Source organism: Halpernia humi (genome assembly GCF_900108025.1).
Taxonomy (GTDB): domain Bacteria; phylum Bacteroidota; class Bacteroidia; order Flavobacteriales; family Weeksellaceae; genus Halpernia; species Halpernia humi.
The window spans coordinates 1-230686 of sequence record NZ_FNUS01000006.1; the positions used below are offsets into that span (position 1 = coordinate 1).

General features: G+C 32.8%; 206 protein-coding genes and 5 tRNA genes (1 of these 211 cut by a window edge). 131 read left to right on the top strand and 80 right to left on the bottom strand.

Annotation, left to right across the window (positions count from 1 at the left end; genetic code table 11):
- Window positions 1-128: 128 nt before the first annotated feature.
- Entirely contained in the window at window positions 129-1436 is a 1308-nt protein-coding gene (locus tag C4S29_RS11400; protein ID WP_103914229.1) for a DUF389 domain-containing protein, read from the bottom strand.
- A 387-nt stretch (window positions 1437-1823) separates the two neighbouring features.
- Between C4S29_RS11400 and C4S29_RS11405 the strand changes: the two genes are divergently transcribed.
- A complete protein-coding gene (locus tag C4S29_RS11405) occupies window positions 1824-2579 on the top strand; it encodes an acyl-CoA desaturase (RefSeq protein ID WP_103914230.1) in 756 nt (251 codons plus the stop codon).
- Window positions 2580-2681: 102 nt separating this feature from the next.
- The gene (locus C4S29_RS11410; protein WP_103914231.1) at window positions 2682-3320 is read left to right on the top strand and encodes an alpha/beta hydrolase; all 639 of its coding nucleotides are present in this window, start codon (window positions 2682-2684) and stop codon (window positions 3318-3320) included.
- A 9-nt stretch (window positions 3321-3329) separates the two neighbouring features.
- On the opposite strand, the gene C4S29_RS11415 is transcribed toward C4S29_RS11410, so the two are convergent.
- Window positions 3330-3788 (bottom strand): Lrp/AsnC family transcriptional regulator, encoded by a 459-nt coding sequence (locus C4S29_RS11415; RefSeq protein ID WP_103914232.1) that lies wholly within the window; start codon window positions 3786-3788, stop codon window positions 3330-3332.
- Window positions 3789-3943: 155 nt separating this feature from the next.
- On the opposite strand from C4S29_RS11415, the gene C4S29_RS11420 reads away from it, so the two are divergent.
- From C4S29_RS11420 to C4S29_RS11430, 3 genes are all read left to right on the top strand, one after another.
- The gene (locus tag C4S29_RS11420; protein ID WP_103914233.1) at window positions 3944-5146 is read left to right on the top strand and encodes an aminotransferase class I/II-fold pyridoxal phosphate-dependent enzyme; all 1203 of its coding nucleotides are present in this window, start codon (window positions 3944-3946) and stop codon (window positions 5144-5146) included.
- Window positions 5147-5358: 212 nt separating this feature from the next.
- Window positions 5359-5724 carry a DUF1304 domain-containing protein gene (locus tag C4S29_RS11425; protein WP_103914234.1) on the top strand — a complete coding sequence of 122 codons (366 nt, stop codon included), beginning with the start codon at window positions 5359-5361 and terminating at the stop codon, window positions 5722-5724.
- Between the two features lie 61 nt (window positions 5725-5785).
- On the top strand, window positions 5786-6922 hold the full coding sequence (locus C4S29_RS11430) for an alpha/beta hydrolase-fold protein (protein WP_103914235.1): 1137 nt from the start codon (window positions 5786-5788) through the stop codon (window positions 6920-6922).
- Window positions 6923-7045: 123 nt separating this feature from the next.
- Here C4S29_RS11430 and purE read toward each other — a convergent pair whose 3' ends face one another.
- Entirely contained in the window at window positions 7046-7546 is a 501-nt protein-coding gene (purE, locus tag C4S29_RS11435; protein ID WP_103914441.1) for a 5-(carboxyamino)imidazole ribonucleotide mutase, read from the bottom strand.
- Window positions 7547-7617: 71 nt separating this feature from the next.
- On the opposite strand from purE, the gene C4S29_RS11440 reads away from it, so the two are divergent.
- From C4S29_RS11440 to hisIE, 18 genes are all read left to right on the top strand, one after another.
- Window positions 7618-8526: a DMT family transporter gene (locus tag C4S29_RS11440; RefSeq protein WP_233740541.1), complete on the top strand. Its 909-nt coding sequence runs from the start codon at window positions 7618-7620 to the stop codon at window positions 8524-8526.
- Window positions 8527-8661: 135 nt separating this feature from the next.
- A complete protein-coding gene (locus tag C4S29_RS11445; RefSeq protein WP_103914442.1) occupies window positions 8662-9204 on the top strand; it encodes a C40 family peptidase in 543 nt (180 codons plus the stop codon).
- A 31-nt stretch (window positions 9205-9235) separates the two neighbouring features.
- On the top strand, window positions 9236-10048 hold the full coding sequence (locus tag C4S29_RS11450) for a 2,3,4,5-tetrahydropyridine-2,6-dicarboxylate N-succinyltransferase (RefSeq protein WP_103914236.1): 813 nt from the start codon (window positions 9236-9238) through the stop codon (window positions 10046-10048).
- On the top strand, window positions 10049-11227 hold the full coding sequence (locus C4S29_RS11455; RefSeq protein WP_394338674.1) for a glycosyltransferase family 87 protein: 1179 nt from the start codon (window positions 10049-10051) through the stop codon (window positions 11225-11227).
- Window positions 11228-11254: 27 nt separating this feature from the next.
- The gene (locus C4S29_RS11460) at window positions 11255-12184 is read left to right on the top strand and encodes a glycosyltransferase family 2 protein (RefSeq protein WP_103914238.1); all 930 of its coding nucleotides are present in this window, start codon (window positions 11255-11257) and stop codon (window positions 12182-12184) included.
- A gap of 1 nt (window position 12185) precedes the next feature.
- Window positions 12186-12962, top strand: a complete 777-nt coding sequence (locus tag C4S29_RS11465; RefSeq protein ID WP_103914239.1) for a polysaccharide deacetylase family protein — start codon at window positions 12186-12188, stop codon at window positions 12960-12962.
- On the top strand, window positions 12959-14056 hold the full coding sequence (locus C4S29_RS11470; protein ID WP_103914240.1) for a glycosyltransferase family 4 protein: 1098 nt from the start codon (window positions 12959-12961) through the stop codon (window positions 14054-14056). Before C4S29_RS11465 ends, C4S29_RS11470 begins: the two co-directional genes overlap by 4 nt.
- 205 nt (window positions 14057-14261) lie before the next feature.
- Complete coding sequence (locus C4S29_RS11475) at window positions 14262-14573, top strand: hypothetical protein (protein WP_103914241.1); 312 nt, start codon at window positions 14262-14264, stop codon at window positions 14571-14573.
- Between the two features lie 16 nt (window positions 14574-14589).
- Window positions 14590-15354 (top strand): GLPGLI family protein, encoded by a 765-nt coding sequence (locus C4S29_RS11480; RefSeq protein ID WP_103914242.1) that lies wholly within the window; start codon window positions 14590-14592, stop codon window positions 15352-15354.
- A gap of 92 nt (window positions 15355-15446) precedes the next feature.
- Window positions 15447-18092 (top strand): TonB-dependent receptor, encoded by a 2646-nt coding sequence (locus C4S29_RS11485; RefSeq protein WP_103914243.1) that lies wholly within the window; start codon window positions 15447-15449, stop codon window positions 18090-18092.
- A gap of 230 nt (window positions 18093-18322) precedes the next feature.
- Complete coding sequence (gene hisG, locus C4S29_RS11490) at window positions 18323-19180, top strand: ATP phosphoribosyltransferase (protein ID WP_103914244.1); 858 nt, start codon at window positions 18323-18325, stop codon at window positions 19178-19180.
- Window positions 19181-19190: 10 nt separating this feature from the next.
- Complete coding sequence (hisD, locus tag C4S29_RS11495) at window positions 19191-20477, top strand: histidinol dehydrogenase (RefSeq protein WP_103914245.1); 1287 nt, start codon at window positions 19191-19193, stop codon at window positions 20475-20477.
- Window position 20478: 1 nt separating this feature from the next.
- Complete coding sequence (hisC, locus tag C4S29_RS11500; RefSeq protein WP_103914246.1) at window positions 20479-21516, top strand: histidinol-phosphate transaminase; 1038 nt, start codon at window positions 20479-20481, stop codon at window positions 21514-21516.
- An 88-nt stretch (window positions 21517-21604) separates the two neighbouring features.
- Window positions 21605-22699 carry a bifunctional histidinol-phosphatase/imidazoleglycerol-phosphate dehydratase HisB gene (hisB, locus tag C4S29_RS11505; RefSeq protein WP_103914247.1) on the top strand — a complete coding sequence of 365 codons (1095 nt, stop codon included), beginning with the start codon at window positions 21605-21607 and terminating at the stop codon, window positions 22697-22699.
- Window positions 22696-23277 carry an imidazole glycerol phosphate synthase subunit HisH gene (hisH, locus tag C4S29_RS11510; RefSeq protein WP_103914248.1) on the top strand — a complete coding sequence of 194 codons (582 nt, stop codon included), beginning with the start codon at window positions 22696-22698 and terminating at the stop codon, window positions 23275-23277. Before hisB ends, hisH begins: the two co-directional genes overlap by 4 nt.
- Window positions 23277-23990, top strand: a complete 714-nt coding sequence (gene hisA, locus C4S29_RS11515) for a 1-(5-phosphoribosyl)-5-[(5-phosphoribosylamino)methylideneamino]imidazole-4-carboxamide isomerase (RefSeq protein ID WP_103914249.1) — start codon at window positions 23277-23279, stop codon at window positions 23988-23990. Before hisH ends, hisA begins: the two co-directional genes overlap by 1 nt.
- A gap of 2 nt (window positions 23991-23992) precedes the next feature.
- Window positions 23993-24745, top strand: a complete 753-nt coding sequence (gene hisF / locus C4S29_RS11520; RefSeq protein ID WP_103914250.1) for an imidazole glycerol phosphate synthase subunit HisF — start codon at window positions 23993-23995, stop codon at window positions 24743-24745.
- The gene (gene hisIE / locus C4S29_RS11525) at window positions 24742-25329 is read left to right on the top strand and encodes a bifunctional phosphoribosyl-AMP cyclohydrolase/phosphoribosyl-ATP diphosphatase HisIE (RefSeq protein ID WP_103914251.1); all 588 of its coding nucleotides are present in this window, start codon (window positions 24742-24744) and stop codon (window positions 25327-25329) included. The genes hisF and hisIE overlap by 4 nt, the downstream gene beginning before the upstream one ends.
- 256 nt (window positions 25330-25585) lie before the next feature.
- Here hisIE and rplT read toward each other — a convergent pair whose 3' ends face one another.
- The 5 genes from rplT to thrS form a co-directional block, all read right to left on the bottom strand.
- Entirely contained in the window at window positions 25586-25933 is a 348-nt protein-coding gene (gene rplT, locus C4S29_RS11530) for a 50S ribosomal protein L20 (RefSeq protein ID WP_103914252.1), read from the bottom strand.
- A 120-nt stretch (window positions 25934-26053) separates the two neighbouring features.
- The gene (gene rpmI, locus C4S29_RS11535) at window positions 26054-26251 is read right to left on the bottom strand and encodes a 50S ribosomal protein L35 (protein WP_103914253.1); all 198 of its coding nucleotides are present in this window, start codon (window positions 26249-26251) and stop codon (window positions 26054-26056) included.
- A 414-nt stretch (window positions 26252-26665) separates the two neighbouring features.
- Window positions 26666-27619: a hypothetical protein gene (locus C4S29_RS11540; RefSeq protein WP_103914254.1), complete on the bottom strand. Its 954-nt coding sequence runs from the start codon at window positions 27617-27619 to the stop codon at window positions 26666-26668.
- 133 nt (window positions 27620-27752) lie between these two features.
- Window positions 27753-28313, bottom strand: coding sequence for a translation initiation factor IF-3 (gene infC / locus C4S29_RS11545; protein ID WP_103914255.1), 561 nt, complete (start codon window positions 28311-28313; stop codon window positions 27753-27755).
- An 89-nt stretch (window positions 28314-28402) separates the two neighbouring features.
- A complete protein-coding gene (gene thrS, locus C4S29_RS11550; RefSeq protein ID WP_103914256.1) occupies window positions 28403-30322 on the bottom strand; it encodes a threonine--tRNA ligase in 1920 nt (639 codons plus the stop codon).
- 951 nt (window positions 30323-31273) lie between these two features.
- On the opposite strand from thrS, the gene C4S29_RS11555 reads away from it, so the two are divergent.
- The 3 genes from C4S29_RS11555 (at window position 31274) to C4S29_RS11565 (ending at window position 35719) form a co-directional block, all read left to right on the top strand.
- A complete protein-coding gene (locus C4S29_RS11555; RefSeq protein ID WP_103914257.1) occupies window positions 31274-32560 on the top strand; it encodes an adenylosuccinate synthase in 1287 nt (428 codons plus the stop codon).
- Window positions 32561-33013: 453 nt separating this feature from the next.
- Window positions 33014-35158 (top strand): TonB-dependent receptor plug domain-containing protein, encoded by a 2145-nt coding sequence (locus C4S29_RS11560; RefSeq protein WP_233740550.1) that lies wholly within the window; start codon window positions 33014-33016, stop codon window positions 35156-35158.
- Window positions 35159-35326: 168 nt separating this feature from the next.
- Window positions 35327-35719: a hypothetical protein gene (locus tag C4S29_RS11565; RefSeq protein ID WP_146063317.1), complete on the top strand. Its 393-nt coding sequence runs from the start codon at window positions 35327-35329 to the stop codon at window positions 35717-35719.
- A 73-nt stretch (window positions 35720-35792) separates the two neighbouring features.
- Here the strand turns inward: C4S29_RS11565 and C4S29_RS11570 are convergent, their stop codons facing one another.
- From C4S29_RS11570 to C4S29_RS11610, 9 genes are all read right to left on the bottom strand, one after another.
- A complete protein-coding gene (locus C4S29_RS11570; RefSeq protein ID WP_103914260.1) occupies window positions 35793-37310 on the bottom strand; it encodes a carbon-nitrogen hydrolase family protein in 1518 nt (505 codons plus the stop codon).
- Between the two features lie 152 nt (window positions 37311-37462).
- The gene (locus tag C4S29_RS11575) at window positions 37463-38830 is read right to left on the bottom strand and encodes an MATE family efflux transporter (protein ID WP_103914261.1); all 1368 of its coding nucleotides are present in this window, start codon (window positions 38828-38830) and stop codon (window positions 37463-37465) included.
- A gap of 125 nt (window positions 38831-38955) precedes the next feature.
- Entirely contained in the window at window positions 38956-40143 is a 1188-nt protein-coding gene (locus C4S29_RS11580; RefSeq protein WP_103914262.1) for a sigma-54-dependent transcriptional regulator, read from the bottom strand.
- A gap of 47 nt (window positions 40144-40190) precedes the next feature.
- Window positions 40191-40859: a YggS family pyridoxal phosphate-dependent enzyme gene (locus C4S29_RS11585; RefSeq protein ID WP_103914263.1), complete on the bottom strand. Its 669-nt coding sequence runs from the start codon at window positions 40857-40859 to the stop codon at window positions 40191-40193.
- A 92-nt stretch (window positions 40860-40951) separates the two neighbouring features.
- Window positions 40952-41152, bottom strand: coding sequence for a dodecin family protein (locus C4S29_RS11590; RefSeq protein WP_317045078.1), 201 nt, complete (start codon window positions 41150-41152; stop codon window positions 40952-40954).
- A gap of 73 nt (window positions 41153-41225) precedes the next feature.
- On the bottom strand, window positions 41226-41900 hold the full coding sequence (locus C4S29_RS11595) for an SIR2 family NAD-dependent protein deacylase (RefSeq protein WP_394338669.1): 675 nt from the start codon (window positions 41898-41900) through the stop codon (window positions 41226-41228).
- Between the two features lie 19 nt (window positions 41901-41919).
- Window positions 41920-44442, bottom strand: a complete 2523-nt coding sequence (locus C4S29_RS11600; protein WP_103914266.1) for a copper-transporting P-type ATPase — start codon at window positions 44440-44442, stop codon at window positions 41920-41922.
- Window positions 44432-44827 carry an acyl-CoA thioesterase gene (locus tag C4S29_RS11605; RefSeq protein ID WP_103914267.1) on the bottom strand — a complete coding sequence of 132 codons (396 nt, stop codon included), beginning with the start codon at window positions 44825-44827 and terminating at the stop codon, window positions 44432-44434. Before C4S29_RS11605 ends, C4S29_RS11600 begins: the two co-directional genes overlap by 11 nt.
- Before the next feature lie 122 nt (window positions 44828-44949).
- Window positions 44950-45366, bottom strand: a complete 417-nt coding sequence (locus C4S29_RS11610) for a DUF6157 family protein (RefSeq protein ID WP_103914268.1) — start codon at window positions 45364-45366, stop codon at window positions 44950-44952.
- A gap of 29 nt (window positions 45367-45395) precedes the next feature.
- Here C4S29_RS11610 and C4S29_RS11615 point away from each other — a divergent pair, with 29 nt between their 5' ends.
- Together C4S29_RS11615 and C4S29_RS11620 are read left to right on the top strand one after the other, a co-directional pair.
- Complete coding sequence (locus C4S29_RS11615) at window positions 45396-46259, top strand: aldo/keto reductase (protein WP_103914269.1); 864 nt, start codon at window positions 45396-45398, stop codon at window positions 46257-46259.
- A gap of 325 nt (window positions 46260-46584) precedes the next feature.
- Window positions 46585-46920, top strand: coding sequence for an RNA recognition motif domain-containing protein (locus tag C4S29_RS11620; protein WP_103914270.1), 336 nt, complete (start codon window positions 46585-46587; stop codon window positions 46918-46920).
- 120 nt (window positions 46921-47040) lie between these two features.
- Here C4S29_RS11620 and C4S29_RS11625 read toward each other — a convergent pair whose 3' ends face one another.
- Together C4S29_RS11625 and C4S29_RS11630 are read right to left on the bottom strand one after the other, a co-directional pair.
- On the bottom strand, window positions 47041-47403 hold the full coding sequence (locus tag C4S29_RS11625) for a cupin domain-containing protein (RefSeq protein ID WP_103914271.1): 363 nt from the start codon (window positions 47401-47403) through the stop codon (window positions 47041-47043).
- Between the two features lie 121 nt (window positions 47404-47524).
- Complete coding sequence (locus C4S29_RS11630) at window positions 47525-48316, bottom strand: hypothetical protein (RefSeq protein ID WP_103914272.1); 792 nt, start codon at window positions 48314-48316, stop codon at window positions 47525-47527.
- 322 nt (window positions 48317-48638) lie between these two features.
- Between C4S29_RS11630 and C4S29_RS11635 the strand changes: the two genes are divergently transcribed.
- On the top strand, window positions 48639-49475 hold the full coding sequence (locus tag C4S29_RS11635; RefSeq protein ID WP_103914273.1) for a sulfite exporter TauE/SafE family protein: 837 nt from the start codon (window positions 48639-48641) through the stop codon (window positions 49473-49475).
- A gap of 5 nt (window positions 49476-49480) precedes the next feature.
- Here the strand turns inward: C4S29_RS11635 and C4S29_RS11640 are convergent, their stop codons facing one another.
- Window positions 49481-51082, bottom strand: coding sequence for a S8/S53 family peptidase (locus C4S29_RS11640; protein WP_103914443.1), 1602 nt, complete (start codon window positions 51080-51082; stop codon window positions 49481-49483).
- Between the two features lie 452 nt (window positions 51083-51534).
- Between C4S29_RS11640 and C4S29_RS11645 the strand changes: the two genes are divergently transcribed.
- The 5 genes from C4S29_RS11645 to C4S29_RS11665 all read left to right on the top strand — a co-directional run bounded on the left by C4S29_RS11645 (window position 51535) and on the right by C4S29_RS11665 (window position 55244).
- Window positions 51535-52662 (top strand): DegT/DnrJ/EryC1/StrS family aminotransferase, encoded by a 1128-nt coding sequence (locus tag C4S29_RS11645; protein ID WP_103914274.1) that lies wholly within the window; start codon window positions 51535-51537, stop codon window positions 52660-52662.
- Between the two features lie 246 nt (window positions 52663-52908).
- On the top strand, window positions 52909-53118 hold the full coding sequence (locus C4S29_RS11650) for a hypothetical protein (RefSeq protein WP_146063318.1): 210 nt from the start codon (window positions 52909-52911) through the stop codon (window positions 53116-53118).
- A gap of 24 nt (window positions 53119-53142) precedes the next feature.
- Window positions 53143-53400 carry a SemiSWEET transporter gene (locus C4S29_RS11655; RefSeq protein ID WP_103914276.1) on the top strand — a complete coding sequence of 86 codons (258 nt, stop codon included), beginning with the start codon at window positions 53143-53145 and terminating at the stop codon, window positions 53398-53400.
- 177 nt (window positions 53401-53577) lie between these two features.
- Window positions 53578-54936, top strand: a complete 1359-nt coding sequence (locus tag C4S29_RS11660) for a hemolysin family protein (RefSeq protein WP_103914277.1) — start codon at window positions 53578-53580, stop codon at window positions 54934-54936.
- Window positions 54936-55244, top strand: coding sequence for an ATP-dependent Clp protease adaptor ClpS (locus tag C4S29_RS11665; protein ID WP_103914278.1), 309 nt, complete (start codon window positions 54936-54938; stop codon window positions 55242-55244). Before C4S29_RS11660 ends, C4S29_RS11665 begins: the two co-directional genes overlap by 1 nt.
- A gap of 75 nt (window positions 55245-55319) precedes the next feature.
- On the opposite strand, the gene uvrA is transcribed toward C4S29_RS11665, so the two are convergent.
- Window positions 55320-58103: an excinuclease ABC subunit UvrA gene (gene uvrA / locus C4S29_RS11670; RefSeq protein WP_103914279.1), complete on the bottom strand. Its 2784-nt coding sequence runs from the start codon at window positions 58101-58103 to the stop codon at window positions 55320-55322.
- Between the two features lie 248 nt (window positions 58104-58351).
- Here uvrA and C4S29_RS11675 point away from each other — a divergent pair, with 248 nt between their 5' ends.
- From C4S29_RS11675 to C4S29_RS11690, 4 genes are all read left to right on the top strand, one after another.
- A complete protein-coding gene (locus tag C4S29_RS11675) occupies window positions 58352-60169 on the top strand; it encodes a TonB-dependent receptor plug domain-containing protein (protein ID WP_103914280.1) in 1818 nt (605 codons plus the stop codon).
- Between the two features lie 164 nt (window positions 60170-60333).
- Window positions 60334-61464, top strand: coding sequence for a DNA polymerase III subunit beta (dnaN, locus tag C4S29_RS11680; protein ID WP_103914281.1), 1131 nt, complete (start codon window positions 60334-60336; stop codon window positions 61462-61464).
- Window positions 61465-61593: 129 nt separating this feature from the next.
- A complete protein-coding gene (gene pheT / locus C4S29_RS11685) occupies window positions 61594-63993 on the top strand; it encodes a phenylalanine--tRNA ligase subunit beta (RefSeq protein ID WP_103914282.1) in 2400 nt (799 codons plus the stop codon).
- Window positions 63994-64030: 37 nt separating this feature from the next.
- On the top strand, window positions 64031-64438 hold the full coding sequence (locus C4S29_RS11690; protein WP_103914283.1) for an META domain-containing protein: 408 nt from the start codon (window positions 64031-64033) through the stop codon (window positions 64436-64438).
- A 157-nt stretch (window positions 64439-64595) separates the two neighbouring features.
- Here C4S29_RS11690 and C4S29_RS11695 read toward each other — a convergent pair whose 3' ends face one another.
- The 9 genes from C4S29_RS11695 to C4S29_RS11735 form a co-directional block, all read right to left on the bottom strand.
- Window positions 64596-66458 (bottom strand): CocE/NonD family hydrolase, encoded by a 1863-nt coding sequence (locus C4S29_RS11695; RefSeq protein WP_103914284.1) that lies wholly within the window; start codon window positions 66456-66458, stop codon window positions 64596-64598.
- 236 nt (window positions 66459-66694) lie between these two features.
- A complete protein-coding gene (locus C4S29_RS11700; protein WP_103914285.1) occupies window positions 66695-66934 on the bottom strand; it encodes a hypothetical protein in 240 nt (79 codons plus the stop codon).
- A 40-nt stretch (window positions 66935-66974) separates the two neighbouring features.
- Entirely contained in the window at window positions 66975-68294 is a 1320-nt protein-coding gene (locus C4S29_RS11705; protein ID WP_103914286.1) for a hypothetical protein, read from the bottom strand.
- Between the two features lie 13 nt (window positions 68295-68307).
- Window positions 68308-69198 carry a 3-hydroxybutyryl-CoA dehydrogenase gene (locus tag C4S29_RS11710; RefSeq protein ID WP_103914287.1) on the bottom strand — a complete coding sequence of 297 codons (891 nt, stop codon included), beginning with the start codon at window positions 69196-69198 and terminating at the stop codon, window positions 68308-68310.
- A 9-nt stretch (window positions 69199-69207) separates the two neighbouring features.
- The gene (locus C4S29_RS11715; protein WP_103914288.1) at window positions 69208-70026 is read right to left on the bottom strand and encodes a M23 family metallopeptidase; all 819 of its coding nucleotides are present in this window, start codon (window positions 70024-70026) and stop codon (window positions 69208-69210) included.
- Window position 70027: 1 nt separating this feature from the next.
- Complete coding sequence (bla, locus tag C4S29_RS11720; RefSeq protein ID WP_103914289.1) at window positions 70028-70930, bottom strand: class A beta-lactamase, subclass A2; 903 nt, start codon at window positions 70928-70930, stop codon at window positions 70028-70030.
- An 8-nt stretch (window positions 70931-70938) separates the two neighbouring features.
- A complete protein-coding gene (locus C4S29_RS11725; protein ID WP_103914290.1) occupies window positions 70939-72660 on the bottom strand; it encodes a cellulase family glycosylhydrolase in 1722 nt (573 codons plus the stop codon).
- Window positions 72661-72941: 281 nt separating this feature from the next.
- The gene (locus tag C4S29_RS11730) at window positions 72942-73904 is read right to left on the bottom strand and encodes a Gfo/Idh/MocA family protein (protein ID WP_103914291.1); all 963 of its coding nucleotides are present in this window, start codon (window positions 73902-73904) and stop codon (window positions 72942-72944) included.
- Window positions 73905-74092: 188 nt separating this feature from the next.
- A complete protein-coding gene (locus tag C4S29_RS11735) occupies window positions 74093-75121 on the bottom strand; it encodes a Gfo/Idh/MocA family oxidoreductase (protein ID WP_103914292.1) in 1029 nt (342 codons plus the stop codon).
- Between the two features lie 123 nt (window positions 75122-75244).
- On the opposite strand from C4S29_RS11735, the gene C4S29_RS11740 reads away from it, so the two are divergent.
- Window positions 75245-75895: a protein-L-isoaspartate(D-aspartate) O-methyltransferase gene (locus tag C4S29_RS11740; RefSeq protein ID WP_103914293.1), complete on the top strand. Its 651-nt coding sequence runs from the start codon at window positions 75245-75247 to the stop codon at window positions 75893-75895.
- Window positions 75896-76164: 269 nt separating this feature from the next.
- Here the strand turns inward: C4S29_RS11740 and C4S29_RS11745 are convergent, their stop codons facing one another.
- Together C4S29_RS11745 and C4S29_RS11750 are read right to left on the bottom strand one after the other, a co-directional pair.
- Window positions 76165-76989, bottom strand: a complete 825-nt coding sequence (locus C4S29_RS11745; RefSeq protein WP_103914294.1) for an SDR family oxidoreductase — start codon at window positions 76987-76989, stop codon at window positions 76165-76167.
- 103 nt (window positions 76990-77092) lie between these two features.
- Window positions 77093-78067 carry a beta-ketoacyl-ACP synthase III gene (locus C4S29_RS11750; protein ID WP_103914295.1) on the bottom strand — a complete coding sequence of 325 codons (975 nt, stop codon included), beginning with the start codon at window positions 78065-78067 and terminating at the stop codon, window positions 77093-77095.
- A gap of 196 nt (window positions 78068-78263) precedes the next feature.
- On the opposite strand from C4S29_RS11750, the gene C4S29_RS11755 reads away from it, so the two are divergent.
- The 4 genes from C4S29_RS11755 to C4S29_RS11770 all read left to right on the top strand — a co-directional run bounded on the left by C4S29_RS11755 (window position 78264) and on the right by C4S29_RS11770 (window position 82483).
- Complete coding sequence (locus C4S29_RS11755; RefSeq protein ID WP_103914296.1) at window positions 78264-78554, top strand: hypothetical protein; 291 nt, start codon at window positions 78264-78266, stop codon at window positions 78552-78554.
- 293 nt (window positions 78555-78847) lie between these two features.
- Complete coding sequence (locus C4S29_RS11760; RefSeq protein WP_103914297.1) at window positions 78848-79279, top strand: endonuclease domain-containing protein; 432 nt, start codon at window positions 78848-78850, stop codon at window positions 79277-79279.
- 120 nt (window positions 79280-79399) lie between these two features.
- Window positions 79400-81385, top strand: a complete 1986-nt coding sequence (locus tag C4S29_RS11765; protein WP_103914298.1) for a urocanate hydratase — start codon at window positions 79400-79402, stop codon at window positions 81383-81385.
- A 114-nt stretch (window positions 81386-81499) separates the two neighbouring features.
- Window positions 81500-82483 carry a preprotein translocase subunit SecD family protein gene (locus tag C4S29_RS11770; RefSeq protein ID WP_146063319.1) on the top strand — a complete coding sequence of 328 codons (984 nt, stop codon included), beginning with the start codon at window positions 81500-81502 and terminating at the stop codon, window positions 82481-82483.
- A 20-nt stretch (window positions 82484-82503) separates the two neighbouring features.
- Here the strand turns inward: C4S29_RS11770 and C4S29_RS11775 are convergent, their stop codons facing one another.
- Window positions 82504-83337, bottom strand: coding sequence for an ion transporter (locus tag C4S29_RS11775; RefSeq protein WP_103914300.1), 834 nt, complete (start codon window positions 83335-83337; stop codon window positions 82504-82506).
- Window positions 83338-83391: 54 nt separating this feature from the next.
- On the opposite strand from C4S29_RS11775, the gene C4S29_RS11780 reads away from it, so the two are divergent.
- Window positions 83392-84489, top strand: coding sequence for a Nif3-like dinuclear metal center hexameric protein (locus tag C4S29_RS11780; protein WP_103914444.1), 1098 nt, complete (start codon window positions 83392-83394; stop codon window positions 84487-84489).
- A gap of 4 nt (window positions 84490-84493) precedes the next feature.
- Window positions 84494-85273, top strand: coding sequence for a zinc ribbon domain-containing protein (locus C4S29_RS11785; RefSeq protein WP_103914301.1), 780 nt, complete (start codon window positions 84494-84496; stop codon window positions 85271-85273).
- A gap of 108 nt (window positions 85274-85381) precedes the next feature.
- Here C4S29_RS11785 and C4S29_RS11790 read toward each other — a convergent pair whose 3' ends face one another.
- Together C4S29_RS11790 and C4S29_RS11795 are read right to left on the bottom strand one after the other, a co-directional pair.
- Complete coding sequence (locus C4S29_RS11790) at window positions 85382-85864, bottom strand: Dps family protein (protein ID WP_233740542.1); 483 nt, start codon at window positions 85862-85864, stop codon at window positions 85382-85384.
- Between the two features lie 52 nt (window positions 85865-85916).
- Window positions 85917-86294, bottom strand: coding sequence for a SpoIIAA family protein (locus C4S29_RS11795; RefSeq protein WP_103914302.1), 378 nt, complete (start codon window positions 86292-86294; stop codon window positions 85917-85919).
- A 367-nt stretch (window positions 86295-86661) separates the two neighbouring features.
- Here C4S29_RS11795 and C4S29_RS11800 point away from each other — a divergent pair, with 367 nt between their 5' ends.
- The 5 genes from C4S29_RS11800 (at window position 86662) to pdeM (ending at window position 93508) form a co-directional block, all read left to right on the top strand.
- Window positions 86662-87681 (top strand): ligase-associated DNA damage response exonuclease, encoded by a 1020-nt coding sequence (locus tag C4S29_RS11800; RefSeq protein WP_103914303.1) that lies wholly within the window; start codon window positions 86662-86664, stop codon window positions 87679-87681.
- Window positions 87678-89258, top strand: a complete 1581-nt coding sequence (locus C4S29_RS11805; protein ID WP_103914304.1) for an ATP-dependent DNA ligase — start codon at window positions 87678-87680, stop codon at window positions 89256-89258. Before C4S29_RS11800 ends, C4S29_RS11805 begins: the two co-directional genes overlap by 4 nt.
- Window positions 89259-89319: 61 nt before the next feature.
- The gene (locus C4S29_RS11810; protein ID WP_103914305.1) at window positions 89320-90279 is read left to right on the top strand and encodes a Fic family protein; all 960 of its coding nucleotides are present in this window, start codon (window positions 89320-89322) and stop codon (window positions 90277-90279) included.
- Window positions 90280-90413: 134 nt separating this feature from the next.
- The gene (locus C4S29_RS11815) at window positions 90414-92867 is read left to right on the top strand and encodes a ligase-associated DNA damage response DEXH box helicase (protein WP_103914306.1); all 2454 of its coding nucleotides are present in this window, start codon (window positions 90414-90416) and stop codon (window positions 92865-92867) included.
- On the top strand, window positions 92867-93508 hold the full coding sequence (pdeM, locus tag C4S29_RS11820) for a ligase-associated DNA damage response endonuclease PdeM (protein WP_103914307.1): 642 nt from the start codon (window positions 92867-92869) through the stop codon (window positions 93506-93508). The genes C4S29_RS11815 and pdeM overlap by 1 nt, the downstream gene beginning before the upstream one ends.
- A 2-nt stretch (window positions 93509-93510) precedes the next feature.
- Here the strand turns inward: pdeM and C4S29_RS11825 are convergent, their stop codons facing one another.
- The gene (locus tag C4S29_RS11825; RefSeq protein ID WP_317045079.1) at window positions 93511-93807 is read right to left on the bottom strand and encodes a type II toxin-antitoxin system RelE/ParE family toxin; all 297 of its coding nucleotides are present in this window, start codon (window positions 93805-93807) and stop codon (window positions 93511-93513) included.
- Window positions 93804-94052: a type II toxin-antitoxin system ParD family antitoxin gene (locus C4S29_RS11830; protein ID WP_103914309.1), complete on the bottom strand. Its 249-nt coding sequence runs from the start codon at window positions 94050-94052 to the stop codon at window positions 93804-93806. The genes C4S29_RS11825 and C4S29_RS11830 overlap by 4 nt, the downstream gene beginning before the upstream one ends.
- Before the next feature lie 138 nt (window positions 94053-94190).
- On the opposite strand from C4S29_RS11830, the gene C4S29_RS11835 reads away from it, so the two are divergent.
- Window positions 94191-94739: a lipocalin family protein gene (locus tag C4S29_RS11835; protein WP_103914310.1), complete on the top strand. Its 549-nt coding sequence runs from the start codon at window positions 94191-94193 to the stop codon at window positions 94737-94739.
- Window positions 94740-95287: 548 nt separating this feature from the next.
- Window positions 95288-96538, top strand: coding sequence for a CinA family nicotinamide mononucleotide deamidase-related protein (locus C4S29_RS11845; protein WP_103914312.1), 1251 nt, complete (start codon window positions 95288-95290; stop codon window positions 96536-96538).
- 182 nt (window positions 96539-96720) lie between these two features.
- Here C4S29_RS11845 and C4S29_RS11850 read toward each other — a convergent pair whose 3' ends face one another.
- The 5 genes from C4S29_RS11850 to C4S29_RS11870 form a co-directional block, all read right to left on the bottom strand.
- A complete protein-coding gene (locus tag C4S29_RS11850; protein ID WP_103914313.1) occupies window positions 96721-98571 on the bottom strand; it encodes a monovalent cation:proton antiporter-2 (CPA2) family protein in 1851 nt (616 codons plus the stop codon).
- 1 nt (window position 98572) lies between these two features.
- Complete coding sequence (locus C4S29_RS11855) at window positions 98573-99094, bottom strand: NAD(P)H-dependent oxidoreductase (RefSeq protein WP_103914314.1); 522 nt, start codon at window positions 99092-99094, stop codon at window positions 98573-98575.
- A 92-nt stretch (window positions 99095-99186) separates the two neighbouring features.
- A complete protein-coding gene (locus C4S29_RS11860) occupies window positions 99187-99987 on the bottom strand; it encodes a TPM domain-containing protein (RefSeq protein WP_103914315.1) in 801 nt (266 codons plus the stop codon).
- On the bottom strand, window positions 99968-100393 hold the full coding sequence (locus tag C4S29_RS11865; RefSeq protein ID WP_103914316.1) for a TPM domain-containing protein: 426 nt from the start codon (window positions 100391-100393) through the stop codon (window positions 99968-99970). The genes C4S29_RS11860 and C4S29_RS11865 overlap by 20 nt, the downstream gene beginning before the upstream one ends.
- 3 nt (window positions 100394-100396) lie before the next feature.
- Window positions 100397-101005, bottom strand: coding sequence for a LemA family protein (locus C4S29_RS11870; RefSeq protein ID WP_103914317.1), 609 nt, complete (start codon window positions 101003-101005; stop codon window positions 100397-100399).
- Between the two features lie 76 nt (window positions 101006-101081).
- Here C4S29_RS11870 and C4S29_RS11875 point away from each other — a divergent pair, with 76 nt between their 5' ends.
- Together C4S29_RS11875 and C4S29_RS11880 are read left to right on the top strand one after the other, a co-directional pair.
- The gene (locus C4S29_RS11875) at window positions 101082-101576 is read left to right on the top strand and encodes a dihydrofolate reductase (protein WP_103914318.1); all 495 of its coding nucleotides are present in this window, start codon (window positions 101082-101084) and stop codon (window positions 101574-101576) included.
- A gap of 91 nt (window positions 101577-101667) precedes the next feature.
- Window positions 101668-102231, top strand: a complete 564-nt coding sequence (locus C4S29_RS11880; RefSeq protein WP_103914319.1) for a hypothetical protein — start codon at window positions 101668-101670, stop codon at window positions 102229-102231.
- Between the two features lie 86 nt (window positions 102232-102317).
- Here the strand turns inward: C4S29_RS11880 and C4S29_RS11885 are convergent, their stop codons facing one another.
- The 3 genes from C4S29_RS11885 to C4S29_RS11895 form a co-directional block, all read right to left on the bottom strand.
- Window positions 102318-103796, bottom strand: a complete 1479-nt coding sequence (locus C4S29_RS11885; protein WP_103914320.1) for a serine hydrolase — start codon at window positions 103794-103796, stop codon at window positions 102318-102320.
- A 97-nt stretch (window positions 103797-103893) separates the two neighbouring features.
- A complete protein-coding gene (locus tag C4S29_RS11890; protein WP_103914321.1) occupies window positions 103894-104466 on the bottom strand; it encodes a helix-turn-helix domain-containing protein in 573 nt (190 codons plus the stop codon).
- A gap of 189 nt (window positions 104467-104655) precedes the next feature.
- Window positions 104656-105291 carry a trimeric intracellular cation channel family protein gene (locus tag C4S29_RS11895; RefSeq protein WP_103914322.1) on the bottom strand — a complete coding sequence of 212 codons (636 nt, stop codon included), beginning with the start codon at window positions 105289-105291 and terminating at the stop codon, window positions 104656-104658.
- Between the two features lie 165 nt (window positions 105292-105456).
- Here C4S29_RS11895 and C4S29_RS14760 point away from each other — a divergent pair.
- The 3 genes from C4S29_RS14760 (at window position 105457) to C4S29_RS11905 (ending at window position 106017) form a co-directional block, all read left to right on the top strand.
- Window positions 105457-105550, top strand: a tRNA-Arg gene (locus C4S29_RS14760).
- A gap of 58 nt (window positions 105551-105608) precedes the next feature.
- A complete protein-coding gene (locus tag C4S29_RS11900; RefSeq protein ID WP_103914323.1) occupies window positions 105609-105875 on the top strand; it encodes a GIY-YIG nuclease family protein in 267 nt (88 codons plus the stop codon).
- A gap of 68 nt (window positions 105876-105943) precedes the next feature.
- A tRNA-Arg gene (locus C4S29_RS11905) sits at window positions 105944-106017 on the top strand.
- Window positions 106018-106076: 59 nt separating this feature from the next.
- On the opposite strand, the gene C4S29_RS11910 is transcribed toward C4S29_RS11905, so the two are convergent.
- The 6 genes from C4S29_RS11910 to C4S29_RS11935 all read right to left on the bottom strand — a co-directional run bounded on the left by C4S29_RS11910 (window position 106077) and on the right by C4S29_RS11935 (window position 110375).
- A complete protein-coding gene (locus C4S29_RS11910) occupies window positions 106077-106511 on the bottom strand; it encodes a MarR family winged helix-turn-helix transcriptional regulator (RefSeq protein ID WP_103914324.1) in 435 nt (144 codons plus the stop codon).
- A 25-nt stretch (window positions 106512-106536) separates the two neighbouring features.
- Entirely contained in the window at window positions 106537-107169 is a 633-nt protein-coding gene (locus C4S29_RS11915; protein ID WP_103914325.1) for an NAD(P)H-dependent oxidoreductase, read from the bottom strand.
- Window positions 107170-107288: 119 nt separating this feature from the next.
- Window positions 107289-107753 (bottom strand): hypothetical protein, encoded by a 465-nt coding sequence (locus C4S29_RS11920; RefSeq protein WP_103914326.1) that lies wholly within the window; start codon window positions 107751-107753, stop codon window positions 107289-107291.
- 34 nt (window positions 107754-107787) lie between these two features.
- Window positions 107788-108711 (bottom strand): YeiH family protein, encoded by a 924-nt coding sequence (locus C4S29_RS11925; RefSeq protein WP_103914327.1) that lies wholly within the window; start codon window positions 108709-108711, stop codon window positions 107788-107790.
- Between the two features lie 72 nt (window positions 108712-108783).
- Complete coding sequence (locus tag C4S29_RS11930; RefSeq protein ID WP_103914328.1) at window positions 108784-109668, bottom strand: LysR substrate-binding domain-containing protein; 885 nt, start codon at window positions 109666-109668, stop codon at window positions 108784-108786.
- Window positions 109669-109700: 32 nt separating this feature from the next.
- Entirely contained in the window at window positions 109701-110375 is a 675-nt protein-coding gene (locus tag C4S29_RS11935; RefSeq protein ID WP_103914329.1) for a hypothetical protein, read from the bottom strand.
- Between the two features lie 85 nt (window positions 110376-110460).
- Between C4S29_RS11935 and C4S29_RS11940 the strand changes: the two genes are divergently transcribed.
- The 11 genes from C4S29_RS11940 (at window position 110461) to recG (ending at window position 123019) form a co-directional block, all read left to right on the top strand.
- A complete protein-coding gene (locus tag C4S29_RS11940; RefSeq protein WP_103914330.1) occupies window positions 110461-111021 on the top strand; it encodes an RNA polymerase sigma factor in 561 nt (186 codons plus the stop codon).
- 11 nt (window positions 111022-111032) lie between these two features.
- Window positions 111033-111464 carry a hypothetical protein gene (locus C4S29_RS11945; protein WP_103914331.1) on the top strand — a complete coding sequence of 144 codons (432 nt, stop codon included), beginning with the start codon at window positions 111033-111035 and terminating at the stop codon, window positions 111462-111464.
- 133 nt (window positions 111465-111597) lie between these two features.
- The gene (gene lipA / locus C4S29_RS11950; RefSeq protein WP_103914332.1) at window positions 111598-112467 is read left to right on the top strand and encodes a lipoyl synthase; all 870 of its coding nucleotides are present in this window, start codon (window positions 111598-111600) and stop codon (window positions 112465-112467) included.
- A 246-nt stretch (window positions 112468-112713) separates the two neighbouring features.
- Window positions 112714-113454: a hypothetical protein gene (locus tag C4S29_RS11955; protein WP_103914333.1), complete on the top strand. Its 741-nt coding sequence runs from the start codon at window positions 112714-112716 to the stop codon at window positions 113452-113454.
- Between the two features lie 28 nt (window positions 113455-113482).
- The gene (locus tag C4S29_RS11960) at window positions 113483-114316 is read left to right on the top strand and encodes a dienelactone hydrolase family protein (protein WP_185116965.1); all 834 of its coding nucleotides are present in this window, start codon (window positions 113483-113485) and stop codon (window positions 114314-114316) included.
- Window positions 114317-114463: 147 nt separating this feature from the next.
- Window positions 114464-115750: a DUF819 family protein gene (locus C4S29_RS11965; RefSeq protein WP_103914334.1), complete on the top strand. Its 1287-nt coding sequence runs from the start codon at window positions 114464-114466 to the stop codon at window positions 115748-115750.
- Window positions 115751-115762: 12 nt separating this feature from the next.
- Complete coding sequence (locus C4S29_RS11970; protein WP_103914335.1) at window positions 115763-116680, top strand: prohibitin family protein; 918 nt, start codon at window positions 115763-115765, stop codon at window positions 116678-116680.
- A 78-nt stretch (window positions 116681-116758) separates the two neighbouring features.
- Entirely contained in the window at window positions 116759-118648 is a 1890-nt protein-coding gene (locus tag C4S29_RS11975) for a peptide MFS transporter (RefSeq protein ID WP_233740543.1), read from the top strand.
- 86 nt (window positions 118649-118734) lie between these two features.
- A complete protein-coding gene (locus C4S29_RS11980) occupies window positions 118735-120267 on the top strand; it encodes a peptide MFS transporter (protein ID WP_103914336.1) in 1533 nt (510 codons plus the stop codon).
- Between the two features lie 17 nt (window positions 120268-120284).
- Window positions 120285-120815, top strand: coding sequence for a thioredoxin family protein (locus C4S29_RS11985; RefSeq protein ID WP_103914337.1), 531 nt, complete (start codon window positions 120285-120287; stop codon window positions 120813-120815).
- A 113-nt stretch (window positions 120816-120928) separates the two neighbouring features.
- The gene (gene recG, locus C4S29_RS11990; RefSeq protein WP_103914338.1) at window positions 120929-123019 is read left to right on the top strand and encodes an ATP-dependent DNA helicase RecG; all 2091 of its coding nucleotides are present in this window, start codon (window positions 120929-120931) and stop codon (window positions 123017-123019) included.
- Between the two features lie 6 nt (window positions 123020-123025).
- On the opposite strand, the gene C4S29_RS11995 is transcribed toward recG, so the two are convergent.
- Window positions 123026-123823, bottom strand: coding sequence for an anti-sigma factor (locus C4S29_RS11995; RefSeq protein WP_103914339.1), 798 nt, complete (start codon window positions 123821-123823; stop codon window positions 123026-123028).
- Window positions 123824-123827: 4 nt separating this feature from the next.
- Entirely contained in the window at window positions 123828-124385 is a 558-nt protein-coding gene (locus tag C4S29_RS12000; RefSeq protein ID WP_233740544.1) for an RNA polymerase sigma factor, read from the bottom strand.
- Window positions 124386-124478: 93 nt separating this feature from the next.
- Here C4S29_RS12000 and msrB point away from each other — a divergent pair, with 93 nt between their 5' ends.
- Together msrB and C4S29_RS12010 are read left to right on the top strand one after the other, a co-directional pair.
- Window positions 124479-125021 (top strand): peptide-methionine (R)-S-oxide reductase MsrB, encoded by a 543-nt coding sequence (gene msrB / locus C4S29_RS12005; RefSeq protein ID WP_103914341.1) that lies wholly within the window; start codon window positions 124479-124481, stop codon window positions 125019-125021.
- 77 nt (window positions 125022-125098) lie between these two features.
- Entirely contained in the window at window positions 125099-125674 is a 576-nt protein-coding gene (locus C4S29_RS12010; RefSeq protein ID WP_103914342.1) for a fasciclin domain-containing protein, read from the top strand.
- A gap of 66 nt (window positions 125675-125740) precedes the next feature.
- Here the strand turns inward: C4S29_RS12010 and C4S29_RS12015 are convergent, their stop codons facing one another.
- Window positions 125741-126232, bottom strand: a complete 492-nt coding sequence (locus tag C4S29_RS12015; RefSeq protein WP_103914343.1) for a GNAT family N-acetyltransferase — start codon at window positions 126230-126232, stop codon at window positions 125741-125743.
- A gap of 695 nt (window positions 126233-126927) precedes the next feature.
- The gene (dapA, locus tag C4S29_RS12020; RefSeq protein WP_103914344.1) at window positions 126928-127800 is read right to left on the bottom strand and encodes a 4-hydroxy-tetrahydrodipicolinate synthase; all 873 of its coding nucleotides are present in this window, start codon (window positions 127798-127800) and stop codon (window positions 126928-126930) included.
- Between the two features lie 118 nt (window positions 127801-127918).
- Between dapA and C4S29_RS12025 the strand changes: the two genes are divergently transcribed.
- The 5 genes from C4S29_RS12025 (at window position 127919) to recO (ending at window position 133789) form a co-directional block, all read left to right on the top strand.
- Window positions 127919-128968, top strand: coding sequence for an acyltransferase family protein (locus tag C4S29_RS12025; protein WP_159969852.1), 1050 nt, complete (start codon window positions 127919-127921; stop codon window positions 128966-128968).
- A gap of 170 nt (window positions 128969-129138) precedes the next feature.
- Entirely contained in the window at window positions 129139-129885 is a 747-nt protein-coding gene (locus tag C4S29_RS12030) for a 5'-nucleotidase C-terminal domain-containing protein (RefSeq protein WP_103914447.1), read from the top strand.
- 14 nt (window positions 129886-129899) lie between these two features.
- Window positions 129900-130850 (top strand): bifunctional metallophosphatase/5'-nucleotidase, encoded by a 951-nt coding sequence (locus C4S29_RS12035; RefSeq protein WP_103914346.1) that lies wholly within the window; start codon window positions 129900-129902, stop codon window positions 130848-130850.
- Between the two features lie 5 nt (window positions 130851-130855).
- On the top strand, window positions 130856-133093 hold the full coding sequence (porZ, locus tag C4S29_RS12040; protein ID WP_103914347.1) for a type IX secretion system anionic LPS delivery protein PorZ: 2238 nt from the start codon (window positions 130856-130858) through the stop codon (window positions 133091-133093).
- Between the two features lie 6 nt (window positions 133094-133099).
- Window positions 133100-133789, top strand: coding sequence for a DNA repair protein RecO (gene recO, locus C4S29_RS12045; RefSeq protein ID WP_103914348.1), 690 nt, complete (start codon window positions 133100-133102; stop codon window positions 133787-133789).
- 3 nt (window positions 133790-133792) lie between these two features.
- Here recO and C4S29_RS12050 read toward each other — a convergent pair whose 3' ends face one another.
- Complete coding sequence (locus tag C4S29_RS12050; protein ID WP_103914349.1) at window positions 133793-134515, bottom strand: hypothetical protein; 723 nt, start codon at window positions 134513-134515, stop codon at window positions 133793-133795.
- Window positions 134516-134574: 59 nt separating this feature from the next.
- On the opposite strand from C4S29_RS12050, the gene C4S29_RS12055 reads away from it, so the two are divergent.
- Window positions 134575-134997: an RNA-binding S4 domain-containing protein gene (locus C4S29_RS12055; protein ID WP_103914350.1), complete on the top strand. Its 423-nt coding sequence runs from the start codon at window positions 134575-134577 to the stop codon at window positions 134995-134997.
- On the opposite strand, the gene C4S29_RS12060 is transcribed toward C4S29_RS12055, so the two are convergent.
- Entirely contained in the window at window positions 134983-135498 is a 516-nt protein-coding gene (locus C4S29_RS12060; protein ID WP_103914351.1) for a shikimate kinase, read from the bottom strand. The genes C4S29_RS12055 and C4S29_RS12060 overlap by 15 nt on opposite strands.
- Window positions 135499-135595: 97 nt before the next feature.
- Here C4S29_RS12060 and C4S29_RS12065 point away from each other — a divergent pair.
- From C4S29_RS12065 to C4S29_RS12075, 3 genes are all read left to right on the top strand, one after another.
- A tRNA-Lys gene (locus C4S29_RS12065) sits at window positions 135596-135668 on the top strand.
- A gap of 52 nt (window positions 135669-135720) precedes the next feature.
- Window positions 135721-135803: transfer RNA gene (locus tag C4S29_RS12070), tRNA-Leu, on the top strand.
- A gap of 61 nt (window positions 135804-135864) precedes the next feature.
- Window positions 135865-135937: transfer RNA gene (locus C4S29_RS12075), tRNA-Lys, on the top strand.
- A 99-nt stretch (window positions 135938-136036) separates the two neighbouring features.
- Here C4S29_RS12075 and panC read toward each other — a convergent pair.
- Window positions 136037-136885 carry a pantoate--beta-alanine ligase gene (panC, locus tag C4S29_RS12080; RefSeq protein ID WP_103914352.1) on the bottom strand — a complete coding sequence of 283 codons (849 nt, stop codon included), beginning with the start codon at window positions 136883-136885 and terminating at the stop codon, window positions 136037-136039.
- Window positions 136886-137356: 471 nt separating this feature from the next.
- Between panC and C4S29_RS12085 the strand changes: the two genes are divergently transcribed.
- The 8 genes from C4S29_RS12085 to C4S29_RS12120 all read left to right on the top strand — a co-directional run bounded on the left by C4S29_RS12085 (window position 137357) and on the right by C4S29_RS12120 (window position 147697).
- Window positions 137357-138127: a glycogen/starch synthase gene (locus tag C4S29_RS12085; protein ID WP_103914353.1), complete on the top strand. Its 771-nt coding sequence runs from the start codon at window positions 137357-137359 to the stop codon at window positions 138125-138127.
- 14 nt (window positions 138128-138141) lie between these two features.
- Window positions 138142-139707, top strand: a complete 1566-nt coding sequence (locus tag C4S29_RS12090; protein WP_103914354.1) for a DUF4270 family protein — start codon at window positions 138142-138144, stop codon at window positions 139705-139707.
- A gap of 17 nt (window positions 139708-139724) precedes the next feature.
- On the top strand, window positions 139725-141578 hold the full coding sequence (glmS, locus tag C4S29_RS12095; RefSeq protein WP_103914355.1) for a glutamine--fructose-6-phosphate transaminase (isomerizing): 1854 nt from the start codon (window positions 139725-139727) through the stop codon (window positions 141576-141578).
- 101 nt (window positions 141579-141679) lie between these two features.
- Window positions 141680-143101, top strand: a complete 1422-nt coding sequence (gene porK, locus C4S29_RS12100) for a T9SS ring complex lipoprotein PorK/GldK (RefSeq protein WP_103914356.1) — start codon at window positions 141680-141682, stop codon at window positions 143099-143101.
- Between the two features lie 36 nt (window positions 143102-143137).
- Window positions 143138-143812: a type IX secretion system motor protein PorL/GldL gene (gene porL, locus C4S29_RS12105; RefSeq protein ID WP_103914357.1), complete on the top strand. Its 675-nt coding sequence runs from the start codon at window positions 143138-143140 to the stop codon at window positions 143810-143812.
- A 46-nt stretch (window positions 143813-143858) separates the two neighbouring features.
- On the top strand, window positions 143859-145424 hold the full coding sequence (gene porM / locus C4S29_RS12110; RefSeq protein WP_103914358.1) for a type IX secretion system motor protein PorM/GldM: 1566 nt from the start codon (window positions 143859-143861) through the stop codon (window positions 145422-145424).
- Between the two features lie 266 nt (window positions 145425-145690).
- Window positions 145691-146548 (top strand): type IX secretion system ring subunit PorN/GldN, encoded by an 858-nt coding sequence (gene porN / locus C4S29_RS12115; RefSeq protein WP_233740553.1) that lies wholly within the window; start codon window positions 145691-145693, stop codon window positions 146546-146548.
- A 114-nt stretch (window positions 146549-146662) separates the two neighbouring features.
- Window positions 146663-147697 carry an NAD(P)/FAD-dependent oxidoreductase gene (locus C4S29_RS12120; RefSeq protein ID WP_103914360.1) on the top strand — a complete coding sequence of 345 codons (1035 nt, stop codon included), beginning with the start codon at window positions 146663-146665 and terminating at the stop codon, window positions 147695-147697.
- A gap of 75 nt (window positions 147698-147772) precedes the next feature.
- On the opposite strand, the gene C4S29_RS12125 is transcribed toward C4S29_RS12120, so the two are convergent.
- The gene (locus C4S29_RS12125) at window positions 147773-148672 is read right to left on the bottom strand and encodes a CorA family divalent cation transporter (protein WP_103914361.1); all 900 of its coding nucleotides are present in this window, start codon (window positions 148670-148672) and stop codon (window positions 147773-147775) included.
- Window positions 148673-148761: 89 nt separating this feature from the next.
- Here C4S29_RS12125 and C4S29_RS12130 point away from each other — a divergent pair, with 89 nt between their 5' ends.
- Together C4S29_RS12130 and C4S29_RS12135 are read left to right on the top strand one after the other, a co-directional pair.
- Complete coding sequence (locus C4S29_RS12130) at window positions 148762-149784, top strand: 3-oxoacyl-ACP synthase III family protein (protein ID WP_103914362.1); 1023 nt, start codon at window positions 148762-148764, stop codon at window positions 149782-149784.
- 38 nt (window positions 149785-149822) lie between these two features.
- Window positions 149823-150071 carry a hypothetical protein gene (locus C4S29_RS12135; RefSeq protein WP_103914363.1) on the top strand — a complete coding sequence of 83 codons (249 nt, stop codon included), beginning with the start codon at window positions 149823-149825 and terminating at the stop codon, window positions 150069-150071.
- 9 nt (window positions 150072-150080) lie between these two features.
- Here C4S29_RS12135 and C4S29_RS12140 read toward each other — a convergent pair whose 3' ends face one another.
- From C4S29_RS12140 to C4S29_RS12150, 3 genes are all read right to left on the bottom strand, one after another.
- A complete protein-coding gene (locus C4S29_RS12140; RefSeq protein WP_103914364.1) occupies window positions 150081-152504 on the bottom strand; it encodes a DUF5916 domain-containing protein in 2424 nt (807 codons plus the stop codon).
- 139 nt (window positions 152505-152643) lie between these two features.
- A complete protein-coding gene (locus C4S29_RS12145) occupies window positions 152644-155055 on the bottom strand; it encodes a DUF5916 domain-containing protein (RefSeq protein WP_103914365.1) in 2412 nt (803 codons plus the stop codon).
- Window positions 155056-155129: 74 nt separating this feature from the next.
- Window positions 155130-155900, bottom strand: coding sequence for a DUF3108 domain-containing protein (locus C4S29_RS12150; RefSeq protein ID WP_103914366.1), 771 nt, complete (start codon window positions 155898-155900; stop codon window positions 155130-155132).
- A 157-nt stretch (window positions 155901-156057) separates the two neighbouring features.
- Here C4S29_RS12150 and C4S29_RS12155 point away from each other — a divergent pair, with 157 nt between their 5' ends.
- Together C4S29_RS12155 and C4S29_RS12160 are read left to right on the top strand one after the other, a co-directional pair.
- Window positions 156058-157110: an NAD(P)/FAD-dependent oxidoreductase gene (locus C4S29_RS12155; RefSeq protein ID WP_103914367.1), complete on the top strand. Its 1053-nt coding sequence runs from the start codon at window positions 156058-156060 to the stop codon at window positions 157108-157110.
- A 103-nt stretch (window positions 157111-157213) separates the two neighbouring features.
- Entirely contained in the window at window positions 157214-157543 is a 330-nt protein-coding gene (locus C4S29_RS12160) for a 2Fe-2S iron-sulfur cluster-binding family protein (RefSeq protein ID WP_103914368.1), read from the top strand.
- A gap of 62 nt (window positions 157544-157605) precedes the next feature.
- Here the strand turns inward: C4S29_RS12160 and C4S29_RS12165 are convergent, their stop codons facing one another.
- The 3 genes from C4S29_RS12165 to C4S29_RS12175 all read right to left on the bottom strand — a co-directional run bounded on the left by C4S29_RS12165 (window position 157606) and on the right by C4S29_RS12175 (window position 159135).
- Window positions 157606-157989, bottom strand: coding sequence for a DUF3037 domain-containing protein (locus C4S29_RS12165; protein ID WP_103914369.1), 384 nt, complete (start codon window positions 157987-157989; stop codon window positions 157606-157608).
- Complete coding sequence (locus tag C4S29_RS12170; RefSeq protein ID WP_103914370.1) at window positions 157976-158761, bottom strand: HipA family kinase; 786 nt, start codon at window positions 158759-158761, stop codon at window positions 157976-157978. The genes C4S29_RS12165 and C4S29_RS12170 overlap by 14 nt, the downstream gene beginning before the upstream one ends.
- 80 nt (window positions 158762-158841) lie before the next feature.
- A complete protein-coding gene (locus C4S29_RS12175; protein ID WP_103914371.1) occupies window positions 158842-159135 on the bottom strand; it encodes a hypothetical protein in 294 nt (97 codons plus the stop codon).
- Between the two features lie 167 nt (window positions 159136-159302).
- On the opposite strand from C4S29_RS12175, the gene glyA reads away from it, so the two are divergent.
- The 32 genes from glyA (at window position 159303) to C4S29_RS12330 (ending at window position 207917) form a co-directional block, all read left to right on the top strand.
- Window positions 159303-160574 (top strand): serine hydroxymethyltransferase, encoded by a 1272-nt coding sequence (gene glyA / locus C4S29_RS12180; RefSeq protein ID WP_103914372.1) that lies wholly within the window; start codon window positions 159303-159305, stop codon window positions 160572-160574.
- Window positions 160575-160759: 185 nt separating this feature from the next.
- Window positions 160760-161185, top strand: coding sequence for a regulatory protein RecX (locus tag C4S29_RS12185; RefSeq protein WP_394338670.1), 426 nt, complete (start codon window positions 160760-160762; stop codon window positions 161183-161185).
- A gap of 70 nt (window positions 161186-161255) precedes the next feature.
- Entirely contained in the window at window positions 161256-161891 is a 636-nt protein-coding gene (locus tag C4S29_RS12190; protein ID WP_103914374.1) for an outer membrane beta-barrel protein, read from the top strand.
- A 118-nt stretch (window positions 161892-162009) separates the two neighbouring features.
- Window positions 162010-162732, top strand: a complete 723-nt coding sequence (locus C4S29_RS12195) for a polysaccharide biosynthesis/export family protein (RefSeq protein ID WP_233740545.1) — start codon at window positions 162010-162012, stop codon at window positions 162730-162732.
- A complete protein-coding gene (locus C4S29_RS12200) occupies window positions 162733-165072 on the top strand; it encodes a GumC family protein (RefSeq protein WP_103914376.1) in 2340 nt (779 codons plus the stop codon).
- The gene (locus C4S29_RS12205) at window positions 165069-165914 is read left to right on the top strand and encodes an ABC transporter permease (protein ID WP_103914377.1); all 846 of its coding nucleotides are present in this window, start codon (window positions 165069-165071) and stop codon (window positions 165912-165914) included. Before C4S29_RS12200 ends, C4S29_RS12205 begins: the two co-directional genes overlap by 4 nt.
- 25 nt (window positions 165915-165939) lie before the next feature.
- A complete protein-coding gene (locus C4S29_RS14945; protein ID WP_233740547.1) occupies window positions 165940-167235 on the top strand; it encodes an ABC transporter ATP-binding protein in 1296 nt (431 codons plus the stop codon).
- Window positions 167235-167936, top strand: a complete 702-nt coding sequence (locus C4S29_RS12215) for a class I SAM-dependent methyltransferase (protein ID WP_103914378.1) — start codon at window positions 167235-167237, stop codon at window positions 167934-167936. Before C4S29_RS14945 ends, C4S29_RS12215 begins: the two co-directional genes overlap by 1 nt.
- Window positions 167917-169032, top strand: a complete 1116-nt coding sequence (locus C4S29_RS12220) for a glycosyltransferase (RefSeq protein ID WP_103914379.1) — start codon at window positions 167917-167919, stop codon at window positions 169030-169032. Before C4S29_RS12215 ends, C4S29_RS12220 begins: the two co-directional genes overlap by 20 nt.
- Window positions 169014-169871 (top strand): glycosyltransferase, encoded by an 858-nt coding sequence (locus tag C4S29_RS12225; RefSeq protein WP_103914380.1) that lies wholly within the window; start codon window positions 169014-169016, stop codon window positions 169869-169871. The genes C4S29_RS12220 and C4S29_RS12225 overlap by 19 nt, the downstream gene beginning before the upstream one ends.
- On the top strand, window positions 169868-170710 hold the full coding sequence (locus C4S29_RS12230) for a glycosyltransferase family 2 protein (RefSeq protein WP_103914381.1): 843 nt from the start codon (window positions 169868-169870) through the stop codon (window positions 170708-170710). The genes C4S29_RS12225 and C4S29_RS12230 overlap by 4 nt, the downstream gene beginning before the upstream one ends.
- Window positions 170697-171770 (top strand): glycosyltransferase WbsX family protein, encoded by a 1074-nt coding sequence (locus C4S29_RS12235; RefSeq protein WP_103914382.1) that lies wholly within the window; start codon window positions 170697-170699, stop codon window positions 171768-171770. The genes C4S29_RS12230 and C4S29_RS12235 overlap by 14 nt, the downstream gene beginning before the upstream one ends.
- Before the next feature lie 72 nt (window positions 171771-171842).
- Window positions 171843-172991 carry a glycosyltransferase family 4 protein gene (locus tag C4S29_RS12240; RefSeq protein WP_103914383.1) on the top strand — a complete coding sequence of 383 codons (1149 nt, stop codon included), beginning with the start codon at window positions 171843-171845 and terminating at the stop codon, window positions 172989-172991.
- Window positions 172992-173028: 37 nt separating this feature from the next.
- Window positions 173029-173910, top strand: a complete 882-nt coding sequence (locus C4S29_RS12245; RefSeq protein WP_103914384.1) for a GT-D fold domain-containing glycosyltransferase — start codon at window positions 173029-173031, stop codon at window positions 173908-173910.
- 25 nt (window positions 173911-173935) lie between these two features.
- Window positions 173936-174886: a glycosyltransferase family 2 protein gene (locus C4S29_RS12250; protein ID WP_103914385.1), complete on the top strand. Its 951-nt coding sequence runs from the start codon at window positions 173936-173938 to the stop codon at window positions 174884-174886.
- A gap of 33 nt (window positions 174887-174919) precedes the next feature.
- Window positions 174920-176320 carry a Coenzyme F420 hydrogenase/dehydrogenase, beta subunit C-terminal domain gene (locus C4S29_RS12255; RefSeq protein ID WP_103914386.1) on the top strand — a complete coding sequence of 467 codons (1401 nt, stop codon included), beginning with the start codon at window positions 174920-174922 and terminating at the stop codon, window positions 176318-176320.
- A gap of 17 nt (window positions 176321-176337) precedes the next feature.
- Window positions 176338-177369: a glycosyltransferase gene (locus tag C4S29_RS12260; protein ID WP_103914387.1), complete on the top strand. Its 1032-nt coding sequence runs from the start codon at window positions 176338-176340 to the stop codon at window positions 177367-177369.
- Window positions 177362-178510: a glycosyltransferase gene (locus C4S29_RS12265; protein ID WP_103914388.1), complete on the top strand. Its 1149-nt coding sequence runs from the start codon at window positions 177362-177364 to the stop codon at window positions 178508-178510. The genes C4S29_RS12260 and C4S29_RS12265 overlap by 8 nt, the downstream gene beginning before the upstream one ends.
- A gap of 10 nt (window positions 178511-178520) precedes the next feature.
- Entirely contained in the window at window positions 178521-179585 is a 1065-nt protein-coding gene (locus C4S29_RS12270; protein ID WP_103914389.1) for a polysaccharide pyruvyl transferase family protein, read from the top strand.
- A gap of 8 nt (window positions 179586-179593) precedes the next feature.
- Window positions 179594-180667, top strand: a complete 1074-nt coding sequence (locus tag C4S29_RS12275) for a glycosyltransferase family 4 protein (protein WP_103914390.1) — start codon at window positions 179594-179596, stop codon at window positions 180665-180667.
- Between the two features lie 4 nt (window positions 180668-180671).
- Window positions 180672-181793 carry a glycosyltransferase family 4 protein gene (locus C4S29_RS12280; protein WP_221405537.1) on the top strand — a complete coding sequence of 374 codons (1122 nt, stop codon included), beginning with the start codon at window positions 180672-180674 and terminating at the stop codon, window positions 181791-181793.
- Window positions 181748-182872, top strand: coding sequence for a hypothetical protein (locus tag C4S29_RS12285; protein WP_103914392.1), 1125 nt, complete (start codon window positions 181748-181750; stop codon window positions 182870-182872). Before C4S29_RS12280 ends, C4S29_RS12285 begins: the two co-directional genes overlap by 46 nt.
- A 90-nt stretch (window positions 182873-182962) precedes the next feature.
- On the top strand, window positions 182963-184057 hold the full coding sequence (locus tag C4S29_RS12290) for an EpsG family protein (protein ID WP_103914393.1): 1095 nt from the start codon (window positions 182963-182965) through the stop codon (window positions 184055-184057).
- Window positions 184057-184947, top strand: coding sequence for a glycosyltransferase family 2 protein (locus C4S29_RS12295; RefSeq protein ID WP_103914394.1), 891 nt, complete (start codon window positions 184057-184059; stop codon window positions 184945-184947). Before C4S29_RS12290 ends, C4S29_RS12295 begins: the two co-directional genes overlap by 1 nt.
- Entirely contained in the window at window positions 184944-186056 is a 1113-nt protein-coding gene (locus tag C4S29_RS12300; RefSeq protein ID WP_103914395.1) for a glycosyltransferase, read from the top strand. Before C4S29_RS12295 ends, C4S29_RS12300 begins: the two co-directional genes overlap by 4 nt.
- A gap of 400 nt (window positions 186057-186456) precedes the next feature.
- The gene (locus C4S29_RS12305) at window positions 186457-187599 is read left to right on the top strand and encodes a glycosyltransferase family 4 protein (protein ID WP_103914396.1); all 1143 of its coding nucleotides are present in this window, start codon (window positions 186457-186459) and stop codon (window positions 187597-187599) included.
- A 118-nt stretch (window positions 187600-187717) separates the two neighbouring features.
- Window positions 187718-188143, top strand: coding sequence for a hypothetical protein (locus tag C4S29_RS14765; RefSeq protein WP_159969854.1), 426 nt, complete (start codon window positions 187718-187720; stop codon window positions 188141-188143).
- 4 nt (window positions 188144-188147) lie between these two features.
- Entirely contained in the window at window positions 188148-190697 is a 2550-nt protein-coding gene (locus C4S29_RS12310) for a T9SS type A sorting domain-containing protein (RefSeq protein WP_159969855.1), read from the top strand.
- 365 nt (window positions 190698-191062) lie between these two features.
- Window positions 191063-197350, top strand: coding sequence for a GEVED domain-containing protein (locus C4S29_RS12315; RefSeq protein WP_103914398.1), 6288 nt, complete (start codon window positions 191063-191065; stop codon window positions 197348-197350).
- Window positions 197351-197636: 286 nt separating this feature from the next.
- Entirely contained in the window at window positions 197637-203306 is a 5670-nt protein-coding gene (locus tag C4S29_RS12320) for a beta strand repeat-containing protein (protein ID WP_103914399.1), read from the top strand.
- Window positions 203307-203510: 204 nt separating this feature from the next.
- Window positions 203511-207056, top strand: coding sequence for a T9SS type A sorting domain-containing protein (locus C4S29_RS12325; protein ID WP_103914400.1), 3546 nt, complete (start codon window positions 203511-203513; stop codon window positions 207054-207056).
- 576 nt (window positions 207057-207632) lie between these two features.
- On the top strand, window positions 207633-207917 hold the full coding sequence (locus C4S29_RS12330; protein ID WP_103914401.1) for a hypothetical protein: 285 nt from the start codon (window positions 207633-207635) through the stop codon (window positions 207915-207917).
- Window positions 207918-208115: 198 nt separating this feature from the next.
- Here C4S29_RS12330 and C4S29_RS12335 read toward each other — a convergent pair whose 3' ends face one another.
- The 4 genes from C4S29_RS12335 to tsaE all read right to left on the bottom strand — a co-directional run bounded on the left by C4S29_RS12335 (window position 208116) and on the right by tsaE (window position 211058).
- On the bottom strand, window positions 208116-208958 hold the full coding sequence (locus C4S29_RS12335; RefSeq protein WP_103914402.1) for a prephenate dehydrogenase: 843 nt from the start codon (window positions 208956-208958) through the stop codon (window positions 208116-208118).
- Between the two features lie 92 nt (window positions 208959-209050).
- Window positions 209051-209419: a hypothetical protein gene (locus C4S29_RS12340; RefSeq protein ID WP_103914403.1), complete on the bottom strand. Its 369-nt coding sequence runs from the start codon at window positions 209417-209419 to the stop codon at window positions 209051-209053.
- Window positions 209419-210615 carry an alanine dehydrogenase gene (locus tag C4S29_RS12345; RefSeq protein ID WP_103914404.1) on the bottom strand — a complete coding sequence of 399 codons (1197 nt, stop codon included), beginning with the start codon at window positions 210613-210615 and terminating at the stop codon, window positions 209419-209421. Before C4S29_RS12345 ends, C4S29_RS12340 begins: the two co-directional genes overlap by 1 nt.
- 35 nt (window positions 210616-210650) lie before the next feature.
- A complete protein-coding gene (gene tsaE / locus C4S29_RS12350; protein ID WP_103914405.1) occupies window positions 210651-211058 on the bottom strand; it encodes a tRNA (adenosine(37)-N6)-threonylcarbamoyltransferase complex ATPase subunit type 1 TsaE in 408 nt (135 codons plus the stop codon).
- An 83-nt stretch (window positions 211059-211141) separates the two neighbouring features.
- Between tsaE and C4S29_RS12355 the strand changes: the two genes are divergently transcribed.
- Window positions 211142-212350, top strand: a complete 1209-nt coding sequence (locus C4S29_RS12355) for an outer membrane beta-barrel protein (RefSeq protein WP_103914406.1) — start codon at window positions 211142-211144, stop codon at window positions 212348-212350.
- On the opposite strand, the gene C4S29_RS12360 is transcribed toward C4S29_RS12355, so the two are convergent.
- Window positions 212347-213009 (bottom strand): HD domain-containing protein, encoded by a 663-nt coding sequence (locus tag C4S29_RS12360; protein WP_103914407.1) that lies wholly within the window; start codon window positions 213007-213009, stop codon window positions 212347-212349. The two genes, C4S29_RS12355 and C4S29_RS12360, sit on opposite strands and share 4 nt — an antisense overlap.
- Before the next feature lie 241 nt (window positions 213010-213250).
- Here C4S29_RS12360 and C4S29_RS12365 point away from each other — a divergent pair, with 241 nt between their 5' ends.
- Window positions 213251-214105, top strand: coding sequence for a YicC/YloC family endoribonuclease (locus C4S29_RS12365; RefSeq protein WP_103914408.1), 855 nt, complete (start codon window positions 213251-213253; stop codon window positions 214103-214105).
- Window positions 214106-214257: 152 nt separating this feature from the next.
- Window positions 214258-214821 carry a guanylate kinase gene (gene gmk, locus C4S29_RS12370; protein WP_103914409.1) on the top strand — a complete coding sequence of 188 codons (564 nt, stop codon included), beginning with the start codon at window positions 214258-214260 and terminating at the stop codon, window positions 214819-214821.
- 129 nt (window positions 214822-214950) lie between these two features.
- Here the strand turns inward: gmk and clpP are convergent, their stop codons facing one another.
- The 3 genes from clpP to C4S29_RS12385 form a co-directional block, all read right to left on the bottom strand.
- A complete protein-coding gene (clpP, locus tag C4S29_RS12375) occupies window positions 214951-215634 on the bottom strand; it encodes an ATP-dependent Clp endopeptidase proteolytic subunit ClpP (protein WP_103914410.1) in 684 nt (227 codons plus the stop codon).
- Between the two features lie 208 nt (window positions 215635-215842).
- Window positions 215843-217813: a DNA primase gene (gene dnaG / locus C4S29_RS12380; protein WP_103914448.1), complete on the bottom strand. Its 1971-nt coding sequence runs from the start codon at window positions 217811-217813 to the stop codon at window positions 215843-215845.
- A gap of 75 nt (window positions 217814-217888) precedes the next feature.
- A complete protein-coding gene (locus C4S29_RS12385) occupies window positions 217889-218758 on the bottom strand; it encodes a Brp/Blh family beta-carotene 15,15'-dioxygenase (protein WP_233740548.1) in 870 nt (289 codons plus the stop codon).
- A gap of 157 nt (window positions 218759-218915) precedes the next feature.
- Here C4S29_RS12385 and C4S29_RS12390 point away from each other — a divergent pair, with 157 nt between their 5' ends.
- Window positions 218916-219638, top strand: a complete 723-nt coding sequence (locus C4S29_RS12390) for a bacteriorhodopsin (RefSeq protein WP_103914412.1) — start codon at window positions 218916-218918, stop codon at window positions 219636-219638.
- A gap of 185 nt (window positions 219639-219823) precedes the next feature.
- Window positions 219824-220306 carry a hypothetical protein gene (locus tag C4S29_RS12395; RefSeq protein WP_103914413.1) on the top strand — a complete coding sequence of 161 codons (483 nt, stop codon included), beginning with the start codon at window positions 219824-219826 and terminating at the stop codon, window positions 220304-220306.
- An 87-nt stretch (window positions 220307-220393) separates the two neighbouring features.
- On the opposite strand, the gene C4S29_RS12400 is transcribed toward C4S29_RS12395, so the two are convergent.
- From C4S29_RS12400 to C4S29_RS12415, 4 genes are all read right to left on the bottom strand, one after another.
- Window positions 220394-221596, bottom strand: coding sequence for an efflux RND transporter periplasmic adaptor subunit (locus C4S29_RS12400; RefSeq protein ID WP_103914414.1), 1203 nt, complete (start codon window positions 221594-221596; stop codon window positions 220394-220396).
- Window positions 221597-221623: 27 nt separating this feature from the next.
- Complete coding sequence (locus tag C4S29_RS12405) at window positions 221624-222892, bottom strand: ABC transporter permease (protein WP_103914449.1); 1269 nt, start codon at window positions 222890-222892, stop codon at window positions 221624-221626.
- Between the two features lie 90 nt (window positions 222893-222982).
- Complete coding sequence (locus C4S29_RS12410) at window positions 222983-224212, bottom strand: ABC transporter permease (protein WP_103914415.1); 1230 nt, start codon at window positions 224210-224212, stop codon at window positions 222983-222985.
- 2 nt (window positions 224213-224214) lie between these two features.
- On the bottom strand, window positions 224215-224904 hold the full coding sequence (locus tag C4S29_RS12415) for an ABC transporter ATP-binding protein (protein ID WP_103914416.1): 690 nt from the start codon (window positions 224902-224904) through the stop codon (window positions 224215-224217).
- Between the two features lie 423 nt (window positions 224905-225327).
- On the opposite strand from C4S29_RS12415, the gene C4S29_RS12420 reads away from it, so the two are divergent.
- Window positions 225328-226302, top strand: a complete 975-nt coding sequence (locus C4S29_RS12420; protein WP_103914417.1) for a ribonucleotide-diphosphate reductase subunit beta — start codon at window positions 225328-225330, stop codon at window positions 226300-226302.
- Between the two features lie 492 nt (window positions 226303-226794).
- Complete coding sequence (locus tag C4S29_RS12425; protein WP_394338672.1) at window positions 226795-228549, top strand: ribonucleoside-diphosphate reductase subunit alpha; 1755 nt, start codon at window positions 226795-226797, stop codon at window positions 228547-228549.
- 27 nt (window positions 228550-228576) lie between these two features.
- Here the strand turns inward: C4S29_RS12425 and C4S29_RS12430 are convergent, their stop codons facing one another.
- From C4S29_RS12430 to C4S29_RS12440, 3 genes are read right to left on the bottom strand one after another with little or no spacing between them, the layout of a single operon-like run.
- On the bottom strand, window positions 228577-229059 hold the full coding sequence (locus C4S29_RS12430; RefSeq protein WP_103914419.1) for a hypothetical protein: 483 nt from the start codon (window positions 229057-229059) through the stop codon (window positions 228577-228579).
- A 1-nt stretch (window position 229060) separates the two neighbouring features.
- Window positions 229061-229477, bottom strand: a complete 417-nt coding sequence (locus C4S29_RS12435) for a helix-turn-helix domain-containing protein (RefSeq protein ID WP_103914420.1) — start codon at window positions 229475-229477, stop codon at window positions 229061-229063.
- Window positions 229467-229832 carry a hypothetical protein gene (locus C4S29_RS12440; protein ID WP_146063321.1) on the bottom strand — a complete coding sequence of 122 codons (366 nt, stop codon included), beginning with the start codon at window positions 229830-229832 and terminating at the stop codon, window positions 229467-229469. The genes C4S29_RS12435 and C4S29_RS12440 overlap by 11 nt, the downstream gene beginning before the upstream one ends.
- Before the next feature lie 129 nt (window positions 229833-229961).
- Between C4S29_RS12440 and C4S29_RS12445 the strand changes: the two genes are divergently transcribed.
- A protein-coding gene (locus C4S29_RS12445; protein WP_103914422.1) for a DUF72 domain-containing protein crosses the window boundary here: on the top strand, window positions 229962-230686 show its 5' portion. The gene runs 163 nt beyond the window's last position; only the first 725 of its 888 coding nucleotides appear in the window; the start codon lies at window positions 229962-229964; its stop codon lies beyond the right edge, outside the window.

Consider the following 230686-nt stretch of genomic DNA (forward strand, 5'->3'; position numbering starts at 1 on the left):
TAAGCAATCAATAAATTGATTTTTATTAAGTTTTTTAAGCGAAAATGGCTTAATTCCTTAATGGTAAAAATAAATTATAAATTTAAACAGGCTCTTAGATTTCAATTTTAAAAAGTGCAAAGTGTAATCTATTTTCCGGTCGCGGTTTTCTTTACTTCTGGCGTTTTTATAAGGGTTACAAATTTTTCGTGCATACGTTCTTTTAGCCAACTTTTCAATCTGTCTTCATCAATATTTTGCCCAGAATAGAGCATCACAAATTGTAATCTTGAACTATCTGTATCGGGATATTCTTCTATTTTTCCGTAGGAAACATTGCCAACACTAGGGTAGAGAATTTGAATTTCTTTTAGTAATGTAGAATCGCTTATTTTGTAATTGTCTAATTCTTTCCTAATTTTCGTTAAAGCAATGTCTTTTTCAGATACGTTGGTATCAAATTTATTGATCTCGCTTTGTATTTCACTCTTTAAATCTACATTGTTTTGCCGTATATTTAGTTTTGTATTTTTTAAACCTGAATCTGCGAGTCTTTTGTTATAAGTGGCTATTTCTGCAGGTGTAAATTTTTTACTTAAAAAGGCAACATCTATACTTTTAGGATCACTATTGTAGTTTAATTTTTTATAAATAATCGTATAGCCGTTATTATCAAATTCTTTTTGAATAAATTCATCTGCCGTTTTTGTAAACTTTTTCTCATTAAATAAACTGTAAGCCAGATAAAAACTTGGCACTATCATTATAACAACCAAAATTGAAATGCCGTATTTTATTCGATTTTGAAACCTGCTTTCTACTAAAGATGAAGGATATTTTAGAAATTTAACCACAAAAAAAGTGGCGATGCAGATAAAAAAACAATTGATGGTATAAAGATAAAAAGCACCAATAAAATAACTAAAATTTAAAGTAGCCAAGCCATAACCAGCAGTGCAAAGTGGTGGCATCAAAGCAGTTGCAATAGCAACACCCGGAATCGGGTTTCCTTTTTCAACTCTTGTAACCGCAATTACGCCAACCAATCCACCAAAAAATGCAATTAAAACATCGTAAATAGTTGGAAAAGTTCGAGATAATAATTCCGATTGAACTTCTTTAAAAGGACTTAAATAAAAGTAAGCCGCAGAAACAAATAAACTTACGCCAGTTGCTATTAGTAAATTTTTTATTGATTTTTTCAGTAAAGTGAAATTATAAGTACCCAAGGCGAATCCTGCGCCCACAATTGGTCCCATCAAAGGTGAAATTAGCATCGCACCGATAATTACCGCCGTAGAATTCACATTTAGCCCAACAGATGCAATAATTATTGCACACGCCAAAATCCACAAATTGCTTCCACGGAAAGATATTTGTGAGCGAACATTTTCCAGCACAATCGCTTTGTCTTCTTCACCGTTGTGTAAATTTATAAAATCAAAAAAATTATTCATCTTGTGTTTTTTATTTTTAACTGAAAACAAATCAACTTTACACTAAAGTAGCAAAAGTACTTATTTTTTAACTTGCTCTCAAATTATAATTTCAAGCTCAAATTTTGAGCTATTTCTGACACTAAAAAAACAATTTATTGCTTTTAAAATATTCTTTTTTTATTTTAATATGTATTGAATATCTTTACTTTAATGTTAATCGATTTTCATAAATCTTTTTGCTTAATTTAAATGTAAATAATTTTGTAAATGCTATTTTAAAACTATTTCGAGGAAACTATATTTTTTTAATCGAATTAAAAATTTTATTAAATATCTTGCAAAATGATTAAAATCATCTATCAAGAATTTTAATTAAACTAATTTTGTATAAATCATAAATTAAACATGACAATTATAATCTTCATCGTCGTTCTCTGGTATTCTGGCTTGTTTTTCCAGACCTTTTTTCTGCACCGTTATGCAGCGCACCAAAGTTTTAAAATGTCAAAATTTGGTGAAAAACTTTGTTTCATATTAACTTGGGTAACGCAAGGTTCCAACTATCTTTCTGCTTACGGCTATGGCGTAATGCACAGAATGCACCACGCTTTTGCAGACACAGAAAAAGATCCACATTCACCAAAATATGACCCGAATTTATTTGCCATGATGTGGCGCACCAAAAATATCTATGCAGATATTAATAATTACAAAATAAAAGTAGAAGAAAAATTCACTAAAAATGTTCCTCAATGGAAAAAATTTGACCGTTTTGCGAGTTCTTGGTATTCCAGAATTGGTTGGGGCGTTCTCTATACCACATTTTTTATTCTTTTCGCTAATCATTGGTGGGAATGGCTTTTGTTGCCAGTTGCTTATATGATGGCGCCAATACACGGTGTAATCATCAATTGGTTTGCACACATCTATGGTTACACCAATTTTAAAGTAAGCGATACTTCAAAAAATTTGTTGCGTTTTGATTGGTTAATGATGGGTGAAGCCTACCACAACAATCACCACAAACACGGCGGAAGACCAAATTTTGGCGGCGTAAGATGGCATGAAGTAGATCCAACTTATCTCATCATGCTGCTTTTAGAAAAAATGAAACTTATTAAACTTAATCGAATATCGGTAAATACTTCGAGAGAAAAATAAAAAATAAATCGGGTTTAACGCCCGATTTTTTTTGTGTCTAATTGTCAGAAAACGTAATTTGGGTACAATTTTGAAGTTAGTAATATTCAATTAAAAATAAATATGGATTTAAAATACCTCATCCGCGAACCAGGAAATATCACTCCAGAAACTACACTTTTAATTTTACTTCACGGCTACGGAAGCAACGAAGAAGACCTTTTCAGTTTTAGAGAAAGCCTGCCAAAAGATTGGCTCATCGTCAGTTTTCGGGCACCATTAGATTTGCAATTTGGCGGCTATTCATGGTTTGATCTTGATTTAATGAATGCCGAAAATCCAATAAATGTTTTGCAAGCGAAGGCGGCAGAACAAGGAATTTTAGAATCTATTTTAAAAATTTCTAACCAATATGGTTTAACGCAAAATCAAACGCATCTTGCTGGTTTCAGCCAAGGCGGCATTTTGAGTTACGCTTTGGCTCTAAATCATCCAGAAATGTTTGCAAAAATTGCCATTTTAAGTTCTTATCCAGATGAAAAATTATTACAAAATACTTCAAAAGATAAAAAACAGTTAGAAAAACTCAGATTCTTTATTTCTCATGGTACGGAAGATGCTGTGATTCCTTTAGAATGGGGTAGAAAAGCAGCAGATTATCTTTATCACAAAGGTTGTTTTTTCAGTTTTCGCGAATATATGAGCGGCCACGGCGTGAACCAAAAAAATTATATGGATTTGATGGATTTTTTTAAGAAATAAAAAGAATCACTATAAAAATATTGTGGTGGTATTTTTTACTTCTTCTATCACAAAAGAACTTTGTGTACTGGCAATATGTTGCATAGAAGTAAGTTTTGATACCATAAATTCTCTATATTCTTGTATGTTTTCTAATGCTATTTTCAAGATATAATCAGAATCGCCACTTACATGGAAACATTCTAAAATTTCCGGAAAATTTTTAATTTCATTTTCAAATTGTGAAATATAATCTCTTTTATGCTGAATTAGTTTCACTTGGCATAAAACTATAAAATCTTTTTTCACCTGTTTTTTATCCACCAAAGCAACAAATTTTTTAATAATTTGATGTTTTTCTAGTTTTTTAATTCTCTCAAAAACCGCAGTTACAGATAGATTGAGTTCTGTCGCTAACTGTTTATTGGTTTTTTTAGCGTCTTCTTGCAATAAAAAAAGTAGTTTTCTGTCTTTTTCATCTAAGTTCATCTGAAAAATATTTGGTTTAAAGATTTATGGAAGTTTAATTTAGATTTTTATTTTATTAAATAATAATATTTTAGATTTAAAAACTAAATAATGAGCAATATATTGTTTTTAAATTTAAAAGTAGATTATTTTACAAAAAATAAAATAGTTATTATATGGAAAAATTTGATGCAGCAAGCAACATTCAAGATTTACAGTATTTTGGCGAATTCGGAGGTGTAAATCCTTCTATTTCTGATAGTTCAACTTATACTTTTCTTTCAGCAAAATCTATGATTGATACTTTTGAAGGCAATACAGATGGGTGTTATCTTTATTCTCGGCATTCTTCCCCAATTAATCTTTATTTGTCTGAAGCACTGGCGAAATTGGAAGGTACAGAAAGCGCTAATGTAACGGCTTCTGGAATGGGCGCAATTACTTCTACGCTTTTGCAACTGTGCAAAGCTGGCGATCACGTAATCTCTAGCCGAACTATTTATGGCGGAACATACGCGTTTATGAAAAATTTTCTACCGGGTTTAAATATTCAAACAGATTTTATTGATATCAATAATTTAGAGAAAATAGAACAATCTATTAAACCAAACACGAAAGTTATTTTCTGTGAATCTGTAAGCAATCCTCTTTTGGAAATTGCAGATATAAAAGCGCTTTCTGTGATTGCAAAAAAATACAATCTAAAATTAATTGTAGATAATACTTTTTCACCACTTTCTATTGCCCCCAATTTTTTGGGAGCAGATGTTACCATTCATAGTTTAACAAAATTTATTAATGGAAGTAGCGACGCAATTGGCGGCGTAATTTGCGGCTCGCAAGAATTTATAAATAATCTAAAAGATGTAAATTCTGGTGCGTGTATGCTTTTGGGACCAACTTTAGATAGTTTACGCGCTGCAAGTATTCTTAAAAATCTTAGAACACTGCATATTCGAATTAAAAAACACAGCGAAAACGCTTTATTCCTTGCCGAAAGTTTTGAAAAAGAAGGCCTAACCGTAAAGTATCCCGGCTTGAAAAGCCATCCGCAACACGAAAATTATTCTGAAATTATAAATAAAGAATACGGATACGGCGGTTTATTGACTATTGATGTTAAAACTGCAGAAAACGCGAACAAACTAATGGAATTAATGCAAAATGAAAATTTGGGATACCTCGCCGTAAGTTTAGGATTTTATAAAACACTTTTCACTGCGTCAGGAAGTTCTACCTCCTCAGAAATTCCAGAAGATGAACAGAAAGAAATGGGTCTGTCTAAAGGTTTGATTCGCTTTTCAATTGGCTTAGATCATGATATAGAAAGAACTTTTAAGAAAATGAAAGAATGTATGATAAAAACAAATGTGCTCTAATTTTTTTTTAATGGTTCAAAAAAAATATAATTTTTTTAATTAAAGTGAATACCCATTATAAACTTCTTTACTTAAGTCTGAATTAGTTTCTTCTAAATTGTTAAAAATCTAAAATAAAAAAAAGCAGTAGAAAAATAAATTTTGATTTACCTATATTTGAAAAAATAAATTTTGAATTGAGTAGAAATTTTTAGTACAAAATCTAAAATATTATGGAAATAATTTCAAAAATTTTAATTTCACTCGTCGCAATAGAACATTTCTACATTCTTTACATGGAAATGTTTGCGTGGGAAACTTTGGGTAAAAAAACCTTTAAAGGCGCTTTAAAAGAAGAATTATTTCAACCTACTAAATCATTAGCGGCAAATCAAGGGCTTTATAATGGTTTTCTTTCTGCAGGTTTACTCTGGTCTTTATTTATTTCTGATCAAATTTGGTCTAAAAATATTGCAATATTTTTTCTTGGTTGCGTAATAATTGCTGGGATTTATGGCGCACTTACCGCTTCAAAAAAGATATTTGTTGTCCAATCTTTACCCGCAATTATATCATTATTAGTACTTTTATTAAAATAATTTTCTTTTAAATAATGAATTTGTTCAAAATAAAAGTTTACATATTCTAATCTTCACGTCAATGAAATATTTTTTTTCTTTTTTTCTATTATCGATGTTACAGTTTTTCTCTTCACAAGTTACTTTTAAAATAATTGCTTTACCAGAAAATACGCCAAAAGATGCTCAGTTTTTTATGGCATCTTCCTTAAATAATTGGAATCCTGCTGACAAAAGTTTTGAATTTAAAAAAGATGAAAACGGAAATTATACTTTAAAAATTTCAAAAATTGACGAAGATTTTGAATATAAAATTACGCAAGGCTCTTGGGATTTTGCCGAAGGTGACGCGCAAGGAAACGCTTCATCTAATAGGAAATTTTCACCTCAAACCGATGGAAATTTAATTAATTTAGAAATTCTTTCTTGGCAAAAACCATTAGAAAAAGCAAATACGCTTTCACCAAACGTCAGTGTTTTAAGTGAAAATTTTAATATTCCGCAACTAAAAACTACCAGAAAAATCTGGATTTATCTGCCGCCAGATTACGCCACTTCGGGCAAAAAATATCCAGTCGTTTATATGGAAGACGGACAAAATCTCTTTAACGACGCCACTTCTTTTTCTGGCGAGTGGAAAGTGGATGAAACTTTAAACGCAGAATATGCGCAGAAAAAAACAGATGCAATTGTTATTGGGATTGAAAATGGCGGCGCAGAAAGATTGAATGAATATTCGCCGTGGAAAAACTCAAAATATGGTGGCGGAAAAGGGGATTTATATGCCGATTTTTTAGCAAATACTTTGAAACCTTACATTGATAAACATTATAGAACTCTGTCGCAACCAAAATATACAGCCTTAATTGGCAGTTCTATGGGCGGCTTAATTTCTTTTTATGCTGGTGTAAAATATCCCAATACATTTGGAAAACTTGGGATTTTCAGCCCGAGTTTTTGGTTCGCAAAACAAGATTTAATTTTTTATTTAAGAAAAAATACAAAGAAATTAAAAAATTCTAAAATCTATTTTTATGCCGGTTTAAAGGAATCTGATGATATGGTTTCTAATATCAAAAAAGCCGAAATTGAACTCATAAAACAAGGTGTTCCCGCAAAAAATATTTTCACGAAATTTAATCCCGATGGAACGCATTCAGAATCTTATTGGTCGCGAGAATTTGGGCAATCTTTTGAGTGGCTTTTTGAAAATAATTAAATTCAATTTTGGCGCACAGATTTCACCGATTTGCACAGATTTTTATGTTAAATTTTCTCCAGCAGATATTTTTAATTTCAAAATATCTCTGTTAATCAGTTAAATCTGTGCGATTTAAAAAACTTAATCATAAGTATTTGGATGAATTTCTTTAATTTCATCAACCGTTTTCAAAACCTTTTCCGTTAAAGATTTTTGAAAATCTTCTAATTTATTTTTAATATTTTCATCTGAACTTCCCAAAATTTTTGCCGCCAAAATTCCCGCGTTTTGAGCGCCATTTAGAGCAACCGTCGCCACCGGGATTCCTGAAGGCATTTGCAAAATCGATAAAATAGAATCCCATCCGTCGATAGAATTTGAAGATAAAATTGGCACACCAATTACTGGCAAAGTGGTGCAACTCGCGACCATTCCTGGCAAATGTGCAGCACCGCCTGCGCCGGCGATAATTACTTTTAAACCTCTTTTTGCGGCATTTTTAGAATAATCAAATAATCTTTCTGGCGTTCTGTGGGCAGAAACTACAGTTAATTCGTAAGGAATTTCTAAAGATTTTAAAAATTTTGCGGCTTCTTCCATGATTTTTAAGTCACTTTTGCTGCCCATAATTATTCCAACCATTTTGCGCTTTTTTTTATTTTTTATAGTGGTAAAGATACTAAACATCGCTTAAAAATAAATATCTTCGCAACGTGAAAATTTTCCCATTAAAAGATTTTAAAATTCTACTCGCCATTTTTATAGTTGCTATCGTTTGGGGCACTACTTTTTTCAGTATGAAAATTGCGGTGCAGACGATTCCAAATTGGTTTGTTTCTGGGATTCGCCAGTTTTTGGCTGGCTTTATTTTGTTTTCATATCTATTATTTTCAAAAAAATTAAAATGGATTGGCTGGAAGAATATGTCTCAGCAATTTTTTATTTCAGCGCTCATGTTAATTGTTGCGAACGGCTTTACCACTTTCGCAGAAACACGCATTACTTCTAGTTTGGCTTCTTTGGTCTCTTCTTGTTCACCCATTTTAGTATTTATTTTGAGTGCTATTTTTATCGTGAAAAAAGTAAATATTCGTTCATTAATTGGTGTTTTAATGGGATTTTCGGGTATTGTTTTTGTTTTTTGGGATGGCATAGATGATTTTTTTAATGCAGATTACAGATTGGGTTTAATATTACTTTTTTTAGGCATTTCTGGCTGGGCTATCGGAACTGTTTATAGCAAACGGGTTTTGCCAGCAGGCGCTAATATTGTTTTGAATTTGTTTTATCAATTTTCTTTTGCGGGCGTCGTTCAAATACTATTTGGATTTTTATTTTCAGCAGAGATTGATATTCAAAAATGGAGTTTTCACGGTATTTTAGCAATTATTTATTTGGCTGTTTTTGGTTCCGTGATCGCATTTTTTTGTTTTAATTATTTGCTTCAAAGACTTCTTCCCACGCAGGTTGCTATTTTATCTTACGTTAACACCATTATTGCTATTTTTCTCGGTTGGTTGTTTTTAGATGAAACTATATCAGTGAAATTTTTAATTGCCGCCGCACTTATAATTTCGGGTGTTTTTATTACCAATTATAAATCTAAAGTTGCTAAAATTTAATTTGTGGCGTATATTAATTTGTTTTATAGATTAATTGCCTATTTTTTTAACTTTAATTTTTTAAAATATTAGTATTAAAATTTGAAATTAATTTTCACTAATTTTGAAAAAATAAAATCAAACGTTTTTGCTTTAATGAAAAAATTTCTGCTCTTTTTACCATTTATTTTATTTCTCGCTTCTTGCAGCGCTTCTAAAAATACAAAAGTTGTAAAACGAACGCCTTATAAAAAAAGCGTTGCTCGAACTTCAGATTTAAAAGTTTTTAATTCAAATTTCAGAGGTGTTTTAGATTCGGAACGACAAGAATTATTAAAAGACGCTGAAAAATATATCGGTGCGCCTTACAAATATGGCGGAAATACCAGTTCTGGTTTCGATTGTTCTGGTTTTACAGTAAAAGTGTATAAAGAAAACAATGAAAATTTACCGCGTCGGTCGGTCGATCAATCACATGCCGGAGTTGCAATTTCGGTGAAAGAAATAGAGCCTGGAGATTTGCTTTTCTTTGCAACTGCTGGTGGAAGTAAAGTTTCGCATGTGGGAATTGTGCACGATATTGGCGATGATGGCGAAATAAAATTTATACATGCCTCCACATCAAAAGGGGTAATGATTTCTTCCTTAAACGAAAAATACTGGAACAATGCCTTTCTTTTTGCAAGGAGAGTTCTGTAAATTTGCAACTTAAATTAATTAAATAAAAAAAATGTCACTACAACAAAGCATCGAAAATATTTGGGATAACCGAGATTTACTAAAAGAAAACGAATACCAAAATAAAATTCGAGAAGTTATTAAAGCTTTAGACGAAGGAACTTTGCGCGTAGCAGAACCTACAGAAAACGGCTGGCAAGTAAATGAATGGGTTAAAAAAGCCGTCGTAATGTATTTTCCGATGCAAAAAATGGAAACTATAGAAGTTGGGCCGTTCGAGTTTCATGATAAAATGCCTTTGAAAAGAGGTTATGCTGAAAAAGGTGTTCGTGTAGTGCCGCATGCGGTTGCAAGAGAGGGCGCTTTCATCGCTTCTGGCGTAATTTTAATGCCGTCTTACGTTAATATCGGCGCTTATGTAGATTCTGGAACTATGGTTGATACTTGGGCAACAGTCGGAAGTTGCGCACAAATAGGTAAAAACGTCCATTTAAGCGGCGGCGTGGGAATTGGTGGCGTTTTAGAACCACTTCAGGCAGCACCTGTGATTATTGAAGATGATGTTTTTGTCGGTTCCCGATGTATTGTGGTAGAAGGCGTTCATGTAGAAAAAGAAGCCGTTTTGGGCGCAAATGTTGTGCTAACCGCTTCCACAAAAATTATTGATGTTACAGGCGAAAAGCCAGTTGAAATAAAAGGCCGCGTTCCATCAAGATCTGTAGTAATTCCTGGTAGTTATACCAAACAATTTCCAGCGGGTGAATTTCAAGTGCCTTGTGCACTAATTATCGGGCAAAGAAAAGAATCAACCGACAAGAAAACGTCTCTCAATGATGCTTTGCGTGAGAATAATGTGGCAGTTTAACTGTTTAATTTGAAAGATAAATTTCTTAAACTAATATCAAATCCTAAAATTATTTTTGGGATATATTTAGTTGTTTCTTTCATATCCGCAGTTGCAAAATATATCCGAGGGCCGCAAGCCTACAATAACTATCTAATTTTTAAAAATGTTTTTTACAGCTGTTTAAAAAATCAAAATATTTTTCAGCAGCATCCAAATTTGTTTTTTGATGCTAATCATTATGGTGTTTTTTTTGCGATTTTAATTGCACCATTTGCACTGTTACCAGATTGGTTCGGTATGCCCCTTTGGAACGTGGCGAATGCATTAATTTTTGTTTTTGCAATAAGTAAATTACCCATTTCAAATATTAAAAAATCATTTGTGGCGTGGCTTTGCTTGCAAGAATTTATCACGGCCGCTTTAAGTGTTCAGTTTAATATTGCTTTAACGGGTTTGCTTATCTTGTCGATGGTTTATATTTACGAACAAAAAGAAACAAAATCTGCTTTAGCCATTTTAATAGGATTTTTTGTAAAAATTTATGGCATTGTAGGGCTTTCTGGTTTTTTCTTTGTTAAAAATAAAATGAAGTTTATTCTCTCATTAGTTGTTATCTCGATCATTTTTTTAGCGCTGCCGATGCTCTTTTCTAGCGCTCATTTTGATTTGAAATGTTATTGGGACTGGTACAACTCACTTACAGGAAAAAATATTGAAAATGAGTCTCTTACCTCCATGCAAGATTTTTCTTTAATGGGAATTGTCCGTCGTGTTTTAGGAGATTCTAGCATTTCAAATTTATATTTCATAATCCCCGGAATTTTACTTTTTGCCTTGCCTTATTTGCGAATCAAGCAATACAAAGAACTTGCTTTTCAGGTGATGATTTTGTGTTCTACCTTGCTGTTTTTGGTGCTTTTCAGTTCAAGTTCAGAATCGCCAACCTTTATAATTGCAGTTACAGGCGTGATGATTTGGTTTATTATTCAAAAAGAAAAAACACCTCTGGTTCTTTTTTTATTATTTTTTGTTTTAATTTTAACCTGTTTCTCAATGTCGGATCTTTTTCCAAAATACATAAAAGAAAATTATATCATTAAATATTCTTTAAAAGCCTTACCTTGTGTATTGGTTTGGTTTAGAGTTATTTATGAATTGATGGTAAAGGATTTTAGTAAAGATTATGCTTTAAATTAATCGGTATTTTATTTAAAATAAATTTTAATGAAAAAAATTTCAATCGTAATTCCCGCTTTTAATGAACAAGAAAATCTGCCGATTATTCATCAAAAGATTGCCAGAATTTTTTCTGATTTAAAGAATTACAACTTTGAAATTATCTTCGTAAATGACGGAAGTCGGGATAAAACACAATTGGTTTTAGAGCAACTTTCCCAAGAATTTGAAGAAGTGAAATTTATAGAATTTTCACGAAATTTTGGGCATCAACCGGCCGTAAAAGCAGGCGTAGATTTTGCCACCGGAAACGCTGTAATCTCGATGGATGGAGATTTACAGCATCCACCAGAACTTATTCCGGAAATGATTGCAGAATGGGAAAAAGGTTTTGATGTCGTTTTCACGATAAGAAAGTATCCTAAAGAAATTTCAAAATTTAAACGCAAAACTTCGAAATATTTTTACAAATTTTTATCTAATATTTCGGATGTCAATCTCACAGACGGAGGCGGTTCAGATTTCCGATTGATGGATGCTTCTGTGGTAGATGTGATGCGAAATATGCAAGAGTCAGATTTGTTTCTCCGCGGGCTTTCCACTTGGATGGGTTTCAAACAAATCGGGATTCCATTTACAGCAGACGAAAGATTTCACGGTGAAAGTAGCTATACGCTCAGCAAAATGATGAGGTTTGCCTTTACAGGAATTACTGCTTTTAGCGTAAAACCGCTTTATTTAGCGGCCTATTTGGGGTTTTTCTTTTCATTAATTTCGGTTCTTATTTACATTCCGTATGTTATTCGTGCTTTCATCGTCAATTCAGAAATTTCTGGTTGGGCATCCTTAATTATGACGGTCGTTTTTTTTGGCGGTTTGCAACTCATTATTTTAGGAATTTTCGGTATTTATTTGGGTAAAATTTTTAAACAAGTTAAAGAAAGACCCAATTATATCATCAGAAGCAAAAATTTTTAAAATGGTATTATTGTCCTTTGATATCGAAGAATTTGATATGCCTTTAGAATATAATGGCGAAATTTCTTTTGAAAAACAGATTGCGATTTCCCGAAACGGATTAATCTCAATTTTAGATTTACTAAAAAAACACCAAGTAAAAGCGACTTTTTTTTCCACCGTTATTTTTGCAGAAAACAATGCAGATTTAATTGTTCGTTTACTTTCAGAAGGTCATGAACTGGCTTCGCACACATGGTTTCACTCACAATTTGAAATCGGAGATTTAGAAAGATCGAGGTTAAAACTATCAGAATTATTTAATTGTAATGTGACGGGTTTACGGATGCCGAGAATGGCGCCAGTAAATCCAGAAGATGTGTTGAAGGCTGGCTATCATTATAATTCCTCTGTAAATCCTACTTATTTACCTGGAAGATATGACAACAGAAAAGTTTCCAGAACTTACTTTAAAGAGAAAGAATTGCTTCAAATTCCAGCCTCTGTTTCTACCTATTTTAGGATTCCTTTATTTTGGTTAAGTTTTCATAATTTTCCATTAAAAATTTATAAATTATTCGCCAAAAATGCTTTAAAAGAAGACAAATACGTGAATCTTTATTTTCATCCGTGGGAATTTTCAGAAATTAAAGACACGGCATTTAAGTTGCCTAATTTCACTACAAAAAACACAGGAAAGCAAATGATAGAAAGGTTTGATGATTTTTTGTCTTGGTTAAAAAATAGCGGTGAAACTTTCTGCACATTTCAAGAATTTATTAAAACTAACGAGATATGAAAATTGCTTTTGATGCGAAACGCTTTTTTCACAACAGCTCTGGCTTGGGAAATTATTCTCGAGATTTGGTTCGTATTCTAGCCGAAAATTTCCCCGAAAATGAATATGTTTTAATAGAACAGAAAAAATCTGAACGCGGAAAGGAGATTTTAAACTTACCAAATGTTTCTTTTCATCAAGTAAAAAAGGGAAAATTTGCGCGCCAATTAAAATTTGGAAAAGCTGCGCAAGATTTAAACGCCGATATTTTCCACGGTTTATCCGGCGAATTGCCTTTTAAGTGGAATGACAAATCGATAAAAAAAATTGTAACAATTCACGATTTAATTTTCCTGCGATTTCCGCAATTTTATTCATTTTTTGACCGCAAAATCCACTTCTGGAAATTTAAAAAAGCCTGCGAGCAAGCCGATTTGGTGATTGCAATTTCAGAACAAACAAAACGCGATATTATTCAGCTTTTAAAAATTAAAGAAGAAAAAATTGTCGTTGTTTACCAAGGTTGCCACCAAACTTTTAAAGAAAAAAAATCGCAAGAATTTTTAGAAAAAACCAAAGTAAAATTCAGTTTACCAAGCCGTTTTATCTTAAATGTCGGAACCATCGAACCGCGAAAAAATCTTTTAAATATTGTGAAAGCGATTGTAGATTCTGAAATTAATTTGGTTGTAATTGGTAAAAGAACAAAATATTTTAAAAAAATTGAAAAATGTATTGCTAAAAATAAACTTAAAAATCAAGTTCAGTTTCTAGAAAATGTTTCAATGGAAGAACTTTCTGCGATTTATCAGTTGGCGGATATTTTTGTTTATCCAAGTTTATTTGAAGGATTTGGAATTCCGGTTATTGAAGCTTTATTTTCTGAAACAGCCGTTATTACAAGTAATACAAGTTCGCTTCCCGAAGCAGGTGGGGAAAATTCACTTTACATAAATCCTGAAAACGTGGAAGATTTAAAGGCTAAAATTTTATTTCTTTGGAATAATGAATCTGAACGGAAACGACTCGTTGAAAGGGCTTTAATTGAAGTGCAAAAATTTACGGATGATAAAATTGGAAAGAAATTAATGGAAGTTTATATTTATTTACAATAAATTAATTTTAAGTGGTCTTTATATGTTTTTTAATAAATATTAACTGAGAAATACAATTATAATTAAAAATAAATATCAATTTTCTCTTGCACATCTGTTTTTTTTTTTTTTTTTTTTTTTTTTTTTTTTTTTTCTTTACAAAGTTGAAGATAAGTGTACAATTATTTACAGCAAAAACTTAGTTTAACCTTAAAATTTTATCAAAATGAAAAAAATTATTTTAGGACTGATTTTATCAGTTGGAGTTTCTGGATTTGCAGTGGCAAGTACGATAGATGTCAAGAGTGAAAGTTTAGCTAAAAGCGAAGTTTTAAGTAGTATTGAAACTATTACTAAAATTACTGAAAATATAAGTTTAGTCTCTTGCTCTCACAGATATTATTTGAGAATTTATGATTGTAATGGAGGATTTGAAGACAAAGACCTTGGCCAATTTGAAGGTAGCTGTGGAGGTGCTTCAGATGGTACGTCATTTATGCATAGACAAACTTTAGAGGCAGATTGTGGACCACAGTAAATAAAATTAAGGACTTATGAGAATTATTTTATGTTTATTTTTTTTGACATTTGTTAAGGGTGTTAAATCTCAAAACACAATCGTTGAATATACTGTACAACAGGATGACCAGCAGTACAGTGACTATTTGGTTTACAATCAAATCGAATTGTACAATATAATAATCGCTCATAAGTCTTTTAAAAATTATTTAGAATTAATTAATGATAAGGAATATTTAGAATCTGTAAGATATACTTCAGGATCAAAGAGAAATGTAGATAGCAATACATTTTACATTATTCCAAGAGCGATTGGAAAACAAAAATTTGAAGTTTTAGAAGATAATGTGCCAAATTTTAAGTGGAAAATAAGTGATAAGCAAGAAACTGTATTAAATTATCCTTGTAGAATTGCATATACAGAATTTAGAGGTAGAAATTACAAAGCATGGTTTACAACTGAAATACCAAAATCGTTGGGACCGTGGAAATTTTTCGGTTTACCCGGCTTAATTTTAAAAGTGCAAGATGAAGATTTGAAATTTATTTATACAGCAGTCAGAATCGATTTTAATTCAAGTGAATTTATACCACAAAAGTTTGTAAAATATTTTCAAAATAATACTAAAATAACTTCTTATAAAGACTTTATCAAATTGGATAACATTTATTCTACCGAACTTGTTGAGAAATATCGCGCAAATTTGCCTGCAGGTGTGGTATTGGGAGAAACTCCTGCAATAAGAAGCCTTTCGATTGAAAGAACTTTCGAATGGGAAAAACAGCCTGAAAAACCGTAATTTTTAAATACTTTTATTACTAAATTTATGGCAGATAAAATCTGCCATTTTTATTTTTTTTAAATTGTAATCTTTAATCATAATATTTCTGAATGAAGTTTTTTTTACTGTTTGTTCTTTTTTTTTCGCTTAAAATTCCTGCCCAAACAGAAATAAAAGGATTTGTGTTTTCTGAAAATAAAGCGGCAATTTCAAAGGCAAATGTCATACTTTTAAATGATAAAAATCAAATAGAAACTTTCGCCTTTAGCACTAAAGACGGAAGTTTTTCTTTAAATACAGATAAATTCGGCAAGTTTAAAGTTCAAATTACTGCCTTTAATTTCTCTTCAAAAGATATAGAAATTTCTATTTCCCAAAAAAATCAGGTTTTAGATTTAAAAACCATCGTATTAGAAAAAGTAAAGGAAATAAAGGAAGTGGTCATCACAAGAACCAATCCTATAAGAATTAAAAAAGATACCATTGAATATAATGTTAAAAATTTTGCTAACGGCACAGAGCAAAATGTTGAAGAATTATTAAAGAAAATTCCAGGTTTAACAGTGCAAAGTAACGGTAAAATAAAATTTGGCAATAAGGATGTTACTAAAGTCTTGGTAGAAAATGATGATCTTTTTGAGAATGGCTACCAAACTTTAACCCAAAATATGCCGTCGCAACCTTTAGATAAAATACAGGTGTTAAAGCACTATTCTAAAAATAAATTATTAAAAGGTGTAGAAAATTCAGAAAGTATTGCCATTAACCTTACATTAAAGAAAGATGCAAAAAGCCAATGGTTTGGCAACGTGTTGCTCGCTTCTACAAGTTATAAGGAAAACAGGCACCAAGCCAAAATAAATATAATGAATTTCTCTAAGCGGCAGAAAATTTATGCTTTATTTAATGCCAACAACCTTGGTTTAAATGAAATGAGTGGCGTAGAATACCTTATTAATCCAACTTCTGATAATAATGTAGAAAATGTTGGAAGTGATATCAGTACCATTTCGATCATCAATCTGCATCAAAAAAACCAACAGTTTGAGGATAAAAGAACCAATTTTAATAATGATAAATTGGCTTCTCTTAATTATATCTATAATTTTGAAAATGATTGGAAGCTAAAATTCGTGACGATTTTTAATGAAACCCAAAACAGAAATTATATCAACAGTTTTTATAAATTTAATTATGATGGTTTAAATTTCACCAATATAGAAGATAAAAGCTGGGAACAAAACAAAAGAAATATTGTAGGGAAATTAGAACTTTCAAAGGATTTTAAAAATAAATCTAATCTTCAGTTTTATAATAAAATTTCATCACTAAATGAAAATAACGACAATCAATTTATTTTTAACAATCAGCCAAACAATCAATTGGGAACTAACCAACTTTTTGCCACAGAAAATAAAGTGGTTTATACAAAAAAGTTAGATTCATCCCACGCAATCGTAGCAGTCGCGAAATATCTCTACCAAAATCGCCCGTACAATTTCACGGATGAAAATGATGTATTCACTTTTCTGCTCAATAATCCAAATGCGAAACGGATAAACCAAAAAATTGATTCTAAATTAAATTTTGGTGGCGTAAAAATTTCTTATCTTAAAAAATATGCAGAAGATAATACTTTGGAAATTCAATTGGGAAATGAGTTTAGGAAAGATTATTTAAATTCAGATTTATCTGTTTTTGATTTAAATAACCAACAAATAAATTTTGATAAAAGCCAATTTCAAAATAATGTCAATTATACTCGAAATAACACATTTGCCCAATTAAAATACCAGAAGAAAAGCAAGAAATGGACTTACGGTTTTACGCTTTTAAACCAATTGATTTCATCAAATCTTAATAACGATGCAAAGACCGGCTTTTATGTTTCGCCAAATTTTAATCTGTCTTATGAAAATAGGAAAACAGGAAATTTCAATCTTTTTGCAAGTCGAAAAATTTCTACCATTTCGATAAATGATGTTTTCGTAAACTACATCTACCAAGGAAATAGAAGCTTCAAACAAAGTGATATAGGTTTTACAATTCTTCCCGATTACAATCTTGGATTAAGTTACAGTTTAGGAGACATGCTTTCGGAATATCTCACTTTAAACCTTAATTTTTCACGAAATGAGGATTATATTAGTAATAACACGATAGTAAATCCCAATTATACTTTTAATCAGAATATTTTGGTAAAGAATAATTCTACAATTTCATCGAATTTAGAATTGAGAAAATATGTAAAACTCATAAAATCTCGAATAAGTTTACTTGGAAATTATCTTAATTCTGATTATGAAAACAGCATCAACAATCAAGGATTAATAAAAACAAATTTCTCAAATCTAAAGTTAGGCTTTGAGATGAAATCAGGTTGGACGGGTTTCGCAAATTATGAATTGGGTTATAATTGGACATTTAATAAAATTATTTCGGACATTAATTCTACCAATTATTTAGATCAAAAGGGATTTTTAAATTTATATTTCACCATCAATCCGCAGATTCGTGTAGAATCAACTTTAGAATATTACAAATTTGGAAATACAGCGCAAAAAACCACACAGTTTTTAGATGTCAAACTAAATTACAATGTGAAAAAATATAAAATGAATTTATTTTTGCAAGGAAATAATCTTTTAAATTCTAATAGTATTCAGCGGTATTCTATAGATAATATCAGTGAAAGTCTCTGCACGCAAAGACTTTTGCCTTTGCATATTGTTTTGGGAATTAATAAAAACTTTTAAAAAAATAATTTAAAATTGTTGCGCATTAAAAAAATATAATTCATCTTTGCCAAAGCATTTACAAAATGAAAACACTTAAAGTTTTATTCCATCATCATCATCTCATCTAAAAGACGAGTTGATTGATTATGTTTTTAAAATAAATAAAAAAATATACTAAACCGTCTGAACAAGACGGTTTTTTTAATTTAAAATCTTAAAAATTTGTTCAGACTAATCTTAAAAATAAAATGAACAAATTAAAAATTGCCATCCAAAAAAGCGGAAGATTAAGTGAAAAATCTCTAGAACTTTTGAGAGAATGTGGCATCAATTTTCCCGATTTTAAATCTAAATTAAAAAATTCTGCGACTAATTTTCCGTTAGAAATTCTTTTTCTTCGGGACGATGATATTCCAAAATATGTGGAACAAAACATTGTTGACATCGGCATTATCGGTGAAAACGAAGTTTTAGAGCAGGAAAAGAATATTGAAGTCATTAAAAAATTAGGTTTCGCAAAATGCCGTCTTTCCTTAGCGGTAACAAACGATTCTATTTGTAATGATTTATCTTATTTTGAAGGAAAAAAAATTGCAACAAGTTATCCCAATATTTTAAAGAAATTTTTCCAAAAAGAGAATTTCACACCAGAAATTACCGAGATTTCCGGAAGTGTCGAGATTGCGCCAAGTATTGGTCTTGCAGATGCGATTGCAGATTTGGTGAGTTCTGGCGGAACACTTTTGCACAATGGTTTAAAGGAAGTTTTTGAAGTCTTAAAAAGTGAAGCGGTTCTGGTTTCTAATCCTAATCTAAATGCTGAAACTTTAGAGATTTTAGAAAGATTATTATTTAGAATTCAAGCGGTTTTAAACTCTCGTGAAAATAAATATATTTTGCTCAATGCGCCTACCAAATCTTTGGCAGAAATTATAAAAGTTTTGCCAGGAATGAAATCGCCGACCGTTTTGCCACTTGCAGATCCGGAATGGAGTAGCGTGCATTCTGTGGTGCGCGAAAGTGAATTTTGGGAAGTGATTGATGAATTGAAAAAATTTGGAGCAGAAGGAATTTTAGTAATTCCGATAGAAAAAATGGTTCTTTAAAAATTTAATTATGACAGATAATATATTTAGATTTCCAGCCAAAAGTGAGTGGCTAACTTTATTACAAAGGCCGGCTTTAGAACGAAAAGATTTACGAAATTTAGTTCAGGACATTTTTACAGAAGTTAAATTAAATGGCGATTCTGCCGTAAAAAGTTTTTCAGAAAAGTTTGATAATGTTTCAATTGATGAATTTTTAGTATCCAATCAAGAAATCGAAAAGGCTTCAGATGAAGTTCCAGAGGATTTAAAAAATGCCATTCAACTGGCAAAAGAAAATATTTTTAAATTTCATAAGTCTCAGCACCAGGAAATTAATAAAATTGAAACCCAGCCAGGAATTTCCTGTTGGCGCGAAAGCAGAGCGATTGAAAATGTCGGTTTGTATATTCCGGGCGGAACGGCGCCGCTTTTTTCCACCATTTTAATGTTGGCAATTCCTGCAAAAATTGCAGGTTGTAAAAATATTATTCTTTGTACGCCACCGCAAAAAGATGGAAGTGTAAATCCTGCTATTTTGTTTACTGCCAACTTATGCGGCATCGAAAAAATTTATAAAGTCGGTGGTTCCCAAGCAATTGCGGCGATGACTTTTGGAACAGAAAGTATTTCTAAAGTCGATAAAATTTTCGGTCCAGGAAATCAATATGTAACAGCGGCGAAAGTTTTAGCGCAAGATTTTGGTGTGGCGATTGATATGCCGGCTGGTCCAAGTGAGGTTTTAGTGATTGCAGATTCTAGCGCGATTGCTGAGTTTTGTGCGGCAGATTTATTATCGCAAGCCGAACACGGAATTGATTCGCAGGTTATTTTTATTGCGACTGATGAAACTGTTTTTAATAAAACTTTAAAAGAAATTGAGGTTCAACTTGAACAACTTCCTAGAAACGAAATTGCAAGAAAAGCCGTAGAAAATAGCCGATTTATTTTGCTTAATTCTGTTGAAGATGCTATAAAATTGAGCAATCTTTACGCACCTGAACATTTGATTTTATCCATTCAAAATCCTGAAAATTATACCGAAAAAATTACCAACGCAGGTTCTGTTTTCCTCGGAAATTACAGTCCAGAAGCGGCGGGTGATTATGCAACAGGAACTAATCACACCTTGCCAACAAACGGTTTTGCGAGAAATTACAGCGGCGTTTCGCTAGATAGTTTTGTTAAAAGAATAACCTTTCAAAATTTAACGCAAAAAGGTTTGCAAAATATTGGGAAATCTGTTGAATTAATGGCAGAAGCCGAAGGTTTATTCGCGCATAAAAATGCAGTTTCACTTCGCTTAAAATCTTTCTAAAATGGAATTTAATTTAAATAATTTAATTAGAGAAAACATCAAAAATCTCGTTCCTTATTCTAGTGCGAGAGATGAATTTTCTGCCGAAGAAGGCGTTTTTTTGGATGCAAATGAAAATCCTTTTGGTGATTATAACAGATATCCGGATCCGTATCAAAAAAAATTAAAAGCAAAAATTTCTGAATTTAAAAATATAAAATCTGAACAAATTTTTTTAGGAAACGGAAGTGATGAAGTGATTGATTTGCTCTTGAGAATTTTCGCAGAACCGAAGAAAGATAAAATTTTAGTATTCAATCCCACTTACGGAATGTACCAAGTTTCTGCGAGTATTAATGATGTGGAAGTATTAGATTTTCCTTTAAACAAAGAATTTCAAATAGATTTTAATGAAGATTTAGAGAATATTTTAGAAGACAAAAATCTAAAATTAGTGTTTATTTGCTCGCCCAATAATCCTTCAGGGAATTTAATTAAAGGCGAGACTATTGAGAAAATTTTAAATAATTTTAAAGGAATTGTGGTTGTAGATGAAGCCTACGAAGATTTCAGTACGGAAATATCTTGGCTAAATAAAATTAAAAATTATCCGAATTTGGTAGTCATGCAAACCTTTAGCAAAGCGTGGGGAATGGCGGGATTAAGAGTTGGGATGGCGTTTGCACAAGAAGAAATTATGGCGTTAATGAATAAAGTGAAACCGCCTTACAACATAAGTATTTTGAACCAGAACGAGGTTTTAAAAGAATTAAACCAAACAGAAAAATTTTCTCTAAGGCTAAAAGAAATCATAGATCAAAGAAATTTTTTAGAAAAGGAACTTCAAAATTTTTCTTTTGTTAAAAAAATATTTCCTTCAAATGCCAATTTTCTTTTGGTAGAAGTAGAAGATGCGAATTCACTCTATCAATATTTGGTTAACCAAAAAATTATTATCAGAAACCGAAATTCTGTTGTGAGAAATGCAGTGAGAATTACCATTGGAAGCGAAGTGGAAAACAAAACACTGTTAGATTATTTACAAAAATTTGAAAATTAAAATGAAATCTCCATTAACAACTTTGCAAAAAAAATTGATCAAGTTTAAGGCGATTACATGTGACCATAAAAAAAATTAAAAACTACACATGAAAAAAGTATTATTTATAGACCGCGACGGCACTTTAATTTTAGAACCGCCAACAGATTTTCAGGTGGATTCTTTAGAAAAATTAGAATTTTACCCAAAAGTATTTCAAAATTTAACAAAAATTGCTACAGAATTGGATTATGATTTGGTGATGGTAACCAACCAAGACGGACTTGGAACGGAGAGTTTTCCGCAAGAAGATTTTGATTTGCCACATCAAAAAATGTTAGATGCTTTTAAAAATGAAGGCATTGTTTTTTCAGATATTTTAATTGATGATAGTTTTGAAGAAGACAATTCACCGAACCGAAAACCACGAACAGGAATGTTGCAAAAGTACATTCACGGCAATTACGATTTAGAAAATTCTTACGTGATTGGCGACCGAAAAACAGATGTAGAGTTGGCGAAAAATTTAGGTTCAAAATCGATTTATTTAAATAAAGACATTTGCGAAAACGCCGATTTTAATACCAATAATTGGAATGAAATTTATCAATTTTTAAAAAATATTCCAAGAAAAGCATTGGTAAAAAGAAATACCAACGAAACTAAAATTTCAATTGAATTAAATCTTGACGGTTCTGGAAAATCTAATATTGACACAGGTCTAGCATTTTTTGATCACATGCTCGAACAGATTTCAAAACATGGAAATTTTGATCTAAATGTAAAAGTTGATGGCGATTTAGTAGTGGACGAACACCACACCATTGAAGATACTGCGATTGTTTTGGGCGAATGTTTTTTGCAGGCTTTAGGAAGTAAAAAAGGAATTGAGCGCTATGCTTTTCTTTTGCCGATGGACGATTGTTTAGCGCAAATTGCGTTAGATTTTGGTGGCAGAAATTGGTTGGTTTGGGATGTTGAATTTAAACGGGAAAAAATTGGTGAAATGCCAACAGAAATGTTTTATCATTTTTTTAAATCTTTTTCAGATGCTTCAAAATCTAACATAAACATTAAATGCGAGGGCGAAAATGAACACCATAAAATAGAATCAATTTTTAAGGCTTTTGCTAAAGTTTTAAAAGCCGCGGTGAAAATTGAGGGCAATAATTTCGCAATTCCAAGCACAAAAGGTTCCTTATGATTGCAATTATAGATTACGGCGCAGGAAATATAAAATCTGTAGAAAACGCCATCGAAAAATTGGGTTTTGAAACCATTTTAACTTCCGATTTTGATGAGATCAGAAATGCTGAAAAAATTATTTTTCCAGGTGTTGGCGAAGCATCCACGGCGATGAAATTTTTAAAAGAGAAAAATTTAGATATTTTAATTCCAACTTTAACACAGCCTTTTTTGGGGATTTGTCTCGGTCAGCAATTGCTTTGCAGTTATTCCGAGGAAAATAATACCGAATGTTTAGGCATTTTTGACGTAAAGGTGAAGCAATTTCCAAGCACTGAAATTGTGCCGCACATGGGTTGGAATAATCTATCAAATTTAAAAGGTGATTTATTTAAATGCGTTTCAGAAGCAGATGATTTTTATTTTGTACACAGTTTTTATTGTGAATTGAGTGAAAATACGAGTTCTGAATGTAATTATATTTTGCCGTTCAGCGCGAGTTTGCAAAAAAATAACTTTTATGGAATGCAATTTCATCCGGAAAAATCGGGCGATATTGGTTCAAAAGTTTTAGAAAATTTTTTAAATTTAAATTAATGAAAATAATACCTGCCATCGATATCATCGACGGAAAATGCGTTCGGCTTTCGAAAGGCGATTACGATACCAAGAAAATTTACAATGAAAATCCCGTAGAAGTGGCGAAAGAATTTGAAGCAAACGGCATCAAATATTTACATTTGGTAGATTTGGACGGTGCAAAATCTCGCACCATTGTAAATGCAAAAGTCTTAGAAAAAATAGCCAATGAAACCAATTTAAAAATTGACTTTGGTGGCGGAATAAAATCTGAAAAAGATTTGGAAACCGCTTTTAATGCTGGCGCAAATCAAATTACAATCGGAAGCATCGCCGTTGAAAACAGAGAAATTTGTTTGGATTGGATTTCTAAATATGGCGCAGAAAAAATTATTCTTGGCGCCGATTGTTTGGATCGAAAAATTAAAACTTCGGGTTGGTTAACGGACTCAAATTTAGATGTCATAAATTTCATTCAATCTTATCAAAAAGTGGGTATTCAAAGTGTAATTTGCACCGATATTTCTAAAGATGGAATGTTGGAGGGGCCGTCTTTTCAATTGTATGAAGATATTCTGAATGATTGTAAAATTGATTTAATTGCAAGTGGCGGAATTTCAAACGCTGCAGATTTAGAACAGTTAAAAAAGATAAATTGCAGCGGCGCAATCATCGGAAAAGCCTTGTATGAAAACAAAATAAGTTTCAAGGAACTTCAAAAATTTCTTTAAAAATGTTGAAAAAAAGAATCATTCCATGTTTGGATATCAAAGATGGCAGAACGGTAAAAGGAATCAATTTTGTCGGACTTCGAGATGCCGGAAATCCCGTAGAATTAGCAAAAGAATATTCCGAACAGGGCGCAGATGAATTGGTTTTTTTGGATATTTCTGCAACAGACGAAAAGCGTAAAACCTTGATTCATTTGGTAGAAGAATTAAGTAAAGAAATAAATATTCCTTTCACCGTCGGCGGCGGAATTTCGACCTTAAATGATGTTGATTTATTGCTAAAAGCAGGCGCAGACAAAGTTTCACTCAATTCTTCGGTCGTTAAAAATCCTAAATTAATTTCAGATATTTCACAAAGATTTGGAAATCAATGTGTAGTTGTTGCGGTAGATTCTAAACAATTTGAAACGCAAGATTTTGTCTTCGTGAATGGTGGAAAAATTAAAACCGATTTCCAAACTTTGGATTGGATAAAAAGGGCTGAAGAACTTGGTGCAGGCGAAATTCTTTTAACTTCAATGGATTTTGACGGAACGAAACAGGGTTTTGATGTTCGTTTGCTAAAACAGGTTTCAGAAATTTGTAATTTACCCTTAATTGCTTCGGGCGGCGCGGGAAAAATTGAAGATTTCACTGAAGTCTTTTCAAAAACTAATGCAACAGGCGCTTTGGCAGCAAGTATTTTTCACTTTGGTGAAGTGCAAATTCCTGAATTAAAATTAAATTTAAAACAAAATAAAATTCCCGTAAGATGATGATAGATTTCGAAAAAAGCAATGGATTAGTTCCTGTAATTGTGCAAGATTGGCTCACTTTGCAAGTGTTGATGTTGGGTTATATGAATCCTGAAGCCTACGAAAAAACGCTTGAAGATGGTAGAATTCATTTTTTTAGCAGAACAAAAAATAGAATTTGGCTAAAAGGCGAAACTTCAGAAAATTATTTATTTGTAAAAAATATTAAAAAAGATTGCGATTCTGATGCGCTTTTAATTTTAGCAAAACCCACAAATTCTGTCTGTCACACAGGAAGTTTCAGTTGTTTTGATGAAAAAAATGACAAAGGTTTTTTGTATGAATTAGAAGAAAAAATTTCAAAACGAATTGACGAAAAAACTGAAAATTCTTACACTTATGATTTATTTAAAAGAGGCATCAATAAAGTCGCCCAAAAAGTAGGAGAGGAAGCCGTAGAACTTGTAATAGAAGCAAAAGACAATGATAAAAATTTGTTTTTAAACGAAGCGGCAGATTTGATGTACCATTATTTAATTCTTTTAAAAGCGAAGAATTTTAAATTGGAAGATGTGGAAAAAATCTTGGTTGAGCGGGATAAATAAGAGTTTGTTTAAAGATAAACTATCCATCATAAATTTTCTTTTCCCAACCCTAAAGGGAGGGAAATTTATCGCAAAATTTAAACAAAATGACACCCTTTAGGGTCGGGGAAAATTTTTTGTTAAAATTTAAAAAATCACTAAAAATATAGCCGGTTAATGATGTTTTTGAATATTCTTGTATTCGTTGCTAATGAATTTAATAAAAAAACCCCGAAGAAAACTTCGGGATTTTAATATTGATAACAAAAATTTTTATTTATTTTTTAATTTGGTCAACGATTGCTTTGAACGCTTCAGGATGATTCATTGCTAAATCTGCTAAAACTTTTCTGTTCAACTCAATGTTATTCTTCTTCATCGCGCCCATAAATTGGCTGTAAGTCATTCCATATTCTCTGGCACCCGCGTTGATACGCATAATCCATAGACTTCTGAAACTTCTCTTTTTCTCTTTTCTCCCGCGGTAAGCATATTCCATTGCTTTTTCCACGGCGTTTTTAGCGACAGTCCATACATTTTTTCTTCTAGCGAAAAAACCTTTGGCTTGCTTCATTACTTTTTTTCTACGCGCTCTAGACGCTACAGAATTGACTGATCTTGGCATAATTAAATTTGTTTTTTTGAAAAGGGCGGCAAATTATTTCATTGCACTTGGTTGCACCGTTTCAGGGTTAAATTTTTTGAAATTGTTGAATTTCTATAAACCGATTGAGATTTATAAAAACTACTTTAAAGCTAATTGGCGTAAAACACTTTTCTCGTCCACTTTCGCAACATAAGAAGTTTGCGTAAGATTTCTCTTTTGCTTAGTTTCTTTTTTAGTTAAGATGTGACTTTTGAAAGCACCTTTTCTTTTAATTTTACCAGTTCCGGTAAGCTTAAAACGCTTTTTAGCACCTGATTTAGTTTTTAATTTTGGCATTTTTGCTTAATTTATATTTTGTTATCAATATCTTTTTCTACATGCAAACGCCTCTTCACAGAAATGTCCACATTTTTCAGACTGCAAAAGTACGAAATTTTGCGGAAATATGAAAAGATAATTTCGTTTTTGAAAAGGATTGTTTTAGATTGTTTTAAAATTGATAAATTTTTAAAGCTTTTATTTTTTAGGAGCAAGAAGATTTGTCATTTGTTCGAAGATTGGTCCCGCTTTCCACTATATCCCGCCGCGGCGGGGATGTCGTTTCAATCGGGGCTAGGAAGTGGGTTTTTGTTTCTTTGAAGGGAAGAATGTTTTTTAATTAAAAAACTGTTTTTTTTGAGTTAGCAAGTTTTGTTAAACATTATAATTTTGTCAAGGCTTAAAAATCTGAAGATTGACTGTAACTTTTGCCTACGAGACAAAAGATTCTTCAATAAAATCTATATATATCTTTGTTGTATTGTATAACAAATCGTAATAAAAGTAAGCGTGTTTTTTTAAATCTTCGCTTATTATGTCTAAATTATAAATTTTTATATTTCCATCCCCAATATCTAATTTTCTAGTTCCTGTATCTCTTTTGTAAGTATTTTCTCCTATTTTTGACCAAGTTTTTTGCCATATAAAACTACCAAAAGAAATAGTTGGAGGATGTAAAAGTGGATTAACAAAATTGTTGAAAATCAATATTTTACGAATTTTTTTACTACTGATTTTTTCAAAAATAATTAATTTATATTCTGGTTCTTCGCAATAACCTTTACGAAAATTTTTTCTGCAAGATGAATAATCATTTTCAATTCCCAGAAATAAGTTTTCTTTGAATTGTCTATACTTAATAATTTTTTTTCCAGAACTATATTTTTCTGAAAAACTTGGAAATTTTAAGTCTAACAAATCCTGATAATAATTAATCCACGCTTCAGAATTAAAAAATGGATTATTAACCATTTTATATATTACTTTTTCTTTAGGTACAATTAAGTCATCAAAACTATCAAATCGAGATATTTTTTGAAAACTTTCAACTTCTTTTTGATTTGCCCAAAAAACTTCTTTTGATAAATTCTCAATTTCAAATCTCTTTTTTGTTAGTTCATCTGAATGATCCATTGTTCCATCAGAAAAACTCCAAAGATTATAATCAAAATTAACTTCATCTAAATCTATAGAAAATATTAACTTTGAGAAACGTTCCTTTAAAAAATTCTCATATAATCTTAAATCTATATATTTTTCAAGTGGGTTTAAAGTTTTTATGTAAAACGAAGATTCTAAATAAGTATTTTGAACCTTGTAAAAGTAATGAAGTATTTTTTCAATAAATAGATTTTCATCTAATTCTATGTGGGCAAATTTATTCATAGGGTTTACATACTTGTTTTCAATATTATCACAAAAATATAAATGTAAGTAAATTTTTGAATCTGGATAATATCAAATTTTCCATAAAAAAAGAGACCCAAAAAGGTCTCTTTAATATTTATAAATCGAAAATTTATTTCGCTGCTTTTTTCGGGCTCATCATCATAATCATTCTTTTACCTTCCAATTTCGGCAACTGATCCACTTTTCCAACGTGTTCCAATTCTTGAGCCAATTTTAAAAGTAAAATTTCGCCTTGGTCTTTAAAAACGATGGAGCGGCCTTTAAAGAAAACGTAGGTTTTCAATTTTGAGCCTTCTTCCAAGAATTTCTCAGCGTGTTTTTTCTTAAACTCATAATCGTGATCATCAGTTTGCGGGCCGAAACGAATTTCTTTTACAACTACTTTAACTTGTTTGGCTTTTAGTTCTTTCTGTTTCTTTTTTTGCTCGTATAAGAATTTTTTATAATCCAAAATACGGGTGATAAAAGGTTCAGATTTATCGGAAATTACCACCAAATCCAACTCTTGGTCTCTGGCAATTTGTTTCGCTTTTTCCAAGGGATAAACACCTGGCTCCACATTTTCGCCGACAAGACGAACTTCTCGCGCTCGGATTTTATCATTTATTTGATGTAAATCTTCCTGTACGCGTCGCTGTGGACCTCTGTTATTAAATCGTTTTAGTGCTATGGTTTTATTTTTTTAAAGTTAATTCTAATTTTTATTTGTCATTGCGAGTAAAGCAATCTGTTTCAACTTGCAATTATTTTTAAGAAAATTTATATTTTCGCTTCTTTTAAAAAATAATTCGCAAAATCTTCAACGCTCATTTCGCCCAAATCACCTTCGCCTCTTTTCCTTACAGAAACCGTGCCGTTTACTGCTTCGTTTTCTCCTACAATCAGCATGAATGGTAACTTCTGAAGTTCGGCATCTCTTATTTTCTTACCGGTTTTCTCATTACGGTCGTCTATAAGTCCGCAAATATCGTGATTTTCTAACAATTGTGAAACTTTTTTTGCATAATCTACATATTTTTCACTAATTGGCAAAATAGTAAATTGATCTGGCGCCAACCAAAGTGGAAAATCGCCTGCTGTATTTTCTAATAAAATAGCGATAAATCGTTCCATAGAACCAAACGGCGCACGGTGAATCATCACAGGGCGGTGTTTTTCGTTATCACTTCCAATATAGTTAAGGTCAAAACGTTCGGGTAAATTATAATCCACTTGGATGGTTCCGAGTTGCCATTTTCTACCAAGAGCATCTTTTACCATAAAATCTAATTTTGGTCCATAAAATGCAGCTTCGCCATATTCAATTACTGTTTTTAGATTTTTTTCTTTCGCTGCGACCATGATTGCATTTTCTGCTTTTTCCCAATTTTCGTCAGAACCGATATACTTTTCTTTATGATCTGGGTCTCGCAGAGAAATTTGTGTCACGAAATCTTCAAAGCCTAAAGATTTAAAAACATAAAGCGTTAAATCTATTACTTTTTTAAATTCATCCATCAACTGATCGGGCGTGCAGAAAATATGTGCGTCATCTTGCGTAAACCCACGAACTCTTGTCAAGCCGTGCAATTCGCCCGATTGCTCGTATCTGTAAACCGTTCCAAATTCTGCATAACGTTTTGGTAAATCTTTGTAAGACCATTGCGAAGTTTTGTAAATCTCGCAGTGGTGCGGGCAATTCATTGGTTTTAGGAAAAATTCTTCGCCATCGTTTGGTGTTTTTATGGGCTGGAAAGAATCTGCGCCATATTTTTCATAGTGACCAGAAGTTTTGTATAATTCTACATTCGCAATATGTGGCGTCATTACAAATTCGTAACCGCCTTTTTTCTGGGCTTTGGATAGAAATTCTTCTAATTTTTTTCTTAAAGCCGTTCCTTTTGGTAACCAAAGAGGTAAACCTGCGCCCACTTTTTCAGAGAAGGCAAAAATACCCAATTCTTTTCCTAATTTGCGGTGGTCACGGCGTTTTGCCTCTTCTAATCTTTCGAGATATTCTGTTAAATCTTTTTGTTTTGGGAAAGAGATTCCGTAAACTCTGGTTAACTGTTTGTTTTTTTCATCCCCACGCCAATAAGCGCCAGCCGCATTTAAAACTTTCACGGCTTTCACAATTCCTGTTGCGGGAATGTGGCCGCCACGGCAGAGATCTACAAAATCTTCGTGTTTGCAAAACGTGATTTCGCCGTCATTTAAGTTGGTGATTAATTCTGTTTTATATTCATTATCGGCATATTCTTTTAATGCATCAGTTTTAGAAACCGGATATTTTTCAAAAGTAGAATTTATTTTGGCGTGTTCGAGCATTTTTTTCTCGATTTTTTCAAAATCTTTTTCGGATAAAACTTCGTCACCAAAATCTACATCGTAATAGAAACCTTGTTCAATTGCAGGTCCGATTGTTAGTTTAGCATTTGGATAAAAATCTAAAATCGCTTGCGCCAATAAATGTGCTGAGGAATGCCAAAACGCTTTTTTGCCTAAATCATCATTCCAAGTTAATAATTGCACCGAAGAATCTTCTGTAATTGGCGTGGTTGTTTCCACCTGAGTTCCGTTAACCATTGCAGAAATGGTGTTTCTTGCCAAACCTTCACTTATGGATTTAGCGACATCAAGAGGCGTTACAGCCGAATCAAATTCTTTGGTACTTCCATCTGGAAGTGTAATCTTAATCATATAAAAAATTGAAGGACAAATTTACAAAAATTCTTTTGTTAAAAGTGGCGAGAAAACTATGGATTTTTTAGCACAATAATCATATTAAATTTCTTTTAGTATTGAAAAAAATTACTGCATTTCAGGATTATGTTGAAAATAAAGAATTAGTTTTTTTAACTACAAATCTATCCAGCGAAAGGCACAAAAGTTTTGTGTTTTAAAATTTTGGATAATTACTTTTAAAAGTTGAAATTGGAAAAATTTTTAATTGGATTCAAACTAGTTGGGTTCAATAAACCCTTAATAATTTAAAGAAAATAATTTCATCTCTTCGGGATTTAAAACAACTTCAGATTAAAGTTTATAAAAATTAAATCCCTTCGGGATTTTCAGTATTCTCATTAAGGTTTTTATAAAAATTTCATCCCTTCGGGATTTATAAAAAATTCATTTCAAGGTTTTTATAAAAGTTTCATCCCTTCGGGATTTTCAGTATTCTCATTAAGGTTTTTATAAAAGTTTCATCCCTTCGGGATTTTCAGTATTCTCATTAAGGTTTTTATAAAAATTTCATCCCTTCGGGATTTATAAAAAATTCATTTCAAGGTTTTTATAAAAGTTTCATCCCTTCGGGATTTTCAGTATTATAATTAAGGTTTTTATAATAATTTCTTCCCTTTAGGATTTATAATAATTTCTTCCCTTTAGGATTTATAAAAATTTCATTTTAAGGCTTATAAAAACTTCATCCCTTCTGGATTTTCAGAAATTTCATTAAGTTTTTTTGTTCTTGATGCAAATTGCGCCCCGGCCTCAGTGGAGCTCTCCGCCGCGGCGGAAGCGGGAACGGAGGACGGATAAAGGCGCCCAAATTATAAAAATTAAATTTTGCGAAACATTTCCCTCTCAAATTTGCCGACAAAATTTATTAAAACTAAATTTGTGCAAATCCAAAAATTCAAATAAAATATGGCGACTTATGTGGTAGTTGGTCTTCAATATGGCGACGAGGGAAAAGGCAAAATCACCGATGTTCTTTCTGCAAAATCAGATTATGTGGTGCGTTTTCAAGGTGGTGATAACGCGGGACATACGGTTTATGTGGGCGACGAAAAATTTGTGTTGCATCTTTTGCCATCTGGTGTTTTGCAATGCAAAGGAAAATGCATAATCGCAAATGGAGTGGTGGTAAACCCGAAAGCATTTCTAAGCGAAATTAAGCAAATTGAAGATAAAAATATGCGAACTGATCATGTTTTTATTTCTAGAAGAGCTCATGTAATTATGCCGTATCATATTTTACTAGATACTTACCGTGAAGAAGAGGAGGAAGGTACACATATCGGTACAACAAAAAAAGGAATTGGCCCGTGCTATGAAGATAAAATTGCGCGTGTAGGAATCCGAATGATAGATTTACTAAATCCTGAAGTATTGGCGGAAAAAATCAGAAAAAATCTTAAAAATAAAAATTCACTTTTTGAAAAATATTTTGAGAAACCAACTTTGGATTTTGATACTATTTATAATGAATATTTAGAAATAGGTCAACTTTTGAAAGACAGAATTGTAGATACTGAACTAGAATTAAACGAAGCGATCCACGAAGGGAAAAATATTTTGTTTGAAGGTGCACAAGCGGCGATGCTCGATATAGATTTTGGGACTTATCCTTATGTAACTTCGTCTTCGCCCACAACAGGCGGTGTTTGTACAGGCGCAGGCGTTCCACCAACTTCGCTGCAAAATTTAATTGGCGTTGCAAAAGCCTACACAACACGTGTTGGAAATGGCCCGTTTCCCACAGAATTAAATGATGATTTAGGCGAAAAAATCAGACAAATCGGTTTTGAATTTGGTGCAACTACTGGAAGACCAAGAAGAACAGGTTGGTTGGATTTGGTCTCTCTGAAACATGCCACAATGATTAACGGTATCAATAATTTAGTGATAACAAAACTGGATGTTTTAACCGGAATTTCGCCATTAAAAATTGCCACAAAATATAAAACTGAAGACGGAAAAATCATCGATTATTTCACATCTTCAACCACAAAATTATATAATTACGAGCCAATTTATGAAGAATTGGAAGGTTGGAGTGAAGATTTAACGAAAGTAACTTCGTACGACGAATTACCCAAAAACGCCCAAAAATATATTGAATTTATCGAAAAATATTTAGGTATAAATGTGTATTTGGTTTCTGTGGGGCCAGAAAGAAATCAGAATATTATTCGGAAAGAGTTGTTTTAAGGGTTTATTTAAAATTGTAAATTTCTCGTAGCATTTTTCAGAAGTCTTTTATTTATTCTCGCTGATTTTACGGATTTCGCAGATTAAATTTTAGCATTATAAATTTCAATGCAAGTTTTCAAAATTCGCGCTGCGCTTTTTGCATTGTGCAATTTTAAAAATTTACCTATTTTAGTTGCTTAAAACTTTACCTTGAAAAAAATTCAACTTTTATTTTTATTTATATTGCCTTTTTTGGCATTCTCACAGATTAATCTGAAAATTTTAGACGAAAATGGTGCGCCAGTTTCAGGAGCGAAGATTTCTTATAACAATCAACAATTTTTAACTGATGCTTCAGGTTTTGCAAAAATTCCTTTGGCATCAACTGTCGAAACGCTTTCTGCAGAAAAAGAAAATTTTAAAAGTTTTTCTAAAACAATCAAATTATTTCCTAAAACACAAAACGTAAATGTGCTTTTTGTGAAGGTTGCAAACGAATCTCAAATTCAAGAAGTGGTTTTTCAAAAGAAAGCCAAAACGAAAATTACGGATCTTACTTCGGTTGAAATTTCTGCTAAAGAAGCACAGCAAGTCGCCTCGCTTTCGGGTGGAATAGAAGGTTTATTAAAGACACTTCCTTCGGTAAATTCTAATTCAGAACTCAGTTCGCAATATATGGTGCGTGGTGGAAATTTTGATGAAAATTTAATTTATATTAATGATATAGAAATTTATCGGCCAAATTTAATTAGAAATTCTTTGCAAGAAGGTTTGAGTATTATTAATCCGGATATGGTTTCAAACATCAACTTTTCAGCAGGTGGTTTTGAGCCGAAATATGGTGATAAAATGTCTTCTAGTTTAAATATTTACTACAGACAGCCCACAAAATTTGAACTTTCTGGCGAAGCAAGTTTAATTGGCGGAAGACTTTCCACAGGGTTTGCTTCTAAAAATAAAAAATTATCAGCATTGTTTTCAGCGCGTTATAGAAACACAAATTTGGTTTTAAATACTTTAAATGAAGACACAGATTTTAACCCACAATACCAAGATTTTCAGTCGTATATTAATTATGACATCAATTCTAAATGGGCAATTTCATTTTTAGGTTATTATTCTAAAAATGATTTTGAGGTGATTCCAAAACAAAAAGTGGTGGATTTTGGCTCTTTGTTGCAACCTATAAAATTGACGGTTGGTTATAGCGGAAAAGAGGACGACCAATATAGAAATATGATGGGAACGGCAACTATTACCTTTAAACCTTCAAAAAAATGGAAATTTACGCTGGATAATTTTGCCTATCAAAATCGTGAAAAAGAATATTATGATATTGCATCTGGCTATGAATTGCAAACTTTTGATCCTGAAACGGGCGCTCCAATTACATCTTACGATGTTGGTGGGCAAATTAATCATGCAAGAAACGATTTATTGGTAAAAACTTACGGTGCACAATTTAAAGCAAGATTTTCGCCGGATGTAAATACCGATTATGAAATTGGTTTTAAAATTGAAAAGGAAAATTTACAAGATTTAACCAATGAGTTTCAGTTGATAGATTCCATCGGTTACAATTCGCCGCGAAATTTTGTAAATCCAGGAACTTTGGATGCTTCACAATTGGCTTTAAAATACAGTATTCAGGGCGAAAATCATATTCAGCCCACGAGAATGTCGGCCTATGCACAATATTCGAAGAAATTCTATTGGGGCGAAAATAAAATGTTTGTAAACGCTGGCGCCAGAATTGCGCATTGGAGTTTTAATGATGAAACCATTATTTCGCCACGCGCACAAATTGCCATAAAACCGAATTGGGATATGGATATGTTGTTTAAATTAAGCGGCGGAATTTATTATCAAGCACCGTTTTATAAGGAAATTAAAGATTTACAAGGTAATTTTAATTCGAACATAAAATCACAAAAATCTATTCAAGTTATTCTTGCCAATGATTATGAATTCAAAATGGTGGATCGGCCGTTTAAACTCACTACTGAAGCGTATTATAAAAAAATGACGGATTTAATTCCGTATTATCAAGATAATGTAAGAATTCGTTATTCGGGCAAAAACAATGCAAAAGGCTATGCTTATGGTTTAGATACGCGACTTTTTGGAGAGTTTGTACCGGGCGTTGATTCTTGGATTTCAGCAAGTTATGCACGTGTTTTTGAAAATATTGATGACAAAGGCTACATTCCGCGACCAACAGATCAACGCTTGCGATTTGCTTTATTTTACCAAGATTATATGCCGAGATTTCCTTCAATGCGCGTGAATTTAACCTTAACCTACGCCAACGGATTGCCAAATGGAGCGCCTGTTTTCACAGATCCTTATCAATACCAAAGAACTTTGCCATCTTATAAAAGAGTGGATATAGGTTTGTCTAAAGTTTTTATAGACCAAAAAGACAATAAAGTAAATGGCGGTTTTTGGGGCAATTTTAAGGAACTAACTTTAGGCGTTCAAATTTATAATGCATTTAATATTAATAATACAATTGCGAACCAATGGTTAACCGACGTGAATTCTGGTTTGGCATATCCAGTTCCAGTGAACTTAACTGGAAGGTTTTTTAATGTGAAGTTGGAGTTTAAGTTGTAGAAAATTTATTAAAAAATATTGAAGGCACTTCAAAAATTTCATTTTATTATATTGATTCTAATTATTTTGAATCTAATTTTCTTCTATTTGTTGCATTATGAATTAAGGTATGAAATTGAATATAGTTTAAATATTATTCTGTATTTAACAGGAATAATTTTATTTTTTATGAACATCAAAATATTCAAATTTAAAACGATATATTTTTCAATATTTCCTATTACAATATTATTATTTGGATTGTTTTATTTGTTTGGCGGTATATTACTTGCATTTGTTGGAGGAACTCTCATAAAACCACTTTACCCGACATTTAGTGAATATAACAAAAATGGAATTATATTATATCCTAAATATAGCGGAGTTTTAGGAAAATGCTGTTTATATAAAGTAAATAAAAATAAAGGAATTTTTGAAAAAAATTTAGGGGCAATTTTATTGAATTCTGATAGTAAACCACCGAATTCAAATTTTGAAATGATTAATGAAAATACTTTAAAAATAATCTACAAGGATTATGAAAACAAGCAACAAATTGAATTTTATAAACTTGAAAATTAGCATTCGCTGAAATGTGTTTGTAATTTATTTCCACATTAAAAAAATTCCCAAAACAGTCGTTTCGGGATTTTTTTTATTTTTCAGTATTCAAAGAAATCGTGTCATACAGATCTTTTCGGCGGTCTGTAATCGTTCTTATGGCGCCGTTGTAATGCAAATCTTTTAAATGATTCAAATCGACATCGACAATTAAAGTCATTTCTGTATTTGGTGTTGCTTCACCTTTTACACCATTTGTCGGAAAAGAAAAATCGGACGGCGTGAGAACTGCAGCTTGTCCAAACTGAATATCCATATTATTGACGCCAGGCAAATTCCCGACACAACCTGCAATCGCGACATAACATTCATTTTCAATTGCTCTTGCTGCGGCGCAATTTCGAACTCTTGTGTACGCATTTTGCGTGTCTGTGAGGTAAGGAACAAATAAAATTTTCATGCCTTGATCGGCGAGAAGTCGCGGCAATTCTGGAAATTCTACGTCGTAACAAATTATTAAACCAATCTTGCCACAATCTGTGTCGAAGGCTTTTATTTCGCTTCCACCTTTCATGCCGTAATAACGGCGTTCGTTTGGTGTGATGTGGATTTTCTTGTATTCATCAATTTTCCCATCGCGGTGCATTAAATAAGAAATATTGTATAATTCGCCATTTTCCTCGTAAGGCATACTTCCAGAAATAATATTTACATTATAACTAATCGCAAAATCTGAAATTCTTACTTTAATTTCTTCTGTTAATTTCGCCAATTCAAACATACTTTCGCGTTCAGAAAGATGATTGAAAGGTGCTAAAAGTGGTGTGTTAAATAATTCTGGGAAAAGTACAAAATCAGCTTTGTAGTCGCCCATTACATTTACAAAAAATTCTACCTGATTATAAAAATCATCAATTGTTGCAAAATGTCGCATTTGCCATTGCACCAAACCGAGTCGAATGACGCTGTCTTGCATCGTATTTAGATTCTTTTTGCTGTAATAAATGTTATTCCATTGTAGCAAAACTGCGTTTTCTTTTGACGCTTCATCTTCTGGCAAATATTTTTTTAAAACCCTGATTGGTAGGAAATTATTAGATAATTGAAAACTTAAAACGGGGTCATAAATTTCCTTATCCCGAACTTTTGAAATATACTGGCGCGGTGTGAGTTCGTGACTGTGTTTAGAGTAATTTGGAATTCTACCACCTAAAACTATTGATCGTAAATTCAAATGTTCGCATAATTCTTTTCTTGCATCATATAATCTTCTGCCCAAGCGCAATGTTCTATATTCTGGATCTACAAAAACTTCAATACCGTAGAGCACATTTCCAATATCGGTGTGCGTGTTAAAAGTATAATCTGCCGTGATATCAGCATAAGTGTGCTCGTCACCAAAGAGTTCATATTGCACAATAATCGACAAGCAAGCCGCCGCTAATTTTCCATCAACGGTGATGCAAATTTGTCCTTCTGGGAAAATTGTAGTTAATTTTTGAATGCTTTTTTTTGCCCAAACGTATTCTTTCATTTGCGGATAGGCTTGCTTCATTACTTTAATTAAAACCTCATAATCAGTCAGTTCTAATTTTCTTATATTAATTTCCATTATTTTAATTTTAATTTTTTTTATGATTATTTTTGGGCTGTCGCGCTTTTAAAAACTAGGTCTTCTGTTTTCGCCCGATTTTAATGGGAATCCAAGCAAAAAGGGATGCGACAATTTTGATTTACAGAAAAAAAACTTTAATTTTTTAGTTTTTATTTAACCAAATTGAAACTAATTTTTCTATCTGCTAATTTTAAAAAACGGCGAACTAGCAAAATCGCGGAAATACTTAAGCCAATTCCCAAAGCAATCCAAACGCCGAGCGCTCCCATTTCTAAAGTGACGCAAAGAAAATAAGCAAGCGGAATGGTGATGAGCCAATATGCCACAAACGTTATGATGCTTGGTATTTTCACATCTTGCAAACCTCGCAAACCACCCAAGGCTGTTACTTGAATTCCATCTGATAGTTGAAATAAAGCGGCAACAATTAAAAGTTTTGAAGCCAATAAAATCACATCAACATCTTCCTTCTTAGTGAAAAAAGTTGGCAAAATATGCCGTCCAAGAATAAAAAATATGCCGCAAAGTGACATGAATATAAAAGCGATTTTTAAATTATTAATGCCCACTTCTTTCACACCTTTATAATCGCTTTCGCCCAATCTTCGTCCAACTTGCACTGTTGATGCTACACTAAAACCAATACATAAGTTAAAAGTAAAAGAGGCCATACTTAAAGCAATCTGGTGCGACGCAATATCTTTTGCAGAAACCAAGCCACAAATAAAAGCCGCTGCGGCAAATGCTGAAATTTCAAAAAACATTTGAAGCGCTGTAGGAAATCCCAAACGAATCATTTTCTCGAAAATTTGTTTTGAGAAGGTATTAATTTTCAGTGAAAAATCCAAAATATAGCGTCTGGTTTGGCTTTTTTTTCTAAGAATAAGATACAATAAAATAACCATAAAAATTCTCGCAATTAATGTGGCATAAGCCGATCCATCTACACCCATTGGTGAAATGCCGAACAATCCTTTAATGAAAATATAATTTAAAATAATATTCAGAATGTTTGCCGCAATGGTTGCTTTGGTAACACCAATTGTGTAAGAAAGTCCTTCGGAAACCTCGCGAAGAGTTTGAAATGCCATAAACGGAATCATCGTTAAAATCATAATGCTCAAATAACTGATGGTATTTGGTAGAATTTTCGCCGGTTGATCTAAATGGTAAATGAGTGGCATACTAAAAAATAAAATCGCCATTAGCAAGACTGCAACAGCCATATTAATTGCAAAACCATGGCGAAAAATACGATTGATTTGTTTGTGATTATTGTTGACATGCGCTTCAGAAACCAATGGTGGAATCGCAAAAGAAAAGCCCAAAGCAAATACAAAAACGGAAAAAAAGACGCCATTTGCCAATGCAACCGAAGCCAAAGCATCTGCGCCCAAAAGATTTCCCACGATAATATTATCAAATAAATTGACGGAAACTTGGCCAACTTGCGTCAGCATCACGGGAAGCGCTAAAATTAGAGATGCTTTGGTATATTTTTTATTTAGAAAAGACATAAAAAAATTTGTCGCAAAAGTACGGCAAATAATGAGATTTTTACATTCAAATAATCAGCGATTAAAAATCTTCAGTAAAAAAATATTTTCAAAATTCTTACTTTCATTGCATTAAGCAGAAAATTTTATTTCTTCACAAATAAATCTACATCTTTAGCAGTCACAGGATTTTCGCCTAAAATCATTAATCTTTCCACTACATTTCGCAGTTCGCGAATATTCCCGGTCCAATTTAGTTTTTGTAAATTTTGGATGGCTTCTTCACCAAATTCTCGGTTTGGCGTGCCATGTTCTTCAGAAATTATTTTAGAAAAGTGCTTCACAAGCAAAGGAATGTCATTAATTCTTTCATTTAAAGATGGAACGGCAATTTCAATTACAGAAAGGCGATGGAATAAATCTTCCCGAAATTTTCCTTCTTCGATTTCTTTTTTTAAATTTTTATTGGTTGCTGCCAAAACGCGAACGTCCACTTTTATCTCTTTATCGCTTCCGACTGGTGATACTTTTTTTTCTTGCAGGGCGCGCAAAACTTTTGCTTGTGCACTCAAACTCATATCGCCTACTTCATCCAAAAAAATTGTTCCACCATTTGCGAGTTCAAATTTCCCTTGTTTGTCTTTTATAGCGCCAGTGAAGGAACCTTTTACGTGTCCAAATAGTTCACTTTCAATAAGTTCTGATGGAATTGCAGCGCAATTTACTTCCACCATTGGGCCTTTGTTTCTATCGCTTTGCGCGTGTATGGCGTGCGCTACCAATTCTTTTCCGGCACCATTTGGCCCAGTAATTAAAACTCGTGCGTCTGAAACTGACACTTTATCTATAATATTTTGAATGTCTTTTAAAGCCGGAGATTCACCAATCATTTGGTATTTTTTGCTCACTTTTTTCTTTAGCGAAGAATTTTCTTTTTGGAGATTTTTGTTTTCTTTTTTTAAAACGTCTTTATCCAATGCGTTTTTTACGCTAGTGATGAGTCTATTAATATCAATTGGTTTTGCAATAAAATCATAAGCACCTTCCTTTAGGGAATCTACGGCTGTTTCTATATCGCCATGTGCCGTGATCATTATAAAAGTTGTTTCAGGTTTTAGTTGCAAAGTTTGGGTTAAAAGTTCATTCCCAGACATTTTCGGCATTTTCATATCCGAAATAATGAGTTCAAAATCTTCTTTTTCTAATAATTTATAGGCTTCTAAACCATTTGTAGCGAGAACAAACTCGTAGTTTTTTAGATCAAATTCTAAGGTTTCTACTATTCCGTTTGCAATTGCTGGTTCGTCTTCAACTATTAAGATTTTAGATGCCATATTTATTGTTTATAAAATTTATAAGTTCTCGCTGTTCCAAGCAAATATCATTCCTTATAATTTCTTGCGCCAAAAATTGCAGAGCCGATTCTTACGGAATTTGCGCCACATTCAATTGCCAATTCAAAATCATCGCTCATTCCCATAGAAAGTGTTTCAAATGAAGAACTTTTATTAATGTCATCAAACAAATTTTTTAATTTTAAAAATTCAGTTTTAATTTGATTTTTGTTTTCAGTAAAAGTGGCCATTCCCATTAAACCAGTTATTTTGATATTCGGAAATTTTCCGTTTAAATAAGACTCAAAAATAGTTTTGCTTTCAGAAATCGTTAATCCAAATTTAGAATCTTCTTCCGCAATTTTAACTTGAAGTAAAATATTAATTATTCGAGAATTTTTGAAGGCTTCTTTGTTGATTTCCTTTAAAACTTTTTCAGAATCTACACTTTGAATAGTGTTGACGAACGGCGCAATATATTTCACTTTATTGGTTTGCAAATGCCCGATGAGATGCCATTCTATATCTTTTGGTAAAATTTCATATTTTTCTTCCAATTCCTGTACTTTATTTTCGCCAAAGACTTTTTGGCCAGCATCGTAGATTGTTTTAATATTATCTGCCGGATGATTTTTGGAAACGGCAACGAGTTGAACGCCTTCAGGAATTTGATTTTTTACCGCTAAAAAGTTTGAAATAAGACTTTCGTTTTTCATAGTTCAAATTTAGCAATTTTAATGGATATTATTTTATTAAAAAAACCATCCTGACGTATCAAAATGGTTCATAAATTTTAAAGGTATTTAGATCAAGAATTAACCCTGAAAGATACTTTGCAAACACAGCCGTAAGAAACTATTTTGCCGTTTTTCACGTGGCATTTTTGGTCTTTCACCCAAACGCTGTCGATATTTTTTACTGTTTTTGAAACTTCTTTTACTGCATTTTTCACAGCATCTTCGAAACTTTTTTCTGAAGTAGCAATTACTTCTAATACTTTTACAATCATAATGTTTTTATTTAAGATTGTAATTTAAGGAATTAAAAATATTTTAGCGAAAATTTAACAAAGTTTATGAAAATTAAATCTTCATTTTTTTAATTAATATCTTATAAATTTCCGTCATTCCTTGCGTTGCAGTCATTTTATAAAAATGCGCATATTTTACTGATTTTTCTTCTAAATTTGGATCTACCACAAAAATTTCGCAATTTTCCGGTGCATAATCAACCAAACTTGCAGCGGGATAAACCTGTAAACTTGTCCCCACAATAATTAAGAAATCGGCTTTAGAAACTTTTTCTGCGGCGTTTTCAAGTTCAGGAACCATTTCGCCAAACCAAACAATATGTGGCCGAATTTGAATTCCATTTTCATCTAAATCACCAATTTTCATATCGCCTTTCCAATCGAAAATTGTTTCAGAATTATAAATATTTCTGGCTTTTAAAAGTTCGCCGTGAAGATGTAAAACTTTTGTAGAACCAGCGCGCTCGTGCAAATCATCTACATTTTGCGTGATGATTTCTACATTAAAATTCTGTTCTAATTCTGCTAAAATTTTATGCGCCTCATTGGGAAAAACTTCACGTAATTGCCTTCTTCGCGCATTATAAAAATCTAAAACGAGTTTTGGATTTCGCGCAAAACCTTCCGGGCTTGCAACATCTTCCACACGGTGATTTTCCCACAAACCATTGGAATCGCGAAACGTTTTAATGCCACTTTCCGCCGAAATCCCTGCACCAGAAAGCACAACCAAGTTTTTTTTTCATTTATTCTATTCTTAAATCAATGCTGTTCAATCTCAAAGAATTCAAAATTACGGAAACCGAACTAAAACTCATCGCCGCCGCCGCAATCATTGGCGATAATAAAATGCCGAAGAAAGGGTAGAGCAAACCTGCCGCAATCGGGATTCCCAAAACATTATAGAAAAAAGCAAAAAATAAATTTTCTTTGATATTTCTCAATAATTTTTCACTTAAAATTTTGGCTTTTACAACACCAGAAATATCGCCTTTTAATAAAGTGATCTGAGCACTTTCAATGGCGACATCAGTTCCGGTTCCCATCGCAATTCCTACGTTTGCTTGCGCCAAAGCAGGTGAATCATTAATTCCGTCGCCCGTCATCGCTACAATTTTTCCTTCTTTTTGAAGTTTTTTCACTTCATTTAACTTGTCTTCTGGAAGTGCTTTTGCAATATATTTTTTTATACCGAGTTCATTTGCGACGGCTTTCGCGGTGTGTTCATTGTCGCCGGTAATCATTATCACTTCAACGTTGTTTTTCAACAAATAATCAATCGCAATTTTTGAACTTGCTTTTATTTTATCTGTAAAACTAACGAAACCAATCACTTTTCCATCTTCCGCAACATAAGAAACTGTGTGCGCTTTTTCCTGAATTTTTATTGCTTTTTCCTTTAAATTAATAGGAATATCAATTTTATTAGTTTCCATCAAACTTTCGTTTCCAAGCAAAACTATTTTATTATTTAAACTTCCTTTTAAACCTTTTCCTGAAATATTTACAAACTGATTTATTTTTTTAATTTCCAGATTTTCAGATGTTGCTTTTTCTAGAACTGCTTTAGATAAAGGATGTTCAGAGTTTTGATTTAATGACGCTGCAATTTCTAAAATTAAATTTTTGTCGATATTTTCAACCGATTCTATTTGTTCTAAACTTGGTTTTCCTTCCGTTAATGTTCCTGTTTTATCAGTAATTAGAACATTTACTTTATGCAATTCTTCTAAAGCTTCGGCGTTTTTAATTAAAATCCCATTTTTTGCACCTTTTCCAATGCCAACCATTAAAGACATCGGCGTCGCTAAACCCAAAGCACACGGACAAGCGACAATTAAAACCGCAACTGCATTGACTAATGCAAAAATTGTTTTTTTGCCTTCCGGACCGAAAATTTGCCATAAAATAAAAGTCAAAACCGCAATAGCAATCACCGTTGGAACGAAGATTTTCGCCACTTTATCTGTTAATTTTTGAATGGGCGCTTTACTTCGGCTCGCTTCATTTACCATTTTTATGATGTGCGAAAGCAGCGTTTCATCGCCTACTTTTTCGGCTTGCATCACAAAACTTTTGTTGCCGTTTATCGTACCCGAAGTCACTTTTTCGTTTTCTTTTTTCTCAATGGCGACCGGTTCGCCAGTGATCATACTTTCATCGATTGTAGAATTTCCTTCCGTTATTTTTCCATCTACAGGAATTTTCTCGCCAGGTTTTACGCGTAGAAAATCGCCTACTTTTATTTCACTTAAAGCAACTGTTTTTTCAGTATTATTTTTAATTAAATGTGCGGTGGAAGGCGAAAGATTCATCAGTTCCCGAATCGCATTTCCTGTTTTTTGATGTGCTTTGGCTTCTAATAATTGCCCAAAAATCACTAAAGTTAAAATGACACTTACGGCTTCAAAATAAACTGGAACTTCGCCGTTATGTCCGCTAATTTCATGGGGCAAAATGCTTGGGAAAAATAAGGCCACTAAACTAAAAATGAAAGCCGCGGCACTTCCCAAAGCGATTAAACTGAACATATTCAAATTCCAAGTTTTAAAGGAATTAATGCCACGTTTTATTAAAAACCAACCCGCATAAAATAAAACTGGCAAAGTCAGAATCAACTCTAAATAGGCTGAAATTTTTGGTGAAAAGGGTAAATCGACAACCATTTTTCCCATAGAAAGTAAAAAAACGGGAAGGGTAAAAACTAAGGCAATTATGAATTTATTTTTTAAAATCGTATAAGTTTTGTCTTCTTGTTCATCTTCATTCTTATCGGGATATTTTACTAAATCCATTCCGCAAACTGGGCAGCCAACGTTTGAATCATAAACTTTATCGCCTTCGCAAAACATTGGACAATAGTATTTTCCTGCATTTTTGTTGTTAGTTGATGGTTGATGGTTGATGCTTTTTTTGTTATTATTACTATCAACTGAAAACTGTGAATTTGCAACCAGATCATCTGTAATTTCTTCCAAGTGCATGTGACAAACCGGACAGCCCGAATCTGAAGGATAGGTTTTATCGCCTTCACAAAACATCGGACAAAAATAGTCGCCTATTTTTTCCTTGAAATTTTCGGGTAAATTTGTTTTAGAAAAAGTTTTGGGTTTATTTTTTTGGTCTTCGCGTTCTTCAATCGGAACTAAAAACATATTGCAAACTTTGCATCTTCCTGGCGCAAAATAAAGTTTTTCGCCTTCGCATTCCATCGGGCAATAGTAAACGGAAGAAGGAGAGATTTTTTGTTCGTGCGGATTAATTGCCATTGTTTAGTCTATCTTTTGCATATTCCATTTGGGTTTTTCCATGAGCAACAGGGTGGCCATTTTCGCCCAAAGCAACCATTACGATTTTTTCTACGGTAATGATTGTTTGATGTGTCATTTTGTTTCGAACTTCACATTTTAAGTTTAATGATGAGTTTCCAAAGGATAAAATTTCAATACCAATTTCTATAATATCGCCTTGTTTGGCGGAACTCACAAAATTGATTTCTGAAATATATTTGGTAACCACTTTCGGGTTTTCTAGTTGAATAATAGAGTAAAGCGCTGCTTCTTCGTCAATCCATTGCAAAAGGCGACCACCAAATAAGGATTGATTTGGGTTTAAATCTTCAGGTTTTACCCATTTTCTGGTGTGGTATTTCATTTTAAATATTTTTGCAAATTTAGCAGAAATATTACGGTTTTTCTTGTTTAAAACTATTATTTGGGAACGCTTGCCGCGCTAATTATTTGCATTATTTTTTAAATTAAGGTTTTAATGCAAGATTATTTTGCTCTTTTAGAACGCATTGCTTTTACTTTTATAAGCGTTTCATCTGCTTCAAAATCTTGATAATCTGCACTTTCACGAGGATATATTGCAACTTTTTTGTCAGCGTTAAAGTGAAAACCGAAACCATATCTTTTTGCCAAAGCAGAACTGCGAAAACACGGTTGCCCTTTAGAAAAAAAATCTTTTTTTGCTTGCTCTCGCTCTTCTTTCGGGATATTATTTTTTAAAATATAGCAATGCAACATGATTTCATCTGAAGTAAATTTGTAAGGATTTTCGGAAATGATTTCATATTGAATATTGGCGAGGGTTTTATTTCGTTTTAGCGTCGGTATTTCTGCGATTGAAACGGGACAATCTTCAGCGACTTGTATAAAAGTGTTCTTATAATCTGTGGTGTGAACTTTCATTTTTTGTTAGATTTGTAAAAAATAAATATATGAAATTTTCACCATTAATAATAGGAACGATGCGTTGGGGAATTTGGGGTGCCAATTATTCGCCTAGTGAAGTTCAAAAATTAATTGAATTTTCTCTCGTAGAAGGATTATTTACCTTTGATTGCGCCGATATTTATGGTGGTTATACTACCGAAGAATTGTTTGGAAAAGCATTTAGTGAGATGTCTTTAGACAGAACTAAACTTCAGATTATTTCTAAATGTGGCATTGAAATGCCTTGCGAAAATAGAAATTATAAAGTGAAAGCTTATAATTATTCTAAACATCACATTCTGAATTCAGTAGAAAATAGTTTGAAAAATCTGCATACCGATTATTTAGACGTTTTACTTTTGCACAGACCTTCGCCATTGATGAATCCGGAAGAAATTGCGGAAGCATTCCATCAATTAAAAAATGAGGGAAAGGTTAAAGAATTTGGCGTAAGTAATTTTTCTGCGTCGCAGTTTGATTTGATTAATACGTATTTTCCTTTAATTACCAATCAAATAGAATGTTCGCTAATGGAAACCAAATCTTTTTACGACGGTACTTTAGATCAATTGATGCTGAAGAAACTTTCGCCAATGGCTTGGTCGCCGATGGGGAATTATTTTTCTGAAGTGTCTGATAAAAATTTGCGAATAAAATCTGTTTTGCATCAACTTTGTAAAAAATATAATTGCGTAGAAGATCAAATTTTATTGGCATTTTTGCTGAAACATCCGGCGAAAATTTTGCCAGTTTTGGGAACAACAAAAACGGAAAATATTGCGAATTCAAAACTGGCGTTGCAAATTAATTTAGAAAACGAGGATTGGTTTAAATTATTAGAAGCGTCGGTGGGGAAGGAAGTAGCATAATGTAAAGTTTTTTTAAACATTAATTTTCTTCCCTTCAAAAGTAAAATTAAACTTCGAGGTAGCCCCGATGGTAGTGGCATCCCCGCCACGGCGGGATAGAACGAACAGCGGGTGAATTGTTTCAAAAGAGGCGGGTTTTTGTTGCTCCTAATTTTTATCCAACTAGCTATAAATAATATATTTTCGATGCTTGAATAAAAAAATATTGTAGTTATTAATATATGTTGTATCTTGCACCTGTTTATATTTGAAATCAATATTTGTTCAGTATTTGTTGCTTTTCCTTATATATACAGCAATTTTTTAATTTATAATTTTTTTTACAATGAACATTTTTGTTTCAAACATCAACTATGCAACCAAAGAAGAAGCGTTGCACGATTTATTTTCTGAGTATGGAGAAGTATCTTCAGCTAAAATCATTACGGACAGAGAAACTGGGAGATCCAGAGGATTTGGTTTCGTAGAAATGGGTGACGAAGACGGCCAGCAAGCAATCGAAGGATTAAACGAGAGAGAACTTGACGGTAAAGCGTTGAACGTTTCTGAAGCTAAGCCAAGAGAAGACAAACCAAGAAGAAGTTTCGATAATAATCGCGGCGGAGGTGGCGGTTACGGCGGCGGTGGAAACCGTGGCGGTGGCGGCGGCGGTCGTTGGTAAAACACAAGAAGCGGCTTATGGCCGCTTTTTTTTTTATGGAATTTTCTCAGATTAAAATTTGAAATTTAAAAAAGCCAGTATGTTTTATTTTACTGGCTTTTTCTTTTTGAAAAACTTTTTTTAAATTTCTTCTTCACGATTTACCAAATCCATAGAAAAAGCAGGCAAACAAATCGCCATGTATTCGCAAGGTTGGTCAAAAGGATTGCTGTATCGAACTCTTGCGCCTTTTTCAATTTTTATACTTTCGCCTTTTTCTAATATCACGATTTCACCATCTATTTCAAATTGTTTTTTTCCTGAAATAATGTACGTGAATTCATCAAAATTTGGTGTTTGGAAAGGTTCTTTCCAATGTGGCGGTGCAACCATGTGCGCAATTGAAATTTCAGGATTTTGGGTAGAATTTCCCCAAATTTCTTCTATTAATTTTCCATCGGTGGTCGGAACTACGAATGGTGATTTTTGAATTTTAAATTTCATTTTTATCAAATATTTCTTGATTTATTCTCTCGCTAATTTGGCAAATATATAAGATTTAAATTAGAAAGAATCTGCATAATCTGGAAAATCTGCTAGCGTATATTTTCAGTAATTTTATATTTTATCTATTGGTAAGCATTTTAAAGAAAGGATTTGTTTTTCGGTTTTGAAAACCTTGAATCATAATCACGACGAAAAGAATTAGGGATGCTAAAATAGCGGTATAAGAAATGATTTTTTGTTGGTCAAAATTTGCAACTGCAATAGCGATTAAAGCCCAAATTCCCACAGTCGCAAATTCTCGTAAATTTCTTTTATATACTACAATTAAATTGATTATTGTTGCGATAATAATCATTACAATAGTCCAGATTTCGGGTGAAATACCGAAACCATTCCAATTAATTTTCACCAAATAAGCGGAAACATTTGCTATGCTTGCAACCGTAACCCAACCTGCATAGAAAACGAAGGGCCACCAGAGAAATGCAATAGTTTTTGCGGGTGCATCCCAAATTTCCATACGGTTATTGATAATTATTTTTAATAAAGAAAAAAGAAGCAAGAAAATTAAAATACAAGACAAACCTGTATAGCCTAAAAGCCAAAGGAAAACCCATCCGCTGTTTGCAATGCAAGAAATGATAAACCAAGGGCCAATTTTTTCAACGAAATCGTCTTCAGTATTTTTATTAAACAAACTTCTGCCTTGGTAAATTATAAAGCCAAAAAGCAGCAAATAAATAAATCCCCAAATAGAAAAAGCATAAGCAGCCGGTGTAAATAAACTGCGAAGGCCATTAGAGACATTTCCGATGGTTTTTCCATTGATAGCACCTGTATTAGATAAATAATTAATAAAAATTGTGGATACAAGTGCAACGCTATTGGCAATTTGAAGAATTTTTTTCATAATAGAGTTCTAAAATTAATAAGGTGTTTATCAAAAAAATAAGGAATATTTTCCTAAAATGGGCTTTTTTAAAAATTCGAATAATAGTATTTGAAGCATTTTTGTAAATTACTTTCTTAATAGTTTTATGCCGAAAACCCACTTAATCTAATGGTATTGGCGAGTTCATCGTTTTTTATTAAATTATTTGGAATCAATTTAAGTTTTTCGCAACAATTTTAATGCCTTAATTTTAAACTTTTAGAGATTTAATTTTTGTGAAGTAACAGATAAATTTAATAAAATTAAATTAGCTTTGTAAAATTAATTTATAATAGTCAATATGTCTGCGGAGATTTTCATAGTTTTAATAGTTATTATCAGTTTTATAATAAGTCTTTACGGTTCTTTGGTTGGCTTTGGTGGCGGTATTTTTATGGTGCCGGTGCTCATTACTTTTTTTCATTATCCGCTGAATTTGGCGGTGGGTTCTTGTATGATTTCTTTAGTAGGTTCTGCATTAATCTCAACATATTATAATCGGAAAAATAGTTTTGTTGATTTTAAAATAGGAATTCTATTAGAAATTCCCACGGTAATTGGTGTTGTAGTCGGGAGTTTACTTTTAAACTATATTGCCGCAGAAAAATTAGAATATCTTTTTGCAGCAATGGTTTTCTTTTTGGGACTTTCTTTCTTTTTTAAATTTAATAAAGATAAAAGCAATAATAAAGATGGACTTTTTGCCAAATTAAATAAAACAAAACCAGCGTTTGTAATTAAAAATCATAAAAATTTTGTGGCTTACCGCGTAAGTCTTATCATGATGATATTTTTTGGTAGCGCATCGGGAATTCTAGCAGGACTTTTTGGTGTTGGTGGTGGTTTTATGAAAACACCAATTATGCTTAAGGTTTTTAAAATCCCGGCGAAAATAGCCACTGCAACGGCTCTATTTATGATAGTGATTACCAGTGTTACTGGCAGTTTTAGCCATTATATGCAAGGTCATATTATTTTTGAGAAGGCTTGGCCAGTTGCATTGGGATTTGCTTTAGGCGCATTTGTAGGAAAGAAATTTAATGCAAAGCTTCGAGATAAAACCTTGGAAAATATGATTGGCGGCGGATTGCTTCTTACTGCTTTGGTAATGACGGTTAATTTTATTTTTAATCGCTAAGAACTTTATTTCTTAATAAATTTCTCAATATATTTTGCTTTTTCAGTCTTTATTTTTAGATAATAAATGCCAGGTTGCAAGTTGTGTATATTGTTTTGATAGGTGTTTTTTAAATTTTTGATTTTTCTACCTAAGTTATCGAAAATTTCTACACTTAATAATGTTTCGCTTGATTTCACATTTAAAATATCCGTAACAGGATTGGGGTAAATTTTTAAATTATTTTGCTTTATTTCGCTGCTTGTTGCTAAAACATTATTCATTACTTCTCCGAAATTCAATATTCCAAAGCCTCTTTGGTCGTCGTGCGCAGGATAAAGGGAGGCTTTTTGTCGCAACAAATCTTTAATTGTGTCACGGTTTTCAGAATAATTGGCTTGCAATATACACGCAATTCCGCCTGCTGCTAGAGGCGTTGCAAAAGAAGTTCCGCCGCCTGAAGTAACTGCGTTGTTGAAACCCATATAAGTGATTTGTCCTCTCGTGCTTCCATCAGGTTTTATGTCGCCATTTGCATTGGGTCCAAAAGAAGAAAAAGAAGCAGCATCGCCAGTTGATGTAACTGCGCCAATAGAAAACACGTCTTTATTATCTGCAGGTGTTATTAAATAATGAAAGGCTTTAGTAGCTTCATTTCCATTGGCGGCAACTACAATAATGCCTTTTTTTGTGGCGATTTCTGCACCTCGCGCGATGAAAGAAGTTTTGCCATCCATATCAGAATAAAGTAAGTTGTATCTTGGGTCATCAAAATCATAATAGCCCAATGATGTAGAAATAATATCAACACCTTTTCTATCTGCTTCTTCCGCTGCTTCTATCCAATAAAGTTCCTCTTGAGGTACTTCTTTTGTATTGTCTTCTGAAGCGTAAAGATAAAAATCTGCGTCTGGTGCGGAACCCACAAAAGAATTTTCTACATAGCCAGCAATCACGCCCAAACAGTAGGAGCCGTGATTGTCTAAAGTAACATTATAGATGTCTGAAGATTTATTTACAAAATTATAGCCACCTTTTATTTGATTGTTAGTGCGGATTCTGGCATAAACAGAACCAGTATCTACGGTCGGAAATCCTGTGTCAATAACTGCAATTGTAATATTTTTGCCTGTATATCCTGCGACGTGAACAGCCCGAAGATTAACTTGATCTATTTGCGCTGCACCCAAACCGTAATTGAAACTAGTTAAACTATTTTTATCAATATTTTCAAACTTATTTTCTTTTTCTTTTTTAATTATTGGTGTTGCGGGGTGAACGATGAAACTTTCCACTTTTTCCACGTAAGGTTTTGTCTTTAAATCTGCTATCTGCGCTGCATCTGCTTCCACAGCAACACCGTTTAACCATTTGGAATAATCGGTTACGGTGTATCCTAAATCTTTAATATTTTGAATATAAGTAGGTTCGATCGGAGCGTCTTGTTCTACCAATGCAATTCCTAAATTGCTTCTTCTGTCTAAAGATTTTTGGGTAAGTTCTAACGTTGGATTTGCAAAAAATGCCGCTGAATTTGGTTTATCTTTAAAATAAACAAATACCAATTCGGTTTGGGCATTTGTAAAAATACCTATCAGAAATAGAAAAATATATATAAATTTTTTCATTTTATTCATTTTGTGTAAAAATAAAAAAAATGAAGTTAATATTACAGTGTTTTAAGTAAAAAAAGATGGAAATAAATTTTAATTTACTGATATTTTTTAACTGTTTTTTTAAAGATTTAATATTTTTTTTATCTTTTATCTAGACCAAGATTTAGCGCCTTTTTATAAAATATTTTGCTATCGGTTTGCAAGGTTTTTAGTTGAAGAATGTATTGTTTGCAGTTTTTGATGAAGGCGGAATCAAGATATTAAAGCCATTGCAAGTTTAAATTAGGTTTAAAATTTAAAACGATTAATTGAGAAATTTCCAATAAAAATCATAGTTTAAAGCGGTTTAAAATTCTTAAATTTGTAAAAATTTATTTGTGAATTCGTCATTTTTTTATTGTTCTAACCTTTACAATCTAAAATAGGCGAGACCAGATAACCTTAATAAAAATAAAAATTTACCTATGAAAGCGATCCAGATGGTGGACTTACAAAGCCAATACTACAAAATAAAAAGTGATTTAGACAATGCCTTATTAAATGTAATAGATTCTGCGGCCTTCATTAATGGCCCAGAAGTGCGAACTTTTCAGGCAGAATTAGAGCAATATCTCGATGTGAAACACGTCATTCCCTGCGCAAATGGCACCGATGCTTTGCAAATTGCATTGATGGCGCTGGATTTAAAAGAAGGCGACGAAGTGATTACCGCAGATTTCACCTTCGCCGCAACTGTGGAAGTGATTCATCTTTTAAAATTAAAATCTGTTCTAGTTGATGTAGATTACGATACTTTCACGATGGATACCGAAAAATTGAAAGCAGCCATCACGCCAAAAACCAAAGCCATTATTCCAGTTCATTTGTTCGGGCAATGTGCTAATATGGAAGAAATTCTGAAAATCGCAAAAGAGCATAATTTATATGTTATTGAAGATGATGCCCAAGCCATTGGCGCGGAATTTACTTTCTCGGACGGAACAGTAAAAAAAGGTGGTACGATGGCGATTTTAGGAACAACTTCATTTTTCCCTTCGAAAAATCTTGGTTGTTATGGCGACGGCGGTGCAATTTTCACTAATGATGATGAATTAGCATTCAAAATTAGAGGTATCGTAAACCACGGCATGTACGAACGTTATTACCACGATGAGATTGGTGTAAACTCTAGATTAGACAGTTTGCAAGCCACAGTTTTAAGAAAAAAATTACCACTTTTAGATTCTTATAACGAAGCGCGCAGAAAAGCGGCCGACTTCTATGACGAAGCATTTGCCAGCAACCCGAATATTTTAACACCCAAAAGAGCGGAATATTCTTCCCACGTTTTTCACCAATATACTTTGAGAATTACCAATGGAAAACGCAATGAATTGCGCGATTTTTTAGCCACAAAAGAAATTCCCGCGATGATTTATTATCCTGTTGCTTTAAGAAAACAAAAAGCCTATTTCCAAGATTCAGATCCCAAAGATTTTGTAAATACCGACAAACTTTTAGATGAAGTAATTTCTTTGCCGATGCACACAGAGCTAGATGAAGAACAGTTGAAATATATAACAGATTCTGTTTTGGAGTTTTTTGAAAAGTAAATTTTATTTATGTTTAATAGGAATAATAAGACCAATAACATCGTATTTTTAGTAATAAATACGGTGTTTTTTCTGATGTTTTTCTCAGGTTTATACCATTTAATTGACCGTCAGTTTTATTTAAGGTCGAAGGTTTCATTATTTGATAGTTTGTTTTTTATTCTTTCCTTGATGGAATCAATTCTTTATTTGTTAGTCCTAATATTTTACTTTGTAAAATCTTCAAAAACACTTGCATTTTTTAATGTGGCAATTGCATTAACAATTATACTTTTTTTAGCAAATGCGCTTTTAACTGCTTTCCTGTATCAAATAAATCCAGGAATTTTTTATAATATTGGCTATGTTGGAGGTGTACTTTTAATAAGTTATTTTTTGATTCGATTTACAATAGCCATTAATAAAAATAAAATAGTAAAGAAAGATGATGAGATAAATGAAATTGGACTTGATTAAAATTTAATTAATATTTGTAATTAAATGAACGAAAACATTCTCGGACTCGTCGCAGGCAGAATAACTTCAGTTTCCATGTTGCCACAGCTCTTCAAAGTTTTGAAGCAGAAAGATGCAAAAGATTTGTCTTGGTTAATGATTTGCACTTTAATTGTTGGTCTTTCACTTTGGGTTTGGTATGGCTTTCTACATCACGAATGGCCAATTATTTTATCAAATGCTTTTGCGGTTTTGGTCAATATTTGCCTTTTAATTTCATATTTTGTTTATCGTGAAAAATAATATTAATTCTTCAAAATTGTTTTTAATTAATTTAAAAATGTTGACGTAAGTTTTCATATTTAAACGCTTAATTATCAAGACATAGATAGATGATATTATTCTTTTTTCATAAACAAAAACCAATTTTTCATTTTAAAAAAAATAGTATCTTTGCAATTAATTATTTATAATTTTTAAATGGACCCCGACAGTTTCGTCAAAATTCTTATAGCCATTCTTTTAGTTCTGTTAAATGGTTTCTTTGTTGCAGCAGAATTCTCAATAGTAAAAGTTCGATATTCTCAAATTCAGTTGAAAGCAGCTGAAGGTAATAAAATGGCCAAACAAGCCGAAAAAATTATCAAAAATCTAGACGCTTATCTTTCAGCGACACAATTGGGTATCACTTTGGCGTCGTTAGCTTTAGGTTGGGTAGGAGAGAGCGCTTTGCACGATATTTTTTTAAGTCTTTTCCATACTTTTAATATCAATTTAGCAGAAACCACTATCACAACAGTTTCTGTAATCTGTAGTTTTTTGATTATCACCATAATGCATATTGTGTTTGGAGAATTAGTTCCAAAGTCTATCGCCATTCGGAAATCTGAACCCACTACTTTTTTCATTGCAGCACCGTTAAGAATTTTTTACAATATTTTTCGCCCTTTTATTTGGTTGATGAATTCTCTTTCTAATTTCTTTTTGAGATTAATGAACATTCATCCCGCATCAGAGCAAGAAATTCACTCGACTGAAGAACTGCAATTATTGGTGAAACAATCTGCTGCAGGTGGTGAAATTGAAGAAGAAAATTACGAAATTATCAAAAATGCCTTTGATTTTACAGACCATTCTGCGAAACAAATAATGGTCGCGCGTCAAAATATTTTAAGCATTGATATTGAAGATTCTTTAGAAGAAATCATGGAAATTATCATGGCAAGTGGCTATTCTAGAATTCCTGTTTACGAAGATTCTATAGATAATATTATCGGGATTTTTTATACCAAAGAAATTATTCGTGAGTTTGTAAAACGCAAAGGCGCACTTACCCACGATGATTTAAAAGGCTTAATGCGTGAAGCATTTTTTGTGGTGGGAAGTAAAAAAATATCAGATTTGCTTAAAATTTTCCAGCAGAAAAAACAGCATTTAGCAATTATTATTGATGAATTTGGTGGCACAGAAGGCATCATCACTTTAGAAGATATTTTAGAAGAATTGGTGGGCGAAATTCAGGATGAAGAAGATGATGAGGAAACCATCGTAGATAAAGTAGGCGATAATGTTTATTGGATACAAGCCACACAACCTTTAGAAGAAATCAACGAATATTTGCCTAGCGAACTTAATGAAGAGGGTGATTTTAATACTTTATCGGGTTTTATAATGCATCATTTAAGCGATATTCCGGAAGAAAATCAGGAATTTGACATTGAAGATTATCATTTTAAAATTTTAAAAATGAAAAATATGAGTGTTGAATTGGTAGAATTAATTTACGATCCGAAAATGGATGATGAGATTTCTTTAGAAGATATTAATACCAATATTTAATGTACTTTTCTCCTTTTAATATTAAAGATTACGAAAGTCCGAAACGCGAGTACGAAGAAGATGTCGCTGTTTTGGAAGAATCAGATTTTGAAAATAAATTAGTGGTTTACAATGACGATTTCAACACATTTGATTTCGTGATTTCCTGTTTGGTAGAAATTTGCAAACACACTTTAGAGCAAGCCGAGCAATGCACAATGCTCATTCATTACAAAGGTAGATGCCGCGTAAAAACAGGCAGTTTAGAAATTCTAAAACCAATGCACGAAAAGTTACTTTCCCGCGGTTTGACTAGTGAAATAGAATAATTCCTTTTATTTTAAATTTTAGATTCCAGCAAAGCCTAAATAATTTAAAATCTAAAATTCATAATCTAAAATTATTTAAAGTTTTTCCGCCACATATTTCGCCGTTGCAGAAATTTTATCTTTCGCCAAATCTTCCGGCGTTCCTGCAAAAACAATTTCACCGCCATATTTTCCAGCACCCGGACCAATGTCAATAATATAATCCGCAGATTTTATAATATCCGGTTGATGTTCAATGACGATTACGGAATGTCCTAATTCTATCAAGGCTTGAAGCGAAGTCAATAATTTATTAATATCATGGAAATGCAGTCCAGTAGATGGTTCATCAAAAATAAATAAGGTTTTGTCCGTCGTATTTCCTTTCACTAAAAACGACGCGAGTTTCACACGTTGCGCCTCACCACCAGAAAGCGTAGAAGAACTTTGCCCGAGTTGTAAATAACCCAAACCAACGTCTTGCAAAGGTTTTAGTTTGGTTACAATTTTCTTTTGATCGTTATCTTCAAAAAATGCAATCGCATCATCAACCGTTAAATGTAAAATATCAGAAATATTTTTTTCGTCAAATTTAATATCGAGAATTTCATCTTTAAATCTCGCGCCGTGGCAAACTTCACACTCTAATTCTATGTCTGCCATAAACTGCATCGAAACATTGATGACGCCTTCGCCTTTGCATTCATCACATCTTCCGCCATCGACGTTGAAAGAAAAATGTTTCGGTTTCAAGTTCATCATTGCGGCCATTTTCTGTTTGGAAAATAAGTCGCGAATATCGTCGTACGCCTTTAAATAAGTCACAGGATTTGACCGGCTGGATTTTCCAATTGGATTTTGATCGATCAATTCAATATTTTTAACCAGTTTTGAAGGAAATTCTATAGAATCATAATCCGTTTTTTTGCCGCCCATGCCAAGTTCTATTTGAACACCGGTAGTTAAAACTTCTTTCATTAAAGTAGATTTTCCACTTCCAGAAACCCCAGAAATTACCACCAAACTTTCCAAGGGAATATCAACCGAAATGTTTTTTAAATTATTTTCTCTTGCGCCTTTTATTCGGATAAATTCCTTTGCTTTTCGGCGTTTTGTCGGCACTTTTATTTCAAGTTCGCCAGTGAGATATTTTGAAGTTAAAGTGTTTGCTTTTTTAATTTCTTTATAATCGCCAGAAAATACCAACTCTCCGCCTAAATATCCCGCTTCCGGACCAATGTCAATAATATAATCTGCCGCTTTCATTACATCTTCATCGTGTTCAACGACAATTACGGTGTTGCCTAAATCGCGCAGATTTTTTAAAACCTGAATTAAATTTTCCGTGTCTTTAGAATGCAAACCAATCGAAGGTTCATCTAAAATATAAATACTTCCAACAAGCGAACTTCCAAGCGAAGTCGCAAGATTTATTCTTTGAGATTCACCGCCGGAAAGTGTGCTCGAAGTCCGGTTAATCGTTAAATAACCCAAACCAACTTTCGTTAAAAATTCTAACCGCGAGGTGATTTCATACAATAAACGTTTTGCGATATCCGCATCGTGTTGGTTTAATTTCAAACTTTTTACCAAAGGCAACAATTCATCCAAAGGCAATTCTATAAATTCTTGAATATTGTGGCCGTCGATTTTTACCCATTCTGTTTCTGGTCGTAATCTGTAGCCTTCGCAAGTTGGGCAAAGTGTCTTGCCACGATAACGGGAAAGCATCACACGGTATTGAATTTTATATAAATTTTCTTCAAGCATTTTGAAGAAATTATCAATGGTCGGCTCATCTTTATTTCCCGTTCCTTTCCAAAGCAATTTTTTCTGCTCTTTTGTGAGTTGAAAATAGGGTTTATGAATCGGGAAATCTTTATTTTTTTTAATGAAAGCCAGTTTCCATTCTTTCATAGAATCGCCGCGCCAACTTGCAACTGCGTCTTCAAAAACCGATAAATTTTTATTTGGAATCACCAAATCTTCATCGATTCCAATGACTTTTCCGTAACCTTCACAGGTTGGACAAGCGCCAAAAGGATTATTAAAACTAAAATAATGAACAGTGGGTTCGTTAAAAACAATGCCGTCTAATTCAAATTTATTGGAAAATTCTTTGGTTTTTCCGCTCGTTTCATTTTTTAAATAACAGTAACCGCGACCTTCATAAAAAGCCATCTGAATAGAATCTGCCAATCTTTGCAGAAAATTTTCATCTTCTTCGTACGTAAATCTGTCGATTACCAAATTGATTACCGCATCTTCTTCTGGGATAAAACCAAAACTTTCAAGATCTTCGATTCCGACGACATTTCCGGCAACTTCCAAACGCGTAAAACCTGCCATTTTTAAAATTTTCAGTTGTTCTTTAAATTTTTCAACTTCAAAAATTAAAGGCGAACTTAGTGTAAAAGTGGGGTTGTTTTTAGAATTTTGAATAAAATCAATCACATCAGAAACGCTGTCTTTTTTTACTTCTGCCCCAGATTCTGGGGAAAAAGTGCGGCCAACTCTGGCGAATAATAATTTTATATAGTCATAAATTTCCGTAGAAGTTCCAACTGTTGAACGTGGATTGGAAGAAATTACTTTCTGCTGAATCGCGATGGACGGCGCCAAACCTTTGATATCATCAATTTTTGGTTTCTCTAATTTTCCTAAAAATTGGCGCGCGTAAGAACTCAAACTTTCCACGTATCGTCTTTGTCCTTCCGCATAAATCGTGTCAAAAGCGAGGGAAGATTTTCCGCTTCCTGAAACGCCGGTGATGACGATTAATTTGTTTTTGGGAATAAGAACATCAATATGTTTCAGGTTATTGAGGTGCGCGTTCTTTACGAAAATATATTTTTTAATGTCGATTTCTTCAGTAGTCATAAGAATACAAAATTAAGGATTTTAATTCTGATTTTTTGCTTAAAATCTTTTTTTACAATCGTTAAAGTTTGAATTTTAAAATTAATAATTAAATCGCTTTTTATTAATAATATGTTAATTATATTTGCGCTTTAATTTATTCAACTCTTAACACTTTTTTTGTCATTCCGCAGAAATCTAAGCAATTCAAATTACTGCCGAGATTGACTACGGAATGACAAAAAAGAATAAATATTGAAAAAAGCATTATGACCAAAAAACTAATAACGTTTTCTCTTTTAAGTGTATTAATTAAAATTTCAGCGCAAGAAAAGCCAGCAAACATCGATGAAGTTTTTGTTCAGGGAAAATTTCTAAATCTTCCCGTAGAAAAAATTAATGAAAATATCACGATCATTACAAAAGCGGAAATCGAAAAATCGCCTGCAAATAGTATTGATGAATTATTGCAATTAAACACAGGTTTAGATATTAGAAGACGTGGTTCAAATGGCGTTCAAGCCGATGTTTCAATTCGTGGAAGTTCTTTTGAACAGGTTTTAATTTTGGTAAACGGCGTACGAATGAACGACAGCCAAACTGGGCATAATTCTTTAAATATTCCTTTTGATTTGGATTCTGTGGAGCAAATTGAAATTATCAAAGGACCTGCAGCACAAAGATTTGGAAATAATGCTTACGCAGGAGTCATCAATATTATTACAAAGCCAATTGCTGGGAAATCGCTAAAAATTTCTGCGCAAGGTGGCGATTTTAAAACCTACGATTTAGGTGCAAATGCAAACTTTGGAACAGAAAAATTTTCAAATTTAATTCAAGTTCACACTTCCACGTCCGATGGTTATCGCCATAATACAGATTATAAAATCAATAATTTTTATTACCAAAATAATCTAAAAATTAAAAATGGTGGTTTAAGTTTTCAGGCTGGTTTTTCTGAGAAAAAATTCGGTGCAAACGGTTTTTATGCTTCACCTGCCGCGACGGAACAATATGAGGAAACGCAGGCATCAATTGTTAGTATTTCGGGGCGTCAAACTTTTAATGAATGGGATTTTAACTCAAATATTTCTTGGCGACGCGGACAAGATGAGTATATTTATATAAGAAATAATCCGTCTGTTTACCGCAATTTACATTTAGGAAATAATATCGGCGCGTCCTTTAATTCGGCTTACCATTCAAGTTTAGGTGTGACAGGTTTGGGTGTGGAATTACGAAAAGAAATTTTGGTGAGTAATAATTTGGGCGACAGAAATCGCTTTGTTTCGCAAGTTTTTTTGGAACATCATTTTTCGTTGTTAAATGACAAATTAGCCATTTCACCAGGAATTTCTTATGCTAATTATTCCAAAGAAGGCAACTTTTTTTATCCCGGTTTAGACGCTGGTTTTACTTTCAATGAACACCATAAAATTTACGGAAATATTTCCAAAGTTCACCGCGTGCCGACTTTTACGGATTTGTTTTACAGCAGTGGAACAGAACAAGGAAATGCGGATTTAAAACCAGAATCGGCAATTTCCACGGAAATCGGGTATCAATATAAAAGAAATCAATTTTCCGCAAAAACCAGTTTCTTCACTAGAAATTCTGATAATTTGATTGATTGGGCGAAAGATTCTCCAACTTCAAAATGGACGGCGAAAAATATCAGCAAAGTAGAATTAAAAGGCATTGAAGTTGAAATTAAACAAAATTTTTCTGGCTTTTTTAAGTCTTATTCTTTAGGCTACACTTATTTAGACAATCAAAGAAAAGATGCAGATTTGCGTTTGTCTCGCTACGATTTAGAAAATTTAAAACACCAATTTGTCGCGACTTTAGAAAATAAATTTCTGAAAAATTTCACCAATGTTTTAACTTACCGCTATAATGAAAGAGTGAATTTGGGAAGTTACAATTTACTTGATGAAAAACTAAATTATCAAGCAAAAGACTTTGGAATTTATATTTTAATTAATAATGTAACTAATTCAAAATATACCGAAACCAGCCTCGTGCCAATGCCGGGAAGATGGTTTCACGTTGGTTTGAGTTATAAAATTAATTTTTCTAAAAACTAAATTGATGATTATTGTTTCAATAATTTGATGTTGTAAAATGCAATTATTAAAAGATTAAATTCTAAATTGTTGGTAACTTTTTAGGACTAATCTTATTTATAAGAAATTGCTTTTGAGTTTTTAAAGTCAAATCATTATCTTTGTCGTTATATAAATAGTTTTAAATGAAATTTATTGTTGCCAGTGGCGAATTACAGAAGGCTTTGCAAATTGTAAGCGGCGTAATTGCAAGTTCCCAATCCAGACCAATATTAGAAAATTTTCTTTTTGATTTAAAAGAAAACCTTTTAAAAATTACGGCTTCTGACGGTGAAACTACTTTAATTACAACGCTCGAAGTGAAATCTGAAGATGAAGGAACTTTCGCTGTTCCCGCGAAAATTTTTCAGGATTTTGTGAAAACTTATGGCGAGCAACCTTTAACGCTTTCTGTGAAAGAATCAGAAGACGGAAACGGAAGTTTATTAGAAATTTTAGATGAAAAAGATAATTTTGCAGTCGCTTTAGACAATGCAGAAGATTATCCAGATATTCCAGAATTTGATGCCGCACAAAGTATTACCATTTCTTCCGGTGTTTTATCTGAGGCTTTAGCAAACACGCTTTTTGCAACGAGTAATGATTCTTTAAGACCAGTGATGACGGGCGTTTTGTTTCAATTTAAAGAGGACGAGACCAATTTCGTTTCTACAGATTCTCACCGTTTGGTGGTTTATAAAAGAGAAGATTTGATGAATGCCGAACCGATGGAATTCATTATGCCGAAAAAACCATTGTCTATTTTCAAAAACATTTTGGCCAATTCTAACGAAGATGTCGTTATTGATTTTAACGAAAATATGGCGAAATTTACATTTGGAAATAACATCTGGATTTGTCGTTTAATTGACGGAAAATATCCAAATTACACCGCGGTAATTCCAAAGGAAAACCCGAATGTTTTAACGATTAATAGAAATTTATTGTTGAGTGCTATTCGTAGAGCATCAATTATGTCTAACAAATCTACCAATCAAATTAGATTCAAATTATCTGCAAACATTCTTCATCTTCACGCAGAAGACACAGAATATGCGAACAAAGCAGATATGCAAATTCCTTGCGATTACAACGGCGAAGATATCAATATTGGTTTTAGTTCAAAATTTTTAACCGAAATGCTTTCAGTTTTAAATTCTGACGATATCACAATGAAAATGTCGCAACCCAACCGACCAGGAATTATAGAACCGGTAGATGGTTTAGAAGACAACGAACATATATTAATGCTTTCTATGCCGGTAATCGGGATGTAGAAATCATAAGATTTGAGAAATATAGATTTGAGATTTGAGACTTTTCTCAAATCTCTTCTTATTTAATATAACAAAGTTTTAGTTTTTAGTCCAAAATCTAAAATCTAAAATCTAAAATCTAAAATACAAATGAAAATTTCAAATAATTGGCTTAAAGATTATATAGATACAGATTTGAATACCGACAAAATCAGCGAATATCTCACAGATATTGGTTTGGAAGTAGAAGGTGTAGAAAAATTTGAAAATATCAAAGGAAGTTTAGCAGGTATTGTAGTCGGTAAAGTTTTAACCTGCGAAAAGCACCCAAATGCTGATAAATTGAACATCACAACAGTTGATGTTGGCGGAGAAAATATTCTGCAAATCGTATGTGGTGCGCCAAATGTGGCGGCTGGGCAAACCGTTCCCGTTGCAGTTGTAGGAACAAAATTATACGACAAATCCGGAAATTCTTTTGAAATTAAAAAAGCAAAAATACGTGGCGAAGTTTCTGAAGGCATGATTTGCGCGGAAGATGAATTAGGCTTGAGCGACGATCACGGCGGAATAATGATTTTAAATGAAAGTTATAAAAAAGGCGATTTATTTTCAGAATATTTTGATATTGCTGAAGATGAGGTTTATGAAATTGGTCTCACGCCAAACCGAACCGACGCTATGTCGCACTACGGCGTTGCTCGCGATTTAAACGCTTTTCTTTTAAATAATCAATTAAGATCTGAATTTAAAAAAATTGAAATAAAAGAGCCAGAAATTTCTGGCACCAATGATTTTGTTTTAGAAGTAGAAGACGCGGAATTAACGCCAAGATATTTGGGCGCAGTTATTGAAAATATTAAAATTTCAGAATCGCCAAATTGGTTAAAAGACCGGTTGAAAGCGATTGGTTTAAATCCCATTAATAATGTAGTAGATATCACCAATTATATTCTTCACAGTTATGGCCAACCTTTGCACGCCTTTGATGCAGCAAAAATTTCTGGAAATAAAATTGTAGTAGGAAATTGCCCTGAAGGAACAAAGTTCAAAACTTTAGATGGAGTAGAGCGCAGTTTAAATGGTAGCGAAATCATCATAAAAGACGGCAGCCAAAACCCGATGTGTATTGCAGGCGTGTTTGGCGGTGCAGATTCTGGCGTTACTTCTGAAACCACAAAAATTGTTTTAGAAAGTGCTTATTTTAATCCTGTTGCAATTAGAAAAGCGGCGAAATTTCACGGCTTAAACACAGATGCTTCTTTCAGATTTGAACGCGGTGTTGATGTGAAATTGGCCAGAAAAATTTTACTTAAAGCCATTGAAATGATTTCTGAAATTGCTAATGGAAACTTAGTAGGTGAGATTTTAGAGTCTTATCCTGAAGAAATTGAAAACAATTATGTGGTTTTTAGATATTCTAAATTAGACCAAATTTTAGGTGTGAAAATTCACCGTGAGAAAGTAAAATCCATTTTAAAATATTTAGAAATTGAAATTTTAAATGAAATAAATGACGGTTTAGAATTGTCGGTTCCCAATTACAGAGCAGATGTTACACGAGAAATAGACGTGATAGAAGAGATTCTTAGAATTTATGGTTACAATAAAATAGATTTGCCAGAAAAATTTTCTTTCTCGCCAGTTTCTTTAAATTTAGATGATCAAGATGCGCTAGAAAATTCTTGGGCAAGATCGCTTCAAAGCCAAGGTTTTAATGAAGTGATGAATAATTCTCTACGTTCTGTGAAAGATGAAACCGAAGCGGTGAAATTATTAAATCCGTTAAGTGGCGATTTGGCCTTTATGCGAAAATCTTTGTTGGAAGGACTTTTAGAAAATGCGGCTTACAATATCAACCGAAAAAATGCCGATTTAAAATTCTTTGAATTGGGTAAAATCTATCATAAAAGAAGCGAAAAATATGAAGAGCGGAAACAATTAGCGCTTTTAGTAACGGGAAGAAACCATGCAGAAAACTGGATGTTGCCAAAATCTGCTACGAATTTTTATTATTTAAAATCTTACGTTACACTTTTATTAGAGAAACTTAAATTAAATTTTGAAGAATTGCCATTAGAAGAGTCTAGATTTTCTGAAGGTTTAGAATTAAAATCAAATGGTAGAACTCTCGCCAAATTAGGGAAAGTGTCGCCAGAATTTTTGAAAGATGCAGATGTGGAGCAAGATGCTTTCTACGCAGAAATTGAAGTAGAAAACTGTGAGAAACTGCGGGTAAAAAATAATTTTAAATTTATAGATATTCCAAAGTTTAATAAAATTAGAAGAGATTTGGCTTTGCTTTTAGACAAGCAAATTTCTTACGCAGAACTTCATTCTTTAGCACAGAAAAATCCATCAAAATTTTTAAAAAATATCAATCTTTTTGATGTTTACGAAGGACAAAATTTACCGGAAGGAAAAAAATCTTACGCCTTAAGTTTTGAACTTTTAAATGAAGAAAAAACTTTAGAGGAAAAAGATATTTCTGAAGTGATGAATGCGTTGATAAAATCTTTTAAAAGTGAGTTTAATGCGGAATTGAGGTAATAAATTAATTGCTTAATTTTAACAAAAAAAGAAAATTATGAAAAATATACTTTTAGCATTTTGCAGCCTAATTCTGCTTGCATCTTGTTCGTCCGTAAATGGTTTAAAATCTAAATCTGGCAAAAGCCAAATGTCCATCAATAATAGCAGTTGGCGCGTGGCAGGTGATATAAAGGGAACTGTGCCGACTTTGCTAATAAAAGATGGAAAAATTTCTGGAAACGCAGGTTGCAATAATTACTTTTCTAACGAAGTGAATTTAGACCCGACGGTTGGTAATTTCAGTGTGAAAAATATTGGTTCTACGAGAAAAATGTGTCCTAATATGGAAGTGGAAACCAACTTCCTTAAAATGCTCGATGAAACGACAAAATATGTCGTAAAAGACAATGTTTTGGAATTATATAAGGATAATTTGTTGCTGTTGAGATTTAATAAAATGTAGGTTTAGAATTGAGATTTTAGAATTGAGATTTTAGAATTGAGATTTTAGACATGAGATAATAGATTTTAAAATCATCATAAAAAAAGTGCCGAAATTACTTTCTGCACTTTTTTGTTTCTAATTATTTAACTGTCAACTATCAACTATGAACTGACAACTATTTAATCACGTCTGCTTCTAATTTACTATCACCGTAAATTTTAATAAACGCTTTTGTATAATCTGCTTTCGTCGCTAAATTTACATTAGGAATAAACTTCTGAGGGTTCACCGTATAAAGCGGAAACCAAGTGCTTTCAATCTGAACTTGTATTTTATGCCCTTTTTTGAATGTGTGCATCACATCTTGAAGTTTAAAATCGACCGCCGTTTTTTGATTTGGAACTAAAGCCTCCGGTTTTTCAATAGAATTTCTAAATCTTGCGGGCATTATTTCACTTCGAACCATTTGATGGTAATTGGCCATAATCACGTTTGGTTTATCTGGATTTTCTGGCTCATTTTCCGGATAAATATCAATTAATTTTACGATGAAATCAGCATCTGTTGACGTAGATGAAATATTGAGTTTTGCCATTAATTCGCCTCCAAAAGTGATATCGTCTGTTAAAACATCTGTGGTGAAAGTCGCCACATCTGGTCGCATATCTGCAAATCTTTGGTCTTCACTCATATAATTTCTGGGCGTAAAACCATTAAAATCTTTCAAGTTTTCTGAACTTACAACTGGTTTGTTTGGATCGCTGTAATATTCTGTGGTACTTTCTGAGGGGTTCATTTCCAGTTTATTATTCACAAAATAGAAATCTTCTTTTTTTGCATTTTCTGGCGGATATTTTGAAAATTCGCGCCATTTTTTTGCACCTGTATCAAACATTACTGCTTCTGGAATTCCAGAATCTTCGTTGGTATTTCCTTTTAAATAATGCGCAAAAAATTTAGTTTCCAAATTTTTCTGATAGTAAGTCGCAATGCTATCGCCGAAATAAATATCATTATGATAGGCTTTTCCGGTTTCTCTTCCCCAAGCACCATGAGAAAAAGGGCCCATCACAATGGTGCTTTTCGCTTTTGGCGAAGTTTTTTGGATGGTTTTGTAAATATTTAAAGGGCCAGATAAATCTTCTGCATCAAACCAACCGCCAACGAGCAAAACAGCCTGATTCACGTCTGTCAAATGTGGTAATAAATTTCTTTTTTGCCAGAAATCATCGTAGTTGGGATGATCCATAATCTGCTGCATAAAGAAATTATTTTTATAATATTTATCTACACCGTCTTTTAAAGTTCCCAAGTCTTGGTAAAATTTCAGGCCGTCGTCAGAATATTTTTTTATCATACTATCTGCAAACCAGGCTTTAGGTGTCGGTTCTGTTTTTTGGATTCCAAATACCGGAAACGTGCGGAAATAGCCAAGCATAAATCTGCCATTGTGTAAAAAATCATCGTTCCAAAAATTAGAAATTGGCGCTTGTGGCGAAGAAGCAACCAAAGCCGGATGATGCGCTAATAAACCAACTGCGGTATAAAAACCTGGATAAGACGTTCCATATTGTCCCACTTTTCCGTTGTTGTTCGGAAGATTTTTCACCAACCAATCTACGGTGTCGTAAGTATCGGTGCTTTCATCTACATCTTTTTTGGTTTTATGTTCTACTTGCGGCGTCATATTCGTCCAAGTTCCTTCGCTCATATATCTGCCTCGAACGTCTTGATAGACGAAAATGTATTCATCTTTCATCAAATATTTATTCGGGCCAATCGCAGATTTAAACTCATTTTCACCATAAGGCGCAACGCTGTAACAAGTTCTTTGCATTAAAATTGGATATTTTTTATCTTTAGAAATATCTTTTGGCGTGTAGATAGAGGTGAAGAGTTTTACGCCATCACGCATGGTGATATAGATTTCTTTTTTGGTATAATGCTCTTTTATATAATTATTGCTTGCTTTTTTTTGCTCTTGAGAAAAGCTAAAAACAAACACAAATAATAACAGAACAGAACTGAATTTTTTCATAGTTTATTAAATTTTCTACTAAATTATAATTTTTTTCTGGAGCGTGGCATTTTTCTTATTAATATCTTACTAAAGCACAGTAGTTTTTTCTAAAATTATTGTGAACAAAGTTTTAAAAAATTGAAGATTTTTGTTTTCAATAGATTCCTCTACTTTAAAGTGGTTTATATGAGGAAAACAAAAAAGAACCCATTTCTGAGTTCTTTTAATATTATATTTTTAGTTTAAACCAAAAATTAATCTTCGTCTTCTTCGTCGTATTTCGCCAATTCATCGTCACACCATTTAAAAGCGGCTTCTACCACTTTTGTGGCTTCGTCGGCCATTGTTTCCTCGTCATCGCCTTCCAAATCATCAAACCATTCTACTTCTTCTTCTTCAACGTTTAAAATAAATCTTGGATATTCTGTGTGCACTACAAATAAATCTTCCGGCATATCGGAGTTGTCTGCTAATAAAAACTTTGGTAATTTCATTTTTTTAAAATTTTAATTTCTGCTCAAAGGTAAGAAATTCTTATTGAAATGGATTCTTACTTATTTTTATTTTTGAACTCACTTTATACTCAGTGAGAGTGCTTTCTTCTAATGTGTCTTTCGGTTTAAAAGTAATTGAAACTTGTGGATTTACTGTGCTTATTAGTTCTGCAACTTGTACTTTTTTTTCGGTGTCTGAATCATTGATGAGGTAATATTTTAAAGGAACTTTGTCTAGTTTTTCATTTACCAAAAACCGAGTGATGTTTTTTCGATTTTCTAAATAGTTCCCACGAGAAAGCCACGTAAAAAGAAAGCCAGTCATTAAGCTTAAAATTGCTATCGAATAAGTATAAAGACCAAAAATATTAAATAATTTCTTAAAGTAAACCAACCAAATACTTAAAATAAAAGGCGACAAAAGTCTATAATCTAGAGGGTTAACCGAATAAAAATACTGAATAAAATATGAACAAATTATCGTAAATAAACCTGTAAATAGTAAAAATTTTTCGCTCGCAGAAACTTTATTCTTCAAGAAAAGATAGAGCATTATAAAAATATTTAATGCTCCAATTCCGTAAATTCCGTAATTAATAAAACCGCCACTAGGGCTTGCGATATGGATAAACGGGTTAAAACTGGTGCAAAGTCCTTGAAATAGTTCTACTAAAAGTTCCGAACTTGGTTTAAGGCCAATTTTTAAAAATTCTTTAATGTAATCTTGATTAAAATAATCAATAAAAAAATACTTATATAAAACAATGTATAAAAGGCCTGGCAAAGCAGAAATCAGAAATATTTTGGCGTAATTTTTTTTATAATATAATATTCCAAATCCGAAAACTGATAGGATGAAAAACAGTGCACTGTAGCGAATATTGTACATCAAAATTAAAATCAAACTTAAATAGATAATCGCTTTTTTGCCGCTAAGTTCACCAATAATGATTTGGCGACCAATGTAGAGAAAAACAAATACAAAAGGCAAGATTAATGTTTCGCTCATGCTATAAGAAAATATAGAAACGTAGCTGAAAAGTGCCGCTGTTATAAGTGTTTCTTTAAAATAAAACTTCTTTTTCCAAGCAAAATAGATTATAAATAAAAAGGACAAAAGACCAATAATTTTACTCGCCCAAAATTCATCAGAGAGAAATGCGAAAAATTTTATAAAAAGTGGATATCCGAGTGGCGTTGTTGTATTATCAATCACCGGAAATACTTTTGCTGTGCGAAAGTAGCGGATAGAATCTGGATTTACCCTGCCTTTTTCGTTCAAGAGAACGCGTAAAATTATCATTACAAAAGTGGTAATTAATAAAAACCACCGGATTGTGCTTTCTTGTTTTCTTTTCAATGGTCTTTAGATTTTATTTAGCAAACATTTTTGCCACTTTTTCTGCTTTTCTACTTTCGGAATAATCATAAAATCCTTCGCCAGACTTCACACCTTTTTTGCCTGCCATCACCATATTTACCAACAACGGATTTGGCGCATATTTCGGATTTTTGAAACCATCATACATCACATTCATAATCGCCAAACAAACATCTAGCCCAATAAAATCTGCCAATTGAAGCGGTCCCATCGGATGCGCCATTCCCAATTTCATCACCGTATCTATTTCTTCTACGCCTGCAACGCCGTTGTAAAGGGTTTCTATCGCTTCGTTAATCATCGGCATGAGAATTCTATTCGCCACAAATCCTGGATAATCGTTTACTTCAACCGGCACTTTTCCTAAAGTTTTAGACATTGCAAAAGTTTGATCAAACGTTTCTTTGGAAGTAGAGTAGCCTTTTATAATTTCCACCAATTTCATCACTGGGACAGGATTCATAAAGTGCATGCCAATTACTTTCTCTGGGCGCGAAGTGGCAGCCGCAATTTTTGTGATAGAAATGGAGGAAGTATTAGTCGCCAAAATGCAATTTTCTGGCGCAAAATCATCCATTTGTTTAAAGATTTTCAGTTTTAAATCAAGATTTTCTGTTGCCGCTTCCACTATTAAATCGGTGTTTTTAGAACAATTTTCTAAAGAAGTGAAACTAGAAATATTACCTAAAGTTTCTGCCTTTTGGTCTTCGGTTAAATTTCCTTTCGCAACTATTCTATCTAAATTTGCAGCTATTGTTTTCAGCCCTTTTTGTAAAGCTTCTTCAGATACATCTACCAATTCTACTTTGAAACCGTTTTGTGCAAAGGTATGTGCGATACCGTTTCCCATTGTTCCTGCGCCGATTACAACTATGTTTTTCATATAAATTATTTATTTTGATTTAGTATATTTCTTCTTTTCTTCTAAATATTCTGCATTTGAAGTTGACGTTTTAAATTTGGTTTTAATATAAATTCGTTCGCCTTTCATCTTGTTCAAGAATACGGCAAAATGTAAGTGTGGCCCTGTTGACCAACCTGTGTTTCCGCTATAACCAATAAATTGCCCTTTGCTGATTTCATCTCCCAACTGAACTTCTGCACCATTTTGCTTTAAATGTAAATATTCTGCAAAAGTGCCATCTGGCTGCAAAATAAGAATTTTATTATTAAATTTTGCACATTCAATGGTTTCGCATCTTGTATTAAAACCTTCTTCAATTGCTACTACTTTTCCTTCACGCGCTGCAAATATTTTGTCGCCCACATCTAAACCAAAATCCAATGCGGCCTGATTTTGATGCGAAATTTTCCCATTGTAACCTTGGTAAATGGCGTAAGTTTTGCCCGTTTCGAATGGTAAATCGTAGATGTAATTTTCATCAAATTTTGTCAGCGTTACATCTCCGAAATTATAAGTTGATCTGAAATTATACCTGGCGGCTTTTTTTAAATTAATAATCGACAGTTTAAATACTGGAAATCTTTTAGAATTTGCAGGAATCACGATTATTTTATCAGCAGGCAAAGTTGATTGCATATTTTCTAGCGTAAATTGAAAATACACGGACATTGGCACCAATTCAGCATTTTCAGCATATATTTGATATTCATTATTCACTTTTTCGGTGGTGAAAGAAATTTTACTGAAAGTTTGCGCCCAAGAAATAGATGAGATGAGCAAAAGCGAACAAAGAAGAAATTTTTTCACCTCAATTATCTTTTAAATTTTCATATACAAGTTTAGAAATATCGGCAATTATTTTACAATTTATTGCTTCGGTTTCTTTAGAATTACTTACAAAAACGCAGATGGCATAATGATTTCCGTTGGGTAAAGTTACAATTCCCATATCATTTTCGGCGCCTGTTAAACCCGCATCATTTTTCCCAGAAGAACCGGTTTTGTGAGCAATAATTGCGGTTTTTGGTAAAAGTGCTTTCAATTTATTTTGGCCGGTAGTTGTTCCAATTAAAATTTTCATTAGAAAATCTGTGGAAGATTTTGAAACTATTTTATCATTGTAAAACGCTTTTAATACATTCACAAGAGAATTTGTGGAACTGTAATTTTCATATTGCGCGTTCCAATCTTGGTGCATTTTTTCTTCATTATATTTAATTTGAAAATCTTTCACCGCTTTAGAGTTGGTAAAATCTTGCACGGTTTGTACGCCGCCAATTAATTTTAATAAAATATCGCAACCGTTATTGTCACTTTGCGCAACGGTGTATTTTATAATTTCCGCTAAAGTTAATTCTATATTTCCATTTGGATATTTCTCGCGAATTGGGCTCCAAGTATTTTCTAAAAGATCAGATTTTTTAATAAAAATTTTTTGGTTTAAATTTAATTCTCCCGTATCCACCAAATTCAAAACCGCCAAAGCAATATGAAATTTAAAAACGCTTTGCATCGGCAAATGCTTGTCGCCGTTGATGTTTAATTCAAATGGCTTTTCAAAACCCAAAATCGAAACGCCAATTGTTGCATTTTTATCTTTAATAACATTTTGAATTTCTGCTTTTAAATTGGCTTTATTTTTAATTTCTTGCTTTTTTTCTGTGCAGGAAATTGTGAAAATAAGAAAGAAAAGTGGGAGTAAATTTTTCATTTATTTTTTTATTTCAATTCAATATCAAGTAAATTAACAGCATTATTTTCAAAGTAAATTCTCAATTTATTTTCTCCTTTTTTAAGATTGATTGTTGTGCCAGAAGTTGTTTTCCAAGAATCGTTTCCACCAGTAGCATTTAAGGAAATTGCAGCCAATTCTTTCCCGGAAGCCTCTCCAATTTTTATTTTTGAATCTTGAGTTGCAGAATATTTAATAATTAATTGATAATTTTTTGCTGTTTCCGAGTTCACTGTATATTGCAGCCATTCGCCTTTTTCAGTTTTTCCAACGTAATATTGGTTTTCTTTGGTTTTATAAATATCAACGCCGTCGTTTCTGAGTTGATTTCCAGAATTCCAATCTGATCTAAATATTTCATCACTCACCCAAAGATTTCTATAATCTGTATCGTTATACGCAGATCCCATTCTACCCAAATCATATTCTACCGCGAGAATTTTCCCCGGAATCGGATGGTTTTTAAAAGCGATTGTGGTAGAATCATTCACTTGCCGGAATAAGGCGTCTATCACATCTTTTATAATTTCCACTTTAGAAAATTTATAATTGTCGGCAATTTTCATTAATGCTTTTTCGGCAAATTCTTTTGAGGGTTTTGTGCCGCCATTTTTCCAATAATCAAGAAGTTTTTCGTATTCTGGAGTGATTTTTACATTGGTAATTCCTGCGATATTATCAATTTTTTTCATTGGCCAATAAGCCCAGCCGATATTTTCTTTTTCTAAAAGTTGATTTAATTCTGTAAACCAAACATTAGAATTTTCGCCAGTTTCGCCCAACCAAATTGGCGTATTGAATTTTTTCCGAAGATCTAGGGCAAATTGAATACTTCCAATATTATTGAAATTCCAGTATTTATGGAAACTGAAAGCCATATTATCATCCCAAATTTCCTTTAAACCATTATAATTATTTCCCCAGCCATTTCCTTCGATGATGATGATGTGTTTTTTATCTTCACTGCGGATGGCTTCTGTGATTTCTTTTTCCAATTTCCAAAGTGGCGCATTCGACATTTCATCCGTTCCGTTTGGATTTTTCCCTGTAAAGTTGATGTTTGGTTCATTTAAGATATCATAACCTCCAATCCAAGGTTCATTTTTATATCTTTCGGCGAGTTTTTTCCAAAGCGCAATTGTTTTTTTCTGGTTTTCTTCACTTTCCCACAACGAAGGTTTTGACTTATCATTATCGGAAATATTGACGTCATTTCCTTGTCCGCCAGGCGCGGCGTGCAAATCTAAAATTAAATACATTTTATTTTCTTGGCACCATTTCAGTAAGTTATCCGTCATCTCAAAACCTTTTTTCAGCCAAGTATTTTCGCCTTTTATTGGTTCTTTTTCGATTGGCAAAGTGTAAAGATTGTAATGCATCGGAAGTCGAACGGAGTTAAAACCCGCCTTTGCCAAGAAGTCTATATCCTTTTTGGTTATTCCGTTTTTAAGGTAAGTTTTATAGAAATTTTTCATTCCCTTTTCACCAATCAATTCTTTTATTTTTTCTTTAATTTGATACTGCGGTCCTGCAAAATCGGCAGTTTTTAGCATATAACCTTCTTGCAACATCCAGCCACCTAAACCAAGACCTTTCAACTGGATGTTTTTACCTTTTTCATTCACGATTTCCTCACCGCTTCTTTTTAAAAACTGTGCAGTTCCCAATTGTGAGAGCAGAATAGCAGAAAATAGGATTGTTTTTTTCATAAGAAGTTATTTTCAAGGTTTTATAATGATGAATTTTTATTAGTTAAACTTTACTACAATATTATTTTGACTTTAAAGATTTTTAAATTTCCTATTCGCTGTTGCATCATCCGTTAAAAATTGAAAGTCATAATAATTATATTCTTCATTTTTAGTTTTTAGCGTCATTGCGAGGAACGAAGCAATCTGTTGTAGAATGCAGAATTTTTTTCAACGGATTGCTTCGTCACTACATTGCATTTCGTTCCTCGCAATGACACAAGTAATTCGGTTTTTTATTATTAATTAATCATCTTCACGATTTCCAGCGCCACTTTCAACGCTTCCGTTCCGTCTTCCAGAGAAACTTCCACATTTTTATTTTCTGTAATCGCATCGGCAAAACTTTCCAGTTCGTCTAAAATTGCGTTATTCGGCGAAATCGGTGGATATTCAAAAATAATCTGATTTTTTTCGCCTTCCGCATTTTCTATAATCATATCAAAATCACTCGGGTTTTCAGGCGCTTCTTTCATCCTAATGACTTCTGCTTTTTTCTCTAGAAAATCAACCGAAATGTAAGCGTCTTTCTGGAAGAATCTCGATTTCCGCATGGCTTTCATAGAAATTCTTGAAGTCGTAAGATTAGCAACGCAACCGTTTTCAAACTCAATTCTCGCATTGCAAATATCCGGCGATTTTGAAACCACGGAAACGCCAGAAGCGTGAATTTTTTTTACTTTAGATTTTACAATAGAAAGCAAAATATCCAAATCGTGAATCATTAAATCTAAAACGACAGAAACATCCGTCCCACGCGGATTAAATTCTGCCAAACGGTGAATCTCGATAAACATTGGGTTTTTGATGTAATCTTTTGAGCCAATAAATGCTGGATTGTAGCGTTCAACATGACCAACTTGCGCTTTTATCCCAAATTCTCTGCATTTAAAAAGGATTTCTTCTGCTTCTTTTAAATTTTGTGTAACGGGTTTTTCAATAAAAAAGGGAATCTTATTTCCGATGGCTTTCATTGCAAAATCGTAATGGTAAAGCGTGGGCGTTACAATATCGAGCATTTCAATTTTAGATAACAATTCATCAAAATTTTCAAAATATTTATAACCGAATTCGGCTTCTAATTTTTTGCCGTTTTCTACGTCTTTATCATGAAAACCAACCAAATTATATTTCTTTGATTGATTAAGAAGTTTCAAATGAATTTTCCCCAAATGGCCTGCACCAACTAAACCTGCGTTTAACATATTTTTGAATTTATTTTCTTTCCCGTAAAGATAAACATTTCGGCAAACATTTTATTTCACTATTTCACACAAAGAATGCAAAGGTTAATTTTAGGTTTGAATTTCGCCAAACGGCTTAAAAATTATTTTTTGCCAATATTTAAAATCTGAAAAATATCCTTGAGAATTTTGCGCAATAATCATTTTATTTAAAAACAAACAATTTTTTGCTCCTCCGAACTTTTTATTGCCCCTTCAATAATTTTCATTGTTTTTATCGCATCTTCTGCTGAAACTGGTACAGGTTTATTTTTTGAAAGCGCTTGGTATAATTCCCCGAAAAATTCTAGATAATTACCTTTCAAACTATCGATGAAGATTCTATTTTTGAAGGTATTTAAAATACCTTTTTGGCTTTCATTTTCAGTTCCCCAATCTTTGAAATTTGGCTTTTTTCCAGCTTTTAAATCATCTTCTTGCACATCGGCGCGCATCTTCAAAAAACTACCTTTTCTTCCTTGCAAAACATAGGCGGGCAAAACTTCTTTCGCAAAAAAAGAGGCTTTTAAACGAACTCTTTTATCGGGATAATAAAGCAAAATATCAAAATAATCTACCACTTTTGTGTCTTTTCGAAGTTTTCGTAAATCGGCGAAAAGTTGCGTTGGAAAGCCGAATAGAACCAAGGCTTGATCAATAATATGCGCGCCTAAGTCCCACAAAATCCCAGAGCCATTTTGCATTTCTTCTTTCCAAGTTTTCTGACTTAAAATCGGGTTATATCGTTCAAACCTTATTTCCGCTTCAACAATTTCATCCAAAATATTATCTTTTAAAATCTTTTGAACGGTTTTAAAATCGCTGTCCCATCGCCGATTTTGATAGATGCAAAGTTTTACATTTTGCGCTTTTGCGATAGAATCAAGTTCAATGGCTTCGGCTACATTGGTGGTAAAACATTTTTCTACTAAAACATTTTTACCCGCTAAAAGTGATTTTTTAGCCAATTCAAAATGCGTGTGAACTGGCGTGTTTACAACAATTAATTCTGCTTCGCTTTCTAAAACTTCTTCTAAAGTTGCAAAGCTTTTTACGTTTTTAAAATCGTTTTCAATGTTTTTTTTACTTCTTTCGTACGCGCCAATTAGTTCAAAACCAGAATGAACTTCTAAAAATGGTGCGTGAAATAACTTGCCAGAATCGCCATAAGCGAGTAGTGCAGTTTTTATTTTTGACATTATTTTTTTAAATTTTTACTAATTTAATAAAAATGAATAAGCATTTTAAATTGAATTCAGAAAATTTCAAATCTTCAATCTCAATTCTTCCAATCTCCAAACTAAATTCTTATTTTTGTTTTAATGAAAGATTCTTTTGTACATAAGGGGAAACGTAAGATTTTAGTAGAATATTTGCGAGAAAAAATCGGAATTTTAGATGAAAATGTTCTTCAGGCCATCAATGAAGTGCCGCGCCATCTTTTTATTCAAAGTATTTTTGAAGAATTCGCTTATGAAGATCGCGCTTTTCCTATTGCGGCGCAACAAACCATTTCACATCCTTCAACTGTGGCCGAACAAACGGAAATTTTAGAATTAAAAAAAGACGAAAAAGTTTTGGAAATTGGCACCGGATGCGGTTATCAAACGATGGTTTTAATGAAAATGAACGCTTTGGTTCACACCATAGAAAGGCAGAAAGATTTGTTTGATTATGCTAAAAATAAATTTAGAGAACTGAATTGCCGCCCAAAATTTCAAAGTTTTGGTGATGGGTTTGCTGGTCTTCCTACTTTTGCGCCTTTTGATAAAATTTTGGTGACTTGCGGCGCAGAAAATTTGCCACAAGAATTGCTTCATCAGTTAAAAATAGGCGGAAAAATGGTAATTCCTTTAGGGAAAACCGATGAGCAAATTCTCTACAGATTTACAAAAATATCGGAAAACGAAATTCAAAAGGAAGAATTTGGGATTTATAAGTTTGTACCGATGTTGGGCGATACGAAAATTTAAAAACAGGCATACAAAACGCAAGAAAAGGCTTTATTTTTCAGAAAATAGGTAAATTTTCTTTCAATTCCGATAAAGATAATTCAGCGTATTAAACGCTGTTTTTCACTTTTTTAAAACATCTAAATTCGTGATATTTGTTTTAAAAAAAAAATTTTTGAATTATTCGTGTTTAATTTTATAATGAGATATTTGCTTGTAACAATTATATAAAGGTATTTTTTACATCAATCATCAATCATCAATCATCAATCATCAATCATCATTTATTATTACCCCATAATATGAAAACCACCATCCACATGGCGTATTTCGCCTGTAATTCTTGTTTCCTTGCGGAAAAGATGAATCACTTCATGCGCAAGATCTTCTGGCAAAGCGTTGCCAAGCGGGCTTAATCTATTTGCTCTTGCTACATCTTCGTCTTTCAACGTAGCATTTCCGGCTTTACTTCCCATGTAAGGTGAAAAACGTAATGCATTTGCTCGGATTCCGTATTTATTTCCCAATTCGTAAGCCATTTCAATCGTTAATCTTTCTAATGCCGCTTTTGCAATACTCATATTTATGTAAGGAAAAAAGGATACCTTTTCAGCTGCAATATAACTTAAAGACACAATTGAAGCGCCATTTTGCAAAACGCCATTATCGAGCAAAGCATGGCAAAGTGAAATTAGAGAAAATGCAGACACATTCATTGTGTCATTAAATTCTTCCGCAGTAACTTCCAACATTGGTTTTACAGATTTATTTCTAATCGTTTTGTCCATAGCAATGGCATGTAAAAAACCATTAATTGGAATGTTTTTTTCTTTTAAATCATGCGCCAAAAATTGCAAACTTTCAGGCAAAGTAACATCTAGTGGTGCTGTGTAAACATCATTACCTAAAACTTTTTTTACAGAATTTTCGAAATCGGCGTAGTTTTTATTTAAAAAATCTTGTGCTTTTTCTGATAAATTTTTATGAAAAGGTGTAACGCCAAGTCCTGTGCAGACTACGTTTCCATTGTTTTGAAGCACTTTTTCTGCTATTTTCATTGCTAATGAGTTTTCATCTGCAATCCCGGTAATTAAAAAAGTTTGATTTGAAAGCATAATTTTAAAGTAAAAAGTAAAAAGTAAAAAGTAAAAAGTAAAAAGTAAAAAAATATTTTAAAAGTCATTAATAAACTGACAACCGACAACCGAAAACTAAGAACTACACTTTGTAAAGCGCCGTTCCCCAAGTCCAACCAGAGCCAACTGCGGCAAAAAGCAATAAATTTCCCGGTTGAATTTTCCCACTTTTGTAAGTTTCATCTAACACAATTGGAATCGTTCCGCCCGAAGTGTTTGCATATTTATCCATATTGGTCATCACTTTTTCAAACGGAATATTTACTTTTTTAGCGGTTTCCTGCAAAATTCTAATACTCGGCTGATGTGGAATAACCCAATCTACATCGTCAGAAGTTAATTGGTTGGCTTCTAGGATTTCTGTTATAACCTCTGGTAAAACTTTCGTCGCCGTGTTATAAACTTCCTTTCCATTCATTTGGAAATAATGCTGCCTATTTTTTAAAGTTTCTTCGGAAGCGGGAATTTCACATCCGCCAGCAGGAATATTAAAATGGAGTTTTCCGCGTCCGTCAGCATGTAGTTTAAAATCCATAAAACCTTTGTCTTCCGTAGTTGCAGATATCAAAATCGCACCTGCGCCATCGCCAAAAAACACAGAATCTTTTCTTTCCCAATCTGTAATTGTAGAAAAAGTATCTGCACCAATGATTAAAACATTTTTATACATTCCGGTTTGCACAAATTGGCAAGCAATGGCAATACCATAAAGTCCGCCAGAGCAAACCGCAGAAATATCAAAAGCCACCGCTTGGAAAGCACCCATTTTTTCTTGCACAAAACACGCGGTAGATGGCGCTTGGCGATCTGGCGTAGAAGTCGCAACAATAATTAAATTTATGTCTTCAGGTGTAACACCGGTGCCCTCCAAAGCTTTTAATCCAGCTTTATAGGCTAAATCGCTCGTTACTTCACCAACCGCAATTCGCCGTTCTCTGATTCCTAAATTTTTAAATATCCATTCATCTGAAGAACCTACCGCTTCAAAAAAATCATTTTTCAAAATTTTTGGTGGGACATAAGAGCCAGTTCCTTTTATATAAGCATTCGTTTTCATTACTAATTTTAATTAATTACAAATATCAAATAAATTTTATAGAAATTGAATTTATTTCGGTAAAAATATAGAATTATTGGGAGATAAATATTTTATTTTAATTAAAAGTATCAAAATCTAAAATCTGGAATATTATATTTCTTAAAATATTTTCATCAATGGCAATGCTTTTGTTACAATAAAATAAAATTACATTATGAATACCGACAACAACCGAAAAGGGCAAAATGAAAATTTAGAAGAACTTAATTATCCAAAATCTGATGATATTTTCACACAAAATGAGCCTGTTTCTATAGATTCAAATGGGGAATTGAGAGAAAATGAAGATTTAGATGATGCTATGGAAATGGGGTTAGACGTTCCAGGTTCAGAGTTAGACAATGCACAAGAAGACGTGGGTTCTGAAGATGAGGAAAATAATTATTATAGCACAAGCGATAATAATGATAACCACGAAGAAGTGAATGAAGATTTAATTAATTAAAAATTCTAAAATAGGGAGCAAGACGGTTTCAGTTTTTTCGAAGATTGTGCCGGCTTTCCACTATATATTTTTATTTTTTCTGACAAAAAATAAAAAAGATGTCGTTCCAATCCGGGCTATCAAGTTCGGTTTTTTTCTTTTCAGACGAGAAGTATTGTGTTCAAATAAAATTATTTATCTTTAAATAATAAATTATATAGTCTAATTTCCAGAAATTTTGCATCGAGAAATTCCCCTCCTCTGGAGGGGTGGCAAAAATTCGGAAAGAATTTTTGACGGGGTGGTTTTTATAGATGAAAGAAGAAATTTTAACATATATCAACAATATTCCAATCCGCAGAAATTTTGTGGAGAATTTACCCTATAATCCAAGTTTAAGGCAATTATCAAAAGAAAAAAGAAAGGCAGGAATTTTAAGTGAGGTTTTATTTTGGAAACAAGTGAGAGTAAAATCTTTTCATAATATAGATTTTGACAGGCAAAGAATTATTGGTAATTATATAGTAGATTTTTATGTAAAAACTTTAGGTTTGATTGTTGAAATTGATCTAAGTAGCCATGAAAGTAAAGATAAAAATACCATTTTTAAACAAAAAAAATTAGAATCTTTAGGATTAGAATTTTTTATAATTAAAGACTTTGATGTTAAACATAATTTGAATTTGGTAATGAAAGATTTAGAAAATTTTATAATTGAAAAATATGGAAACCACCCCGTCTTATAAAATTTTTCAAATTTTATAATCCACCCCTCCAAAGGAGGGGAATTGTTGCATTTCTTAAATAATTTGTTGGACTATATTTATTTGAATACCTTTAAACCATCAGAATTTTAAACTTTTAAAATGACTTTCCAAGAAAAAATTCAACAAGGAATTCCTAAAGTTCTTCCTGCAATAAAACCTTACGAAGCCCAAATCAATCACGCGCCAAAGCGCAAAGAAATTCTCAGCGAAGAAGAAAAAAAACTCGCTTTAAAAAATGCACTTCGCTATTTCGATCCAAGATTTCACGCAGAGTTATTGCCAGAATTTAGACAAGAATTAGAAGATTTTGGCAGGATTTATATGTACCGCTTTCGTCCAGATTATGAAATGAAAGCACGACCAATTTCAGAATATCCAGGGAAATCTGAACAAGCAAAAGCAATAATGTTTATGATCCAAAATAATTTGGATTATGCAGTGGCGCAACATCCACACGAACTCATTACTTACGGCGGAAATGGTGCGGTGTTTCAAAATTGGGCGCAATATCTTCTCACAATGAAATATTTGTCAGAAATGACAGACGAGCAGACCTTAACAATGTATTCCGGTCATCCAATGGGACTTTTTCCAAGCCATAGAGATGCGCCGCGAGTTGTAGTAACCAATGGAATGGTGATTCCAAATTATTCAAAACCAGACGATTGGGAAAAATTCAATGCTTTGGGAGTTTCGCAATACGGACAAATGACAGCAGGAAGTTACATGTACATTGGGCCACAAGGAATTGTGCATGGAACGACTATCACCGTTTTAAATGCTTTTAGAAAAATTAAAAAACATTCAAAAGGCGGAATTTTCCTCACTTCAGGTTTAGGCGGAATGTCCGGAGCACAACCAAAAGCCGGAAATATTGCAGGATGTATCACTATTTGTGCAGAAGTAAACCCAAAAATTACCAAAATTCGTCACGACCAAAAATGGATAGATGAAATTTATGACAATTTAGATAAATTAATTTCCAGAGTAAGAAAAGCGCAGGAAATTCAAGAAACGGTTTCCCTTGCTTATCTTGGAAATGTGGTGGAAGTTTGGGAAAAATTTGATGAAGAAAATTTAAAAGTTGATATTGGTTCAGATCAAACTTCACTTCACAATCCTTTTGCAGGCGGTTATTATCCGGTCGGAATTTCATTTGAAGAATCCAACAAAATGATGGCAGAAAACCCTAAACTTTTTAAAGAAAAAGTGTATGAAAGTTTGAGAAGACACGCCAAAGCAATCAACAAACACAGCGAAAATGGAACTTATTTTTTCGATTATGGAAATGCGTTTTTATTGGAAGCGAGTAGAGCAGGAGCAGATGTAATGTCGGAAAATCCAAGTTTGGGGCGAGAGTTTAAATTTCCAAGTTATGTGCAAGATATTATGGGACCCATGTGTTTCGATTTTGGTTTCGGACCGTTTCGTTGGGTTTGTACCAGTGGAAAACCAGAAGATTTAGCAAAAACTGATGAAATTGCTAGCGAAGTTTTAGAAGAATTAATGAAAAATTCTCCACCAGAAATTCAGCAGCAAATGCAAGATAATATCACTTGGATAAAAGGCGCGCAAGAAAATAATTTGGTGGTGGGTTCACAAGCGAGAATTCTCTACGCCGATGCAGAAGGCAGAATGAAAATTGCAGAAGCGTTCAACAATGCGATAAAAAATGGAGAAATTGGCGCCGTAGTTTTAGGTCGAGATCACCACGATGTTTCGGGGACAGATTCGCCTTACCGAGAAACTTCCAATATTTACGACGGTTCCAGATTTACCGCAGATATGGCCATTCACAACGTAATTGGCGACAGTTTCAGAGGTGCAACTTGGGTTTCTATCCATAATGGAGGCGGCGTTGGTTGGGGAGAAGTCATTAACGGCGGTTTCGGAATGTTGCTTGATGGAACTCCAGAAGCCGAAAAAAGATTAAAATCTATGCTTTTTTGGGACGTCAATAATGGCATTTCCCGCAGAAGTTGGGCAAGAAATAAAGGGGCGATTTTTGCCATAAAACGAGCCATGGAAACCGAACCGAATTTAAAAGTGACGTTGCCGAATTTTGTGGATGAAAATTTATTTTAGATCATGAAAAGGATTATTATTTGCGGTTTTTTTTTTAGTTTAAATATTTTTTATGCGCAAAAAAATAATGTTTTAACCGTAAAATTTAATGAAAAATTTTTTGTTTCAAACTTTATGAAACAAAGAACCGATAACGCATTTGTGTTAAATTTAATAAATGAGGCCGATTCACTTGCATTAAAAAATTTAAAAGAAAATTATTCTGTTCTACTAGATTCATTATTAAAAAAGAAAAGTAATTTGTCCAATGAGGAATTATCAAAAATGAGTGAAAAGGATCAGAAAGATTTTGATTCGTTAAAAGTTGCGATACAGAATAATTATTTTTTAGATTTATTTAAAAAAATGGTTGATGTTAATTTTGATAATGAACTCATCAAAACTAATTTTGAAAAAGCAGGTTTGAAAAATTTTGAGATTGTAAAACCTGATTATAATTTATTTCAATTCACTTTTATAGATTATAAAAATTATCTAAAAGCAAAAAATTTATTTAATGAAAATAGTATTTCTTTCCACGAAGCCCTTGAAAGCGAAGATTTAGAAAAGCTTAAAAATTGTTTTTTGAAAGAAAATAAGAAATTAGTCCAAGAAAATTATTTAAAAGACGGCAAGGATAATTATATACTATTTTATGATAATCATCCCATAGCGTTTCAAGAATTGTACAATTCATCGAAATGTTTTGATTTTAAAAAAGTTATATATTTAGAAAATATTAAAAATAAAGATGCAGTTTACACGAAAATTTATCTTGTTAAAAAATCTAACAAAATTGAAGAAAATTTATCAAAATCTTTGAATGGGTTTGATGTAGATTTTAAGCAAAATCCAAATGTTTATAAAGAAAACACCTTTAAAATTTCGGTTTATTTAGATGAAATTGGGAAGCAGAATTTAAAAACATTTTCTACTGAAAATATTGGAAAGCAAATTATTATTTCAAATAAAAATCAATTTATTTTGGCACCTGCAATTTCTAATTCTTTAAATAATGGAATGTTTTTGTTTACAGGTAATTTATTTGATGCGGATTGGCAAGATTTATTGCAAATTGTGACGTTTCAAGTTTTCAAAAATTCTGTCACAATTGAGTAGTTTCTGATTTTGAAATTATTTTAAACAATCTTCTCCCCACAAATTTTACAAAACCGCGCATCCTTATCATTTTCCTTATTTCCGCATCGGTCGCAAGATTTTCCACTTTTAGTTTGTTTCCGAAATTGCGAAGTTACAATGCCCGTGGGAACTGCAATTATGCTATAGCCGCAAAGCATCACTAGAATTGATAAAAATTTTCCGCCCGCTGTTGCTGGTGAAATGTCGCCATAACCAACCGTTGTAATCGTAACTACCGCCCAATAAATGGACTGTGGAATGCTGCTAAAACCGTTTTTTCCACCTTCGATAACATACATGCAAGAACCGATGATGACGATGAAAACCACCAAAAATAAAAGAAAAATATAAATTTTTCGGCTGCTTTCTCGCAAGGCTTTCAATATATAAGTGCCATCTTGCTGGTAATCTGCAAGATTAAAAATTCTGAAAATCCGCATCATGCGAAGCATTCTTATAATCACAAAAAAATGCAAAACAGGAAATATTAAACTTAAGTAAAATGGCGTAATAGAAATAAAATCTATAATGCCAAGTGGACTGAAAATGTAACTTTTTTTATTTTTAATAGTGAAAATTCGCAGCGCATATTCTATCGAAAAAAGTATGGTAATCACCAACTGAACGATGAAAAAAAGGTGGTGGTATTTTATGTTAATTAAACTTACCGTTTCCAACATCACCAAAGCCGTGCTCAAAAGAATCAGCACGAGTAGAGCCACATCAAAAAATTTTCCCGCTTTGGTATCAGAAAAATAAATAATCTGATATATTTTATTTAAAATCGGGTTTTTCTGTGGTTTATAATTATATTCAGATTTATCGGGATTCATTTTTATTTAATTAAAAAACAAATTAATATCTTCGTGAAAAATACGGAATTAAAAATGAAAGTAAAAGAAGTTGCCGCACAAATTGCCGATTTGTTTCCCTTGCAGAAAGCAGAAAATTTTGATAATGTAGGCTTGCTTTGCGGAAATCTGGAGAGAAATGTTTCCGGAATTTTAATTTGTCATGATGCTTTAGAATGTGTTGTAGAAGAAGCCATTTCAAAAAATATTAATTTTATTGTCGCTTTTCATCCCATTATTTTTTCTGGTTTAAAGACTATCACAAGTAAAAATTATGTCGAAAAAGCCGTTTTAAAAGCCATTGAAAATAAAATCGCGATTTATACCATTCACACGTCTTTTGATAATGATTATTTCGGTGTAAATTATAAAATATGTGAAATTTTAAGCTTAAAAAATCAACAAATTTTAATGCCGAAAAAAAATGCCTTGAAACAACTTCAAGTTTATGTCCCAAAAGAGTATTCGGAAAAATTAAAGGAATCTTTGTTTAAAGCAGGCGCAGGAAATATTGGTTTCTATGATGAATGCAGTTTTACTATTTCTGGCGGCGGAACTTTCCGTCCGAAGGAAGGTTCAAATCCTTTTTCGGGGACTTTAAATGAAAGAGAAAACGCCAACGAAGATTTAATTTCCGTAATTTTTGAAGGTTTTAAATTAAATAAAATTCTTGCTTCAATGAAAGCGGCGCATCCTTATGAAGAAATTGCGCACCAAATTATTAGTTTAGAAAATGAAAACCAATATTCTGGTTTGGGTAGATTTGGCGAGTTTGAAATGGAAATGGAAGTAGGAGAATTTTTAAATTTAATTAAAGAAAAATTTAATTTAAAAATCATTCGACACAGTAATACGGCTTATAAAAAGATAAAGAAAGTGGCGGTTTTAGGCGGAAGTGGCGCGTCGGGAATTTCTGCTGCACTAAAAAATAATTGTTGCGCCTATCTCACAGGTGACCTAAAATACCACGACTTCTTTGGCGTGGAAGAAAAAATGCTGCTTTGCGATATTGGGCATTTTGAATCCGAGCAATTTATTGTGCAACAATTATTTGAAAAATTATCACAAAAATTCACTACCTTTGCAGTCTTAAAAACCGAGGTAAATACAAATCCTGTAAAATATTTCTTATAATAGTATGGCAAAGAAAAATATCGAAATTTCCGTAGAAGAAAAATTAAGAGCGCTGTATGATTTACAAATCATAGATTCCCGATTAGATGAAATTCGAAACACACGTGGCGAATTGCCGATTGAAGTGGAAGATTTGGAAATAGAAATTGAAGGTCTGCAAAAAAGATCCGAAAAATTTGAAGCAGAAATTAAAGAGCAAAGTGACGAAGTTAATAATAAGAAAGAATTAATGACGCATGCTGCAACTTTGATAGACAAATATAAAACGCAGCAAGATAACGTTCGCAACAACAAAGAATTTGAATCTTTAGCAAAAGAAATCGAATTTCAGGAACTAGAAATTCAGTTGGCTGATAAAAGAATTAAAGAGTATAATGCTAAAATCGCCCACAAGCAAGACGCTTTAGACGAGTTGAAAACCAAGATTGCAGAATTAAAATCTCATCTTGGTTTCAAAAAAGACGAGTTGGAAACTTTGGTAAACGAAACCCAAAAAGAAGAAGATTATTTATTGAAAAAATCTGAAGAATTTGCCAAAAATATTGACCAAAGATTGCTGGCATCTTACCAAAGAATTAGAAATAATTCTAACACAGGTTTAGCCGTTGTTGGTTTAGAAAGAGGCGCACCAAAAGGTTCGTTTTTCACTTTGCCACCACAAAAGCAAATGGAAATTGCACAACGTAAAAAAATTATTATCGATGAGCATTCTGGTAAAATTTTGGTAGATGATGAGTTGGTAAATGAAGAAAACGAAAAAATGAAAAGCGTTATTAAATTTTAATTTAAGCGCAATAATTTATAAAAAAGTCCTCTAGTTAAATTTAACTAGAGGACTTTTTCTTTGCTTAACATAGAAAAAACACTATTATTTTTTCACTGTTTCAGGTGTTTATTTGAAATATTTTCTAAGTTTCCAGGCCATTTTTTCATGCTCTTGGATCAAGCCAGTCAAGAAATCTGCCGAACCAACATCTTTAAATTTATCCTCACATTGTGCAATAAAGTCACGTAGAGATTTGATGATGCTTTCATGATCAGCTACCAACTCTCTGAGCATTGTTTGGTTATCGGGTATTTTCCCAGGATTTTCTTTTAACTGCGACATGCTTGCAAACTCTTTTGTAGTGCCAATTGCAATACCGCCAAGCGTACTAATTCTTTCTGCAACTGAATCTACAGCTTCACCAATTGCGGTATATTGGGCTTCAAAAAGTTCGTGTAATTCCAAGAAATTATCTCCAGATAAATTCCAGTGAAATTTTCTTAATTTAATATACAAAACGTTTCCATCTGCTAAAACTTTATTTAGCAATCCGTTTACGCCGTCTAAATTTTTTTGTGTAATTCCCAAATCGGGTTTCATACTTTTCATAATATTATTATTTTAATTATTTATTTATTATATTTAATTTTCGCTTAATATTTTAATCCTTTTCATTACCATTTGCACACCAATAAATTGCGTTTTCTAAATCTTCAACGTGGAAGGTTTCATATTCGCCAGGCATTATAACACTAAATATTTCCGTGAAATTGCGGATACTTGCTTGGTCTGTTACGATTGCGATTCTATTCCAATTGATTAAGTTTTTAATTCCAATTGCAGCATCTTCTACCATTGCGCCTAAAGAAAAATCGCCCAATGTGGAGTCTAAATAAAAAAGAAAATTCAACTCATGAAATTGATTAACTTTGGCCTTAATTTCAGGTATAACGCAATTTTCATAATCTTTTTTTGTAATTTCTCCACTTGCTTTGAATGCAACAATGTTTTCGGGTGTTTGTGGTATTTTAGTAATCATAATTAAAGTTTTTTAAGTTAAAAGAAACAATTTCTTTGATGTTTAAATTAATTCTTAGCGTACCTGTTTATAAAAGGTAATTGAAATCTTAATAGAATTAGATGCTCAATTCTATTCAATTATTGAACCATAGAGTTTTTTTTATCTATTATTCTTGTTAAAAATTTCCTAAATGTTTTAAAAAGTAAAAATTTTAGAGCTTGATATTGGGTAAGAATTCTAAAGATTATTTATTAAAAATTAAAATTAAATAGACTTGTAGATGATAAAATTTTGAACATTAATCGAAATCTAATTAAATTTTTTAAAAAAGATCGACGTTCTGTTTTTAATTATTTTAAATTTAGGATATTAATAATTTTTTATAATGAATCTTATAAAATTTACTTCAAAAGGTATTTACTGTATTCCCGGAAAATTTTATCTGGATCCGTGGCGTCCGGTTGATTTAGCAATCATCACCCACGGGCACGGCGATCATGCAAGATGGGGCATGAAAAAATATTTGTGCCATCATTTCACAAAACCGATTTTAAAAATACGGATTGGTGAAGATATTAATTGTCAAAGTCTGGGTTACAATGAACCTATTACGATTAACGGTGTTAAAGTCAGTTTTCATCCAGCAGGTCATATTGTTGGTTCTTCCCAAATCCGAATGGAATATAAAGGTTATGTCACCGTTTTCACCGGCGATTACAAAGTGCAAGATGATGGAATTTCAACGCCTTTTGAATTGGTTAAATGCAACGAATTTATCACTGAAAGCACTTTCGGATTGCCGATTTACAATTGGTTGAGTCCAAAACGATATTCAAATCAAATGACAGATTGGGTTTCTTTAAATAAAAGCCAAGAAAAAACTTCTGTTTTTATCGGCTATTCTTTAGGTAAAGCACAACGGATTTTAAAATCAGTGGAAGGAGCGGGAAAAATTTATGTTCACAGTTCTATCGGCAAATTAAATGAAGCCATTGAAAGTTGTGGTATTAAACTTCCCGAGTACGAAGTTTTAGATTTTCACGATGATGTAAAGAAAGTAAAGGGCGAAATCGTGATTGTTCCGCCCGCACTTTCAGATTCCAATATGATTCGCAAAATTCCCAATCGCGCAAATGCTTTTTGTTCCGGTTGGATGCAGGTTCGCGGTTCTCGCCGGTGGAAATCTGCAGATGCTGGTTTTGCAATTTCCGATCACGCCGATTGGAATGGTTTAATTAATACCATAAAAGCAACTGGCGCAGAAAAAGTGCATGTCACACACGGACAAATTGCGGTCTTCACCAAATATTTAAACGAAATTGGAATCAACGCTTTTGAAGTAAAAACCCATTTTGGTGACGAAGAAGAAAGTTCAACAGAACCCATCAAAACAGAAAAGGAATGAAACACTTCGCTGAATTAATAAATGCTGTAGAAAGCAGCAACAAAACCACCGCAAAGGTTGATTCAATCGTTCGTTACCTCGAAATCGCGGATGAAAAAGACAAACTGTGGTTTCTGGCTTTATTTACTGGTAAACGTCCAAAAAGACCGATCAATTCTAATCTTTTAAGAAGTTGGGCTTTAGAAATTACAAATTTACCCGAATGGCTTTTTTTAGAAAGTTATTCTTCGGTAGGCGATCTTGGTGAAACTTTATCTTTGATTTTACCCGCGCCAGAAAATTTAATCGAAAAATCCTTGCATCAATGGATGTCGGAATTATTAGATTTAAAAAGTAAATCTGATGAAGAGAAAAAAGAATATGTTTTGGAAAGTTGGAATGGTTTAGATTACACCGAGCGTTTCATTTTTAATAAATTAATTGGTGGAAGTTTCCGGATTGGAGTTTCCAAAAAATTATTAATCAATGCTTTGGCAAAATTTTCTGGACAAGAATCAAGTGCGTTGATGCATTCAATTATGGGAAAATGGGAGGTTTCGGACACTAAATTTTCTGAATTAATTTCCGGCGAAAATATCAATCCAGATAATTCTAAACCTTACCCTTTTTGCCTCGCTTACCCGATTGAAAAAACGGTTGAAGAATTGGGCGACATCAACGATTGGCAAGCGGAATACAAATGGGACGGAATTCGTGGACAGTTTATTAAAAGAAATGATGAGGTTTTTATTTGGTCGCGCGGAGAGGAATTGGTCAATGCTCAGTTTCCGGAATTAGTTGATGCATTTTCTAAAATGGAGGGCGATTTTGTTTTAGATGGTGAGATTTTAGCAGTTTTGGATGATAAAGTTTTAAATTTTAATAAACTTCAAAAACGATTAAATAGAAAAACAATTTCTGCTAAAATGATGCGTGAAATTCCCATTCAAACTTTCGTTTATGATATTTTAGAAATTGATGGCAAAGATTTACGAAATCTAGAACTAGTGGAAAGAAGGTTGATTTTAGAAAATTTAATTAAGAAAAATTCAATTGAAAATATTAAAATTCCTAATTTAATTTTCGCTAAAAATTGGGAAGAATTAGCAGATTTTCGAAATAATTCTCGCGAAAATAATAGTGAAGGTTTAATGCTAAAATCAAAAAGATCGCTTTATCATTCTGGCAGAAAAAAAGGCGATTGGTGGAAATGGAAAGTCGATTCGTTAACGATTGACGCAGTTTTAATTTATGCTCAAAAAGGAAGCGGAAGACGAAGCGGTTTTTATACAGATTATACTTTTGCAGTGAAAAAAGAAGATCAGTTGGTAACGATTGCAAAAGCCTATTCTGGTTTAACAGACAAAGAAATTATGGAAGTAAGCCGTTTTGTAACTAAAAATTCAATTGAAAAATTTGGTCCGGTCCGAACAGTAAAAGCCGAACTGGTTTTTGAAATTGCTTTCGAAGGAATTGGTTTTAGCAAAAGACATAAAAGTGGCATTGCGTTGCGTTTTCCGAGAATTTTAAGATGGCGACGAGATAAAAAAGTAGATGAAATAGACGATATCGAAGAAGTGAAAAAATTAATTTATTAATATCGGATAGTTTATTTTTTAATTTTAACCGATATTAAAAATAAAGTTGTACATTTGTGGTATGGAATGGACGAAATATAATTACGAATTTGAAGGTTTAAACATTTACCTCGATAGAATTGCAGAAAAAAAAATGCAGTTGGATAAATTACGCCCTATTCCTACAATCGCTTTGATGAGTATAAAAGAAAGTCTTACTTTAGAATGGACTTACAATTCAAACAGTATCGAAGGAAATACACTTTCTTTACATGAAACGAAATTGGTTTTAGAGGAAGGAATGACCATTAAAGGAAAATCTTTACGGGAGCATTTTGAAGCAGTTAACCATCAAGATGCGATAGATTATGTTGAAGGGTTAGTGACGCCTGACTATGTTTTTACAACATCTGATATTTTGTCGGTGCACGCTTTAGTTTTAGATAAAATTGAAAAAGATTATGCGGGAAGATTTCGTACTAGCGCGGTTAGAATTTCAGGTGCTAATTTTGTTCCGCCGAATGCTCTAAAAGTTTCATCTTTAATAGATGAATTGATTGATTGGGTAAATTCTGCAGATCTAAATCCGTTAATAAAAGCTGCTATTTTTCATCATCGTTTTGTTTGGATACACCCTTTTTTTGATGGAAATGGTAGAACTGCAAGGTTACTTTTTAATTTAATTTTTATGAAATTAGGTTTTCCGCCTGCAATTATATTAAAAAACGATCGCAAGAAATATTATGATGCTCTTAATAAAGCCAATCAGCAAGATTATTCTAAAATTTTATTATTGGTTTTGCAGGCTTTGGAACGTAGTCTTGATATTTATTTAAGCAGTTTGAATAATACTTATGAGCAATATCAAAATATTTCTGATATTGTAAAAGAGCCTAATGTTCCCTATGGTCAAGAATATGTGAGTTTACTTGCCAGAACAGGGAAAATTGATGCTTTTAAAGAGGGCAGAAATTGGCTTACAACAGAATCAGCGGTTTTGGAATATATGGAGAAGCGGAAAAGAGTACGAAGTTTTAATTAATTTTAATATCGGATAATTTATTTTTATGAATTATCCGATATTTGTTTTCATATCTTTATTCACCAATTTATTTTTAAATTACAAATTATTGAAGTTACTTTTACCAAAAACCACTAAAAGCCAAATTTTCATTAATGACTGATTTCCAAAATTCCGAAGGTTTTAAAATCATCCAAAAATGGTTGGCTGAAAAATCTTTCGTGCCTTTTGATTTTCAACTTAAAACCTGGGAAAAATACAGCCGTGCTTATTCTGGAATGGTAATCGCACCAACTGGTTTTGGTAAAACATTTTCTGTTTTTTTAGCCGTAATCACAGATTTTCTAAATCATCCGGATCAATATAAAGACGGTTTAAAATTACTTTGGGTTTCACCGCTTCGTGCTTTGGCAAAAGATATCGCAAAGGCAATGACAGAAGCGATTGCGGAAATCGGTTTGGATTGGACGGTTGGCGTTAGAAATGGAGACACGCCACTTTCAGAAAAAGCCAAACAGGTCAAAAAAATGCCCGATATTTTATTTGTAACGCCGGAAACTTTACACTTACTTTTAGCGCAAAAAAACCACCAGCGTTATTTCAAAAATTTAAAATGTGTCGCCGTCGATGAATGGCATGAACTTTTGGGAAGCAAACGCGGCGTTTTGGTTGAGTTGGGTTTGAGCAGATTAGTTTCCTATCAAAAAAAAATAAAAATCTGGGGAATCACCGCAACGATTGGGAATTTGGATGAAGCGCTTGAAGTTTTAATTCCTTTTGATTTAAAGAAAACCAAAATCGTCGCGAAAGAAAAAAAGAAAATAGATATAATTCCCGTTTTCCCCGATGAAGTTGAAATTTTACCTTGGGCAGGACATTTGGGTGGAAAATTGGTCGATAAAGTGGTTCCGATTATTTTGGCAAGCAAAACCACGATTGTTTTTACCAACACAAGAAGTCAATCGGAAATGTGGTATCAACTTTTGCTTGCGCATTATCCAGAATTTGCCGGACAAATCGCCATTCATCACAGTTCTATTGATAAAGATTTACGCGTTTGGATTGAAGAAAATCTGAGTTCAGGTTATCTAAAAGCCGTCGTTTCAACGTCGTCTTTGGATTTGGGTGTAGATTTTAAACCAGTTGATACCGTGATTCAGGTTGGTTCTGCGAAAGGTGTGGCGAGATTTTTACAAAGAGCGGGCAGAAGTGGACATTCGCCATTTGAAACGTCAAAAGTTTACTTTGTTCCGACGCATTCTTTGGAATTAATTGAAGTAGCCGCTTTGAAAGAAGCCGTGAAACAAAATGTAATTGAACCCAGAATTCCGATGGTCATGACTTTCGATGTTTTGGTGCAATATCTCGTGACGTTGGCGGTTGGCGAAGGTTTTGAACCGATTGAAACCTTTAAACAAATTAAAAATACCTTTGCTTTTTCTGAAATTACAAACGTAGAATGGACTTCACTTTTACAGTTTATCACCGTCGGCGGCGGCGCTTTTAAAAATTATGAAGAATTCCATAAAGTGGTGATTGAAGACGGAATATACAAAGTCACGAGCCGGAGAATTGCAATGCTTCACCGGATGAATATTGGCGTAATTGTGAGCGACGCGATGATGAAAGTTAAATTTATCAGCGGCGGTTATGTCGGGATAATTGAAGAATATTTCATCACAAAACTCAATAAAGACGATAAATTTATTCTCGCTGGTCGCGTTTTGGAAGTCGTTCACATCAAAGAAATGACGGTTTACGTAAAAGGTGCGAAAGGAAAAGCGCGCGTTCCAAGTTATTTGGGTGGAAGATTGCCGATGAGTTCCTATCTCGGTCAGTTTTTACGTTTAAAATTATCAGATTCTTTAACGGCGAAAACTTCTGAAAAGGAATTAAATTTTTTGCATCCGCTTTTGGCAAGTCAAAGCGAGCGTTCGCATATTCCGAAATCTGATGAATTTTTGGTAGAATCCATTCACACCAGAGAAGGTTACCATTTGTTTATGTATCCGTTTGAAGGCCGCTTAATTCACGAGGTAATGTCGGCTTTGATGGCTTTTCGTTTGAGTAAATTTGAGCAGTTATCGTTTTCAATGGCGATGAATGATTATGGTTTTGAATTATTTTCCGCGAAAGAAATCCCGATTGATGATGGTATTTTAGCCGAAATTTTAAGCAAAGACAATTTAATTCAGGATGTTTTGAGTTCTATTAATGCGACGGAAATGGCGCGCCGAAAATTTCGTGATATTGCTGTAATTTCGGGAATGGTGATCCAAACATATCCCGGACAACAGAAAAATAACAAGAGTTTGCAGTCTTCAGCAGGTTTGGCTTTTAATGTTTTGGAAGACTATAATCCTGAAAATTTGCTTTATAAACAGGCTTTCACGGAAGTTTTTAATCAACAGATCGATGAAGCGAGATTATATGAAGCCTATTCCAGAATTGAAAATTCAAAAATTATCCTCAAATTTGCAAACGCATTTACGCCTTTAAGTTTTCCCATAAAAGTCGACAGTTTGCGGCAGTCGATGAGCAATGAAGATTTGGGCGAAAGAATCCGCAGGTTGCAGGAAACTGCGATGAAAAAGAAGAAAAGAAAATAATGATTGAGGTTTTAGAGAAAGAAATAAATGGCGAGATTTTAATATTCACAAATTTTCGCGCGGTCTTTTGGAATAGAGAAAATGCTTTAATAATCAGTGATTTACATGTTGGAAAATCTGCGCATTTTCGTAAAAACGGTATTGCGATTCCCGCCGGAATTCTGGAAAAAGATTTAAAAAATTTAGAAGAATTATTGCATTTTTTTGAAGTTCAGCACATAATAATTGTCGGCGATCTTTTTCACGCGGGAAAAAACACAGATTTGGATTTGTTTTGTAACTGGCGAAAACAATTTTCACATTTAAAACTGACTTTGATAAAAGGCAATCACGACAGAATTAAGAAAGATTTTTACGATGAACACTGCATTGATTTAATAGAAGAAAAACTAGAAATCCCACCTTTCACATTCATTCACGAACCGGAAATTCAGGAAAATCAATTTACAATTTCCGGGCATATTCATCCGGGAATTGTGGTCGGAAATCATAGAGAAAGTGTGAAATTGCCGTGTTTTTCTTATTCAAAAAACCAGTTGGTTTTGCCGGCTTTCAGTGAGTTTACAGGTTTGGATACCAAAACTTTAAAGAAAAATTTTAAGGCGATTGCGTTTACAAAAGGTCTGATTTTTGAAGTTTGATTTTAAAATCTACTTTTAATATCCATTTGTTGATGAAGAATCCTTACAATTAAAACTTCTTTATTTTTGATATCAATTTTGTAGAATATGTAATGTGATTTTATTCTCGCCCGAAAATAGCCTTTTCTTAAATGACTAAAATCTTCACCAATCTTCGGGTTTTGTGAAATATATTTTATTTCTTCAAAAATAAGTCCTAAATAATAATCCGCCTGCTCAAGAGACCAATTTTTTAAAGTATAAAGCCAAATATTTTCAAGATCTATTGCAGCCTGCTTACTGATATTATAAATCATCATTTGGCTAAATGCTTATCTTTCAGTTGTTTCAGAAATTCATTAGGATTAAAGTCAGTTACAAGACCAGATTCTTCGCCAAGTTTCAAAGCCTCGATCAATTTCTCTTTTTTATATTCTTCCTGTTCAAAATCGCGCAACGCAGTTCTTATAATCTCACTTGCAGAAGAAAAACGGCCGGTTTTTATTTTTTCAGCGATAAAATTTTCGTAATAATCACCCAACAAGATTGAAGTATTTTTTGCCATTATACTAAAGTTTAAACAAATATACCAATTTATGGTATAATTCAGATATAATTTTTCACATTAAAATTTATCTTTTTATCGAAAAAACTAATCTGTAAAGAGGTCTGATTTTTGAAGTTTAGATTTTAAATAAAACCAATGAAAAGTTTCAGTAAAATAGCACTCGGTTTAGGTCTAAGCGCGGCCGCGATATTTTTATTAAATTCTTGCGCGATAGGTTTACCAAAAGGCGCGGAAGCAGTAAACAATTTTAAAGCCGACAAATATTTAGGAAAATGGTATGAAATGGCGCGTTTTGATTACCGCTTTGAAAAAAATATGGATCAGGTAACGGCGACTTATTCTAAGAAAGAAAATGGTAATTTAAAAGTGGACAACCGCGGCTACGATTATGTAAAAGATAAATGGAAAGAATCTGTGGGCGAAGCAAAGTTTGTAAAAAAACCAAGTATTGCAGAATTAAAGGTGTCTTTCTTTAAACCAATTTGGGGCTCTTATAACGTGATCGATATTGATGAAGATTATAAATACGCCTTGGTTGTTGGTAATAATTTAGATTATCTCTGGATTTTATCCCGTGAAAAAACCATTCCTGAATCTTACAAACAACGATTTTTAGCAAAAGCAAAATCTTTGGGTTTTAAAACTGATGATTTGATTTGGGTGAAGCATAGTGAGAAAGATTAATTTATTTTGATTAAGTCAATTCGCAATTTTTTGTAAATGAATTAATCTATTTTTAATTTTATTATCCCAAAAAAAATAGTTTCTTTTAGGAATAAATAAAATTTCTCGAAAATTTTCATTCATTAGTTTTAGAATAATTATTGGTCCAAAAATTCGTGTTTGTGAAATATTTAAAACGTGTTTAAGACTTATTTTGACATATTTACCCCGATCTACCAAAATTAATTGGAGATTAGTTTCATCTAAATATATTTTTCTAAGTTTATAATAAAAAATCCGATAAATACAAATGTAAATAAACAAGGAAATTACTGAGATAAAAGATATAATGTAGATTTTAGAATTTAGAGAATAGTAAAAAATGCAAATGAAAATAACGATAGTAATTGTTGGCGAAATAAACTTTTTAAATAAAGTGTAATTTGAATGTAGACGTTCCATTTATTGAAGGTAATAACTTTAAGCGAACTTTGAAAATTTTTTTTAAATTTTTAAAAATTTTATAATACTTTCAAATCTCACTACCTTTACACAAACTTTTAAAATAAATGAAAGCAGCACTCATAACCATCGGTGATGAAATTTTATCCGGAAATACAGTCGATACCAATTCTACTTTTATTGCAGAACAACTGAAAAATATCGGTATTAAAACTGTTCAAATTTTCACCATTTCTGATGAAATTGAAACCATCAAAAAAACCTTGAAATCTGCTTTTGAAATGGCAGATTTGGTGATTACAACCGGCGGTTTAGGTCCGACAAAAGATGATAAAACCAAAATTGCTTTTAAAGATTTTTTCAATGACAGATTGGTTTTAGATGAAAAAACTTTTGAGCATTTAAGGCAATTATTAATTAAGAGAAAACGCGAACATTTATTGGAAATCAATAAAGACCAAGCCGTGGTTTTGTCGAAAGCCTTTGTTTTCCAGAACTTTAACGGAACCGCACCTTGCCAAATGCTAGAAGTAAATGGAAAGATTGCGATTTGTTTGCCCGGCGTTCCGTATGAAGTGAAACCTTTTATCAGAAACCAGATTGTGCCGTATTTGCAGGACAAATTTCAACTTGATTTTATTGAAAACCGAATTATTTCCGTGGTCGATTATCCGGAAAGTTTATTGTCAAACGATATTGAAAGTTGGGAATTAAGTCTGCCAAAACACATTTCTTTGGCTTATCTTCCCGTGGGAAATCGTGTAAAATTAAAATTAACCGCTTCTGGAAATGATCAAAAAGAATTACAAAAAGATTTAGAAATCCAAGTAAAAGAAGTTGCGGCGATTATTGGCGAACGCGTTATTGCAACCCATGAAGACAAAATAGAGCAGATTTTACACGATATTTTAATTAAACAAAATCTCACCATTTCAACGGCAGAAAGTTGCACCGGCGGCGAATTAGCAAGGTTAATTACTTCAATTTCCGGGTCGTCGAACTATTTTTTAGGTGGAATAATTCCATATCAAACCGAGAAAAAAACACAAATTTTGGGTGTTGATAAAAATTTAATTGAAAAATTCACAGTTGTAAGTGAAGAAGTTGCCACAGAAATGGCGGAAAAATGCCAGGAATTATTTAAAACCGATATTGCAATTTCTACAACGGGCGTTGCTGGACCAAACAAAGGCGAGGACGGAAACGAAACAGGAACGATTTTTTACTCAATTAGAATCAAAGATAAAACGGAAAATTTCAGATTATTTCTGCCACATTTGGATCGCGGTGATTTTTTGAATTTCGTGTCGCAGAAAATTATACAAGAATTGGTGACTTTGTTGGTGAAGAATCGGTAATTTTTTTTCTCACAGATGAAGCGGATTTGGCAGATTTTCTAATGCATTTTAATCTGCGTCATTTGCAAAATCTGCGAGAACTGTTTATTTAAGAATTCGGTGAAATCCTTTACCGCTTAGATTCCTGCGGAATGACAAAGATACTGTTGAAGAATATTGAATAAAAAAATTGAATTAATTTTCTAATCTTCCTCTTCGTTTTGTTGAAATTTATTTTCATCAAAATTAAGATTATCCAGTGCTAAAAGTTCAGATTCTCTCTGCAAAGCATCTTTTGTTGTAAATGTAAAATCATCAGAAATCTTAGATTTTGCGAGTTTTCTCGTCACTTCTTTGTCAATTAAAGTAAATCTTTTTGCCATTCTTCTTGCGGCATATTTCCGCATTCCAGTGGTTTGCAATATGTCAACTGCCATGTTTACTGCAGTTCCCAAAGTTTCTCGGTAAATATTATCGATACCATTATTGATAAAAGTGAAGGCGTCATTTCTATTTTTAGCCCGAACAAATATTTTTAAATGTGGGAAATTTTCTCTCGCCATTTCAGAAATATAGAGATTGTCTTCTGGCTTATCTAAACACAAAACTAAAATATCGGCGTTTTCAGCCCCCGCAGTTTTAAGCATTTGCAAGCGTCGCGCATCGCCGTAATACACTTTAAAACCATAACTTCTCAAAATTCTTACCTGATTAGAATCGTGATCCAAAACGGTTGGTTTTATTTTATTAGCCCGCAATAATCGCCCAACTGTTGAACCAAAATGACCGAAACCAACGATGATGATTTTCCGCTGTTCAATATCTTGGTTTAAAGATTCATTTTCTTTGTCTTCGGATAATTTAATATTAAAATTAGGCGCAATAAATCTTTCATTTAAAATTAATAAAAATGGCGTTGCAAACATCGTAATTGCAACAACCGCCAACATTTGCGAATGAAAAACAGGTTCTATTAAATATAAATTTGAAGAATAATTAAGCAACACAAAAGCAAATTCACCCACTTGAGACAGTGCAAAAGCGTAAAGAAAATTCTGATCATTGGTCATTTTATGAAATTTCCCGATGCTGAAAAGCACCACAAATTTCACAACTAAAATAACAGCAGCGGTTCCTAAAATAAAACTTGGACTTTGTATTATCACATTAAAATTAATGGTAGAACCAACGCTGACGAAAAAGACGGCCAAAAGCAAACCTTTAAAGGGATCAATATGACTTTCCAATTCATGGCGAAATTCACTATTTGCAAGCATTACGCCGGCAATAAAAGCGCCCAAAGCCGGGCTTAAACCTACTAAAATCATCAATTCTGAAACGCCTAAAACTAAAAATAGGGAAGAAGCAGTCAGAAGTTCATTCATACCAGATTTTGAAACATATCTTAAAAAAGGAACGAAAACGTAGCGACCTAAAATAATGAGAATAATAACACCAAAAATTACCGAAAAAGACTGAACCCATTCTGGAAATCTTTGCAGAAAAAGTGTTCCTGCAGTTTCTTCTTTCGGTTTATAATCTGCAATAATTGGAAGGAAAGCCAAAATAGGAATTACGGCAATATCTTGTAAAAGTAAGGTTGAAAATGAGGCTTCACCAGCAACGGTATTGAAAATATTTTTTTCTTGCAAAGTTTGCAAAACGATGGCTGTAGAAGAAAGTGAAAAGCAAAGCGCAATCGTTAAAGCCTGATCTGTGCGCCAATCTGCCCAACTGAAAATCGCGAAAAGTATAACAGTTGTAAGAGCCATTTGAGCCAATCCCAAACCTAAAATTTTCTTTCGCATGCCCCAAAATTTCTTGGGTTCTAATTCTAAACCGACCAAAAATAAAAGCATTACAACACCAAATTCTGTCGCGTGCATAATATTATCTGCTTCACTACCAGTCAATTTTAAAACAAAAGGACCAATAATAACGCCGCCTAAAATATAACCAACCACGGAACTTAAACCCAATTTTCTAACCAACGGAACCATAATGATTGCCGCACCAAGAAAGATAAGTGCCGTCATTGCAAAAGAGGATTCCATATTAGTTTTCTAAAATTTTTTGAAAATGTTGTTTGTGAAGGATGATTTCTTTTTTACTGATTTTATCGGCATTGTAGATGCATTTTATTTCTTTTAATTTTATGTTGTTCACTTCTAAAGAAACCAATAAACCTGAAAGTAATTCTTCAATGGTATAGCGAAATTTGCCGTTTTTTGAATAACAAGATTCATCACCTTCTGCGGTAATTAAAATAACGGCATCGACTTGTGCTAAAGGATTTTTCTCGTTTTTTTGTTGCCAATGTTTATCAAAAACTTCGTCAATCCAGAGTTTTAAAAGTGGCGGCATTCCAAACCAGATTAAAGGAAAATGAAAAATAATGCGCTCATAATTTGGTAATCTTTTACGTTCTCGAAATGCAGCAATATGAAAATCGTGGTAATCTTCATACAAATCCCGAAAATCCAGATGATCGTATTTGCCATAAAATTTAATAATTTCACGGTTAGATCGGGAATGTTCCAAATATGGATGTGCAAAAAGGACTAAAGTATTTTTCAAGGTTAATGTGATTGTGGTAAAAATAATTATTTAAAATTAGAAAACCTAAAAAAAACAGTTCCAAAAAATTGAAACTATTTTTTAAATTTTATTTACCAGCCGCCACTCGCGCCGCCGCCGCCGAAACTTCCGCCGCCGCCGAAGCCGCCAAAACCACCGCCACCGCCAGATGATCCGCCGCCGAAACCGCCACCAAATCCTCCGCCGCCAATTGGGAAAGGGAAAAATCCGCCGGGATAAACTCTTCTACCTTTTCGGGAAAGTCCGACATCGTCGTCATCGTTATTTCCGCCATTTTTATTTTTAAAGAAATTAAATATAATAATGATGACAAAAATGATAAGCATGATTTGAAAAAAACTTAAACCTTCTTCTTTTTGCGGTTTTTTTATGGGTTTAAATTTCCCTTGTACGGCTTCCATTATGGCGGAAGTTCCACGATCGATGCCTGTAAACCATTGTCCTTGTTTGAAAGCGGGCGTTACTAAATAATCCAAAATTTGTCCTGCAACAGATGCTGTAAGATAAGGTTCCACTGCGCGACCTTGCTGAATAGACATCGTGTGATCTTGGGTTGCAATTAAAAAAACAACGCCATTATCTACGCCTTTTTGCCCAATTCCCCATTTTTCGCCATACATTGTGGCTAAAAAATTCACGTCTTGTCCGCCAGTTGTAGGGATAATTATAACTTCAATTTCGGTAGAAGTAGAGTCGGAAAATTTTATTAATTTTTGGTTTAAAGTTTCCTTTTCTTGCGCCGATAGAATTCCTGCTTCGTCGTAAACGGGGTATAAAACAGCAGGTTTTTTCGGAATATTTTGGGCTGAAATTAATAGATTTAATCCCAGTAAAAATAAGACGAAAAAACGTTTAAGAGAAGGTAATCTCATCGGGTAACTCATTTGGATTTTCTCCTTTTAAAGGAAAGTGTTTTTTTAGTTCTAAACCGGTTTTTAAAATGGCATTTTTTAGACCGTCGCAATAATTTTTTTTAGCAAATTCTTGTGTGACGTAATCGTGAAGATTATCCCAAAATTTTTGTTTTACAACGGCATGAATTCCTGTATCACCAATAATTGTAAGATATTTTTGCTCAAAATTCACATGAAACAAAACGGCGTTTCTGTGCGCCGTATGTTCCATGTGTAAAGATTGGAAAATTTCAAAGGCTATTTTTGCATTTTGGGTTTCTGTTGTAGAATCTATATGCACTCTAATTTCGCCTGTAGAATTATTTTCTGCAGTTTTTATGGCTTCCACTAGGGTTGCTAAATCATTATTGGTTAGAAACTCCATTATTTATTTAAAAACTTCTGGTGCTTTTTCTGTGCCTGCTGCTGCTTTAAAGAATGGTTTTGATTTGAATTTTGGGAAAAGCATTACCAAGAAACTTGTAGGAGGCGTTTCTACTTTATTATTAAAAGTTTCCACTGCATTGTTGTAATTCACAGTTTCCATTCTAATACTATTTTCAATCGCTGTATATTCCCGCTGAAAATTAATGTATTGCTGGTCAGCTTTTAGATTAGGATAACTTTCTACAACCGCCATTAATCGGCTTAAGGAACCAGTCAATTCTCCTTGCGCTGCTTGAAATTTTGCCATATCGGCTTCGGTAAGATTGGAGGCATCAATATTTACAGATGTCGCTTTGCTTCTTGCTTCAATCACACTTGTAAGAGTTCCTTGTTCGTATTTTGTGTAAGATTTAATTGTGTTTTCCAAATTGGGAATCAAATTGGCTCTTTTTTGATAAACCGTTTCTACGTTCGACCAGTTTTTTTGAACATCATTATTGCCTGTTACCAAACCTTTATACGCACCAAATCCCCAGAACACTGCAATTGCGGCAATTACAAGGAGAACTATACCGATAGTTCCGGCGCTCATACAACCTTTGTTTTTCATTGTTTTATGTTTTTAATTTTAAATTCGAAAATCAAATATACAAAATAAGTGCTAAATTTGTAAAAATTAAATTTCAATGGTAACTCTAATTGTAGCAATGGGCGAGAATAATGAAATTGGCTACCAAAACCAATTGCTGTGGCATCTTCCCAAAGATTTAAAACATTTTAAAGAAGAAACCACCGATCATCCGATTGTGATGGGTAGAAAAACTTTCGAAAGTATTGGGAAAGCGTTACCAAACCGCACCAATATTGTGATCAGCAATAAAAAAGATTGGTTTGAAGAAGGGATTTTAATAGTTGGAAGCATCAAAGAAGCGTTGAAATTTGCAAAAAAAATAGATGAAAATATTTTCGTGATTGGCGGTGGAAGTATTTATGGACAAACCATTGATTTTGCTGATGTTTTAAAAGTTACATTGGTAAAAACTACTTTAAAAGCAGATACTTTTTTTCCAAAAATTAAAACAAAAGAATTTACCAAAACAGAAGAAATCTGTTTTGAAAAAGATGAAAAAAATGCGTTTGATTTTTGTTTTCAAACTTGGGAGCGAAAAAAAGCCAAGTAATTTCAATAAAAAATTGGCATTAAAAAAACAAAAGCCTTAAACTTTGAATTCTAATTTTTGAATTCTATCTTTGCACCTCAAAAATAAGTAAATGAACAAGTATTTCAAATTTTTAATTGCTGCCCTCATGGTCGCTGCCGGAATTTTCTTAATGTTTAATAGAAACATTGGTTGGGGAATTGTAGTCGTGATTTTAGCAGGAATTCCTATATTTTTATTTTTTAAAAATGAATTTATTTTGCTGGCATTTTACCAGTTAAGAAAACAAAAAATGGATAAAGCGGCGGATTGGTTAACAAGTATTACAGATTATGAAAAGCAACTACACAAATCACAGTTTGGCTATTTTCATTATTTACAAGGTTTAACTTTGGCCGAAAAACAACCTCAAAAAGTGGAGCCATTGATGAAAAAAGCCTTAGATTTTGGCTTGAATATGAAACACGATCGCGCTATGGCAACTTTAAATTTAGCAGCAGGCGCTCTGCAAAAGGGTAGAAGACAAGAAGGTGCAAGACTTCTAGACGAAGCAAAAAAACTTGACAGCGCAGGGATGATGACGGAGCAAATAAAAATGCTAAAAGACCAAATGAAATTGCCAACCATGCAAAAACATATGCACAACCCGAATATGCGGAATAGAGGTAAATTTTAATTTATGCTTTTAAATAAAAAATTCTGAAAATAATTTCAGAATTTTTTTTGCTTATAAATGGTAATTTATCAATGCAAAATTATTGTTTATGTCGTTTCAATTTTTACTATTTCTTGGCCTTGCTCGCCCAAATAATAATTGAGTAATTTTTCGTAAACTTTGTAGCCATCATCTACATTTGTGAAAATTATTAGGCCTTTTTTTGTTTTCGGAAATATAAAAAAAATGGTTTGCACGCCTTTATCTGCGCCTCCGTGAGATATTGCAAAATCTCCATTTTTGAAATTGTAGATTTCAAAACCGAGCCCAAAATGTTTGCCGTTTTTTGTGGCGACTTGCGGTGAAACCATTTCAGCGAAAACTTGGTCTGAAAGATTGCCACCATTCATTACATTCACTAGAAATTTCCCGTAATCTTCAATACTCGTCGTTAAATCATCTGCTGCATTTGGTGTTAAATTTTTTAAACTTTTGTAAGCATTTCCATCTTTATCATAACCAATTGCCAATCTTGAAGTGTCTAAATTTTTGGTCCAAACAAAACTTGTATCTTCCATTTTAAGTGGTTTAAAAACAAGTTCTTCCGCTAATTTTTGCAGTGATTTATTGAATTTTTTCTCCAAGGCTTTTCTTAAATATTCATAGCCTTCACCAGAATATTGGTATTTTGTTCCAGGTTCAAACTGAAAATTTAGTTTTTTACTTTCATTCATAAACCGCCAATTTGGGAAACCTGTTTGATGGCTCAAGATTATGCGTGTCGTTAATTCTTTATTTCGAGGATCATTTACAACATCAGGATCTGTGTAATATTTGTAAACGGGTTCATCTAAACTCCATTTTCCTAAACTTACTAATTTCAGCGCAACCATTGCTGTTACTGGTTTTGTGAGCGATGCCACATTAAAAATGGTATTGTATGGTGCAGAAATTCCTTTTTTTATTTCTCCGAAAACCTTTACTTTTTGTAGTTTTCCGTTTTCTATAATTCCAAGTCCTAAAGTTGGTATTTTATTTTCTTGAAGCCATTTTTCGGTTTCTTGGTCGTTTTCAAAAATGGTTTTTTCTGGTTTTCTATTTTCGTAAGTTTTGTGGTCAAAACTGATGGAAGTGGCTAATTTCCATTCGCCGTTTTGTATTTCCCAAACATTGGTGAATTTTGCTATTCCGGCTTGGCTCTCCCGTTTTTCGGAAAATATATGTGCACCATTTTGCACGGCTGCGTAAAGAAGACCGTTTCTATAGAGCGGAAAAATTTCGGTGCTTTCTTTTACTAAAGATCTTTTTACCTGTCTGGTTTCTGGGTTTTTGCATAGTCCATTTTTTAAATCAAAAAGAAATTTGGTTTTATCTGAAATTCCGTCTTTATCATGATAAAATTTGAAATCTTCGCTTAAAGATTTGTCGTATTGCGAAATATTGCAAGTATTAAAACCAACATTAAATAGCAAACTATCTTGTGATAGAATGGTTTTGTAGAGATCTGAATTTTTGCTGACTTGCGCGCTTGTTTTTGAACTTGTAAAGAGTGCAACCAAACTGAATATTAGAATAGATTTTGTCATACTGGTTTTCGTTTTTTTTATTGTGCAAAGATTGAAAACGCAGTCATTTTAAACTAAAAAAATGCCCGACAATGACCCGACAAAACCCTGACAAATATTATAACATACTGAAATTCAATTTATAATAAAGTTTTTGGTTTCGGTCTAATTCTATCGCATTTCTAATGATAAGAAATACATTTGATAAAATAATTAAAATTAAGAGTACCAAAGTGAACTTATTTCCAAGTTTTAAAAAAAGCCCTAAAATAAAAATTATAGGTGCGGAAATCGACCAAATAATTTGCAATGAAATGATTTGTTTTGTGATAGCATTTGTTTGCTTCATAGTGTACATCAACATTGCCGGTATTAAAAAGTTTAAAAGCGGAAGTATTATAAACGGAATTGAAGACAGATTGATTAATTTTAATTTGGAAAAATTGATTGGTAACTCTTCTGGCGAATTTTCATTTTCACTAAGTTCGGAGTTTTCATTTGCTTCCATTTTTTTGTTTAATAATTTCGTTTCAGGAATATTTAATTCTTTAGCCAAAGCGCGAAGTGTGAAACCTTTTGGATCTTTTCCTGATTCAATTCTCTGAATGGTGCGCACTGAAACCCCTGATTTTTCTGATAATTCTTCTTGAGTGAGATTTTGTAATTCTCTAATTGTCTTTAATTTTGACATTTTTTGTAAATTAAAATTTTCTTAAAAATATAAATTTTTGTTTAATTAAAACCTATTTTCTTCTGCTCAATAATTGAAAAAAGCAATTTAAAGATGTAAGTTGATTTTGATTATTTTGTAAATTTTTTACGGATAAAACGCAAAGATGATAACTATAAAAAGAAAACAAAATTCTACTTTTAAAATAAGTTACATTTCTGTATTATGCTTATTCGACCAATAAAATTTGGGAATTTCCCATTGATATTTTACGGCTAAAGTGCGAACCACGACAATGGTAACAATTGTGAAAATTTGCACGAAAGCGTAGGAAAAACTTAAATATTTTACAGCAAATAAAAACACTGTGCCACCAACTAAGCAGGCTGTAGCGTATATTTCTTTTCTAAAAATCAGTGGAATTCTATTCAATAAAATATCTCTGATAATTCCACCAAAACAACCAGTAATTGTTCCTAAAGTAAGACAAATAATGGGGTGCAAATGCGCCGAAAGTCCTTTCTGAACACCGATAATTGTGAATAATCCCAAACCAAAACTATCAAATAAAAATAAAGTTACCCGAAATTTTTTCTCAAAAGATTTCACGAGCATTGCCAACATACAAGAGGCGAAAATGACGCCGCAAATAAAAACATCGTGCATCCAAAAAACGGGAATACCAAGTAAAATATCACGCACAGTTCCGCCACCAATAGATGTTACAAAAGCAATAATTAAAACTCCAAACGGATCAAATCGTTTTTGCATTGCCGCAAAAGCGCCAGACATAGCGAATGAGATGGTTCCTAAAATTTCGATTATAAAGTTTAATTGTTCGTGCATTTAAGATTTTAATAAATAATTTATAGGTTCGCAATTTAGCCCTATTCTGAAACTAAAAAAAATATTTTTCTTTTTCTAATTTTATTAGTTTAAAAAAGCCATTTCTGTGGGCAAAATTCATAAAAATTTCAGTATTTTTGCACTCGGTAATAATTTATAAATTTTGGCTGCGTAGTTCAACTGGATACCTGTCTGCCGACAGGCAGGGAATATCAGATTTCGGCTCTGAGGGTTGGGGGTTCGAATCCTTTTTTAGTCATGTAAAGAGAGAATTTTTACGCTTTTATATCGAAATTTTTTAATAAATTTTATTTGAAATGACTGAAGTGGAATATTTCGTTTATGTATTGAAAAGTGAAGTTGATGGAAGATTATATAAGGGGCAAACTTCAAATTTAGAGAAGAGATTAAAGGAGCACAATTCAGGCAAAACTAAATCAACGAAAGGTTTTATTCCATGGAGATTGGTGTATTTTGAAATTTTTGCAAGTAGAGAAGAAGCACTTCTTCGAGAAAAATATTTTAAAAGTGGTATAGGTCGAGAATTTTTAAAGGAGATGTTAAATAGAAATCAGTTGCAATAAATTAAATCTAAAAGTAAAATTCATAAATATTTCAGTATTTTTGCAACCGGTAATAATTTATAAATTTTGGCTGCGTAGTTCAACTGGATAGAATATCAGATTTCGGCTCTGAGGGTTGGGGGTTCGAATCCCTTCGCGGTCACAAAAAAAGACAGGAAAGTCATTAGATTTTCCTGTCTTTTTATTTAGGTAGAAAGAATGTTACTTTAATAATTTTAGAAATAATTTATCTACTAGAATTTTTAAATCTTCGAGTTCTTCATCTGTCAGATTTAGTTTTTCCTTCATTTTTAAAGGAATTTCGCAGGCTTGGATTTTTAGATCTTGTCCGTTTTTTGTTAAAAAAATTTCTACTGATCGCTCATCACAAGTTTTTCTCTGTCGTGAAATATATTTCTTGGCTTCTAATCTTTTAAGCAAAGGCGTTATAGTGCCGCTGTCTAGAAAAAGTTTTTCTCCAATTTGGTTTACGGTTAATCCATCTTTTTCCCAAAGCACCATTAAAACTAAATATTGCGAGTACGTAATATCCAATTTTTCTAAAAGTGGCCGGTACAAACCAATCATCTCCTTTGAAATCACATAAAGTGGAAAACAAATTTGATTTTCGAGTTTTGGTGGAATCGGATTTTCCATTAATGTTTAAATTAAATTTTAGAAATTATCTTCTAATAATAAATTCCTCCATCGGAATTCTCACTTTTTTCATGTGCGCCAAATAATCATTCGTACTATCTCGGTAACCTAAATAAAGCAATGTAACGCTCTTTAAGCCTAATTCTTTTAAGTTTAAAATTTCATCTACAACGGCGTTGCTAAAACCTTCTGCTGGTGTAGAATCCACTTTTAATTCTGCTGCTTGCGCCATTGCTAAACCAAGAGCGATATAACTTTGTCTGGCAGTATGTGCAAAATGTTCTTCTTTTGTTTGCCCGTTATAAAGTTCTTTAATTTTGTCGGTATAACTGCTAAATCTTCCTCTTGGCAAATCTCTCACATCTGTGTGATGGTCGTACACTTTATCAATTTTTTCATCCGAATAACTGTCCCAAGCGGCAAAAACCAAAACTTGTGAGCAATCTCTCATCACTTCAGGATTTAGCGCGCCTTTTACCATTTTTTCTTTTAATTCCTGATTTTCTACCACGATAATTCTAAATGGTTGTAAACCCGATGAAGTTGGTGCTAATCTCGCCGCTTCTAAAATTTTATCTAAATCTTCTTGTGATACTTTTTTTGTGGAATCATAGGCTTTTACAGCGTGTCTCCAATTTAGGTTTTCTATTAATGACATAATTTTTTATTTAATATTTTTGCAAATGTAGCACGCAATTAAATTGTGCGCAATTTGATTTGATAGATTATATCTAAAAGCTCTATTCTTCCGTTTTAAAAATCAATTTTGCTTAAGGTTTAAAGTTTCTTGCCAGTTAAAGGTTCAATTAATATAGGAACTTTATTTGATGTTTTTTTATAAAATCCATCAGCGATTACGTTCATCCCGAAGCCACAAGAATTATAATCTGCCGCTTTTTCTGTAACTATTATTCCCTTTTTATTAAAATCAAAAATAATTTTGCAAGTCGAACTCAATTCTGAAATTTTATAAATCGCCCGATTATTTTTATAAATTAAAGTATCTACAAATGAGCCAGAGTTATAACTTGGCGCACCCTTATTCACCTCAAATGTCATTATAATTTTTTCTGAGTTCAATTTTTTAACCTGAATTTTTCCGAAATATCCATAAATCTCGCCATCTTTTTTAATGGTTTTACTTTTTAAATGGTAAGTTCCGGTGGGATTCAGTTTCTCTTCTTTAGCATTAAAACTTGTGATTACGAGTACTGAAATTAGAAATACAAAAGAAAATTTCATTTTAATAAATTAAAAAAAAATGGGTTATTAATTTTTAAAAATAAATAATATAACCCAAAGCAAAAACTGAAATCGTTACCCAAAGTATCACCGCCAGCAAAATTGGTTTGTAACCTGTTTCTTTTAAATCTTTAAAATTGATGGTTGTTCCCACCAAAAAGAGCGTTACAACTAATAGTCTTTTTGAAATTAAAACAATATTTTCAGTAATTATTTTTGGAAGAATATCGAATGAATTTATAACAATTGCCAAAATAAAAAGTCCGATAAAATAAGGGATTTTAATTTTTTCGCCTTTGCTTTTAAATAAAAACATAGATAAGATAGAAAGTGGAATAATCCATAAAGTTCTAGAAAGTTTCACCGTGGTGGCAATTCTCAAGGCTTCATCGCCATAGCCTAAAGCCGCACCCACAACGGAACTTGTGTCGTGAATGGCAACGGCGCACCACAATCCAAACTGGTTTTGGCTTAAATTTAAAAAATGACCGAGTGGCGGAAAAATAAAAAGTGCAATAGAATTTAATAAAAAAACCACGCCCAAAGCAACGCTAATAGTTTTTGGTTCTGCTTTTATAACTGGCGCAACGGCCGCAATGGCACTTCCGCCGCAAATGGCTGTTCCAGAAGTTATTAGATGTCCCAATTTTAGATCAATTTTCAAAATTCTGGAAAGTAAAATCCCCAGAGAAACTGTAATTAATATGGAGAAAAATGTTAAACTTAAACCCTCTTTTCCCGTTTCTAAAGTTTGTTTGATAAACATCCCAAAACCTAATCCTACAACCGCAATTTTCAACAAGTAAGAGATGGTTTTTTGGCTTTCTTTTTTATAAGGATGACTGAAAAAGAGCGCAAACACAAAACCGAATAAAAGCGCAACAGGACTGTTTAATACACCGAAAAATGACAATAATATAAATGAGAAAAATACCAATTGAACGATTTTGTTTTTCATAAATTTTTTTTAGACTACAAAGGTCTTTTATTTCAATAACTTTTTAGCAAATTAAATTTTGATATTGGATAACTAAAAGTTATAGTTATTGCGAATTAATTTTTCAAAATAATCGAATAATTGTGATTGGTAACCAGTTCGTGAAACAAAATAAAACCAGCGTTCTAAAGTAAAATCTTTAATATCAATTATTTTTAATTGGTTGTTTTTTAATTCTTCTGAAACAGCGCTGATTGATAAAAACGCAAAATGATTGGAATATTTTAGGTAATTTTTTATCGCTTCTGTGCTGTTCAAAATCACCAAAGAGTTGAGTTTGTTAATGCCTTTTTTTTGTAAAGCATCGGTGCTAATATTTCGCGTTCCCGAACCTATTTCCCGAACAATCATAGGGATTTCTGGCAGGTTTTGAAGCGTTAAAATATCACCTTTTATGCTTTTGTTTTTCACATTTGTTACCAACACTATTTCATCTCTTTTAAATTTTTTATACTGAAGTTTAAGATTGGTGTTTTTGCCTTCTATAATGCCAAAATCTAAGTTTTGGTTTAAAATATCATCTTCAATCTGTTCAGAATTTCCACTTTTTATATCAAAGGAAGTTTGTGGAAATTTCGCTATGAATTCTGCAATAATTTTAGGAACAATATACGCGGCAACCGTGCTGCTCGCTCCAAATGTGATGTTTTCTGGGAAACTGTTTTTAGTGCTCAAAAACTCGGTTTCCATTTCGTCATAAAGATTCAGGATTTGGTTGGCGTATTTTAGAAAAATTTTTCCTTCTGGCGTTAGAGAAAGAGAATTTCTTTGCCGAACGAAAAATTGGCTTTTATATTCATCTTCCAGATTTCTAATCAATTTTGAAATCGCTGGTTGTGAAATAAAAAATTGCTCCGCAGCCTTTGTAAAACTGAGGTTTATAGCGATATGTTTAAAAATTTGAAGTTTTCTTTTCATTAATATTAATTAGAAATTCCAATTGATTATCATTAAAAATTTTGAATTAATTTTTTAAAATATAGTTTAAAAACCAAAACCCTATTTTGATTTGAAATTTCTGCGGCGATTCTATAGAAATTATCTTTTGTATCTATGATGCGATAGAAATATTTATCTCCTTTTCTACTGAAGCCTTTTCTGCCTTCATTGTTACTTTCTATAAATTCGAGTTCGAAGTCACTTTCGTTTTTCCAAACCATTTTATTTTTAGAAAAAGTGCCATCTACAAATCTTTCAATCCAAAACCCTTTATTAATTCGCACTTCAGTTTTATCACCATTTCCTTCTAGATAAAAGAAATTAGATTTTTTTAAAAATTCGTCTTTTTCTACATTAGACAATTTAGAAATCGGCATTTCCCGGACTTCTTCCCAGTTTTCTTGAGGGTCTATTTTATCTAAAAACTGACTGAAACTTTCGCAATTTCTTTGCAATCTGAAATAAATAGAAATCGCAACTGAATCCACTTTTGCCGTTTCATATTTCTTGAGATAAGGTGCTAGAAATTTGTTTTTTATATTTTCAACTCTTGCGGAATCCGAAAAATTAGTTGAATTTGTAAATTCATTGCACATATTATTTATTAATTCATCTTCTGAAATATGTGTTTGTGAAAAGCAAAAAACAGGCAGAATCAAGACTAAAAATAATCGAACTTTTTTCATGGAAGTTTTTAAAGCCTAAATTTAGTTTAAAATATTTTGAAAATTATACGTTCTAAAATTTTATCTTTGCTAAAGACGGCAAATTATGACCAAAGAAAAACTTCTCCCACTTTTGCAATTGGCTTTAGAGAAAAATCAAAAAGCCCAAACACAGTTAATTAATTATTACTGGAATGATGTTTTTTCTTTCAGCCTCCAAAAGTTGGGCGATTATAATGTTGCAGACGAAATTACCGTTACGGTTTTTGCTAAAGTTCTTTCTAAATTAAATCTTTACGATCCTGCTTTTCAATTTAAAACGTGGCTTTTAACTGTCGCACAAAATACAATCATAGATTATTGGCGAAAAAAATCGCGCGAAAATGAAGATGCAACCGACGGTTTAGAAATGGTTGAAAATCAATTTGCAAAATCGCCAGAAGAATTGATGATTTCTGAAGAAGAACAAAAGAAAATATTAAAAATCATCGAAACTTTAGATGCAAATTATCAAACCATCATTCGTTTGCGTTTTTTTGAAGAAAGAAGTATCAAAGAAATTTCTGAAGAACTGCAAATCTCCGTTTCTAACGCGAAAGTTCGCATAATGCGCGCAAAGAAATTATTGGCAAAATTGCTTCAGGATGAAGATTTTAGTGAACTTTAAATATTTTTAAAATGATTAAATTTTTTATTTGTTTAATATTTGTAACCACTTTTATTTCTTGCAATAAATGCAATTATAAAGAAATTAAAATTGGTTCGGATTTGTGTGAAGCTCAATCTTACAAACAAAATAGAAAATTAATTAAAATTATAGATTTGATTTTAATCAAAGATAAAGAAGGTTTAATAAAAATGTCAACTTATGATTGTGGCGGTGGAGCAGGTTGTTACGATTTGGGTTCTGTTTTAGCGCAAACGATAGGTAAAGTAGGAGAAAACAATTTTATTAAAATGTGTTCTCAATTAGATGAAAATCAAAAATCAGAAATTTATAGTTTATTAGAAGCTGGTTTTGAATACGGCGATATTAATAACGATGGTAAAATGGATGATTCATCTTTAGAAAAAAATTATCCTAAGATTAGTGATGAATTAAACAACTGATTTAACAATTCAGAATGACAAAGCATAAATTAAGAAATTCTAGTTTTAATATATTTCATCGACAAATTCAATATTTCTATAAAAATTTTCTAAAAAATTAGCCGTAAATTTGAATCTTCAAAAAAGATATTAAATGTCAGAAACTGCCACTTTACAAGAAAATTTACAAAAACCAAAATGGATCCGCGTAAAACTTCCGACAGGAAAAAATTACCGCGAACTGAGAACTTTGGTGGATAAATATAAATTAAACACCATTTGCCAAAGCGGAAGTTGCCCAAATATGGGCGAATGTTGGGGAGAAGGAACAGCAACGTTTATGATTTTGGGAAATATTTGCACCAGAAGTTGTGGTTTTTGCGGCGTAAAAACCGGGAAACCTTTAGACGTCAATTGGGACGAACCAGAAAAAGTAGCGCGTTCTATTAAATTAATGAAAATAAAACACGCGGTTTTAACATCCGTTGATCGTGATGATTTAAAAGATATGGGCTCTATTCTTTGGGCAGAAACTGTAAATGCGGTGCGAAGAATTTCACCGGGAACCACGATGGAAACTTTAATTCCAGATTTTCAAGGTGTGGAAAAACACATTGATAGAATTTTGGAAGTTGCGCCCGAAGTAATTTCTCACAATATGGAAACCGTGAAACGTTTGACGCGAGAAGTAAGAATTCAGGCAAAATATGAGCGTAGTTTAGAAGTTCTAAATTATATGAAAAATTCTGGACAAAAACGCACAAAAACAGGTTTAATGCTCGGTTTGGGTGAAGAAAAAGACGAAGTTTTCAGAACAATTGAAGACATTAGAAATGCGCAAGTTGATGTGATCACAATCGGTCAATATCTGCAACCAACAAAAAATCATTTGCCAGTGAAACGTTTTGTTTCTTTGGAAGAATTCGAAGAATACAGACTTTTTGCGCTTGATTTAGGTTTTCGCCATGTGGAAAGTTCGCCGCTTGTGAGAAGTTCTTATCGCGCGGAAAAGCATATTCATTAAAATAAATTTCAATCAAATTGCCAAAGTTTAAAAATTTTGGCAATTTTTTTTAGGAGCAAGAAAGTTTTCGCTTCTTTCAAATTTGGTCCTGCTTTCCACTCTATCTTTTTTGCCGCTCGCTTCGCTCGCGCCAAAAAAGGATGTCGTTTCAATCAGGGCTAAAAAAGAGGTTTGTTTTTTCTTTAGATTATTTTTAAAGTTATGTATATTTGTTTTGGATAAAATTTATTTCAAAGAGATTTAAAAATGAAAAATATAATTAATTCTACGCTTCCATTCGTGATAATAGGATTATTTATTGCTTTTATGAAAAATTTTAGAAATCATTCCAAACCTGAAATTAATATTTCAAAAAGTAATTTAGAAATAAATTCTGATACGATTGATTCTGCTATTGATTTTGGTTACAAAACTCTTTGGTTTGCAGTTAAAACAAATAATAAAAAGAGAATTGCTGAAATTTTTAAATTAAAAAACACAAAAGAATGTAATTGGAAAGTTGGAATTGCAGAGTCTTATAATAATTTCATTTACATTACGCCACAGATTGGCGATTGGACTTTAGTTCGTGGCATGGCTTTATTAGATAAAGGAGATAAAGAAAATACAAATTTCATAAAAGATAAAATAATAGTTTTAAGCAAAGAGTTTGGTGAGGCTCAGTTTTTTGGAAGTGAGCGAGTTGTAGAATATCAAACATGGATGAAGGCTGTAAATGGAAAAATAATTAGAGCATATTCTTATATTGGAGAAAGTGGTGAAAATTTAATTGTAGAAGGAGAACCAACAGAATTTGAAAAGAAATATAATTTAGTTAATACTTTTTCGGAAGAAGCAAAAGATGAAAAATATTTTGAAAGAGAAGATTTGTTTTTTCCAGACGAAGATTTTGTTATGAAAGTGGCAGAAAATTGGAGCGTAAATCCGCAAGAACTTACGGAAAGAACAGATATTAAAAATGAATTAGGTATTATTGGAAATAAATAAAAATAACTTTAAATATAAATTTTAAAAAATGAAAATTTACTTACCAATTATTCTTTTTACATGCTTGCTTTCAGTTTCAAGTTGTAAAAAAAGTGAAAAAACGATGTTGTCTGAAATCGGTGAAAAAGCAGTAGATTCTGTAAAAGTTGAAACGCAAACCGTAGAATACCAATTAAATGGAAAAACCTACAAAAGTTTTGCTGCTTACCAAAATAATGACGACAAAAAACCTGTTGTTTTCGTTATTCCAGAATGGTGGGGTTTAAATGATTATGCAAAAAGGCGCGCGAAACAACTCGCAGATTTAGGTTATTTTGCTTTGGCTGTTGATTTTTATGGAAACGGAAAATCTGTAGAAACACCAGACGAAGCCACAAAATTATCCAGTCAATTTTATGGAAATGCGGTATTGGCAAAGGAAACTTTTGATGCTGCAAAAAAATCTATCGCAAAATTCCCAAGTGCAGATTTAACCCAAACTGCCGTAATTGGTTATTGTTTTGGCGGCGCGCAAGCATTAAATATGGCGCGTCAAGAATCAGATTTAAAAGGCGTAGTAAGTTTTCATGGAAATTTGATGACGGGCGTAAAACCGAATAATAACAATGTTCCATATCTGGTTTTGAATGGTGAAGATGATTCTTATGTGCCTCAAAAAGAAAGAGATGCGTTTAAAAAACAAATGGATTCTGCGGAAATAGATTATCAGTTTATCAATTATCCAGGCGCAATTCATTCTTTCACCAATCCCAATTCTACCGCAATTGGAAAAAAATATAACTTGAAAGTGGCTTATAATAAAAATGCAGATGAAAAATCTTGGGCTGCGATGAAAGATTTTTTCAATAAAATATTTAAGTAAATCGACATAGGAGTTTATAACTTTTGTGCGAATATGCTTTTCACCAATACACTTTGTTAAAGTTTTGCAATTTTTGATTGTACTTTAGCAAAGTTTTTTTTAATTAAATTTTCCTAATTTAACCGTTTCAAATTTTAAAATTTATTAATGCAAGAAGTTTTAGTCGCCAATCCGATTTTTAAAAATAATATTATAGTTCTTGGAATTTTAGCCCTTTCGCTTGCGGCTATTTTTTATACATCTTCTTTAAAAAGTTGGAAGAAATTTTATACTATTTTCCCTGCTTTGCTGCTTTGCTATATTATTCCAGCAATATTAAATACAACAAATATTATTTCTAGTGAAACGCCAGAATACGAAGAATTATACTACGTTGCCACACGTTATCTTTTGCCTGCTTCACTGCTTTTACTCTGTTTGGGAATCGATTTAAAGGGTTTAATAAATCTTGGTTGGAAACCAATTGCAATGTTTTTTTCGGGAACTTTGGGAGTTGTTTTTGGTGGGCCGATTGCACTTTTTCTGTTTAGCCAAATTCATCCTGCAACCGTTTCTGGCGAAGGAAATCAAGCAATTTGGCGCGGACTTTCAACAATTGCCGGAAGTTGGATTGGCGGCGGTGCAAACCAAACCGCGATGCTTGAAATTTTTACTTATGATAAACGTTTTTATGGTGCAATGATTTTGGTAGATATCGTGGTTGCAAACATTTGGATGGCAATTCTTCTGTTTATGATTTCAAAAAATGAAAAGATAAATAAATGGTTAAAAGCCGATAATTCTTCCGTTAAAAATTTAATAGATCGTGTTGAAAATTATTCTTTAAGCGTACAAAAGCAGCCCACTTTGAAAGATTATATGGTGATGTTCGGGATTACGTTTGGTGGCTTGGCAATTTCGTTTTATTTTGCCGAACTTATTTCAAAATTTTTATCGGGCATTCCTTCGTTTGCCGATCCAAAGTCTTTTTTTAATTCTTTTACATCAAGTTTCTTGTGGTTAATTTTATTTTCAACCGTTATTGGTGTTATAGTTTCAACTACAAAATTACGCAGGTTAGAAGGCGTTGGAGCGAGTAAAATTGGAAGTATTTTTATCTATATTTTAGTGGCTGTAATTGGAATGCGCATGGATATTAAGCAAATTTTCGACAATCCTTTTCTGATAATTTTAGGTTTGGTTTGGATATTTATTCATGTCGCCATATTATTTATCGTGGCAAAATTAATAAAAGCGCCTTTGTTTTTTATCGCCGTGGGAAGCCAGGCGAATATTGGCGGTGCGGCTTCTGCACCAGTTGTGGCAGGTGCATTTAACCCAAGTTTAGCGCCAGTTGGTGCTTTGCTGGCTATTTTAGGATACGTGGTGGGCACTGTTGCAGCGCTGTTTTCTGCTTTAATGATGGAGTGGGTTTCAAATAATTTTATAATTTAAATTAAAAAAAATATGAGTTGGTTATTAGTAATTTTAGGAATTTTAATTTTGTTTTTCGGAACATCATTTATTAAGAATTTACCACCAAATGGTCAGGTAAAAAATTTGAAAGGAAGTTCCACAATTGTGGGCGTTGGTTTAATAGTTTTAGGTGTGTTATTGGCGTCTATAGTGCAAGTTGAAACGGGCTACATCGGTGTGAAAAAGTTATTTGGAAAAGTGCAACCAGAAATTTTAGAAAGTGGAATGAGCCTTATCAATCCCTTAATGGATGTAGAAAAATTAGACATTAGAACACAAAATTATACCATGAGCGGTGTGAAAAATGAAGGACAAGTGGAAGGCGATGATGCGATAAAAGTATTGACGAATGACGGTTTAGAAGTAACGATGGATTTAACGGTTCTTTATAGATTAAACCAAAGTGATGCACCCAGATTACTAAAAGAAACCGGTGCTAATTATACCGACAAAATTATTCGTCCGCTTGCTAGAACAAAAATTCGTGATAATGCAGTTCGTTTTGATGCTGTTGCGCTTTATTCCCAAAAAAGAGAACTTTTTCAAAGTTTAATCACAAAAGATATTGAAGATGCTTTTAAGAAAAGAGGGATTATTTTAGAAAATATTCTGATTAGAAATATCTCTTTACCAGCAGCAGTCCGCTCAACTATTGAGCAAAAAATTCAGGCCGAACAAGAAGCCCAAAAAATGCAATTTGTTTTGCAAAAAGAGCGGCAAGAAGCCGAACGGAAAAGGGTAGAAGCACAGGGGATTTCTGATTATCAAAATAAAATTAATGCTTCTTTAACGCCAGAATTGATACAATATGAACAAATTAGCGCTTACAAAGAACTAGCACAATCGCCCAATGCAAAAATAATTGTAATGGGAAAAAGTGATGCGCCGATAATTTTAAACGGAAAATAAAAATCTAAAAGATATATTTTAAACTACATCAGCAAAAAAAACTATATTTGCTATCATTAACAAATAATTAACAAAAAAATGGATGACGTTCAAGCTTTAAACGCAAGTGAGGAATTTATAAACGAGCCAAAAAGTAAACACCCGAAAGGATTGTGGGTTTTGTTCGGCACAGAAATGTGGGAACGATTTAACTTCTACGGAATGCGCGCCTTATTGACGCTTTTTATGGTAAATGCACTTATGATGCAAGAAGCCGATGTTTCCATCATTTATGGTGGATTTTTAGCTTTATGTTACCTAACGCCGATGCTTGGAGGTTTTATTTCAGATCGATTTTTAGGGAATAGATATTCAATTATTATCGGCGGAAGCATGATGGCTTTGGGACAACTTTGTATGTTTTTAAGCGCCACTACTTTCGATTCTAGCCTAGGAACGGCTACAACTTTAATGTGGGTGGCTTTAGGAATTATTATTTTTGGTAATGGTTTCTTTAAACCAAATATCTCCTCAATGGTTGGAAGTCTTTATCCGAAAGAAGAGAAATCTAAATTAGATTCTGCCTTCACTATTTTTTATATGGGTATAAATTTAGGAGCATTTTTAGGTCAATTTATTTGTCCAATTTTAGGAGATAGAATTAGCGATGGTGGGATTAGAGATGTGCACGCCTTTAAATGGGGATTTTTAGCCGCATCTTGTGCTATGTTGTTTGGAACTTTGTTTTTTATTATCTTAAAAAATAAATATGTAGTAACACCAGAAGGAAGACCAATAGGCGGTTTGCCAAGTAAAAATACCGCAGCAGATTTCGACGAAGGAGAAGCACAAAAAGCCAATTTTACAGGTAAATCTATTGGTATTGCTATGGCGCTTTTTGTTGTTGGTTACTTATTATTTAATATTGGCTTAGGGCAAAATGTCATCTATTCTTTGGTTTATTCTGCTGGTATTGCTTTGTCGGTTTTAATTATTTTAGATTCTACCCTTACTAAAGTTGAAAGAGATAGGATTTTTGTAATTTATATCGTTTCATTTTTCGTTATATTTTTCTGGGCCGCTTTCGAGCAGGCGGGGATTTCTTTAACATTTATCGCTAATAACCAGACAGATAGAAATATTTTTGGATGGAATATGCCACCTTCAATGGTACAGATTTTCAATGGGTTATTTATTGTGATAATGGCTGTTCCTTTCAGTATGTTATGGGATAAATTACGAGAAAAAGGTAGAGAGCCAATTTCGCCTTTAAAGCAAGCTTTAGGTTTAATATTGATAGCGCTTAGTTATTTTATAATCGCTTATAATGTAAAAGATTTAGGAAACGATGGTCTTTTAGCCATAAAATGGTTGATTTTACTTTATTTTATTCAAACTTGTGGAGAGTTAGCATTATCACCAATTGGTCTTTCTTTAGTTGGAAAATTAGCGCCCAAAAGATTTGCTTCCTTATTATTTGGAGTTTTCTTTATTGCAAATGCTGCCGGATATGCATTAGCAGGAACTTTAGGATCTATTTTGCCACCAACAGGAGACAAATTTCAACAAGCAGAAAAACAAGGCGTGAATTTGCAGGCAGTTTTAGATAAGAAATACGATGTTTCTGGTAAAGATTTATTCAAATTATCCCAAGTTAATATTGCTAAAGTGGATGAAGACAAATTAAAATCTTCTAAAATTAAACTTCGAGAATATATTGAGAAAAACAATAAAACTTTAGAGGAAATGCAAAAAACCAATAAAGAAGCAGAGTTAACCCCAGATAAAATGGTTTATCCTACAGATGCAGAAATGGCACAACTTAAAGACCAAAAAATTATAACAATGGAATACAATAAATTTGCAGGTTTTACGATCCATAATTTATTTGAATTCTTTATGGTGTTTGTCGTTATTTGTGGTATTGCAGGCATACTTTTAGCCTTAATTTCTCCGTTCTTGAAGAAATTAATGCATGGCATCAGATAATTTATTTTAAAATATATTTTTACAAAACCACCGATTTATTCGGTGGTTTTTTTTACATTCGTGTAGAAAATTACTAAAACAAGATCATGAACCTAACTCTCGAGCAAATCCAAGATTTCAAAGGCAAATATCCAAGACAAATTTGGAGCCTCTTTTTCTCCGAAATGTGGGAACGATTTTGTTTCTACGGCATGCGCGGAATGCTTGTAGTTTTTATGATTTCACAATTACAATTTATTGAAAAAGATGCGAAACTTCAATATGCTGCAACACAAGCTTTTGTTTATGCATTCACATTTGTAGGCGGTTTTTTTGCAGACAGACTTTTAGGATTTAGAAAATCTCTTTTTTGGGGTGGTTTTTTAATGATTGTAGGAAGTTTGATTTTAGCAACAAATGCATTTTCATTTGCACCAGGTATTTCAAAATTTAATTTCTTTTTAGGTTTATCTTTTACAATTATAGGAACAGGTTTTTTCAAACCCAATATTTCTACAATGGTAGGAAAGCTTTACAAGCCCGAAGATAACAGAACAGACGCCGGTTTTTCTCTGTTTTATGCAGGAATCAATTTAGGTGCTCTGCTCGGAGGATACGTCTGTATAGCAATTGGACAAGGAGATATGTTTTCAAAAATTCCTGTGCATTTTCGTTGGAATGTTGCTTTTGGATTGGCGGCTGTTGTAATGGTGATTAGTTTAATTAATTTTATTTTTACCCAAAGAAGTTTAGGACCAATAGGTTTTCAACCTGGTCATCCTCTTTCCGATGAGCCAAATAAAATCATAAAAAAATGGCAAGAATATCTTGTTTATCTAGGAACAATTTTGGTAGTTCCACTTATCATGGTAATGGTTTCTAAAACAGAATATACCGATTATTTTATGTATACCATCGGACCGTTAACGCTTATTTATCTTTTTTACGAAATGTCTAAAGTTACTTCTGTAGAAAGACAAAAGCTTTGGGCAGCACTAGTGTTCATAATTTTTTCAATTCTGTTTTGGGGAATTTACGAGCAAAGTGGAGGTTCATTAAGTGTTTTTGCAGAGAATAATTTGAACAAAGATTTATTTGGATTAAATGCAAACGGAGTTAATAATTCTGGCGGTTCATTCTTTGTTTTGTTATTGGCAATTCCAATTGGTCTTCTTTGGATATGGCTCAGCAAAAAAAAAGCAGAACCAAATACAATTATTAAATTTGGTTTAGGCTTTCTATTTTTAGGACTTGGTTACTATGCTATTTTTGCGACAAGATTCTTTGCGAATGCAGCAGGAATAACCTCTTTAAGTGTTTTCACAATTGCACTTTTTATTATCACAATTGGTGAGATGTGTTTGTCGCCGATAGGGTTGTCGATTATGACAAAACTTTCTACCAAAAATCTTCAAGGTATGATGATGGGAATGTGGTTTCTGGCTTCTGCTTATGGACAATATGTTGCTGGGATTTTAGGTGCACATTTGACAGAACCTAAAAGTGGAGCCTCTAATTTAGAAGTTTTAAATACCTACACTTCTGGGTACAAAGATTTAGGTTTATATGCAGTAATTGCTGGTGTTGTTTTAATTTTAGTTTCACCTTTAGTAAAAAAATTAATGCACGGCGTGAAATAGTTTTATTTAAATTAATTATGAAAAAACCAATCCTTTTACTTTTTCTTCTAACTGTATTTCTCTCGAAAGCGCAAGTGAAATGGATGACTTTTTCGGAGGCAATGGAGGCTCAAAAAAATCAACCTAAAAAAATATTAATAGATTTTTACGCAGATTGGTGCAAGCCCTGCAAAACAATGGACAAAAACACCTACGGAAATTCTATCATTGCAAAATACATTAATGATAATTTCTACGCCGTAAAATTTAAAGCCGATGGCGACGAGAAAATTAATTACCTAGGCAAAGAGTTTTCTAAAACAAACAATGAAACAAACAATAAAAAAGCGTTGAATGATTTCACTGTTTTTATGAATGTAAGTTCTATACCATCGACAGTCTTTTTAGATGAAAAATCTTATCCAATTACCAATTTGAATGGCTATTTAACAGCGAAAGAATTGGAAGTTTACCTCAATATGATTGCCAGTAACGATTACAAAAAAATTAAAACAAAAGCAGATTGGGAGGATTATACCAAGAAATTGCAATCGAAAATTAAAGAATAAAAACCGAATTAAACTTTGTCAATATTTGGCAAAGTTTTTTTTATTCCCGAAATTCGCTTACTTTCATTTTCTAAATTAAATATCAATTATCATCCATCAATAATCATTTATAATTGAATCTCGACACTTCCATAGAATTTTTAAAAGGCATCGGTGCAGAACGTGCGAAGGTTATAAAATCTATTTTGGGACTTTCGACTGTGGAAGATTTTCTCACTTTTTATCCAAACAGATATTTAGATAAGAGTAAAGTTTATTTAATAAAAGATTTATTAGAAGATTTGCCAGATGTTCAGTTAAAAGGTAGAATCACCGAATTACAAGAAATTTCTTCGGGAAAAATCAAACGTCTCGCAGGAAAATTTCAAGATGAAACTGGCACGATGGATTTGGTTTGGTTTCGATATTCTAAATGGATGAAAGAGCAAATCCCCATTAATAAAGAAATTTTCATTTTTGGTAAAGTCACTTTGTTTAATAACACTTTTTCAATGGCGCATCCCGAAATTGAAATTGAAGAAAAAAAAGAAACCGAAGTTCGTTTAAGACCAATTTATCCTAGTTCTGAAAAACTGGTAAAACGCGGTTTAAATCAAAAGTTTTTTGTGCAAGTCATGAAAAATTTAATGGTAGAAATGCCCAATTTAATTAATGAAAATCTGCCGAATTATTTAATTAATGATTTAAAATTAATGTCGAGACAAGCGGCATATTTCAATATTCATTTCCCTAAAGATTTAGAACATTTTCAGGCTGCAGAACGAAGATTGAAGTTTGAAGAAGCCTTCTTTTTCCAGTTAAGTTATGGTTTAAAAAAGCAATATCATAAAAGCCATTCAGTCGGAAATCCGATGCCGAAAGTGGGTGAAAATTTCAATGATTTTTATGCTAAATATTTACCTTTTGAATTAACTGGCGCGCAAAAAAAAGTTTTAAAGGAAATTAAAAAAGATTTAGCAAAGCCCATCCAAATGAACCGTTTGCTGCAAGGTGACGTAGGTTCTGGGAAAACGATGGTGGCTTTATTGGCGATGCTTTTGGTTTTAGATAATGGTTTTCAATCTTGTTTAATGGCGCCAACGGAAATTCTAGCGCAACAACATTTTAATGGGATTTCAGAACTTTTAAAAGAAACAAACATTAAAGTAAAATTATTAACGGGTTCCACAAAAAAATCGGAAAGAAAAATAATCCATGAAGATTTATTAAGCGGCGAACTTTCTATTTTAATCGGGACGCACGCTGTTTTGGAAGACATTGTTCAGTTTAAAAATTTAGGTTTAGCCATTATTGATGAGCAACACCGTTTTGGCGTGGCGCAGAGAGCGAAACTTTGGGCAAAAAATAAAATTCCGCCACATATTTTGGTGATGACTGCAACACCCATTCCGAGGACTTTAGCGATGAGTTTTTACAGCGATTTGGAAGTGTCTGTGATTGATGAAATGCCAGTTGGAAGAAAGGAAATTATCACCGCGCATCGCCGAGAAAAAGACCGTGCTTTTGTATATAATTTTTGCAAAGATGAAATAAAAAAAGGGCGGCAAATTTATTTCGTTTATCCGTTAATCGAAGAATCTGAAACTTTAGATTATAGAAATTTAATGGAAGGTTTTGAGCGTGTTTCAGAATATTTCCCAAATCCAGATTTTAATACCACAATGCTTCACGGCAAAATGAAACCTGCTGAAAAAGACGCTGCAATGCAATATTTCGCAAGTGGAAACGCCAATTTAATGGTCGCAACTACCGTAATTGAAGTCGGCGTAAATGTGCCGAATGCATCGGTAATGGTAATTGAAAGTGCCGAAAGATTTGGTTTGTCGCAATTACATCAACTTCGTGGTAGAGTAGGACGCGGCGCGGAACAGAGTTATTGTATTTTAATGACTTCGGATAAACTCACCAACGAAAGCCGAAAACGCATCAAAACGATGTGCGAAACTAACGATGGTTTCAAAATTTCTGAAGTCGATATGGAACTTCGCGGCCCAGGCGACATTCTTGGAACGCAGCAAAGTGGCGTGGTAGATTTTAAAAAATTGGACTTAGTAAATGATGGAAAAATCATCAAAGCATCCAAAGATATTGTAGAAAAAATACTAAAAAAAGACCCGCAACTAACCGATGCGAGTCATATTTCTTTGAAAAATTTTTATGTAAAACAATACAAAGCGAAAAATAAATGGGGAAAAATTTCTTAATCTTAATTAGGTTGTTCCCATTACCATCATATTTTCCATGGTTGGCGAATCTACGCCACCTGCTTTTTCTAAAGTAATGGCAAATGCTTGTGCTTTATCAATAACCGCCATAGATTGAATTTGATCTGGATGGTTTCCGTCAAACATACCTGCACTAACAGGTTTTCCATCTACAATCGCCCAAAGTTGGTATTGCTGTCCTTTTGGTGCGCTTGGCATATTATTAACTTTTAAATATACTTTTTTAGATGTATCCCAATAAACATTTGCAAGCATTCCTGGGTGTGATGCAACGCCATTTAATTTGATATTTCTGGAATTTAACATCAAGTTATTTTGACTTTTAAGCTCTGAAACTTGATTCGTTAAAATAGTGTTGTTAGTTGCTAATTTTGCCAATTCTTGTTTTTGGTTTTGGCCGGTGTATATGTTATATCCCAAACTTGCCAATAAAAGTAAAGATGCGGCAACCAAGGCAAATTTTGAAAAATTACTTCCTTCATATTTTTTATTTAATGGAATAATTGGTGTGATAACGGTTTCTTTTTCAGTCGATTGGCTTGTGTTTTCAACTGGTTTTGCAAAATCTAATTTCGCAAAAATTTGTGATTTTAATTCTGAAGGCGGTTCTACGGCTTCGGCATCAGCTAATTGTTCAAAAGTATTTTGCGCTTCTAAAACGGCGTTTTTTACTTCTAAATTATTTTTCATAATGCACTCTAAAATAGAAGCCTCTTCCTGCGAAAGAACTCCTAAAGCGTATTCTTCAATAATACCGGATGATATGTAAGTTTTAATATCCACTTTTTTATATATTGTGTTTAAAACCTTTCAACAATTCTCTTAACTCTTTTATAGCGGCCCTACTTCGCGTTTTTACGGTACCTAAAGGAATTCCCAGATCATCTGAAATTTCTTCTTGGGTATATCCACCGAAATATGACTTATTAATAATAACTTTATAATCGTCCCGAAGCGTGTTTACAATATTTTGAACTTCATTAAATTCATGCTTCTGTTCTGTTGAAAGCGATTTACTGTCATTTACGAAATCAGGAATGCTTTGGTTTTTTAAATCGTTTCTGAAAGATTTAGATTTCACTTTATCTATTGCTGCATTCCTTGCAATATTCAGCATCCAAGTGTAAAGACTGCCTTTGTTTTCGTCAAAAGAATTTATAGAATTCCAGATTTTTACAAATACATCTTGCAAAACTTCATTGGTTTCTTCCTTATAAGTAAGCACTTTAATTATGATACCATATAAAGCACCGGAATAATTATCATAGAGATAATTAAATCCGTTTTCATCTCTGCTTTTTAGCATAGATACTAATTCTTCCGTTGAAATCTTCTGTTTATTCAAAATATTTATTGCGGTTCAAATATAAATTAATTTTTTTTGAAAAAAATCTTTTTTTGCCATTTTTTCGTAAATATTTTTACTAAATCTTATTAAATGAAACTAAACATACTAAAAACTGCGGCTGTAGTTCTTATAACTTCTTTACCTATTCAAAATTTTTCTGCCCAGAAAATACAAGAAGTAAACGGTAGAAAGTTAATAAATCCTTTTTATTCCCGCACAGATACTTCAATATTACATGTAACAGATGCACAGTGGAAAAAAGTCTTAAATAAAAATCTGTACGCCGTTGCCAGAAAAAATAATACAGAAATGGCATATACTGGTAAGTATAATGATTTCGATGGTATTGGCACCTATTATTGTGCGGTTTGTGGAAATGCTTTATTCAAATCTGATGCAAAATTTTCTTCCACGTGTGGATGGCCAAGTTTTTTTGAAACTATTCGTCCGAAGTCTGTTGTTTACAAAAAAGATTATTCTTTGGGAATGCTAAGAACGGAAGTAAGATGTGGCAGATGCGATGCGCATTTAGGGCATTTGTTTGATGATGGCCCAACGGCCAATAAAAAAAGATATTGCATGAATTCTATTTCTTTAGAATTTGTGCCTGATAAAAAAATTGAAAAAAAATAAATCTAAAAAAAACTTTACGTCGTAATTTATAACAACACAAATTAACAATATATTTTATCAACTTAATTTAAATTATTATGAACTATTTAAAAATCACAACCGCAGCATTAGCATTAACAATGACTCTCGGTTTTGGAAATCAACTTTCTGCGCAGAACATGATGCAAAAAGAAAAAACAGTAATGGTGGGCGGTGCAGCAATGTATCCTACAAAAAACATTATTGAAAACGCAGTAAACTCTAAAGATCACACCACACTAGTTGCTGCTGTAAAAGCCGCAGGTTTGGTAGAAACTTTAGAAAGTAAAGGGCCATTCACAGTTTTTGCGCCAACAAATGAGGCTTTCGCAAAATTGCCAAAAGGAACTGTAGAAACAGTTTTGAAACCAGAAAACAAAGCACTTCTTACTTCAATTCTTACTTACCATGTAGTCCCAGGAAGAATTTCTTCTAAAGAATTAGCCGCTTGGATTAAAAAAGGAAACGGTAAATACGTCGCTAAAACTGTGCAAGGTGAAGATTTAACATTTTGGATGAAAGGAAAAAACATTTACGTTTCTGATATGAAAGGGAACAAAGCAAAAGTTACCATTGCAGATGTTAACCAATCTAATGGTGTGATACACGTGATTGACACCGTGTTGATGCCATAGTTTTCATAGTTTTTTAATGTTATGTGAAGGTGCCGCTCTTAGAAATAAGTGCGGCATTTTTTTTTGTTAAATTATAAATTCCATTAAAAAATCATCCATCACAAAACCGCCGCCAATATCAAAAACACCTTCTTCATACGTTGAAAAACCTTGGGATTTGTAGAAATTAATGGCAGGATTTTCTTTGTTCACATTTAAAATAATGCGTTTGTTGCCAAATTTTTCAACCTCATTTTTCAAAAAATTTAAAGCATGTTTTCCGAAACCTTTGCCTTTGGTTTCCTTTAAAAGATAGATGCGATGCAGTTTTGTGCTGCCTTCTTCATAATTATTTTCAAAACCCATTATGCCAACCGTTTTTTCTTTTTCTCTCATAAAATAATAGTGGTAATTCGGATTTTGAAATTGAGATTTTATTTCCTTTTCAGAATACATCAAATCTAGCATATAATCAATCTGTTCGCTAGAAATTATTCCTTTGTAATTGGCGCGCCAAGAAGTTTCTGCTATTTCACGGATTAATGGAATTTCGCTTTCAGTGGCTTTCTCTATGGTCATAAATATTCTTTGGAGGTTTAAACGCAAAGGCGCGATTTTTTGATTATTTTTAGCAATAAGGGCACAAGTTTAATATTGGTTATAAATCTGTTTTATTTAAACGCAAAGGCGCGATTTTTTGATTATTTTTAGCAATAAGGGCACAAGTTTAATATTGGTTATAAATCTGTTTTATTTAAACGCAAAGGCGCAATTTTCTGATTATTTTGGGGAACGAAGGCGCAAGGTTAATATTAGTTATATAAACGCAAAGGCGCAAGTTTTTGATTATTTTTAGCAATAAGGGCACAAGTTTAATATTGGTTATAAATCTGTTTCATTTAAACGCAAAGGCGCAATTTTCTGATTATTTTTAGCAATAAAGGCGCAAGGTTAATATTAATTATAAATCTGTTTCATTTAAACGCAAAGGCGCAAGTTTTTAAATTTAGACTAATATTTACCTTGCGCCTTAAAATATTTTCAATTTGATAATTTTTTTGCGTCCTTGCGATTAAATTTTTAGCATTTCTGCTTTAATTTTTTCTTGCAATCCGCAAATTTTTGATTATTTTTAGCAATAAAGGCGCAAGGTTAATATTAATTATAAATCTGTTTCATTTAAATGCAAAGGCGCAAGTTTTTAAATTTAGACTAATATTTACCTTGCGCCTTAAAATATTTTCAATTTGATAATTTTTTTTGCGTCCTTGCGATTAAATTTTTAGCATTTCTGCTTTAATTTTTTCTTGCAATCCTTCAGATGCTTTTACCAAAGGCAATCTCAAATTATTTTTAACCAAGCCTTTTTCTGCTAAAATCGTTTTCACGCCACACGGGTTTCCTTCGGCGAAAATCAAACGTGTAATTTCAACCAAGGAATTATGGATTTTGTAGGCTTCATCTACTTTTCTTTCAAACGCCAATTGTATCATGGTAGAAAATTCTTTAGGGTAAGCCTGCCCAATAACTGAAATTACGCCATTTCCGCCCGCCAAAGTGGTCGGAAGTGCCAATTCATCATCGCCAGAAACCAACTGAAATTTTTCATTTTTTTGTCTCAAAATATCAAAATATTGCAAAATATTTGGTGCCGCTTCTTTTATCATAATCAAATTAGGAAAATCATTCGCCAAACGTAAAGTTGTTGAAGCTTCCACATTTTGCCCAGTTCTTCCTGGCACGTTGTAAATAATAATATTTTTTCCGGTACTTGCGAGCATAGCATAATGTTGATATAGACCTTCCTGATTGGGTTTGTTGTAATATGGAGATACAGAAAGCACGGCTTCAAAGGCAGATAAATCTGTGTTTTCTATTTGGCGTTTTATTTCCATTGTATTATTGCCGCCAATGCCTAAAACTAAAGGAATTCTTTTATCATTAATTTTAATAATGTGTTCAACTACGGCCTTTTTTTCTTCAGAATTCAAAGTTGCCGCTTCTGCGGTTGTTCCCAAAGCCACCAAATAATTGGTGCCGTTTTCAATATTGTAATTGATTAGTTTGGTTAATGAATCAAAATCTACTGATAAATCTTCGTTAAATGGCGTTACAAGCGCAACACCTACACCTTTTAAAGTATTCATTTTATTTAAAAATTTTGCTCAAAATTAGTGATTTTTTTAGTTTAAAATTCACTGTAAACGGAAATAATTAATAAGATGAAAAAAGTAATTTTTATATATTTGTTTAAATAATTATCTTTTGAATCGTATTCTTCCTAATCTCAATCCACTGCGATTTTTTTTGGCTTTGCTAGTAGTTCTTTTTCATGTACCTAAATTTGCTGAAAATAGAGGTGTTCCTTTTTATTATGATGCCGCTTTTTTTCAAAAGGGAACAGAAGCGGTTTATCTTTTTTTTTCTTTGAGTGGCTTTTTAATCATTAGAAATCTTTATGACGAAAGAGTAAACAAGGGAAAAATTGTTTTGAAAAATTTTTATATGCGCCGTATTTTAAGAATTTTTCCGCTCTACTATTTGGTTTTTATTGTTGGTTTGTTATACTATCAGTTTATTTTGCCGCATTTAGGGTATGATTTTAAATCAGATTACCCTTTGTTTAATGCCATTGCATTGGGCATTTTTTTCTTACCAAATATCTTGGCTGCTATTTATCATCCAGGTGGGATTTTAGAAATATTATGGTCTATTGGTATTGAAGAACAATTTTACCTTTTTATTGCGCCTTTATTCTTATGGTTTAAAAATATAAGGAAAATATTAATCGTTTTTTCGATTTTGTATGGCTTCGTTTTTTTTAGCAATATCTTTCCTTTTCTGCAAGCGTTTAGCATGGTGTTTTTTTTCTTTACCATTAGTGGTCTCATTTCAATTTTATCGGATAAGATTATACTTCCAAAATTTGTAAAATATCTGCTTTCTATCCTCTTAATTCTTTATTTCACTACAAATTGGTTTGTCTTTAGAAATGATATTGTTTATGATCTTTACAGCAGTATTTTATTCGCGTTCTTCTTGCATAGCATTAGTGTAAAACCGTTATTTATAATCCGAAATAGACAGTTGAATTATTTAGGGAAAATTTCTTACGGTATTTATATGTATCATGCAATAGCGATACAAATCGTATTCTTTTTTATTTTAAAAATACATTTTAATTCTTTTCCATCGCCAGCTATTTATATTTTTACATACTTGCTTAGCGTTATATTTTTAACTTTATTATTGGCGGGTTTTTCTTACGAATATTACGAAAAGTATTTTCTTAAACTCAAAAATAACTTCAGATAGAAGCCGAGTTTTAATGAATTTTAAACAATCAAAACTTCTGCAAAGTATATTTCTCGCTTTTTTATAAATTTTGCAAAGTAGCAACTGAAAAAATAGGTTTTCATTAATTAAAGATTTCGGTGTTATTTGTTGAACTTATTTTATATTTGCTTCAAAATTTATTTCAAAATATGAAGTCTAAAATTTTTCTGATCGTATTTTCGTCCCTTCTTTTATTCTCGTGCAGAGCGAAAATAGGAGTGGCAAAGGTTCACACAGAAAGCAATCACATTATTTCGTCAGAGTTAAAAGATGATCCAGCGTTTGATGCTGTGATTGCGCCATACAAAAAGAAATTAGCAGCAACCATGAATGCCGTAATTTCTCATACAAAAGTGGATCTTACAAAGAATGGAGAAAATAGTAATTTGGGAAATCTTTTGGCAGATTATACCTTTGAAGGTGCGGCCGAGTGGGCAAAAAAAAATAATAAACCTGCGGTGGATGCTGCTGTAATAAATATTGGAGGAATACGTTCTACAATTGGCAAGGGCAATATTTTACTTCGCCATGTTTTTGAAGTGATGCCTTTTGAAAATGAAGTAGTAATCATGAAACTGAAAGGTTCGGATTTGCAAGGCTTGTTTGATTATTATGCGAAAACACAAAAAAACAATCCAGTTTCGCATCTTTTTATAGAAACAGAAGCGGGCAAAATTACGAAGGAGAGCATTAATGGAGAAAAAATAGATCCCAGCAAAGACTATTATATTGCAACTTCAGATTATTTAGCTTTTGGAGGCGATAATATGGTTTTTTTTAAAAAAGGAGAGATGATTTCGACCGGCATTAAATTACGGGATTTATTTGTAGAAAAATTTAAAGAAAATCCTGAAGTTTCTGCTCCAGAAGATGTAAGAGTTAGTTTTAAAAAATAAAAAAGTAGAAGGTAATGAATAGAAAAACTTTTATTAAAACCATTTCTGGCGGAACTTTAGTTGCGGCTTTAGCACCTAATATTTTGATGGCGCAAAATCCAACTTTTTTAAATAAAAAAACACTGCGTAAACTCACGATTTTGCACACCAATGATCAACACAGCAGAATTGAGCCCTTCGATGCATCTTATACCAAGAACCCAAACCAAGGCGGTTTTGCAAGACGTGCAAGTTTAATAGAAAGCATTAGAAATAAAGAAAGCAACGTACTTTTGGTAGATTCTGGCGATACGTTTCAAGGAACGCCTTATTTTAATTTTTTCGGGGGCGAATTAGAATTTCGATTAATGAGCATGATGGGATACGAAGCCTCAACTTTGGGAAATCATGATTTTGATAATGGCTTGGAAGGTTTCCTGAAAGTACAACCTAATGCAAAATTTCCGTTTATTTGCTCTAATTATGATTTTAAAAACACTATTTTAGACGGGCAAACAATTCCGTACAAAATTTTAGACAAAAAGGGTATAAAAGTTGGCTTGTTTGGGCTTGGTGTAGAATTGGAAGGTTTAGTCGGCAAAAAAAATTATGGCGAAACCAAATATTTGGATCCAGTTGAAATTTCTAATCATTACGCAGATTTTTTAAAAAATGAAAAAAAATGTGATTTGGTAATTTGCCTTTCACATATTGGCTACGAATATGAAAATGATGCGAAGAAAATTTGTGATAAAAAATTAGTTGCGCAAACCGAAAATATAGATTTAATTTTAGGCGGGCATACGCACACTTTTTTTAAAGAGCCAGAAGTTTTTAAAAATAAAAATGATAAAAATGTGCTGGTAAATCAAGTAGGATGGGCGGGTTTGCTTTTAGGACGATTAGATTATTACTTTGATGATAATAGAAAAATACAAAATATCGCGTGGAATAATCAGGTGATAGACGAACATATTTTGGTATAATATTTATGAAAAAAAAATTAATTCTTTTTTGCTTAATCTTCGGATTAAGTTTAATTAAAAGTCAAATAATTTCTTCGGGAAAATGGAGCGATTTGTTTTCTTACAATAATGTCTTGGTAATGCGCGAAGACACAGACAAAATTATTGCAGCAACAGAAAACGGTATTTTCTATTACACTCCTTCTTCGGGTGAAGTGAAAAAATTATCAAAAGCGAACGGTTTGCATGACGTTAAAATATCCGCTTTTGATTATAATCCTGTTACAAAAATAGGATTGGTAGGTTATGTTTCTGGTGCTTTAGATGTTATAACGCCAGATGGTATTTTTTTAATAGTAGATATTCCTATTGCAACTGGCTACACGGGTACAAAAAAAATAAATCACATATCAATTTCTGGTAATGATGCTGTAGTATCTGTTGGGTATGGTGTTTCTATTTTTAAATTAGATAAAAGAGAATTTGCAGATACTTCATTTTTCAGTAATGGCGGTGTTTACACGGCGGCAAATGAATCGGTTATTAAAGATAACGTAGTTTATACGGCAACATCAACAGGTTTGAGGTCTCACGAGATGAATGTAACATTCCCAATTTTTAGTTCTTGGGCCACACCAATTTCTGGTAATTTCACCCAAATTTCAGCAGATAATGATATTTATGTTGGAAACGCAACGCAAGTATTCAAAGGAAGTGGCAATACTTTTAGTAGTTTTTTAACCGGAATTGGGGCCTTAAAAGATATTACTTCAACTGGTGGTAAAGTTATAATTGCGGACGGGCAAAAAGTCTCTCGATATTCGGATACTGGTGTTTTAGAGAAATCTATTGCAATTAATGAAAATGTAAATACTGCAATACAGTTTCAAAACCAAATTTATACAGGTACAAAATTATCTGGTATTTTTGATGAAAGTTTGCAGCCTTACAAACCAGATGGACCTTACTCTAATATTTCCTACAAAATATCTTTATTAAATGATGAAATTTATGTGTCAACTGGTAGTAGAGATAATTATAATAATGCGATTTATAATGGCGTAGGCTACTATCATTTTGATGGCACAAAGTGGAAATATCCACAAATGTTTATTGGCAATGGAAATCTTTATAATATTTTAGACGTTGCGCCAAACCCTAGCAAACCCGGCGAAGTATTTTTTACCAACTATACATTTACCACAAATAAAGGAATCTATAAAATGCAGGATGGTGTTTTTGTGAAAAAATATGATGATTATTCTCTAGGACCTTTTTACAAAAGATCTATCGGGATAACTTTTGATGAAAATAATCAAATGTTTGTGACCAAATCGATTGATAATACTGCTGGAGGTTCTGCTATTTATGTTTATAATGCTGCGGCAGATAATTTCAGTCTATTAAACACCGTAGGAACAGGGGGAATGCAAAAACCATTTGCGAAAGATGGCGTGCTTTACGCTCCTGAACCTTATGGCGATACAGGAGGAATGGTGATTTACGATTATAAAAACACAGCTTCAAATGCAAGTGATGATGTTTTTAAAATATTAACTAAAAGTAATAATTTGCCTATAAATGGAACTGTAAGTGCTGTTTTGGATAATAATGACGATTTGTGGATTGGAAGTAGAGGCGGTTTAAGAATTTTGCAAAACCCAAAAGATGCAATTACCGCAGATTCTCCACAAACTGAAGATATTGTAATTGAGCAAAACGGAATTCCAGAGGAATTATTTCGGGATAATACGGTGTTGCAAATTGAAGTAGATTCTGGAAACCAGAAATGGGTTTCTGTTGATGGCGGTGGCGTTTTTTACCTGAGTGATGATGGGCAACAAACTTTTGAGCATTTTACCAAAGCCAATTCACCACTTCCTACCGATAGTGTTACAGATATAAAAGTCGATAAAAAAACAGGAAAAGTATATTTTGTGACACTTGATGGCATCGTAGTGTACCAAGGCGATGCAGTAAATGTTACGTCTAATTTCGGCGACGTTTTAGTCTATCCAAACCCAGTAGTTTATGCCAATTATAAAGGCAATGTAAAAATTCGTGGTTTAGCGGAAAAAACAAATATCAGAATAACTGATGCTGCGGGAAATCTAGTGCACTCAGCCGTTGCAAGAGGTGGTTCTTATGAGTGGGATCTAAATAACCAACGTGGTCGCAGAGTTGCTTCTGGTATTTATTTTGTTTTGATGACCAATGAAGATGGTACAGACACTGCTACTGCAAAAATTGCCGTGGTGAATTAAAATAAAATGACCAAAAAGAAAGGCTTTCTGTTATCTTATTTGAAATTTGGGGACAATGATGCAATTCTTCATTGTTTTACCAATAATGAAGGTTTTGAAAGTTTTTATCTCCGCGGAATCTATGCTTCAAAAAATAAAAAAAAAGCCTTGCTTACGCCGCTAGCAGAACTTTATTTAGATCTAAATTTAAAACGTAAATCAACTGCTCTTCAACTCTTAAATCAAATAGAAAAAGTAGGCTCTGGAAGTACAGATTTTAACGTAAAAACGGCGTCGATTTTATTTTTTACAGCAGATTTTTTAAATCAAGTTTTAAAAAACGAAAATGCACAAAATTTAATTTACCGAGAGATAGAATTATTTATTTTTGAAGTAAAAGCGGGTAATTTGCAAGCCCACCTCATATTTTTATTTAAAATATTGCAACTTCTGGGTTACGCGCCACTTCTTGTTCAGGGAGATTTTTTAGATTTAGAAACAGGTGCTTTTAGCAATCAACTGTCTCACCAGAATTTTAATTCAGAAATATCTAAAATTTGGAAAACAATTTTGGAAACTAATGGAGATTATACCTTGCAGATTCCCAAAAACAAAAGCAGAGAATTGCTAAATTCTCTGCTCATTTACTATCAATTTCATATTGAAAATTTCAAAATTCCGGTTTCGCTAGAAATTGTGAAAGAAATATTTCAGTAATTACTACGGCGTTGGTCTAGTTTCAGTTTTATAAACTTGAAAATTAAAGACAAAAGAACGATCGTTTAAACTATAGCCGGTATAATTAAAATGTGGATCTTTACCAAAAGCATCTCTGGAAGGTACTATTATGACCCCTTGTAAATTATAATTATCAGAATCCGGGATATTGTAGGCTTTAAATTTTCTTAATGCTTCACCAAAACCTTCAATCTCGTAATAACTGTGAGATTTTACTGTTCCAGCATCTACAACAGATTGTTTTGTGTAGTAATAACCAGGATCTACTTCTGGTACACCAGTTCCAGATACACCATTTCTAAATGTTTGAGGGGACGTGAACTCAACTACATTATTGGTATCTGTAGCCTGATAAGTTAAAGTGTTTGACATTAATCTTATAACATCTGTGCTTCCAATATCAGTTCCAGGTGTGGGTTGTGCGCCCTCTCTCATAATATAAATAACCCCTGAAGGTAGAGTAACAGGATTTAAATCTGCTAATTTTACTTTTGTTGCACTTGGTACGTCAGTAGTTGTAAATGGTTTTATATTTCCACGAGAATCCAAATAATAATCATTTAAAAATTTTTGTGCAGCCTCGTCATCATATTTATTCTGCGTTGCCGCGTCATAAACTACCGCTGTAACAGGAGTTGTCGTATCATTTTTACAAGAACTTAATGCCAAAGCTAGAACTGCAAAACCAAATATTATTTTCTTCATTTTATATTTAATGATTAAATTGCTACATTATTATAACTCTGCAAAAGTAAAAAAAAGATATGAGAATAGATAAATTTTTATGGAGCATTCGATTTTATAAAACGAGAACGCTGGCGTCCGAAGAAATTAAGAAAAACCGCGTTTCGATAGGAGATGCGAAAGTAAAAACATCTAAAGAAGTGAAAATTGGCGACGAAATTACCATTAGAAAAAATCAAATAGATTATAAAATCAAAGTCTTGGCGCTCCCAAAAAGCAGAATTGGCGCAAAATTAGTGCCGCTTCACATAAAAGATATTACTGCAAAAGAGCAATTAGATTTATTAAAATTGCGCCAAGACAGCCAAAATTATTACAGAAATAGAGGCGAAGGCAGACCAACCAAAAAAGACCGCCGCGAAATGGAAGATTATCTAGAATCTGGAGACGAGGTAGATGATTGGGATCAATTTTTTAATACAGAAAATTTAGACGAAGACTAGTCTTTCAATTTCATTCACTATTTCTTCAGCAGATTTAGCATCTGTAGAAATTGTAAATTGCGCTTGGTTGTAGAAAAAATTTCTTTCGAATAGATGTTTGGCAATATATTCTGGCAAATCTTCCTCGGAAATTTTTGCGATTAAAGGTCGTTTTTCTTTTTCTTTTAAAATTCTTTCCGTTAAAGTTGAAATATTAGCACGCAAATAAATACTTGTGGATTTTTTGTTTATCATCTCCATATTGTTATAATAAGCAGGCGTTCCACCGCCAAGGCTTAAAATAATATCTTCAGATTTGGCTAAAATTTCATCTAAAATTTCTTTTTCTTGCTTTCTAAAATAGATTTCGCCCCTATCTGCGAAGATTTCGGAGATGCTTTTTTGATTTTTTCGAATTATTTCTTCATCTAAATCTATTAATTTATAATTTGTTTTTACACTTAAATTTTTGGAAATGTGTGTTTTACCAGAACCCATGTAACCAAGTAGGGAAATAATCATATTTTTATTTTATACAAATTACTTAAAAAATTTTGAGATTTTAAAAAAACTCTTATCTTTGCACCACTTTAATAAAAGCATTTATGCTTGTAGTAAAGACTCGGTAGCTCAGCTGGTAGAGCAATACACTTTTAATGTATGGGTCCTGGGTTCGAATCCCAGCCGGGTCACAATAACAAGAAGTTTCCGTCTAGTTATTTGCTTAACGAGACGGTTTTTTTTGCCTGTGTGGTGAAATTGGTAGACACGCCATCTTGAGGGGGTGGTTTCCTATGGATGTGCTGGTTCGAGTCCAGTCGCAGGCACAGAGCGATATAATTTTTATTAAAAAAATTACCAATAATTATCAAAATTATTAACATTCCCGACTCGGTAGCTCAGCTGGTAGAGCAATACACTTTTAATGTATGGGTCCTGGGTTCGAATCCCAGCCGGGTCACAATTTACGCGAGTAAATTTTCATAACATATTTGGTGATTTGGTTTAAAAAAAGCTTTCTCGTAATAGGAAAGCTTTTTATTTTTTCAAGGTCTTTTTTTTAGTCCAAATGCATATTATCAATCAATCTCACATCGCCTACATTAACGACTAAAAATGCGCGGTACGATTTGTCTTTATAGAAAAAATCGGTTTCTTTCAGTGTTTCTTCGTCAGCAATAGTGAAATATTCTAACTCCATACCCGACGCGTGATGAAATATTTCTTCTACTCGAGAATTTATTTCGGGAATGGTAATTATTCTAAACCATTCATTTACTTTCACTAATGTTTCGTACAAAAGTGTGGCTTCTTTTTTTTGGTGAGAACTTAACCTTTCGTTTCTAGAACTTAATGCTAAACCGCCATTATTTCTGTAAATAGCAACGCCATGAATTTTGATAGGTAAATGCAATTTTTCAACTAATTTTTTTATAATAGCCAATTGTTGAAAATCTTTTTCGCCAAAATACGCTTGGTCTGGCCGTACTTGCTTAAAGAGTTCTTCTATCACTGTAGCCACGCCATCAAAATGGCCAGGACGGAATTTGCCTTCCATTTCCAACTCTATTCCATCGAAATTATATTGCTTGCTTTCGGTCTGTTTCGGGTAAATATCTTTTATTTCTGGGATGTAAAGTGCATCTACATTGCCCGAGGCTTCTAATTGTTTTATATCAAAATCTAAAGTACGTGGATATTTTGCCAAATCACTCACGTTATTAAATTGTGTGGGATTTACAAAAATGGATGAAATCACTAAATCATTCTCTGCTTTTGCCGCTTTATAAAGAGACATGTGACCTTCATGAAGTGCGCCCATTGTTGGGGCAAAGCCAATTTTTTTACCCATTTCTTTCTGCCTTTCAATGTAATTTTGCAGTGTGGTTTTGTTTTTTAAAATTTCCATAGACAAGATTTTAAAGTAAATTTAAGGATAATTATTATTTTATCGCTATAAAGTATTTTAAGTTAAAAGTAAAGTATTCTTCTATTTTTAATCATTTTTCAAATCTTGATTGCAAATTCGTCTGTTTGCAGCCATTGTTCTCATAAATTTAAGTGCAAACATAATGTTTTCGATGCTTCTTTTGAGTTTTAGATTGGCTAAAATTCTTAAATTTATTCAAAAAATAGAAATTAAATCGAAAAGGTTTATGATGAAAGAAACTTCACTAGTCTATGTGCCAAGGTTGAAATTAAATTAAGATTTATATTTAATTAGAAACAAACACAAAAATTTTAAAATAGAAAGAAATTTCAAGTTGAAAAAGGCAAAATATTAAATATATGTTAAATGAAATTTGTTAGACTAAAATTTCGTAATTTTGCATCTTAGGGCGAGAGAGTGCTCTTGTTATTATGAATTAGAAAAAAAAATATGCAGAATAAGAAGATACTGTACGTTACCACAGAATTGTTTCCTTATCAGGAAGAAAGTAATATGGCAACTATGGTGAACAAGATGGCGTTGAAAATGCACCAAGAAGGGAATGATGTTCGTGTTTTTATGCCACGATTTGGATCTATAAGTGAAAGAAAATTTCAGTTGCACGAAGTTATCAGGCTTTCTGGGATGAACATTATTATTAATGATTTAGATCAACCTCTTATCATAAAAGTGGCGTCTTTGCCCGGTGAAAGATTGCAAGTTTATTTCATAGATAACGATGAATATTTTAAAAGAAAATATTTTTATGGCGATGAAGAGACTAAATATTATGAAGATAATGATGAGCGTGCTATATTTTTTGCAAGAGGTGTAATAGAGACCATCAAAAAACTAAATTGGGTGCCAGATATTATTCATCTTAATGGTTGGATGTCTTCTATGATTCCTATTTATTTGAAAACATTTTACAAAAAAGATTCTTATTTTAGTGATACTAAAATTGTGATGTCGCTTTATAATGAAGAAGTTATTCCGCTAGATAGTGGGATTGAAGAAAAATTAAAATTTGATAATATAATAGGTCTTAATGCGTTAAAAGACCCAAGTTCAGAAAATTTTTTACTTGATAGTATTGATTTTGTGGATGTAATCTTAAAAGGAGACGAGTTTCTCGAAGGTGCTTTAGACCAAAAATTTAATGATACCAAAGTTCAAAAATCAGAATACCTCGATTCTGATAATTTCAATAAAATTTACTAATAGAATTTATATAAATGACTAAAAAATTTCAAGGGCTGTTGCAAATTACATTTTTTGCACTCGTTGGTAGTCTGTTGCTTATAAACTGTGAGCCAAATGCAGATAACCTAGGTTCGCAATTTTTCACAAATGGCGCCGCACAAGATAGCGTAGTGCTGAAAGATTTGATTGCGTATAATATTTCGAATAATGACACAATCAGAACAGATAATGCAAAAATGGATTCCGTAACACTCGGTGCTTTCGATGTACCACAATTTGGTAAGTTGAAATCGTCGTATTTTACGCAAGTTAGGCTTTCTTCTTATGCACCAACTTTTGGTACAAATGCAAAAGCAGATTCTGCGGTGTTGGTCATAACTCCCTCTCTCCCTACTTCTACTGATTCAATTAGAAAATCTACTATTAATAATTTCATTTATCCGACTGGAAACATTGCTTCTACAAAAATTACCAAAACATATCCCGTGATATACAAATATGGTAGAACAAAAATTGGAGGTAAAACAAAATTAACAATAAACGTAAACGAAGTTACCGATTACATGGGTTCTACGGTTACAAAATTGTATTCTAATCAAGATTTTGCAACGGGTGCATTACTTGGATCTAAAGATTTTTATGGAGATGTAACTTCAGTAAATATTAAAAGCAATGCAGATAGTACAGAACTTTTTAACCGAGAAGCAAACTTAAGGATTCCACTAGATAGCACATTTTTTCAAAATAAAATAATTGCAAAAGCGGGTATGCCTGAATTGAGTGATGTTTCAACATTTATAAGATATTTTAGAGGGTTAAAGGTTTCCGTAGCAGAAAATGATGGTTATTTATTCAAATTTGCGCCGAATCAAGTAAAATTGCAACTCTATTATAAAAGTGATTCAATAGTAGATGGTGTTAATACAAGACCTCAAAATGTATTTAGTTTAGATGTTGGATCTAATAATGTGCATTTTCAGAAAATAGATTTTGATAGAAATGGCACGGCAGCAGGAGCAGCAATGGCAGTCTCTGATAGTATAAATGGTAGCCCAAAATTATTTTTGCAAGGAATGGGAGGCCCAGGCGTAGGATTAAAAATACCAGCAACTACAATAGCATCTTTGAAAGATTTATATAACAACCAAAAAGCAGGCATTCTTTCTGCTACTATTAGATTATATTCAGATAATTCCTGGTTAAATAATTTTGGAAAACCCAAATATTTTGTTACGAAACAAAAAAATGTTTCAACTTTCTTAAAAGAATTTACAACCTATAGCATCAACCCTAATTTTAGATTGATTACCACGAATAATCTTTATGGAAATCCTTCTTATTATGACATCAATATCACTAAGACTGTGAAAGATGTTATAGAAACCGAAGCACCAAATAAAGATATAGTGATTAATGTAGGCGACTATACTTTAGATGCAGCAACCCAATCCTTTTTAGGTTTAGCGTCTTCCAATTTAGCCTATGGGCAGAATTTTAATACTCGATCCTACACTCCAAACGCTGTGGTTTTGGTAGGTACAGATTCATTAAACCCGCAGAGGGCGCAACTCCGGGTGATTTATGCAAAAAAACAATAAATAAAACTCAAATTATTATGTGTGGAATAGTAGGATACACCGGTTTTCAAGACTCTTATGACATCGTTATCAACGGTTTAAGAAGACTAGAATATAGAGGATATGATAGTGCAGGTATAGTTGTAGAAGATAATCAAGGCAAATTATATACCGCTAAAACAAAAGGTAAAGTAGAAGATTTGGTGAAAATTTCTACTAATTTAAAAGGTATTTCTCATACTGGGATGGGGCACACAAGGTGGGCCACTCACGGCGTGCCAAGCGATAGGAATTCGCATCCGCATAGTTCAAATAGCAAAAAAATTGTATTGGTTCATAATGGTATAATCGAAAATTATGATACCATCAAAACTATGCTGATGGGCAAAGGTTTCACCTTTGAATCCGAAACAGACACCGAGGTCTTGGTAAATTTGATAGAGTATTTCATGAATAATGATACTTCTCTAGATTTCCCCACAGCGGTAAGATACGCTCTGAACGAGGTTTATGGCGCCTATGCGATCACTGTAATGCACCAAGATTATCCCGGCGTTCTAGTTGTTGGCAGATTGGGTTCTCCACTTGCAATAGGTTTGGGCGAAGGGGAGTATTTTATTGCTTCAGATGCTTCTCCTTTTGTAGAATTTACAAAAGAAGCGGTTTATTTAGAAGAAGGCCACATGGCTACAATTTCCTTGGAAAATGGTGTGGATATCAGAAATATCAAAGACAATGAAAAAATCACACCTGCCATTCAAGAATTAAAATTAAGTTTAGAGCAAATAGAAAAAGGCGGTTATGAACATTTCATGCTAAAAGAAATTTTTGAGCAACCAAAATCAATTCATGATACTTTAAGAGGAAGGTTATTGGTAGATGAAGGAATCATAAAAATGGCAGGAATTTGGGATCATTTAGAAAGATTAAATAAAGCAGAAAGAATTGTCATCATCGCATGTGGAACCTCTTGGCATGCAGGTTTAATAGGAGAATATTTAATAGAAGAATTTGCAAGAATACCGGTTGAGGTAGAATATGCTTCCGAGTTTAGATATAGAAATCCAATTATTACCAATAAAGACGTTGTAATTGCAATTTCGCAATCTGGTGAAACAGCAGATACAATGGCTGCAATTAAATTAGCCAAAGAAAAAGGTGCATTTGTTTATGGTATCTGTAATGTTGTAGATTCATCTATTTCTAGGTTTACAGATGGAGGCTCTTATACGCACGCAGGCCCAGAAATAGGCGTAGCGTCCACTAAGGCCTTCACTTCACAATTAACCATTTTATCTTTAATTGCTTTAAAATTAGGTAAACACAACGGTAATTTGAGCAATGTAGAATTTATGAGGCTAATTACCGAACTTGATGCTTTGCCGAAAAAAGTAGAAGAAGTGCTCGCTACAACGCATGATTTAGTGAAAGAAATAGCAAAAGATTTCGTGGGTGCACAAAACTTTTTATACCTTGGAAGAGGCTACAATTTCCCTGCTGCACTAGAAGGCGCATTGAAATTAAAAGAAATTTCTTATATTCACGCAGAGGGATATCCGGCTGCCGAAATGAAACATGGCCCAATTGCATTGATAGATGAAAATATGCCAATCGTTATCATTGCACCAAAACAAGGTCACTACGACAAAGTTGTAAGTAATGTTCAAGAAATTAAAGCTAGAAAAGGAAAAATTATTGCTTTAGTAAATAAAGGAGATGTACAAGTTTCAAATATGGCTGATTATGTAATCGAATTTCCGGAAACTTCAGAATGTTTTTCACCAATTATTGCATCAGTTCCTTTACAGTTATTGGCCTATTACATAGCAGTTTATCGAGGCGCAAACGTAGATCAGCCGAGAAATTTGGCAAAATCTGTCACCGTAGAATAATATAATTATAAAATATTATATAAATTTTTGCGTTCTGTAAAAAAAATCATAATTGTTTTTTAAAAAAATTATATATTTACCGACTAATTTCAATGTATAGCATGAAAAGAATATTTCTTTTACTATTAACTTCAGTATTCATAATATCTTGTAACAAAGGTGGGGCTGCACGTGCTGGAAAACCAGGTTCTAAAACTAAAGGAGAACTTGTATCACATTATAATTCCAAAAGTTTTGTCTCTCTTAGACCTTACGGCATGGTACCAATTCCTGCAGGTTCTTTTGTGATGGGTATGGCAGACCAAGATTTTACCAACACACCGGAAAAAGCACCTTTAAAAACAGTAACTGTTTCTTCCTTCTTTATGGATGAAACCGAGATTACCAATGCAGAATATAGAATCTTCGTTACTTACGTTAAAGATTCAATCGCAAGAACATTACTCGCAGAAGCAGCAGGTGATGGCGGAAGCGATGGAAATGGAACTGGTATCGCAGATTATGCATATTTAGCGAAAAAGGCAGGAAATGATGCCACACCGTATCAGCAATTTTTAGAAGATAAGGGTGGAAGAGATGGCTATAACGAATCTAAAAGATTAGATTGGAGCGTGCCATTAACTTACAACACATCTGCTTATCCCGATGCAAAATATGCAGAAGTAATGGAATCTATGTACTTGCCGCCTGCAAAAAGAATTAATAATGAAAGAATTATTGATGCTAGTAAACTTAAGTATGCATACGAATGGGAAGATGTAGAAACTGCAATTAAAGATAAAGGCAGAGGCACAAAATATATCAAAAAAGAAAGTATCGCAGTATATCCAGATACTACTGTTTGGGTAAAAGATTTTAATTATGCTTATAATGAGCCACTTTATGATGGTTATTTTTGGAGAAAAGCTTACGATTTTTATCCAGTAGTTGGAGTTACTTGGGATCAAGCAAGAGCATATTGTAACTTTAAAACTAAATTAAAATCTGATTATAACGAAAGTTTAAAAAAGAAAAAGCAAAAGCCAATGGCATTTCGTTTACCAACAGAAGCTGAATGGGAATATGCGGCAAAAGGTGGAATTGAAAACGCAACTTATCCTTGGGGCGGGCCTTATTTAACAGACGATAGGGGTTGCTATTTAGCCAACTTTAAACCAAAACGTGGTAATTATATCGAAGATGAAAAGAAAGGAACTTATACTTATACAGCGCCAGTAAAATCTTTTCAAAGAAATGGGTATGGTTTATATGACATGGCAGGGAACGTTGCAGAATGGACGGAATCTCCTTACAGCAATTCTACTTACCAATTCTCTTCTACATTAAATCCTTATCTTTCTAACCAAGCTTACAGAGATGTAAAAAAATCTGTGCGTGGTGGTTCTTGGAAAGACGTATCTTATCTTTTGATGACTGGCTATAGAGATTGGGAAAGAAAAGATTCTGCGAGAAGCTATATCGGTTTCAGAACCGTGCAAGATATCCCAGAAGGAACTGCCAAATACAGAAAAAAAACTAATTAATTTAAAAATAAACTAACATAATAAACTTTTACTAACATGTTTAAAACCAAAGCAAACAGAACTAATTTTTTCTATTCATTTTTTGCGGCTATCGTTATATTAGGAGCATTATTTAAAATGACACACTGGCATTTAGGTCCTATTGGTGGGAATTTAATGTTGGGAATCGGTCTTGGTGCCGAGGTTTTAGTATTCTTATCTATGGCTTTTTTCCCAGAGCAAGCAGAAGAATCTTACGCTTGGGAAAATGTATATCCAGAATTGCTTGATGAAAATGCCGTAGCAAAACCACGAAAAGCAGTAAGTTTTTCAAATGATGAACTTAATGTTTCATTATCAGATAAATTAGACAAAATGCTTGAAGAGGCAAATTTAGATGTAAGTTTATTCGAAAGATTAAAATCAGGTTTAGATAAATTTTCAGGTTCTGTAGAAAAAATTAATGAAACTGTTGATGTATCTGCTGCAACACAAAAATATAATGATCAATTAGTTTTAGCGTCCTCTCATTTAGAAAGTATGAATGCACTTTATGCTTTGCAATTAGAACACGGTAGAACACAATCTGAATACAGCAAAAAATACGTAGAAGATATGCAGAAATCTGCACAACATTCTGAAAATTTCAATAATGAATTACAAGGACTTACTTCTAATTTAAATAATCTTAATAGAGTTTACGGCGGTATGTTAAGCGCAATGAAAGCCTAGTTTTCCTTTATTTTAATTACTAACGTATAACAAAACTTTATTAAAAATGGCACAAGGAAAACAAACCCCTCGTCAGAAGATGATCAACCTGATGTATCTGGTATTTATCGCAATGCTTGCGATGACTATCGATCAGGAAATCATCAGGTCCTATCAAGATACAAACCTTTCACTAGAAAGCACTAGAAATTTAACTGAAAGTAACAATGGAATTTTCGAACAAACTTTAGAAGCAAAAGCCAAAAACTCCCCAGAAAATTTTGAACTGCCCAAACAAAATTATCAAAATTTAAGAGCGAAAGCAGATGATTTGGTGGGATATTTGGAGAGAATGAAACGTGATTTAAAAAAAGACGCAGATTTTAATTCTAGTCCAACAGTTGGTGTGGATGAAAATTTCGCTGCTTTAAATAATACCGAACCAGCAACGCAATATTTCTTTAAAGATGGTAGTGAAAATACACCCTCCAAAAAAGCAATCGATTTGCAAAATAAAATTAATGATTTTAGAGCGTTTGTAAATCAAACTTTTGGTAAAAATGAAGACATGAAGAGTATTGTGCAGCGCGCTAATAAACAAATGGTTACGGTTGCTCCAAAGAATTCTAATAATAAAAATTGGATTCAGTATAAATTTTACAACCAACCTTTAATCGCCGCATTATCTAATATGGAAGTCATTCAGTCTTCTGTGCGTGGTATTCAAGGTGATGCTTTATCTTTAATGTTACAAGAAAAAGTTGACGCAGATATTAAATTTACAAGTTACGAAGCCATTGTTTCTGCACCTACACAGGTTGTACAAGGGGAAACTGCAGTAGCAAAAGTTTCTATTGCTAATACTTCCAATAATGTTCCTGGTTTACAAATGCCTGGTCTAACGGTAACAAATGGACAGGGTATTACAAATTTAAATACAGGTTCACTTGGACAGAAAGTTTTTGCTGGTAACATTACTTTTCAAGATAAAAACGGAAATCCAATTACACTTCCTTATAGCCAAAATTACAACGTAGTTTCTGGTGTTAATCCATTAATAGCACAAGCTGGAGCTTTATTATCTGCAGATAAAATGAATGTTTTATACCGTGGATTAGCTAACCCAATCACAGGTTCTATTTTAGGTGCAGATACCTCTGGACTTTCACTTTCAGCGCCAGGTGCTTCTGTGACTGGAGGAAAAGGAAAATGGATGGTAACTCCAAGTACTGGAAATACAGTTAATCTTACCATTTCGGGGAAAGATTCCAAAGGAAAAACAATTACGCAATCTTTTCCTTTCAGAATTAAAAATGTTCCACCGCCAGTGGGGCAAATTCAAGGTAGCAGTGTTGTTTCAATGCCTGCAAGCGCAATAGCAAATCAGCGAGTTAATGCTGCGATGCCAGATTTTGATTTTCCTGTAAGTTTTACGGTGAATAGTTTTAAATTCAAAGCACCAGGAAAAGCAGCGATGTCAATCTCAGGAAGTTCTATGAGTGGAGTTGCAAGTTTAACTAAAAATTTAAGAGCAGGTGATGTGGTTTATGTTTTTGATATTGAAGCGACAGCAACGGGGCTTGGTAGCCAAAGATTAAAGAATATTCCGCCAATAATAATAAACGTTCAGTAATAACGTTTGAATTTGATAGATACATTTTATCTTCGTATAAAAATTTTAGAATGAAAAAAGTCCTATTTATATTTCTTGCTTTGAGTTTCACAGCGGTGGGAGCGCAAACAAAGAAAAAGACAAAAAAGAAAAGAAAGGCAAAAACCGCGGTTGCTGCCTCTAAAGAATCATTGGTTCCGGCGGCAGAATTGCCTGTGGAAACGCCTACTACACCAGACACACCAGATAATACTGGAGGGTCTATCGATGATGCGCCAGTCAATTCTATGTCTATTTTAAATGCAAAATCTCCTGAAGCGTTTCGTAAATATAGAGACGAAGGAATGATGCGGCAAGGCGATTCTTTAGTTTCTACAAAAGTAGATCCATTAAAATATGGGTTTATTGAAGATAAAGATGTGCTGAAAAGCATGGTCACTTGGGAGATTATAGATTTGAATGAAAAAATAAATCAGCCATTTTATCATAATGAAGATGGATTGGTTTCTGAAAACAAATCTTTATACCAAATTTTGTTAGATGCAGTAAATGATGGAAAAATAACCGAAGTTTACGATGATGAAATGTTTACCACTCGATTAACCAAGCAACAAATTTATGACAGAACACATGGTACAAAAGTAACAGATTATTTAATTGATAAAATTAATGCTGGAACTGCCACTGAAGAAGATAAAAAAGCAGGAACTTACGTTTACGAGACAAAATCAGAAAATGTTAAGTTGTTGAAAATTAAAGGGATGTGGTATATTGATCGTAGAGATGGCGAAATGAAATACAGACTTATCGGTATTTGCGCTATGGGGCAAGATCCCGCCACAATGGGAGAGCAATTTGCAAATAAAGACGAATTGATAGATTTGTTTTGGGTATATTATCCAGATGCAAGAAAAGTTTTAGCCAATAATGTGGTTTTCAATAATCAAAATTTATCTTCAAATATTACTTATGACGATTTATTGAACGCACGTCGTTTTTCTTCGATTATTTATAAGGTAGATAATGGTCTTGGAAATGGCGTTATAAAAGATTATATTCCAAAAGATGCACAAGCACAATTGGATGAAAGCGATCGCATTAAAAACCAAATTCTACAAATGGAAAACGATATGTGGGCTTACTAAAGTTCAATATTTATAATTATAAGAAACCTGAGTTTTTAATGCTCAGGTTTTTTTGGCTATTATTTTAAATATTTGCAATTTGTAATTTATAAATTCGAATTTAGTGTTTTTATTATGAAAGAAATAGATTATATAATTGTTGGCGATGGTTATGCAGCCTTGTTTTTTGCCCATCAACTCATTTTAAATAAAAAATCGTTTGTAGTTTTTTCGAGCGGAGAAAAAAGTGCATCTCACATTTCAGCCGGAATTATTAACCCTTTGGTTCTTAAACGTTTTACGCGCTTTTGGCTGGCTCAAGAACAATTAGATGCCTTGCGAAAAACCTTGAAGGAAATAGAAACCTACACAGGTGAAAATTATTGGATTAATGAGCCAATTCATCGAATTTTACACGACGAAATGGAACGCGACGTTTGGACAAAGAAATGCAAACGAGAAGATTTAAAACCTTTTTTAAGTTCAGACTTTAAATCATTTGATGAAGTAAAAAATTCTTTTGGAACTGGTTGTGTTTTGCAATCTGGTAGATTAAATGTTCAGGCTTTTTTCGCAGATTTTTTTTCTTATTTAAAGGAAATCAATGCTATAAATTTTGAATATTTTAAATATGAAGAATTAGATGCAGAAGAGAACATCTACCAAAACTTTAAATTTAATCATATTGTTTTTGCCGAAGGAATGGCTGTGAGAAACAATCCATATTTTAAAAATATTCCTTTAATTCCAAATAAAGGGCATCAGTTAAATTTGAAGTTATCCGAAAATTTAGATAATAAAACCTTTAAGAAAAAATATTTTCTTTTCCCAACGTCTGAAAATAGATTTTATTACGGTGGAACCCACGATCGAGATCATCTGGAAAATGAAATCAATGAAGATTCTGTGAAAGATTTAAAAAAATCATTAGAAGATTTTTATGAAAAAGATTATGAAATTTCTTCAGTTTATTACGCTTTTAGACCAACTGTTGGAGATAGAAGGCCGATATTAGGGCGACACAGTTCACATGAAAATTTATTCGTTCTAAACGGTCTCGGCGCGCGAGGTATTTTAAATGGAAATTATTTCGCCAAAGATTTGTTTGATTTCATCGAAACTGGAAAGCCGCTATTAGAAGAAGTGGATGTAAAAAGGTTTTTGAAATAGTCCGTTGTTCTAATGCTAAACCTTCAAGGTTTCCAAAACCTTGAAGGTTTAATATAAAAAAATCTCAAAAACGACTTACCATTTCTTCTTCCGCATATAAATAAAAATCACAATTTCAATAATCGCCATCAAGCACAAAACATAGTAGTAGCCGTGTTTTAGGTGTAGTTCTGGCATAATTTCGAAATTCATTCCATAAACGCCAGCGATGAAAGTGATCGGTAAAAAATAGACCGAAAAGATAGCCAAAAGTTTCATCACTTGGTTGGCTTTTTGATCAGAAAGTGCGATAAACATTGAAATTAAGTTGGTAACTTGTGCATTTAGATGATCAAAATCTGCCGTAACATCTTTGTATTTATCTTTAAAATCTACCACTTCAGAATCTACTAAATTTAGAAGTTTGAATTTTTCAACCCAATCTGCTGAAATATTTAGAATTCTTGTATTGAGACCTGCTTTTCTTTTCAATCGGTATAAACGCCGAATTTGGTTTTTGTTGCTGGTGTTTTTCAAGAATATTTCGTCTTCTAAACGATCTAGAATAGCCATTAAATTGCGGGCTTCATCATCATAAGATTTCAAAACCTTTAAGGCCAAAATCAATGCAATATCTTCCTTGCGAATTACTTCTAATTTTTTTTGGGCTTCTACTTTAGTTTCATGCACGCTTCGGTTTTTCATCCGATGAATGCTTATAATGGTTTTATCAAAAATAAAAACCCCTAATTTGGTACTCACATCGCTGATAGTACTCAGATTGGTGCGTTCTAATTCTGTATTTTCGCGCATCAGGTAAAAATAGACCTCATCTACTTTTTCAAATTTTGGAAGATGGTTTGGGTCGATAGTATCTTCTAAAAGAAGATGATTAATGGAGTACCGTTCATGGATAAATTTTAAATCTTCCGCAGTTGGTGCAACAACATCAATCCATTCACAATGCTCATTTTTAAGAAATATTTCTAAAGCCATGTTACAAATTTAGTATAAAAAACTAGGTTATAAAATTGGTATTTTTCATCTGCTAAATAAACATTATTTTTGTGTTAAATTATTTTAAAATGTATAAAAGTGTAATTGCGGGTATTGGGCATTACGTTCCAGAAAATATTGTGACCAATGATGATTTGTCTAAATTGATGACCACCAATGATGAATGGATTATAGAACGAACTGGTATTAAAGAAAGACACCATCGCAAAAATAGAAATGATTCTGAAGAAACAACCGCATATTTGGGATTTAGAGCGGCAGAAAATGCTTTAAGAAATGCAAAACTTTCGGCTAAAGATTTGGATTTTATCATTTTCGCAACTTTGAGTCCAGATTATTTTTTTCCAGGTTGCGGTGTTCTTTTGCAAGAAATGCTCGGCTGTGAGACGATTGGTGCTTTAGATGTCAGAAACCAATGTTCTGGTTTTGTGTATGCGATGAGCGTTGCAAATGCGTATATAAAATCTGGCGAATATAAAAATATTTTAGTTGTGGGCGCAGAAGTGCACTCATTTGGTTTAGATTTTTCTGATGCTGGGCGAGGTGTTTCTGTAATTTTCGGCGATGGTGCAGGTGCATTAATTTTAAAAGCATCGGATGACGCAAACATAAATGGTATTTTGGCCACCAATTTACATTCCGAAGGAAAATACGCAGAAGAACTTTGCACAAAATTCCCCGGATCTAAATTTGGCTGGAGCGATCGAACTTTGCTAGAACCAGACGCGGTTTCCGCAGAAGAAATTTACCCGATAATGAATGGCAATTTTGTGTTTAAACACGCCGTAACGCGTTTCCCAGAAACCATTATGGAAGTTTTAGATAAAGCAGGAAAGCGTGTAGAAGATTTGGATATGTTTATTCCACACCAAGCAAATTTGCGAATTTCACAATTTGTACAAAAAAAATTGAATTTACCTGAAGAAAATATTTTTAATAATATTCAAAAATATGGCAATACAACGGCCGCTTCCATTCCTTTGGCTTTAAGCGAAGCCATCGAGCAAGGAAAAATAAAACGTGGAGATTTGGTCTGTTTATCGGCGTTTGGGAGCGGTTTTACTTGGGGAAGTATTTTGTTTGAATATTAATTTTTGGTTTTGCTTTAATTAAATTAAAATCATTTTTTGTGAAAATAACTTTTAAAATTGAATATAAGTATGAAAATGGTTACGTTCTCGCACGCTTATTAAATTTAAAAGAAAATATAGAACTAAAAGTAAATGCAAAATTGGAGACATTTAATATTAAAAATATTGCGCCTTCAAATGCTTTGAACACAGGAAACAAGCAAAGAACAGATTTGTTTGTTTTCTGTTTAAAAAATAAAGCAACTTTAGAAAAATTAACGGTCGGAAAAATAGTGGAATTAGTATAATTTGCAACTTTATAACTTTTCTTTTTTACTTAAAAGATGTTTCACCGCATTATAATCTATAAAATAAGTAACTTTCAAACTCAAAGTGTTATTCATCGGTTCATTAAATAATTGATTAAAGTTATTTCTAAAATTAACTTTAGAATAATTTAAACTGTTCTGAACGGCATTTTGATAAAGCAAAGTGAGTTGACTTCCCGGCGCAAAATACCAAGAATAGCGTAAATCTATATTCCAAGCATTATAAGTTTGGTTTTTTATGCTGTAATTATTAACGTCTGAAACGCGACCATTATCTTGCAAAATTCCAAATTTTTTGTAATTGACTTCGGTATAATAATGCCTTAAATTGAAACTAATCAACATCGTATTATTGATGGCGTACCGAGAAGTAAGGCCATTTATCACCGTATTTCTGTTTCTGGTTCCGATGTAAATATTTGCATTTTGATTTCCAGCAAAGCCTTGTTCTTGGTTACTAATATCAGATGAGCCATTATATTCTAAAGAAAAATGATCAGAAAAACGGTATCTAAAACCCAATTCATTGTACATTCTATTTCTTCCAGTTTGATCGTACATGTAATAATCTATCGCAAAACTGTAAGTTAGTTTTTTGCGATTGTCTGAATTATAATAAAGATAAGGATTAATGTGTGCCGGTATAAATAAGTATTTCCCGAAAGTTCTTGGCTCATACAAATCATTTTCACCCACGGGAAAACTGTGAACGCCCACGGTATAATTTCGAAATTGTTTGTCTTGAAAACCGATATTGGTATTAAAATCAAAAACTTGAAAAAGATCGGTATCTAATCTTCTGCCATAATTTATATTGTTGTTCCAATTGATATTATTATAATTTTTGTTGGGCTGCAAAAGGTGATAGCCGTAATAACCATGAAAACTATAATAATTGGTTGGTCCGGTATATCCCAAATCATCGATATTATAATTTTTAGAAATGGCTTCAAAATCAAATGCATATTGGCTTTTTCCAGATATTTTTCCAACGCCGGCAGCGATATCTGTTCCGAATATTTTAGTATTATCTTTCACATAGCTGCCTTTAAAGTTGCTATAGAAATTGTATTTATTTTTTTTATCTGTTAGATTTGTCAAAATTGCGGTTGCATTTGCATCGCGAAAATCTCCCGCTCTGGTGACGTTTGTGTTTACAAAAGATACTGAAGAATTGCCGTTAAAACGCTGGTCTAGCACAATCACGTTATAATTAGCAAGTGGTTCCAAGGTTTCTGTTCGTATTTGTCCAGTTGCATTATTAATGATTTCAGCATCGGTTTTTTTCGTAATTCCATTAAAAAAGCCAATCCCCAATCCTTTATTTGTTCGGCCAGAAATCTTTGTAGCATTTAATAATTTTACTTTTTGAATATTTTTAACCAAACTTTCGACACTCTTTAAATTGGGATCTCGCGAGGGATAATCGCCTACACGACGCGAATAAAATAAATTTCCTTTGCTGAAAAGTTCCGTTCCTTCTGTAAAAAAAGCACGATTTTCTGTAAATTGCTGCTCGAAGGGACTTAAATTTAAAATAGTCGCATCAAATGCAGTTTGGCCAAAATCTGGAATCAAAGTGGTGTCTAACGTAAAAGCATCGTTTATCCCATATTTTACGTCCATTCCACCATTTATACTTGCCGTTGTTTTCCCGTCGTAATTATTGAGATAAGTAGAAAAATAGGGGAGAAAAGATAATCGCACAGGTGTGTTTATTTTTTCGATACCTTTTAAAGTGCCATCAAATAATAGAAGCGAATTTTTTTTATTATCTACAAAATTCCAGGTGGTTTTTACTTTATTTCTTCGGGTAAATCTAATAAAATTTAATCCCCATTTTTGGATATCTTTTTTAGGAAAACGCAGTTCAGAAAACGGAATTTTCATTTCTACTGCCCAACCTTTTTCATTTATTTTTGCGGCACTATACCAAACTGCGCTCCAGTTTCCGTCTTCATTATCGTTGGTAAGTTTGGCGTCAAACTGCACGCCGCTTGGCATTACAAGAAATTCTAAACTTTGTTGTTTGTCATTATAACCATTTAGTAAAACATCAAAAAAATCATCATTGCCCACATCATCGCGTTCTACTAATTCTTTTGCAATTTTATCTGGTTCTGGGTCGTACATCATCGCACTGATGTAAATTGCGGTATCGTCGTACAAAATTTTCACTTCTGTTCTAAAATCAGGGGATTCAGCCTTTCCATTTTGTGGTTGAAATTCTACAAAATTTTGCGCGACTGGGACGTTTTTCCAAATTTCTTCATCTAAAATGCCATCTATTTTAGGAGCAGAAGAAACTTTGATGGCTGTAATTTCTTTTCTAACAATACTGTCTTCCGACTTTTTTTGCGCAAAAAATATAGAACTAGCAGAAAGACAAATTATTAAATAAAAGATTCTCATTAATTAGTTTTCAGATAAGACAACTGTTTAGGCGATTGTGTTACATCAAATAAAAAAAACAGAACTTTTTCTTTTATTAAATAGAAAATAAATGACAAAAACTTTTTTGACTATTTTATGAATGTGTTTTTGTTAAAAATTATTTCAGCCAATTTCGTACTGAATTATAGTCGATAAAATAAGTAACTTTCAAACTCACGGTGTTGTTCATCGGTTCATTAAATAAATTACTGAAATTGTTTTTGAAGTTAACTTTAGAATAATTCAAATAATTTTCGGCTGCATTTTGGTAAAGTAAAGTAATTTGGCTTCCTGGCGCAAACCACCAAGAATAGCGCAAATCTATGTTCCAAGTATTGTATGTTTGGTTGTCGGATGTGTAATTATTAACCTCAGAAACGCGTCCGTCATCTTGCAAAATACCAAAATTTTTGTAGTTGACTTCCGTATAATAATGCCGTAAACTGAAATTAAGCGACATTTTATTATTAATGGTATATTTTGAAGTTAACTCATTTGTAACGGTATTTCTATTTCTTGTGCCGATGTAAATGTTAGAATTTTGTTTGCCCACATAGCCTTGTTCTCGATTGCTAATGTTATAACTGGCGATATATTCTAAAGATAAATGGTCAGAAATGCGATAACTCAAATCTAATTGATTGTTAATTTTTGTTCTTCCCTTTTGCTGGTAGGCATAATAATCTACCGAAAAATAATAGTTAAATTTCTTTCGTGTATCAGAATTATACCAAATCCAAGGATTGACGTAAGCGGGGATAAATAGGTATTTGCCAAATGTGCGTGGTTCAAATAAGTCGTTTTCACCTTTTGGTGTTAATAATAAACCACCGCCCAAGTTCCGGAATTTTTTATCTAAAAATGAAAAATTAGAATAGATAGATAATATTTTAAACAAATCTGTATCTAATCTTCTTGCATAATTTACATTGGCATTTACGGTTATTTTATTGAAATTTTTGCTAGGACGGAGCAAAGTGTAACTGTAGTTTCCGTTGTAATTAATAAAATTGGTTTCGCCTGTGTAACCTAGGTCATCAATATTGTAATTTTTAGAAATACTCTCAAAACCCAATGAATATCGGTTTTTCCCCGAAATTTTTCCAACTCCAGCATTTAGGTCGGTACCAAAAGTTTTGGTATTATCTTTTACATAACTTCCTTTTAGACCGCCAAAAACGTTGTATTTATTTTTTTTATCTGTTAAATCAAAGAGTAATGCTGTTGCATTGGCATCTCGAAAATCACCGGCTCTGGTGACGTTAGTGTTGATTAATGAGACAGAGGAATTGCCGTTAAAACGTTGGTCTAAAACTGTTACATTATAGTTTGCAAGCGGTTCTAAAGTTTCTTTGCGAATGTTTCCCGTTACGGTATCACGAATTTCAACTTGTGATTTTTCGGTAATGGCATTAAAAAAGCCAACGCCTAAACCTTTGTTGGTTCGTCCCGATATTTTCGTGGCATTTAATAATTTTACTTTTTGGATGCTGCCAACTAATACTTCATTTGTCCCTAAGTTTGGGTCGCGCGAGGGATAATCGCCCACACGGCGGGAATAAAATAAATCCCCTTTGCTAAAAAGTTCAGTTCCTTCTGTAAAAAAAGCACGATTTTCTGTAAATTGTTGCTCAAAAGGTCCTAAATTTAAAATAGTGTTATCAAACGTGGTTTGCCCAAAATCTGGAATAAGTGTTGTGTCTAAAGTAAAAGCATCGTTGATGCCGTATTTTACATCTAGTCCGCCATTTACGCGTGTGGTATTTGTGCCATCGTAATTATTTAAATAAGTAGAGAAATAGGGTAGAAAAGATAATCTTACCGGTGTGTTTATATTTTTAATACCGTTTAAAACACCGTCGTAGAGCAAGAAGGAACCTTTCTTGTTATCGACGAAATTCCAAGTACTTTTTATTTTACTTCTACGAATTAGTCGCACGAAATTTATACCCCATTTTTGGATGTCTTTCTTGGGAAAACGAAGTTCAGAAAACGGGATTTTCATTTCTACCGACCATCCATTTTCATTTATTTTTGTTGCGCTATACCAAACGGCGCTCCAATTTTTGTCTTCGCCAGTATTGTTGGTGAGTTTAGCGTCAAATTGCACACCGCTGGGCATTATCATGAATTCTAGACTTTGTTGCTTGTCATTATAACCATTAATTAAAACATTAAAATAATCATCAAAGCCAATGTTATCGCGTTCTGTTAATTCTTTTCCAATTTTTTTAGGATCTGGGTCATACAATGTGGCACCTATATAAATGCCAGTATCATCATACAAAATCTTTACTTCAGTTCTAAAATCGGGGGATTCTGCTTTGCCATTTTCAGGCTCTAATTGTACAAAATTTTTGGCTAAAGGAACATTTTGCCAAACTTCATCGTCTAAAATGCCATCAATTTTTGGTGCTTTAGAAGTTTTGATGGCCGTAATTTCTTTTCTAGCAATACTGTCTTGTGTTTTATCTTGCGCAAAAATATTCACGCTTCCTAAAAAACAAAAAAGTATTAAGAAAAATTTCATTAAATAGTTTTAAAAATTGTTCATATTAAAAAAGCAGATTAAAAATCTGCTTTATAACTTTTCAAAAATAGTAATTATTTCCTAAAATACAGGGGATACTTTACATTTTTAAAACTTTCTAAATCAGCTTTTAATGAGCCAACTGCAAGTTCGGCTTTTATGGCAACAGGCAAGTGGTTTTTATCGTTGCTAACCCACATCGTAACACTTTCATTGTCTTTAAAAACACGCCCGCTTAATACAGATGGAATAATTTTCAAACAATTAATTCGTCCAAATTTAGTCTTTACATTTTCATTTCCAATCACTTTTAATTGAAAAGGAAAGAGGCCATCATCTATCCAAATATTCATTTTTATTACTGCTCCAGGCTTCAACTGGGTAGAATCTAAACTTCGCAAATAGTAAAATGCTGAAAGCATATCTTGCACACCTTTCGCAGTTTTAATAACTCTAGAGCCATTTGCGGGTTTTTCTTTATCCGTTAAAATCACAGTTTGATTCTCATGGTTAAAAACACTTTGGTAATGCTGGGTATAATTTCCTTCGTGCACATCTCTAACATAGAAACTTGGCAAACCCGTCGCGATATTGATGAAACTTTCATACAAATCATCTGTTTTAAAGAATGCGCGCACCGCACCAGTTGTTTTGCCTACGCCTTTTACAAAAAAATGCGGTTCGTTTTTATAATTGGTTTTTAGTGAAGTTAAAGTGGCACTTCCGGCGGTTAGAAAACCATAATGTATTCTATAAGTAAGTGTTTCACCAGAATTAATATTATCAATTTGTGCGAAAAAAAGCGCTGATAAACAGACACCAAATAAAACTAAAATTTTTCTCATAATCTTTCTTTTACAAAAATATTGCCAAATTTAAGAACTCATTTAATACTGCCATTGCTGCATATTTGAAGAATTACTGTCTGATATTTGTCAGCGAACTTTCTTTTAAAATTTAGTAAATTTGCTAAATTATTTTTTTTATTAAATATACTATTAAATGATTAGCACAGATTTATTAATTATAGGAGCCGGCCCAACCGGACTTTTTGCTGTTTTTGAAGCCGGTTTACTAAAATTGAAATGCCATCTAATAGATGCTTTGCCACAACCAGGCGGACAATTAACCGAACTTTATCCTAAAAAGCCAATTTTTGACATTCCTGGTTATCCCGCCATAAATGCTGGTGATTTAGTTGACAATTTAATGGAACAAATTAAACAATTTCAACCCGGTTTTACTTTGGGTGAAACGGCTGAAATTATTAATAAATTAGAAGATGGCACTTTTGAAGTCATCAGCAATAAAGGGACTGTGCATCATGCAAAAGCCGTTGCAATCGCAGGTGGTTTGGGCACTTTTGAACCTCGAAAACCACTTTTAGAAAATATTGAAAAATTTGAAGAAAATGGAGTTGAATATTTCGTAAAGGAACCAGAACATTTTAGAAATAAAAAAATTGTAATTGCAGGCGGTGGCGACTCTGCTTTGGATTGGGCCATTTTTTTATCCGATGTTGCAAGCGAAGTTACTTTAATTCACCGTAGAAATGAATTTCGGGGCGCATTGGATTCTGTAGAAAAGGTGCAAGCTTTGAAAGATGCAGGAAAAATTAATTTGATTACACCTGCAGAAGTGGTTGCTTTGAAAGGCGATTCTCATATTTCTGCAATTTCCATAAAATCTAATGACGAAATTATCGATATAGAAACCGATTTTTTTATTCCGCTTTTTGGTTTAACTCCGAAATTGGGTGCTATTGCCAATTGGGGTTTAGAAATCGAAAAAAATGCTATTAAAGTTAATAATGCCTTGGATTATCAAACCAATATCGACGGTATTTATGCAATCGGCGACGTTAATACCTATCCTGGAAAATTAAAATTAATTTTATGCGGTTTTCACGAAGCCACTTTGATGTGTCAAAGTGTTTACAATCGAATAAATCCGGGTAAAAAATATGTTTTAAAATATACCACTGTAAGTGGAGTAGATGGTTTTGACGGCACGCGTAAAGAGGCAGAAAAAGCGGTAGTTATGAAAATAGATTAAAGCCACGAAGTGGCGACTGCAATAGAAAACCGCAAAAATATTTTGAAATATTTATTTTTTTAGAACAATTTTTGGCAATTTAAATCAATCATCAATTATCGCAATGCAAGACATCAACATAAAAATCACAGATCGAAACGGAACCCTTCATGAAGTGCTTGTGCCTACGGATATGTCTATGAATTTAATGGAAGTTATTCGCTCTTACGAAATAGCAGATGAAGGAACTATCGGTGTTTGCGGCGGTATGGCAATGTGCGCATCATGCCAAGTTTATGTAGATAATAATTTCGATTTACCAGAAATGGATGTGGAAGAAGATGCCATGTTAGGTGAAGCGTACCACGTGCAAGAAAACAGTAGGCTCGGTTGCCAAATTCCAATTACTGCACAGTTAGAAGGTTTGGAAGTCACTTTAGCGCCATATCCTTAAAATTATTAAAAATATTGTGGAGTCCTAAAAAACATCAGATTTTTATGGTGTTTTTTTTTATTTCATTTTACCAATTCTTCAAATAACCTTTCAAAAGTGCGATCCAGATTTTGAGTCAAACCAGCATGTGGTCTTGAAGTTTGAACGCAAGAACTCCGAACTGCATTTAGCCATCTAAATCTTTCTGGGATGTCTAAAGTTGCAATGTTTCCGCTAGATTTTTCACCGCGAGCGATGTTTATAAAAGATTGTAAATTATTTTCTAAATCTTCAAATTGATCTTCATTAAAAAAATAATTTAGTTTTTCCTTATTTAAAATATATTCTGCACGAATATATTTTTCCTTTTTGCAAAACAAAATTAATCCTACATTAAAGAATTCTTCGCGCTCCACTTTTGGCAAAGCACGTATCACAGCGTATTCGTAAAGTTTAAAGTCTTGCATCTTCTGCTGCTTTTACAAATATTTCAGAATTTTCTAATCGAATTTTTAAAAATTCAAAATAAACGGTTCTAATTTCTTCTGGTGAAAGTTCCGTATCTCGCCAATGAAGCCAATCATCTGGAATTAAATTAATGATGGAACTCAAAATTTCAGGCGTTATTTTCGACTTAAATTCTAAATCAATTTTTCTTAATTCTGTGGCTTTATCTAAAAGAACGTGATCTTTTATCATTAAAAATGGCGTTTTTGCTTTCTCTTCCCATCCATCCCAAGAATGGTGAAAATAGAGCGACGCACCAAAATCTATTAACCAAAGTTCGCGGTTCCAAATCAGCATATTGGTATTGCGAAAGGTACGGTCGATATTCGTTAGAAAAGTGTCTAGCCAAACAATTTTTGATGCTGTTTCTGCATCAACTTTCATTACAGAAGGATCAAAATTGATGGCGCCAGACAAAAAATGCATGGCTAAATTTAGACCTGTACTTGCTTTTAGCAAATCTTGAATTTCTTCGTCGGCCTCGGTTCTACCAAAGTTTTCGTCTAAATTTGCAAATACCAATTCAGGAATTTTTAAACCTAAAAATCTTGCCAATTCGCCACCAATTAGTTCAGAAATGAGCATTTTCACACCGTGGCCCGCTCCTCGAAATTTCAAAACATATTTAAAATCATCGTCCGCTTCGGTTAATGCAGGCAAAGAACCGCCCTCTCGCAATGGCAAGATATAGCGTGTGACGATTACGGTTCTCAATGATTGATCAGTTTTCATTTTGTTTTGAAGTAATTGGATTTATTTATTTAAAAATTCAATTCTTTTGCATTCAATTCTTACATTCTTATGGTAAAATGTTAAGCCAAAAACTCCAAATCTTTATCTTTAAAATCGTTTTTTTCTACCATTTTATTCATGGTTTTTAGCATTTTCACGCGTAGTTTTGCGAGTTTTCGGATATTGGCATCTGAACTGTAATTAAAAATTGAATCTTTGAAAGTAAAAGTATCTCCTTTTTTAAACTCTATTTCGTCTTTTTTTAGTTCACCTAAAAGCATCAGATTTGTCATTTGCTCTAAAACTTTATGCTCTGTTTTTGCTAAAGATTTTAGGGATTTTAGCAATTCTTTGTTGTATTTTTTATTAGCCATTTTTTTAAGTATTTCTTGTTAAAAGTCAAATATAACTTCTTCTATCTTTAAAACTCTATTTTTGCAAACATACCAAATTTCAGAAGATATTTCCTTCTTTTTTGCAATCTAAAATTTACTTAAATTTGACATTTAAAATAAATTACAAAATACTATAAAAATTCAAAATGAATCAAGACCCGATATTTAATTTAATTGAACAAGAACGCGCCAGACAAACGCACGGAATAGAACTAATCGCTTCTGAAAATTTTGTTTCAGAAAACGTGATGAAAGCCGTTGGAAGTGTTTTAACCAACAAATATGCAGAAGGCTATCCCGGAAAAAGATATTATGGCGGTTGCGAAGTAGTAGATGAAGTGGAGCAGTTAGCAATCGACAGAGCAAAAGAATTGTTTGGCGTAGAGTACGCAAACGTGCAGCCGCATTCTGGCTCTCAAGCAAATGCAGCGGTTTATTTGGCTTGTTTAAAACCGGGTGATTCTGTCTTAGGTTTAGATTTATCAATGGGCGGTCACCTCACACATGGCAGTTTTGTGAATTTTTCAGGAATTCAATACAACGCACATTTTTATGGAGTAGAGCGGGAAAGTGGTTTGATAGATTACGAACAAATGCGCCAAAAAGCTTTAGAAGTAAAACCTAAAATGTTAATCGCTGGTTTTTCTGCTTATTCTAGAGATTTAGATTATAAAAAATACCGAGAAATTGCAGATGAAGTGGGTGCTACTTTATGGGCAGATATTGCGCATCCAGCAGGTTTGGTGGCAAAAGGTTTGCTAAATTCACCGTTTGAATATTGCCATGTTGTGACCACCACAACGCACAAGACTTTGCGTGGACCGAGAGGAGGAATGATTATGATGGGTAAAGATTTTGAAAATACTTACGGCCACGAAACGCCAAAAGGTGAAACCAAAATGATGAGCCAAGTATTGGATGGTGCTGTTTTCCCAGGCATTCAAGGTGGTCCGTTGGAACATGTAATTGCAGGAAAAGCAGTGGCTTTTGGTGAGGCTTTGGATGAGAAATTTTTGACATATCAAAAACAAGTCGTTGCAAATGCTAAAGCTTTATCTAATGCAATGATTAACAATGGTTTTGATATTGTAAGTGGCGGAACGGATAATCATTTAATGTTAGTTGACCTTAGAAATAAAAATGTAAACGGGAAAGAAACTGAAAAAGCTTTGGTAAAAGCTGACATCACTTGTAACAAAAATATGGTGCCTTTTGATGATAAATCGCCTTTTACAACTTCAGGAATTCGTTTGGGAACTGCTGCTATTACCACTAGAGGTTTAAAAGAAAATGATATGGAAACTATTGCAGGATTAATCTCAGAAGTGGTTTCAGAGCTAAAAAATGAAGCTGTTTTAGAAAAAGTGAAAAGAGATGTGAATAATTTAATGGAGGGAAAATTGCTTTTTAATTATTAGAATAGATGTTAGACGTTAGATGTTAGATGTTAGACGTTAGACGTTAGATGTTAGACGTTAGATGTTAGATGTTAGATGTTAGATAAATAGGTTAAATTTTAATTTTAAAGACCAAAACCATCGATCAAAAATCCACAATTGACAAGCAAAAGAAATCTTACACTTTTGAAGAGATAAAACAAAAAATGGTGAATTATTGTGTTTACCAAGACCGTTGTCACAAGGAAGTAGAGCAAAAATTTTGGGATTTTCTTCTTATACAAGAGGCTAAAGATGAAATAATACTCTATTTGATAAAAGAAAATTATCTAAATGAAGAACGTTTTGCGAGAAGTTTTGTTCGTGGGAAATTTTATCAAAAACATTGGGGAAGGAATAAAATTATTGGGCAACTTAAATTTAAAGGCATTACACCAAAACTCATTCAGAAGGCGATGGATGAGATAGATGAAGAAGATTATGAAGCAAGTATTAAAAAACTTTATTTGCAATACTATAAACTTCAGAAAGATGCGAAAGACCATATGAAACACCAAAAAACCACGCGTTATCTTATAAGCAAAGGTTATGAATATGAAATAATTTCAAGACTTAGGCAAGATTTGCTGTAACTAGATAATTATTTGTTATTTTTGGAAAAACTTTTAAGTAATCTTGAATAATTTTAATAATCATTAAACTATGAACATAAAGATTAGATTTTCGCTTGTATTATTTATGATAATGACAGGTATTTTATTTGGACAAAATTTTAAATATGGCGTAACAGGCAATTTTCATAAAGGTTCTATTGTTAATGTGCATGATATTTCCAAAGGTGTCTATGGTGGAAGTTTAGGCGGTTTTGCGCAATGGGCACTAATAGAAAATGATGTTTTTAACTCTGCTTATCTCTATCTTCAGCCTGAAATAGAATTCAATACACAAGGTGAAGTGGCCAAAGCTAATAATGAAATACAGAGATATCAAAATAATTATGTTTCTATGGCGGTTTATTTTAGATACTTTTTTCACCAAGGAAATATGAAACGCGATATGTTTTTATTCGCTGGGCCGCGCATTGAGTATTTGGTTTCTAATTCAAAAAGCACATCGCTCGCTTATGAAGCAGGTTATTATAAATATAATTTAGACGATAAAATTAATAAATTCGGGTATGGCGTTTCTTTTGGTGTCGGGGTTGCAATTACCCGCCAGTGGGAAGCTTTTATGAGATACGATAGAGGTTTTAGCAAAATTTATCCTAATAATCCTAGAAATACATATAATAGACTTTTGGGAGTTGGTATCAACTATTATATTACTAATAATTGGTAATTTTTCATAAGTTTTGCTCTGTCGTAAGTTTAACTAAAAACAAAAAATGAAAAACATATTTTTCATATATACATTACTTTTTCTTTTCATACTTCAATCTTGTGTACCCAAAAAAAATATGGTGTACTTGCAAAATGATAATTTTGAGAATGAAGTTTCCCAAGCAAAATATGTAGGCTTACACATACAAGTGGGCGATATTTTAGAGATAAATGTATCTGCTTTTGATAATATTGCAGCGCGACCATTTAATCTTTCTACAATTTCACAAATAGGAAGTCCAGCAACAACTACAAGTTCAACTACTGCTCCAAGTAGTTACACTGTTACCACTGAAGGAACAATTTATTTTCCTATTCTCGGAACCATTTATTGCAAAGGTCTTACTAAAGAACAATTAAAAGCAGATTTAGAAAATCGTTTGAAAGCCTATCTTACAGATCCAATAGTTGCGATTTCACTTAAAAATTTCAATATTAGTATTTTAGGAGATGTGAAAAGTCCTGGACAAAAAACAAGCGCTTTAGAAAAATTAAATATTTTTCAAGCCGTCGCACTTGCAGGTGATTTGCAAGATTCTGCGAATAGAACCAATGTAAAAATCATTCGCTTCTCTGAAGAACAAGGTAAAGATATTATTGCCACGCTAGATCTTTCTGAAGCATCAGTGGCGAAATCGCCCTATTTTTATCTCCAACAAAATGATATTGTATATGTGGAGCCAGATAAAAATAAACAGATTGCAGCAAACACGACCAACCCAAATCGTAATTTGATCTTGCAATTAGGTGGTGTATTTTTGGGTTTATTTACATTAGTATATAGTTTAACAAAAAAATAAATGGAGCTTTTAGAAAATTCTGCTCCAGAAAGGCGAGCAACACCAATTAATATTAAAAAAGAAATCGGGAGATATCTTTTAAAATGGCCTTGGTTTTTACTCAGCATGTTATTGTTTTATACCGCTTCAAAAATTTATTTGCGATACGCACAACCACAATATTACACATCAACTACTTTAAAACTTCAAGAAGCAAAAGGAAATAGTTCAGCTCTCAGTGATCTGAAAAATCTCGGAATGGGCGTATCTGGCGATGATGAACTGCAAGGAGAAACTACTGTTATTGTTTCTAAGCCTATTTTGGCAAAAGTGGTAAAAAATTTGAATTTAGATGTTAGTTTTTACAGTTTAGGCGCTATTAAAGAAGTTGAACTCTATGATGATTCTTCAGTAATGGGAAGTATAATCAAACTGGATAATCCAAACAAATTTTGGCAAGCAACTTATACGCTTTCACCAGCAAGTAGTAATTCTTATTTTCTTTCGGATGAAGATGGCAAAAATAAAAAGGAGTATAAATACAATCAGCCGGCAAAATTGCCTTTCGGAACGGTCTTGTTAAAATTAAAACCAGACGCGGCTCTTAGTGGGCCAATAAAAGTGGTATTTCAAAATCCGAAAAATGTAGTTGGCCAGTTAGAAGGTGGCATTATGGTTTCGCTTCCAGAAAATAAAGGGTATTTGATGGATGTTGCAATCACAGGGCCAGTTCCAAAAAAATCTGAAGACATTCTTAATAATCTTTCAAAAGAATATATAAAAGATGGAATAGATGATAAAAATCTAGAAGCAGAAAATACCCAAAATTTTATAAATGACCGTTTGGTAATCATCACCAATGATCTTTCTGGGATTGAAAATGAAAAAGAAAGTTTTAAAAGATCAAACCAAATCACAGATATTGAAGCGCAAGCTAATATGGCACTAAGCCACGCAGATGCAGATACAAAAGCTGCTTTTAACTTAAACACACAGTTAGATTTAATAAATTCTATATACAATGCCACTTCCACTGAACAATTGTTGCCAACAGATATGGGTCTTTCAGGTGGTTTAGAATCTACAATTTCGCAGTATAATAATTTATTACTTACTAAAAACAGAGTTTCAAAACAGGCCACACCTTTAAACCCTGAAATAATTGAAATGACGAAGCAGATTGCAATCGTAAAAAATCTGCTCCGTAAAAATTTAGTTGAAGCAAGAGAAAATCTTCAAGTGCAATTGGCGCAAACCAAAGCACAATTAAATATTGCAAAAGACAATATAAATAAGTATCCTACAAGGGAAAAAGTGTTTAGAAGTATAGAAAGACAGCAAACTTTGAAGGAACAATTATACCTTTACTTATTACAAAAAAGAGAAGAAAATGCCATTACTTTAGCCGTTACAGCGCCTAAAGCAAAAGTTATTAATCCTGCTTACACTACAGGAATCGTAAAACCACAATACCGCAATATTATTTATGGTGCAACGGCAGTTGGTTTTCTATTACCCTTACTCTTATTTTTAGGCATTAATGTTTTAGATACTAGAATTAACAATAAAAATGATATTTTAAACTTATTCCCTGAAGCAAGTGTGATAGGCGAAATCCCTGTAAATGCCGAGAAAAACCCAATGGTTCATGCCAATGATTTTTCTGTTTTTGCCGAATCTTTTAGGATTTTGGTTAGTAATTTACGTTTCATTTTACGCACCAAAAATATTTACAAAGGTGGCGTGATTCTCGTAACCTCTTCTGTAAAAGCGGAAGGTAAAACCACCATTTCTATAAATACTGCCCTTAGTTTAGCAGGAAAAAGCAAAGTGATTATTCTTGGTGCCGATATTCGCAACCCACAGTTACACCGGTTTATAGAGGGTGAAAATTTCGGGTTGACCGATTATTTAGTTTCAGAAGACACAGCTTCAGAATCTTATATTTTCCCTTCAAGATTAAATCCAAATTTAGACATTATGTTTAGCGGGCAAATCGCACCAAACCCCAATGATTTACTAGAAATGGAAAAATTTCATGAATTACTCGCATCTCTAAAAACAAAGTATGATTATATCGTTTTAGATTCTGCACCAGTAATGCTTGTGAGCGATACACTCAGTTTGGTAGATAATGCAGACGTGGTTCTTTATGTTATAAAATCAGAATTTACGGAGCGAGAAATGCTTGCTTATGCAGCAGACTTTAAAAAAGAAAATAACATAAAAAGTCTGGCTTTTGTGCTAAACAACGTAAAACCACAGAATACAAAATACGGCACAAAATACGGATATGGTTATTATTCTTATGAGAATCACAAGCCGAAAGCGTGGTGGCAGAAATTATTTAAAAAAATATGAATAATCAGGAAGAAAGCTATTTTATTACTTCAGAACATAAAGTCTTAGAGTTAGATTTTAAAGAAGTTTGGCGTTATCGTGATTTGCTTGGTCTTTTGGTAAAAAGAGATTTTATTACTTTCTACAAACAGACCATTTTAGGACCTTTATGGTTTATTATTCAGCCGCTTCTTACAACAATTATTTATATTATTTTATTCGGAAATATTGCAAAAATAGGAACCGATGGTTCACCACAGATTTTATTTTACTTATCTAGCATTACCATTTGGAATTATTTTTCTGAAAGCTTAACAAAAACATCTTCTGTTTTCACAGCAAATTCTGGGATGTTTGGTAAGGTCTATTTTCCAAGATTAATCATGCCACTTTCTATCGTGACGTCTGCACTTATGAAATTTGCCGTTCAGTTTGGTGTTTTTATTTTGGTGTTTTTTTATTATTTTATTTTTACTAAATCTATACATCCCAATTTATGGGTTTTATTTACGCCGGTTCTTATCTTTTTAATGGCAGTATTTGCTTTAGGTTTAGGGATGATTTTTTCTTCTCTTACTACTAAATACAAAGACCTTACATTTCTTCTTGCTTTTGGTATTCAGTTGTTTATGTATCTCACGCCAGTTGTTTATCCTATCTCTGCTTTGCCAGAAAAATACCGGTTTTTAGTTTACGCAAATCCTTTATCACCAATTTTTGAATGTTTTAGATACGCTTACTTAGGGACAGGTAATTTTCAATTATCCAGTTTACTTTGGAGTTCTATTTTTATATTTTTAATATTAATTTTGGGAACGGTCATCTTTAATAAAGTAGAAAAAAGTTTTATGGATACTGTTTAAAAAGTAAAAAGTAAAAGACAAAAAATTGAATAAAAACACAGCCATAATTGCTGAAAACATCTCTAAACAATACCGTTTAGGAGAAGTAGGAACAGGCACTATTACGCATGATCTTAATCGATTTTGGGCAAAAATACGTGGTAAAGAAGACCCTTTTCTTAAAATTGGCGAAGCCAATGATCGTAGTGCAAAAGGAGGAAGCGAGTATGTTTGGTCTTTGAAGGATATTAATTTTGAGATTGAAAAGGGCGATGCGGTAGGTATTATTGGTAGAAATGGTGCTGGAAAATCGACGCTATTAAAATTATTAAGCCGCGTTACAAAACCAACAACAGGTCATTTTGAAGTGCAAGGAAGAATCGCCTCACTTCTGGAAGTTGGCACAGGTTTTAATCCTGAAATGACAGGGCGAGAAAACATTTTTCTTAACGGCGCCATTTTAGGAATGCGCAAGCAGGAAATTAAAAAAAAGTTTGATGAAATTGTAGATTTTGCGGGGGTAGAACGTTATATCGACACACCTGTTAAACGCTATTCTTCCGGGATGTATGTGCGTCTGGCTTTTGCCGTGGCGGCGCATTTAGAATCTGAAATCTTAATAGTAGATGAGGTTCTTGCCGTAGGCGACGCCGAATTTCAAAAAAAATGCCTTGGCAAAATGGGCGATGTTTCAAAAGGAGAAGGAAGGACTGTTTTGTTTGTTAGTCACAATATGGGTTCCGTAAAAGAATTATGTGACAATTGTATGTTTTTAGAGAATGGAATAGTTCGAAATATAGACGTGACCGACAATATTATAAGAGAATATATTGGTATTGAAAATGAAAAAATTTTTACAAAAGATTTGGTGATAAATGATTCGCACAGAAGATATGAAACTGAACGTGAATTGGAGATAATGTCTTTAGAAATTTTAGATACCTTAATTGCTAACAAATATGCAACAAATTCAAAGATAAAAGTTAAAATTGAATTAAAAAGGAATAAAAAAATTATAGATAAGTTTAGAATTGCCGGTTCAATATTTTCCGAAGAACAGATTAAAATTGGAACGTTCTTTTCGGATTATTTAACTTTTGTAAATGAAGAATTTCAAACAGTAATTTTAAATATTGAAAATCACAATTTATCAAAAGGGAAATATTATTTTGGATTGTCTGTCGGAATAGGTAATCAAGATACAGATAATAAAGAGTTTGATATTGTATATGAAGTATTAGGTTTTGAAATAACCCATTCAAGAGATTTGAATAGTCCAATTTTAAAATGGCCAAATAACTGGGGGAATATTAATTTTAATGCAAGTATTACTAATATATAATGAATTATTTTACAGATTCTAAAATTAACTTTTCTAATTTAGATGTGTTCATAAGGAGAAGGAGCATCTTTAACGCAATTAAATGGGCATTACCTTATTTCGGTAAATCACTTTTGGATATTGGTTGCGGTAAAATGCCATATAAAAATGAAATTTTAGAAAATTCTCGCGTAGAAAGTTACGTCGGGCTAGATATTGATAGTGCAATAACTTATGATGAAGAAGTTATTCCAGATTTTAGATGGGATGGAAAAGTAATGCCGTTTGAAGATAATACCTTTGATTCTGCTTTTGCTACAGAGGTTTTGGAACATTGTCCAAATCCCGAAATTATCCTAGCAGAAATATTTAGAGTAATTAAGGATGATGGATGTTTTTTTTTTACTGTTCCTTTTATTTGGAATTTGCACGAAGTTCCTCATGATGAATTTCGATATACACCATTTTCTCTAAACAGACTTTTGGCAGAAGCAGGATTTGAAAACATTGAAATATACACTTCAGGCGGTTGGGATAGCTATTTAGCGCAGGCCATCGCTACTTGGATAAAAAGGTCATCTATTTCTCAAAGGAAAAAAGTGTTTTTTAGTTTCCTTTTAAAACCTTTAATAAAAAAGTTATATTCAAGGGATTTAAATAAAAAAATTTCTTTTAAAGATGGGCAAATGATAACAGATTTATATGGAATTGCAAAAAAGTAAAAAAAACATTGCTATAATTGTTGATACTGTAGATGAAATATCTGAAACTTTTATAAAAAATCACATAAAATATTTACCGCATTATAATTTTGTATTTAGTGGATTTCCTGTACCATTAAATAAAATGATGGTAAAACCTTCTTTATTTAATAAATTTAAATATAGAATGATTTCAAAAAAAATTGCGAAGTCATGGTTACAATTATATCAAGAAAATCAATTTACAAATGAAATAAAAAATAATAAAATCGATATAGTTTTTGCAGAATTTCTTACAAATGGTGTTAAAGTTTTGGAATTATGCAAAAAAAATAATTTACCCTTAATAGTCACCGCTTTAGGCTACGATATCTCTATTGAAAGTATTGTTACAAAAAATAATCTATTATATAAAGAGTTATTTGATTATTGCCAAAATATCGTTATTGTATCTAAACATATGAAGGACAAAATTTTAGAAATAGGTTGTGATGAGTCTAAAATTATTTATTCACCTTGTGGTCCAGATGAAAGTTTTTTTAATATTAATCCTAATTTTAAATCAAAACAAATATTTGCATTAGGAAGATTTGTAGATAAAAAAGGACCTATTTTTACACTTTTGGCCTTTAAGCAAGTACTAGAAAAAGTACCAAATGCAAATTTAGTTTTTGGTGGGGAAGGACAATTGTGGAATGCTGCAAAAGATTTAAGTTACTCTTTAGGTATGAATCAAAATGTGCTTTTCCCAGGTTTTATAAGTCAAGATAAGCAAAAAGAAATACTTTCAGAATCTATAATGTTTGTTCAACATTCTCAAAAAGCTGACAATGGCGATTCAGAAGGAACTCCTGTTGCATTGTTAGAGGCATCCGCTGCTTCATTACCGGTTGTTTCTACATTTCATGCTGGCATTCCAGATGTTATTTTGAATAATAAAACTGGCTTTTTGGTGAAAGAGAAAGATGTAAACAATATGGCTGAAAAAATGATTTATTTATTAGAAAATATAGATATAGCTAAAGGTATGGGAAAAGCCGGCAAAAAGTATGTTGAAAAGAATTTCTCATTAGAAAGCCATATTTCAGATCTTAATGAATGTATTTTACGAAAATGATGAACACTCCACTTTTCTCCATTCTCATCGCCCAATATAACAATGGCAAATTTTTCGAAGATTGTTATAAAAGTATTATGGCACAAACTTATCAAAATTGGGAAGCAATTATTGTAGATGATTGTTCTAATGATAATTCTTTGCAGCAAATTAAAAAATTGATAGGCGAAGATCATCGATTTAAAATCTTCACAAACGACCAAAACAAAGGTTGCGGTTTTACCAAAAGGAAATGCGTGGAACTAGCCTCTGGAGAAATATGTGCATTTCTAGATCCAGACGATACTATTTCGGAAATTGCTGTTGAAGAAATGGTAAAAACGCATATCGAGCTTCCCGATACTGGTTTGGTTTATTCTAATTTTATTTATTGTGATGATAATTTAAACCAAAAGGAAATTCATTTTCAAAATGCAGTTGTAAATTTTTCATCAGATTTTTTTAATCTAAAAGGGGAAATTTCTCATTTTGCAACCTTTAAAAAATCATTTTATGAGAAAACTTCAGGCATCGATGAATTTTTAATAAGAGCAGTAGACCAAGATTTATATTTAAAACTCTATGAAGTAGGAAAAGTATTTTATATAAATAAAAATTTTTATTATTATCGGATACACGATGGTGGTATTTCCACTAATGAAAATAAAAGAAAAGCAAAATATTGGCATTGGGTTGTTATTATTGCAGCAGCAAGAAGAAGAAAAGTTAATATTGAAAATCTATTTATGGATATTGAAACAATTCCTTTTCGAGAAAGAGCATTAGAATTGGAAATCGCAAATTATAATAAATCTATTATCTTTAAAGCACTAAGAAAAATTGGAATATTTAAAATATGAATAATCCTTTAATTTCCATAATAGTTCCCTGCTACAACCAAGCACAATATTTAGATGAATGCTTGCAATCCGTTTTAGACCAAACATACACAAAGTGGGAATGCATTATCGTGAATGATGGTTCGCCAGACAATACAGAAGAAATTGCAAAAATTTGGACTTTAAAAGATCCCCGTTTTAAATATTTTTATAAAGAAAATGGCGGTTTAAGTTCTGCCAGAAATTTTGGATTAAATTTAGCAAATGGCGCATTTGTTCAGTTGTTAGATTGTGATGATTATATTGCTAAAAATAAGTTAGAGTTACAAATCTTAGATTTAGAAAGTGGTGACATAAGCATTTCTGATTATGAAAAAGTAAATGATAACCACGAAAAACTTTCTTTGCAATATTGTGCACCTTTTACTGACACAGGTTTTAGTTTTGAAGATTTAATTTTAAAATGGGAAACTGAATTATCAATACCTTGTCATTGTGTTCTCTTTAAAAGAACAACACATAGATTTAACGAGAAATTAAAAAATCACGAAGATTGGGTTTTTTGGGTTCAACTTTTTTATTGTTCTCAAAAAATTATTTATAATAGAAATGTGTTGGCTTATTATCGTATTTCTGCCAATTCTATGAGTAGAAATATAAATGAAATGAATAAAGGTTTTTTAAAGGCTTGCAATTTTTTATTTTCTTATTTTCGAGAAAAGAAAGAAAGAAACGCTTTACTTTTACTTACGTCAAAAAAAAGAAGAATTAGAAATACTACAAAAATGACTTTGAAAGAAATTTTCGCAAAAAAATTTCCTTCAATTTACAATTCTTACCTTAATTATGTCAAACAATAAAATAAAATACCTCGCATACTACCTTCCGCAATTCCACCCAATTCCCGAAAATGACGAGTGGTGGGGAGAAGGTTTTACCGAATGGACCAATGTAAAAAAAGCAAAACCATTATTCAAAGGCCATCAACAACCAGTAAAACCGGGAGAATTGGGTTATTATGATCTTTTAAAAACAGAAGAAATTCAAGAAAAACAAGCCAAACTTGCCAAAGAACACGGCATTGATGGTTTTATTTATTACCAATATTGGTTTGGAAACGGTAAGATGCTTCTAGAAAAACCAGCAGAAAAAATGCTCGCCAATATAAATGTCGATTTGCCATTTTGCTTTTGCTGGGCAAATGAATCTTGGAGAGGCATCTGGCACGGTTTAGATAATCCAGATACGCTTATGGAGCAAACTTATAACGGCGAAGAAGATTATAAAAATTATTTCAATTATTTGCTTCCCTTTTTTCAAGACCAAAGGTATGTGAAAATTGATAATAAGCCTGTTTTTGTAGTGTATGATGCAGCCGCGCTTCCTAATGATTTTATACCATTTTTTCAAAACTTAGCAAAAGAAAACCAACTAAATGGGATTTATTTTATGGCGAGCAACAGAGGCAGTAATGATTATGATTACAAATCAAAAGGATTCGATTCTAAAATATCTGGAGATTACAACGTGCTGCTTGATAAGGAATTGTTTAAAATTAGAAAACCCACATTTAGAAACCGTTTATTAAAAAAACTTCAAAAAAATGTAAATCTTCCCATGGTTTTAGATTACAAAAGTTTTTTTAAAAAATTAAAGTACACAAATTCTAACGTAGAAACTTTTCCTATGGTTTTGCCCAATTGGGATAATACACCAAGAAGTAAATACAAAGGATTTTTATTTTCAAATTCTTCACCCGATTTATTTAAAAAGGAAATAAAAAAAGCCATAAAATTTCTGAATAACAAAGACTGTAAAGAAAAACTAATCATCATAAAATCGTGGAATGAATGGGCAGAAGGCAATTACATAGAACCTGATGAAAATTTAGGAAGAAATTGGTTAAAATCTTTCAAATAATTTTTTATACATACATTAATAAATTATATTTGAATCATTACACCAAATCAACGATGTAAAGTTGAAAAGTATATGAAAAAATTTAAAGTCGGGTACTATTGTTTGCACAATCCAGAGAACAAAAAAGCGTGGTCTGGAACTCATTATTCCATGATGAAAGCAATAGAAGATGCTGATTGTGAGGTTGTTAATTTGTCGCCAATTTTGTATCCACGTTCTTATCATCGTCTTTTAGCAGTTTATAATAAAATCCATAAATTATTTAGTGATAAATTAATTTATGAAGAGTTTACTTTTTTATCAGCAATTTATTCAGCAATTTACTTTAAAAAAATAATTAAAAATAAAGAAATTGATATCTTGTTTTGTCCCGCAGCAAGTGCGCAATTCGTCTTTTTACCGAGTAGATTTCCTGTTATATTTTTTAATGACAGCACATTTGATCAACTGAAAAACTATTATACTAATTTTAAATATTTTTCAAATTATTCTTTAAATATTTCATCCTTACTTCAAAAACTTGCCTTAAAAAAGGCCTCTAAAATTATTTTAAGTTCCAATTGGGCGAAAGATTTTGTAGTAAAGCATTATAAAAATTTAGAACATAAAATTGTTTTATCGTCTTTAGGCGCAAATATGGAAATCCCAAATTCCATTCATCAGAAAAAATACAACAGTCCCTTTGTTTTTCTTTTTGTGGGTTTAAATTGGGAGAGAAAAGGCGGCGACTTGGTATTAGAAACCGTAGAAAATTTACAAAAAAGAGGATTTAAAATTATTTTAAATTGTGTTGGAGTAAAACCTCCTGTTGAAAAAGAGTATATGGTTTATCATGGTTTTTTAGATAAAACTATTGCTAAAGATGCGCTTTTACTTAATAGATTATATAGTGAATCCCATTTTTTATTTGTACCAAGTAGAGCAGAATGCTACGGCATCGTTTTTAGTGAAGCTTCGGCCTATGGTTTAGTTAGTATCGCAAGCAATACAGGCGGAATTCCTTCTGTAGTTAATGAGGGAGTAAATGGTTTTTTATTTAGTTTAGATGCGCCCGCAGAAGACTATGCGAAAAAAATTGAAAACATTCTTTTGTCCCCGAATTTATTAAAAGAATTATCTCTTCGTGCAAGAGAATTTTATGAGAATAATTTAGATTGGCATATATTTTCAGAAAAATTTAATCAAATTTGCCAAGACATTATGTTTAAAAGTAAATCTTAAAAATTTATTTTTAAACAAATTAAGCCTTACTCTAAAAATGAAAAACTACCTCTATTATATTTATTGGATTTATAGAACTTTGCCTTTCCGGTGGAATTTCCCGAAGTATAAAATCATGTCTATTGAAGAAACTATTTCGGATATTATTACCCAAAAAAAAAGCATTTCTCGCTTTGGTGATGGTGAGTTTTTACTACTTTTAAAACAACAAGATCTTGGTTTTCAGAAGCAAAATACTTTATTGGTAGATCAACTTCTAGAAGTTTTAAATAATCGAAACCCTAAATTTTTGGTCGCAATTCCTGATAGTTTAGCAAGCACCAAAACGCACAAAAGATTTGCTAAAGTTTACTGGAAATTATTTATCAATACACACGGCAAAACGCTTGTGAAATTGTTAGATAAAAAATATAATTACGGTAATGCAAATATCACCAGATTGTATGTGGGGATGAAAAACCAAGCGAAATCAAAAATCTATTTTGAAAAAATAAAAGCAATTTGGGAAAATAGAAATATTTTAATAATCGAAGGCGAACTTTCCAGATTAGGCGTAGGAAATGACTTGTTTGATAATGTAAAAAGTTTAGAAAGAATCATTTGTCCGCAGAAAAATGCATTTGAAAAATACGAAGAAATAAAAGCAGCGGCAATTAAATTGGGCAAAGATAAATTGATTCTGTGTGCTTTAGGTCCAACTGCAACGGTTCTTTGCTCGGACCTTGCAAACGAAGGATTTTGGGCGTTTGACATCGGCCACATCGATGTAGAATATATGTGGATGCTGATGAAAGCCGAGGGAAGAGTTTCTATAAAAGGTCGTTATGTTAATGAATCCGATAATTCAGAAGGCTTTGAATTGGAACCAGAATTAAAATCAGGATATGAAAAATCCATTATTTTAGATTTATCCCAATAAAAAATTAAGTTATTTTTGATTTAAAATGAACAAATATCCTAAAATAAGCGCGTGTATTGTTACCTATAATCAGGAAGATCTTATTTCGCAATGCCTCGATGGCGTGCTAATACAAGATTATCCTGGTGAAATTGAAATTGTCTTAAGCGATGACTGCTCTACAGATAACACCGACGCAGTTATTACGGATTATATTGCCACAAAAAAAATTCCAGAAAACATTACGGTAAAATATATCAGCCAACAAATTAATAAAGGTTACGTTAGAAATCTTATGTTTGTTTTGAGCGATGCAACAGGAGATTACATTGCACTTTGCGACGGAGACGATTACTGGACGAGTGTAGATAAATTGAGAAAACAATGCGATTTTTTAGAGAAAAATCCAGATTATAGTTTGTGTTATACCTCTTACCAATGCATCGATTTAAAAGGCAATAAGTTAGGTGTAGCGAGAAGTGGTTTAAACAAGAAGAATACTGCAGATGAGGTTTTGCAGGGAAGATTTTTATTACCCATAAGAACCGCATTTTCAAGAAATTTTTCCAATGAATTTGTGCCATTTTTTGAAAAATTTCTAAACCCTACGAGCGCAGACCGAATATATCCTTACTTTTATGCGTTGAAAGGAAAGGTGAAGTTTTTTGATGAAATTACTGCAGTTTACAGAGTTCATGAAGGCGGAATATGGACTCGTTTAGACGAAAGAAGAAAAATTGAGGAAAGCATAAAGCATCAAATGATTTTCATTGAACGTGCTACCGATAATGAACTAAAGAAAAATAGCGCTAAAAAGATTTTTTTCCGGGACACCTTAAGCAGTTTGTATTTCAAATTCGTGAAAGATCCGTCCAATATCTTCGGGAATATAATTTTTGTTGTTAAAAAAAATAAAATTGCAAAATCGCAACTTTTACCTGCTGCATTAGATTTTTTTAAGTATTACCTGCAGATTTTAAAATCTAAATTTAAGTAAGATGAAAACATTCTGGTTTATCAACATATTAAAATGAACATTCCAAAAGTAATAAACCTTGTCGTGAAAAACGACCTTTGCGTTGGTTGTGGCATTTGTGTGTACAAATGTCCTTCAAATGCTTTGGAAATGGCTTGGGATAAAAATGGATTTTTATTTCCAAAAGTCATTAGTTCTTGCGATTCTGAAGGCGATTGCCTAGAGGTTTGTCCCTTTAATTCAATCCCAAAAGATGAGGTAAAAACAGAAAATGAAATTGCACAATTATTTTTAGAAACTGAAAATCACCACCAAAAAATCGGGAAATACAAGCAGATTTATGCGGGATTTTCTACAGAATTTCGCTTGTCATCTTCTTCTGGCGGCTTGGGAACTTACATTTCGACAAAACTTTTAGAAAACAAAATCGTAGATCACATTTTTTCTATAAAGGAGTCTTCAGAACCGGGCATTTTTTATCAATATTCTGTGAGCAGTAGCAAATCAGATTTATTGCGAGCCTCTAAAACACGCTATTTTCCGGTCACTTTAGCCACCGTTTTTTCTGAAATTAATCAATTGGAAGGCAAAATAGCAATAGTTGGCGTTGGCTGTTTTATTAAAGCCATTCGGCTTGCACAGCATTCTGAGCCAAAATTAAAAGAGAAAATTCCGTTTTTAATCGGCATTATTTGTGGCGGATTGAAAAGCAGTTTTTTCACCGAATATTTAGCGTCCAAGATGGCGGTTGAAATAAAAAATATCCGAAAACCACAATTTCGAAAAAAAGATTTTTCGAGTACGGCAAACGATTATTCTTTTTCTTGTTCTGATGAAAATGAAGAAGAAAAATCCATCAAAATGAAAACCGTAGGCGATATGTGGGGAACCGGACTTTTCAAAGCCAATGCCTGCGATTTTTGTGAGGATGTCACCACAGAATTAGCGGATATTTCACTTGGCGACGCGTGGCTAGATCCTTTCGACAAAGATGGAAAGGGAACAAATGTCATCGTAACGCGCTCTTTATTAGCAGAAAATTTAATAAAAGAAGGCATTAAAAATAAAGATTTAGAAGTTGATTTTTTACCGCTTGAAATCTTTTTATCTTCGCAACAAGGAAGTTTTAATCACCGCCATAAAGGTTTGCCTGCAAGAATTAAATTGGCGAAAAAGAAAAACCAATTAGTTCCACCAAAACGATATGAAAATGAAACTGTGGGTTGGGATTTTAAATTGGTGCAAAAACAACGCATGAAAGTGCGCGCCGAAAGTCTAGCCGTTTGGCAACATAAAAAAGAGGCTTCTGTTTTTGATGAAACTATACAGAAATCTTTAAAAAAATTAAATTTTTATACCAAGATTTATCACAAAAGAAGACGGTTTTCACAACTTAAAAATAAAGTAATTGTGAAAATAAATAATCGTATTTTTTCTAAAAATAAGAACCAATAATTTATTTTAAAAAAAGTATGAGTAATAAATTAAGCGTCATCGTTCCTGTTTATAATGTTGAAAATTATCTGCATCAATGTGTAGATTCCATTATAAATCAGACTTTTGCAGACTTAGAAATTATTTTAGTTAATGATGGTTCTACGGATTCTTCACCGCAGATTTGTGATGATTTTGCAAAAAAAGATTCTAGAATTAAAGTTATTCATATTCAAAATTCGGGTGTTTCTGTGGCAAGAAATATTGGGATAGAAAGTGCAACAAGCGATTACATTACATTTGTAGATAGCGATGATTGGCTTGAACTTTCGATGTATGAAAACATGTTCGAAATTAATAATCAGGATGAAAAGTTTGATGTCATTATGTGCGATTTTACGAATGTTAAAGAAAATTCTAAGGAACAAATTTCAGCCAATATTCGGAAAGGAATTTATTCTAAAAAACAAATCGTTGAAGAACTTTTTCCTACGTTGTTGGTCGCCGAAAATTTTGGTCGTATTCCAATTGTTTCAGTTTGCAATTGTCTTTTTCATTGTTCGATTCTGGTAAAGAACAAAATAAGATTTGATGCAGAATTAAAGTTTGCTGAAGATTATTTGTTTATGGCAAACCTAATGACAGAAGCAAATTCGTATTATTATTTAAAAGAAAATTATTTTTATAATTACCGGCAATACGATGATTCTCGGTCCAAAAAATTTCAAAATTCTTGGTGGCAAAATTTATTAAATTTAAACCATAAACTCAAAAATCTTCTCGAAAATAACAAAGATTTTAATTTCTCGCGACAGTTGAAATTGCAATTATTACATTCAGTTTTTTTTGTTTTAAATAGTATTTATAAAAACAAAACTTTAAATTTCGGTAAAAAATTAAAGGAAGTTAGATTAATATTAAATACGCCAGAATTAGAAAATTCATTTTCAGATTTAAGCCTTAAAAAACAAGTGAAAGCACAAAAAATTTTATTTTTTTTCATTAAAAACAAAATGGCTTTCAGTTATTTAGCATTTTTGCGTATCATTTCATTCCTAAAAAATGCGTAAAGTTTTAATTATTTCAAACGATTTAGAGATGGGCGGCATTCAAAAAAGTTTGATTGATTTCTTGCATTTTCTATCTAAAAAAGAGTTCCGTTTAGATGTATTACTTTGGGAAAAAGAAGGTGTATTAAAATCACAAATTCCAACGTCCGTCAATATTATTGAGAGAAAATATCCTAAAACTTGGAACGAAATTAAAAAAGAGAAAAATGTTTTAAGCAAAATTCAATATTTTTTTAATTATTTAAAGTTTAATTTCTATTCGAAAATCCTAAAAAAACCTTGGCTTTATTTCGCTAAAATTTCTGAAACTTATGATTTTGCAATCAGTTATTCTCAAAATGGATTTCCGCGATTTTTTGCGATTGACAAAGTGAAATCTAAGAAAAAATACCTTTGGTTTCACCACGGATCTTATGATTTTAAAGGAAAAGAATACGATTTGGATAAAAAATATTTTGCTAAATTTAATCAATTAATTACCGTTTCGGATGCCAATAAAACGATGCTTTTAAAACATTTTCCTGATTTAGAAGATAAAATTTCTGTTGTTCCAAATATCATTAATGTTGAGAAAATTATTTCTGACGCTAAAGAATTGGTTTTGGATTTTCCTAAAATTGAAGGCGTTTACAATTTCGTAACCGTAAGTCGATTTTCAAAAGAAAAAGGAATTAATCTCGCGGTAGATATTGCGACAGAACTTAGAAATCAAGGCTTGAAATTCAAATGGTATTTCATTGGTGAAGGCAAAACTTTTTTAGAAATAAAAAAATTAGTTGCGGAAAGAGATTTAAAAGATGTTTGTATTCTTTTAGGGACGAAAGAAAATCCGTATCCTTACATGAAATTAGCGGATTTTTACATTCAAACTTCCTTTGTAGAATCGCAATCTATCACGATTTATGAGGCTTTAGCATTGAAAAAATTAATTTTTACGACAGATTTACCGGCGTTAAACGATGCTTTAGAAAATGGAAACCTGGGTGTTTTGTGCAAAGCAGAAAAAATGGATTTTGTAAATAAAATCACCCATTTGCTCAACAATGATTTACTTAAAAATAATTTATTGGAAACTGTTGAAAAACATGAAGTTAAGAATGAAATTGCTTTTAATAAACTGAATGAATTATTTGAAATTTAGACAATAAGCAATGAAAAAAATAGGAATTATATCGCTTTTTGGTTATAACAATTACGGCAACAGGTTGCAACTTTTTGCCGTTCAAAAAGTGTATAAAACGCTAGGTTTTGAGTCTGAAATCATAAAATATAAACAAGAAATTCCAAAAGACCCGATTGTAATTCAAATAAAGGTTTTACTTACTAAAATTTTGTTTTTAAAATCAAATTTATCTAAATCTCACCTAAAAAATAAAAGGATAAATAATTTTAAAAAACATGCAAAATTAAATTATACAGAATCAGCAAATCAAATAAATCCGCTGAAAATTGCTTCTAATTTCCATGAAAATTATTCATTTTTTAGCGTTGGAAGCGATCAAATTTGGGGTTGGTTTACGCATTCTATTTCCGATTTTGTTTTTCTAAAATTTGCGCCAAAAGAAAAAAGAATCACCTTTTCACCCAGTTTTGGAAGTTCTAAAATCGACGAAAAATACCGAGAGATTTTCACCAAAGGTTTAGAAGAATTTGAATATATCAGTGTGCGCGAAGAAAGTGGCGCAAAAATCGTAAAAGATTTCACTGGAAAAGAAGCAACGGTTCTTTGTGATCCCACAATGTGTCTTTCTAAAGAAGATTGGCTGGAATTTGCAACATCGCACAACAAAAAACCGACGCGAAAATTTGTCTTGACTTATTTTCTTGGTGAAAAATCACCAAAAGTGAATGCCGTTTTGAATGGAATTTCTAAAGATTTCGAAGTCGTAAATTTGAATGATTTAAAATCCTCAGAATTTTACGCCATCACGCCTTCAGAATGGGTAGATTATATTAATTCTGCAAGTTTATTTTTAACAGATTCCTTTCACGGCGTGGTTTTTTCAATCGTTTTGCAGACGCCTTTTGCCGTTTATAGCAGAGTTGGTGGTGAAAATATGCAAACCAGAATTACCAATATTTTAGAAAAATTTTCCCTGCAAGATCGATTTGAATTAACTTCAAATGATTCATCTTTGTTTAATATGGATTTTAAAAATTCAGAGGAAATTATAAACTTTGAAAAGGAAAAGGTTTATCGTTTTTTAAAAAAATAGTTAAAAATTTGAAATTACTCTACATCACAAATGGCATCACAGGTTCTGGCGGACTCGAAAGAGTTTTGGCCGTGAAAACTGCGCTATTGGTAGAAAATTTTGGCTATGAAATTCATATATTAAGTTTAAATGAAAACGGAAAAGCGACTTTTTTTAAATTTTCTGATAAAATTAAAAGACATTCCATAGAAATTTCTGGCAATAAATTTCAGTATTTTTTGAAGTACAAAAGTGGAATTCAGAAGATTGTAGATGAAGTTAAACCTGATGTTATTTCAGTTTGCGATGATGCTTTGAAAGGTTTTTTTCTTCCTTATTTAATTAAGACCAAATCGAAATGGATTCACGAAAGTCACGCTTCTTTTTTGTTGGGAAATAAAGGAAAAGGACTTCCCTTAAAGAAAAAAATACAACACCAAATAAAGCAGATTTTAGGAAAAAACTTTTCGAAAATAATTTTGTTGACAGAAGCCAATAAAAAAGAATGGTCGCTGAAAAATTTGCTCGTTATTCCCAATCCTTTGTCATTTGAAAGCCAAGAAATTTCTTCTCTAAAAAACAAAAAAATAATTGCCGTCGGAAGTTATAGTTTTAACAAAGGCTATGATTTATTATTAAAAATTTGGGCGAAAATTGAAACCAATTTCCCAAATTGGGAACTCAATGTTTATGGTAGAAATACCAAAGAATATTTACAAACTGAGGCAGAGAATTTAAACTTAAAAAACATTCATTTTTTTTCTTCGGTTCCGGATATTGAAAAAAAATATGTAGAATCTTCTTTTTTGGTTTTGCCATCGCGTTCGGAAGGTTTCGGAATGGTTTTGATAGAAGCGATGAGTTGCGGTTTGCCAGTCATCAGTTTTGATTGTCCGCACGGTCCGAAGGAAATTATCAGCAACGGAAAAGATGGTTTTTTAATAGAAAATGGAAATATAGATGAATTTTCAACAAAAATAAAAACGCTTATAAATGATGAAAATTTACGGCAAGAAATGGGGAAAGCGGCGAAATTAAATTCAAAGAAATTTAATGCGGAAACAATTGTGAAACAGTGGGATGAACTTTTTAAAAAAATATAAAAAAGTGAAAATTCTCTATCTCACAGATCAAGTTTATCTTCATGGGGGCATTGAAAAAGTGCTTTCCCAGAAGGCTAATTATTTTGCAGATAGTTCTGGTGATGAGGTTTTTATTGTGACTTATAATCAAGAAGGAAAAACGCCGGTTTATGATTTTAGTTCAAAAATTATTTGGGAAGATTTGGCAATTAATTATGAAATTGGGAAAAGTTATTTCCACCCTAAAAATTTAAAAAAAATCCCGAAACATATTTCTGCTTTGAAGGATGTTTTGGGAAAAATAAATCCAGATGTTGTAATAAGTTCAAGTTTCGGTCCCGATTTTTATTTTTTGCCTTATATCAGAAAAAATAGTCCTAAAATTAAAGAATTTCATGGTTCCCGTTATTTTTATGAAAAGCAGGAAAGTGGCTTCAAAAAAAGATTATTGCATCTTCTAAATAAAATAATTGAAAAAAAATACACTTCGATTGCGGTTTTAAATGAAGATGAACAAAATTTCTATACGAACGACAACATTGCAGTCATTCCAAATCCAGCGGAAATTTCTGATAAACGCGCCGGTTTAAAATCGAAGAAAATAATGGCTGCTGGAAGAATTTCACCGGTTAAAAATTTTGGTGATTTAATAGAAATATTTTCAAAAATTAGTAAAGATTTTCCCGAGTGGGAATTGCATTTTTTTGGTGAAGATTATCTTGGAACTCAGCAATTATTAGAACATAAAATTGCAGAATTTGGTCTACAAAATCAAATAAAATTTAAAGGAAATGTTCCAGATTTAAAAAGTGAAATGCAAAATTACAGCATTTACGCCATGACTTCTGAAACCGAATGTTTCCCGATGGTTTTGTTAGAATCGCTTTCTATAGGTTTGCCGATCATAAGTTATGATTGCCCAACCGGACCAAAATATATCGTGAAAAACGAGGAAGATTCTTTTCTTATTCCTAATAAAAATTTAGATATTTTTACTGAAAAATTAAAATTATTAATGGAAAATGAGCAACTTCGGCAAGAATTGAGCAAACGAGGTTTAGAGAATGTTTCTCGTTTTGAAATTAATATTGTGATGAAGCAATGGCAAAATTTGTTCGAAAAAGTCAGTTCAAGTGGAAAGAAGTAGATATTTTAAAAATTATAAATAACAGAGTGAAAAAATTCTTAATATCTCTTTTTTATTTGCTTACAAATCCTGTGAGAGCCGTGAAAATTATGAGTTTGTATCGCTTTTTGAAAGGTAGATATAGAGCGACAATAATTTTGTCACATTCATACAGAGAGGCTTTTTACAGAAGAAAACAGGGAAGAAACAATCATTTAAAAGCAGCAGATTTTAACAAAAAAAACACATTAGAAAATCAACAAATAATAATTAATATTCACGATGGTTTAATGCGTTCTGGAGGTTTAACAGATCGTTTAAAGGGAATTTGCACGCTTTATATGTTCGCGAAAAAGAACAATTTTAAATTTAAAATTTATTTTATTTACCCATTTAATTTAGAAAAATACTTGGTGCCGAATAATTATGATTGGTCAATAGAGGAAGATGAAATATATTATAATTTAACGAAAACAGCCATTTACACTTGGGAAAATGAAAAATTCGCTGGTGATTTTTTCCGATTGAATAAATCTAAAGAACAACTACACGTCAGTTGTAATTCTGGGGAATGTTTTAATCATTATTCAGAATTATTTTTTGAACTGTTTAAGCCATCGCCATTTTTAGAATCTAAAATAGAATTTCATCGTCAAAAACTTGGTGGAGTGGGGAATTATATTTCAATGTCATTTCGTTTTCAAAATTTATTGGGCGAGTTTGAAGAAGGAAAAAGTACTGCTTTAAATGAAGAAAAACGAAAATTTTTAATAGAAAAATGCTTAATTGCGGTAAATAAAATTAAATTGAAACACAAAGATGCGAAAAAAATTTTGATAACTTCTGACAGTAATATTTTTCGAGAAATTGCTACAAAAACTTACGCCTATATTTACACCTATATTTTACCAGAAGAAGTAGGACATATTGATTTTGCAGATGCAGGGAAAGGAAAAGAACTTACCGCATTTATGGATATGTTTCTAATTGCAGGTGCGGAAAAAGCCTATCAAATAAGAAGTGCAGAAATGTATAACAGTGATTTTCCTAAAATGGCTGCAAAAATCAATAATGTGCCCTACGAAATGATTTTAATTTAATATTTCATCTCGTGAGGAAATTTCTTGAGACAGAATCTTTTATGATTCCTAAAAAAAAATTAGATATTTTTACTGAAAAAACTAATATTATTGTTTGATTGGGTTCCTTTAAGCAGTTATACTGCAATTTACTATAATATAATGATGGTCTTGATGCTCATCACGCTTTTTCATTCTTATCAAAGCGATTTGTTTACAGTAAATACCAAAAATTTTGCTAAAATTTTGGGTCTTTTCAGTTTATTTTTAATCACTTTTTATTTAGGAACGCGCCCGGTAAGTTATCAATTTGGGGATATGTTGACTTATTCTAAATTTTATAATCGTATTGTTGCTGGCGAAACTCCCATTGTTACAAAAGATTTTTTATTCAATTATTTTTTAATTTTTTGTGCCCATATAATTGGAGAACGCATTTTTTTCTTTATTTGCGCTGTCATTTATATCATTCCTTGTTATGTTTTTTCTAAAAAATATTGCGGCTCATATTGGTATTTTGTTTTTTTTATTTTCATAGGTTCTTATATGTTTTGGCCATTTGGTACCAATGGAATAAGAAATGGTTTGGGAACTTCAATTTTCATATTAGCGCTTTGTTTTTATAACCGAAAAGTTGTTATGTATATTTTAATGGCTGTTTCTTTTGGTGTGCATAGTTCGCTTATAATCCCGATAGCGGCATTTTTTGTAGCGGGAGTTTATAAAAACCCTAAAGTTTATCTTTATATTTGGGCTGCAGCAATTCCACTTTCCTTAGTTGGTGGTGGTTTTTGGGAAACTTTATTTGCAAGTATTGGTTTCGGTAGTGATTCTAGAGCGGTAGATTATCTTACAAAAGGAAATGCATATCATGATCATTTTGCTTACACAGGATTTCGTTGGGATTTCTTGTTTTATTCTTCTTTTGCAGTTTTCGCTGGTTGGTATTTTATATTTAAGAAAAATATTACAGATAAATTTTACATCCATCTTTGGGGAATTTATATGATTGCCAATGCCTTTTGGATTTTAGTAATTCGCGCTAATTTTTCAAATCGTTTCGCCTATTTATCGTGGTTTTTAATGGCGCCCATTATTGCCTATCCTTTATTACGTTACAAAATGTTTCCGAATCAGTATAGAATAATAGGCATTGTTTTAGTGGTTTATTATATGTTCACTTATTTTATGTATTTAAAAGGATAATGATAAAACTAACTATTTTCACGCCCACTTTCAACCGAATACATCTTTTGCCGCGGTTGTATGAAAGTTTAAAATCTCAAACCAATAAAGATTTTATTTGGATGTTGATTGACGACGGTTCTACAGATGGCACGGAAGACTTGGTGAACCAATGGAAACTAGAAAATGAATTTGAAATTCAATATTTTTATAAAAAAAATGAAGGCATGCATTCTGCTCATAATTGGGCTTACGAAAGGATACAAACGGAATGGAATACCTGTATAGATTCTGATGATAAAATGCCCAAAAATGCGGTGGAAATTATTGTTCGAGAAATTTTAAAAATTAATAATGAAAACTGCTACGGAATAGTAGGTTTAGATGCAGATTTTAACGGTAAAATTTTAGGTGAATATTTTCCCCAAAATTTAAAAGAAGTACAAATGATGGATTTGGCTAGAAAACATAAAGTTACAGGCGATAAAAAATTGGTTTTTAAAACGGAAATTTTAAGAAAATTACCGCCATATCCAATTTTTAGCGGCGAAAAACTAGTGCCACTCAGTTACAAATCTTTTGAAGCCGAAGCCCAAGGTTATTATTTAATTCCAAAAAACGAAATTTATTGCCTTGTAGAATACCAGGAAGATGGCTCTACAAATAATATGTGGCGACAATATAGATTGAATCCGCAGGGTTTTGCTTTTATGAGACTTAAAAAATTGAATTCTAAAATAGGTGTAAAAGAGCAATTTAGAAACGCCATTCATCTTGGATCTTCCGTTCTTTTTACAAAAAATTACCGGCAATTAAGCCAAACAAAATACCCGATAATTGTTTTATTATCGATGCCTTTTTCTATTTTACTAAATCTGTATAACCGATACAAAACCAAAAATTTATTTTGAAAGTCCTTCACATCATCAATTCTCTCGCAACAGGCGGCGCAGAAAAACTGATTTTGGAAACACTTCCAAGATACAATGCGTTGGGAATAAAAGCAGATGTTTTATTATTGAACGGCACTTCACATCCATTTTTAGAGGCATTAAAAAAACAAAACTGCTGTGAGATTTTTATTTTGGGAAAGTCTTCGCCTTATCAATTAAAATTTATTTTAAAAATTATTCCTTATTTAAAAAAATACGATTTAATTCACGCACATCTTTTCCCAGCAACTTATTTCTCAATAATTGCGAAAAAACTTTCATTGTCGAAAACACCCGTAATTTTCACTGAGCATAATACATCCAATAAAAGATTTCGAAGCAAAAAACTTAAAAAAATCAACCGCTGGGTTTATTCCTTTTTTGATTGTATTGTTTGCATTACTGACGAAGTAAAACAAGAAGTAATCGCGCAAACTTCTTTGCCAGAAGAGAAATTAGTGGTAATAAACAATGGGGTAGATGTGTCTAAATTTTCGCAAGCGGAAGCACAGGATCGGACTTTAATAGACCATTCTTTGCAAAAAAATGATTTTTTGCTTTGCCAAGTTTCCTCTTTTCGAGCGCAGAAAGATCAAAAAACTGTTATAAAAGCATTACAATATTTGCCTGAAAATGTCAAATTAATTTTAGTGGGCGAGGGAAGTTTAAGAGAAAGTGCTGAAAATTTAGTGAAGGAATTAAATTTGGAAAACCGCGTTTGTTTTGTTGGGAATAGAACAGATATTCCGCAAATTTTAAAAACTGCAAATGTTAATATTTTATCTTCTAATTATGAAGGTTTGTCGCTTTCAAGTATTGAAGGAATGTCTGCTGGCAGACCTTTTATAGCAAGTGATGTGCCCGGTCTTTCTGATGTTGTGCGCCATGCAGGCATTCTTTTCCCAAAAGGCGATGAAAAAAAATTAGCAGAAGAAATTCATCATTTAATGGAAGACGAAAATTATTATCAATCTATTGTAGAAAAATGTTTGAAAAGAGCTGCGCAATTTGATATTAATATAATGGTTGAAAAGCACGTTTTATTCTATCAAAAAATGCTTGCTTCCAAAGAAAGTATAAAAACTTGAGTTCGATTATTAAACAATTTTAAAATATCAATAGGAATGGGCTTTAGCCCATTTTTTAAAATTATAGTAAAATTGGCTTTAGCCAAATCATATTTTAAGTTTCGGCTAAAGCCTTTTATTTCGCTAATTTTCACATCGGGCTAAAGCCCGACACAATTGATAAACATATAATGAATTGAATGTTAGTAAATTATATTTTAAATAACAATCGCACTCAGGTTAAAAATATCTAATCAATCTTTTTCAGCGCTTTTTCTCGTAGATGTTTAAAAGTTATTCTGATTAAATTTCATTAATGATTTGTAAAAGTATTTTTGTATAAAACTCTTATATTAAGCGTTTTAATATTGGTTTTATAAGAAAAGTTTTAACTTTGCAAAACAATTAATCATAAATGTGAATGAAAAAACTCATCAGGGTAACTTCTGTGCCACTTTCTATAGAAAAACTTTTAGGAAACCAGCTGAGTTATATGAATGAATTTTATGAAGTAATCGCTGTTTCTTCCGACGAAAAAAATTTGAAAAGAATAGCGCAAAATTTAGGTGTGAAATATCACGCAGTTGAGATGACGCGAAAAATTACGCCCATTAAAGATCTGCTTGCCATTATAAAAATGTACCAATTTTTTCGAAAAGAAAAGCCCGAAATTGTTCATTCTCATACACCAAAAGCAGGATTAGTTGCAATGATTGCGGCGTATTTTTCAAAAGTACCAGTAAGAATGCACACCGTTGCAGGTTTACCTCTTTTAGAAGCCACAGGTTTTAAAAGATTAATTTTAAATCTCGTAGAAAAAATAACTTATTCTTTCGCAACTAAAGTTTATCCCAATTCTTTTAAGATGAAAGATATAATGATAGAAGAAAAATTTTGTAAACCTCAAAAGTTGAAAGTTTTAGGTAACGGAAGTTCTAACGGAATAGATTTGCAGCATTTTGATCCAGAAATTTTTTCTGAGAAGACTAAGCAAAATTTAAAAAATGAATTAAATATTTTGCAAGATGATTTCGTTTTTATTTTTATCGGAAGATTGGTGAAAGATAAAGGGATTAATGAACTTGTTTCTGCGTTCTCTTCTATGAATGCGTTTAAAAATATTAAACTTCTCTTAGTTGGACCTTTGGAGCAAAGCCTAGATCCTATTTTAGAAAAAACTTTATATGAAATTGAAAATAACCCGCAAATTATAACTACAGATTTTGTTGCGGATGTACGACCTTATTTAGCAATTAGCAATTGTTTGGTTTTGCCAAGTTATAGAGAGGGATTTCCCAATGCAGTTTTGCAAGCGGGCGCGATGGAACTTCCGTGTATAGTTACGGATATTAATGGATGTAACGAAATTATTACTGATGGTATAAATGGATTAATTATTGCTGCGAAATCTGAAAGTGATTTGAAAAACGCTATGTTGAAATTGCTTAATGATTTAGATTTAGTGCAGAAATTAAAATTAACTTCTAGGAAAACTATTGAAAAAAAATATTCTCAGCACAAACTTTGGCATGAATTGCGCTTCGAATATGAAAGTTTTTTTTAAAAAATACAACATGAAAAATAGACTTAATAATAAAATATCTCTTTATAAAATATGATATAAATAATATAATTAACAGTAATCCTAACTCACAATTTTGGGAAAACTAACATAATTGACAATGAAAAAAAATAACTTCTATTTAGAGGCAAATTACGTATTTGTCCAACAACGCTCACGTCCTAGAATTTTTTGGTTGAGTGGTTTAATATCTAAAAATAATATTAAACTAAAAACTCTATTGACTTTTGTATTTCTAATGCTGTTGCAAACTTTTGTTTTTGCGCAAGTTACGAGTTATACATTTTCGCAAAGTAGCGGAACTTATGCAGCACTACCAACTTCAACAACTTTATTTACATCAGGATGGGACGATGGTGTAGCAACAGTAACCGTTCCCTTTACATTTACTTTTGATGGAGTGGGGTACACATCTGCTTCTAATAATTCCAAAGATTATTTCACATTTTCTAGTACAAAATTTCTACAAACTGATTTTCCAAGGATATCTGCAATTTGTGGCGATACATCAATTTTCAAAATTTAAAGTTATGGAAAAAAGAATTTTTTATAAAAGTTTTAGATTTTTGGGTTTTGGGAGAAATATATTTATGTTAAGGCTTTTAATGGTTCTCGTTTTTTTATTTTTTGCTGGGCTCATAAAAACAAAGGCACAAAGTGTAACTGTAAATCCGACTTCGGTTTGTTCTGGGCAATCTTTTACAGCGACAGCGAGTTACACACCTTTTCTTAGCACTATTTCTAATTATGAATGGAGTTTAAACGGTGGCGCTGTTCTTGCTACAACAACTACTAATTTTTACACCTTTTCTTCGGCTCCTGTTGGTACAAATACCATCAATGTAAAAATTAATTACCTTTTTTTGGGATTTATTCCAGGTAATGCAAATGCTAATACTACAATTACTGTTAATCCCAATTTACCAGCAAGTGTAAGCATTAGCGCAAGCCCAAGTGCATCGATTTGTGCAGGAACTTCAGTCACTTTTACTGCCACACCTACAAATGGTGGCAGTTCGCCTACTTATCAATGGAAGGTAAATGGTGCAAATGCTGGAACAAATAGCCCCACTTTTTCAATTTCAACATTAACAAATAATGACAAAGTAACCGTTGTAATGACGTCTAATGCAAGTCCTTGTTCTGTAAATTCTCCGGCAACGTCAAACCAACTTACAATGACTGTAAACCCGAATTTACCAGCAAGTGTAAGCATTAGTGCAAGCCCAAGTACATCAATTTGTGCAGGAACTTCAGTCACTTTTACCGCCACACCTACAAATGGTGGCACTGCGCCCACTTATCAATGGAAGGTAAATAATGTAAATGCGGGAACAAATAGCCCCACTTTTACAACCGCGACATTAGCAAATAATGATAAAGTAAAGGTTGTAATGACTTCTAATGCAAGTCCTTGTTCTGTAAATTCTCCGGCAACGTCAAACCAACTTACGATCACCAGTTTAGATAAAACTTGGAATGGCTCTACAACAAATTGGGCTACAGCAAGTAATTGGTCGCCAAGCGGTGTTCCAACTGCTTCCAACTGTGTCGATATTCCTAATGTATCATTGAAACCGATAATTTTATCAGGCACCAATGCATTAGCTAAAAACCTTACTATAAATAGTGGCGGAAAATTAACAATAAATGGCGGCGGAAATCTCACCGTTACAGATTTTATTAAAAATAATACAGGAAGCGACGATAGTTTTACTTTAAAATCAGACGGAAATTTAATTCAAACCAATAACGTTTCTAATACAGGAAATATGACTGTTGAAAGAACCGTAACGGGTCTTCAAAATAACCCTGGAACCGCCGTAGACTATGTTTATTGGAGTTCACCAGTTGCGGGCCAACTAACCAAAGGTACAAGCGGTTTCTCACCAGGAACGCCAAGTAACCGCTTTTTTAGTTACAGAGAATCTAATGATCGGTTTTATGAAACTGCCGATAATACTTTTGTACCAGGAAAAGGTTATGCTGTGCAAGCGGTGAATGGTTTTAGCGATTATAAGTTTAAAGGTGTCCCAAATAATGGTAATATTTCTATTCCTATTACAAAATCTGCAGATAATCCTGTTGGTGTTGTGCATGGTTATAATTTAGTGGGAAATCCATATCCTTCTAATATTAGTTTTGATGACTTATATGCAGGAAATCCTGGATTGCTCGTAAACACAGTTTATTTTTGGACTAATAATAATTATACAGCCAATCAACAAGGTTCTTCTTATGCTGGAAATAATTATGCTGTTTTTAATGGAACGGGTGGTAATCCGATTGGTGTAAATGGCACCATAAAAGTGGGCCAAGCTTTCATCGTTCAAGCGCAAGCAAGTGGAACATTGAATTTTAAAAATTCTTATCGAGTTAGTACTTCTGGTACTTTTTATCAAAAAAACAGTTCGACAAAAAATAGATTTTGGTTAAGCTTAACAAACCCAAATAATGTGGTAAACAGCCAGTTAATTGGTTACGTTGCAGGCGCAACCGATGGTTTTGAGCAGGATTATGATAATGAAGCTTTTGATAATTATTCGGATTTATTTTACTCAGAATTAGCAGGAAAAAAATTGGTGATTCAAGGTAAAAGTGAAAATTTCACGCCAGATGATACGGTAGATTTAGGCGCAAATATTAGCCAAAATGGAACTTACACAATCGCTTTAGGGAAAGCAGAAGGCATTTTTGCTAATTCACAAACTATTTATTTAAAAGATAAAGAAACAGGCATGGTTACAAATTTGTCTCAAAATAATTACACCTTCCAAGCCACAAAAGGCTTATCTGAAAATAGATTTGAAATCATTTATAAACCAGAAGAAGTGCTTTCTACAGGCGAAGTAACCAAAGGAAACCTTTTGGTTTATAGAGATGCAAACAATTTTGTAATAAAAGCGTCGCAAAAAATTTCTACTGTAGAAGTTTATGATGCTTCAGGAAGATTGCTTTATAAAATAGCACCTGCGAATACAGAAGTAACTTTATCTGCGGATCGTTTATCTAAAGGCATTTTAATTTTAAAAATAGATTTACAAAACGGTGAAATTCTTACCAGAAAAATTAGGAATTAAATATTCTTATTTTAAGTTTCACAAAGCCACTTTAGCAAAAAGTGGCTTTTTTATTTTTTAATATAAAATTGGAATTAGCGCGATATTAAAGGCTAATTTTAAATAAACCCAAACCTAAAGTGGCTATTTATTTAGAATTGCTTAAAAATCTTATATTTAATTGTAAAAATCATAATATGATAATTTTTATTTATTTTTATAATTAAATATTCATATGTAAGTTTGTAATATTGATAATTTATAAGGAAAATATTGTAATTTTACCGCGAATTTAGTTTTTGATTGAAAAAAATATTAACAACACAAATGATAAAAAAAAATGATATGATAACATAAATTTTATAGCCACTTAAATACTTTTCGCCATGCCAAAAAACTACTATCTATTAAAAATTAAAAATTTTTTAATTAATGTTTTAAGGGTTTCTAAATTAAAAGTCAATACAAATAATTTATTTGTTGTATTGCTAACGCTTTTTAGTTTTACTAATGTTTTTGGGCAAGTTAACATAACAGCACCAAATTTATCAATCAGTACTTGTTCATTTCCTTCTGATTATAGTACATTACCTCAAATTCAAATCCAAGAAAGTAATAATGCAAATATTGCTAATCAAGGTAATGGAAGAACAATAATTTTAACTGCTCCAACAAATTTTGAATTTAATCCAGGTGTTGGTACAATTGCAGATAGAAACAGGGATGTAAGTAATTCTACTATTGTAGTTACTTCAACGACTATAACTATTACTTATGATTGTAACGCAACTGCACAAAGAGATAGATGGCGAATAAATGGTATCCAAATTAGAGCAATAAACTTCGCCTCCACAGGTGATATAACAAGAACAGGAGGAAATGGGACGGTAAACGGACTTACAAATGGAACGGCTCTTACAAATACATTAACATCAACTTATACGCCATTACTACCAAACGGTGGAGGTGCAGCGAATGTTTGTGTTGGCGCAAATACACCCGCTTTCACTAACTCAACTACTGGCGGGGTTTGGTCTATAACCAATGGAACTGGTTCTGCAACTGTTACTACTGGTGGAGTGGTAACAGGTGTAACAGCAGGTACCGTTAATGTAGTATATACAATTGGAGGCTGTAGTGTTTCAAGTGCTTTATTAATAAATCCTCCACCAACTATTACTTCGCAACCTTCTGCAACCAGCACATGTACCACAGGAACAGCAACTTTTAGTGTTACAGCCACTGGTGCGACCACTTACCAATGGCGTAGAAACGGAGTTGCACTTACAAATGTTGCACCATATAGCGGTGTGAATACAGCCGCTTTAACTATTACAAACCCAGCCGCAGCTATTGCAGGAAATTTTGATGTTGTTGTGAGTAATGCCACTTGCTCTAGTACTTCAACTGCAAGAGCATTAACAGTAAATACAACACCAGCAACAGTTACAACTCCAGTGCCTACAAATGGAGCTACAAACGTTTGTTATACTGGAAGTGGTTCTATAAACAGTATTTCTTGGGCAGCGTCTGCAGGTGCAACTTCGTACGATGTTTATTTTGGCGCAGGAAGTGTTCCGGGCACAATAACTGCAAATGTTACAACAAATTCTTACAACACAGGCGCTTTAGCAGCCAATACCACTTATTATTGGAGAGTAGTTGCAAGAAATTCTTGCGGTGTGGCAGTGTCTTCTGCAACTTTTACGTTTACAACTTCTAGTGCGCCATGTTACTGTGCTTCTTCTGGAGGAAATATTACTGATGGAATAACTGGTGTGAATTTTAATACCATTAATAATTTAAATACTTCAGTTAATACAGGATACAACGATTATACTACTCTTAGCACAACAATCACCAAAGGTTTTACTTATGACTTAAATGTTTATATAAATACAGGCGGACCATATACTAATTACCAAACGGTTTATATAGACTGGAATGGCAATGGAGATTTTACTGATGCTGGAGAATCTTATAATTTAGGAACAGCAACTAATGTAACCAATGGATTAACGAGTATAAATCCACTATCAATTACTGTTCCACCTGGTGCAATCACTGGAACGGTAAGAATGAGAATACAATCTAAATATAATTCTGCAACAACTGGTCCTTGTGATACCGGCTTTGATGGTGAAGGGGAAGATTATTCTTTAAATATTATTGATATTGTGGCATGTACAAGCCCGACAGCGCAACCTACTGCATTAAATTTAAGCGTTTCCGGAACAACAATAAACGGCACTTTTACTGCAGCAAGTCCTGCAGCTCAAAGCTATTTGGTAATAGCAAATACCACAGGTGTTGCACCAACAATTACTAATGGAACTGCTTATGCAATAGGCGATGTTTTGGGAGGTACAAATTTTGTCGTAGATAATGATACAAATACTTCTTTATCAGCCTCTTCATTAATACCATTTACGAAGTATTATTTCTTTATATACTCAATGAATAATATATGTACAGGCGGGCCATTATATTTAACAACGTCTCCATTAATAGGAAATGCAACAACATCTTATTGTACACCAACAGGAACTGGGTCGGGTTATCCAATTACAAATGTAAAATTTGGGACGTTGTTTAATAATAACTCAACTGCAACTACTTTTTATGAAGATTTTTCAACAATTACTGCAAACGTAACGGGCGGATCTATTTATAATCTTTCTGTAACAGCGACAGGAAACACTTTTGCAGGAAACACTTTTTATCAATATGCATTTTTTGATTGGAATAATAACGGAAGTTTCTCGGATCCTGGTGAAACTTATTTATTGGGTTCTTATAACACTCTTACAGCAACTTTTAATAAGGATATAATTATACCACCTGATGCTTATGTTGGTAAAATTAGAATGCGAGTTGCAAATAGTTTTTACGGTATCCTTAGCCCATGTGCTACTGCAGGATATTTTCAAATGGAAGATTATTCTTTAAATGTAGCGAAAGCACCAGATTGTACTGTTCCAACAGCGCAACCAACTGCTTTGGTATTGACGCCAGGCGCTACTTCCATCGCTGGTTCTTTTACCGCAGCTTCTCCTGCTTCTCAAAATTATTTAGTAATTATGAATAGCACTGGTGTTGCACCGACCTCGCAAATAACCAATGGAACAACTTATACTATTGGTTCTAGTATTGGTGTGAGCAACACAGTAATAGACACCGATAATAATACAACTTTTACAGCAGCAGGTTTAAATACAAATACAACTTACTATTTCTTTATTTATTCTATGAGTGCGCTCTGTATAGGAGGGCCTTTGTATAATACAAATCCTACAGTTTTAATTGGAAATGCAACTACCACAGGAACGCCACCCGCGCCTTGTATTCCTTCTACAATTGCTCCAAATAATGTTGATCGCTATATTGATCGTGTTGCTTTTATAGGAACTATGGTTGAAACAAATAATACAAGCACCTATTCTACAACCACGCCCGGTTATGAAGATTTTACTGGTTTGGCGACCAAAGCGGTACAAGCGCAGGGCGAAGGCGTTAATATGATTGTAGAATCCATCGGTGGAAGAGCTAAATTAAAAGTGTGGGTAGATTGGAATAAAGATGGTGTATTTGATGAATCTGAATTGGTTTATAATCCCGGAACCGCAGGTATTTCAAGTACATTTGGATTTGTAATTCCTACTGGAACTGTGCCCGGTAATTACAGAATAAGAGTTAGAACTTTTAATAGTTTTTATGATGATGGAAATCCAGCAAATGGTAGTCCTGATGAATATTTTGGCTATAATTTTAATGCTTGTGAACCTTTTAATACTGGAACTGTTAGTACTTATACTTCATCACAATATGGCGAAGCTGAAGATTATTTATTTACAGTAATCGAGCGCTCACCTACAAATATTTCGACTACAACTGGCGGCCAAGTTTGTAATTCTGGTACTGTTACTCTAAGTGCAACGGGAACCGCAGGAACCACAGAATACCACTGGTATGCGAGTGCAACTGGAGGGTCTCAATTAACAGGCTCACCAACCACTGGAAGTTGGACTACACCTAATATTTCTGCAACTACAACCTATTATGTCGCTTCTTCTAATGGAACTACTGAATCTTTAGTAAGAAAACCAGTAGTGGCAAAAGTAAATCCTACACCAACTTTAACTTTCACACCAACTATTCCAGAAGTATGTGGTCAAAATGCTGAAATAGTAGTTTCTGCATCTGGCGATAAAGAGGTGGTAAATTTATTATCTGAAGATTTTGAAGCAGGAGGTTTAGGCGCTTTCACCAATGTTAATTCTGATGCTACAAGTTCAGTAATACAAGCAGATACCAAATGGACCAATAGACCAAGTACCTTTGTACCAACAGCAGGAGTATCTTGGAAACCTGCTATTTCAACAGGTTTAGCGCCAAATGATTTTGCGTTGGCAACATCAGATTCAGCAACTCCGCCTTATGAATTAGTAGAAAATTCTTTGGTTTCAGGAACTTTAAATTCTACTAATTACTTGAATTTAACAATGACTTTAAAATTTTATTATTCAAGATATTATCCAGATGGTACAAACCCTGATGTTGAGTTTGCTAGTATAGAAATTTCTACTGATGGCGGAATGACTTGGACACCATTGCAAACTTTTACTGCTGATACTGGAATTGGAACCGTATTTACAAATTTAACCTATGATTTAAGTGCTTATATCAATAAAACTAACTTGAAAATCAGATTTCTACATCACTCTTTAGGAAGCGTTTCTGGTTGGTTGCCAGATGGAGTAGCAGTAGATGATGTTTTAATTTATGGTGAAAAACCGCTTTCAACTAATTTTGCTTGGTCAAGTTCTACGTCTTCTATATTTGCATCAGATTGTGTATCTCCACCACCACCAGGCGGTTCATCTAGTATTTGTCTTAAACCTTTACCAGGTGATTATGAAACCAAACAAGTTTTTAATTTACAGGCAACAGCACTTTTAAGCAACAGTTGTGATGTTACAGGTAGCGTATTGGTTCCTAATAATAATAAAATTTGGAATGTAGGAAGTAGTGACTGGAATACTGCCAGTTGGCTGCCAAATAGTGCCATTCCAGATATTACAAAATGTGTTATCATCAAGCAACCTGTCGTATTAAATTCAGGTGCAAATGGATTCGCAAGAAATGTTACGGTGGAACCTGGGGGCTCTTTACAAATAATGGGTGGTAAAACTTTAACGGTTGATGATTTCTTAGTTAATAATTCTACTGCTGACAAAGTAAACTTAGAAAGCGATGCTAACTTACTTCAGAATAATGCAACTGCTGTAAATGTTGGTAGTATTACTGCCAAAAGATTAACTGGTGCATTGAGAAATAATCCAGGAACTGCGGTAGATTACGTTTATTGGGGCTCACCAGTTTTAGGGCAACAGACAAAAGGTGCAGGTGGTTTTTCTCCAGGAACCCCAAATGCATACTTCTTTTCTTACAGAGAGTCTAACGACCGATTTTATGAAACAACAGATCCTACTTTTGTACCAGGAAAAGGTTATGCAGTGCGAGCTGAAGGAGGAAGTAAAACCTATACCTTCCAAGGAAAACCAAATAATGGTGATATCAGTTATAGTCTTGCTAAATCTGCGGATACTCCGAATACTGTTGACCCTAGTAAACCATACGTTCATGGTTATAATCTGGTGGCAAATCCATATCCATCAAATATTGATTTTAATGAATTGTATTTGGCAAATTCGAGTTTGATTTATAATACCGCGTGGTTTTGGACTAATAATGTCTATGAACCCGTACAACAAGGTTCTAAATACAACGGAAATAATTATTCTGTGATTAATGGTACAGGTGGTGTTACTTCAACATATTCCACCTACACAGGAAGTGTCGCTTCAAATGGAATTATTAAAGTAGGGCAAGGTTTTATAGTACAGGCCAAAGGTAGCGGAACTTTAAATTTTAAAAACAGTTACAATACGGGTCATGATTTGCGAACCGGATCTGCAGGTGTCGGATTTTTCCAAAAAGGGGCGGCACAAAAAAATAGATTTTGGCTTACTTTAACCAATCCTAATAACATTGTAAATACACAGCTTATAGGCTACATTGCAGGCGCAACTGATGGTTTTGAGCAAGATTATGACAATGAAGCGTTTGATGATTATTCAGATTTGTTTTACTCTAGTTTAGCTGGCAAAAAACTTTTAATACAAGGAAAAAGTGAAAATTTCACACCAGATGATACTGTAGATTTAGGCACGAATATTAGCCTAAATGGTACTTATACAATTGCATTAGAAAAAGGCGAAGGTATTTTTGCTTCTGGCCAAAACATTTATTTAAAAGATAAAGCCAACGGAACAGTAACCAATCTATCTCAAAATAATTATGTTTTCCAAGCCACTTCTGGCCTATCTGAAAATAGATTTGAAATTATTTATAAACCAGAAGAAGTGCTTTCTACTGGTGATGTAACTCAAGATAATCTTTGGATTTACAGAGATGCTAATGATTTCGTAGTAAAAGCCTCTCAAAAAATTAAAGCATTAGCGCTTTATGATGCTTCTGGCAGATTAATTTTAACAACAAAACCAGCGGCTTTGGAAACCAAGATAGATGGAAATAGACTGTTGAACGGTGTATTTGTTTTAAAAATTAATTTAGCAAATGGCGAAGAGATTACCAGAAAAATCAGGAAATAAATAATTATAATTGCTGTAGTTAAAAGCCACCTTTCTAGAAGGGTGGCTTTTCTATTTCTATCTATTTAAAATTTCAATAAAAACTTTCTTTTTTTTAAATTAAATTAATTTTTTTTTAGTTAAAATAAATTGTAAAAAAACCTGTCAAGTCCTGAAAACATTCGTTTTTGTGCATTTATATTTAACTTAATCTAAACTTATAGCAATTAAATTTCGTATGTGTTAAGGAAAATTAATACTCTGTATTTATAAATAGTGTATTTTTACAGTCACAATTTAACGCAAGATGAAAAAAAATTTATACTCTGATAAGGGTCTTTATAGACTTCTTATGCCCATCAACAAAGGAAAAAAGCCCTTTTACAAATTCTTTTTATTACTTTTTTTTACATTATCTTCTGCTGGGGTTTTTGGGCAGATTACAGTAAGTTATAGTTTTACAGGTGGATCGACTTCTGGTACAGTAGATAGTAATATATCTTTCATTACTGACAAAGGTAATTCTGCAAATCCGCCTGCAATATTTTCAAATCAATTACGATTATATCAAAATGCCACAAAAGGAGGGATAATTATAATTACGCCTATTAACGGAGCGGTAATTAGCTCAGTCGTTGTTCATGCTTCAGGCACTACTGGACCTGCAGGCTATACGGCAGATGGAGTTTTTGTTTCTAATTTAGCTGCTTCCACGACTTATACAATGAGCGGTTTAAGTGCAACATCTCAAGTAGAGTTTTACCAACGTGATGCAAATAGTGCTAATAGAATTTATGTTGATTCATTTTCGGTAACCTATAGCATACCTGCAACTGGTAAAACCTCAAATGGAAGTGGAAATTGGAATACAGCTTCGACTTGGTTGCCATCAGGCGTTCCGACAGCCACAGATATTGTAACAATCAGACCTCAAGACATTGTTTATAATGATGTCGCTGGTTTACAAAGAAAAGCAGCAACCAACGTTAATGGTGGTTTTCGGGTGGAGCAAGGATCGTCTGTAGATTCCAGCGTTTCTGGCGCAGTTAATTTTACATATGGTGCGGCAGGAACATTAATTTTTAATAATTCATCTGGGACTTACGGAGTTAATAATTCGGATACTTACTGGCCAGTCACAGATGGTCCGGTAAACGTTACCGTTATCAATGATGGCGGTATTACGCTCAATGCTGCCAGAACGGTAAACGGTAATTTTAATACGTCATCTTATATTTTTAACATTAATAATATTACGATTGGCACCAATGGAACGCTTCAATTAAATTCAGGTTATGGATTTTCTGGATCGGTGGGACCAAAATATGGCAGCAATTCTTTATTAAAATACAATTCTGGCGGCACACCTGGAAGAAATGTGGAATGGAACCAATCTTCCGGAACTATTGGCACAACGGCAGGATATCCAAATAATGTTCAAATAAGTAATAATACCACTTTAAATTTCCCAAATGGATCTTCAGGTTCATTTAAAGCCAATGGAAATTTAGTAATTGATGCTGGCTCTTCTTTATACCAAGATTATGGTGGAAGTGCCGGATTGATTGTTGGCGGTAATTTAAATTTAAACGGAATATTAAAACTTGGAAATGCTTTTGGTGGAGATTTTACTTTAGGTGGAAATTGGACAAATTCTGGTACGTTCACATCAAACAATAGAGCGGTTTTTTTTAATGGAACAAGCAATCAAACCATTACTGGTGCAACTACTTTTGATTATCTTACCATTAATAATTCAGCGGGCGTTACATTAGCGAATAATGTTACCAATAATAAAACTTTAGATTTCACCAATGGAAAAATTACTTTAGGCGCAAATAACCTCACGATAGGAAATACTGGCACAATTATAAATTTCAGTAATTCAAAATATATTGTAACAAATGGTACAGGACAACTTAAGCAAAATGTAGCTGCATCTTCTGTAAATTTTCCCGTTGGACCTTCTGCATCTTTATACAATCCAATTTCTGTTACAAACTCTGGAACTTCTGATGTTTATGGCTTTAGAGTATCACAAGGTGTTGCCGATGCATCAGATATTAATTTAATGGTTAATGATTCTTGGTATGTAAGTGAAGCCGTTTCAGGAGGTGGAAATCTGCGCGTTTCCCCGCAATGGAATGCAGCCGATGAAGGCTCGAACTTTTCCGCAGTAACTGGCGATAATTTTATCGAATTGTACAGTCCGAGTATCACTTCTTTTCCTGCATCCGTATCCGGACAATCTGCTGCGTTAACCAATTCTGGAGATAATTTCACCAATACTCTGTCTGGTACGCAATATTTTTCTGTTTCAAAACGCAGCGCTCCGGTTATAAACAGTTTACTCACTGCAACTGCTTACCAAACGGTGGCTTTTACGTATAATATTACCGCAACCAATTCACCTACAAGTTTCACGGCTACGGGACTTCCTACCGGATTGACTGTAGATACGACAACTGGAATTATTTCGGGGGCAACTTCAGCAGCAGTAGGCGATTACAATGTTACTATTACTGCCACAAATAGCCGTGGAACAGACTCGAAAATTTTAGTGATTACCGTTGCTGCTTCGCCTTGTTTTTATGAAGATTTTTCTTCAATAACTTCTGGCAGTAGTACTTCTACAGGTGGTTCAGGTACAGTTTGGGGTGGAAATACAAATTTCCCAACGAACACAAAGGCTTATGAAGCAGGTGGCGCGGTAAGATTAGGAAGTGGAAGTGGAATTGGATCTATAACATCTACGGCATTATCAGGAGTGAGTGGAAATGTTGTAGTTTCAATTGATGTTAAAGGTTGGACAACAGTTGAAGGTGATTTGAAAGTTACGCTTAACGGTGTTTCACAAACCGCCGCATATAGCGCCACAATTTCTGATGCTTTTGAAACGAAATCCTTTTCATTTACAAGCGTGCCTGCAGGTTCTACTTTAGAAATAGAAACTACAACAAAAAGAGCTTTTATTGATAACGTAAAAATATCTTGTACACCAATAGTTAAAAAATATTATAAAAGTAGAGGGACTGGCGGTAACTGGAACAGTGCATCAAGTTGGGATTCTTCTACCGATAATATTACATTTACCGCTTCTACAGATGTCCCTACAAAAGATAATGCCAATTCAATTATCATTCAAAATGGTCAAAAAATAACCATTAATTCTTCTGGAGTTTCTATGACTGAAACCACAGTTCAAAGTGGTGGAACTTTGGAAATTACCACGACAGATTCATTTGATCTTTCAGGTTCTAATGATAAAGAATTGATTATTGAAGATGGAGGTTCTTTTTTAGTAAATTCCGCAGGTACTTTTACTAAGCCCACAGGAAATGCTTATGCACTTGTAAAAACGGGAGGAAAACTTATTGCGGGGCCAAATATGACAAGTGGCACTTCTTTTAGTAATGCTTATTTAGGAAGAATTGAAGGTTTGTTTTATTTTGGAGATCAGTCAATCTGTGAATGGTCTTGTCCTAATACAGTTTTGGGATCCTCTTCACCTACAGATAGTGATTTCTTTTTTCCTGAAAATGTGGGAGATATGCCGATTTTCAGAATAAGCACTTTACCAATGTACCCTTTTGGATCATCTATTGATAATATTTTCTACGCGGTTCTAGAAGCGAATGCAAATTTTTCATTAACAGGATCTGGTTCAAAAACATTTAATGGTGGAATCAAAGGAACTGCAACTGTAACGCAAAATTCAGGTAGTGGAAAATTAATTTTAGGGGATGGCTCAAATATTCCTGTAATTGGCGGTTCTGTTACATTAAATGTTTTAAACACAGGTTTACAATTACCAAACGGAGCCGAAGTTCCAATTGATGCAAATGTATTAATCACAAGTAGCGCAGAAAATAATTCTATTAATAGACAAGGTGGAAATCTTACTGTTGATGGCACTTTAGATATTACCAATATGAGAATTACAAATACTTCAACAGGTGGTGTTGTCGTAAATGGAACTTTAAGAACGGCGAATTCTGGTGGATTATATGGAACTGGTTCTGCAATTGTAGATGGAAATTTAGATTTAAATAATGGAAGTACAATTGAATATTATGCTACGGTAAACCAAGAGATAAGCTCTGCACCAAATTATTATAATATCACTTTTTCAGGTGCTGGTATTAAAACTACGCAAGGAAAAATTGATGTCAATATTGATGGATTGGTTAAAATTACAGGAACCACAACTGTGGATGCCACTTCAAATTTAGCATCTACGGGGTCTAACAATACCGCATTTACAATGGATGGTGGCAGGTTAATTATTCGCACAGGCGGTACACAACCAAATATGCAGGGAAATTATAACCTAACAGGTGGCGTTGTTGAATTTGCATCTACTTCTGCTACAAATATTAGAACTAGTTCGCCTCCAAATCAATATTATAATGTGGATGTCTCCGGAACAAACGTTAAATCTGGAGGCAAGAAGTTTATCGTAAATAATCTTCTAAAACTAACCACCGCCACTGCAGTTTTAAATATCCCAGATGAAACTGATGGTAACAATCCCTACGTTGTAACTGCTAAAAAAGGACTTCAAGTAGTGACTGATGCAGTCTTTCATCTTGGCAATAATGCCAATTTAATGCAAGATGATGATGCAGTAAATTCTGGAAATATTTTAGTAGATAGAATTGCAATTTTACCAAATAATGGCTATAATTATTGGGCAGCGCCAGTTTCTGGGCAGCCACTTTTGGGCAATACTTTCTCGCCCGGAACTCCAGATAATAGAATTTTTGATTACCGAGAATCAAATGACCGTTTTTATGGAACAGGTGATACCACATTTCAAATCGGAAAAGGATATGCTATAAAAGGTGGAACCGCGGATGATGGAACAACTCCGCATCGTTTTAATTTTAAAGGTGTTCCAAATAATGGAAACCTTTTTACATCAACTTTGAATTGTACAAGTTGTTCATCTACAAATAAAGATCATGGCTACAACCTGATTGGTAATCCGTATCCCTCGAATTTAGATTTTGATTTATTTTGGAGTTCTAACCAAAGCAGCATGTATAGCACGGCTTATTTTTGGACAAACAACACTTATACGGCCAATCAACAAGGTTCTAATTATAGCGGTGCAAATTACGCCATATATAACGGAACTGGGGGAAATCCTGCTGCTTACCAAGGAACTTCCGCCGGACCGACGCCAACTTCCTCCATTAAACCTGGGCAAGGTTTTATCATTCAAATGAAACAGGCTGCAAGTTTAAATTTTAATAATACAATGCGTAATCCAGCGCAGTCCGTTTTTTTTAATAATAAATTTACAAGCGAAAAAGACCGTTTTCACTTAACTTTAACTTCACCCTCGAACATTAGTAACGTACTTCTAATAGGTTATGTTCCAGGCGCAACCGATAATTATGAAGGAGATTTTGATGCTGATTTAATAGTAGAAGGCTCAGATTCTTTTTACTCTAAATTAGGAAACAGCAAACTAGCCATTCAAGGGAGAAATTATCCATTATTAACTACTGATGTTGTGCCTTTAGGTGCAGTGTACTACCAAACAGGCTCATACAAAATTAGTTTGAGTGATAGTGAAGGTATTTTTAAAACTGAACAAGATATTTACTTAAAAGACAAAGTTTTAAATCAAACCATTAATTTATCTAAACAAGATTATACTTTTTCTGCGGTGAAAGGAACGGTTGACAATCGCTTTGAAATTATTTATAAACCAGAAGAAGTGCTTTCTACAGGCGATGTGAAGCAAGATCATCTTAAGATTTACAGAGATGCAAACGATTTTGTAATAAAAACATCACAAAAAATTAATGAACTAAACCTTTATGATGCTTCTGCTAGATTAATTTTTACGTCAAATCCAGATTCTGTTGAAACCAAAATCGATGGAAATAGACTCTTGAACGGCGTATTTGTACTAAAAATAAAACTAATTTCTGGCGAAATTATTACAAGAAAAATCAGGAAATAGAAAATAATTTTAATTTAATTTAAAAGCCGACTTTCTAAAAGTTGGCTTTTTTTGGCTAAACACAAATTTAACATTCAAGCCCAATCTATTGTCTCAAAATGATTTAATGTACTGTTTAACAAACACTTAAGAAATGTTAAATGTTAACAAAAATTAATATGTATTGATATTTTTAGTATTTTTACTTTAAATAATTTATTTGTGATGAAAAAAATTTATTTACTATTATTAGTCTTTCTCGGACTAATTGGAATTTCTGCGCAAACAATTGGTATTTATGAAAGTTATGCTATTTTAAGTATTAACGGAGGCACAGATACTTTTTATGATATGCAAGCATCAACCGCTAATCCTGATTTTCAAGGTGCCAATCTTGGAACCTTTGGAAGTACTGAATCTTTAGTTATTAAAGGCGGTCAAAACAAAACTTACAAAAATAGTGGAGGTAATGTTACGGGTGGTAATTTGTACTATAGAGTATATCAAACTGGAAGTCCTTCAGGCACTTTTACTGGTATAAATTTTAGTTTTATTTCTAATGATGGTGGTGCTGGTAATCAGACTTGGGGCAGTGCATCTGGCACGACAAATATTATTAGTGGTCTTACAGTGCCTGGAAATTACACAATAGAAATTTATACGGAAGCTACAGGATATCCATCAACTGTTTATTCTAGTAATTCTGGTAATAATTATAAAGCCACATTTACTCTATCCCAAACCATTTCTACAAGTTCCATCACTGGCTCACCATTTTGTCTGGGTTCATCAATTTCAGTTCCATATACCATAACTGGAACTTTTAATAGTGGAAATACTTTCACTGCGCAACTTTCAGACGCATCAGGTTCTTTTGCAAGTCCAACCAATATTGGAACACTTGCTTCTACAAGTTCCGGTACAATCTCGGCAACTCTTCCTGCCAATTCGCTTTACGGAACGGCTTACAAAATACGTGTTATATCCGATAATCCTTCAATTATCGGTACAGATAATGGTGCAGGTTTAACAATAAATGCTGTAGGTTTTGCTAATCTAGAAACACAATCTTCTTCAATTTGTTTTGGAAATAATATTACAAACGGACTTGTAACTGGGCGAGTTTATATCGGTGGCTTAACTAATACCACTACGGGAGAAAATACTAATATTAAAGTTGAATTTGGTTACGGAACTACGACCGATCCTACAACTGGATGGACTTGGACTTCGGCAAATTTTAAAGAAGATTCTGGTAATGACGACCGCTATACCATTAATAACTTTGGTTCTGCTTTAAGCGCGGGAACTTACAAATATACTTTTAGATATAGAATTGGTAACACTTGTGAGTGGAAATATGGAGGTTATAGTGATGGGTTTTATAACGGCACTACAAATTCTTTAGGAACTTTAACGGTAACTCCTACGTTAACCATTACACAATCTGTAACCAATACAGAAGCCGATTTTGTTTGCGCAGATGGAAGTTTCATTAAATATACCCCAAATGTTACTGGTGGAACTTGGTCTTCGGATAATTCTAAAGTTACATTATCCACAGATCCAACTACTTATGAAGTAACGGTAACTGGAGTAGCAATGGGAACTCCAACTTTAACTTACACTTTAAATAGTTGTTCGGCTTCTAAAGTAATCACGGTAACTCCTGCAATTACTTTTGCTAATATTCAATTACCAAAAGGTTTGTACGGTGGTCCAGATGTAACGGTTTATGCCCAAGTTGTTGCGCCGGGAGCAACCGGAACAAATGCAGGTGCGTTCGCTAATTCACCACCACACAATTACGTAGTTGCAGATCTTGGATATTCTTTAGATGTTGCAACTTCCAATGCATCCTTTGCATCGGGATGGACTTGGGAAAGTATGGCTTTAAATCTACTTTCATCTTATAACACAACTACAAATGATGAATACCAACTCGATAATTTTGGATTAGGCTTAGATGATAATCTTACTTATTACTATGTGTCACGTTTCAGAATGAAAGGTAGCACAAAATATATTTACGGTGGTACAGATGGCGTAGATTCTACCAATAGTGGTGGAATTCTAGATTTTACCAATTATCTCTGTGGTATTTTAAATGTACAAGCAATTGTGTGGGATGGTACAAAATGGACAGTACGATATGATGGCGTATTGAAAGCCTTCAACGGCGAGCCAAATGAAGGTTATAATGTAGAAATCGCAGGAGATACAAATCCGCCACCTACTTTCTCTGCAAGAAAATTAACAATTAATAATGGTGTGAATTTAGTAATACCTGCACTTCAATATGTGAAAGTTGTAAATGCAATAATCAATAATAATGTTTCGCCAAGTACCGCAACATTAACCGTAAAATCTGATGCAAACTTAATTCAAGTAAATCCAGCAGCGGCCAATGTCGGAAATATCACTGCCGAGCGAAGCGTAACGGATATGAATAATATCACAACCCAAATGGATTACGTCTATTGGAGTGCCCCAGTTTCTAGTCAACTAACAAAAGGTACAAGCGGTTTCTCTCCCGGAACGCCAAGTAACCGTTTTTTTAGTTATAGAGAATCTAATGATCGGTTTTATGAAACTGGCGACACCACTTTCACACCCGGAAAAGGTTACGCAGTACGAGCAGAAACTGGTATAGATTTTCTAAATGGTTACAGCAAAACCTACAAATTTACAGGTGAGCCAAACAACGGCAATATCTCAATTCCCATTACAAAATCTCCAGATAATCCTGTGGGAACGGTGCATGGTTACAATCTCGTAGGAAATCCATATCCTTCGAACATTAGTTTTGATCAGTTATATTCTGAAAATTCTGGCTTAATTTACAACACCGCTTGGTTTTGGACTAATGCAGCGCCAGAACAATATCAACTTGGGTCTTCATATTCCGGAAACAACTACGCAGTTCTTAACGGCACTGGCGGAAATCACGCAACCGTTCCAGCGGGCGTCTCTTATAATGGAGGAACACCAGATGGTACAATAAAAGTAGGGCAAGGCTTCTTGGTGCAAGCAACTGGAAGCGGAAATTTGAATTTTGCAAATGACATGCGCATTTCCACTTCAGGCACTTTTTTCCAAAAAGGAACAGCCGTTAAAAACCGTTTTTGGTTAAAATTAATTTCACCCGATAATGTAATAAATTCCCAATTAATCGGCTATATCCCTGGCGCAACTGACGGTTTTGAGCAAAATTATGACGCTGAAGTATTTAATTTAAGTTCAGATTTATTTTATTCTATCGCAGATGGCAAAAATTTACTCATACAAGGGAAAAGCGACGCATTTAGCACAGACGATAAAATACAACTCGGTGCTAATTTCTTTAAAAATGGAAATTATACCATTGCTTTAGACCATGCAGAAGGTATTTTTAATACTTCTCAACCTATTTATTTAAAAGATATTGAAACTGGCGCAGTTACAGATTTATCTGCAAAAGATTATACTTTCCAAGCCACCAAAGGCATTTCCGAAGGTAGATTTCAAATTATGTACAAAATGCCACTTTCTACAGGAGAGGTAAAAAAAGAAAATGTGCAAATTTACCGAGACGGAAACAGTTTTATAATAAATGCTAAACAAAAAGTGACAGATGTTGAACTTTATGATGCATCCGGAAGATTAATTTTAAAATTAAATCCAAATGCAGTAGAGACTAAAATAGATGTTAATCATTTTTTAAGCGGCGTGTTTATTTTAAAAATAAATTTACTTTCCGGGGAAATTGTAACAAAAAAAATACGGAAGTAAATCTGCAAATAATATATTTAAAATCCTCTTCGGAGGATTTTTTTTGCGCAGAACCCAAAAAGTTATACCATTTTATCTTTGAATTTTACGAAAAATAAAAATACTCCATCAGAGAAATATCTGTTCAGAAAAAATAAATAAGATTGAAAAAGAACTCCTTAGGAGTTCAATCTTTTAAAGTAATTTTAATGACAAAATGATATTAGTCGGCAAAAGCATTTAAAGCAAGTTTTGGTAAAAGGTGTCAATCAGGTAACTGAAAATGTTTGTCCTTTGATGTATAAAGATTCAATAAATTTACTAGAAACCTATTTTGCAACTGATTTTAACACTCATAAAAAATGACAAAAGTTAAACTCCACGATTCTAATTGAAAATTAAAGAATTCAAATAATTTGGAAATTCGAATAGATGCCGTATCTTTACCGCCGATGTTTATATTGTTAAAATTCAGCAAAATAAAAGCATCGAAAGCAAGAAAATTAGCAAAAAAAAAGACAAAAATTTCATTTTTATACTTTAAGTATTAATGTTTTAAAAATTAATCTTTTTTTTATACATTTGAAAAAAAATTGAATGAAAAAAAATTTTTATATAGTCCTTCTTCTTAGCATTTTTAGTTTTGCCCAGCAACCGTTAGATCATGGGTTTGAGAATTCAGATAACAGATTTAGTAAAGCAGAAAATGAACAAGCAGCAAATACAAAAGGCAAAGCTAAAGAAGGTGGTGGGCCGATTCACACTGGTCCCGGAAATCCTGGTGAGACCCTTCCTATTGACAATCATATTCCATTGCTTTTGCTTTCAGGTATTGTTTTTATGGTGGTTCTTACTTTAAAACAGCGCAAAATTCAAAGTTAGAAAAGCAAAATAATAGTAAATCCAAAATTAATTTTTTGGATTTTTTTTGTGTCTCTTCTACGTCTTGTAAATCTTTTTCGGAGGAAAATAGTGATATTTTTTATTGGCCTAATTGTAAAGCACTATTTTCGAAAAAATAATTATCCTTTGATTTATTTTATAGCATCTTTAAGTTAAAATACCTACAAAAAATATATTTTACTTCAAAATTCCGCGGATTTTATTCGCATTGCTAATCAATTCTTCCAATAAAACATAATTTTCTTTCTCTAATGCTGATTTGAATTTGCGAAGTTGCGTGATGTGTTCATTCAAAACATCGAGTACATTTTCTTTGTTTTGTTTAAAAATAGGGACCCACATTTCAGGGTGGGATTTAGCCAAACGAACCGTGCTGCTAAAACCAGAACTCGCCAATTGAAAAATGGTGTCTTCTTCTCTTTCTTTTTCTAAAACAGTGTTAGCAAGTGCATAAGACGTGATATGTGAAATGTGCGAAATATACGCGGTATGAATATCGTGATCCTCAGAATTCATAAATAATAAATTCATATCCAGATTTTCGTACACTTTTTTTACTAAATTTAAGGAAGATTCTGCCGACATTTCTGCATCGCAAATAACTGCGGCTCTTTCGCTAAAAGCACTTGCAGTTGCGGCTTGTGGCCCAGAATTTTCGGTTCCCCACATCGGGTGACTGGCGACGAAATTTTTTCTTTTTTGATGATTTTTAATGATTTCTACAATCGAAAATTTAGTAGAACCAACGTCCATGACGGTTTGCGAATCATTAATTAAATCTAAAATATGGGGTAATAATTTTACCGAAGAATCCACAGGAATGGATAAAATAATTAAATCGGAATTTTTTACGGCTATTTCTAAATCTGTAATTTCATCAATAATATTGAGTTCTTTGGCTTTTGTGAGATTGTTTTCATTAAAATCTACACCATAAATTTTTGTTGCAAATTCCTTTTGCTTCAATTTCAAAGCCATTGAACCACCAATTAAACCAACACCAATTATTGCAATTTTCATTAAATAAATTAAAAAATTAAAGTTTTAACGTTCAAAAATTAAAAACGAATATTTTCACAACTGAACGATTTTACAACTAAACATCATCTCAACTACCGAATGGTTTTCAAACTTGAAAAAGTAGCGGTTTCTTTGCATTTATCGAACTCAACTTCATATTTCGGATGATTTTTCGGATAAGAAATAAGGTAATGTGGACAAGGTTTTTCTTGCGCATTACTTCTTTCAAAATCTATTTCACCATTGGTTAAGATACTGTCTTTCAGAAATGTTTCATCAATATTTTGAGCCGTAAGTTCTTGTTTAAAATTGTCTTCTAGTATAAAAGTTTTTGTTAAAGTTTCTGCTTTCACGCGCGCGCTAGGGAAGTAGGAGCAACTTGCGCCTTTCTTATTTAAAATAAAAAGTACCAATAAAAGACCTGGGATAAAGCCTAAAAAATAAAATTTGAGTTTCCGCATTAGAAAATTAGTAGATTGATGTCGTGGTAAGTAAGATTAAAACGATCGCAAATCATTTTTTTTGTGTGCCGGCCTTTGTACATATAAAGGCTGTCTTTCATCTCATTTCGTTTTACCAGCATATTTTCGAAGCCACCTTCGTCGTCATAATTTAAGAGATAACTCAAGAAAAAATTACTAATGGCTTTGCTTGTTGTGCGCGGCATTTTTGAGGTAAGATTAGGCAAACCACAATGGATTACGCCGTGTTTTATGATGTATGGATCTTCCATATCAGTAAGTTCTGACGTTTCAATCACTTTTCCGTTGTCGATAGTTACATCAATAATTACGCTGCCTTTTTTCATATTTTGCACCATTTGTTCGGTAACAATTGGCATAACACTACATTTCGAAAAGGCACCAATTACAACATCTGCGCGTCGCAAACTTTTTGCTAATTCTTTTGGATCAATAATAGAAGTTGGGACGCGGCTATCTACTAAAGAATGAATTCTACGAAGTTTAGATAGAGAATTGTCGAAAATTTTTACACTTGCGCCCAAACCAACAGCGGCTTTTGTGGCAAATTCGCCAACTATTCCTGCACCGATAATCACAACTTCTGTTGGCCGAACACCAGTAATGCCACCCAACATTAAACCATTAGACAGCGCTAAAAGTTCTGAAGCGTAAAGAATAGAAATGTTTCCGGCGATTTCACCAATTAATCTTACCAGAGATAATTGCTTGTATTCATCGGCAATAAATTCAAAAGCGATGGCGTTTATTTTTTTCTCGCCTAGTTTTTTGAAATAATTTTGATCACGTAAGTTGATTTGTAGGGCAGAAATAAGATAACTTCCTATTTTTAAATAGTCAATTTCTTCTTCCGTAGGTGGATTTATTTTTAAAACTAAATCTTGCCCAAAGGCTTCTTCAGAGCTTTTTGTGATTTTTGCACCCGAATTAGAATATTGCAAATCTGTAAAAAAAGAGCCTTGCCCAGCACCAGATTCTATGGTGATGTGGTGGCCTGCGTTTACCAAAACCTGCACTGCATCTGGCGTGATGCAAGTTCTGCGCTCATTTAAGCAAGTTTCTTTCGGAATTCCGATGCTAAATTTTTTATTTTTTTTCACAACTTCTAATTTCTCTTCTTTTGGGAGCAAATCTTCTTCTTTAAAAGGAGTGAAAATATTACCAGGATTACTCATTCTGCATTGTATTTTTAATAAAGTACAAAGATAGATTATTTAAAAATTATCTTTCGGTTTAAACCATGATTTTCAATAGTCATTTCGTGGTGTGGAAAATCTTCTAAATCTTCAGCATAAATTTCTGGCCATTCAATTATTGAAAGAAAGGCACTCTCTAAATATTCTTCAATACCAATGTCATAAACTTCATCTAAATTTTTCAGCCGATATAAATCAAAATGAAATACTTTCCCTTTTGGCGTATCATACTCATTTACAATAGAATATGTGGGAGAGTTAACGTTGTCTTTGCTGCCTAATTTTAATAGTAAATATTGTGTAAAAGTCGTTTTTCCTGCACCCAGATTTCCTTTTAAAGTGAGAATCGAATGTTTCAGTTGAGGTAAAATTTCTGCCACTACTTTTTCCCAATCTTCTAATTTATCAATATTGAATGTCATTTTTAATATAAAGTATGGTGCAAATATATTGAACTTAAACTTTTTAATGGTCCTAATGTTTATATTTGCAAAAATTTAATTTAATGAAAAAAGTATTACAAATTATTTTGCTTGGTTTCGCCACTTTATTTTTTGCACAAAAATATGAAGCGGGGTATTTTATTACCAATGATGGCGTGAAACACGATGCCACGATTAAAAATTTGGATTGGTATAAAAATCCGAAAGATTTTAAATACAAAGAAAATACTTCGGAAGAAGAAAAAACCGAGACAGTTGCAAACATAAAGGAATTTGGCATTACAGGTGCGTCTAAATTTGTACGCTATATTGGAAAAGTAAATGTGGCGGCGCAAAATTTGCAAAAATTAGGATGGGAAAAAGAACCAATCTGGAAGGATAAAACTGTTTTCTTGAAGGTGCTTTCGGAAGGCAAAGCCACGCTTTATTTTTTGAGGGACGAAGATTCAGAAAACTTTTTTGTTGGGAAAAATGATGAAAATATAGAACCATTAATATATGTAAAATATTTTGCAGACGGTTCCGAAGATAATGTTGCTAAAAATAATTTATACAAAACGCAACTGATGAAAATACTAAATGCGGATAGAAATTATTCTAAAATGATCAACAATACCGAGTATAAAACTTCCGATCTTACTAAACTTTTCAACTCTTATAACAATGTGAATGAGGCAAAAGCCTCCAATTTTAGAAAGGAAAATAGTGTAAAAATTCATTTGTCTGCAAGGCCTGGCGTCAATTTTAGTAGTTTGTCTATAAACTCTACACTGCCAGATTATTCCAATTTCAATTCTAATTTTGATAGCAAAGCGACGTTTAGAATGGGTTTAGAAGCAGAGTTTTCATTACCTTTTAATAACAGAAGTTGGAGTATAATTTTAGAACCAACTTACCAATCTTTTAAGAGCACAGGAACAACGGCAGCAAATTTAAAAGCGGAAGTAGATTACAGTTCTATTGAAATACCTCTTGGTGTAAGATATTATTTTAATATTTCGCAAAAATCTAGAATGTTTATTGATGGCAGTTTTGTAGTTGCTAATGCAGACATGAATAAAAAATTGTCCTTAGAAAGTCCATTTTTCAGTACCGCGAAAAACTATGATTTAGAATCTAGCAGTAATTTTATTTTTGGTGTGGGGTATAACTATAATAATAAATTTTCCATCGAAGCCAGAGTGCATACAGAAAGACATGTGCTAAATTATCTTTATTTTAACTCTGCATTCAAAACCACGTCTCTGGTTTTTGGATATACTATTTTCTAAATTTTCACCTCCCATTCTTGCAAAAATTCTTGCAAGAAATTTTCCATAAAATCGTGTCTTTTAGATGCGATTTTTTTTGCGGCTTCAGTATTCATTAAATCTTTTAATAGCAGGAGTTTTTCATAAAAATGATTGATTGTGGTGCCGTCAGATTTTTTGTATTCTTCTTTGCTCATATTTAATTTCGGCAAAATTTCGGGGTCGTACATCAAATTATTTTTAAAACCACCAAAATTAAAAGTTCGGGCAATTCCTATTGCGCCAATCGCATCTAATCGGTCTGCATCTTGCACAATTTGCAATTCTTTTAAAGGATTTTCAGTTGAAAATTCTGATTTTTCATTTCTATTTTTAAATGAAATATGTTTAATAATAAACAATACTTTTTCAATTTTTTTGTCTTCTAAATTTTGACTTTCAAGAAATTCTCGCGAAATTTTCAGCGCTAAAGTTTCATCACCGTTATGAAATTTCGGATCGGCAATATCGTGCAAAAGTGCGCCCAATTCTATAATCTCTAATTCGCCGCCTTCTTTTTCAGAGATTATTTTGCTTAATTTCCACACGCGTTCTATATGAAACCAATCGTGGCCGGCTTCTGCGTTTTTTAATTTTAATTTTACAAAATTGATGGTGTTTTCTAGCAACTGTTTTTCCATTCTACAAATTTAATTTTTCTCTTTGATTTTGTCCTTACATTCTCTCAAATTTCACAGATTAAGCAGATTAAATTCTTTTTGATAATGTAAAATTAAAATTATTTGTAGCCAAAAGTTTAAAAATCTCGTGAAGTAAATTTTTAATTTAATTAAAAAAAATCTGCGAGAGTCTTTTTCTTAAAATCTTTTGTGATATTTTTCTCTCGCTCAAAATAATTATCTTTGCATCTTAATTTTATGTATGATATTATCAATGACCGGTTTCGGTAGAGCAGAAACTAATTTTGAAGGAAAGAAATTATCTGTTGAAATAAAATCTTTAAACAGTAAAAATTTCGATTTAAATCTGAAAATTCCTTTTCAATATAAAGAAAAAGAATTCGAAATCCGAAAAATTTTAAATGATCATATTTTACGTGGAAAAGTAGATTGCTACATCAATTGCGAAAATCAAGTTGAAAATTCTGCTGTAAAAATCAACCAAGATTTGGTTAAAAATTATATTGCGCAACTAGAAGAGGTTTCGCCGTCTGCACCTCATTTTGAATATTTAAAAATGGCCGTGAGAATGCCCGATGCGATTTCTACAAAGCAAGACGAAGTTGGCGAAACAGATCTGGTTTTTTTAATTAATTTAGTAAAAGAAGCCTTGGTTAATTTTCAAGAATTTCGGACTACAGAAGGTAAAATTTTGCAAGATGAACTGACTAAAAACATCAATAGAATTGAAGAAAATTTACTGAAAGTAACGCCATTTGAAGAAGAAAGATTGGATGCAGTGAAGGAACGCTATAAAAAAACTTTATCTGAATTTGAAAATATAGATGAAACCAGATTTTATCAAGAAATGGCTTATTACAGTGAAAAACTGGATATTGCTGAAGAAAAAGTTCGGCTTGCACAGCATTTGAAATATTATTTGGAAGTGATGAATGAAGATGCAAATGGGAAAAAATTGGGTTTTATTGGGCAAGAAATTGGGCGCGAAATTAATACTTTGGGCTCAAAAGCCAACCACGGCGAAATTCAAAGATTGGTGGTGGAAATGAAAGACGACTTAGAAAAAATAAAGGAGCAAACTTTGAATGTTTTGTAAGTAAAAAGTAAAAAGTAAAAAAGAAATTCTAAAATCTAATATTAAGATTTATGAAGGAATTAAGATTAAGCTTAAAAATTTCATAATATTTACTTTGCGCCTTAAATATAATCATTAAAAAACTGCGCCTTTGCGTTTAACGAAAAATTGTAATGGAAAAAGTTATCATATTTTCTGCGCCATCTGGAAGTGGCAAAACCACTTTGGTAAAATATGCAATAAGTGCGTTTTCTAATTTGGCATTTTCGGTTTCTTGCACCACTAGAGCGCCCCGAGGCGAGGAAATTCACGAATTAGATTATTATTTTATCTCGCCAGAAGAATTTAAAACAAAAATTTCTGCTAACGAATTTGTAGAATTTGAAGAAGTTTATAAAGATAAATTTTACGGCACTTTAAAAGCGGAAGTCGAGAAAAATTGGCAAAAAAATAAAGTGGTAATTTTTGATGTGGATGTAAAAGGTGGAGTAGCACTGAAAAAATATTTCAAGGATAAAGCCTTATCTATTTTCATAAAACCGCCATCTGTGGAAGAATTACAAAAACGTCTCACAGCCCGCGGCACCGATGATGCGGAAACCGTAAAAACACGCGTGGAAAAAGCAAGCGAAGAACTAATGTTTGAAAAACAGTTTGATAAAGTGGTGATAAATGATAATTTAGACCACGCAAAAGCAGAAATTTTTAAAATAATTTCAAACTTTATAGAACAGTAAATTGCTTAATAAATGAAATGTATTAAACCTTAAAGGTTTTAAAAACCTTGAAGGTTTGGATAATTAAAAAGACGCTCCAAAAAGCGTCTTTTTACATTTTTAGTCGCAATAAATTGCATATTCAAAAAATTATTTGTCTTTTTTGCGTTCCAAAACTTCATCAATCATCCCATGTTCTTTTGCTTCCGAGGAAGTCATCCAATAATCTCTTTCAGAATTTTTTTCTACCCATTCGTATTCTTGGCCAGAATGATGCGCAATAATGTCATAAAGTTCTTTTTTCAGTTTCAGCATTTCGCGTAGATTAATTTCCATATCTGTCGCCACACCTTGTGAACCACCGCTTGGTTGGTGTATCATTACACGCGAATGTTTCAAAGCAGAACGTTTTCCTTTTTCGCCTGCAACCAATAAAACTGCGCCCATTGAAGCGGCCATTCCTGTGCAAATTGTCGCCACATCTGGTTTGATGATTTGCATGGTGTCATAAATTCCCAATCCTGCGTAAACACTTCCACCAGGAGAATTGATGTAGATTTGGATGTCTTTTGCCGAGTCAGAGCTTTCTAAAAATAATAATTGTGCGGTTACAATATTTGCAACTTGATCGTCAATTCCAGTTCCCAGGAAAATAATTCTGTCCATCATCAAACGAGAAAAAACGTCCATTTGTGTCACGTTTAATCGCCGTTCTTCCATAATGTAGGGCGTAAGATTTGTTGGGCCAAACATGCCCATATATTTGTCCGTTGCAGTTCCGCTGTTTCCTAAATGTTTCACAGAGAAATCTCTAAATTCTTTATTAATATCCATATTTATAATTTAATTTTTATTTTGGTTAAACGCAAAGGCGCAATTTTTTTTTAAATGCTTCATATTTAAGGCGCAAGGTAAATATTGTGAAAAGTTCTAATCTTCTAAAGACATTAAATAATCTTAATTATAAAATAGAAATTGTATTTTCCTTTTTCCTTTTTCCTTTTTCCCAAACTCCATTCCAAATGTAAAAATAGCCATTTTGTCAGAGAATTCGGTTGAGTTCAAGGTCTATTTTATTTTTTAATTGGGTTAAAAGCATTATTTTTTTATAATCTTCAACCTCCAAATTTTCATTGGGATTTTCTAATTTTTTTCTCGTATTATGTATTAAGGTGAGAACAAACTCACGTTTATGACGGTAAATAACATCTTGCACGATGTTTTGAACCAATTCTTCTTCTCTTTTGAAATAAATATTGTGTTTTTCCCAATTGCTAAGTTCGTAAACATTAAGCAATGAATTTGCCACTTTTGACGTCACTTCTTCATCCATTAAAGTCAAGAAAAAACGCCCATTTCGGATTTCATTTTCGTTTAAACCAATTTTTATATCATCTACAATTTTTTGGTTTAATGCAGATTGTATTTCGTAGCCGTCTTCTTCTAAATGATTTATAATTTCTTCAATTACAGTGATTTGGTATTTTTCTTTAGTTATATTTTCATCTTTTTTTTCATCATCAATCTCATCGACAGGTTTCTCTTTTTCTAAAATTTGGTCGCCATATTTTAGCATTAATTCCACCAATTTTTCTTCTAAAATAATGAGTGGATTAATGCTAGAAAATACATCTTGAACTTTTTCTAGTTTTTGTATTTCCGCTTTTGCTGGTTCTCTTTGTGGCGAAAATTCTTTAGATTTTATCTGTTTTTGAATGCCCAATTCATTAAACAAACTTTGCTCTGTAATCCCAAATTTATTACCAACTTCCTTTAAATAAACTTCTTGCTTTAAAGAATTTTGCACAAAAGCGATAGATTTCACAATATCGCGAATGGCTTCTGCTTTTTTTACAGGGTCATTTTCTGCCTCTGTTAAAAGAATTTCTGCTTTAAAATTAATAAAATCTTTCGCTTCTTTTTTAATGAATTGTTCCACAAAATCTTTCGGATGTTTTCTAGAAAAAGAATCGGGATCATCACCGTCTGGAAAGAGTAGGACACGAATATTCATACCTTCAGCTAAAAGCAAATCTATGCTTCTAAAACTCGCTTTTATTCCGGCTGCATCGCCATCAAAAAGAATAGTAACATTTTCGGTTAATCTTTTTATTAATTTTATTTGATCCGTCGTTAAAGCCGTTCCAGAACTCGCCACAACGTTTTCAATTCCAACTTGGTGCAGCGCAATTACGTCCATATAACCTTCCGTCAAAAGGCAAAGATTTTCTTTAGAAATGGCTTGTTTTGATTGACTTAAACCATATAAAACTTTAGATTTATGATAAATTTCTGTCTCTGGAGAATTGAGATATTTTGCGGCTTTTACATTATTTTTTAGAATTCTCGCGCCAAAACCCAAAACTCGTCCAGAAAAGCTGAGAATCGGAAACATCACACGTTCTCGAAATCTATCGACGCCTTTTTCCGCATATTCTGGGAAAATAGAAAGTCCAGATTTTTCTAAAATTTCTTTCGTATAACCTTTGTCTAAAGCGTATTCTGTAAAAGCATCGCGTTTTTCTGGCGAATACCCAAGTTGAAATTTCTTGATAATATCTTCACGCAATTCCCGCTCTTTAAAATAGGCCAAACCGATGGTTTGCCCTTCTTCGGTTTCGCGCATTTGCTCTTGGAAAAAGTTATTGGCAACTTCGTGAATTTTGTAGAGTAATTCTCGGTCGGTTTGTGATTTTTTCTCTTCTTCGGTATATTCTTTTTTATCTTCTTCTACTTCAATGCCATATTTTTTTGCAGCATGACGCAACGCTTCTGGATACGTAAATTGCTCAATTTCCATTAAAAAAGAAATGGCCGTTCCGCCTTTTCCGGAAGAAAAATCTTTCCAAATTTGCTTGCTTGGAGAAACTACAAAACTGGGCGTTTTTTCATCGTGGAAAGGGCTCAAACCTTTATAATTAGAACCTGCGCGTTTCAGCTGAACATATTCACCAATAATTTCTTCTACACGAACGGCGGAAAAAATTTTATCAATGGTGGCTTTAGAAATCATTTTGTAAAAATAAGAATTTAGTTTTTTAAATGGATAGAATTTTGGCAACTATTAAAAATTCAAAATAATAGATCTTTAATTTTCGCTTTCTTTTTTTGTCCCAAACATGTTGATGATTACCCAAACGTGCGGAACTGTGATTGCCGCTAAAAATGCAAAAAACATGGCATCAAAAAGTTTTTCATCTTTAAATATGAAATATAAAACTGAAATCCCAAAAATTGAAATTAGCCAAAACCAAAATGCAGATTTACAATATTTAAAAAAATGATTCCAATCCCAACTGCCATACAAATATTGAACTTGATCAATCATTGATGGAATGCTGTGCCAGAAAATAAAATAAATCGCAAATCCCCACATTAAGCCAGTGATCTTAAAAATTAAGGCAAAAACTAATAGATGGAATACTTCTAATATGGCAATTTTCTTAAAATTTGAATTTGTAGCAACAAAATAAATTCCCTCTAAAATGAGTAAAACTAAAGATATAAAAAATGGAATGGTTATAAATTCTTCTGGGATTTTGAAGTTTGTGATTTTCAAGATAATATCTGTGACTTCAATTTGATGAAAGTAGAAGAGCAAAAAAAGTATAAAAAAACCGTAAGTGAAAAAGAAACTTTTAACAATTAGTGTTTTTTTAAGAAATTTTCCCGTCCAATGTTGCTCGCCAAAATGAAAAGCACTAATAATGATAAAAGCGAAAAGCGCTATTTCCGGTAAAAAGTAAAAGAGCATCACCGTAAATAAAACGACAGAGATGTAGCCAAACAAAAATTTTAGTAATGCTGATTTTTTATTTACGTTTTTAATTTTATTGAGTAACACAATATCATTTGCGCCATGAAGAATGCCGAAACTCAAGATCAAAATAAATGCAGAAATATTTTGAAATTCCTTTGATAGTAAAGTTGTAAGCCAAATGCAAAAAAAGCTAATCACTATTTTGAAGTTCCTATTTTTCATTTAATAAAGATGATGATATTATTTAAAATATGAAACTAAAATAAAAAAGTAAAGTATTTTTATTAATATGTAAATATAATAAAAAGTTTTACTAAATTTACACCACATTAACCTAATAAATTTATAAATTATTATGCAAACTTTAACCTTAATGACCACCACGATGGTCAAAATGGCATCTGACGATTACGTTGGATTTACCTTTTTTGTAGGCGCTATGGCTATGATGGGCGCATCAGCTTTTTTCTTTTTATCTCTAAACCAATTCGATAAAAAATGGCGTACTTCTGTGCTCATTTCGGGTTTAATTACCTTCATCGCTGCGGTTCATTATTTTTACATGAAACAATACTGGATTGACGTGCATGAATCGCCAACGTTCTTCCGTTATGTGGATTGGGTATTAACAGTTCCATTAATGTGTGTTGAATTTTATTTAATCTTAAAAGTTGCAGGTGCAAAAAAAGATTTACTGGTAAAAATGATTGTCCTCTCTTTAGGGATGTTAGTTACCGGTTATTTGGGTGAAACTGTTTTCAGTGGTTCAGCAGCGCTTTGGGGTGCTATTTCTGGCGCATTTTATTTCGTAATTGTTTATGAAATTTGGATGGGAAGCGCCGCAAAACTTGCCAAAGCAGCAGGTGGAGATGTATTAGCATCACACAAAATCTTATGCTGGTTCGTTCTAGTTGGTTGGGCAATTTATCCATTAGGATATATGTTAGGAACTGATGGATGGTACACAAGCATTTTGGGTTCAGGTAGTGTAGATGTTGCTTATAACATTGCAGATGCTATCAACAAAATTGGCTTCGGTTTAGTAGTTTACACTTTAGCTACAAAACAAACCACATAATTTTCTATCAAAATTTATAAAACCGACTTCTTAAATGGAGTCGGTTTTTTTTTGTTTTATTTGGGCGCCTTTATCCGCCTTCCGTTCCCGCTTCCGCCGCGGCGGAGAGCTTCACTCAAGTCGGGGCGCAAAGTAGTTTTCAAAAGAAAAATTTTGCTAATTTTAGAAGATATAATTTTAATGAAATGAAAATAATACTTTTATTTGTTCTACTTTCTTCACAATTTCTTTTTTCGCAAAACGATGAAGATTATGAATTCCCAACATGTAAACTGGAATACAAACTAAACACAGAAAATTTAAACCAATTAAAAACCTTCGATTTAATTGTTACAAATAAATCAAACGAGAAAATAAAAGTAGCAAAAACCTTTAGTGGAATGAGAGTTCAGGCAAAAAATACAGAGGTTTTTGATGTAGATTCTAAAGTTTTTGTAAAAATCGCAAACACACAAACCGAGGTTTGTTTTCTTTATTACAAAGGAAGATTTGATATTTTAAAACCTAATGAATCAAAGATTTACATATTTAATATAAAAGACCTATTTCTTGTAAATAAAGTTTTAAAAATTAATAATCAATACAAATTTCAACTTTGGTTTGATATGATAGATTTGCTAAAGTGGAAAAAAAACACAAAATATTCTGCTGGAGTTTTCATTTCTTAGCCAATCATTTTTAAATATTAAATTTCAAAAATTGACCAAAAAAAAGGCGAACTGTAGTCCGCCAAATTTTATTTAAAAAAGAAAAAATTAAGATTTTTCTTGTTGCGCTTTCAACGCTTCTTTGTCTTTATCTGAAGGATTCCAAACTTTTATTTCATCATTTTTCGTAATCCCAGAAAGTATCTGAACATTGATGCCATCTGAAGCGCCCAATTTTACATAGACTTTTTTGAATTTTCCATCTTTCTGTTTCACTTCTACGTAAGGCGTATCTTGTCCTTTCACTTTTTCATATTGAATTAAGGCTTCATCTAATAGCAAAGCATTTTTTTGTGAACTTAAAATAATTTCACCATTTGCAGAATAGCCCGCTCTGATGTAAACATTTTTATCGTTGTAAACATCGCCTTCGATGTTAAATTTTATCGTTCCATTAGTGTCTGTTCCTTTAGGCGCAATTAAAGTCACTTTCCCCTTGAAACTTTGGTTTTGCAATGCACCAATCACGATATTCATTTCCATGCCTTCTTTTAATTTTCCGGCTTGTGCTTCATCAATTGTACCTTTAAATTGTAAAGAATTTAGATCTGCAACCGAGCAAATGGTTGTTCCTGCATTGAAAGAATTGGCTTCTATCACTTGGCTTCCAACTTTCACGGGAACTTCTAAAACTGTTCCTGTTGCTTTTGAGCGAATTTGCGTATTTGCCAAACCTTGTAATTCTGGTGTAGAACCTGTTCTCACAATTTGCAATTGCTTTTGTGCGGTGCTTAATTGTTGTAACGCATTTTTATACGCTTGTTGGGTAGAAGCCAATTGCTGCTGAGAGGTGATGTATTCTTGTTTAGAAATTACCCCTTGCGAAAACAATTTTTGCTGCATATCAAATTGTTTCTGTTGGTTGTCCATATTCATTTTCGCATTGCTAATTTGCAATTGAGAATTTTGAATTTGTTGTTGTGCATCATTTATTGCAGAAACGTTGGGAACAATTTTTAAAGTTGCAATTAGTTGGCCAACAGTTACTTTATCACCTTCTTTCACTAAAATTTTATCAATAATTCCGGCGGTATTTGGTTTAATTTCAATTTCCTCACGCGGAACGATGTCGCCAGTGGCCAAAACCTTATCATCCATATTTTGAACGAAGGGTTTTTTCGTGAGAAATTGGTCACTTTTAGCGGCGTTTGAGTTTATTAAATAACGTATTCCCATTATTAATAGTAGCAAAAATAGCAATCCTAAAATCGAATAAATGATTTTTTTTGCTGTGAATTTTTTCTTTTCCATATGTCTAATTCTGTAGTTTATTTAATTTTATTCTGTTCTTAAAGCTTCTATTGGCCGAATTTTCACGGCTCTTTGTGCAGGAATCATCCCGATTACTAATCCAAGTAAAACCATCACGCCCATCGCAGCGAAAACTTGGCCATAATTAACGGTTGGGTTATAAAATGGGAATTTATCTTGGCCTGCAGTTAAATTATTTAAAATCATTAAAAGAAAAATCCCGAAAATAAATCCCAAAAGTCCGGAAGTTATTGTGATGACGACGCTTTCTAATAAAATCTGGTTTCTAACTTCTGCTGGTTTTGCGCCTAAAGCACGCCGAATTCCGATTTCTTTGGTTCTTTCTTTTACGGTAATTAATAAAATATTTGATATAGCAATCACGCCTGCTAAAATTGTAAGGGTTCCTACAATGATTGTCAATAATTGCATTCCAGTGAGGAAACCTGTTAATTTGCTAAACATTGTTCCAAAATTAAAACTCCCAAATGCATTAGAATCGTCTGGTGAAACGTTGTATTTTGCTTTTAATACGTCTTTTACAGTGTCTTCCAAAGTTTTCAAATTGGCATTACTTTTTCCTACTATTGCAAAATAACCTACTTTATCACCATCATTATACATTTTTGTAAACGTGGTAAAAGGTATATAAGCGGCATTGTCACTCATCATGCCACCTTGTCTTTTCACTCTGAAAACACCAATTACATTAAAAAAAGAGCCTTTTATTGTGATTGTTTTTCCGATTGGGTTTTCATTTTTTTTCGCGTCAAAGAAGTTTTTATATATTTCTTCTCCAATTACCGCTACTTTTTTATTACCAGAGATATCGGCGTCATTGATATATCGGCCATATATTAATGTTTTCTCTGAAATTTTATTTCCAACAGGATAATCTCCATTTAATGTATAAGTGGCATTTTTGCCATCTTTAGAAAATTGAACTCCAGCGCTGCCAAAATTCCCACGAGAAGTTTGCGGTGATATAAAATCAATTTCAGGAATTTTTTTCTCTAAAACCTGAATATCTGGCAAGTGCAAATCCATTTTTCTACCTTTTGGGAAACCGTCATAAGGAATTGTGGTGTTTTGTGCCCAAAGAAAAATAGAATTAGTTGCCGTTCCTGCAAAGGCTTTATCGAAGCCATTTTGCATTCCTTTTGCGGCGCCTAAAAGCGATACAAATAGAAACATACCCCAACCAACGCCGATCATGGTGAGAAATGTACGAAGTTTATTATTCCTTAAAGAATGATAAATTTCTTGCCAAGTGTCTATTTTAAATATGATGTTCATTTCATTCTTTTTTAAAACCAAGAATTAAGATATCAGGATCAAGTTTCAAAAGAAAAATTAAATCTTGGCTCTTTTATCTTGCTTCTCAATTTATTCTGTTCGCAATGCTTCAATTGGTTTTATTTTACTGGCTCTGAAAGCGGGAACAAATCCAGCAATTAATCCTGCAAAAACTAAACAAACGAAGGCAACAAGTATTAAACCCCAACCAACAGAGGGATCTTTTATAAAATATTTTTCTAAACTATCGCCGATTAAATTTAAAGTTAAAATTCCTAAACCAACACCAATAATTCCTGAAATTACAGTTATTACAACACTTTCTTGAATAATTAAACCAACAATTGCTCTTGGTTTTGCGCCAATCGCTTTCCGCACGCCAATTTCTTTTGTCCGTTCTTTCACGATGTAAACCATGATGTTACTAATACCGATTATTCCTGCAAGTAAAGTTCCTAAGCCGATGAAACCAACGATTAAAGTAATGATTAATAAAAATTGAAAGGTATTTTGCATATTTTTCGCATTATTTCTAACGGTAACTGCACTTTCGTCATCGGGCGACACTTTCAGATTTTTTTTCAAATCTTTTTCTAATTTATCACTATATTTTATGGCCTCTGCGGGCGACAGATTAGGATTATACGTTAAAGAAATTTGGCTTATTGTATCTGACCCTTTTTTTAATTGCTGAAGCGTTGTAATTGGAACGGTAATTCTTCGCTCAGCAAAATCTCCAGCATCATCAGAAAAAACACCAATTACTTTAAAAAAAGTGCCATTCATATCTAGATTTTTGCCAATTGGGCTGCCATTTTTTATTAAATCGCGCTGCACCATTCTGCCAATTACAGCCACTTTTTGCTTTTGATCTACATCATTTGCATTTAAGAAACGCCCGTCTAAAACGGTTTCATCTTTTACGTAAAGATCATCAGGATTTGCACCGTTTATTTGATAATTTCCACTTTCTTTGCCGTATTTCACGAGCATATTTGCGCTGTAATTGGGTGTAGAATATTGCACATTGTCAGGGTTAGTTTTTATGACATTTTCATAATTGCTATTTTGCAAACTTACTTGTCGATCGCTTTGTAAACCATCAAATGCGATAGTTGTTCTACCGGTAAAAATCGAAATTAAATTAGTTGCACCTCGTGTAAATCCTTCCGAAAAAGCACTCTTTAAACCATTTCCAATGCCGAATAAGACAATGAAAATAAACAATCCCAAAGCCACTGTAAAGCCCGAGAGAACCGTCCGCAAAACATTACTGCGGATGGATTCAAAAATTTCTCTCCATCGGTCAATATCAAACATGTTTATAAAATTCTTTGGGTAATAAATTCATCACTTTCTATAACGCCGTCTTTCAAAATTACATTTCTTTTGGTTTCTGCCGCCACGTCTGGTTCGTGTGTAACCACGATAATTGTTTTGCCTTCGTTATTAATTTCTTGTAGCAATTTCATAATATCAAAGGTTGTTTGGGAGTCTAAAGCACCAGTTGGTTCATCCGCCAAAATTACTTTTGGATTTGTAACCAAAGCCCTTGCAATTGCAACCCGTTGTTTTTGTCCACCGGAAAGTTCGTTTGGTAGATGCATTGCCCATTGCGCTAAACCTACTTTTTCTAAATATTCTAAAGCGCGTTTGTTGCGTTCTTTTCTTGGTACATTTTGGTAATAGAGTGGAAGTGCTACATTTTCCAAGGCATTTTTGTAGCCAATCAAGTTGAAAGATTGGAATATAAATCCTAAAAATTTGCTTCGGTATTCTGCCGCTTTTATTTCTGTTAAATCTTCAATTTGGTAGCCATCAAGTTCGTAAGTTCCAGAATCTTTTTCATCCAAAATTCCAATTATATTAAGCAAAGTAGATTTCCCGCTTCCAGACGAACCCATGATGGAAACAAATTCTCCTTCGTCAATACTTAAATCTATTCCTTTTAAAACCAGCAATTTACTTTTGCCGATGTCATAAGATTTGCGAAGGTCTTTAATTACTAACATTAAGTGAGATTTTGATTTTTTGAATTAGTAGTTTTATTTTAAAAATTGTTACAGATTTTATAGTTCATTTTTAATAAAGATATGTTTAGTTTTAAAGGTCTTTTAATACGAGAAAAATTTTTTTATGTTTAATTTTTTTTTGTGTAAAAACCGCTTTTATTGCTCCTGTTTTGTGTAATCTCACAATAGTCGCAAGTCTGTGTAATTGTGGATAACTTTTGGGCTTAAAAACCAAAATTTTAACAGAATTGCGTCTTTTTCATTTTCTTTTTCGGCTTTCAATTTCTACTTTTGTAAGCACGACCAAAGGAAAAAAATATTCTAAAATTTTATTTTTTAAAAATTTGATAACTAATAACTTAGATGTTTTTCGTGAATTTGGTAAGTGTTTTAAAATATTTCACTTCTAAAAGTTAATAATCTATGGGCATTTTCGACAAAAGAGTTAGTTACAAACCATTTGAGTATCCTGAAGTTTTACAGTTCACCGATGCTATCAACAAGTCTTTTTGGGTACACTCTGAAGTAGATTTTACAGCAGATATCCAAGATTTTCATTCACAATTAGATTTGCACGAAAAAAATGCAATCAAAAATTCACTTTTAGCAATCGCACAAATCGAAGTTTCCGTAAAAACATTTTGGGGGAATCTTTACACGCATTTACCAAAACCAGAATTTAACGGTTTGGGTTCTACCTTTGCAGAATGTGAATTTCGCCACAGTGAAGCCTATTCTAGATTGTTGGAAGTCTTAGGTTACAATGAAGATTTTACTTCTGTGGTAAAAGTTCCAGCCGTAAAAGAGCGTATTGAATTTCTTGGAAATGTGTTGAAATTTTCAAATTCTACGTCACCGAAAGAATACGTTTCTTCATTGTTGCTTTTCAGTATTTTAATTGAAAACGTGTCACTTTTTAGCCAGTTTGCGATTATTTTATCGTTCACAAGATTTAAAGGATATTTAAAAAACGTTTCCAACGTAATTGGTTGGACTTCAGTTGATGAGCAAATCCACGCCAATGCTGGAATTTATTTAATTAATAAAATTCGTGAAGAACAACCGGATTTATTGACAGATTCTGACATTGAAGACATTTACACTTTGGTCGATCAATCGGTTGAGTTGGAAGCGAAATTATTAGACTGGATTTTTGAAATGGGTGAAATTGATAATATTTCCAAAGAAGATCTTTATAATTTCATGAAATACCGCGTTGACGACAGTTTGAAAAAAATCGGTATGAAAACGCGCTACAACATCACGCCGGAACAATACCGTCCGATGGTGTGGTTTGAAGAGGAAGTTTTCGCAAATTCTATGGACGATTTCTTTGCCAAAAGACCGACAGATTATACAAAACACGATAAAAGTATTACGGCGAACGATTTGTTTTAATTAAGGAACAAGATTAAAGAGCCAAGAATCAAGATAAAAAAATTAATAATCAATAGGAACGGGCTTTAGCCCGTTTTAAAGATTGAAAAAATGAATTGGCTTTAGCCGAAATATAAAAATAAGTTTTAGCTAAAGCTATTTTTAGATTGATATTTATAACATGCTCTAAAAGGCGTGGCAATTGAAAAGCAGGATTTTAAATTGACTAGAAGCAGTATTTTTAGATAGTAATTTAGAATTTTCTTTGTCATTCCGTAGGAATCTAAGCGCTTAGATTCCTACGGAATGACAAAATTAGAATAGAGATTTAACCCTGAAAAGGTTGATTAAAGTTAATTTGAAAAATTACTACGTGTCTAGCAATTACAAAAAGCAGTCAAAGAAAAAACGAAACTAACTTTCTAGCCCCGATTGGAACGGCATCCTTTTTTGGCGCGATCCGCCAAAGGCGGAGAAGCGGCAAAAAAGATATAGTGGAAAGCGGGAAGACTAATGAAAAGAAGCGGGAATTTTCTGCTACAAATAAAGACAATTATAAAAACAACGGATTGCTTCGTTCCTCGCAATGACAGCAATGACAAAAAATATACTATGGAAGAAAAAAAGGAAATTTGGTGGTTAAACGAAGAGTCGGAGCAAATGCTGAACCGCGGCTATTTGCTGAAAGGAGAAACAGTTGACGGCGCGATTTTAAGAATTACCGGCGCAGCGGCAAAAAGACTTTACAAACCGGAACTGCAACCTGCCTTTGAAGAAATGATCAGAAAAGGTTGGATCAGTTTTTCTTCGCCAGTTTGGGCAAATATGGGAACTGAACGCGGTTTGCCGATCTCGTGTTTCAACGTTCATATTCCCGATAATATTGAAGGAATTACGCACAAATTGGGCGAAGTGATTATGCAAACCAAAATTGGTGGCGGAACTTCGGGCTATTTTGGCGAATTGAGAAACAGAGGAACGGCGGTGACGGACAACGGAAAATCTTCCGGCGCGGTTTCTTTTATGAAATTATATGACACGGCGATGGACGTGGTGTCGCAAGGTGGAGTTCGTAGAGGCGCTTTTGCGGCTTATCTGGATATTGACCACGGCGATATTGAAGAGTTTTTATCGATAAAAGATATTGGAAGTCCAATCCAGAATTTATTTACGGGAATTTGTGTGCCTGATTATTGGATGCAAGACATGATCGATGGCGACATCGACAAAAGAAAAATCTGGGCACGAGTTCTGGAAAGTCGCCAACAGAAAGGTTTGCCGTATATTTTGTTTTCCGATAATGTGAACAGAAATAAACCGCAGGTTTACAAAGATTTAGGTTTAACGGTAAATGCGAGTAATCTTTGCTCGGAAATTATGTTGCCTTCCACAGCCGAAGAATCTTTTATATGCTGTCTTTCTTCTATGAATTTAGAATTATACGAAGAATGGAAAGATACAAACGCTGTGAAATTGGCGATTTATTTCTTGGATGCTGTTTTGTCTGAATTTATAGAAAAAACTGAAGGAAATTACTACTTGCAAGGTGCAAGAAATTTTGCATTAAGACATAGAGCATTAGGTTTGGGCGTTTTGGGTTACCATTCTTATTTACAGAAAAATAATATTCCGTTTGAAAGTTTTGAAGCGACACAGTTTAATGCAAGAGCCTTTAAACACATCCGTTCCGAAGCCGATATTGCAAGTAGAGAATTAGCCAATATTTATGGCGAACCCGAATTGTTAAAGGGTTACGAAATGCGTAACACAACGGTGATGGCAATTGCACCAACGACTTCTAGTTCGGCAATTTTAGGACAAACTTCACCAGGAATAGAGCCTTTTGCATCCAATTATTACAAAGCCGGTTTGGCGAAAGGTAATTTTATGCGTAAGAATAAATATTTAGCCAAATTACTTCAGGAAAAAGGGTTAGATAATGAAGAAACGTGGCGCACAATCATGCTGAACCACGGTTCTGTGCAGCATCTGAATGAATTGACGGACGAAGAAAAATTGGTTTTTAAAACCTTTAAAGAAATTTCACCAATGGAAGTTATTTCTCAGGCGGCGCAAAGACAGCAGTATATTGATCAGGCTCAAAGTTTGAATTTGAATATTCCCGCAACGATGCCTGTAAAAGATGTAAATTACCTTTATATTGAAGCTTGGAAAAAAGGCGTGAAAACTTTGTATTACCAAAGAAGTTCTTCCGTTTCCAAGGAAATGATGGTGAATTTTGTGACTTGTAGTGCTTGTGAGGCTTAGAAAAATTATAAAAAGTCCTAATTTAAATTAGGACTTTTTTTTAGTATTAATATTTTGCTTAGTACTATTAAATACTGCTGCAGGATCAATTATAGGTAGAAAATATTTATCCTTAAAGTTTGTGCTGCTCAACTCAACTGAAAGAAGTGCTCTACAATGTGAAAAAGAAATACTTAAAAGTTGAATCATAAAATTATCAGGTAATTGAAATGTATCATTTTCGGGTTCATAACAATCATCTAATCCCACGATTTTAAAAGAAGTTCTTCCTGAATGGGTCACATAATTATTTTCCGTTGTTTCTGGCAGAAAACTATTAACATCAAATGTGATTTCAGATTTATCCTTATCGATATTAATATTAAAATTAATATTGATTTTTATTGGGTTGTTTTCAAAAAAAAGATTTTCAATAATATTATTTTCGACTTCTTTAAAACTAAATTCCAGAGTCTGAATTTTTATAATTTTAAAACCAATCTTTTTCTCTTTTTCTTTTTCTTTTTTCATTTTATTGACTTAAAACTAAATCTAATTGAAAATTTGGATTTAATGGAATAATTTTACATTTATTAATTTTATCAATCTCAATTTCATTTGAAAATTGATTCAATTCAAACGTAAGATTGGAATTATTATCTAAAATAGTATTAAAAGCGTCTATTTTATTTTGGAAAATTAATTTTGGAAAAACATTGATTTTAAAGCAAATTTCAAAAAGTTTTTCTAAAGAATAATTTACTTCATTATCATTAATTATTTGGGAAACTCGAGACTTAGAAATCCCTAAAACTTTTGCTAATTCCGTATTACTCTTTATTTTGTTCTCCTTTTTATAGTTTAATAAAGCATTGTAAATTAAACCGTTAATTTCTTCAACCCAATACATCGGTTGATTTAAAACTTTTTCGAGGTTTTTATTGCTCATTTAAATAATCTTTTATAATTTTTTTAACTCTTGATATATCTTTATCTTGATCATTTTTTTTACCGCCAGTAACAATTATTCTACCATTTTCATCTTTAAAAAAATAAATTCTTAAAATGTCTTTCTTTACTTCGTAAAGTTTACAGTTTCCAATTGTATCTAATAATCTTATTTTATTACTTCCTCTTAAATTGGTATTGTTACTCGTATCTTGTAATATTCTCAAAGCGGCAGATAAATAGCCGAAGTGAGTGCCTTCCTTTTCAATTATATTAAAAAAGTTATCAAATTCATTTTTATCATTTTTACATAATTCAAAAACTTTAGTTGAACTCTGTTGAATTTTGTCGGACAAAGATATAGAATATTTTTTCAATATGTTTAGTTATAACTTAACTTTATTATTTTTAAATAATGTATTTAACAAAAGTATAAAAAATGGAACAATTTTTTTATATTTACTCAAATTATATTTGTAATATTTATGAAATTCGGACAAGTCCCAGATCCTTCAGAAATTGATTTTACACTACCAAAAGATCATCCAAGAACCAAAGAAATTTTAAAGGAAAATAAATCCAAAAAATTTCACGCTTTTGTGGGTTGCGCCAAGTGGAACAAAACCGATTTGAAAGGATTTTACCCAAAAGGGACGAAAGACGAATTGACTTATTACGCGACGCAATTTAATTCTATTGAGTTGAATGCGACTTTCTATAGTTTGCCTTCGCCAACTCAGGTTGAAACATGGCGGGATAAAACGCCGAAAGATTTTAAATTTTTCCCGAAAATCACCAATACCGTTTCGCATTTTAGAAGACTTTTGAATATTACAGATGTCGTAACGCAGTTTGCGACGTCGGTTTTAAATTTTGACGAAAAACTGGGAATGGCTTTTCTGCAACTTCATGATAATTTTAAACCAAAAGATTCGGAAAGACTCGAAGAATTTATTAAAAACTGGCCGAAAGAAGTGCTTCTCGCAGTTGAATTACGAAATGAAGAATGGTTTGCGGACGAGGAAATTTTTAACCAAACCATGGAACTTTTCGAGGAAAATAATATCACAAATATCATCGTCGATACAGCGGGAAGAAGAGATATGCTTCACATGAGACTAACCACAAATTCTACTTTTATTCGTTATGTTGGTGCCAATGACAAAAGTGATTATGAGCGTTTGGACGACTGGGTTGAACGCATAAAACT

Excerpts from the sequence above, each read along its gene's own strand:
- C4S29_RS12155 (WP_103914367.1), top strand. The coding sequence starts at position 156,058 with ATGATTAGCACAGATTTATTAATTATAGGAGCCGGCCCAACCGGACTT.
- C4S29_RS11780 (WP_103914444.1), top strand. The coding sequence starts at position 83,392 with ATGAAAGTAAAAGAAGTTGCCGCACAAATTGCCGATTTGTTTCCCTTG.
- C4S29_RS12050 (WP_103914349.1), bottom strand. The coding sequence starts at position 134,515 with ATGAAGAAAATAATATTTGGTTTTGCAGTTCTAGCTTTGGCATTAAGT.
- C4S29_RS12320 (WP_103914399.1), top strand. The coding sequence starts at position 197,637 with ATGAAAAAAAATTTATACTCTGATAAGGGTCTTTATAGACTTCTTATG.
- C4S29_RS12165 (WP_103914369.1), bottom strand. The coding sequence starts at position 157,989 with ATGCAAGACTTTAAACTTTACGAATACGCTGTGATACGTGCTTTGCCA.
- hisF (WP_103914250.1), top strand. The coding sequence starts at position 23,993 with ATGTTGAAAAAAAGAATCATTCCATGTTTGGATATCAAAGATGGCAGA.
- glyA (WP_103914372.1), top strand. The coding sequence starts at position 159,303 with ATGAATCAAGACCCGATATTTAATTTAATTGAACAAGAACGCGCCAGA.
- C4S29_RS12425 (WP_394338672.1), top strand. The coding sequence starts at position 226,795 with ATGAAAAGAAGCGGGAATTTTCTGCTACAAATAAAGACAATTATAAAA.
- C4S29_RS12355 (WP_103914406.1), top strand. The coding sequence starts at position 211,142 with ATGAAAAAAGTATTACAAATTATTTTGCTTGGTTTCGCCACTTTATTT.
- hisB (WP_103914247.1), top strand. The coding sequence starts at position 21,605 with ATGAAAAAAGTATTATTTATAGACCGCGACGGCACTTTAATTTTAGAA.
- C4S29_RS11570 (WP_103914260.1), bottom strand. The coding sequence starts at position 37,310 with ATGGAAATTAATATAAGAAAATTAGAACTGACTGATTATGAGGTTTTA.
- C4S29_RS11425 (WP_103914234.1), top strand. The coding sequence starts at position 5,359 with ATGGAAATAATTTCAAAAATTTTAATTTCACTCGTCGCAATAGAACAT.
- C4S29_RS11585 (WP_103914263.1), bottom strand. The coding sequence starts at position 40,859 with ATGAAAAACGAAAGTCTTATTTCAAACTTTTTAGCGGTAAAAAATCAA.
- porZ (WP_103914347.1), top strand. The coding sequence starts at position 130,856 with ATGAAAAAAAAATTAATTCTTTTTTGCTTAATCTTCGGATTAAGTTTA.
- C4S29_RS11845 (WP_103914312.1), top strand. The coding sequence starts at position 95,288 with ATGAAAGCAGCACTCATAACCATCGGTGATGAAATTTTATCCGGAAAT.
- C4S29_RS14765 (WP_159969854.1), top strand. The coding sequence starts at position 187,718 with ATGAAAAAAAATAACTTCTATTTAGAGGCAAATTACGTATTTGTCCAA.
- C4S29_RS11675 (WP_103914280.1), top strand. The coding sequence starts at position 58,352 with ATGACCAAAAAACTAATAACGTTTTCTCTTTTAAGTGTATTAATTAAA.
- C4S29_RS12400 (WP_103914414.1), bottom strand. The coding sequence starts at position 221,596 with ATGGAAAAGAAAAAATTCACAGCAAAAAAAATCATTTATTCGATTTTA.
- C4S29_RS11410 (WP_103914231.1), top strand. The coding sequence starts at position 2,682 with ATGGATTTAAAATACCTCATCCGCGAACCAGGAAATATCACTCCAGAA.
- hisH (WP_103914248.1), top strand. The coding sequence starts at position 22,696 with ATGATTGCAATTATAGATTACGGCGCAGGAAATATAAAATCTGTAGAA.
- C4S29_RS11460 (WP_103914238.1), top strand. The coding sequence starts at position 11,255 with ATGAAAAAAATTTCAATCGTAATTCCCGCTTTTAATGAACAAGAAAAT.
- C4S29_RS12125 (WP_103914361.1), bottom strand. The coding sequence starts at position 148,672 with ATGGCTTTAGAAATATTTCTTAAAAATGAGCATTGTGAATGGATTGAT.
- C4S29_RS12255 (WP_103914386.1), top strand. The coding sequence starts at position 174,920 with ATGAACATTCCAAAAGTAATAAACCTTGTCGTGAAAAACGACCTTTGC.
- C4S29_RS11945 (WP_103914331.1), top strand. The coding sequence starts at position 111,033 with ATGATTAAATTTTTTATTTGTTTAATATTTGTAACCACTTTTATTTCT.
- C4S29_RS11695 (WP_103914284.1), bottom strand. The coding sequence starts at position 66,458 with ATGAAAAAATTCAGTTCTGTTCTGTTATTATTTGTGTTTGTTTTTAGC.
- C4S29_RS11555 (WP_103914257.1), top strand. The coding sequence starts at position 31,274 with ATGGCGACTTATGTGGTAGTTGGTCTTCAATATGGCGACGAGGGAAAA.
- C4S29_RS12340 (WP_103914403.1), bottom strand. The coding sequence starts at position 209,419 with ATGCGGAAACTCAAATTTTATTTTTTAGGCTTTATCCCAGGTCTTTTA.
- C4S29_RS11795 (WP_103914302.1), bottom strand. The coding sequence starts at position 86,294 with ATGATTACTAAAATACCACAAACACCCGAAAACATTGTTGCATTCAAA.
- C4S29_RS12295 (WP_103914394.1), top strand. The coding sequence starts at position 184,057 with ATGATAAAACTAACTATTTTCACGCCCACTTTCAACCGAATACATCTT.
- glmS (WP_103914355.1), top strand. The coding sequence starts at position 139,725 with ATGTGTGGAATAGTAGGATACACCGGTTTTCAAGACTCTTATGACATC.
- uvrA (WP_103914279.1), bottom strand. The coding sequence starts at position 58,103 with ATGACTACTGAAGAAATCGACATTAAAAAATATATTTTCGTAAAGAAC.
- C4S29_RS11590 (WP_317045078.1), bottom strand. The coding sequence starts at position 41,152 with ATGATTGTAAAAGTATTAGAAGTAATTGCTACTTCAGAAAAAAGTTTC.
- C4S29_RS12175 (WP_103914371.1), bottom strand. The coding sequence starts at position 159,135 with ATGGCTAATAAAAAATACAACAAAGAATTGCTAAAATCCCTAAAATCT.
- C4S29_RS11760 (WP_103914297.1), top strand. The coding sequence starts at position 78,848 with ATGAAAGAAGAAATTTTAACATATATCAACAATATTCCAATCCGCAGA.
- C4S29_RS11785 (WP_103914301.1), top strand. The coding sequence starts at position 84,494 with ATGGCAAAGAAAAATATCGAAATTTCCGTAGAAGAAAAATTAAGAGCG.
- C4S29_RS11735 (WP_103914292.1), bottom strand. The coding sequence starts at position 75,121 with ATGTCAAAAATAAAAACTGCACTACTCGCTTATGGCGATTCTGGCAAG.
- C4S29_RS12285 (WP_103914392.1), top strand. The coding sequence starts at position 181,748 with ATGGCAAAATTTGTTCGAAAAAGTCAGTTCAAGTGGAAAGAAGTAGAT.
- C4S29_RS12360 (WP_103914407.1), bottom strand. The coding sequence starts at position 213,009 with ATGGAAAAACAGTTGCTAGAAAACACCATCAATTTTGTAAAATTAAAA.
- C4S29_RS11805 (WP_103914304.1), top strand. The coding sequence starts at position 87,678 with ATGAAACACTTCGCTGAATTAATAAATGCTGTAGAAAGCAGCAACAAA.
- C4S29_RS11740 (WP_103914293.1), top strand. The coding sequence starts at position 75,245 with ATGAAAGATTCTTTTGTACATAAGGGGAAACGTAAGATTTTAGTAGAA.
- C4S29_RS11895 (WP_103914322.1), bottom strand. The coding sequence starts at position 105,291 with ATGCACGAACAATTAAACTTTATAATCGAAATTTTAGGAACCATCTCA.
- C4S29_RS11930 (WP_103914328.1), bottom strand. The coding sequence starts at position 109,668 with ATGAAAAGAAAACTTCAAATTTTTAAACATATCGCTATAAACCTCAGT.
- C4S29_RS11620 (WP_103914270.1), top strand. The coding sequence starts at position 46,585 with ATGAACATTTTTGTTTCAAACATCAACTATGCAACCAAAGAAGAAGCG.
- hisC (WP_103914246.1), top strand. The coding sequence starts at position 20,479 with ATGGAATTTAATTTAAATAATTTAATTAGAGAAAACATCAAAAATCTC.
- panC (WP_103914352.1), bottom strand. The coding sequence starts at position 136,885 with ATGGAAATTTTAAAAAACAAAACCACACTGCAAAATTACATTGAAAGG.
- C4S29_RS11475 (WP_103914241.1), top strand. The coding sequence starts at position 14,262 with ATGAAAAAAATTATTTTAGGACTGATTTTATCAGTTGGAGTTTCTGGA.
- C4S29_RS12185 (WP_394338670.1), top strand. The coding sequence starts at position 160,760 with ATGGTGAATTATTGTGTTTACCAAGACCGTTGTCACAAGGAAGTAGAG.
- recO (WP_103914348.1), top strand. The coding sequence starts at position 133,100 with ATGACCAAAAAGAAAGGCTTTCTGTTATCTTATTTGAAATTTGGGGAC.
- C4S29_RS12395 (WP_103914413.1), top strand. The coding sequence starts at position 219,824 with ATGAAAATAATACTTTTATTTGTTCTACTTTCTTCACAATTTCTTTTT.
- C4S29_RS12260 (WP_103914387.1), top strand. The coding sequence starts at position 176,338 with ATGAGTAATAAATTAAGCGTCATCGTTCCTGTTTATAATGTTGAAAAT.
- C4S29_RS11825 (WP_317045079.1), bottom strand. The coding sequence starts at position 93,807 with ATGATGATTTATAATATCAGTAAGCAGGCTGCAATAGATCTTGAAAAT.
- gmk (WP_103914409.1), top strand. The coding sequence starts at position 214,258 with ATGGAAAAAGTTATCATATTTTCTGCGCCATCTGGAAGTGGCAAAACC.
- hisG (WP_103914244.1), top strand. The coding sequence starts at position 18,323 with ATGAACAAATTAAAAATTGCCATCCAAAAAAGCGGAAGATTAAGTGAA.
- dnaN (WP_103914281.1), top strand. The coding sequence starts at position 60,334 with ATGAAATTTATTGTTGCCAGTGGCGAATTACAGAAGGCTTTGCAAATT.
- C4S29_RS12200 (WP_103914376.1), top strand. The coding sequence starts at position 162,733 with ATGGAGCTTTTAGAAAATTCTGCTCCAGAAAGGCGAGCAACACCAATT.
- C4S29_RS11575 (WP_103914261.1), bottom strand. The coding sequence starts at position 38,830 with ATGTCTTTTCTAAATAAAAAATATACCAAAGCATCTCTAATTTTAGCG.
- C4S29_RS11880 (WP_103914319.1), top strand. The coding sequence starts at position 101,668 with ATGAACAAGTATTTCAAATTTTTAATTGCTGCCCTCATGGTCGCTGCC.
- C4S29_RS11935 (WP_103914329.1), bottom strand. The coding sequence starts at position 110,375 with ATGAAAAAAGTTCGATTATTTTTAGTCTTGATTCTGCCTGTTTTTTGC.
- C4S29_RS11925 (WP_103914327.1), bottom strand. The coding sequence starts at position 108,711 with ATGAAAAACAAAATCGTTCAATTGGTATTTTTCTCATTTATATTATTG.
- C4S29_RS12405 (WP_103914449.1), bottom strand. The coding sequence starts at position 222,892 with ATGAACATCATATTTAAAATAGACACTTGGCAAGAAATTTATCATTCT.
- C4S29_RS11710 (WP_103914287.1), bottom strand. The coding sequence starts at position 69,198 with ATGAAAAACATAGTTGTAATCGGCGCAGGAACAATGGGAAACGGTATC.
- C4S29_RS11465 (WP_103914239.1), top strand. The coding sequence starts at position 12,186 with ATGGTATTATTGTCCTTTGATATCGAAGAATTTGATATGCCTTTAGAA.
- C4S29_RS11725 (WP_103914290.1), bottom strand. The coding sequence starts at position 72,660 with ATGAAAAAAACAATCCTATTTTCTGCTATTCTGCTCTCACAATTGGGA.
- C4S29_RS12250 (WP_103914385.1), top strand. The coding sequence starts at position 173,936 with ATGAACAAATATCCTAAAATAAGCGCGTGTATTGTTACCTATAATCAG.
- C4S29_RS12085 (WP_103914353.1), top strand. The coding sequence starts at position 137,357 with ATGCAGAATAAGAAGATACTGTACGTTACCACAGAATTGTTTCCTTAT.
- C4S29_RS12055 (WP_103914350.1), top strand. The coding sequence starts at position 134,575 with ATGAGAATAGATAAATTTTTATGGAGCATTCGATTTTATAAAACGAGA.
- C4S29_RS11415 (WP_103914232.1), bottom strand. The coding sequence starts at position 3,788 with ATGAACTTAGATGAAAAAGACAGAAAACTACTTTTTTTATTGCAAGAA.
- C4S29_RS11890 (WP_103914321.1), bottom strand. The coding sequence starts at position 104,466 with ATGTCAAAATTAAAGACAATTAGAGAATTACAAAATCTCACTCAAGAA.
- C4S29_RS11775 (WP_103914300.1), bottom strand. The coding sequence starts at position 83,337 with ATGAATCCCGATAAATCTGAATATAATTATAAACCACAGAAAAACCCG.
- rplT (WP_103914252.1), bottom strand. The coding sequence starts at position 25,933 with ATGCCAAGATCAGTCAATTCTGTAGCGTCTAGAGCGCGTAGAAAAAAA.
- C4S29_RS12305 (WP_103914396.1), top strand. The coding sequence starts at position 186,457 with ATGAAAAAACTCATCAGGGTAACTTCTGTGCCACTTTCTATAGAAAAA.
- C4S29_RS11420 (WP_103914233.1), top strand. The coding sequence starts at position 3,944 with ATGGAAAAATTTGATGCAGCAAGCAACATTCAAGATTTACAGTATTTT.
- C4S29_RS11910 (WP_103914324.1), bottom strand. The coding sequence starts at position 106,511 with ATGGAAAATCCGATTCCACCAAAACTCGAAAATCAAATTTGTTTTCCA.
- C4S29_RS11980 (WP_103914336.1), top strand. The coding sequence starts at position 118,735 with ATGAACCTAACTCTCGAGCAAATCCAAGATTTCAAAGGCAAATATCCA.
- C4S29_RS12160 (WP_103914368.1), top strand. The coding sequence starts at position 157,214 with ATGCAAGACATCAACATAAAAATCACAGATCGAAACGGAACCCTTCAT.
- C4S29_RS11955 (WP_103914333.1), top strand. The coding sequence starts at position 112,714 with ATGAAAAATATAATTAATTCTACGCTTCCATTCGTGATAATAGGATTA.
- C4S29_RS12225 (WP_103914380.1), top strand. The coding sequence starts at position 169,014 with ATGTATTTTACGAAAATGATGAACACTCCACTTTTCTCCATTCTCATC.
- C4S29_RS12220 (WP_103914379.1), top strand. The coding sequence starts at position 167,917 with ATGGAATTGCAAAAAAGTAAAAAAAACATTGCTATAATTGTTGATACT.
- clpP (WP_103914410.1), bottom strand. The coding sequence starts at position 215,634 with ATGGATATTAATAAAGAATTTAGAGATTTCTCTGTGAAACATTTAGGA.
- C4S29_RS12420 (WP_103914417.1), top strand. The coding sequence starts at position 225,328 with ATGGGCATTTTCGACAAAAGAGTTAGTTACAAACCATTTGAGTATCCT.
- C4S29_RS12120 (WP_103914360.1), top strand. The coding sequence starts at position 146,663 with ATGAAAGAAATAGATTATATAATTGTTGGCGATGGTTATGCAGCCTTG.
- C4S29_RS11865 (WP_103914316.1), bottom strand. The coding sequence starts at position 100,393 with ATGGAGTTTCTAACCAATAATGATTTAGCAACCCTAGTGGAAGCCATA.
- hisD (WP_103914245.1), top strand. The coding sequence starts at position 19,191 with ATGACAGATAATATATTTAGATTTCCAGCCAAAAGTGAGTGGCTAACT.
- dnaG (WP_103914448.1), bottom strand. The coding sequence starts at position 217,813 with ATGATTTCTAAAGCCACCATTGATAAAATTTTTTCCGCCGTTCGTGTA.
- C4S29_RS11765 (WP_103914298.1), top strand. The coding sequence starts at position 79,400 with ATGACTTTCCAAGAAAAAATTCAACAAGGAATTCCTAAAGTTCTTCCT.
- C4S29_RS11815 (WP_103914306.1), top strand. The coding sequence starts at position 90,414 with ATGACTGATTTCCAAAATTCCGAAGGTTTTAAAATCATCCAAAAATGG.
- C4S29_RS11870 (WP_103914317.1), bottom strand. The coding sequence starts at position 101,005 with ATGAAAAACAAAGGTTGTATGAGCGCCGGAACTATCGGTATAGTTCTC.
- C4S29_RS12345 (WP_103914404.1), bottom strand. The coding sequence starts at position 210,615 with ATGAGTAATCCTGGTAATATTTTCACTCCTTTTAAAGAAGAAGATTTG.
- C4S29_RS12335 (WP_103914402.1), bottom strand. The coding sequence starts at position 208,958 with ATGAAAATTGCAATAATTGGTGTTGGTTTAATTGGTGGTTCAATGGCT.
- porL (WP_103914357.1), top strand. The coding sequence starts at position 143,138 with ATGTTTAAAACCAAAGCAAACAGAACTAATTTTTTCTATTCATTTTTT.
- hisIE (WP_103914251.1), top strand. The coding sequence starts at position 24,742 with ATGATGATAGATTTCGAAAAAAGCAATGGATTAGTTCCTGTAATTGTG.
- C4S29_RS11645 (WP_103914274.1), top strand. The coding sequence starts at position 51,535 with ATGAAAGCGATCCAGATGGTGGACTTACAAAGCCAATACTACAAAATA.
- C4S29_RS11850 (WP_103914313.1), bottom strand. The coding sequence starts at position 98,571 with ATGGAATCCTCTTTTGCAATGACGGCACTTATCTTTCTTGGTGCGGCA.
- C4S29_RS11430 (WP_103914235.1), top strand. The coding sequence starts at position 5,786 with ATGAAATATTTTTTTTCTTTTTTTCTATTATCGATGTTACAGTTTTTC.
- C4S29_RS11770 (WP_146063319.1), top strand. The coding sequence starts at position 81,500 with ATGAAACAAAGAACCGATAACGCATTTGTGTTAAATTTAATAAATGAG.
- porN (WP_233740553.1), top strand. The coding sequence starts at position 145,691 with ATGTCTATTTTAAATGCAAAATCTCCTGAAGCGTTTCGTAAATATAGA.
- C4S29_RS12230 (WP_103914381.1), top strand. The coding sequence starts at position 169,868 with ATGAATAATCCTTTAATTTCCATAATAGTTCCCTGCTACAACCAAGCA.
- C4S29_RS12410 (WP_103914415.1), bottom strand. The coding sequence starts at position 224,212 with ATGTTTGATATTGACCGATGGAGAGAAATTTTTGAATCCATCCGCAGT.
- C4S29_RS11900 (WP_103914323.1), top strand. The coding sequence starts at position 105,609 with ATGACTGAAGTGGAATATTTCGTTTATGTATTGAAAAGTGAAGTTGAT.
- dapA (WP_103914344.1), bottom strand. The coding sequence starts at position 127,800 with ATGAATACTTTAAAAGGTGTAGGTGTTGCGCTTGTAACGCCATTTAAC.
- C4S29_RS11800 (WP_103914303.1), top strand. The coding sequence starts at position 86,662 with ATGAATCTTATAAAATTTACTTCAAAAGGTATTTACTGTATTCCCGGA.
- C4S29_RS12205 (WP_103914377.1), top strand. The coding sequence starts at position 165,069 with ATGAATAATCAGGAAGAAAGCTATTTTATTACTTCAGAACATAAAGTC.
- C4S29_RS11940 (WP_103914330.1), top strand. The coding sequence starts at position 110,461 with ATGACCAAAGAAAAACTTCTCCCACTTTTGCAATTGGCTTTAGAGAAA.
- C4S29_RS11445 (WP_103914442.1), top strand. The coding sequence starts at position 8,662 with ATGAAAAAATTTCTGCTCTTTTTACCATTTATTTTATTTCTCGCTTCT.
- C4S29_RS12030 (WP_103914447.1), top strand. The coding sequence starts at position 129,139 with ATGAAGTCTAAAATTTTTCTGATCGTATTTTCGTCCCTTCTTTTATTC.
- C4S29_RS12325 (WP_103914400.1), top strand. The coding sequence starts at position 203,511 with ATGAAAAAAATTTATTTACTATTATTAGTCTTTCTCGGACTAATTGGA.
- C4S29_RS12130 (WP_103914362.1), top strand. The coding sequence starts at position 148,762 with ATGTATAAAAGTGTAATTGCGGGTATTGGGCATTACGTTCCAGAAAAT.
- C4S29_RS11480 (WP_103914242.1), top strand. The coding sequence starts at position 14,590 with ATGAGAATTATTTTATGTTTATTTTTTTTGACATTTGTTAAGGGTGTT.
- C4S29_RS12330 (WP_103914401.1), top strand. The coding sequence starts at position 207,633 with ATGAAAAAAAATTTTTATATAGTCCTTCTTCTTAGCATTTTTAGTTTT.
- C4S29_RS11750 (WP_103914295.1), bottom strand. The coding sequence starts at position 78,067 with ATGAAAACGAATGCTTATATAAAAGGAACTGGCTCTTATGTCCCACCA.
- C4S29_RS11985 (WP_103914337.1), top strand. The coding sequence starts at position 120,285 with ATGAAAAAACCAATCCTTTTACTTTTTCTTCTAACTGTATTTCTCTCG.
- tsaE (WP_103914405.1), bottom strand. The coding sequence starts at position 211,058 with ATGACATTCAATATTGATAAATTAGAAGATTGGGAAAAAGTAGTGGCA.
- pheT (WP_103914282.1), top strand. The coding sequence starts at position 61,594 with ATGAAAATTTCAAATAATTGGCTTAAAGATTATATAGATACAGATTTG.
- C4S29_RS12140 (WP_103914364.1), bottom strand. The coding sequence starts at position 152,504 with ATGAGAATCTTTTATTTAATAATTTGTCTTTCTGCTAGTTCTATATTT.
- C4S29_RS11885 (WP_103914320.1), bottom strand. The coding sequence starts at position 103,796 with ATGACAAAATCTATTCTAATATTCAGTTTGGTTGCACTCTTTACAAGT.
- C4S29_RS11610 (WP_103914268.1), bottom strand. The coding sequence starts at position 45,366 with ATGAAAGTTCACACCACAGATTATAAGAACACTTTTATACAAGTCGCT.
- C4S29_RS12265 (WP_103914388.1), top strand. The coding sequence starts at position 177,362 with ATGCGTAAAGTTTTAATTATTTCAAACGATTTAGAGATGGGCGGCATT.
- C4S29_RS11745 (WP_103914294.1), bottom strand. The coding sequence starts at position 76,989 with ATGCTTTCAAATCAAACTTTTTTAATTACCGGGATTGCAGATGAAAAC.
- C4S29_RS12415 (WP_103914416.1), bottom strand. The coding sequence starts at position 224,904 with ATGTTAGTAATTAAAGACCTTCGCAAATCTTATGACATCGGCAAAAGT.
- bla (WP_103914289.1), bottom strand. The coding sequence starts at position 70,930 with ATGAAAAATTTACTCCCACTTTTCTTTCTTATTTTCACAATTTCCTGC.
- C4S29_RS12435 (WP_103914420.1), bottom strand. The coding sequence starts at position 229,477 with ATGAGCAATAAAAACCTCGAAAAAGTTTTAAATCAACCGATGTATTGG.
- porK (WP_103914356.1), top strand. The coding sequence starts at position 141,680 with ATGAAAAGAATATTTCTTTTACTATTAACTTCAGTATTCATAATATCT.
- thrS (WP_103914256.1), bottom strand. The coding sequence starts at position 30,322 with ATGATTAAGATTACACTTCCAGATGGAAGTACCAAAGAATTTGATTCG.
- C4S29_RS11615 (WP_103914269.1), top strand. The coding sequence starts at position 45,396 with ATGAAATTTTCACCATTAATAATAGGAACGATGCGTTGGGGAATTTGG.
- C4S29_RS12365 (WP_103914408.1), top strand. The coding sequence starts at position 213,251 with ATGATATTATCAATGACCGGTTTCGGTAGAGCAGAAACTAATTTTGAA.
- C4S29_RS11970 (WP_103914335.1), top strand. The coding sequence starts at position 115,763 with ATGAGTTGGTTATTAGTAATTTTAGGAATTTTAATTTTGTTTTTCGGA.
- C4S29_RS12270 (WP_103914389.1), top strand. The coding sequence starts at position 178,521 with ATGAAAAAAATAGGAATTATATCGCTTTTTGGTTATAACAATTACGGC.
- C4S29_RS12245 (WP_103914384.1), top strand. The coding sequence starts at position 173,029 with ATGAAAAACTACCTCTATTATATTTATTGGATTTATAGAACTTTGCCT.
- C4S29_RS11965 (WP_103914334.1), top strand. The coding sequence starts at position 114,464 with ATGCAAGAAGTTTTAGTCGCCAATCCGATTTTTAAAAATAATATTATA.
- C4S29_RS11450 (WP_103914236.1), top strand. The coding sequence starts at position 9,236 with ATGTCACTACAACAAAGCATCGAAAATATTTGGGATAACCGAGATTTA.
- porM (WP_103914358.1), top strand. The coding sequence starts at position 143,859 with ATGGCACAAGGAAAACAAACCCCTCGTCAGAAGATGATCAACCTGATG.
- C4S29_RS12240 (WP_103914383.1), top strand. The coding sequence starts at position 171,843 with ATGAAAAAATTTAAAGTCGGGTACTATTGTTTGCACAATCCAGAGAAC.
- C4S29_RS12195 (WP_233740545.1), top strand. The coding sequence starts at position 162,010 with ATGGTGTACTTGCAAAATGATAATTTTGAGAATGAAGTTTCCCAAGCA.
- C4S29_RS12190 (WP_103914374.1), top strand. The coding sequence starts at position 161,256 with ATGAACATAAAGATTAGATTTTCGCTTGTATTATTTATGATAATGACA.
- C4S29_RS11625 (WP_103914271.1), bottom strand. The coding sequence starts at position 47,403 with ATGAAATTTAAAATTCAAAAATCACCATTCGTAGTTCCGACCACCGAT.
- purE (WP_103914441.1), bottom strand. The coding sequence starts at position 7,546 with ATGGTTGGAATAATTATGGGCAGCAAAAGTGACTTAAAAATCATGGAA.
- C4S29_RS11540 (WP_103914254.1), bottom strand. The coding sequence starts at position 27,619 with ATGAATAAATTTGCCCACATAGAATTAGATGAAAATCTATTTATTGAA.
- C4S29_RS11660 (WP_103914277.1), top strand. The coding sequence starts at position 53,578 with ATGGACCCCGACAGTTTCGTCAAAATTCTTATAGCCATTCTTTTAGTT.
- C4S29_RS11790 (WP_233740542.1), bottom strand. The coding sequence starts at position 85,864 with ATGAAAAGTATGAAACCCGATTTGGGAATTACACAAAAAAATTTAGAC.
- rpmI (WP_103914253.1), bottom strand. The coding sequence starts at position 26,251 with ATGCCAAAATTAAAAACTAAATCAGGTGCTAAAAAGCGTTTTAAGCTT.
- C4S29_RS12015 (WP_103914343.1), bottom strand. The coding sequence starts at position 126,232 with ATGACCATAGAGAAAGCCACTGAAAGCGAAATTCCATTAATCCGTGAA.
- C4S29_RS11665 (WP_103914278.1), top strand. The coding sequence starts at position 54,936 with ATGTACTTTTCTCCTTTTAATATTAAAGATTACGAAAGTCCGAAACGC.
- C4S29_RS11485 (WP_103914243.1), top strand. The coding sequence starts at position 15,447 with ATGAAGTTTTTTTTACTGTTTGTTCTTTTTTTTTCGCTTAAAATTCCT.
- lipA (WP_103914332.1), top strand. The coding sequence starts at position 111,598 with ATGTCAGAAACTGCCACTTTACAAGAAAATTTACAAAAACCAAAATGG.
- C4S29_RS12035 (WP_103914346.1), top strand. The coding sequence starts at position 129,900 with ATGAATAGAAAAACTTTTATTAAAACCATTTCTGGCGGAACTTTAGTT.
- C4S29_RS12430 (WP_103914419.1), bottom strand. The coding sequence starts at position 229,059 with ATGAAAAAAGAAAAAGAAAAAGAGAAAAAGATTGGTTTTAAAATTATA.
- C4S29_RS11810 (WP_103914305.1), top strand. The coding sequence starts at position 89,320 with ATGGAATGGACGAAATATAATTACGAATTTGAAGGTTTAAACATTTAC.
- C4S29_RS12010 (WP_103914342.1), top strand. The coding sequence starts at position 125,099 with ATGAACTATTTAAAAATCACAACCGCAGCATTAGCATTAACAATGACT.
- C4S29_RS11605 (WP_103914267.1), bottom strand. The coding sequence starts at position 44,827 with ATGAAATACCACACCAGAAAATGGGTAAAACCTGAAGATTTAAACCCA.
- C4S29_RS11700 (WP_103914285.1), bottom strand. The coding sequence starts at position 66,934 with ATGAAATTACCAAAGTTTTTATTAGCAGACAACTCCGATATGCCGGAA.
- C4S29_RS11960 (WP_185116965.1), top strand. The coding sequence starts at position 113,483 with ATGAAAATTTACTTACCAATTATTCTTTTTACATGCTTGCTTTCAGTT.
- C4S29_RS11640 (WP_103914443.1), bottom strand. The coding sequence starts at position 51,082 with ATGAAAAAATTTATATATATTTTTCTATTTCTGATAGGTATTTTTACA.
- C4S29_RS12390 (WP_103914412.1), top strand. The coding sequence starts at position 218,916 with ATGCAAACTTTAACCTTAATGACCACCACGATGGTCAAAATGGCATCT.
- C4S29_RS11600 (WP_103914266.1), bottom strand. The coding sequence starts at position 44,442 with ATGGCAATTAATCCGCACGAACAAAAAATCTCTCCTTCTTCCGTTTAC.
- C4S29_RS12090 (WP_103914354.1), top strand. The coding sequence starts at position 138,142 with ATGACTAAAAAATTTCAAGGGCTGTTGCAAATTACATTTTTTGCACTC.
- C4S29_RS12060 (WP_103914351.1), bottom strand. The coding sequence starts at position 135,498 with ATGATTATTTCCCTACTTGGTTACATGGGTTCTGGTAAAACACACATT.
- C4S29_RS11835 (WP_103914310.1), top strand. The coding sequence starts at position 94,191 with ATGAAAAGTTTCAGTAAAATAGCACTCGGTTTAGGTCTAAGCGCGGCC.
- hisA (WP_103914249.1), top strand. The coding sequence starts at position 23,277 with ATGAAAATAATACCTGCCATCGATATCATCGACGGAAAATGCGTTCGG.
- C4S29_RS11635 (WP_103914273.1), top strand. The coding sequence starts at position 48,639 with ATGTCTGCGGAGATTTTCATAGTTTTAATAGTTATTATCAGTTTTATA.
- C4S29_RS12315 (WP_103914398.1), top strand. The coding sequence starts at position 191,063 with ATGCCAAAAAACTACTATCTATTAAAAATTAAAAATTTTTTAATTAAT.
- C4S29_RS11755 (WP_103914296.1), top strand. The coding sequence starts at position 78,264 with ATGAATACCGACAACAACCGAAAAGGGCAAAATGAAAATTTAGAAGAA.
- C4S29_RS12215 (WP_103914378.1), top strand. The coding sequence starts at position 167,235 with ATGAATTATTTTACAGATTCTAAAATTAACTTTTCTAATTTAGATGTG.
- C4S29_RS12170 (WP_103914370.1), bottom strand. The coding sequence starts at position 158,761 with ATGAAAACTGATCAATCATTGAGAACCGTAATCGTCACACGCTATATC.
- C4S29_RS11830 (WP_103914309.1), bottom strand. The coding sequence starts at position 94,052 with ATGGCAAAAAATACTTCAATCTTGTTGGGTGATTATTACGAAAATTTT.
- C4S29_RS12145 (WP_103914365.1), bottom strand. The coding sequence starts at position 155,055 with ATGAAATTTTTCTTAATACTTTTTTGTTTTTTAGGAAGCGTGAATATT.
- C4S29_RS11630 (WP_103914272.1), bottom strand. The coding sequence starts at position 48,316 with ATGAAAAAAATTCTTCAAATTGCCAATAGCGTTGCACTTGTATCCACA.
- C4S29_RS12150 (WP_103914366.1), bottom strand. The coding sequence starts at position 155,900 with ATGAGAAAAATTTTAGTTTTATTTGGTGTCTGTTTATCAGCGCTTTTT.
- C4S29_RS11405 (WP_103914230.1), top strand. The coding sequence starts at position 1,824 with ATGACAATTATAATCTTCATCGTCGTTCTCTGGTATTCTGGCTTGTTT.
- C4S29_RS11875 (WP_103914318.1), top strand. The coding sequence starts at position 101,082 with ATGGTAACTCTAATTGTAGCAATGGGCGAGAATAATGAAATTGGCTAC.
- C4S29_RS11975 (WP_233740543.1), top strand. The coding sequence starts at position 116,759 with ATGGATGACGTTCAAGCTTTAAACGCAAGTGAGGAATTTATAAACGAG.
- C4S29_RS11690 (WP_103914283.1), top strand. The coding sequence starts at position 64,031 with ATGAAAAATATACTTTTAGCATTTTGCAGCCTAATTCTGCTTGCATCT.
- C4S29_RS11565 (WP_146063317.1), top strand. The coding sequence starts at position 35,327 with ATGAACATCAAAATATTCAAATTTAAAACGATATATTTTTCAATATTT.
- pdeM (WP_103914307.1), top strand. The coding sequence starts at position 92,867 with ATGATTGAGGTTTTAGAGAAAGAAATAAATGGCGAGATTTTAATATTC.
- msrB (WP_103914341.1), top strand. The coding sequence starts at position 124,479 with ATGAAACTAAACATACTAAAAACTGCGGCTGTAGTTCTTATAACTTCT.
- C4S29_RS11400 (WP_103914229.1), bottom strand. The coding sequence starts at position 1,436 with ATGAATAATTTTTTTGATTTTATAAATTTACACAACGGTGAAGAAGAC.
- C4S29_RS11655 (WP_103914276.1), top strand. The coding sequence starts at position 53,143 with ATGAACGAAAACATTCTCGGACTCGTCGCAGGCAGAATAACTTCAGTT.
- C4S29_RS12235 (WP_103914382.1), top strand. The coding sequence starts at position 170,697 with ATGTCAAACAATAAAATAAAATACCTCGCATACTACCTTCCGCAATTC.
- C4S29_RS11920 (WP_103914326.1), bottom strand. The coding sequence starts at position 107,753 with ATGAAATTTTCTTTTGTATTTCTAATTTCAGTACTCGTAATCACAAGT.
- C4S29_RS11730 (WP_103914291.1), bottom strand. The coding sequence starts at position 73,904 with ATGTTAAACGCAGGTTTAGTTGGTGCAGGCCATTTGGGGAAAATTCAT.
- C4S29_RS12310 (WP_159969855.1), top strand. The coding sequence starts at position 188,148 with ATGGAAAAAAGAATTTTTTATAAAAGTTTTAGATTTTTGGGTTTTGGG.
- C4S29_RS11860 (WP_103914315.1), bottom strand. The coding sequence starts at position 99,987 with ATGAGATTACCTTCTCTTAAACGTTTTTTCGTCTTATTTTTACTGGGA.
- C4S29_RS11470 (WP_103914240.1), top strand. The coding sequence starts at position 12,959 with ATGAAAATTGCTTTTGATGCGAAACGCTTTTTTCACAACAGCTCTGGC.
- C4S29_RS11915 (WP_103914325.1), bottom strand. The coding sequence starts at position 107,169 with ATGTCATTAATAGAAAACCTAAATTGGAGACACGCTGTAAAAGCCTAT.
- C4S29_RS11580 (WP_103914262.1), bottom strand. The coding sequence starts at position 40,143 with ATGGCATCTAAAATCTTAATAGTTGAAGACGAACCAGCAATTGCAAAC.